This is a genomic window from Aliivibrio logei, assembly GCF_001691055.1.
GTDB classification, from domain to species: domain Bacteria; phylum Pseudomonadota; class Gammaproteobacteria; order Enterobacterales; family Vibrionaceae; genus Aliivibrio; species Aliivibrio salmonicida.
Genome location: NZ_MAJU01000004.1, coordinates 173015 through 403700 on the forward strand (window position 1 = coordinate 173015; position 230686 = coordinate 403700).

At 39.7% G+C, this 230686-nt stretch carries 182 protein-coding genes, 1 pseudogene and 1 riboswitch (2 of these 184 cut by a window edge); of the genes and pseudogenes, 78 read left to right on the forward strand and 105 right to left on the reverse strand.

Annotated elements, in window-relative coordinates:
* The 6 genes from A6E04_RS01140 to brnQ form a co-directional block, all read right to left on the reverse strand.
* Nucleotides 1–983, reverse strand: partial view of a PTS fructose transporter subunit IIBC gene (locus A6E04_RS01140; RefSeq protein ID WP_017021799.1) — the 5' portion only. 415 nt of this gene lie to the left of the window's left edge; 983 of the gene's 1398 nt are visible here — the first part of the coding sequence; the start codon lies at nucleotides 981–983; its stop codon lies beyond the left edge, outside the window.
* A 23-nt stretch (nucleotides 984–1006) separates the two neighbouring features.
* Entirely contained in the window at nucleotides 1007–1438 is a 432-nt protein-coding gene (locus tag A6E04_RS01145; protein ID WP_017021800.1) for a PTS sugar transporter subunit IIA, read from the reverse strand.
* Between the two features lie 510 nt (nucleotides 1439–1948).
* A complete protein-coding gene (locus A6E04_RS01150; RefSeq protein WP_065609480.1) occupies nucleotides 1949–3637 on the reverse strand; it encodes a GGDEF domain-containing protein in 1689 nt (562 codons plus the stop codon).
* A gap of 132 nt (nucleotides 3638–3769) precedes the next feature.
* Nucleotides 3770–7291 (reverse strand): glycosyl hydrolase family 18 protein, encoded by a 3522-nt coding sequence (locus tag A6E04_RS01155; RefSeq protein WP_065609481.1) that lies wholly within the window; start codon nucleotides 7289–7291, stop codon nucleotides 3770–3772.
* A 564-nt stretch (nucleotides 7292–7855) separates the two neighbouring features.
* Entirely contained in the window at nucleotides 7856–8758 is a 903-nt protein-coding gene (locus tag A6E04_RS01160) for a histone deacetylase family protein (RefSeq protein WP_065609483.1), read from the reverse strand.
* Between the two features lie 75 nt (nucleotides 8759–8833).
* Nucleotides 8834–10150, reverse strand: a complete 1317-nt coding sequence (brnQ, locus tag A6E04_RS01165; protein WP_083198866.1) for a branched-chain amino acid transport system II carrier protein — start codon at nucleotides 10148–10150, stop codon at nucleotides 8834–8836.
* An 884-nt stretch (nucleotides 10151–11034) separates the two neighbouring features.
* Here brnQ and A6E04_RS01170 point away from each other — a divergent pair.
* Together A6E04_RS01170 and A6E04_RS01175 are read left to right on the forward strand one after the other, a co-directional pair.
* A complete protein-coding gene (locus A6E04_RS01170) occupies nucleotides 11035–13149 on the forward strand; it encodes an LruC domain-containing protein (protein WP_065609485.1) in 2115 nt (704 codons plus the stop codon).
* 12 nt (nucleotides 13150–13161) lie between these two features.
* The gene (locus tag A6E04_RS01175; protein ID WP_065609487.1) at nucleotides 13162–13629 is read left to right on the forward strand and encodes a hypothetical protein; all 468 of its coding nucleotides are present in this window, start codon (nucleotides 13162–13164) and stop codon (nucleotides 13627–13629) included.
* A 100-nt stretch (nucleotides 13630–13729) separates the two neighbouring features.
* Here A6E04_RS01175 and A6E04_RS01180 read toward each other — a convergent pair whose 3' ends face one another.
* Together A6E04_RS01180 and A6E04_RS01185 are read right to left on the reverse strand one after the other, a co-directional pair.
* Nucleotides 13730–15232, reverse strand: a complete 1503-nt coding sequence (locus A6E04_RS01180; protein ID WP_065609489.1) for an alanine/glycine:cation symporter family protein — start codon at nucleotides 15230–15232, stop codon at nucleotides 13730–13732.
* A 297-nt stretch (nucleotides 15233–15529) separates the two neighbouring features.
* Nucleotides 15530–15862, reverse strand: a complete 333-nt coding sequence (locus A6E04_RS01185; protein ID WP_012552240.1) for a tRNA-binding protein — start codon at nucleotides 15860–15862, stop codon at nucleotides 15530–15532.
* A 130-nt stretch (nucleotides 15863–15992) separates the two neighbouring features.
* On the opposite strand from A6E04_RS01185, the gene A6E04_RS01190 reads away from it, so the two are divergent.
* Nucleotides 15993–16991, forward strand: coding sequence for a substrate-binding domain-containing protein (locus A6E04_RS01190; RefSeq protein ID WP_023604506.1), 999 nt, complete (start codon nucleotides 15993–15995; stop codon nucleotides 16989–16991).
* A 62-nt stretch (nucleotides 16992–17053) separates the two neighbouring features.
* Here A6E04_RS01190 and A6E04_RS01195 read toward each other — a convergent pair whose 3' ends face one another.
* The 5 genes from A6E04_RS01195 to galE all read right to left on the reverse strand — a co-directional run bounded on the left by A6E04_RS01195 (nucleotide 17054) and on the right by galE (nucleotide 24177).
* On the reverse strand, nucleotides 17054–19636 hold the full coding sequence (locus A6E04_RS01195) for a sensor histidine kinase (RefSeq protein ID WP_023604505.1): 2583 nt from the start codon (nucleotides 19634–19636) through the stop codon (nucleotides 17054–17056).
* A 168-nt stretch (nucleotides 19637–19804) separates the two neighbouring features.
* Nucleotides 19805–20866 (reverse strand): galactose-1-epimerase, encoded by a 1062-nt coding sequence (gene galM / locus A6E04_RS01200; RefSeq protein ID WP_065609491.1) that lies wholly within the window; start codon nucleotides 20864–20866, stop codon nucleotides 19805–19807.
* 10 nt (nucleotides 20867–20876) lie between these two features.
* The gene (galK, locus tag A6E04_RS01205) at nucleotides 20877–22037 is read right to left on the reverse strand and encodes a galactokinase (protein ID WP_065609493.1); all 1161 of its coding nucleotides are present in this window, start codon (nucleotides 22035–22037) and stop codon (nucleotides 20877–20879) included.
* Between the two features lie 74 nt (nucleotides 22038–22111).
* Nucleotides 22112–23161 (reverse strand): UDP-glucose--hexose-1-phosphate uridylyltransferase, encoded by a 1050-nt coding sequence (locus A6E04_RS01210; protein WP_065609495.1) that lies wholly within the window; start codon nucleotides 23159–23161, stop codon nucleotides 22112–22114.
* Nucleotides 23162–23166: 5 nt separating this feature from the next.
* Nucleotides 23167–24177: a UDP-glucose 4-epimerase GalE gene (gene galE, locus A6E04_RS01215; protein ID WP_065609497.1), complete on the reverse strand. Its 1011-nt coding sequence runs from the start codon at nucleotides 24175–24177 to the stop codon at nucleotides 23167–23169.
* Nucleotides 24178–24430: 253 nt separating this feature from the next.
* Between galE and A6E04_RS01220 the strand changes: the two genes are divergently transcribed.
* The 10 genes from A6E04_RS01220 to A6E04_RS01265 all read left to right on the forward strand — a co-directional run bounded on the left by A6E04_RS01220 (nucleotide 24431) and on the right by A6E04_RS01265 (nucleotide 41757).
* The gene (locus tag A6E04_RS01220; protein WP_065609499.1) at nucleotides 24431–26062 is read left to right on the forward strand and encodes a sodium/sugar symporter; all 1632 of its coding nucleotides are present in this window, start codon (nucleotides 24431–24433) and stop codon (nucleotides 26060–26062) included.
* Nucleotides 26063–26202: 140 nt separating this feature from the next.
* Nucleotides 26203–28062, forward strand: coding sequence for a putative nucleotidyltransferase substrate binding domain-containing protein (locus A6E04_RS01225; RefSeq protein WP_065609501.1), 1860 nt, complete (start codon nucleotides 26203–26205; stop codon nucleotides 28060–28062).
* 2 nt (nucleotides 28063–28064) lie between these two features.
* Nucleotides 28065–28844 (forward strand): 3'-5' exonuclease, encoded by a 780-nt coding sequence (locus A6E04_RS01230; RefSeq protein WP_023603048.1) that lies wholly within the window; start codon nucleotides 28065–28067, stop codon nucleotides 28842–28844.
* A gap of 121 nt (nucleotides 28845–28965) precedes the next feature.
* The gene (locus A6E04_RS01235; RefSeq protein ID WP_065609503.1) at nucleotides 28966–30306 is read left to right on the forward strand and encodes an MATE family efflux transporter; all 1341 of its coding nucleotides are present in this window, start codon (nucleotides 28966–28968) and stop codon (nucleotides 30304–30306) included.
* Between the two features lie 184 nt (nucleotides 30307–30490).
* A complete protein-coding gene (gene ebgR, locus A6E04_RS01240) occupies nucleotides 30491–31486 on the forward strand; it encodes a transcriptional regulator EbgR (protein WP_065609504.1) in 996 nt (331 codons plus the stop codon).
* Nucleotides 31487–31825: 339 nt separating this feature from the next.
* Nucleotides 31826–34927 carry a beta-galactosidase subunit alpha gene (gene ebgA, locus A6E04_RS01245; protein ID WP_083198868.1) on the forward strand — a complete coding sequence of 1034 codons (3102 nt, stop codon included), beginning with the start codon at nucleotides 31826–31828 and terminating at the stop codon, nucleotides 34925–34927.
* Complete coding sequence (locus A6E04_RS01250) at nucleotides 34927–35379, forward strand: beta-galactosidase subunit beta (protein WP_065609508.1); 453 nt, start codon at nucleotides 34927–34929, stop codon at nucleotides 35377–35379. The genes ebgA and A6E04_RS01250 overlap by 1 nt, the downstream gene beginning before the upstream one ends.
* Nucleotides 35380–35555: 176 nt before the next feature.
* Nucleotides 35556–36983, forward strand: coding sequence for an amino acid permease (locus A6E04_RS01255; protein ID WP_065609510.1), 1428 nt, complete (start codon nucleotides 35556–35558; stop codon nucleotides 36981–36983).
* A 153-nt stretch (nucleotides 36984–37136) separates the two neighbouring features.
* Nucleotides 37137–40046: an HD domain-containing phosphohydrolase gene (locus A6E04_RS01260; protein WP_244886233.1), complete on the forward strand. Its 2910-nt coding sequence runs from the start codon at nucleotides 37137–37139 to the stop codon at nucleotides 40044–40046.
* A gap of 286 nt (nucleotides 40047–40332) precedes the next feature.
* Nucleotides 40333–41757, forward strand: a complete 1425-nt coding sequence (locus tag A6E04_RS01265; RefSeq protein WP_023603042.1) for an amino acid permease — start codon at nucleotides 40333–40335, stop codon at nucleotides 41755–41757.
* A 129-nt stretch (nucleotides 41758–41886) separates the two neighbouring features.
* On the opposite strand, the gene A6E04_RS01270 is transcribed toward A6E04_RS01265, so the two are convergent.
* Nucleotides 41887–43119 (reverse strand): CynX/NimT family MFS transporter, encoded by a 1233-nt coding sequence (locus A6E04_RS01270; protein WP_023603041.1) that lies wholly within the window; start codon nucleotides 43117–43119, stop codon nucleotides 41887–41889.
* Between the two features lie 94 nt (nucleotides 43120–43213).
* On the opposite strand from A6E04_RS01270, the gene A6E04_RS01275 reads away from it, so the two are divergent.
* From A6E04_RS01275 to ygjK, 3 genes are all read left to right on the forward strand, one after another.
* A complete protein-coding gene (locus A6E04_RS01275; protein ID WP_175365404.1) occupies nucleotides 43214–43984 on the forward strand; it encodes an AraC family transcriptional regulator in 771 nt (256 codons plus the stop codon).
* A 234-nt stretch (nucleotides 43985–44218) separates the two neighbouring features.
* Nucleotides 44219–45214: a protein YgjJ gene (gene ygjJ / locus A6E04_RS01280; RefSeq protein ID WP_065609512.1), complete on the forward strand. Its 996-nt coding sequence runs from the start codon at nucleotides 44219–44221 to the stop codon at nucleotides 45212–45214.
* Nucleotides 45215–45346: 132 nt separating this feature from the next.
* Nucleotides 45347–47716, forward strand: a complete 2370-nt coding sequence (gene ygjK / locus A6E04_RS01285; protein WP_023603039.1) for an alpha-glucosidase — start codon at nucleotides 45347–45349, stop codon at nucleotides 47714–47716.
* Between the two features lie 106 nt (nucleotides 47717–47822).
* On the opposite strand, the gene A6E04_RS01290 is transcribed toward ygjK, so the two are convergent.
* Nucleotides 47823–48218, reverse strand: a complete 396-nt coding sequence (locus A6E04_RS01290) for a DoxX family protein (RefSeq protein WP_023603038.1) — start codon at nucleotides 48216–48218, stop codon at nucleotides 47823–47825.
* A gap of 37 nt (nucleotides 48219–48255) precedes the next feature.
* Complete coding sequence (gene ohr / locus A6E04_RS01295) at nucleotides 48256–48678, reverse strand: organic hydroperoxide reductase Ohr (protein ID WP_017021830.1); 423 nt, start codon at nucleotides 48676–48678, stop codon at nucleotides 48256–48258.
* 148 nt (nucleotides 48679–48826) lie between these two features.
* Between ohr and ohrR the strand changes: the two genes are divergently transcribed.
* From ohrR to A6E04_RS01330, 7 genes are all read left to right on the forward strand, one after another.
* Entirely contained in the window at nucleotides 48827–49294 is a 468-nt protein-coding gene (gene ohrR, locus A6E04_RS01300) for a transcriptional regulator OhrR (protein ID WP_023603037.1), read from the forward strand.
* 261 nt (nucleotides 49295–49555) lie between these two features.
* Complete coding sequence (locus tag A6E04_RS01305) at nucleotides 49556–51559, forward strand: prolyl oligopeptidase family serine peptidase (protein WP_065609514.1); 2004 nt, start codon at nucleotides 49556–49558, stop codon at nucleotides 51557–51559.
* 15 nt (nucleotides 51560–51574) lie between these two features.
* Nucleotides 51575–53710: a TonB-dependent hemoglobin/transferrin/lactoferrin family receptor gene (locus tag A6E04_RS01310; RefSeq protein WP_065609516.1), complete on the forward strand. Its 2136-nt coding sequence runs from the start codon at nucleotides 51575–51577 to the stop codon at nucleotides 53708–53710.
* Between the two features lie 9 nt (nucleotides 53711–53719).
* Nucleotides 53720–56035: a proprotein convertase P-domain-containing protein gene (locus A6E04_RS01315; RefSeq protein ID WP_065609518.1), complete on the forward strand. Its 2316-nt coding sequence runs from the start codon at nucleotides 53720–53722 to the stop codon at nucleotides 56033–56035.
* Nucleotides 56032–57531 carry an Lcl domain-containing protein gene (locus A6E04_RS01320; protein ID WP_017021835.1) on the forward strand — a complete coding sequence of 500 codons (1500 nt, stop codon included), beginning with the start codon at nucleotides 56032–56034 and terminating at the stop codon, nucleotides 57529–57531. Before A6E04_RS01315 ends, A6E04_RS01320 begins: the two co-directional genes overlap by 4 nt.
* A 2-nt stretch (nucleotides 57532–57533) precedes the next feature.
* On the forward strand, nucleotides 57534–58091 hold the full coding sequence (locus A6E04_RS01325; protein ID WP_023603032.1) for an Lcl C-terminal domain-containing protein: 558 nt from the start codon (nucleotides 57534–57536) through the stop codon (nucleotides 58089–58091).
* A 156-nt stretch (nucleotides 58092–58247) separates the two neighbouring features.
* Nucleotides 58248–58916: a YiaD family glycine zipper/OmpA-like lipoprotein gene (locus A6E04_RS01330; RefSeq protein ID WP_017021837.1), complete on the forward strand. Its 669-nt coding sequence runs from the start codon at nucleotides 58248–58250 to the stop codon at nucleotides 58914–58916.
* 144 nt (nucleotides 58917–59060) lie between these two features.
* Here the strand turns inward: A6E04_RS01330 and A6E04_RS21065 are convergent, their stop codons facing one another.
* Entirely contained in the window at nucleotides 59061–59231 is a 171-nt protein-coding gene (locus A6E04_RS21065) for a hypothetical protein (protein WP_012552050.1), read from the reverse strand.
* 56 nt (nucleotides 59232–59287) lie between these two features.
* Here A6E04_RS21065 and A6E04_RS01335 point away from each other — a divergent pair, with 56 nt between their 5' ends.
* From A6E04_RS01335 to A6E04_RS01355, 5 genes are all read left to right on the forward strand, one after another.
* A complete protein-coding gene (locus A6E04_RS01335) occupies nucleotides 59288–59986 on the forward strand; it encodes a metal-dependent hydrolase (RefSeq protein ID WP_065609521.1) in 699 nt (232 codons plus the stop codon).
* A 225-nt stretch (nucleotides 59987–60211) separates the two neighbouring features.
* Entirely contained in the window at nucleotides 60212–60538 is a 327-nt protein-coding gene (locus tag A6E04_RS01340) for a hypothetical protein (protein ID WP_244886234.1), read from the forward strand.
* 53 nt (nucleotides 60539–60591) lie between these two features.
* Nucleotides 60592–62700, forward strand: a complete 2109-nt coding sequence (locus A6E04_RS01345; RefSeq protein ID WP_065609525.1) for a protein-disulfide reductase DsbD family protein — start codon at nucleotides 60592–60594, stop codon at nucleotides 62698–62700.
* Nucleotides 62700–63236 carry a protein disulfide oxidoreductase gene (locus tag A6E04_RS01350; protein ID WP_017021841.1) on the forward strand — a complete coding sequence of 179 codons (537 nt, stop codon included), beginning with the start codon at nucleotides 62700–62702 and terminating at the stop codon, nucleotides 63234–63236. The genes A6E04_RS01345 and A6E04_RS01350 overlap by 1 nt, the downstream gene beginning before the upstream one ends.
* Nucleotides 63237–63246: 10 nt before the next feature.
* Nucleotides 63247–63975: a DsbA family protein gene (locus A6E04_RS01355; RefSeq protein ID WP_017021842.1), complete on the forward strand. Its 729-nt coding sequence runs from the start codon at nucleotides 63247–63249 to the stop codon at nucleotides 63973–63975.
* A gap of 42 nt (nucleotides 63976–64017) precedes the next feature.
* On the opposite strand, the gene A6E04_RS01360 is transcribed toward A6E04_RS01355, so the two are convergent.
* Nucleotides 64018–66810: a bifunctional diguanylate cyclase/phosphodiesterase gene (locus tag A6E04_RS01360; RefSeq protein ID WP_065609527.1), complete on the reverse strand. Its 2793-nt coding sequence runs from the start codon at nucleotides 66808–66810 to the stop codon at nucleotides 64018–64020.
* Nucleotides 66811–67176: 366 nt separating this feature from the next.
* Between A6E04_RS01360 and A6E04_RS01365 the strand changes: the two genes are divergently transcribed.
* Complete coding sequence (locus A6E04_RS01365) at nucleotides 67177–67983, forward strand: GGDEF domain-containing protein (RefSeq protein ID WP_017021844.1); 807 nt, start codon at nucleotides 67177–67179, stop codon at nucleotides 67981–67983.
* An 18-nt stretch (nucleotides 67984–68001) separates the two neighbouring features.
* Here the strand turns inward: A6E04_RS01365 and thiE are convergent, their stop codons facing one another.
* The 12 genes from thiE to pspA form a co-directional block, all read right to left on the reverse strand.
* Nucleotides 68002–68622 (reverse strand): thiamine phosphate synthase, encoded by a 621-nt coding sequence (gene thiE, locus A6E04_RS01370; protein ID WP_065609529.1) that lies wholly within the window; start codon nucleotides 68620–68622, stop codon nucleotides 68002–68004.
* Between the two features lie 10 nt (nucleotides 68623–68632).
* A complete protein-coding gene (gene thiM, locus A6E04_RS01375; RefSeq protein WP_017021846.1) occupies nucleotides 68633–69436 on the reverse strand; it encodes a hydroxyethylthiazole kinase in 804 nt (267 codons plus the stop codon).
* 54 nt (nucleotides 69437–69490) lie between these two features.
* Nucleotides 69491–70153, reverse strand: coding sequence for a thiaminase II (gene tenA, locus A6E04_RS01380; RefSeq protein WP_017021847.1), 663 nt, complete (start codon nucleotides 70151–70153; stop codon nucleotides 69491–69493).
* Nucleotides 70154–70187: 34 nt separating this feature from the next.
* Nucleotides 70188–71135 (reverse strand): ABC transporter substrate-binding protein, encoded by a 948-nt coding sequence (locus tag A6E04_RS01385; RefSeq protein WP_065609531.1) that lies wholly within the window; start codon nucleotides 71133–71135, stop codon nucleotides 70188–70190.
* A 28-nt stretch (nucleotides 71136–71163) separates the two neighbouring features.
* Nucleotides 71164–71982: an ABC transporter permease gene (locus A6E04_RS01390; protein ID WP_017021849.1), complete on the reverse strand. Its 819-nt coding sequence runs from the start codon at nucleotides 71980–71982 to the stop codon at nucleotides 71164–71166.
* On the reverse strand, nucleotides 71975–72748 hold the full coding sequence (locus tag A6E04_RS01395) for an ABC transporter ATP-binding protein (protein WP_065609533.1): 774 nt from the start codon (nucleotides 72746–72748) through the stop codon (nucleotides 71975–71977). Before A6E04_RS01395 ends, A6E04_RS01390 begins: the two co-directional genes overlap by 8 nt.
* Nucleotides 72748–73602 (reverse strand): bifunctional hydroxymethylpyrimidine kinase/phosphomethylpyrimidine kinase, encoded by an 855-nt coding sequence (thiD, locus tag A6E04_RS01400; RefSeq protein WP_065609535.1) that lies wholly within the window; start codon nucleotides 73600–73602, stop codon nucleotides 72748–72750. Before thiD ends, A6E04_RS01395 begins: the two co-directional genes overlap by 1 nt.
* Nucleotides 73603–73702: 100 nt before the next feature.
* A riboswitch (TPP riboswitch) is annotated at nucleotides 73703–73800 on the reverse strand.
* Nucleotides 73801–73876: 76 nt separating this feature from the next.
* Complete coding sequence (locus tag A6E04_RS01405) at nucleotides 73877–74902, reverse strand: YcjF family protein (RefSeq protein ID WP_065609537.1); 1026 nt, start codon at nucleotides 74900–74902, stop codon at nucleotides 73877–73879.
* On the reverse strand, nucleotides 74899–76296 hold the full coding sequence (locus tag A6E04_RS01410; protein WP_065609539.1) for a YcjX family GTP-binding protein: 1398 nt from the start codon (nucleotides 76294–76296) through the stop codon (nucleotides 74899–74901). The genes A6E04_RS01405 and A6E04_RS01410 overlap by 4 nt, the downstream gene beginning before the upstream one ends.
* A 135-nt stretch (nucleotides 76297–76431) precedes the next feature.
* Nucleotides 76432–76818 (reverse strand): envelope stress response membrane protein PspC, encoded by a 387-nt coding sequence (gene pspC, locus A6E04_RS01415; protein ID WP_017021854.1) that lies wholly within the window; start codon nucleotides 76816–76818, stop codon nucleotides 76432–76434.
* On the reverse strand, nucleotides 76818–77042 hold the full coding sequence (pspB, locus tag A6E04_RS01420) for an envelope stress response membrane protein PspB (RefSeq protein ID WP_012551815.1): 225 nt from the start codon (nucleotides 77040–77042) through the stop codon (nucleotides 76818–76820). The genes pspC and pspB overlap by 1 nt, the downstream gene beginning before the upstream one ends.
* Nucleotides 77043–77088: 46 nt before the next feature.
* On the reverse strand, nucleotides 77089–77754 hold the full coding sequence (gene pspA, locus A6E04_RS01425; RefSeq protein WP_065609541.1) for a phage shock protein PspA: 666 nt from the start codon (nucleotides 77752–77754) through the stop codon (nucleotides 77089–77091).
* Between the two features lie 207 nt (nucleotides 77755–77961).
* On the opposite strand from pspA, the gene pspF reads away from it, so the two are divergent.
* From pspF to A6E04_RS01455, 6 genes are all read left to right on the forward strand, one after another.
* Nucleotides 77962–78984: a phage shock protein operon transcriptional activator gene (gene pspF, locus A6E04_RS01430; protein ID WP_065609543.1), complete on the forward strand. Its 1023-nt coding sequence runs from the start codon at nucleotides 77962–77964 to the stop codon at nucleotides 78982–78984.
* A gap of 79 nt (nucleotides 78985–79063) precedes the next feature.
* Nucleotides 79064–80689: an ABC transporter substrate-binding protein SapA gene (gene sapA / locus A6E04_RS01435; protein WP_065609958.1), complete on the forward strand. Its 1626-nt coding sequence runs from the start codon at nucleotides 79064–79066 to the stop codon at nucleotides 80687–80689.
* The gene (locus A6E04_RS01440) at nucleotides 80689–81651 is read left to right on the forward strand and encodes an ABC transporter permease (protein WP_065609545.1); all 963 of its coding nucleotides are present in this window, start codon (nucleotides 80689–80691) and stop codon (nucleotides 81649–81651) included. Before sapA ends, A6E04_RS01440 begins: the two co-directional genes overlap by 1 nt.
* A complete protein-coding gene (gene sapC / locus A6E04_RS01445; RefSeq protein ID WP_023603012.1) occupies nucleotides 81638–82525 on the forward strand; it encodes a putrescine export ABC transporter permease SapC in 888 nt (295 codons plus the stop codon). The genes A6E04_RS01440 and sapC overlap by 14 nt, the downstream gene beginning before the upstream one ends.
* On the forward strand, nucleotides 82525–83538 hold the full coding sequence (locus tag A6E04_RS01450) for a peptide ABC transporter ATP-binding protein (protein WP_017021860.1): 1014 nt from the start codon (nucleotides 82525–82527) through the stop codon (nucleotides 83536–83538). Before sapC ends, A6E04_RS01450 begins: the two co-directional genes overlap by 1 nt.
* Nucleotides 83522–84346, forward strand: coding sequence for a peptide ABC transporter ATP-binding protein (locus tag A6E04_RS01455; RefSeq protein ID WP_023603011.1), 825 nt, complete (start codon nucleotides 83522–83524; stop codon nucleotides 84344–84346). The genes A6E04_RS01450 and A6E04_RS01455 overlap by 17 nt, the downstream gene beginning before the upstream one ends.
* Before the next feature lie 76 nt (nucleotides 84347–84422).
* Here A6E04_RS01455 and A6E04_RS01460 read toward each other — a convergent pair whose 3' ends face one another.
* The 6 genes from A6E04_RS01460 to A6E04_RS01485 form a co-directional block, all read right to left on the reverse strand.
* Complete coding sequence (locus A6E04_RS01460; RefSeq protein WP_017021862.1) at nucleotides 84423–86162, reverse strand: glycoside hydrolase family 36 protein; 1740 nt, start codon at nucleotides 86160–86162, stop codon at nucleotides 84423–84425.
* 274 nt (nucleotides 86163–86436) lie between these two features.
* Nucleotides 86437–88422, reverse strand: a complete 1986-nt coding sequence (locus tag A6E04_RS01465; RefSeq protein ID WP_023603009.1) for a methyl-accepting chemotaxis protein — start codon at nucleotides 88420–88422, stop codon at nucleotides 86437–86439.
* 239 nt (nucleotides 88423–88661) lie between these two features.
* Nucleotides 88662–91124, reverse strand: a complete 2463-nt coding sequence (gene torA, locus A6E04_RS01470) for a trimethylamine-N-oxide reductase TorA (protein WP_017021864.1) — start codon at nucleotides 91122–91124, stop codon at nucleotides 88662–88664.
* 23 nt (nucleotides 91125–91147) lie between these two features.
* A complete protein-coding gene (torC, locus tag A6E04_RS01475) occupies nucleotides 91148–92326 on the reverse strand; it encodes a pentaheme c-type cytochrome TorC (RefSeq protein WP_012552062.1) in 1179 nt (392 codons plus the stop codon).
* A 63-nt stretch (nucleotides 92327–92389) separates the two neighbouring features.
* The gene (torE, locus tag A6E04_RS01480) at nucleotides 92390–92566 is read right to left on the reverse strand and encodes a trimethylamine N-oxide reductase system protein TorE (protein ID WP_012552063.1); all 177 of its coding nucleotides are present in this window, start codon (nucleotides 92564–92566) and stop codon (nucleotides 92390–92392) included.
* Nucleotides 92567–92896: 330 nt separating this feature from the next.
* Nucleotides 92897–93205, reverse strand: a complete 309-nt coding sequence (locus tag A6E04_RS01485) for a cysteine-rich CWC family protein (protein WP_017021865.1) — start codon at nucleotides 93203–93205, stop codon at nucleotides 92897–92899.
* Nucleotides 93206–93322: 117 nt separating this feature from the next.
* Here A6E04_RS01485 and A6E04_RS01490 point away from each other — a divergent pair, with 117 nt between their 5' ends.
* Nucleotides 93323–93841 carry a DUF2058 domain-containing protein gene (locus A6E04_RS01490; protein ID WP_012552065.1) on the forward strand — a complete coding sequence of 173 codons (519 nt, stop codon included), beginning with the start codon at nucleotides 93323–93325 and terminating at the stop codon, nucleotides 93839–93841.
* A gap of 4 nt (nucleotides 93842–93845) precedes the next feature.
* Nucleotides 93846–94034 carry a DUF2986 domain-containing protein gene (locus A6E04_RS01495; RefSeq protein WP_017021866.1) on the forward strand — a complete coding sequence of 63 codons (189 nt, stop codon included), beginning with the start codon at nucleotides 93846–93848 and terminating at the stop codon, nucleotides 94032–94034.
* Nucleotides 94035–94099: 65 nt separating this feature from the next.
* On the opposite strand, the gene yjjG is transcribed toward A6E04_RS01495, so the two are convergent.
* From yjjG to A6E04_RS01520, 5 genes are read right to left on the reverse strand one after another with little or no spacing between them, the layout of a single operon-like run.
* Nucleotides 94100–94780, reverse strand: coding sequence for a pyrimidine 5'-nucleotidase (gene yjjG, locus A6E04_RS01500; protein ID WP_065609547.1), 681 nt, complete (start codon nucleotides 94778–94780; stop codon nucleotides 94100–94102).
* A 37-nt stretch (nucleotides 94781–94817) separates the two neighbouring features.
* Complete coding sequence (modC, locus tag A6E04_RS01505; protein ID WP_065609549.1) at nucleotides 94818–95909, reverse strand: molybdenum ABC transporter ATP-binding protein ModC; 1092 nt, start codon at nucleotides 95907–95909, stop codon at nucleotides 94818–94820.
* 1 nt (nucleotide 95910) lies between these two features.
* Complete coding sequence (gene modB / locus A6E04_RS01510) at nucleotides 95911–96600, reverse strand: molybdate ABC transporter permease subunit (RefSeq protein ID WP_012552069.1); 690 nt, start codon at nucleotides 96598–96600, stop codon at nucleotides 95911–95913.
* The gene (modA, locus tag A6E04_RS01515; RefSeq protein WP_017021869.1) at nucleotides 96600–97334 is read right to left on the reverse strand and encodes a molybdate ABC transporter substrate-binding protein; all 735 of its coding nucleotides are present in this window, start codon (nucleotides 97332–97334) and stop codon (nucleotides 96600–96602) included. The genes modB and modA overlap by 1 nt, the downstream gene beginning before the upstream one ends.
* A 12-nt stretch (nucleotides 97335–97346) precedes the next feature.
* Nucleotides 97347–98834, reverse strand: coding sequence for a cobyric acid synthase (locus tag A6E04_RS01520; RefSeq protein ID WP_065609551.1), 1488 nt, complete (start codon nucleotides 98832–98834; stop codon nucleotides 97347–97349).
* A 235-nt stretch (nucleotides 98835–99069) separates the two neighbouring features.
* Here A6E04_RS01520 and A6E04_RS01525 point away from each other — a divergent pair, with 235 nt between their 5' ends.
* The 4 genes from A6E04_RS01525 (at nucleotide 99070) to A6E04_RS01540 (ending at nucleotide 103300) form a co-directional block, all read left to right on the forward strand.
* Nucleotides 99070–99447 (forward strand): YgiW/YdeI family stress tolerance OB fold protein, encoded by a 378-nt coding sequence (locus A6E04_RS01525; RefSeq protein ID WP_017021871.1) that lies wholly within the window; start codon nucleotides 99070–99072, stop codon nucleotides 99445–99447.
* 82 nt (nucleotides 99448–99529) lie between these two features.
* On the forward strand, nucleotides 99530–100069 hold the full coding sequence (locus A6E04_RS01530; RefSeq protein WP_012552073.1) for a hypothetical protein: 540 nt from the start codon (nucleotides 99530–99532) through the stop codon (nucleotides 100067–100069).
* A gap of 276 nt (nucleotides 100070–100345) precedes the next feature.
* On the forward strand, nucleotides 100346–101764 hold the full coding sequence (locus A6E04_RS01535; protein ID WP_017021872.1) for an MltF family protein: 1419 nt from the start codon (nucleotides 100346–100348) through the stop codon (nucleotides 101762–101764).
* Between the two features lie 117 nt (nucleotides 101765–101881).
* Nucleotides 101882–103300: an MltF family protein gene (locus A6E04_RS01540; protein ID WP_012552075.1), complete on the forward strand. Its 1419-nt coding sequence runs from the start codon at nucleotides 101882–101884 to the stop codon at nucleotides 103298–103300.
* Between the two features lie 111 nt (nucleotides 103301–103411).
* Here the strand turns inward: A6E04_RS01540 and A6E04_RS01545 are convergent, their stop codons facing one another.
* The 4 genes from A6E04_RS01545 to nrdD all read right to left on the reverse strand — a co-directional run bounded on the left by A6E04_RS01545 (nucleotide 103412) and on the right by nrdD (nucleotide 108019).
* Nucleotides 103412–104080, reverse strand: coding sequence for an ATP-dependent zinc protease family protein (locus tag A6E04_RS01545; RefSeq protein ID WP_017021873.1), 669 nt, complete (start codon nucleotides 104078–104080; stop codon nucleotides 103412–103414).
* A 70-nt stretch (nucleotides 104081–104150) separates the two neighbouring features.
* Nucleotides 104151–105338 (reverse strand): amino acid aminotransferase, encoded by a 1188-nt coding sequence (locus tag A6E04_RS01550; RefSeq protein ID WP_023603000.1) that lies wholly within the window; start codon nucleotides 105336–105338, stop codon nucleotides 104151–104153.
* Nucleotides 105339–105428: 90 nt separating this feature from the next.
* Nucleotides 105429–105899: an anaerobic ribonucleoside-triphosphate reductase-activating protein gene (gene nrdG / locus A6E04_RS01555; protein WP_023602999.1), complete on the reverse strand. Its 471-nt coding sequence runs from the start codon at nucleotides 105897–105899 to the stop codon at nucleotides 105429–105431.
* Nucleotides 105899–108019, reverse strand: a complete 2121-nt coding sequence (nrdD, locus tag A6E04_RS01560; protein WP_065609553.1) for an anaerobic ribonucleoside-triphosphate reductase — start codon at nucleotides 108017–108019, stop codon at nucleotides 105899–105901. Before nrdD ends, nrdG begins: the two co-directional genes overlap by 1 nt.
* Before the next feature lie 240 nt (nucleotides 108020–108259).
* On the opposite strand from nrdD, the gene A6E04_RS01565 reads away from it, so the two are divergent.
* Entirely contained in the window at nucleotides 108260–109147 is an 888-nt protein-coding gene (locus A6E04_RS01565) for an endonuclease/exonuclease/phosphatase family protein (protein ID WP_241802779.1), read from the forward strand.
* A gap of 81 nt (nucleotides 109148–109228) precedes the next feature.
* On the opposite strand, the gene A6E04_RS01570 is transcribed toward A6E04_RS01565, so the two are convergent.
* Both A6E04_RS01570 and A6E04_RS01575 read right to left on the reverse strand, forming a co-directional pair.
* Nucleotides 109229–109414 (reverse strand): hypothetical protein, encoded by a 186-nt coding sequence (locus tag A6E04_RS01570; RefSeq protein WP_012552081.1) that lies wholly within the window; start codon nucleotides 109412–109414, stop codon nucleotides 109229–109231.
* Between the two features lie 89 nt (nucleotides 109415–109503).
* Nucleotides 109504–110070 (reverse strand): DNA-3-methyladenine glycosylase I, encoded by a 567-nt coding sequence (locus tag A6E04_RS01575; RefSeq protein ID WP_065609555.1) that lies wholly within the window; start codon nucleotides 110068–110070, stop codon nucleotides 109504–109506.
* 120 nt (nucleotides 110071–110190) lie between these two features.
* On the opposite strand from A6E04_RS01575, the gene A6E04_RS01580 reads away from it, so the two are divergent.
* The 4 genes from A6E04_RS01580 (at nucleotide 110191) to A6E04_RS01595 (ending at nucleotide 112692) form a co-directional block, all read left to right on the forward strand.
* Nucleotides 110191–110631 (forward strand): hypothetical protein, encoded by a 441-nt coding sequence (locus tag A6E04_RS01580; protein WP_065609557.1) that lies wholly within the window; start codon nucleotides 110191–110193, stop codon nucleotides 110629–110631.
* Nucleotides 110628–111194, forward strand: coding sequence for an SCO family protein (locus A6E04_RS01585; protein ID WP_065609559.1), 567 nt, complete (start codon nucleotides 110628–110630; stop codon nucleotides 111192–111194). Before A6E04_RS01580 ends, A6E04_RS01585 begins: the two co-directional genes overlap by 4 nt.
* Before the next feature lie 53 nt (nucleotides 111195–111247).
* Nucleotides 111248–111694, forward strand: a complete 447-nt coding sequence (locus A6E04_RS01590) for a copper chaperone PCu(A)C (RefSeq protein WP_017021883.1) — start codon at nucleotides 111248–111250, stop codon at nucleotides 111692–111694.
* Between the two features lie 101 nt (nucleotides 111695–111795).
* Complete coding sequence (locus A6E04_RS01595; RefSeq protein WP_065609561.1) at nucleotides 111796–112692, forward strand: DMT family transporter; 897 nt, start codon at nucleotides 111796–111798, stop codon at nucleotides 112690–112692.
* 278 nt (nucleotides 112693–112970) lie between these two features.
* Here A6E04_RS01595 and A6E04_RS01600 read toward each other — a convergent pair whose 3' ends face one another.
* The 3 genes from A6E04_RS01600 to A6E04_RS01620 all read right to left on the reverse strand — a co-directional run bounded on the left by A6E04_RS01600 (nucleotide 112971) and on the right by A6E04_RS01620 (nucleotide 123409).
* A complete protein-coding gene (locus A6E04_RS01600; RefSeq protein ID WP_244886235.1) occupies nucleotides 112971–113330 on the reverse strand; it encodes a hypothetical protein in 360 nt (119 codons plus the stop codon).
* A gap of 1252 nt (nucleotides 113331–114582) precedes the next feature.
* Nucleotides 114583–119190 carry an RHS repeat-associated core domain-containing protein gene (locus tag A6E04_RS01615; RefSeq protein ID WP_065609567.1) on the reverse strand — a complete coding sequence of 1536 codons (4608 nt, stop codon included), beginning with the start codon at nucleotides 119188–119190 and terminating at the stop codon, nucleotides 114583–114585.
* 61 nt (nucleotides 119191–119251) lie between these two features.
* Nucleotides 119252–123409: a LamG-like jellyroll fold domain-containing protein gene (locus A6E04_RS01620; RefSeq protein WP_065609569.1), complete on the reverse strand. Its 4158-nt coding sequence runs from the start codon at nucleotides 123407–123409 to the stop codon at nucleotides 119252–119254.
* Nucleotides 123410–123561: 152 nt separating this feature from the next.
* On the opposite strand from A6E04_RS01620, the pseudogene A6E04_RS20885 reads away from it, so the two are divergent.
* Nucleotides 123562–123892, forward strand: a pseudogene (locus A6E04_RS20885) (IS4 family transposase); the annotation flags it as partial.
* A gap of 107 nt (nucleotides 123893–123999) precedes the next feature.
* Here A6E04_RS20885 and A6E04_RS01625 read toward each other — a convergent pair.
* Nucleotides 124000–124257: an HP1242/YdcH family protein gene (locus tag A6E04_RS01625; RefSeq protein WP_017021888.1), complete on the reverse strand. Its 258-nt coding sequence runs from the start codon at nucleotides 124255–124257 to the stop codon at nucleotides 124000–124002.
* Nucleotides 124258–124705: 448 nt separating this feature from the next.
* On the opposite strand from A6E04_RS01625, the gene A6E04_RS01630 reads away from it, so the two are divergent.
* On the forward strand, nucleotides 124706–125335 hold the full coding sequence (locus A6E04_RS01630) for a LysE family translocator (protein ID WP_017021889.1): 630 nt from the start codon (nucleotides 124706–124708) through the stop codon (nucleotides 125333–125335).
* 95 nt (nucleotides 125336–125430) lie between these two features.
* Here A6E04_RS01630 and A6E04_RS01635 read toward each other — a convergent pair whose 3' ends face one another.
* From A6E04_RS01635 to A6E04_RS01680, 10 genes are all read right to left on the reverse strand, one after another.
* Nucleotides 125431–126234 carry a siderophore-interacting protein gene (locus A6E04_RS01635; RefSeq protein ID WP_017021890.1) on the reverse strand — a complete coding sequence of 268 codons (804 nt, stop codon included), beginning with the start codon at nucleotides 126232–126234 and terminating at the stop codon, nucleotides 125431–125433.
* 35 nt (nucleotides 126235–126269) lie between these two features.
* A complete protein-coding gene (gene vctC / locus A6E04_RS01640) occupies nucleotides 126270–127031 on the reverse strand; it encodes an iron chelate ABC transporter ATP-binding protein VctC (RefSeq protein ID WP_017021891.1) in 762 nt (253 codons plus the stop codon).
* 8 nt (nucleotides 127032–127039) lie between these two features.
* Nucleotides 127040–127990, reverse strand: coding sequence for an iron chelate uptake ABC transporter family permease subunit (locus A6E04_RS01645; protein WP_017021892.1), 951 nt, complete (start codon nucleotides 127988–127990; stop codon nucleotides 127040–127042).
* Nucleotides 127983–128918: an iron chelate uptake ABC transporter permease subunit VctD gene (gene vctD, locus A6E04_RS01650; RefSeq protein ID WP_017021893.1), complete on the reverse strand. Its 936-nt coding sequence runs from the start codon at nucleotides 128916–128918 to the stop codon at nucleotides 127983–127985. The genes A6E04_RS01645 and vctD overlap by 8 nt, the downstream gene beginning before the upstream one ends.
* 90 nt (nucleotides 128919–129008) lie before the next feature.
* Nucleotides 129009–129914, reverse strand: a complete 906-nt coding sequence (locus A6E04_RS01655) for a siderophore ABC transporter substrate-binding protein (RefSeq protein WP_017021894.1) — start codon at nucleotides 129912–129914, stop codon at nucleotides 129009–129011.
* A 122-nt stretch (nucleotides 129915–130036) separates the two neighbouring features.
* Nucleotides 130037–130939, reverse strand: a complete 903-nt coding sequence (locus A6E04_RS01660; protein ID WP_065609571.1) for an EamA family transporter — start codon at nucleotides 130937–130939, stop codon at nucleotides 130037–130039.
* A 64-nt stretch (nucleotides 130940–131003) separates the two neighbouring features.
* On the reverse strand, nucleotides 131004–131708 hold the full coding sequence (phnR, locus tag A6E04_RS01665) for a phosphonate utilization transcriptional regulator PhnR (protein WP_017021896.1): 705 nt from the start codon (nucleotides 131706–131708) through the stop codon (nucleotides 131004–131006).
* A 15-nt stretch (nucleotides 131709–131723) separates the two neighbouring features.
* Nucleotides 131724–133379: a putative 2-aminoethylphosphonate ABC transporter permease subunit gene (locus A6E04_RS01670; protein WP_422106317.1), complete on the reverse strand. Its 1656-nt coding sequence runs from the start codon at nucleotides 133377–133379 to the stop codon at nucleotides 131724–131726.
* 78 nt (nucleotides 133380–133457) lie between these two features.
* Nucleotides 133458–134570 (reverse strand): putative 2-aminoethylphosphonate ABC transporter ATP-binding protein, encoded by a 1113-nt coding sequence (locus tag A6E04_RS01675; protein WP_017021898.1) that lies wholly within the window; start codon nucleotides 134568–134570, stop codon nucleotides 133458–133460.
* 168 nt (nucleotides 134571–134738) lie between these two features.
* A complete protein-coding gene (locus tag A6E04_RS01680; protein WP_026025451.1) occupies nucleotides 134739–135743 on the reverse strand; it encodes a putative 2-aminoethylphosphonate ABC transporter substrate-binding protein in 1005 nt (334 codons plus the stop codon).
* Nucleotides 135744–135976: 233 nt separating this feature from the next.
* On the opposite strand from A6E04_RS01680, the gene phnW reads away from it, so the two are divergent.
* From phnW to phnX, 3 genes are read left to right on the forward strand one after another with little or no spacing between them, the layout of a single operon-like run.
* Nucleotides 135977–137086, forward strand: a complete 1110-nt coding sequence (gene phnW, locus A6E04_RS01685) for a 2-aminoethylphosphonate--pyruvate transaminase (RefSeq protein WP_026025452.1) — start codon at nucleotides 135977–135979, stop codon at nucleotides 137084–137086.
* On the forward strand, nucleotides 137083–138462 hold the full coding sequence (locus A6E04_RS01690) for an aspartate aminotransferase family protein (RefSeq protein ID WP_017021901.1): 1380 nt from the start codon (nucleotides 137083–137085) through the stop codon (nucleotides 138460–138462). Before phnW ends, A6E04_RS01690 begins: the two co-directional genes overlap by 4 nt.
* Nucleotides 138455–139315: a phosphonoacetaldehyde hydrolase gene (gene phnX, locus A6E04_RS01695; RefSeq protein WP_017021902.1), complete on the forward strand. Its 861-nt coding sequence runs from the start codon at nucleotides 138455–138457 to the stop codon at nucleotides 139313–139315. The genes A6E04_RS01690 and phnX overlap by 8 nt, the downstream gene beginning before the upstream one ends.
* Nucleotides 139316–139888: 573 nt before the next feature.
* On the opposite strand, the gene A6E04_RS01705 is transcribed toward phnX, so the two are convergent.
* The 5 genes from A6E04_RS01705 to A6E04_RS01725 all read right to left on the reverse strand — a co-directional run bounded on the left by A6E04_RS01705 (nucleotide 139889) and on the right by A6E04_RS01725 (nucleotide 146912).
* Nucleotides 139889–140248 carry a glutathione S-transferase N-terminal domain-containing protein gene (locus tag A6E04_RS01705; RefSeq protein WP_017021904.1) on the reverse strand — a complete coding sequence of 120 codons (360 nt, stop codon included), beginning with the start codon at nucleotides 140246–140248 and terminating at the stop codon, nucleotides 139889–139891.
* 208 nt (nucleotides 140249–140456) lie between these two features.
* Nucleotides 140457–141953, reverse strand: a complete 1497-nt coding sequence (putP, locus tag A6E04_RS01710) for a sodium/proline symporter PutP (RefSeq protein ID WP_017021905.1) — start codon at nucleotides 141951–141953, stop codon at nucleotides 140457–140459.
* Nucleotides 141954–142072: 119 nt separating this feature from the next.
* Nucleotides 142073–142780 carry an aldehyde dehydrogenase family protein gene (locus A6E04_RS01715; protein WP_017021906.1) on the reverse strand — a complete coding sequence of 236 codons (708 nt, stop codon included), beginning with the start codon at nucleotides 142778–142780 and terminating at the stop codon, nucleotides 142073–142075.
* 14 nt (nucleotides 142781–142794) lie between these two features.
* A complete protein-coding gene (gene putA / locus A6E04_RS01720; protein ID WP_017021907.1) occupies nucleotides 142795–145953 on the reverse strand; it encodes a bifunctional proline dehydrogenase/L-glutamate gamma-semialdehyde dehydrogenase PutA in 3159 nt (1052 codons plus the stop codon).
* Between the two features lie 179 nt (nucleotides 145954–146132).
* Complete coding sequence (locus A6E04_RS01725; RefSeq protein WP_017021908.1) at nucleotides 146133–146912, reverse strand: helix-turn-helix transcriptional regulator; 780 nt, start codon at nucleotides 146910–146912, stop codon at nucleotides 146133–146135.
* Nucleotides 146913–147454: 542 nt separating this feature from the next.
* Here A6E04_RS01725 and A6E04_RS01730 point away from each other — a divergent pair.
* The 6 genes from A6E04_RS01730 to A6E04_RS01755 all read left to right on the forward strand — a co-directional run bounded on the left by A6E04_RS01730 (nucleotide 147455) and on the right by A6E04_RS01755 (nucleotide 153298).
* Nucleotides 147455–149302 (forward strand): SUMF1/EgtB/PvdO family nonheme iron enzyme, encoded by a 1848-nt coding sequence (locus tag A6E04_RS01730; RefSeq protein WP_026025455.1) that lies wholly within the window; start codon nucleotides 147455–147457, stop codon nucleotides 149300–149302.
* 289 nt (nucleotides 149303–149591) lie between these two features.
* Entirely contained in the window at nucleotides 149592–150065 is a 474-nt protein-coding gene (locus A6E04_RS01735) for a hypothetical protein (RefSeq protein WP_023602980.1), read from the forward strand.
* Between the two features lie 286 nt (nucleotides 150066–150351).
* Nucleotides 150352–150621, forward strand: a complete 270-nt coding sequence (locus A6E04_RS01740; RefSeq protein WP_065609573.1) for a PTS sugar transporter subunit IIB — start codon at nucleotides 150352–150354, stop codon at nucleotides 150619–150621.
* 11 nt (nucleotides 150622–150632) lie between these two features.
* Complete coding sequence (locus A6E04_RS01745; RefSeq protein WP_017021911.1) at nucleotides 150633–151889, forward strand: PTS ascorbate transporter subunit IIC; 1257 nt, start codon at nucleotides 150633–150635, stop codon at nucleotides 151887–151889.
* Entirely contained in the window at nucleotides 151886–152335 is a 450-nt protein-coding gene (locus A6E04_RS01750; RefSeq protein ID WP_065609575.1) for a PTS sugar transporter subunit IIA, read from the forward strand. The genes A6E04_RS01745 and A6E04_RS01750 overlap by 4 nt, the downstream gene beginning before the upstream one ends.
* Before the next feature lie 171 nt (nucleotides 152336–152506).
* Nucleotides 152507–153298 (forward strand): ABC transporter permease, encoded by a 792-nt coding sequence (locus A6E04_RS01755; RefSeq protein ID WP_017021913.1) that lies wholly within the window; start codon nucleotides 152507–152509, stop codon nucleotides 153296–153298.
* A 29-nt stretch (nucleotides 153299–153327) separates the two neighbouring features.
* Here the strand turns inward: A6E04_RS01755 and A6E04_RS01760 are convergent, their stop codons facing one another.
* Entirely contained in the window at nucleotides 153328–154308 is a 981-nt protein-coding gene (locus A6E04_RS01760) for a DUF2955 domain-containing protein (protein ID WP_065609577.1), read from the reverse strand.
* 15 nt (nucleotides 154309–154323) lie between these two features.
* Nucleotides 154324–155370, reverse strand: a complete 1047-nt coding sequence (locus A6E04_RS01765; RefSeq protein WP_065609579.1) for an HlyD family secretion protein — start codon at nucleotides 155368–155370, stop codon at nucleotides 154324–154326.
* 233 nt (nucleotides 155371–155603) lie between these two features.
* Between A6E04_RS01765 and A6E04_RS01770 the strand changes: the two genes are divergently transcribed.
* Nucleotides 155604–156656 (forward strand): aldo/keto reductase, encoded by a 1053-nt coding sequence (locus tag A6E04_RS01770; RefSeq protein ID WP_065609581.1) that lies wholly within the window; start codon nucleotides 155604–155606, stop codon nucleotides 156654–156656.
* Between the two features lie 79 nt (nucleotides 156657–156735).
* On the opposite strand, the gene A6E04_RS01775 is transcribed toward A6E04_RS01770, so the two are convergent.
* A complete protein-coding gene (locus A6E04_RS01775) occupies nucleotides 156736–159834 on the reverse strand; it encodes a DUF748 domain-containing protein (RefSeq protein WP_065609583.1) in 3099 nt (1032 codons plus the stop codon).
* A gap of 325 nt (nucleotides 159835–160159) precedes the next feature.
* Between A6E04_RS01775 and A6E04_RS01780 the strand changes: the two genes are divergently transcribed.
* On the forward strand, nucleotides 160160–161065 hold the full coding sequence (locus tag A6E04_RS01780) for a M15 family metallopeptidase (RefSeq protein WP_017021918.1): 906 nt from the start codon (nucleotides 160160–160162) through the stop codon (nucleotides 161063–161065).
* A 28-nt stretch (nucleotides 161066–161093) separates the two neighbouring features.
* On the opposite strand, the gene A6E04_RS01785 is transcribed toward A6E04_RS01780, so the two are convergent.
* Complete coding sequence (locus A6E04_RS01785) at nucleotides 161094–162101, reverse strand: helix-turn-helix transcriptional regulator (RefSeq protein ID WP_017021919.1); 1008 nt, start codon at nucleotides 162099–162101, stop codon at nucleotides 161094–161096.
* Nucleotides 162102–162260: 159 nt separating this feature from the next.
* On the opposite strand from A6E04_RS01785, the gene A6E04_RS21455 reads away from it, so the two are divergent.
* The 5 genes from A6E04_RS21455 to A6E04_RS01805 all read left to right on the forward strand — a co-directional run bounded on the left by A6E04_RS21455 (nucleotide 162261) and on the right by A6E04_RS01805 (nucleotide 165465).
* The gene (locus A6E04_RS21455) at nucleotides 162261–162713 is read left to right on the forward strand and encodes an NAD-dependent epimerase/dehydratase family protein (RefSeq protein ID WP_244886236.1); all 453 of its coding nucleotides are present in this window, start codon (nucleotides 162261–162263) and stop codon (nucleotides 162711–162713) included.
* Complete coding sequence (locus tag A6E04_RS21460; RefSeq protein ID WP_244886237.1) at nucleotides 162710–163249, forward strand: NAD-dependent epimerase/dehydratase family protein; 540 nt, start codon at nucleotides 162710–162712, stop codon at nucleotides 163247–163249. The genes A6E04_RS21455 and A6E04_RS21460 overlap by 4 nt, the downstream gene beginning before the upstream one ends.
* An 85-nt stretch (nucleotides 163250–163334) precedes the next feature.
* Nucleotides 163335–164000 (forward strand): AbrB/MazE/SpoVT family DNA-binding domain-containing protein, encoded by a 666-nt coding sequence (locus A6E04_RS01795; protein ID WP_017021921.1) that lies wholly within the window; start codon nucleotides 163335–163337, stop codon nucleotides 163998–164000.
* A gap of 103 nt (nucleotides 164001–164103) precedes the next feature.
* The gene (locus A6E04_RS01800) at nucleotides 164104–164604 is read left to right on the forward strand and encodes a cupin domain-containing protein (RefSeq protein ID WP_065609585.1); all 501 of its coding nucleotides are present in this window, start codon (nucleotides 164104–164106) and stop codon (nucleotides 164602–164604) included.
* 24 nt (nucleotides 164605–164628) lie between these two features.
* Entirely contained in the window at nucleotides 164629–165465 is an 837-nt protein-coding gene (locus tag A6E04_RS01805) for an SDR family NAD(P)-dependent oxidoreductase (protein ID WP_017021922.1), read from the forward strand.
* A gap of 86 nt (nucleotides 165466–165551) precedes the next feature.
* Here the strand turns inward: A6E04_RS01805 and A6E04_RS01810 are convergent, their stop codons facing one another.
* From A6E04_RS01810 to speA, 4 genes are all read right to left on the reverse strand, one after another.
* The gene (locus tag A6E04_RS01810) at nucleotides 165552–166904 is read right to left on the reverse strand and encodes a hypothetical protein (protein ID WP_065609587.1); all 1353 of its coding nucleotides are present in this window, start codon (nucleotides 166902–166904) and stop codon (nucleotides 165552–165554) included.
* Nucleotides 166897–167412 carry a hypothetical protein gene (locus tag A6E04_RS01815; RefSeq protein WP_065609589.1) on the reverse strand — a complete coding sequence of 172 codons (516 nt, stop codon included), beginning with the start codon at nucleotides 167410–167412 and terminating at the stop codon, nucleotides 166897–166899. Before A6E04_RS01815 ends, A6E04_RS01810 begins: the two co-directional genes overlap by 8 nt.
* 318 nt (nucleotides 167413–167730) lie before the next feature.
* On the reverse strand, nucleotides 167731–168657 hold the full coding sequence (gene speB / locus A6E04_RS01820; RefSeq protein ID WP_065609591.1) for an agmatinase: 927 nt from the start codon (nucleotides 168655–168657) through the stop codon (nucleotides 167731–167733).
* Entirely contained in the window at nucleotides 168657–170549 is a 1893-nt protein-coding gene (speA, locus tag A6E04_RS01825; protein WP_370527125.1) for an arginine decarboxylase, read from the reverse strand. Before speA ends, speB begins: the two co-directional genes overlap by 1 nt.
* Before the next feature lie 297 nt (nucleotides 170550–170846).
* On the opposite strand from speA, the gene A6E04_RS01830 reads away from it, so the two are divergent.
* Both A6E04_RS01830 and A6E04_RS01835 read left to right on the forward strand, forming a co-directional pair.
* Nucleotides 170847–172106 (forward strand): hydroxymethylglutaryl-CoA reductase, encoded by a 1260-nt coding sequence (locus tag A6E04_RS01830; protein WP_065609593.1) that lies wholly within the window; start codon nucleotides 170847–170849, stop codon nucleotides 172104–172106.
* A gap of 252 nt (nucleotides 172107–172358) precedes the next feature.
* Nucleotides 172359–173663: a hypothetical protein gene (locus A6E04_RS01835; RefSeq protein WP_065609595.1), complete on the forward strand. Its 1305-nt coding sequence runs from the start codon at nucleotides 172359–172361 to the stop codon at nucleotides 173661–173663.
* Between the two features lie 78 nt (nucleotides 173664–173741).
* On the opposite strand, the gene A6E04_RS01840 is transcribed toward A6E04_RS01835, so the two are convergent.
* The 6 genes from A6E04_RS01840 to A6E04_RS01865 all read right to left on the reverse strand — a co-directional run bounded on the left by A6E04_RS01840 (nucleotide 173742) and on the right by A6E04_RS01865 (nucleotide 182452).
* Nucleotides 173742–174269, reverse strand: coding sequence for a lipocalin family protein (locus A6E04_RS01840; protein ID WP_023602968.1), 528 nt, complete (start codon nucleotides 174267–174269; stop codon nucleotides 173742–173744).
* A 215-nt stretch (nucleotides 174270–174484) separates the two neighbouring features.
* Nucleotides 174485–175663: a patatin-like phospholipase family protein gene (locus A6E04_RS01845; protein WP_065609597.1), complete on the reverse strand. Its 1179-nt coding sequence runs from the start codon at nucleotides 175661–175663 to the stop codon at nucleotides 174485–174487.
* A 145-nt stretch (nucleotides 175664–175808) separates the two neighbouring features.
* A complete protein-coding gene (locus A6E04_RS01850) occupies nucleotides 175809–177290 on the reverse strand; it encodes an efflux transporter outer membrane subunit (RefSeq protein WP_083198873.1) in 1482 nt (493 codons plus the stop codon).
* Entirely contained in the window at nucleotides 177277–180372 is a 3096-nt protein-coding gene (locus A6E04_RS01855) for an efflux RND transporter permease subunit (RefSeq protein ID WP_065609599.1), read from the reverse strand. Before A6E04_RS01855 ends, A6E04_RS01850 begins: the two co-directional genes overlap by 14 nt.
* Nucleotides 180373–180381: 9 nt before the next feature.
* The gene (locus A6E04_RS01860) at nucleotides 180382–181476 is read right to left on the reverse strand and encodes an efflux RND transporter periplasmic adaptor subunit (RefSeq protein WP_065609601.1); all 1095 of its coding nucleotides are present in this window, start codon (nucleotides 181474–181476) and stop codon (nucleotides 180382–180384) included.
* A gap of 85 nt (nucleotides 181477–181561) precedes the next feature.
* Entirely contained in the window at nucleotides 181562–182452 is an 891-nt protein-coding gene (locus tag A6E04_RS01865; protein ID WP_065609603.1) for a LysR family transcriptional regulator, read from the reverse strand.
* Between the two features lie 330 nt (nucleotides 182453–182782).
* Here A6E04_RS01865 and A6E04_RS01870 point away from each other — a divergent pair, with 330 nt between their 5' ends.
* Nucleotides 182783–183973: a leucine-rich repeat-containing protein kinase family protein gene (locus A6E04_RS01870; protein ID WP_065609605.1), complete on the forward strand. Its 1191-nt coding sequence runs from the start codon at nucleotides 182783–182785 to the stop codon at nucleotides 183971–183973.
* A gap of 54 nt (nucleotides 183974–184027) precedes the next feature.
* Here A6E04_RS01870 and A6E04_RS01875 read toward each other — a convergent pair whose 3' ends face one another.
* The 3 genes from A6E04_RS01875 to astB form a co-directional block, all read right to left on the reverse strand.
* The gene (locus A6E04_RS01875) at nucleotides 184028–184522 is read right to left on the reverse strand and encodes a hypothetical protein (protein WP_017021936.1); all 495 of its coding nucleotides are present in this window, start codon (nucleotides 184520–184522) and stop codon (nucleotides 184028–184030) included.
* A gap of 11 nt (nucleotides 184523–184533) precedes the next feature.
* Nucleotides 184534–186678 carry an LruC domain-containing protein gene (locus tag A6E04_RS01880; protein WP_065609607.1) on the reverse strand — a complete coding sequence of 715 codons (2145 nt, stop codon included), beginning with the start codon at nucleotides 186676–186678 and terminating at the stop codon, nucleotides 184534–184536.
* Between the two features lie 604 nt (nucleotides 186679–187282).
* On the reverse strand, nucleotides 187283–188617 hold the full coding sequence (astB, locus tag A6E04_RS01885) for an N-succinylarginine dihydrolase (protein ID WP_065609609.1): 1335 nt from the start codon (nucleotides 188615–188617) through the stop codon (nucleotides 187283–187285).
* A 346-nt stretch (nucleotides 188618–188963) separates the two neighbouring features.
* Here astB and A6E04_RS01890 point away from each other — a divergent pair, with 346 nt between their 5' ends.
* The gene (locus A6E04_RS01890) at nucleotides 188964–190148 is read left to right on the forward strand and encodes a putative manganese transporter (RefSeq protein ID WP_065609611.1); all 1185 of its coding nucleotides are present in this window, start codon (nucleotides 188964–188966) and stop codon (nucleotides 190146–190148) included.
* A gap of 100 nt (nucleotides 190149–190248) precedes the next feature.
* On the opposite strand, the gene yghU is transcribed toward A6E04_RS01890, so the two are convergent.
* Nucleotides 190249–191109 (reverse strand): glutathione-dependent disulfide-bond oxidoreductase, encoded by an 861-nt coding sequence (gene yghU / locus A6E04_RS01895; RefSeq protein WP_065609613.1) that lies wholly within the window; start codon nucleotides 191107–191109, stop codon nucleotides 190249–190251.
* Between the two features lie 41 nt (nucleotides 191110–191150).
* The gene (locus A6E04_RS01900) at nucleotides 191151–191771 is read right to left on the reverse strand and encodes a DsbA family protein (protein WP_017021941.1); all 621 of its coding nucleotides are present in this window, start codon (nucleotides 191769–191771) and stop codon (nucleotides 191151–191153) included.
* Between the two features lie 142 nt (nucleotides 191772–191913).
* On the opposite strand from A6E04_RS01900, the gene A6E04_RS01905 reads away from it, so the two are divergent.
* The gene (locus tag A6E04_RS01905; protein ID WP_017021942.1) at nucleotides 191914–192765 is read left to right on the forward strand and encodes an EamA family transporter; all 852 of its coding nucleotides are present in this window, start codon (nucleotides 191914–191916) and stop codon (nucleotides 192763–192765) included.
* On the opposite strand, the gene A6E04_RS01910 is transcribed toward A6E04_RS01905, so the two are convergent.
* On the reverse strand, nucleotides 192752–193621 hold the full coding sequence (locus A6E04_RS01910; RefSeq protein WP_065609614.1) for an AraC family transcriptional regulator: 870 nt from the start codon (nucleotides 193619–193621) through the stop codon (nucleotides 192752–192754). The two genes, A6E04_RS01905 and A6E04_RS01910, sit on opposite strands and share 14 nt — an antisense overlap.
* Nucleotides 193622–193734: 113 nt before the next feature.
* Here A6E04_RS01910 and A6E04_RS01915 point away from each other — a divergent pair, with 113 nt between their 5' ends.
* Together A6E04_RS01915 and A6E04_RS01920 are read left to right on the forward strand one after the other, a co-directional pair.
* Entirely contained in the window at nucleotides 193735–194889 is a 1155-nt protein-coding gene (locus tag A6E04_RS01915) for an aminotransferase-like domain-containing protein (RefSeq protein WP_023602955.1), read from the forward strand.
* 42 nt (nucleotides 194890–194931) lie between these two features.
* Nucleotides 194932–196056 (forward strand): M14 family metallopeptidase, encoded by a 1125-nt coding sequence (locus tag A6E04_RS01920; RefSeq protein WP_012551504.1) that lies wholly within the window; start codon nucleotides 194932–194934, stop codon nucleotides 196054–196056.
* 90 nt (nucleotides 196057–196146) lie between these two features.
* On the opposite strand, the gene A6E04_RS01925 is transcribed toward A6E04_RS01920, so the two are convergent.
* Nucleotides 196147–197115: a hypothetical protein gene (locus tag A6E04_RS01925; protein WP_065609616.1), complete on the reverse strand. Its 969-nt coding sequence runs from the start codon at nucleotides 197113–197115 to the stop codon at nucleotides 196147–196149.
* A 149-nt stretch (nucleotides 197116–197264) separates the two neighbouring features.
* On the opposite strand from A6E04_RS01925, the gene A6E04_RS01930 reads away from it, so the two are divergent.
* Entirely contained in the window at nucleotides 197265–197729 is a 465-nt protein-coding gene (locus tag A6E04_RS01930) for an Lrp/AsnC family transcriptional regulator (RefSeq protein WP_017021947.1), read from the forward strand.
* Between the two features lie 83 nt (nucleotides 197730–197812).
* Here A6E04_RS01930 and A6E04_RS01935 read toward each other — a convergent pair whose 3' ends face one another.
* The 6 genes from A6E04_RS01935 to A6E04_RS01960 form a co-directional block, all read right to left on the reverse strand.
* Complete coding sequence (locus A6E04_RS01935) at nucleotides 197813–198994, reverse strand: M24 family metallopeptidase (protein ID WP_065609618.1); 1182 nt, start codon at nucleotides 198992–198994, stop codon at nucleotides 197813–197815.
* Nucleotides 198995–199038: 44 nt separating this feature from the next.
* The gene (locus A6E04_RS01940; protein ID WP_065609620.1) at nucleotides 199039–200382 is read right to left on the reverse strand and encodes a TRAP transporter large permease; all 1344 of its coding nucleotides are present in this window, start codon (nucleotides 200380–200382) and stop codon (nucleotides 199039–199041) included.
* Nucleotides 200382–200921: a TRAP transporter small permease gene (locus A6E04_RS01945; RefSeq protein WP_065609622.1), complete on the reverse strand. Its 540-nt coding sequence runs from the start codon at nucleotides 200919–200921 to the stop codon at nucleotides 200382–200384. The genes A6E04_RS01940 and A6E04_RS01945 overlap by 1 nt, the downstream gene beginning before the upstream one ends.
* Nucleotides 200922–201056: 135 nt before the next feature.
* A complete protein-coding gene (locus tag A6E04_RS01950) occupies nucleotides 201057–202100 on the reverse strand; it encodes a TRAP transporter substrate-binding protein (protein ID WP_065609624.1) in 1044 nt (347 codons plus the stop codon).
* 81 nt (nucleotides 202101–202181) lie between these two features.
* On the reverse strand, nucleotides 202182–203381 hold the full coding sequence (locus A6E04_RS01955) for a M20 aminoacylase family protein (RefSeq protein ID WP_065609626.1): 1200 nt from the start codon (nucleotides 203379–203381) through the stop codon (nucleotides 202182–202184).
* A gap of 62 nt (nucleotides 203382–203443) precedes the next feature.
* A complete protein-coding gene (locus A6E04_RS01960; protein WP_023602948.1) occupies nucleotides 203444–204205 on the reverse strand; it encodes a maleate cis-trans isomerase family protein in 762 nt (253 codons plus the stop codon).
* A 367-nt stretch (nucleotides 204206–204572) separates the two neighbouring features.
* On the opposite strand from A6E04_RS01960, the gene A6E04_RS01965 reads away from it, so the two are divergent.
* Nucleotides 204573–205064: an Lrp/AsnC family transcriptional regulator gene (locus A6E04_RS01965; RefSeq protein WP_017021954.1), complete on the forward strand. Its 492-nt coding sequence runs from the start codon at nucleotides 204573–204575 to the stop codon at nucleotides 205062–205064.
* Nucleotides 205065–205126: 62 nt separating this feature from the next.
* Here the strand turns inward: A6E04_RS01965 and A6E04_RS01970 are convergent, their stop codons facing one another.
* The 3 genes from A6E04_RS01970 to A6E04_RS01980 all read right to left on the reverse strand — a co-directional run bounded on the left by A6E04_RS01970 (nucleotide 205127) and on the right by A6E04_RS01980 (nucleotide 207603).
* Complete coding sequence (locus A6E04_RS01970; protein WP_023602947.1) at nucleotides 205127–206317, reverse strand: diaminopropionate ammonia-lyase; 1191 nt, start codon at nucleotides 206315–206317, stop codon at nucleotides 205127–205129.
* A 182-nt stretch (nucleotides 206318–206499) separates the two neighbouring features.
* Entirely contained in the window at nucleotides 206500–207162 is a 663-nt protein-coding gene (locus tag A6E04_RS01975) for a hypothetical protein (protein ID WP_023602946.1), read from the reverse strand.
* A gap of 84 nt (nucleotides 207163–207246) precedes the next feature.
* Nucleotides 207247–207603 carry a hypothetical protein gene (locus A6E04_RS01980; RefSeq protein WP_017021957.1) on the reverse strand — a complete coding sequence of 119 codons (357 nt, stop codon included), beginning with the start codon at nucleotides 207601–207603 and terminating at the stop codon, nucleotides 207247–207249.
* 213 nt (nucleotides 207604–207816) lie between these two features.
* On the opposite strand from A6E04_RS01980, the gene A6E04_RS01985 reads away from it, so the two are divergent.
* Both A6E04_RS01985 and arsB read left to right on the forward strand, forming a co-directional pair.
* Nucleotides 207817–208158 carry an ArsR/SmtB family transcription factor gene (locus tag A6E04_RS01985; RefSeq protein ID WP_017021958.1) on the forward strand — a complete coding sequence of 114 codons (342 nt, stop codon included), beginning with the start codon at nucleotides 207817–207819 and terminating at the stop codon, nucleotides 208156–208158.
* A gap of 155 nt (nucleotides 208159–208313) precedes the next feature.
* On the forward strand, nucleotides 208314–209357 hold the full coding sequence (gene arsB, locus A6E04_RS01990) for an ACR3 family arsenite efflux transporter (protein WP_065609628.1): 1044 nt from the start codon (nucleotides 208314–208316) through the stop codon (nucleotides 209355–209357).
* A gap of 81 nt (nucleotides 209358–209438) precedes the next feature.
* Here the strand turns inward: arsB and ccoP are convergent, their stop codons facing one another.
* The 5 genes from ccoP to A6E04_RS02015 form a co-directional block, all read right to left on the reverse strand.
* Nucleotides 209439–211583, reverse strand: a complete 2145-nt coding sequence (ccoP, locus tag A6E04_RS01995; RefSeq protein ID WP_065609630.1) for a cytochrome-c oxidase, cbb3-type subunit III — start codon at nucleotides 211581–211583, stop codon at nucleotides 209439–209441.
* Between the two features lie 2 nt (nucleotides 211584–211585).
* On the reverse strand, nucleotides 211586–212200 hold the full coding sequence (gene ccoO / locus A6E04_RS02000; RefSeq protein ID WP_065609963.1) for a cytochrome-c oxidase, cbb3-type subunit II: 615 nt from the start codon (nucleotides 212198–212200) through the stop codon (nucleotides 211586–211588).
* The gene (gene ccoN, locus A6E04_RS02005) at nucleotides 212200–213615 is read right to left on the reverse strand and encodes a cytochrome-c oxidase, cbb3-type subunit I (protein WP_017021962.1); all 1416 of its coding nucleotides are present in this window, start codon (nucleotides 213613–213615) and stop codon (nucleotides 212200–212202) included. The genes ccoO and ccoN overlap by 1 nt, the downstream gene beginning before the upstream one ends.
* 5 nt (nucleotides 213616–213620) lie before the next feature.
* On the reverse strand, nucleotides 213621–213959 hold the full coding sequence (locus A6E04_RS02010; RefSeq protein WP_017021963.1) for a c-type cytochrome: 339 nt from the start codon (nucleotides 213957–213959) through the stop codon (nucleotides 213621–213623).
* 189 nt (nucleotides 213960–214148) lie between these two features.
* On the reverse strand, nucleotides 214149–216623 hold the full coding sequence (locus A6E04_RS02015) for a bifunctional diguanylate cyclase/phosphodiesterase (protein ID WP_175365405.1): 2475 nt from the start codon (nucleotides 216621–216623) through the stop codon (nucleotides 214149–214151).
* Between the two features lie 256 nt (nucleotides 216624–216879).
* Here A6E04_RS02015 and norR point away from each other — a divergent pair, with 256 nt between their 5' ends.
* The 3 genes from norR (at nucleotide 216880) to A6E04_RS02030 (ending at nucleotide 221444) form a co-directional block, all read left to right on the forward strand.
* Nucleotides 216880–218409, forward strand: a complete 1530-nt coding sequence (norR, locus tag A6E04_RS02020; RefSeq protein WP_065609634.1) for a nitric oxide reductase transcriptional regulator NorR — start codon at nucleotides 216880–216882, stop codon at nucleotides 218407–218409.
* A gap of 247 nt (nucleotides 218410–218656) precedes the next feature.
* Complete coding sequence (gene hcp / locus A6E04_RS02025) at nucleotides 218657–220318, forward strand: hydroxylamine reductase (protein ID WP_017021965.1); 1662 nt, start codon at nucleotides 218657–218659, stop codon at nucleotides 220316–220318.
* 94 nt (nucleotides 220319–220412) lie between these two features.
* Nucleotides 220413–221444, forward strand: coding sequence for a hybrid-cluster NAD(P)-dependent oxidoreductase (locus A6E04_RS02030; protein WP_065609636.1), 1032 nt, complete (start codon nucleotides 220413–220415; stop codon nucleotides 221442–221444).
* Nucleotides 221445–221554: 110 nt separating this feature from the next.
* On the opposite strand, the gene A6E04_RS02035 is transcribed toward A6E04_RS02030, so the two are convergent.
* The 4 genes in view from A6E04_RS02035 to bcsA are tightly spaced (each overlapping or abutting the next) and all read right to left on the reverse strand, a layout consistent with a single transcriptional unit that may run on beyond the window.
* Nucleotides 221555–225313 (reverse strand): cellulose synthase subunit BcsC-related outer membrane protein, encoded by a 3759-nt coding sequence (locus A6E04_RS02035; protein ID WP_065609638.1) that lies wholly within the window; start codon nucleotides 225311–225313, stop codon nucleotides 221555–221557.
* Nucleotides 225304–226482 (reverse strand): cellulose synthase complex periplasmic endoglucanase BcsZ, encoded by a 1179-nt coding sequence (gene bcsZ, locus A6E04_RS02040; protein ID WP_065609640.1) that lies wholly within the window; start codon nucleotides 226480–226482, stop codon nucleotides 225304–225306. The genes A6E04_RS02035 and bcsZ overlap by 10 nt, the downstream gene beginning before the upstream one ends.
* Nucleotides 226479–228776: a cellulose biosynthesis cyclic di-GMP-binding regulatory protein BcsB gene (bcsB, locus tag A6E04_RS02045; RefSeq protein WP_422614041.1), complete on the reverse strand. Its 2298-nt coding sequence runs from the start codon at nucleotides 228774–228776 to the stop codon at nucleotides 226479–226481. The genes bcsZ and bcsB overlap by 4 nt, the downstream gene beginning before the upstream one ends.
* Nucleotides 228773–230686 carry the 3' portion of a UDP-forming cellulose synthase catalytic subunit gene (gene bcsA / locus A6E04_RS02050; protein ID WP_065609644.1) on the reverse strand. It continues 705 nt past the right edge of the window, so 1914 of the gene's 2619 nt are visible here — the last part of the coding sequence; the start codon falls outside the window, past its right edge — the gene reads right to left on this strand; its stop codon occupies nucleotides 228773–228775. Before bcsA ends, bcsB begins: the two co-directional genes overlap by 4 nt.

Sequence of the window (230686 nt, forward strand, 5' to 3'; positions counted from 1 at the left end):
CCTAAAACAATACCAACCACGTACATTGGGATGTTGCTAGATACCGGAGCGGTAATTAACCCACCCCAAGGAGCATGAAGTAAAACATCAGTCATAAAGCCGAACACACAACCAACCATACCACCAGCAACAATAGACGGAAGAACACGCATTGGGTCATTTGCTGCGAATGGGATTGCACCTTCAGAGATACCAATTGAACCCATGATTGCAGCTGCTTTACCTGCTTCTTGCTCTTCTTTAGAGAATTTCTTCTTAAACATGAAAGTAGCAAGTGCCATGCCTAGCGGCGGAGTACAAATCGCGATACCAACACCACCCATCAACCATGGTTGTGTGTTTACTTGAGTTTGAGCGAATAAGGTTGCCACTTTATTGATTGGACCACCCATATCAAATGCCGTCATACCACCAAGAATCGCACCAAGAACCGCTTTAGAAGAACCCGCCATTGATGCTAAGAATTCGTTCATCACAATCATGAATGAAGAGATAGCAGCGCCTAGGCCCCACATTACGATACCCGCAGACACCAATGTACCAACTAGAGGGTAGATAAAATAAACCCCTAATGCACTTAGATGCGCAGGAATAGGAAGTCTCTTAAGTTGAAGAACCACACCACCAGCGATGAAACCAGCAACGATACAACCAAGGAAACCACCACCCAAATCAGCCATGATGCCTGATGCAATAAAAGCAGGAGCTAGTGCAGGTTTATCAGCAATTGAGTAGCCAATAAAGCCACCAAGGATGATTGGAAAAAGAACTAAACCTTTAATAGCAATAGTAGAAATATCAGCCAGAACACCCGTATCAGGAACCGCCCCTTTACCTGTTGCCATTACCGCTAGTGCTAATAAAACCCCACCAGCAACCACGAACGGAAGCATGTGAGACGTACCAAAAAGTAAGTGCCCTTTAAGGGTAGACAATGTTTTTTTCCAATCACTTGGACTTTGCGTTGCAGTCATCGTTGACATAAGAAGTATTCCTAAAAGTGTGATTAATTAGTCAGTAGGTCTAAAATTTCTTGTTCCGTTGTCGCCTTGTGCATGTCGGCAATTAGGTCATCGCCAAATTTTTCAAACAAAGCTTGTAGAGCATAAATGTGGTGATCACCGCTTTCTGGTGATGCAATCATGAAAAATACCGTAGGTTGGTCGTCTTCAGCATCGTATTCAATCGCTGTTTTTGATACGCCGATGGCAATCGCAGGAGTAATAACCGCAGAATGTTTCGCATGAGGGTACGCTATACCCATATCAGAAGTCACACATTGAGATTCGCGAGCCTGAATACCTTCTAAAAAGTTTTCTTTATTATTAATTCTGTTGTTTTTAAACAGCATTTCAGCTAATTCAGAAAATACACCTTCTTTTGTAGTTGCATCTAAATTAAGTTTAATTAAGTCTGTATTCACTAATGTAGTAATCATTTTTTTTCCTTTTTAATAAAAGAAGTTAAATTTAAAATTTAGCTTAGAAAGCTAACCACTCAAACTCACAACATCACTATGTGAGCTTTTCATTTCACATAAAATGTTTAGAAGACATGCATCTCGTCATAAAAATAGTAACGACATTCAAGTGGTTACGAGTTGATGCATAGATAATATGAATTTATTTGATTATTGGTAAGTCGATATTTAAAGCATTTACTGGACTTTTGTACCGTCAAATCTAAAGTGTGAGATTAGTAACAATTATTGAACTAGAAAGGTAGGAATTAACTTTTACGTGTATTTAAAGACGATTCAATAGTGATTGAAATCACTATTAATAAATGAACCAAAGCATTAATTAGATATTGGTCACAAAATAATTAACGTTATACGGTATTAAATAATATATTTATTAGTAAAGTGAAATATAAGAAACTCTATATTCTATTCATAAAAAAGCCGCTAATGATTACCAACGGCTTTTTTACGTGATTGACCTATTGCTTAATAAGCATCATTCACTATGGTATTTTTAGTCGTTCGTTTTGCTTTATAGAGTAAACTGTCTGCCGCTTTGTAGGTCACTTTGCCTGTGGCTGAGAAACTTAGCCCACCACTAATGGTGACGGTAAGAGAATTATCCCATCGAAGAGCTTCAACTCCAGCACGAATATCTTCTGATATTTCAACAGCCGTTAGCTTGCTCACACCTCTAAATATCACGACAAATTCTTCTCCACCAATACGGTAGCAGTTGTGTTTTTTACCAAGAACAAGAACAATCACACTCGCAATTTTTTCTAATACATCATCTCCCATATCGTGCCCGTAGCAGTCATTAATGGATTTGAAATTATCGATATCTAAAATTAAAAAACCATGTTCTTTTTCTGCAATTACATCAAAATCACTCATGAACTTTCTTCGATTAAAACAACGAGTGAGTGGGTCTGTATCATTTTCGATATTTAAAAATTTAATCTTCACGATCATTACAAGCAATAAAGAAGAGGTCACCAACAACGCAATAAATCCAATCTTAAGAAATAGCATGGATTGCTCATTGTCATCATTTAAATTATTGTTTTCACTTTGTTTTAATTTATTAGAGATAAGTAAATGATAACTGGCACTTTGAAAATCGTCGGTCAGTGTATTGTAATTCACATTCAGATCATAAAATGCTTTGATATTATCGGTTGCAAGATAGTAATCAAACATCGTTTTATACACCATTTTTGTGTATCGAATTTGATTCGTTGTATTTGCTATTGATAATAAATACTTTTCATTCTTTTTAATAAAATCAAAGTCATGCATTCTAAACGCCAACTTAAACTCGACAACAGCAATAAGAATACTTTTATCTAATAATAAACGGGATTTATCTTGGCTTAACGTTAACTTTGCCAATTCTATGTTCTTTTTAGATTTATCTAATTCATTCAGATACAGGTAGGCCTCGGCTTTAAGCGCCGTACTATAAATATAATAATCTCGCCAGTCTTCTTCATTATAAGCCCAGCTATTTAATTCAATGTTACTTAATGAATTTAACGCTTTTTGAGGCTCTCTTATTGCGAGTTGATTCTCAGCTAAACTCACTATTGCTTGAGTTTTCAACCTATACCATTCGGGGGTATGGCCTTCTGCTTTGCGATCCATATTTTCAATCATTTCGCTCGCAAAGTCATACCCTTGAAAATACGAAATAATCAACGCGAGATCTAGATCTCCTCTTGCGCTCTTTAGTTTATCTCCATTTTCTTGTGCTATTCGAATGTACCTTAGCGTCGGTTCAATCATTCCATACAGATCATTATCTCTATATCGAAGCGTTGATATCTTATCTAACGCCAGTAATTTTTGATCGTCATTAAGCCCACCGCTATAAAATGCGAGGTTTAAAATGGTCGTCCCAATTTTAGCGCCATTCTTATAAGCAAGGAGAGGACGAATACTTTCGGCAATATCATCAAGGTGCCGGCCATATTCTTCATGTTTCAAACGCCTAAACTTACGAATAACATCGCACTCGAGTGCTTCACACTTTATTTCATAAGAATTTAAGCGTTGATTGTAAGTCGCAATAAGTACGGCATTATTATGATTATATGCAGTTTCGTTCACCGTAAAAAACATGGCGCTAGTGAGGATAACGATCCCCGCAATAAATAATATTATTTTTTTCATTTTGCACATTAAAAAAAGAAAGGAGTATACGCCCTTATTATTTATCCACAATAAAATTAATGCGAATAATAAAAAGCCAACCCACTGTGTGAATTGGCTTTTTTTAAATTACGTATTATAAAAACACATTAACTATTCGGTGATCTTACATACTGATTTCCATGAACTGTCTGCCGACGAAGGCTCAGAACTTGTCCACCAATTTGCTGCCCAAACCATATTATTATGAATGATTTGTTGTCCGCCAGAGGCATGGTCGCCATTAGGGAATGTTGGGTAGCTAACGATTCCTGAAATGTCTAGCCCTTGTTCAGCACAACCTTGAGCACTTGGTTCTCCAGGGCCAGTTCCAACTTCACCGCCTTCAAATTCAGCTAATGTTGGGAAGTCTTTTTTCAGACCAACCACTTCACTGCCAACGTTAAAGCGAATACCATTGGCTACGCCTGATACTGGTGTGTAGTAAACCATTGAAATAGTGTACTCGCCACCGGCAGGAATAGACTCTGAAGCGCGTAACGTTACAGCAACGGTATGGAACAGTTTTCTTTCACCATCAACCGTAAAGTTAGACCCCGTGTGACCACTTTTAATCACTTTAAGGCCAGCACCTGTCCAGTCTTTAACGATATCACCCGTAGAGGTTGGCATTAAGAATTCAATGGTTGACCCACCAGGGATAGCCACTGATGAATGGTTCTTAAATACCAACGTTGGGTTAATCGGATAATTACTGTCACCTTCAGGCCAATCTGTTGTTGATACGGTTACATCAATGACAGAATCAGGCGCTGGTAAGTTATTGTGATTAATATCCATTGGTGTTGCTTGTGTAAATACATCATGAGCAAAATCGGTCATGTCTGTTCCCATTTTGTATTCACGTTTTACGGCATCATAGCTATAGTCACCCGCCATTTCCCACACCATCATGCCACCTAGGCCATTATCAACAATGTAGTCTAATTTTGGTTTTAGAGACTCTTTGTCTTCTATCGATAAGAATACTTTTTTGTTCTCATTCCATAACCATGCCGTTTGCAGTTCATTACTCCAAACACGCTCGTATTCACCTTCAATTAGGTCTTTAGGATTATTAGGATCAAGACCCCATGCTTCGCCGTAGCTTGGCATACCATCAATACCTAATTTAGTGGCATTAGCAAGGTTCATTGCATGCCACATTGGAACAACACCCGCTTTGATTTCGTTGCCATTTGCATCGCTATCGTGCCAAATGTTATCTGTCCCTTCTGCCCCCCAACCACAGACGGTTGTGCCTGCCGGACACGTCGATTGATTTGGTTCTACGGCTTTACCCCATAGCCCTTTATCACCGCCCGTTACGCCCTGCCAACCGCGCGTGTAATATGGAATACCCATATTGATTTGGCTTGGTTTAAATGCACCACGGAAAAAGTGATGCGTCCACGCTTGGTTTAAATAACCAATACCTTGATAAGACGCTTCATTGTAAACGCCCCACTTTGCCAGTTCCGCATCTTTACCGTCATCAAACAATGCCGCTTGTGGTCCAACAAATTCATTCCACGTACCGTGTAGGTCGTAAGACATGATGTTTACGTAATCAAGCACATCTTGCATCCCAAAATCTTCCATACCACGTAATAAATACGCAGAAGAAGGAGAAGCAATAGTCAGCATGTAACGGCGACCGTCTTCTTTGCCCGCTTTATCAAGATCAGTTCGAAGTTGAGTCATCATCTCCATGTAGTTTGGCCATAATTGACCACGACATTTGTTTGATAATTCGAAATCGTTAGGGTTACCTGAATCTTTCATTGACGATGGGTATTCATAATCAATATCTACGCCATCAAAGCCGTATTGACGAATGAACTCAACCGCCGATTGATTGAACGCTTTAATACCGTCAAGGTTCACTTCACAAGTTGCAAGATTCGTCGTCATCGGATAAAGATTGGTTGTTTCAGCCCAGCCTCCCACAGAGATAAGTGTTTTAACATCTGGGTATTGTTTCTTAAATTTACTTAATAGGTTGAAGTGACCTTTGTAAGAAAATTCAGGGTCCATTTCTGCACCGGCGACACCTTCCCACGTCATTTTCGTTGCAGAGTCATCAACCGTTAGTTCAAATGAATCTTTAGCTACTCCCGCAAACGCATAGTTAATGTGCGTTAATTTTTCCCACGGTAAGTCGTGAGCTAAGTACGAAGGAAGACCATTTTTACCTGTACGCCATGATGTGTAATAACCAATAATACGACGAGGGTGATCATCTCCCATACATTCCGAACCATCAGCACGATACACTTGTTTAATATCACAACTTAAATTACCGTTACCGGCTTCTTGTGCCTGTACCGTTACGCTTGCTGCTGTGGTTTTATGGCCTTCAGCATCTGTCGCAATTGCAGTGATAATAAACGCACCTTCAGTCATAGGTGTCCAAGACGCAACAAATGGCATCTCAGAAGCAGATCCAACAGATACGCCACTAACGAAAAACTCAACATTCGTTAAATCATCATTAACATCCGTCGCTTCAGCACCTAATGTCATTACTTTACCAATGAACACCGTTTGGCCATCACGAGGACTTGTTAACGCAATCACTGGTGGTTGAGGCACTATCATTGCTTCCTCTACCAACACCTTCACGGAATCTGTTGCAGTTAATCCTGTTTTATCGATAGCCTTTGCCGCTAACGTTAATTCACCGATTTGATCAGCCACATACATAAAGTTAAACGGTGCTTTAGATACTTGACCTAATTTACGCTCTCCCAACCAAAATTCAACGCGGTCTAAATCGCCATCTTCATCTTGTGCATTTGCTGTAATCGTAATGACATCGTGCTCAAAATACGACGTCCCAGCCACTGGAGAAGTCACTTTAACTGTCGGAGCTACGGTTGGTTCTTGAATGTCTTCTGCTTTAACTTGAATAGAAACAACGTGCTCGGCTTTTAATCCATTCTTATCAACAACAATGGCTTTTACCGTGTGCACGCCTTCGCCTTTTGCTGTCCATAGTGATTGATATGGTGCTGCCGTATCTTTTGCTACTTCAGTTCCATCAATATAAAAAGTCACCGACTCCGTTTCGGTATTAATGGCACTGACGGTCGCAGATAACGTGACGGATTGACCTTCAATAAACACAGCATCTGCGGTTGGTGAAGTAATAGCAAGATCCAGTTCAGGCAGTAATTCTCCACCACCGTCTTTGGTTGTCATGATTAAGGTGTCACGGACCAAATCGATACCAATTTGACCACTAACACCCAGTGTTAATAAAATCTCGCTGCCAGCAGGAAGCGTTGTGTTTACCCAGCTTCCTTCATCAAAACTTAAAGACAACTCATTGCGGAATGTGTCACCTTGAGCAACACTGGTGAAACTCATTTTAGGATAGCTCACCCCCGTCGCTGCCCAAGAAGGCGTTGAAGCAACAATCATTGAATCAAATTGAATGGTTGCCCCTTTTAATTCGACACTGGTGGCACTCGTATTCTTAATTGTCAGTTGGTAGTTATTCCACCACTCCCCTTCAGCACCAACAGGGGCTGCATCGACATGTAATTGCGCTAAGGCAGGCATAGAAAAAGTCATGCCTAATGACATAGCAAGCAATGTTGGAGCAAATAATGAGGTTTTAATTTTGTTCATCCACTTATATCTCTATGAATATTAACGTATTCATTTATAGTTATTTGGAGCGAGATAATAGTCCCAGATGTTATTACTGGCTACTAAGAGAAATGTAAGAATTTGTAGCAGAAAAACAATATAAAAAAATCCATTAAATTTACAATAAACACACATAATAAAAATAAAACCAATTTAAAATCTTATTTGTCAATACGTTAAATTTAAAAACAAACAGTAAGCAAAGATATTAACATTTGGCATTTCAATTGAAACGAAAGAATAAATAAAACAATAAATTAAATATAAATCAAAAACTTAACAAGAAAATAAAAGAAAAACCCAGAGGGAAAATATAAAAATAAAAACAAGACAAGATTAATGAATAACTATTTAATCTCACTATTTACCTTAGTGTTCTTTATTTGACGCGCCAATAAATCGAGCTTTGACAAATCAATGTCAAATACATAACAACTCGTTATCAATGCAGACATTAAACCTATTAATGACTTATTAATATAGATAGGTAATTCTGATTAATAGTTTTCTATTCTGTGATATTCAATCCAAATTTTATTTATTTCAAACACAATCTAAAAATGCCTGAATTAACTGTCGGTGCGGTTCCACTAAATCTTGATGGTTACTTCGATAACCCCCACCAACAACGCAAGCAATGGGAATATTCTTCCGCTTTGCCGTAGTGCTCATCCAACAGTCTCGCTGATATAAGCCTTCAGTCGACACATTTAAATAACCCAGTTCGTCATCACAATGAATATCAACGCCCGCGTCATAAATGATCAAATCAGGTTGATGATGATTAATCGCCATTTCAACCACTTGTTGAAACGCTTCTAAGAATTCGGCATCTTGAGTACCAATCGATAAAGGAACGTCATAATTCGACATCGGCTTTTTAGCAGGAAAGTTTTTATCACAGTGAAAAGAGACGGTAATAATATCCTCTTTATCTGCACATAATGTGGCAGTCCCATCGCCATGATGCACATCGCTGTCGACAATCAAGACGGTTTCAATGCACTCTTGCTTTAATGCATGATGCGCGGCCACAACCAAATCATTAAATAAACAAAAGCCGCTCCCAAAATCGTAATGCGCATGGTGATACCCACCACTCAAATGAATCGCAGCCCCATACTCTACGGCTTTATCTACCGTTAAACAGGTGCCCGCAGTAGACGTTAACGTTCTCTCAATTAAAAAGTCACTCCAAGGAAAACCAATTCGTCGCATTTTTGCAGCTGGCAATGTGCCATTCATTACCGCATCAACATAATTCGCTTCATGCACTTGTTTGATATCACGGATAGGTAATGCGGTAGGTTCAAAATAACAAAGGCGATCATCAGAATGAAGGGATTGGATTGCTTGGTATAAACGTTGATATTTTTGAATAGGATAACGATGCCCTTCTGGAAGGTCTAATTGCGAATAAATTGGATGATAAATTAACGGCAACATGACCACAGAACCCCTATTTGAAATAAAAAAAGAGCAGCTATTATGGCTGCTCTTTAAGAATATACAAGGATAAGGCTAGTTGCTTACCATCACTTTCTTTGGCTTCATTGTTCTTGCCATTTTATTCACAAAAATCGTGATAAGCACAGGGATCAACCAAGAAGTGTGCGAAGAGAATAACGGTAACCATTGGTCACAGAAAGTGCTAATGCCTTCTGGAAGTTTCTCTAAAATATGCAAAGCATCAACCGTACCAAACAACGCCGCAATACATACCACTGTTGTGTGGCTCACTGAGATCTTACGTTTCTCTGATTCTGTTTTCTCTGGCATCAATATCATCGCAATGATCAATGCTATTGCTATCGGACACAGAATAAGGATTGCAGGTAAGCTCACTTCAATAATCGTTTCTAATCCAACGTTTGAAATGATTGCCGTTAATACCATAATTACCGTAGCACTTACTTTAAACGTAACACCATAAGTATTCTTGTAATATTCGGAGTTCGCATTCGTTAAGCCAATCGTTGTTGTTAGACACGCCATCAAGGTAATCGCTGCCAATAGGATTTGACCTAATACGCCAAACTCACCCGCCGCATAGCTTGTTAGTATCTCACCACCGTTAGTTGCACTTGGTGCAATTTGAGAAGATGTTGAGCCTAAATAACCCATCGCTAAATAACACAATGACATTAGTACCGCATAAATAGCCGCAATGCGTAATGTGTAGTAAGAAATCGCTTTTTTACTCTCAACCCCTTTACTACGGATGGTTTGAATAATCACCCAACCAAACGCTACCGCTGCGATTGCATCTAATGTCATGTAACCTTGAATCAAGCCATTAACCGCCGGTGCTTGCTCATAAATATCAATCGCTTGAGTTGGAGAACCCAAAGGATTAAGCAGTGCAGCGGCCACCAATAATGCCAACATGGCAATCAATGCAGGTGTCATTACCTTGCCAATGTAATCAACCAACTTACCCGGTTTTAATGCCAGCCATAACGTCAGTGCACAGAACAACGCCGAGAACGCCATCAATCCATTACCAGAATAGAACGGTTTAATGCCCATCTCATAAGCAACAGTTACCGCACGAGGCAATACAAATGCAGGGCCTAACGTCGTTAACACCAAAAACCAGAATGAACGATCCATCCATTTAGGTAATGATGACGTCAGTTTATCCGCAGAAGATAAACGGCCTAATACGACCAAAGTGATGGCAGGTAAACCAACGGCAGTTAATAGAAAGCCAGCAATAGCCATAAGCCAATTGTCGCCTGCTTGTTGTGCCATCAAGGGTGGATAAATTAAGTTACCTGCACCTAGAAATAGTGCAAATGTCATAAAGCCGATAGCGGCAAGATCTCTTCTGTTCAAACGACATACCTTTTAAAATGAAGCGTGGTGTCAATTTGGCTAGAAGATTATAAAGAAAGGTTCTTATCCGCCAGCCTAACTGACGAATAAAAAATCGTCAGTATCAGTTAATGACAACGACGACAGAGACGAGCGCATAAGCATTGTGCTTAGAAGCAGTTATGGAGCCTGCTTGATGTTTTTTGATGCCTGTAGACATAACTTACACACTCTATGAAAAATAATTATCCTTAAAATAAAGGAAACACCACAGATTGTAAAGACTAATTATAAAATGCTCAATTAATACTCTACTGTTACAAGCTATAAGCGATTATTGTAATTAGTTATCTGTTTACACCTCAATAATCATGAGATTAAAACAAAACTGGCGCATCACCTTTGTTATTAATGCGAATGGAAACTCGATATCGGCACATAAATCGACATAATTATATTATCTACCAATAGAAACCTAACATGCGATTGAGCTGATTCAGCGACATGTTTCATGATAAATAAGGTGCGATTTTATCTAGCAAATTGATTCTTATTTTGAAAAAAATCCGATTATGCCTTTCTAGATATCACACATAAACCATACCTTCATTTTTATTTACATGGCTTCAGACCTTAATGCACATAAGATCAGCCTTATCTTCCCCTTCGATAAAACATTAATAGAACAATGGCTGGTATATGTATTGCATTACTCTCATTACTTGAATAAAACGGTGCTTTAAATAAATTAACTGACCCTATTCATTAATAATGATTTCCACAGAGTTATGACGGTTTCGTTGATTAAAAAACCTCGTTGTTTTTATTTACACGTAATTTCAAGTTTATGAATCTATTAATTATGCTGAGGCTATCCCTCATTAAAGTAAAAGTAGAGGCTTATTATGAAATATAAACAACTTTTAGCTCTCGTTGCTCTCACAATGACAACTGTCCCGGTTTACGCAACCTCTGTAGACTTGGATTTCTCTAATCATATTGAGGCCACTAATTTAAGTAACAGCTTTGGACCGTCTTATGATGGTCCTGTTATGCACTTTCTCAATGTGGGTACTCATGATGGAAAGATCATTGATGCTAAGATTAGCAGCCGAATAATTGGGGACGCGACGTTTCGATACCACACTCCAAATTACAAAGATAACGGTGCTGGACAGCCCTCTGGTGATATAGGTTTTCTTTATCAAACCAACTCTCCTGGGCCTGCTGGTCTTATTTATACCTTTGAATTTTATGATGGAACTGACGGTTTATCAGGCACCTTCTCTATTCCCTACACGGTCCCTGAGTTCGATATGATCGGTTACGATATTGATGGTGAGCCGGTACAATCAGAGCAAGTTCGTGTGTTCAAAAATGAAGGCTTTTACAGCTATCAAACCGGCTCAGCAGGAGCAAGCCTAACCGCAGAAGAAAGCTCTGACGGCCTATCCATGTTATTCACCGGCCCAGGAACCAATTACAGTGAAACGGACACATCAGGCGCCGTTAAATTTACATACAAAAACACCTCTATTGTGACACTCCAATTTGAAACCGTTACCGCAGCGAACAGTCCTTTACCAAACCCCATTTTCTCTGCGTTTGACGGTAACTGGGATTTAAGTGGTTTCACAACCCCAATAGAAAGCTCTGACGAATCTGATTTCGGTGATGCACCTGATAGCTACGGTACATTGCAAGCAAGCAATGGTGCCGAACATGCCATCTCACCTACGCTTTATCTAGGTTCTACTATTGATGCAGATACCGATGGACAACCAAGCATTGCCTCAAATGGTGACGATCTCGATATTAGTGGTAACGATGACGACGGTATTACGGTATTAACAAGCTTAGAGAGAGGTCTTGATTCTTTGCTTAATATTAACGTTACCGGCAGTGGTTATCTGCAAGGTTGGGCCGACTGGGATATGAATGGCAGCTTTGAGGACAGTGAACAAATAATAACAAACAGTCCGGTGGTTAATGGACAACAAGTGATCCCAATACGTGTCGGTGACAACGCGGTTATTGGCTCAGTCCAAACTCGATTCCGTTTATCGAGCAATCCCAATATACCAAACTCTGGATACGTGGGTGATGGTGAGGTCGAAGACTATGTCTTTAATGTTACCGATCCCGGCACAACGATTCAACATTCTGGATACTACACTGCCGCTTTCGAAGATAACTGGCCAGAAGTTGGGGATTTCGATCTCAACGATGTCGTCACTTATTATCGTACAACCATCATAAGTAAAGATGGGGACGTATTACGATTTGATCTCACCGGTAGCATTACTGCCTATGGTGCATCTTATGGTAATGGATTAGGTTGGAAATTGGATGGTTTCACTGAATCAGATATAAACCTTTCACTATCTAGAGTAGAAAAAAACGGCGTTACTCGACCAAATATTTCGCCATTCACTGGTGAAGACAAGGCAACCCCTTCTCCTTCAGGAGACCTTATCGTTGTGGCTTCTTTGAACCTACGCGATGATATTATCATTAATGAGGAATGTAAGTTCCATCGTACCAATCCATCATGCAGTGCATCGTTAGAGTCAGAACAAATGACGTTCAGTATCTCTCTTCCTTTTAATAGTGGCTCTGAACCAAGCGTAGTCTCATTAACCCCACTTGGTGCTGCAGACCCATTCATTTTTGGAGCAGGTCAAGGCTTGTACCATGGTGATAGTTTTTCTAGTCCTCCGGGTAAAGAGCTAGAGATCCATACCGCAGATTTCCCGCCAACGACCAGAGGTACTTTGGTTGAAGGGTTCTACGGTATCGCTCAAGACGATTCAGATGCAGCAAGTACTAAGTACTACCGTACGACTGAAAATATACCATGGGGGATCGTAATTGCATCACCTTGGAATCATCCTTCAGAATACATTGATATTAGTCATGCGTATCCAGACTTCGCCGAATGGGTAACTTCAGGAGGTGTCTCTAAACCAACTTGGTACCTTAACCCAGAATCTAACAAAACTTGGTCAACTGCTGACTAACAAGGAGGATTTATGAAAAATATCAATTTATTACTAAGCATTGTCACTCTTACGTTTCTTTCAGCTTGTGATAGCGGAGGTGACGGCGGCAGTAGCGGTAGTTCAACACCGGGGTCTACTCCCTCAAACGTGAGTGCAATACCTGAAACACAAGTTGGGGTAAGTACTAGTGAATTGTCGGCTCCTGAAGGTTTTTCTTTCTCAACGGAACGAGAAGTCAGTTTTAACCTCTCTGTTGCTAGCTCTCAAAGTGATAGAGGATTCATGTCTATTTATACGGAATTTAACGAAGGCATTGTAGACCACACCTCTCAGATTATTCTGACTCCGATGAATGATACAATAGAGTTCACGACGAATGTGATGCTACCAAACCACGTAGATAAAATCTGGGTAGAAGTTTGGTACCCTTCAGCACTAGGAAATGAGATTAAAACATCAGTAGACATTGTTGATAATACAGTCAACGCCATTCTATAAATGAATATTTAGAACGTTAATGTTTCTTTCTATTCCTTAAATAAAAAACGCCAAGTAGATCATTTCTACTTGGCGTTTTAATATTTATTTAATTACTTAATTATTTCTTTTTTGCTTGGTCTCTTTTCCACTTCCCTTCCCAATACGTTGCGCCTTTAATCCCTAATTTAACAGGGTTAAACGTGTAGGTCTTAACCCCTCGTCGTTGCTGATCTTCATAATCTTTCAACGCTTTTAGTGCAGGTTTAGACATAAAGAAGATAATCAAAATACCAATGATATTCAGCCATGCCATTAAACCTACGCCAATATCCCCCATTGCCCACGCCATATTGGCAGTTTTAATCGTGCCATAGAAGACCGCAGACATAATCACCAATTTCAGGATAAACATCATGCCATCAACCTTAACGGTACGACGAATGTAAGCGATGTTGGTTTCTGCAATGTAGTAATAAGCAAGAATCGTTGTAAAAGCAAAGAAGAACAACGCAAATGCAATGAAGATTTTACCAATACCCGGTAACGTACTTTCAATCGCGAGTTGGGTAAACATAGGGCCATTTGCCCCAATCGTCTCAGAAATATTCTGTACTAAGAAAACACCTTCGCCACTGCCCTGAACATTATAAGTTCCCGTAATTAGAATCATAAATGCTGTTGCAGAACACACTAACAATGTATCAATGTAGATTGAAAACGATTGCACTAGCCCTTGCTGAGCAGGATGTTCAACACTTGCAGCGGCTGCCGCATGAGGACCGGTACCCTGACCGGCTTCATTAGAATAAACACCACGCTTAACACCCCAACCAATTGCGGCACCAAAGCCTGCCATTGGGGTAAATGCATCACCAATAATCATACTGAAAATGGCTGGCACTTCGCTGATATTAAGAAGGATGATAACAAACGCTAAAATAATATAAGCCAATGCCATGAATGGCACGACAATTTGAGTGAAATGCGCGATACGCTTAACGCCACCAAAAATGATGAAACCAAGAATCACTGAGATAACCGCACCAGTGAAAATTTTCGCAAAACTGAACACGCCAATACCCGTGTCAATCATACCACCCGTACCAAATGCAGTTTCAACCGCATTACCGATACTGTTTGATTGCACACCCGGAAGTAACACACCACACGCAAAAATCGTCGCGATAGCAAATATCCATGCATACCACTTTTGACCCATTGCTTTTTCAATATAGTACGCTGGACCACCACGGAATTGACCTTCATCTTCTTCTTTATAGATTTGAGCAAGAGTGGATTCTGCATACGCGGTTGCTGCTCCTAAAAAGGCCACTACCCACATCCAGAATATAGCACCTGGGCCACCAAAACCGATCGCCGCAGCAACCCCTGCGATATTCCCCGTACCAACACGGCCAGATAATGAAACGGCTAATGCTTGGAATGAACTGATCCCTTTACTTGATTCTTTGTTCGATACCAACAAACGACACATCTCTTTAAAATGTCGAACTTGAACGAATCGAGTTTGAATAGAATAAAACAAACCAGACCCCAAACACAGGTAAATCAAGACCGGGCTCCAGATGATGCTATTAAGAAAATCAACGATACCTTGCATATAAAATCCTTTTCAGTTTATGAATATGGTTTAATATTTAACCAAACCATACCCTAATGCGTAACAATAAGTTAACAAGAAAAGAGTCTTAGACACAAAAATGTGAATTAAAGCACTAAATAACGAAAAAGATAAACTAAACGAATAGATAAAACTAAGAAGATATGAATTGGTGATTATTTACACTACCAAAACAGGGTTTGGATGATATTTAGTCAATATTAGGCAGGTTAATTACTAAAAATAGAGCTTACGAAGAGAAAAGCCTAGAACTGTGTTATTTCTAGGCCTATTCAATTAAACGATTTTTACGCCCGCAGGCATCAAACGTTCTGGCGTTAATAACACGCTTTCTGATTCATCTTCTGTTTCTGCACACAACAACATGCATTCTGAAGTTTCTCCACGCATTTTCGCCTTTGCCAAGTTACACAATACAACCACTTGCTTACCCATTAATTCTTCTTCTGTATAATAAGGAACGAGGCTAGTGACGGTTTGTAAACTCTGTTCTCCGACATCAATTTGAACAATATAAAGTTTGTCCGCGTTATCATGACGCTTTACGTCTGTAATTTTACCGACACGAATATCCAGTTTTGCGAAATCACCGTATGCAATTGTTTCCATTTTACTTTATCCTTAGCTTAACTGAGTGGTAACGTTTACATTAATCAGTAATAATCAATTGAGCAAGAAAACAACATTAAATATTTACTAAAATTTTAACTTGATCAAACTACAGGTATAAATAACGATTATGGCAACCATTAAAGATGTCGCAAAGGAAGCCGGTGTGTCAGTTGCCACCGTCTCTCGAGTCGTAAATAAATCACCAAAAGCAAGCAAAGCCGCCATTGCATCAGTCAGTTTAGCAATGAAAAAACTCGGCTATCGCCCAAACGCGAATGCCCGCGCCTTAGTCAGTAAAAGTACCAATACCATTGGTGTTATGGTCGGTGACGTATCTGATCCATTTTTTGGTTCCATGATCAAAGCGATAGATAATGTAGCTCAAGATCATCAAAAACATTTATTAATTGGTAATGGCTACCACGATGCCACCACAGAAAAAGAAGCCCTTGAACTGCTTATTAATAACCGCTGTGAGTCTCTTGTTATTCATGCCAAAGGATTAAGCAACCAAGAGCTGATCCAGTTTGCAGAAGAAGTCCCAGGTTTGGTGATCATTAATCGCCATATCCCTGAAATTACAAACCGATGTATTGCCCTTGATAATCAACATGGCTCATTCGTAGCCACAGAATATTTATTGTCTCAAGGTCATGAACATATCGCATACATCAATTCAGAACACGACATTGACGATTCACATCACCGAAAAGCAGGGTATTTACAAGCATTAAACGCACGTAACATCACGCTCAATCATGACTACATTACAGAAGCTCAGCCAAGTGATGAAGGGGGAGAACAAGCTATGGCGGAGTTGTTAACACGTAATCTGCCAATAACTGCGGTGGTTTGTTATAACGATTACATGGCAGCAGGAGCATTATCTACCTTAGAGAAACAGCATATTTCTGTACCCAATGACATCTCTTTAATGGGCTTTGATAACGGCTTAATCGCGAAATACCTTCATCCAAAACTGACTACAATTCACTACCCTATTCAGGCGATGGCAGAAACAGCAGTAAAACTCTCACTTGCCTTAGCAAAAGGAAACTCAGGGGAAACCCAAGGTCAAACTTTTGAAGCAACGTTAGTTGAGCGTCTGTCTGTAAAAAAACGCTAACAAAAAGGCCAAGCATGATGATGCTTGGCCTTTTTGTTTATATGAGGAATATATTAACTCTGCTAAGTATATGCCTCTAATTTCTCTAAAATAAGCTCTTTCTTAAACGGTTTTGCGACATAATCATCCATTCCTGACTGATAACATTTATCGATATCTTCCACAAATACACTCGCGGTTAAGGCAATAATCGGCAATCGTTTTTGGCTCTGTTGCTGCTCCCACTCTCGAATCGCTTCTGTCGCCGCAAATCCATCCATGATAGGCATCATGCAATCCATCAGTATCAAAGAATAGGATGTCGTTTGTGCCTTAATCATATCTACCGCTTCTTTACCATCATTGGCAAGATCAACACGGAAGCCTTCTTTTTTCAGTAACAACGACGCCACTTTTTGGTTAATTAAGTTATCTTCTACAACAAGTATGATTTTTTGCTCTACAACGTTGTTTTGCTCTGCCGCTAAATCAATTGAAGACGCATCTTCTATCTGCCCTTCTTCACTTTCTTGCTGTTTAAGTTTCGCCGTTTTTAATGCTTGGGTCATGACTTTACTAAATCGCTTACCAAGCAAAGGATACATGACTAACCCATCAATCGAATGATTGAAGTCGACCTTTTCATCTTCTTGTTTTCTACAAATAACTAAGACCGGACGACGATGCATCTCGTTCATTTTCTTCACATCATCAAGCGTTGGCGTAAGCGCGTGTTGGCAATACATAACCACATCGTAGCGAGCCGCTTGTGTTTCGATATCATCATTACTTGCGGCTATCGTCGTTAGTAATCCTAATTTCGTGCATTCTCTATTTAACTGAGACGCATAATTTTTATTATTACCCACAATTAAGCACGTAGTTCCACTGCATTCATTCAATTTTTCAGTGGTCGATTCAACCACCTCGACATCAAGCATAAAATAGAATTTACTGCCGAATCCTTTTTCTGAATCCAACTTAATTTCACCGCCTAATAGCTCAACCAATTGACGACAAATAGCTAACCCTAGTCCTGTACCGCCAAATTGACGAGTGATAGAACTGTCTTCTTGAGTGAAAGGTTCAAACACTTGTTTTAGTTTATCTTTACTAATACCAATGCCCGTATCTTTTACAGAGAACAATAAGGCCCCACGTGAGTTTCCACGTTCTTCATAATTAATAGAGAGAATTACCGCCCCATTTTTCGTGAATTTAACCGCGTTAGACATGAGATTCATCAGAACCTGACGTAATCGATGTTCATCTAACATCACCAATTCAGGAAGATTTTGTGCCAACTCAATTTGCAGGGAAAGCCCTTTATCTGACGCTTTACCTAATACCACGGTTAACGTGTCGTAAGCCACTTCTGCTACATTAGACTCTTGTGGAACAAGCACAAGATTGCCGGATTCTATTTTAGATAAATCAAGAATATCGTTAATTAATAACAGTAAAGTTTGCGAAGATGTATCAATGGTATGCAAATACTCTGTTTGAACTGGATTCAAATCCGTATCCGCTAAAATATCAGACATACCGATAATGCCATTTAACGGCGTTCGTATTTCATGAGACATATTCGCTAAGAAAGAACTTTTCGCTTTGGTTGAAGATTCCGCTTTGACTTTCTCTATTTCAAGGAATTCTGTTTTCTTATTAAAAGATGAAATCAAATGACCAATTTCATCTTTAGAAGTGTAATCAATATTAATATGTTCTTTCGAACCCGTTTCATTAATTTGATTTGAGATTAAAATAATAGGATTAATCAGACCACGGTTAATTACATAATAACCAATAATCACACACAGCAATAAGATCGGCACAATACTCAGTTCAACTCGAATAATTTGAGCAAACACTTCATCGGCAACTGTGTGATAAGAATTTACAACCTGTATTTTCCAATTAAGCTCATTCATCATGTGCTTAACAATGTACATATTCTCTTGTATGTTGAATTTATACTCTGCGATAGTCGTATCGTCATTATGAATGATAATACCTAGCTCATGCTTTTCAGCTTGAGATTCAATAACACCAATTAAGCCTTTTAATGAAATATCAATCGTCGCAACACCCGCAAATTTACCGTCATCGAAATAGGGCTGAGAAGCGGTGATCATCTTTTGCTTAGTAAATGGGTCGATATAAACTTCTGACCAAGAGAACTCAAGATTACGGCTATTTTCATGAGCGACTGACGTGTACCAAGATTCGTTTTGATAAGGAGAGGCACTAGGAGTGTTGTAATCATTAATTAACGTAACCTTTCCATCATCGCTTCGTGAGAAGAATACACTAGCTAAACGCTGAGAAGGAATGAGTGTGTTGGGTTCAGGCCATATACCACCGCTAATGATAATGTCATCACTTTCTTTAAACACTGAGGAGACCATGTTTTGAATGATATTGGGGGAATACCCACTAACCGCCACACCAACCAAGGCATGCATCGTCGAAATAGAGTGATTTAAGGGGTCTTCTATTTCTCTAGCCAGTAACTGCGTTCTTAAATCAAGGTTATTTTCTAGATTCTGGCGGATCGGCGGTTCGACAACGTAGTAAGTAATACTACCGATAATCGCAATTAAAAAACAAACATAACAACCCAATGCAAGAATGCTTTTCTTCTTTAGTGACATATCTTTACTCATAAAAAATCCAGCACCTAGTTTATCTGTATAGTTATTAACTATAATCAGCATAGGCATTTTGTCATAAAAAAGCATGTCTAATTATGATCTAAGCCTCATTAATTTTTTGATCGAAAAATCCCTAGCAAAGTAATGGCTAGGGAAGATGACGAATAAGTGATGATTTTATTACGCAATAAACTGGTAACGAGTCTCGTGCTGATACGTTTCACTAGGAAATAAAAGGGCACTTGGTTGCGGCCATTCAGGGTGATTAAGCACATCGGGTAAAAACTGCGTTTCCAATGCTACCCCTGAGTAATCTTGGTATTCCCCACCTACTCGATTCGGGGTTCCTGCTAGCCAATTTCCTGTATACAATTGCATTGCAGGCTTTGTCGTCAATACATGCAGAGTAACTAAGCTATCTGGAGACGTTAAGCTTGCGGCACACTCCCCTTTTGCACAGGTTTTATCAAGCACAAATGAGTGATCGTAACCTTTGGCTTTTTCTTGATCTTTATCGAGCATGAAATCTTGGGAGATCACTTTTGGATCAGTAAAATCAAAATTGGTATTTTTGACCTTTTTCCACTGCCCTTTAGGTATACCAACGTCGGTCGTTGGAACAAACTCTTCTGAATTAACGCTTAAGATATGATCAAGAGCGAGATATTCACTGTCCGCACCAAGCAAATTAAAATACGCATGATTGGTTAAATTAATCGGTGTTGATTTAGTGGTGCCGCCGTTATAACGGATCACGACTTCATTATCGTCAGTGAGCTGGTATTTTACGTTAACGGTTAATTCGCCTGGAAAACCTTGATCGCCATCGGGGGATACTAGGCTAAATTCAACGCTATTTGTCGTTTCGTCAACCACTGACCAGCGGCGTTTATCAAACCCTTCAGGCCCACCATGCAAGGTGTTTCCTGCTTGGTTTGTTTCTATCTGATATTTAGTATTATCAATTTTGAATTGGCCATTCGCAATCCGATTAGCGTAACGACCAACGGTAACGCCCATGTAGCTTTGTTGTTTCTCAAAGTCCGCCATTGTCGACTGGCCTAGCAATACTTCACGTAGCTTATCCTTTACTGGTACTTTACAGCTTAGCCATGTTGCGCCAATATCCATGAACACGGCACGCATTCCGTTTTTATTTTCAAGTTCGAATAACTGAGCAAGACGACCATCACTGGCCGCCTCCTTTGTCATGGTTTCGAACAAGGTTGATTGTTCTGTCATGTTTTGTCCTTTAGTGTTTTTCAACCAGACCTGCACCATTTTTTGCTTGGCACACATAAATAGATTCTTTTAAGCCAGTTGCCGATTCGTACAATTCTTCAACTGCCGCTTTTACGTCATTAACCAATGTTGGTGGCACTAAAGCAACAATACAGCCACCAAAACCACCACCTGTCATGCGAACGCCGCCATTCTCACCAATCACGTTTTTCACGATATCGACTAAAGCGTCAACTTCTTTTACGGTGATTTCAAAATCATCACGCATAGAGGCATGGGATTCTGCCATCAATACAGCCATGCGTTTCATATCACCAGACGCTAACACTTTTGCTGCCTCTTCGGTGCGATCATTTTCAGTAATGACATGACGCGCACGTTTTGCGACCATTTCATCCAATTCATGCGCTTTGGCATTAAACATGTCAATCGACACATCACGCAGGGCTTTCACTCCAAAAATACGCGCCGCTTCTTCGCATTGCTCACGGCGGGTGTTGTATTCAGAATCCACCAAACCACGCTTTTTATTTGAGTTGATGATAACTACCGACATGTCTTCTGGCATTGCTACCGCTGTTGTTTCTAATGAGCGACAATCTAATAACATCGCGTGATTTTCGTTACCTTCTGCTGAAACCATCTGATCCATAATGCCGCAATTACAACCAACAAATTCGTTCTCGGCTTGCTGACCATTTAGGGCAATTTCTGCCTGGCTAATGTTTAAGTTATATAGCTCTTTAAACGTTTGACCGATAACCACTTCTAACGCGGCAGACGAGCTAAGACCAGCACCTTGAGGAACATTGCCTGATACAGAGATATCTGCGCCTTTAAATTCAAAACCACGCCCAATTAAACATTTCACTACGCCACGAATGTAGTTTGCCCACATTTTGTTTTCTTGAAAGGTAATCTCTTGAGTGATATCAAACTCGTCGGTTTCATTGCCATAATCTACCGATACGACACGAACGATATTGTCATCACGCTTTGCTGCTGCCACTACCGTTTGATAATTAATCGCACAAGGCAGTACGAAACCGTCGTTATAATCGGTGTGCTCACCAATTAAGTTCACACGACCCGGCGCTTGAACAATGTGCGTTGGAGCATAAGAAAGTACGGAGTTGAATGCGTCTTTTACGTTTTGAATTAGGTTTGTCATAATCTTGTTCTCAAATTTTATAGGGAATTCTATTTTTAGGTTTCAGGTCGGTCGCAAGCGCCCTGCTCTAGTCCCTAATCCTTATAATGCACATCACTCACATCACGCAGTTTTTGTGCGGCTTGCTCTGCGGTTAAATCACGTTGACTTTCCGCTAACATTTCATAGCCCACCATAAATTTACGAACCGAAGCTGAGCGAAGCAGTGGCGGATAAAACAGTGCATGCAGTTGCCAATGATCAACATCTGTGCCCTCTTCAAAGAAAGGCGCGTAATGCCAGCCCATTGAGTATGGGAATGAGCACTGGAACAAATTGTCGTAACGGCTGGTTAGTTTTTTGATTGCTAACGCCAAATCATCACGTTGCTCGTCTGTTAACTCGCTCATACGACGAATGTGTGTTTTTGGTAATAGCATGGTTTCAAATGGCCATGCAGCCCAATATGGAACCACGGCTATCCAGTGTTCCGTTTCTACAACCGTACGCTCGCCATCGTTTAATTCTGATTCAACGTAATCAACCAATAGGTTTGAGCCGTGTTCTTGATAATACTCTTTTAGGTGTTTTTCTTTACGTTCAATTTCATTAGGTAAGAAGCTGTTTGCCCAAATTTGACCGTGCGGGTGCGGCTGAGAGCAACCCATCGTCTCACCTTTGTTCTCAAACGCTTGTACCCAAACGTATTCTTTACCTAACTCTTCAATTTGATCATTCCACGTTTCAATCACATTACGAATTTGACCTACTGGCAGCTCTGGCAAGGTTTTGCTGTGATCTGGAGAGAAGCAAATAACACGACTTAACCCACGAACGCCTTCAGTTCTAAATAAGGGATTTGTTGATTTTGGCGCTTCTGGTGAGTCTGTCATCAGTGCAGCAAAATCATTACTGAATACGTAAGTGCCTTTGTAATCTGGATTGGTATCACCAGAGATACGGTCGTTAGTTGGGCATAAGAAACAGCCTTTGTCGTATTGTGGCAATTGCTCTGTCGATGGTTTTTCATCTTGGCCACCCCACGGACGTTTAGCTCGGTGCGGTGAGACTAGAATCCACTGTCCCGTTAATGGGTTATAACGGCGATGCGGGTGATCAACTGGGTTAAATTCTTGAGTAGACATAACTATTAATATCCTTTTGGATTATTTGACTGCCAGCGCCATGTATCAGCACTCATTTCCATGACGTTTCGAGTCGCTTTCCAGCCTAATTCTTTCTCTGCTTTTTCTGTGCTTGCCCAACACTCTGCAATGTCACCCGCACGACGAGGACACAACGTATAAGGAACTGGCTTACCCGATGCTTGTGCAAACGCCTCAACCATTTCTAAAACACTTGACCCTTTACCCGTACCTAAGTTGTAAATATGAAGCCCTGATTTTTCACCTACCGCTTTTAATGCTGCGATATGCCCATCTGCTAGATCCATCACATGAATATAATCACGAACCCCTGTGCCATCTGATGTTGGATAATCATTACCAAATACAGACAATGATTCTCGGCGACCTACCGCCACTTGTGCAATAAATGGCATTAAGTTATTTGGAATGCCTTGCGGATCTTCTCCCATCGTGCCTGATGGATGTGCGCCTACTGGATTAAAATAGCGAAGTAAGGTAATGCTCCAATCGTTCTCTGCATCAAATAAATCTGAGAAGCATTCTTCAACCATGTATTTACTGCGTCCGTAAGGATTGGTTGTTGCCCCTGTCGGAGAATTCTCTGTAATAGGCACAATCGCAGGATCGCCATAGACGGTTGCTGATGAGCTAAATACGATGCTTTTTACATTCGCTTTTCGCATTGAACGAGCTAGCACCAATGAACCATTAACGTTGTTGTCGTAATACTCTAGAGGTTTTGCAACAGACTCACCGACGGCTTTTAAACCGGCAAAGTGAATCACCGATGAAATAGTGTGTTCAGCAAAAATACTATCTAGAAAGGCTTCATCACGAATATCTCCCTGATAAAAGACAGGACGAACTTGAGTTAACGCTTCGATGCGATCAAGCACTGCGACTTTGCTGTTTCCCAAGTTATCCAAAATGATAGGTTCAATACCTGCTTCGATCATTTGGATACAGGTATGGCTGCCGATGTAGCCCATTCCGCCAGTTACTAATACTTTCATGGTTAAACCTTCCTATTGAATTTTAGTAAAGTTTATCAGCGAATTTAAAACAATATCGTGATCACTTTCAAAAAATGTAAACGTTTACACTAAATCATAAATAATAGCGAAAATACAAAAAAATAGTCATTTACTTCCTAGATTTAAAATAAAAATCATATGTAACAATTTGTGACATTTATCACCGCCACTCAAATTGTAAACGTTTACAATTCAGGCCCAAACGAAAATAACAAGTGGTAGGTTTAATGCTATGTCTCATGTAGAAAATGGATTAGGTGCTGTAGATATCATTGTTTTTGCTCTCTATGTAGCAATCATCATTGGTGTAGGACTCTGGGTTTCCAGAGATAAAAAAGGCACTAAAAAAAGTACTGAGGATTATTTCCTCGCAGGAAAGTCTCTGCCTTGGTGGGCAGTAGGCTCGTCACTAATTGCAGCCAATATTTCAGCAGAACAGTTTATTGGTATGTCAGGGTCAGGTTTCTCGATTGGTTTAGCGATTGCTTCGTATGAATGGATGGCAGCAATTACTTTAATTATTGTTGGTAAATACTTTTTGCCTATATTTATTGATAAAGGTATCTATACAATTCCAGAGTTTGTTGAAAAACGCTTTAACAAAAACTTAAAAACCATTTTGGCTATATTCTGGATTGGCTTGTATATCTTTGTAAACTTAACCTCTGTTTTATACTTGGGCGGACTTGCCTTACAAACAATCCTTGGTATTCCACTAATGTATTCCATTATCGGGTTAGCGGTTTTTGCATTAGCTTATTCAATTTACGGTGGCTTATCTGCCGTAGTTTGGACGGATGTCATCCAAGTATTCTTCCTTATTCTAGGCGGACTGCTAACTACCTATATGGCAGTTGACTTTATTGGTGGCGATGATGGTTGGCTCAGTGGATTGTCTAAAATGGCAGCGGCAGCACCTGAACACTTTGAGATGATTCTAGACCAAAGTAATCCTCAATATATAAATTTACCGGGTATCGCAGTTCTCATTGGTGGTTTATGGGTAGCAAACTTGTATTACTGGGGCTTCAACCAATACATAATTCAACGAACCTTAGCTGCGAAATCAATTGCTGAAGCACAAAAAGGCATTATATTTGCCGCTTTCTTAAAGCTAATTGTACCTTTCCTTGTTGTTGTTCCAGGCATTGCCGCCTATGTCATCACTACTTCACCAGAGCTTATGTCCCAACTTGGAAATATAGCAACGGTTAACGTTCCCTCTCTTGCTCATGCAGATAAAGCCTACCCTTGGCTAACTCAATTCCTACCTGCTGGCTTTAAAGGTATCGTATTTGCAGCGCTAGCTGCTGCCATTGTTTCATCGTTGGCTTCAATGCTGAACTCAACCGCCACGATTTTCACTATGGATATTTACAAAGAATTTATTGGGCCAAAAGCCGGTGATCATAAATTGGTAAATGTTGGGCGTATTTCTGCCGTTGTTGCATTGGTCATTGCTTGTTTAATAGCACCACTGCTAAGCAATCTTGGTCAAGCATTCCAATATATTCAAGAATACACAGGTTTAGTTAGCCCAGGTATCTTAGCGGTGTTCTTACTTGGCCTATTTTGGAAAAAAACCAACAGTAAAGGTGCGGTTATTGGTGTGATTGTATCTATCCCATTTGCGCTATTCTTGAAGTTTATGCCGTTGAATATGCCTTTCATGGACCAAATGCTTTATACGCTACTGTTTACAATGGCAGTGATCGCATTTACCAGTTTGAGCTCTTCTGAAAATGATGATGACCCTAAAGCTATCGCATTAGATTCTTCAATGTTTACCACTGAGCGCAGCTTTAATATTGCAGCCTATGTAGTTGTGATTATTCTTGCAGTGCTGTATTCAGTATTCTGGTAATCTTCTCTAGCCTCATCGTGTGATGAGGCTATTCATAGTAATCATCTGAACCTTGTAATTACTATGAATAGCCTTCAATACTTGGTTAAAATAAAGTGTAATTAACAATCATAATGAATAAATAAGAAGGTGTAACCACTATGAATAATGAACTCCTCCCTAACATTGTTTCCTTCTTACAGACAATTTACCCTTTTAACTTATTGCCTTCCACTGCGCTCAATGACATCGCTCAAACTGTCGATATCTTATTACTTGGTCCTGAAGAAACCATCACAAATGACGATAATTCTACCTATCTTTATATTATTCGAACGGGCGTTATGCAGCAGAATAACCTTGATGGAACACTACGTGCCAAATTAGGGGAAGAAGACATTTTTGGTTTTAACCTACAACAAAATGACTCAGAATTTGGCTACTCTATTTTAGCTATAGAAAATACGCTTCTTTATCGCTTTGATTACGCATCGTTAATAGTATCTGTTGACGCTTATCCTCAAATTGCTTCATCACTTGCTTTAAGTTTAAATACTCGCTTACGCGCTCAAGATGCAAAACAAAATAGTGAACAACACACCCATCAGCATTATCTTCGTCCTAACAGCGATCTTGCCGATCCTAAAATAGCCATCGTTTCTCCCACAGATACGATTCAAGAAGTCGCTCATCAAATGCGTAATGTTATTGGGGTTTCTTGTGCGTTTATCGTGGATGAAAACAGAATTTTAATAGGAATGATTACTGATAAAGACATGACTAAGCGCGTTGTTGCTCAAGCCAAAAACGTGCATGAACCCATCAGTTCTATCATGACTAAAGATATCCATACTGTGTATGAAGATGATCTAGTAATGAGTGCCGTTCATTTAATGATGAAGCACAATATTCAAAACATTCCTGTACTCAATAATCAAAAACAAGTCACAGGATTTATCACTCCGCAGCATTTAATTCAAAACGATAGCGTTCAATCTATTTTCTTACTTGATAAAATTCGTCACGCTGACTCGATTGCAGCTTTAATCGATTTATCTAAGCAGCGCAGTGCCGTATTTCAAAGCATGATGGGGAGTAACGCATCACCAACCATCATCGGACAAGTTCTGAGTATGATTTACGATGCCTTCACTTATCGATTAATAGAACTCGCCATCGTTCAATTTGGTCAGCCACCTTGTAAGTTTACTTGGATAGTTGCAGGTTCTCATGCTCGAAATGAAGTTCATTTAGCTTCTGATCAAGACAATGCCATCATCCTTGCTGACGATGCTACGGGATCCGATAGGATTTACTTCAACCATTTTGCAATGTACGTATGTAAAGCGCTTTCTGAGTTAGATTACAGCTTATGTACAGGCCGCTTCATGGCCGCTACACCTAAATGGTGCCAAAAAGCGCACATTTGGCAAGAATATTATCGTAAATGGAGTACGAACCCTGAATACGATTTATTACTTAACCTAAATGTATTTTTAGAAGTTCGCCCTATTTATGGTGATGACGACCTATTTGAGAACGTCGATGCTTGCCGTCATGAATTGGTAAGTAAAAATATGTCGCTCACTATCGCAATGCTTCGTAATACCTTGAGAACGCGTCCACCACTGGGGATATTTAAAAACTTGGTATTAGAAAAGGACGGCAATAATAATAAAGTATTAAATATCAAAAAAGCCGCTATTTCTTGCATGGTCGATTTCATTCGTATTCATTCATTAATGGAAGGAGGAACAGCACTAAACACGAGTGAGCGAATGGCGTTCTTGCATGAGAATAAAGTGTTAAATGATGTCACTTACCAAGATCTCAGTGAAACCTATCATTACGTTAATCGCCTGAGATTTCAGCACCAATTACAAGCGATACAAAATGAAAAACCCATTGATAACCAATTGCAGCCAGATTTATTTGGTAGTTTTGAACGTCAGCATATAAAAGATGCGTTCCGTATTGTGTCAACCTTTCAAGAATTAATGAAAATGAAGTTTGGTGTGTAAAAATGTTAGACAACTCATTAGAGCGTAAAAACATAATTAACCATATGATGGATCTTTTTTCTAACCGCCACCCATTAACGCGTTTAGAAGAACAGAGACAAGCAATTGTTACCCAAGATCCAACATTGCCTAACTACTTACACGTTTTACTTAAATCTCCTTATCCAAGCCCAAAAGAAGACAGTAATAACATGACCTTTACTGTCGTAGATTTTGAAACCTCAGGGCTTAACCCAGAAAGCGACCATATTGTCAGTATCGGCTGGGTTCATATTATTAAAAATACAATTAAGCTTAGCAGTGCTCAACATTACATTATCAATGAACCAACAGTAGAAAGCTCGCTGTCTGAACATCCAGAGGTAGATCATACCGCTCGTTCGTTGCATCACATACTACCTGAACAGCAAAAGACAGGTATATCAATTGAAAAGGCAATGGAACGGTTCTTTACCAGCCTTCCAAACAGTATTTTAATTGTTCATGGTGCCACAATAGAACAGCGTTTTTTAGAGCAATTTTTTCTGTCACACCAACTTCCAACCCTACCCATAATTTGGTTAGACACGTTGAGAATTGAGCAAAATACAATTCAGCATAATCGCTATCAAAGAGATTTCCGTTTATTCTCTCTTAGACGTCAATATAAACTGCCTAACTACCCTGCTCACCATGCCTTAGTCGATGCAATTGCGACGGCTGAACTTTTTTTAGCACAAAGAAAACGACTATTTAATCAAGCTATTGCTCCTATTGGGCTTTTATATCAAAAATCACAATAACCAAATTAAGTAAAATCAGTAATCTCAACCGTTACTTATAAACCTGAATCACTTTTCATGGCACGCTGAACCCTCTGCATGTCATTATTTTTAATCGCTTTCTTATTTAGATCATATTTCCATGCCAAGAACCGAAGCTACAATGAATAAAAGAATGAATATTATTGCCTTAACTTGGCCAATATTCATTGAAACGCTACTCCGCACTGCCATTAATACCAGTGATGTTTTCATGCTATCTAGTTATTCTGATCACGCAGTTTCTGCGGTTGGGGTTATTTCTCAAATATCCTTTTTCCTAATCGTAGTCTCTAGCATGGTCAGCAGCGGCACTGGCATATTAATCTCTCAATACAATGGCGCAGGTCGTTATGACGACGTAGTCCATGTAGGCATTGCCAGTGTGTTTCTGGCTATTATTGTCGGGCTATTTCTCAGCTTGTTTGCCGTAGTCGGTGCTGAGTATTTGATCCCTCTGTATAATTTAGAAGCCCAAGTAGAACAGTACGCAACCGAATACTTACTGATTAGCGGGGCATTCACCTTCTCTATCACCATTGGTATTGTATTCTCGACAATTCTACGTAGCCACGGATACGCAAAATCCCCAATGGTCATTAACCTCATTGCTGGCGCGATTAATATCATCGGCAATTACTGTGCTTTATACCAACCTTTTGGACTGCCTGTTTATGGCGTTGCAGGTGTTGCTATCTCAACCGTATTTAGTCAATGCATCGGCACCTTATTATTTTTAGTTGTGCTGCGAAAAAAAGAAATTACCTTACCATTAGCCCAGTATCGTGACGTACCAAAAGCAATATACAAAAAAATATTAACCATTGGTGCAATGAACTCAGGCGAAGTGCTTTCTTATAATATGGCGCAAATGGCGATTGTATTCTTTATCGTTCAAATGGGTACCGCGTCATTAACTGCCTTCACTTACGCACAGAATATTGCGCGTATTTCTTTTGCCTTTGCTCTTTCTATCGGCCAAGCCAGTCAAATTCAGACTGGCTATTTTGTCGGCAAAGGATGGATAGATGACATCACCTTGAAAGTACAAAAATACTTTGTCGTCAGCTTTATTGCCTCTTTACTGATAACGATCATGATTTATCTTTTCCGGTTCGAGATCATTGATGTATTCACCCAAGATCCTGAGGTTATTCTTTTGGTTGCAAGCTTAATTACAGGCTCAATACTGCTTGAGGCAGGCCGTGTATTTAATCTCATCTTTATTTCTGCCTTAAAAGCGACAGGAGACATTAAATTCCCTGTTCAGATGGGGATACTGAGTATATGGGGCATCGGTGTTGTAATGAGTTATTTCTTAGGTATACATTGGGGTTATGGCGTATTAGGTGCCTGGCTTGCCGTTGCGATGGATGAGTGGTTTAGAGGATTGATTATGGCTTATCGCTGGCGAGCAAAAAAATGGATTAAATACACGCTATAGCAACAATACATTAATCAGTTAACTAGAAAAGAGACGAACTCAACGGATCTTCGATAACATACGATGACTTTGTCTCTCATATAATAAAAGTTTTACTAAATTCATGATAATTTTAGTATCGTAGTAAGTGCTAATTCAGTACTATGAGAAGTAATAGATTAAAAACGTTATGGCTGGAGGATGAATGGCAACGTTAAAGGAAATAGCCAACGAAGCTGGAGTTTCATTGGCGACAGTATCTCGTGTATTAAATGAAGATCCAACGCTAAGCGTAAAAGAAGAAACCAGACGACGCATTTTTGAAATTGCAGAAAAGCTAGAGTACAAGACCAGCAGCACCAGAAAACTAGCAGCCGCATTGCCAAAACAAGTACAAGAGAATCTTCACTTTTTAGCGCTTTATAATTATAAGCAAGAAACAGAAGTGAATGACCCCTACTACCTCGCTATACGTCATGGTATTGAAACCCAATGTGATAAATTTGATATCGTATTAACCAATAGCTATGAAAGTAATCTTGATATTAAAAACCATAACGTTGATGGTATTTTACTCGTTGGCCGCCAAAATAAAAAGCAGCTGAAAGAGATTCAAAAGATCTGCAATAACATTGTTTATATTGATTACACTGATCACGACCAAGAGTTTGATTCTGTTGATATTGATCTAACAAGGATCAGTAAAGAAGTGATCAACTACTTTATCAATCAAGGCTACGATCGCATTGGCTTTATTGGTGGGCAAGATGATATTGATTGCTCTGATATTCGAGAAGAAGTCTTTACTGAATACGGCCAATTAAAAGGCGTAGTATCTGAATCTGATTTATATCGTGGTGCATTTTCAAGCTCATCAGGCTATAAGCTTGCAAAAATCATGTTAGAAACCGATCACCCAAGTGCGTTATTTATTGCCTCAGATTCAATCGCTATTGGTGTGTTGCGTGCAATTCATGAGAAAGGCTTACGTATTCCTGAAGACATCGCGTTAATCAGTGTGAATGATATTCCGACAGCGAAGTTTACCTTCCCTTCTCTCTCTACCGTTCGCATTCATTCAGAATTAATGGGAAGCCAAGGCGTTAACTTATTGATAGAACGTCGCCGTGATGAACGAGTCATCCCAATCAGAGCGTATATTCCTAGTAAGTTACGTTTACGTGATACCACTAAAAAATAAATTACAAATACACTGATTCACTTTTATAAAAGCAGCGTTGATACGTTGCTTTTTTTACATCTAAATTTTAACGAATTACCCTACTCTTTTCTATTCCTGCACAATACCGCATCACTTCACACTTATTTTATCTATTTATTAATCAATTAAAGTTAATGAATTGTTTCTACAACTCAGATTAACGTTACCAAGCTCACAAAGCTCAGTTCATTATGTGACCAAGTTAAAAGTAAAACAATTTACCGATTTGTTTTACTAAAACTTTAGTTAATATCTTTTACCAGAGATTGATTTATTACCTATTTATAAGAACTATCGGCATCGACCGGGAGGCTACACGTGAACAATTGGGAAAACTTCTTCCGTTTAAATGAGAACCGCATGGCACCACGCGCTTACTTCTTCTCATACGACTCAGTTCAAACTGCAAAGACATTCCAACGTGAATTAAGCAGCCACTACCAACTATTAAGTGGCCAATGGACTTTCAACTTCTTCACTAACCCACTGCTTGTACCTGACGAGTTCTACTCTGATCACATGAGCGATTGGGGCAATATTACTGTTCCTAACATGTGGCAAATGGAAGGTCATGGTGATCTTCAATACACAGATGAAGGTTTTCCTTTCCCTATCGATGTTCCTTTTGTACCAAGTGATAATCCAACAGGCGCTTACCAACGTACATTCACACTAGGTGAAACGTGGAACGACAAACAAACCATTATCAAATTTGATGGCGTAGAAACCTACTTTGAAGTGTACGTAAACGGTAACTACGTTGGTTTTAGTAAAGGCAGTCGTTTAACTGCTGAATTTGATATCTCTGAATTTGCACAACAAGGTGAAAACCTGCTTTCTGTTCGTGTAATGCAATGGGCTGATTCAACCTATATTGAAGACCAAGATATGTGGTGGACAGGCGGTATCTTCCGTGACGTTTACCTAGTAGGTAAAGAACAAGTTCATGTTCAAGACATTACTATCCGTACTGACTTTGATGAAAATTATCAAAGTGCGACATTATCGTTCAAGGCAGAAATAGAAAACCTAACAAACAGCTCAATCTCTAACTATTCACTTGAATACGCATTATTTGATGGTGCAACAAACATAGCTCAAGGCTCTATCGATTCATTATCTTTTGATTCGACTCTTGATGTGAACGTTACTATCGATATGGAAAACCCAACACATTGGACGGCAGAAAATCCTTACCTATACCAACTGATCCTGACTCTAAAAGATGAAAATGGTAAGACACTAGAAATCATCCCAAACCGCGTTGGTTTCCGCGACATTAAAGTGCGCGATGGTCTGTTCTACATCAACAATAAATACGTAATGCTGCATGGTGTGAACCGTCATGATAACGACCACTTAAAAGGTCGCGCTGTGGGTATGGATCGTGTTGAGAAAGACATCGTTTTGATGAAACAACACAACATCAACTCTGTACGTACTGCTCACTACCCTAACGATCCTCGTTTCTATGAACTGTGTGATGTATACGGCTTATTTGTTATGGGTGAAACCGATGTAGAAACACACGGCTTTGCTAACGTTGGAGATTTAAGCCGCATCACCAATGATCCTGCATGGGAACACGTATTTGTTGAACGTATTGAGCGCCATATTCACGCTCAAAAGAACCACGCATCAATCATCATGTGGTCACTGGGTAATGAATCGGGTTACGGCTGTAATATCAAATCAATGTACGATGCTGCAAAAGCGATTGATGACACACGCCTAGTTCATTACGAAGAAGACCGTGATGCTGAAGTGGTTGATATCATCAGTACTATGTACTCTCGTGCTCAACTAATGAATGCTTTTGGTGAACATCCTCATAATAAACCACGCATCATTTGTGAATACGCACACGCAATGGGTAATGGCCCTGGTGGGTTAACTGAATACCAAAACGTGTTCTACAAGCATGACTCTATTCAAGGACATTATGTTTGGGAATGGTGTGATCACGGCATTCTTGCTAAAGACGAAAATGGCACTGAGTTCTTAAAATACGGTGGCGATTACGGCGATTATCCAAACAACTACAACTTCTGTATGGATGGCTTAGTTTACTCGGATCAAACTCCAGGTCCTGGCTTGAAAGAGTACAAGCAAGTTATCGCACCGATTAAGATCCAAGCGAAAGACGCAGCAAACGGCATTTTCACGGTAGATAATAAGTTGTGGTTCTCAAACCTTGATGACTACACCATTACCGCTGAGATCCGTGCTGAAGGCGAAACACTGCAAAGCACCACGCTTAAAGTAGAAGGTTTGGTTGAAAACTCAAGCCGTGATATTGAAATCGCACTGCCAGAGCTAGACGGCCGTGAAGCCTTCATTAACTTCACTGTGCGTAAAGATTCCCGCACTCTATACAGCGAAGCGAATCACGACATTGCGATTTACCAAGTTCAGTTAAAAGAAAACACAGAGCAACTGCCAGTGTTCTCAAACAGCAATGCGATAGCTCTTGATATCACAGCATCTCGTTTAGATTATGTTGTAAAAGGGCTTAACTTTGCGCTTACTTTCTCAAAAGTGAACGGTAAATTAACCTCATGGTTAGTGAATGGCGAAGAGCTAATCGCAAGCTCACCTAAACTGAATTTCTTCAAACCAATGGTAGATAACCATAAGCAAGAGCATGAAGGTCTGTGGGAGCCTGCGCATCTTCAAATCATGCAAGAGCACTTCCGCTCTATCGACCTTAATGCCTCAAATGGTAAGGCAACCTTTACAGTAACGAGCATCATTGCTCCGCCAGTATTTGATTTTGGTATGCGTTGCACTTACGTGTATGAAATCAATAAAGAAGGCCAACTGAACATTCAATTATCTGGTGAGCGTTACGGTGATTACCCTCATGTTATCCCTGTACTTGGCTTAGATTTAGGCATCAACAACGAGTTTGACCAAGTGCAATACTACGGTCGAGGCCCTGAAGAGAACTATCAAGATAGCCAACAAGCAAACGTAATTGACGTATACAAAACAACCGTTGCTAATATGTTTGAGAACTACCCGTTCCCACAAAATAACGGTAATCGTCAGCACGTTCGTTGGGCATCGCTAGCGAATCGTCACGGCTCTGGTCTGTTTGTGAAACCTGAGCAAGAGATTAGCTTCAGTGCTTGGTTCTATACCAACCAAAACATCCATGAAGCGCAGCACACGATTGAGCTTGAGAAGAGTGGCTATATTACGCTAAACCTTGATCACAAACTGATGGGCTTAGGGTCTAACTCTTGGGGCTCTGAAGTATTAGATTCATACCGTGTGTACATGGATAAATTCCAATATGCACTGACTCTAGTGCCATTCCAACAAGGTGGTTGCTCACCAAAAGCATTAGCGAATCACACATTTACCTCAAACACGACATTCACTTCAAAAACAACAGTTGAAGGCGGAGAAAAGTAATGATCATTTTAGACAACTTAGAACAATTTAAAGTGGTATATCGTGACGGCCGTAAATGGAACCGTTGTGTTGAAGCGATTGAAAACATTGGCAATCTAAAAGACGGCATCATGTATTCAATTGGCGATTCTCTGGTTTACATGATTGAAGATGGCGTAGCTAAAAACACAGACAACTTTGTAGGTAATCGTCGTTATTTCGACATCCACTATTACCTCGAAGGCCGTGAAACCGTTGAAGTGGCTGATAAGTCTGACCTAGAAAGTGTGCAAGCCTATTCAGATGAAACTGACCGAGAACACCTAAACGGTAATGGTCAAATACATCAACTTTGTGAAGGCCAAGTAGCTGTATTTGATAACAACAAAGCGTACAAATTCCATGGCGATAATCGTGTTCGTAAAGTGGTTCTAAAAGTCACTATCGAAGATGGTTATTTCTTGAATAAGTAATACCAAACTACATAAGAAACTGTTTCCATGAAACAAAGCGACATAGAAATAAAACAATAATAAAAATCGGCATCTGGAAATATATTCAGAGCCAAATAATAGGGAGAGATTGGTTCGAAAATCGCAACCAAATCTCTCCCATCATACCTACAATATGTGATTCATCGGAGTACCTTATGTCTACATCAACACGAGGCACGATAGGCAAATTCGCCTTACTGTCTATGACTTTTGCTGCAGTTTATAGCTTCAATAATATCATCAACAATAATATTGAAATCGGGCTATCCTCTGCACCTATGTTCTTCCTTGCTACTCTGTTCTATTTTGTTCCATTCTGTTTAATCGTTGCTGAGTTTGTATCCTTAAATAAAAACTCTGAAGCCGGTGTTTACGCATGGGTAAAAAGTTCATTGGGTGGTCGCTGGGCTTTCATTACCGCGTACACTTATTGGTTCGTTAATCTATTCTTTTTTACTTCTCTTTTACCACGAATCATCGCTTATGCGTCTTACGCTTTCTTAGGGTTTGAATACATATTTACACCATTAACAACCGCAGTATTAAGTACATTATTGTTTGCTGTCGCAACGCATGTATCGAACAATGGTGCGAAACTGTTAGGGCCAATTACCTCAATTACCTCATCACTAATGTTGCTACTCACTTTGTCTTACATACTTCTATCAGGTGGCGCACTTCTTGGTGGTATTGAACCAGCAGACCCAATTACAATTGAAGCAATGACGCCTTCATTTAACTGGGCGTTCTTAGGGGTCATTACTTGGATATTCATGGCGGCCGGCGGTGCTGAATCGGTTGCGGTTTATGTAAATGACATTAAAGGCGGACACAAATCTTTTGTTAAAGTTATCATCGTTGCAGGTATCTTTATCGGTGTGCTTTATTCTGTTGGTTCAATTGTTGCCAACGTATTTGTCTCTCGTGAAGAGTTGAAATTTACAGGCGGCTCAGTACAAGTATTTGAAGGCATGGCAAGACACTTTGGTCTGTCTGAAATTATCATGAACCGTTTTGTTGGTATCGTCTCGTTTACTGCAATGCTAGGTTCGTTACTAATGTGGACAGCTACACCGGTTAAAATCTTTTTCTCTGAAATCCCAAAAGGCATTTTTGGCGAAAAGACAGTAGCCCTAAACAAAGAAGGCGTGCCAGTACGTGCCGCATGGATTCAGTTCTTAATCGTTATTCCACTGATGTTTATCCCAACATTAGCGTCTGACACAGTACAAGATTTAATGAGCACCATCATTAACATGACAGCCGCAGCTTCTATGCTACCACCTCTGTTTATCATGATTGCGTACTTAAATTTACGTATAAAATTGGACCACCTAGAGCGTGATTTTAAAATGGGCTCTCGCTTCACGGGTATCACGGTAGTTTCAATTCTGATTGGTATCTTCACGGTTGGGTTCTTTGCATCAACCTTCCCGACGGGTGGCGATATCATGACCATCATCTTCTATAACGTCGGCGGTATTGTTATCTTCCTTGGCTACGCTTGGTGGAAATACAACAAGTATGAGCAGTCATTAAGCAAAGAGCAGCGTCTTGAAGAATCAAAACCTGCCGTTCAGTAATTCACCAACCTTTAATTAAGGAAAACGAGCGACTAAAATCCGAGAGTATCTATATTCTCGGATTTTTTATTGCCATTTTATCCGTACCTAACCATCGATCTTTTACCATTTGTGCACTATTTTTATTCTAGATAAAAAAATAAATGGTGCGTTATGATATCTCTAATAAAAAAAATAAAAGATAAGCTAGTATTTCCACTGCACATTCATATATCGACGTTGTTTACGGTAATGATCATCGTCATCTGTTCGGTGCAAATATACATAATGAACAAAGGCATCAATCAACTTTTACTTGAAGCCACCTCAACCATTTTTGACCGAATATCGACAGAAACAAGATCCTCAATAAGAAGTGAATATAGACCCGCCTTTAACGCAGTAGCTAAGCTCTCCAAAAGAGATATCGTCTATACCGAAACATTAGAGCAGCGCAACGCTTACTTTACCGAATTAGCGATGCTCTTAGATTTACACAAACACGTCTCGACGTATCGTATTTCCTTTCCAAATGGCGATTGGTTTGGGGTTGGTATATTAGGTAATTCCTTATTTAGAAAAAAACTAAACACTCCAGAGAATACTTACTATTTCTTCATCAATCATAACTCTGTTATCGAAAATAAAACCACCGTTTTTTTCTACGATGATCAAGCACGTTTTATCCGTTCAGATGAACTTAATGAACATCAATATGACCCAAGAAATGAGAATTGGTTTAAGAATTCGATCAAAGAAAAAATCGTTTTATCCAAACCTCGTTACTTTCCAGGATTACAACAATTTGGTTTAACCATTCATAAGAAAGCAGAGAATAACGTTGTTGTAAGTGCTGATATTTTAATGGAAAAACTCAGTCATGTATTAAAAAGCACGGCTATCCACCCCTCCTCTCTTAGAGTGCTTTATGATGAAAAAAACATCGTTTACGCAAGTAATTCTTCTAGCCTCGCTTTAATTAAAAAAGAAGAAAGTAAAATTATTAATTTGAGTGATTTATTTAACTCTGAGGTATTAAATTCAATTAATCACATCAATTTAGACCACGAAATTCAACAATATCAAAATAATGGCGAACATTGGTATGGGAAAATATTTTCAGTTCCGATTAATGCTGAACGATCATTAAACTTATTGATTGCGGTAAAAAAATCAGAGTTGTTATCTAGTGCCTATATTATTCGCCAACAAACCATTTTGTGGTCTTTCGTTATCCTAATGCTGTCGATTCCCTGTGTCTATTTCATATCTCAAAGGGTATCAAAACCGATCCAACAAGCCACAGAGCAAGCACGACTAATATCCACATTTGATTTTTCATCTATCGATCATACATCGACTAAAATACTTGAAATAGCGAATCTGACCCGATCGATTACCAGTATGAAATCAGCAATAGAAAATTACTTCAATCTAACGAACTCAATATCAAAAGAACATGATTTTGAGGAATCAATAAAACTTATTGGACGCAGTACCGCAGAGGCCACTAAAGCCACCGCGGCTTATCTCTATCTTATCAATGATAAAGAAACACACATAGATCCTCAGTTTGCATGGCGAGCAAATACACAAAGTGAAGACATTAGTGAATTAGAAAGCTTTGCTTTAGATGATAAAAAAATAGCAAAAACCATTGAACATATAATGATTAAAAAGAAACCCTTTGAAAACCTGAATATTAATCAGCTCGACAAACAAGAACAGAATAAATTGGGCTTAAACAGCGAACAAATATGGTCTATCACCTTTCCTTTATTTTCTAGAGAAAAGCAAACAATAGGGGCGATGGTGTTAGTGTTTGATGTAAAAAACAGTGAGTATGTGCGTAATACGCAATTCAGCTACTTCGAGTCATTAATGAATTATACCTCCATCGCTCTCGAAGGACGAAAAATGCTACAGAATCAAAAGGATTTACTCAACTCTTTTATTCAAATAATGGCAAGTGCGATTGATACAAAGTCTCCTTATACTGGAAACCATTGCCAGAAAGTGCCTCTATTAACCCAATGGCTTGCGCAAGTGGCGAGTGATTCTTCTACTCCACCCTTTAACGATTTCACACTGAATTCAACAAAAAAAGAGGAATTAAGAATAGCTTCATGGCTGCATGATTGCGGAAAAATAACCACGCCGGAATACGTCGTTGATAAAGCAACAAAATTAGAGACTATTTACAATCGAATTCATGAAATACGAACCCGCTTTGAAGTATTAAAACGTGACGCTGAAATAAAACAATGGAAACAAGTGTTCAACAACACACTGCCTGATGAGTATAGAGAAGAATTGGAACAAGAATGGCAACGATTAGATGAAGAATTTGCTCTTATTGCGAGGGTAAATGTGGGTGATGAGTTCTTATCAGAACAAAACATCGAAAAAATACACCACATTGGTCAACAAACATGGACGCAAACCTTAGATGATAGCCTTGGTCTTGCATGGGAAGAAAAAGCACGTTTACATAACTCAAATAGCCACTTTATTCCCTTAACCGTTACTCTCTTACAAGACAATCAATCTCACCTCATTCCGAGAACAACCAACATAGATCAAGATCCACGTTTCACATTACAGCTACCCGAATACAAAAATAATATTGGTGAAATCTATAATCTATCAATTCAGCGTGGAACGCTAAATAATGAAGAGCGATTCACAATAAATGACCATATTATTCAAACCATTAAAATGCTAGAAGCACTCCCATTCCCAAAAACGATGAAGGATGTTCCAAAAATAGCAGGTGGCCATCATGAAAAAGTCGATGGCACTGGTTACCCTATGGGACTAAAAGCAGAAGAAATGCCACTCACCGCACGAGCAATGGCTATTGCTGATATTTTTGAAGCCCTAACCAGTCACGATCGACCATATAAGAAAGAAAAAACATTAACGGAATCTCTAAAAATAATGAGTTTTATGGTTAAAGATAAGCATATAGATAAAGACTTATTTAATTTATTTTTAACCTCAGGTCTTTATCTCAAATATGCAGAAACACACTTAAATCCAGAACAATGTGATGACGTTGATATCAATAACTACCTGAGCTAGTTCTACAGGGCTGTTTTTTTGCTTATTGAACATCGCAATTCAACATAACCTTATGCATTTTGCTATGTATCACTCCTCTACACCAATAAATATTGGTGCACAATTCCCGCTTTTCTTTTAATACGGATCATTATTCTCAGTGTTGCGTAGATCACCATCACAGTTTGCTGCTTTCTTATTCTCCGTTTAATGACACATCTCACAGTAAGTTTTAGTAAAACTAATTACTATAATTTTACTAAAACTTACTAGAATATTTAATGCAAACATATAGGATGCTATTACTATGTCTGAATCTTTACGAGGCACGATAGGTAAATTTGCCTTACTGTCGATGACGCTCGCGGCGGTATTTAACGTCCGTAACATTGTGAATAATAATATCGAATTGGGACTGAGTTCTGCACCCATCTTTTTACTTGCGACCCTTGTTTACTTTATTCCCTTCGTATTCATCATCTCTGAGTTTGTTTCTGCAAACAAAGACTCTGAATCAGGAATGTACGATTGGCTAAAAAAACCATTAGGCAGTAAAGCCGCGTATTTAGGTTCTTTCCTTTATTGGTTCGTAAATCTATTTTGGTTTATTTCTCTATTGCCTAACGTTATCGCTTACGCGTCTTATGCAATGCTGGGTTATGAATACAGTTTCTCACCAATGGTGACTTCTATCATATCGATTGTGTTGTTTGCGGGGGCTACCCATATTTCAACCAAAGGCGCATCTTGGTTAGGTAAAATTTCAGAACTCGTCGCATACGGTGTGTTCGCATTGTTTGGCATTTACGTTATTGGTGCACTAATGGCACTTGGTGGGGATCACGTTCCTGCTGAGCCAATCACACTAGAAGCAATGACACCAACCATTAACTGGGCAACACTGGGTATTATGTGTTGGATCTTCCAAGCAGCAGGTGGTGCAGAAACCGCCGCAGCCTACTTGAAAGATGTGAAAGGCGGTCAGAAGACCTTCATTAAAGTAATCATCGCAGCAGGTGTTCTTATAGGCGCTATGTACGCGGTAGGCTCTTTGTTAGTGAACGTATTTGTTCCTCGTGAATCGTTGACTTACGCAGGTGGTATGGTTGAAATATTTACGGGTATGGCTCAGTACTTCAATGTCTCTGAATCATTAGTTGGTCGCTTTGTTGGTATCGTTCTGTTCATCGCTATGTTTGGCTCGATGATGATGTGGACTGCGGCTCCAGTTAAAATTCACTTTTCTGAAATTCCAAAGGGCGTTTACGGTGAAAAAACAACAGAGCTAAATGAACACGGCGTACCTGTTCGCGCCGCTTGGTGGCAGTTCGCTTTCGTTGTTGTGATGTTAATCGTAAATGGTTTTGGTTCTGAATCAGTACAAGAGATGATGAACACCGCGATTAATCTAACCGCTGGTACCGCAATGCTACCGCCTATCTTCATCATGGTGGCTTACTTTGTCTTCCGTCTTAAATACGATGACACACCACGTGATTTCCGCATGGGTTCTCGTAAGTTTGGTATGAGTGTGGTGTCTGTTCTTATTGCTATCTTTGTTGTAAGTATGACCGCATCTGCGTTCCCAACCGGTGTTGATTTAGTTAAAGCGTTCTTTATTAATGTCTTTATGACTGCGGTATTCTCAGCACTTGCATGGTGGTGGATCTCTCGCTTTGAAAAGAAACAAGCGAAAAGTGAACAATCAGCAACAAAAGAAATCAAAAAATAAACATAGGCAAGAAACAAATTAGCGTTTAGTTTCCCTTAATTATGACAAAAGGCACTGATTCCCTCAGTGCCTTTTTTGTCTCTGTTCTTATTCAACTACTGTCTAAAATCAATCAGCATGAAATAAATATTACACTCGTTTGGCATGACCTTTTTTATCTATCGTATATGGTAGCCCAGCAAACATTGCCGTTACACCCCACGCAACACAAACACCAAGACACATCATCAATGGTACATTCCAGCTTCCTGTCATCTCATGCAACAAACCAAAACAAATAGGCCCCGCTGCCGCAAGCAGATAACCCATACATTGAGCCATGCCTGATAACGCAGCCGCTTGATGTGCATCGTGAGTTCGAATACCAACAAACGACAAACCTAAAATAAAACCACCACCACAACTAAAACCAAACATGATGATCCAAACAACCGCCAGCGCTGGCATCATTAATAAACCACAGATACCAACAAACGCTAACGCAGACATCAACACGCTTAATACTCGTTTGTCTTTCATTTTCGACATTAACGGAATAAGAATTAACGCAGGTACCGCCGTTGACAGTTGTAGAATCCCATGTAAATACCCCGCTTGATGCTCTGAATACCCATTATCAACCAAGATAGTTGGTAGCCAAGCAATGAAGATATACATGATGAATGAGTTCAACCCTAAGAAAACCGTCACTTGCCACGCCGCAGCCGTTTTCCAGATATAGCTGTGACTGTCAATTTGTGCCGTATCTTTCGTTGGCGCCGTACGATTACCTAATTGTGATGACCACACTGCAATAGCAATAATGGGAAAGATAATAACCGAGCCCAATGACACCGCCCAATTTGGTATCGCAGTAATACCCAAAGAGTCTGCTAAATTTAGCATTGGTATAGCGGAACTTGAACTAATGGTTGATCCAACCCCCATCATTAATACATAGATAGCCGTAAACGTCGTCACTTGCTTTGGAAAGTCTCGCTTTAGTAAACTTGGCAGCAATACATTACCAATCGCAATACCTACCCCGATAATACTGGTTCCTAAAAACAGCATTGGAGCTGTGCCTGTCGAACGAAGAAGAACCCCGACGGTAATCGCAATCAAAGCCATCATTAACGACGATTCCAATCCTATTTTTCGAGCTAATCCTGACGAGATAGGAGAAAAGAAAGCAAAGGCCAGCAGAGGAACCGTTGTGAGCATTCCGGCTTGTGTTGCGGTTAATCCCAAATCTTTTGAAATAAAATCTAAGATGGGACCAATTCCCGTAATTGGACCTCGAAGATTACTCGCTATAAGTAAAATCCCAACAATCAAAAGCCCAGGGTGCGCCAGTTTTTTAATTTTATTTTTATGTGACATATCAATCTCCTTAAATCTAGGCTCCATCATATACTTTACTTTCTCATCCGAATTTATGTATATTGACAATAAATAACGATAAACGGTCAAAGTCATGCCTAACAATTCAATGTTTTATAATTTTGATTCTGATGCCTACCCACAAAAAGTCACAGCTCTTCGTATTAATCAAGAAGAAGAAACGGTCTTTCATCAGCATCAAAAAGGTCAATTGGTGATGCCGTTAAGCGGATTTGTCACTTGTACCATTGCCGACGCCATTTGGATGGTGCCTGCAAATTGTGCTGTTTGGATCCCAAGCCAAGTTTTTCACAGCAATCGGATTTCATCAGGTTCTGATGTGTGTATGCTTTTTATTGATCCCGATATAAAAGGTATCCCAGAGAAGAGCTGTACCTTGTCTATCTCCCCTTTATTGCGAGAGTCGATCATTGCCTTATCGTCAGTCGATCAACATTATGAAGCCGAAGGGCGAACTGCAAGATTAGTTGACGTCCTGATTGATGAACTAACCGCTATGCCAGCAGAGCACTTCGATTTCCCTATCCCCTCAGAGCCTCGCTTACATAAAATAGCCAAAGAAATGTACAGTGATCCAAGCAACCGTCTCACTGTTGGTGAATGGGCAAAACGCTTTGCCATGAGTGAAAGAACGCTATCAAGATTAGTAAAACAAGAGTTAGGAATGACCTTTGGCCATTGGCGCAGTCAATTACATATTGTATTGGCGTTGCAAAAACTCTCTTCTGGAGACGCGGTTCAACGCATTGCTGAAGATCTAGGCTATGAATCGGTCAGCGCTTTCATCTCTTTCTTCAAAAAAACATTAGGCCGCTCACCAAAACAATACATGAAGATTAAGTAAACACTCCCTAATTAGGTCTACGTAAATTAGATCTTTTTAGAAGTAAAACTTTAAGTAAATATAGATAAAAACAATCTCACTTCTCTCACATTTATGCCGTTTTATTCTTCTTTTTCTTATCTCTCCTCGCTATTCTTTCTTTATTGATAATTAACTCCGTATTCATTTATTACCGAGTAACCCAATCAATTTCTAATAAGAAAAATTTACCCACAACAGTGAGAACCTCTAAACATGAAACCTACTTTTGCAAAGCTGTCTTTACTTTCTACTCTACTTTTAACAGCGAATGTCCATGCCATTGAAACTGATTTTTACGGTGAAATAGGCATTGGTGGTCGTACTTTCTTTGATGGTGACGATAAAGGTCGCTACAGTGATGGCACCTATATTGAAGGCGGACTCGCTATTGAAGAAGGCAATTGGTTTGGCTTAATTTACGGTGAGGGCTGGACAGTACAAGCGGATGATAACGGCAATGCGTGGGCAACAGGTCATGGCTGGGGGGGCTTTGAAGGAGGAATAAATCGATTCTATGCCGGATATAGAACTGACGCAGGTACCGAGTTTATTGCCGGCCGCATTGACTCTTCTTTAGATGATATTCAATGGTGGGGAGATTCGACACCAGAAAATGGTTATACCCTACCAAATACACGAGATGTGAACGTAGGAATTAAAATACGTAATGAAGAAGGAGCCCTTCGCTACAGTGTTTCTGCGGCACCAGAGTCTGATTTCTCTGAAGATGATGCTCTTGTCCACTTCGGTCGATACGATGAATACGCCAATAAATACAGCTACTCTGCGTTTGTAAATGGTTATGTTCAATACGATATTGCAGAAGATCTCACCTTGCTTGGCGGTGCTGAATTTACTGATGGCGACGGTGAAATGTATTTACTTGGCGCAGAATATAAAACCCTCGCAGCACGTGTCTGGCATCATACCGATCAAGGTAATGACATCAGCGAAGGAACAGAAACAGGCATAATGACCAGTGCCTATTATGAAGTGGCAAAAGGCGTTTATCTTTCTGCGGCTTATAACTACGCCAATACCAAACTAGACACCGCTGAAGATGAAACCACGTCTTATATTAATGGCGGTGTTTGGTATGAATACGCCGGTGGCAAATTTGCGACGGCTATTGATACTAAGTTTTTCATGAACAATGACACGACAGATTCAGCCAACGAAATCTTCATCATGCAATATTACTATTGGTAAGAGAATCACATTATTCGTAAATTTAGCTCCATTATATGAGACTAACTTCACGGACACCTTTTCTTTTTATTACTACTATTTAACCAGTTAATTTTAGTAAAACTTTTACTTTAAAGGGTAAGAAATTTAATGATGAAATTAAAACTTTCAGTACTTGCTGTCGCTACCGTTCTGTCCGTTATTGGCTGTAAAGCAACAGATGGCGCAACTGAACCTACTGCGACTCAATTTAAAGATGTGATTGACCGTACCGGCTCTCCAGAATACATGCGTGATTATGATTTTGATGATCATCAACGCTTTAACCCATTTTTTGACATGGGATCATGGCACGGTCATCTTCTCCCTGACAATGATGATGGCATGGGTGGATTCCCTGGCACCGCATTATTAACAGAAGAATACATTAACTTCATGGCCAATAATTTTGACCGTTTGAGTGTGTATAAAGACGGGCGAAAAGTACAGTTCACCATGGAAGCCTACAGCTTACCGGGCGCGTTGATTCAAACCCTAACCTCTGATGACGTAAAAGTAGAACTCACATTACGCTTTGCAACCAATCGTACGTCATTAGTTGAAACTAAAATAACAACCAATTCTCCAGTCGAATTAGTATGGGATGGTGAGCTGATTGAAGGCAATCACGCGAAAGAAGAAGAATCTCAATCAAACAAAACCATTGCAGAGGCCTACCCTGATTACAACCGCACTATCGTACCAACTAACGATGGACTAACGGTTACTTTTGGTGAAGTGCGTGCAACGTGGTCGTTATTAACGTCTGGAGCCTCTGAATATCAAGTTCATAAATCAATTCCAACAGCGACTACTGTTGATGGCTTAACCTTTACTTCTACCGCTAATATTGAGCAATCTACTACTATTTACACCACTTATTCTCATGTATTAACGGCTGAAGAAAACAAAAAAGAACAAGCGAAAATCAACGATATTCTAGCTAATCCGAATCAATACATGTCGGCAACCGAAAATCGTTGGCAAGAATACCTTGAAAGAGGGTTAAGTAATCCAAACGCAACCCCAGCGCAAGAGCGTGTTGCAGTAAAAGCAATGGAAACCTTAAACGGTAACTGGCGCGGTGCGGCTGGTGCAATGGAGTTTGATTCTGTCACTCCATCGGTCACGGCTCGTTGGTTCTCTGGCAACCAAACATGGCCCTGGGATACATGGAAGCAAGCGTATGCAATGGCACACTTCAACCCTGAAGTAGCAAAAGACAATATTCGCGCGATGTTTGCTTATCAAATTCAAGCCGACGATAAAGTTCGTCCTTGGGATGCGGGTTTTATTCCTGATTTATTAGCCTACAACACAAGCCCTGAACGTGGCGGTGATGGTGGCAATTGGAACGAACGAAATACTAAGCCAAGCCTTGCCGCATGGGCGGTTATGGAAGTTTACAAAACCACTAATGATAAAGCATGGTTAGAAGAAATGTACCCTAAACTGGTCGCGTATCATGATTGGTGGTTACATAACCGTGATAACAATGGCAATGGCGTACCAGAATACGGAGCTTCACGCGACAAAGCCCACAATACTGACGCGGGCGAGATGCTGTTTACGGTTGAACGTAACGGCAAAACAGAAGAATTGTCTGGCCTAGATAAATACCAAGAGATCATTCAATCTGGTGATTATGACCACATTGAGATCCCCGCACAAACTGCCGCTTCGTGGGAATCAGGTCGTGATGACGCCGCCGCTTTTGGTTTCATAGATAAAGATCAACTGGATGCTTATGTCGCCAATGGCGGAAAACGATCTGATTGGGAAGTGAAATTCGCTCAAAACAGAGATAAAGACGGCACATTACTGGGCTATTCATTGCTGCAAGAATCCGTGGATCAAGCAAGTTACATGTACAGTGATAATCAATACCTAGCGGAAATGGCTGACATAATAGGCCGCAGTGATGAAGCCATTATTTTCCGTGAAAAAGCCGACCACTTAGCAAGCTACATCAATACGTGTATGTTTGATGAAGGTACGGGGTTCTTCTACGACATTCGTATTGAAGATAAACCTCTGGCTAATGGCTGTGCAGGTAAACCAATTGTTGAGCGCGGTAAAGGCCCAGAAGGTTGGTCACCACTCTTCAATAAAGCCGCAACGCAAGCCAATGCTGATGCCGTTGTAAAAGTAATGAAAGACCCTGCAGAGTTCAATACATATGTTCCATTAGGCACTGCGGCATTAACAAGCCCTGCTTTTGGTCCTGATATTTACTGGCGTGGACGCGTGTGGGTTGATCAATTTTACTTTGGTCTAAAAGGCATGGAAAGCTATGGCTATCGTGACGATGCGGTTGAAATGGCAGGCGCTTTCTTTGATCATGCAGATGGCTTGGTTGGCGATGGTCCTATCCGCGAAAACTACAACCCACTAACGGGTGAACAGCAAGGCGCACCAAACTTCTCTTGGAGCTCTGCTCACCTTTACATGCTGTATAACGATTTCTTCACCGCAGAAAAATAATAAACGCTTTACTTAGCACATCTTAAATAACAGACAACAAAAAGGGATATGATTAACGTCATATCCCTTTTTTACTATTTTAATTTGAGATTGTTTTATATCGTTATTACGATTTGGCTTTTTCTTTACAACACTCAGGCATTGAGTGACCAGAAAGTACCAATAAACCAGCAAAAATACCTAAGTTCTTAATGAAATTCTGCATCTCGTGTGCGCCTTCCAATCCTGAATAATTCCAGAAATCATGCAACGACACATTAATAACCAACACTAATCCTGCCAATAATAAGGCGACTATCCACGTAAAACGATTCGCTATTAGTAAAACTGCGGCACCAATTTGGAAAACACCAGCAAGTCCCAGTAAAACAGGCACAAATGGCATATCATGCTTTTCCATCAATTGAATATGCATATCCCACGACACAAATTTCATGATGCCGGGGATTAAAAAGTACAATGCCAGAAGTACACGACCAGCGGTTAACAATAAAGTGTTCACGTTATTTTTCCTTAATCACATCAACTTATTGAATCAATTATAGTGCAATACCATTTACTGACAGTTTCACATCAATATTGCCTTTAACTGCATTTGAGTATGGGCACACTTGGTGTGCTATTTTCACTAATTCTTGCGCTTCCGTATTTTCTAGATCCAACGTAATAACCAATGCAACCGTGAGTGAAAAACCGTTCGTATCATTTGGACCAATGCCTACTTCAGCGGTTACAGGCGCTTGCGTTAATTTGATTTTCATCTCGCGAGCTACGTGAATAATCGCATTTGAGAAACACGCAGAATAACCTGCCGCAAACAATTGCTCAGGGTTTGTTGCTTCCCCTGTTCCGCCCATTTCTTTAGGGTAGCTTAAAGCAAGATCAAGCATGTTGTCGTCTGTCGTTACTTGGCCGTTACGTCCTGCTGATGCTGTTGCTTTCGTTGTATATAGCGTCGTCATAATGATGTCCTTTAAATTAAATACGATAATTAGCCACTTCAATCGCTAGCAATTAGATTGCGCACAATTCAATTTCGATAAGTATAAGTCGATCCGAAGACAAAATACAAGTATATTGTGCACAATCTATTTTTAATAAGGGTGTGAAATGACGAATTCAACTGAGAAACACAGTAAAAATGAAGTGGAAGCACCTCAATTGTTACTTAAAAACCAAGTATGCTTCTCTCTTTATAGCGCATCGAATGCCATGATCAGAGCGTATCGCCCATTATTAAATGAACTTGATCTTACTTACTCTCAATACCTAACAATGATGGTTATTTGGGAAAAAAGTGGCATTAATGTAAAAGATCTCGGTCATGACCTTCATCTTGATTCCGGTACGCTGACACCTTTACTGAAACGTTTAGAAGTAAAAGGCTTCATCACAAGAGAGCGAAGTAACGAAGATGAACGCATTCGACTGGTTTTTCTAACCCACCAAGGCCGTGAATTAAAAGAACGCGCCTTGTCGGTTCCTAATGGTATTTTCTGTAAAAGCCAGTTAGAAATTGAAGAATTACAGCAATTAAAAGCCACTTGTGAAAAGCTACTGTCTAACTTACAAAACTAACATCAAACACACAGTATGACGATTCATCGAACTACTGTGTGCTCTCTTCATTCCATTCACTTTCCCTCTCCGCACCACCCATAGGATAAAAAACAGTATAAATCCACTCACTGAATGTAAAAAAACGTCAGGTTAACCCTTTAAATTGTGACGCTCGTCCCAATAACAAAAAGAATAAATGAAAATGATAATTGATCTCATTCTCATTTGTATGTAGCATTTACTGTGTTTATTAAATTAACTCATGGATTTGCTGTGCTTATGAACTATTTTACTCTCTTTTATTGGTTATTGATTCTCTCTGCCCCCACTTTTGCTCAAGACGATTTGCAATGGTTAAGAGACGATTCTCGCAGCAACACTCAAGTTATCGACTATTTGAGTAATGAAAATACACAAACAGAAAAATTCAAAGCCACTCTTGAGCCTAAAATCAACGAACTACTGCAAGAATGGCAAGACAATCACCCCATTAAATCTCAGCAACCATGGCATATTATTGGAAATGCAGAATATGCGATCACTCAACATGATGGACAACGCCAACTCCTTTCTCGCTCGTTAAAAACAAAAAAACTGACCGTATTATTTAATATTTCAGAACGCTCGAACTCATTTGATTATTATCATTTAGGTCGCTGGGCACTGAGTAATGATCATAAAACATTGGCCATTAGCGAAGATCTGACCGGATCAGAGCAATATCAAATCAGTGTCATCGATTTAAAAACACAAACCATTACCACTCTTATTCATAACGTAGATTCAAGCATTATGTGGTCTCATGATGATCGCTCTTTGTATCTCATTAAACAAGAAGATCTTTCTTCTAGGCCCTTTGAATTAGTTGAATTCACTCTCGCTAATTCAACAATCAAATCTATCGCTAAAGAACAAACAAAAGACTGGTTATTGTCTTTTTACCAAGCCAGCGATCTCGACTACGCTTTGGTTCAATCAAACAATGACAACAGCAGCGAACAACGAGTACTAAACTTAATCACCGGCCATCTATCCTCTCCGATAAAGCCTCGTATTGAAGGTATTGAGTACTATGCAGATATCGCCAATAACGCCGTTGTAATTAACAGCAATATTAAAGACCATCACTTTGCCTTGTATTCCGTCCCCCTAACTAAAATGACGGAAATTACCCATTGGAAATCTCTATTTCGCCCATTGCCAGATCATCCACTGACTAACTTTTACTTATTTTTATCTGGACCAGTCGTCTCAGTCGGAAATGGGGAAAACGCTCAACTGATCTATTTAAATAATACCGGAAAAGTGCGCGACATTGAGCCTTTGACAACATCAGGGCAAACGGCATGGGTAAGTCGTGTGGGTGACTTTAAAAGTAATACTTTCTATATCCGCAGTATGTCGATGATTCAACCGCCAAAATGGGAAAAGGTAAATAGCTCAACATTAGAACGAACGCTTTATTCACAAGATAATTACCCAACAATAACTCCCTCTCGTTACGTGACTGAGCAAATAATCATGACTGATAATGGTGTCGATTTACCAATCACGCTTGCGTACAGAAAAGACAAAATACACAGCGATAGCCCAGTCTTTCTTTATGGTTATGGCGCTTACGGTGTCACGATGAAACCTTACTTTATGCCACAAATCATCAGCTTATTGGATCGCGGGGTTATTTACGCTATTGCTCATGTCAGAGGCGGTGGTTACAACGGCGATGCTTGGTATAACGCAGGTCGAGGGCTTAACCGACAACATGCCACCACTGATTTTATTACCGCAGCAAAAACAATGCGCCATTACCACAATGGACCTCATCCTATTTACGCATTGGGATCAAGCGCCGGAGGTACGTTAGTGGCTTCTGCTATCAACCAACAGCCTGATGTATTTCAAGGGGCCACATTGAATGTTCCTTTTGTTGATGTCGTGAACAGCATGTCAGATCCCACGTTGCCTCTCACAATGCAGCAATACAGCGAATGGGGAAACCCGACGATCCCTGACGAGCTACGTATTATGAAACAAACAGATCCTTACTCTAATATCACAAAACAGGCTTACCCCCCTCTTCTTGTTCAAGTCGGCTTTCATGATCGCCGAGTTCCTTATTGGGAAGGGGCAAAATACCTAACCAAAATACGAAATAAGAGCACAGGATCTGGTCCTTATTTACTTGAAACCCATTTCAATCAAGGTCATGCCACCGATAGACGAGACGCATTAGCGCAACAAGCGTTTGAATATATTTTTCTTTTATCTCTAACAAATAACTAAAAAACGGAGCTATAAATGAAGCTTTCCCCTGTGACTGCGGCGGTACTGAGTGTACTGACTGCCAACTTTGTGCACGCCAATTCTGAGGTGACACAATTTGAAGAGGTGGTCGTTACCGCCAATAAAATTGAACAACCGCTATCAAAAGTAGCGGGATCTATCGCCGTAATTAAAGGGGATGAGCTAGAAAAAAAAGGCGCAACAGAATTATATGAATCGTTAAATAGTGAACCCGGTGTCAGTGTGACGGGTGGCGCAGGCCGACCACAAAACATCACCATTCGAGGCATGACAGGTAACCGAATTGTCATTATTAAAGATGGTGTGAAATCGTCTGATGGTTATGGCGCTTCCGACATTAATGACAAAGTAGGTCGTAATTCGTTTGATCTATCTAACGTAAAGTCTATCGAAGTGATAAAAGGAGCAAGCTCGTCTGTTTATGGTTCTGGTGCCATTGGTGGTGTCGTCATTGTTGAAACTAAACAGCCTGGAGATTACTTAAAAAATAACGATTTCTACTCTGATATATCAGGAACTTACTCTGGTATTAGTAACAAATATAAAGGCAGCAGTAATCTGGCTTTTCGATCAGGTGATACAGAAAGTTTATTTACTGTCTCTTACTGGCAAGGGGAAGAAACTCGCAACTACCAAGAAGATTTATACAACCGTAATGTTGACGGGATTAATGGCGCTTACACTCTAAACCACTACATCGGTGAAAGCTTGATGTTAAAAGCCAAACTAGAGTATTACAGCGAAGAAATGATCCGTGAAGAGGGCTCGGCCTCTATTCAAAAAGACGGTATTTGGCGGATTGCCACGTATGATCAAAAAGAACACATTGAAGACATCAGTGCGTACGTTGGTGCCGAATATACCCCTTATGATTCATGGTTTGAAAAATTAGACTCAAAGCTGTATTGGCGCAGTACCGAAACCTCTTCGGATATTAACCGCTTAATGTCGCGTGAACGTAATAATATTCAAGAAAAACGCCGAGAATTAAGAGTTCAAAGCTTTACGGATCAATTGATCGGTTTTGATAACGATTTTACCTCATCTTCTACGCTGTTTAATCAAGATCATAGCCTTGCTTATGGCGTTAGCATGACGACCAATCGATACGAACGACCAAACAGCAAATCAACCATTGACTGGAATGGCATTAACGTTGGGGGAACACAACCTTTCTCTCCAGCGAGAGCTTACACTTTTGGCGTTTATTTACGCGATATTGTCGAAGTAAATGATTGGATTTTCACTGGAGGACTTCGTTTTGATGCACACCGTTTAACTCCAGATGAATCGAATACCATAGCAGGGTTTGACGTCAAGAAAATGAGCAGCAGTGAGCTGTCCCCTAGCCTTTCTGCTACGTATCAGTTTACCGATAACCTTAATACTTATTTATCTTATAACCACGGGTATCGCGCGCCTTCTTATGACAAAGCCTACGGATATAACAACCATGATTTTGTTCCTCTTACCCCATTCTTAATCATTCCAAATATGGATTTAGAGGCTGAAACCAGTGATTCAATAGAACATGGTATTAAATACGATTCAGGCCGAACTCAAGTTTATGCTGCTGTTTTTTATCAAAAATTCGAAAAGTTCATCGACGTTGTACTCACTGGGTTCGATCCATCAACTGGAAACTATTTAAAGCAATATCAAAATGTGGATGGTGTTGAAACCTACGGCGTTGAATTCACCTTAGCTCATCAAATTACTCAACGTTGGGGAGTGAACACCAAAGCGGGTTACGTTGATGGGAAAAATGGCGATGGAGAATACATCCGCACCATTACTCCACTAGAGGGCAACGTGGGAGTGACTTACGATCTCGAAAAATTGTCAGCTTACAGCACCATCAACTGGGCAACTGCGATGGATCACGTTCCAGAGTGCGTCACAGCAATAGGCATGCAAACCAAATGTGCGACAACATCAAACTGGGCAACCGTCGATCTCGGTATCAATTATGCCTTTAGTTCCGATTTTAACCTCAGTGCAAACATCATCAATCTATTAGATAAAGAATACATCCGCTACCAAGATGTGGCTGGTGTGATGGATTCTGCAAAAGGGTATTCAACCGAACCTGGCCGTTACTTCACTGTAAATGCTAAGTACGTATTTTAAGGAATGAAAATGAAAAAGTATCTTTCTTGTCTTATTGGATTGTGGTGTTCATCTCATGCTATCGCGGGAGAATGGGATTACCCAGCAAATACAATGACCGCTTCGCAAGCACAAGAAGCCAAACAATATTTACAACAAGCTTATCCGAATGATGGCGATTATCGCCTGCGCTATGAAACTCATTCAACATTAGGAACACATTACAATTTTGATGTGTGGATTGATGGCCAATATCAACCACAAAAAACCATGGTGGTATCAACCAATAAAAATGACCGCATTGTTCGTGTGTTTAAAAGTTTAAAAAATACCACGTTAAACAACGGTAAGCCCGCAGCAGCCTCAGAGATTGAAGATCCGCGATCATTAAAATCACTAACACCACCAGAGTTGAGTACTGGAACGATGGTGAGTGCCGCATTTTCTGTGTTTGATCCTGATCTAAGAACCATGGACAGAGAACCAAAGCCAGCATCACAAATGACGGACATAGCCCAATACCCTAACCCTTCCCACTACGTCATAAAAGACAGCGATGTGCTGCTCTCTAATGGTAAATATTATTTGAGTAATCCTCGAGTAAGACAAGTAGATGCCCTCGCATTAGTGATACCTCAATCTCCTGAAAATCCAAAAGAAATAGAAAGTAACATTGGATTATTGGCTCAAGAAGGCGTGGCTACCTTCTCTTCCCTTGCCGAATTGAAAGCCACGCACATTAATGAACCCAACTTTGCACAAATCATGGCATTTTCTCATCTTGACGCCTCGGTTAGATACATTACCTCATTAGGATTTACGATCTTTGATCGCCCTATTGATTTTGATGCTAGCGCTTTATCTGCGAATAATTCAAGCTACTATTATGGAGCAAAAGCTCTGTTGCTTGGTACTGGAGGCGGATCTCCCGATTCATTCGATGCTGATGTCGTTTTACACGAATTAGGCCACGGTATTCATTACCACATTGTTCCTGATTGGGCTTATGGCCACACTGGAGCGATTGGTGAAGGTTTTGGGGATTACTGGGCAGGCAGCTACAGTTACCGCCAACAATTTACGAATGCCAATAGCTCGGGACAAGAGTTTGAAATTGACACCGTATTTAATTGGGATGGTTACTTTGGTGCCAAAAGAAACACTCGTAGCTTATGGAATCAAAAAGCCCGTTACTTTAAACAAGCGGACTACCGTGCTCATGAGAGTGTTGCGGGAGAGCTCGGTGATGAATTATGGTCAACGCCTCTCTTTCAATCGTTAAAACAAGGGGTTACGCGCTACGGAATTACTGCATTCTCAGAGTTTGATACGATTGTACTTGAATCAATGTATGGGCTAGGACGTGGCTTAAAAATGCATGATCTAGCAGAAAGCATGGTATTTGTGGCCAATACTCTTTACCCAAATAAAGAGTACGCTCAGATCCTTACTGATAACTTCACTCATCATGGATTGCTTCTTGCGCCCTTTAAACAAGAAATAACCAGTCACTATATTTCTCCAAATAAACACATTGAATTCACGTTATTATCAACTCAACGCCAAGCGATGATCACGGGCGATATTTCCATAAATAATGACAAAGTGAAAGACATCAACAGCGATTTATTTGATTCTTTCAATATCGATATTGAACTGCCTACCGCGCTTCAATGTGGTCAATCGTTTAATACAGAAACAAACCTAAGTTATCAATTTTCTCCCTCTTTATTAACCAAAGAATGGACGAAACGAATGACATTGATTAAGGGCACACCGACGTTTTCGACAAGCTTCCCCTTAATAAACACACGGATCCCAGACGCAACAACTGATAGCTCTGGCCGCCCCATTGTAGGGTTACAAACCGTGAACTTTACCGCAGCTGACCATAATGGGATTGTTGATGAGAACTTTGGTGTCTATCTACATATAGAGCACAGTCATCTCATTGATTTAACGGTAACACTCATTTCTCCTCGTGGCACACGCGTTACTTTATTAAACCATAAAGATTCTGCCTCGCCGTTATTCCAAGATTATTTCACCATAAAACATGACTCGATAATCACCCCCTTTAAAGGAGAACCAAGCTGGGGTACCTGGCGTTTAGAAATCGCCGACTTTGCACCTAATGACTCAGGAAAGCTTATCTCATGGGGTGTTGGAAGCATTCAATCTTATCAATGTACGACACCCAAAACGACATCAACCACGGCGGCTAAATCCTCTTCTGGCGGGAGCTTTTCATTACTCACTTTATTTTTACTGATCCTATTTATGGGCGGTCGTCAACTGCCGTCTTTTCCTATTTCTTTTACTAACAATAAGAAGACAACACTATGAAATATCAACTTACTCTTTTAGCCACCACTTTGGCACTCGCCGGCTGCGGAGGCTCTGATTCTCCAGACACTTCCGTTCCAAGTTATACGGTATCTGGCACTATTGCGACTCAACATATCGCAGCAAACAGCAAAGTTTGTGTCGATACAAATCAGAATTTAATGTGTGATGCGAATGAGCCAAGTACCGTCGCTAACTCAAAAGGTGAATTCTCAATTACTGGTACCAATAAAAACATTGTGACATTGCCCTTATTGGCAGAGACACAAAGTGCACTCCAAACCGTTAATTCGTATTCGGCACAATCATCACAAACTACGTTAACAAAAGCCTATATCGTCGCCCCTGGTCTTCAAAAATCAACTGGCAATCAAATTAATGGCATTACTTCATTGATTGCAGGCCACATGAACAATGGCATGACAACCACAGAAGCAATCACTCTGATTACGGCACAACTGTCAGCAAAAGGGATTTCAATCTCAGGCAACCTGCTCGATAATTTACAAGATCCAGATTTAGCGATTCTAGAACAAAATATTATCACCTTGCTGAAACACACTAAAAACCAAAACCGTACTCAGATATTGTCGTTGTTAAGCGCCAATATCATTAATAATCCAGTAGATATGGTCACTAGCGTATTAACTGAGGCCCAATCTTCAACCTTTATTGCAGAGTTAAATGCGGTTTCATTAAGTGGTAGCCCATTAAATGACACCGGAACCGTTCTCTATTTTACGGACGAAAATAGTGATCATAACGTAGCAACACCATCTGCAAGCTTCCCTGGACAAGATGCCGACTTTGGACTTGACAAAAATGAGCGTAGTGCCACTCAAGGTAATGGGTTTAAGTTTGTAAAATTAGACCAAGACGGCAATAAAATAGACAACACAGCCTCTCAGTGGTCTTGTGTTCTTGATGAGCGCAGCGGTTTAATTTGGGAAGTAAAATCGGCGGATGAAACTTCGATACAATATAAGAATCGTCAATTAGCGCTAGAGCAAAATAACGTTGCTCCCTTCTTTAAAGATGAAGATCTTGCTACCTGTAAAACAAAGGGAGATACCGTTTGTACCACCCAAGACTATGCTGAATACATTAACTCTATCCAGCTATGTGGAAAAAGCAATTGGCGCTTACCAAGACTTCATGAAGTGTATAATTTAATTGATTTTGGGGAAGATAAGACGAATGAAAAGGGAGAAGTTTATGGGCTAAGTGCCAACTTTTTCCCTAATCAAACAATAGGAAGCACTGACATCGAAGTGGGTGGAATATGGCATCAAACAATGACGTACAGTACCTATTCCCCTTATAACACGGAGGGTGGCATAAATTTCAATTCACTGACTCTTTTAGGTGGAAGTAAAGGCAGTGTCAGTAATGTTGTAATATTTACCGAAAAGACACCGTTAAAATTTAATGCCGAATACGAAAATGATCCTTCTTATTTATTTCCTGCCCGCTTAGTTTCAGTACAAGGTAATTAATCATGAACAAATTTATGTTTACTGCACTTATTTCTCTTTTTTCTATCACTGCATTTGCACAAGAATGCAGTGCTGATCTCTCTCGATCAGCAGCCAACAGCCGTTATATCAATTTTGACAATGGTACCGTAGCCGATAATTTAACGGGCTTAACTTGGATGCGTTGTCCACTTGGAAAACAATGGAATAACATCAGCCAAGAATGCGAAGGGTCGACTGAAACGTATTTTTGGCAAAGTGCGTTAACCATGATTGCATCCATTAATGATGCAAATGGTAACCACCAACTTCATGAATTTGGTGGAATAAAAAAGTGGAGAATGCCAAATATCAAAGAACTTATGTCATTGAAAGAGAGAGCTTGTTATAGCCCTGCGGTTAATACAAAAGCCTTTGGTAAAGCGTTTGACTATGAGGTTGGTGATCTTGCTGGATATATTTGGAGCAATACCCCATCAAATAACGGCAATGAAGTTTACTCATTTGATACACCAAATGGAGAAGTTTTATCTTATAACCCGGCTCAACATAAACTCAGCGTTCTTTTAGTCGCTGAATAAAATGCAAATAGGTCACCTTATACTCGACTGAATATAAGGTGACCTATTTCACACAATTATAGGCATTTCTATCAATAACTACTGACGGAAGGCATTGCTTTTTGATCTTCTGGGAGTACACTGCGCGGCACAGATGTACATAACTAGAGACAAAACATGAAAAAAATCACAATTGCGCTTGCATTACTTATTGGTTTAACTGGCTGTCAGGCGACTCAACGTCAAAATGCAACCACCGGTGAAACAGAAACAAATTCGGCAACAAAAGGCGCGCTTGCTGGTATCCTAGCTGGTGTTGCAATTGGACTTGCTACTGGTGATGACGCAAAAGAACGTCGTAAGAATGCATTAATTGGTGCAGCAGCAGGTGGTGCGGTTGGTGGTGGTGTTGGCTACTATTTTGATAGCCAAGAGCAAGCCCTGCGTGACGAATTAAAAAGTTCAGGCGTACAAGTAGAACGCGTTGGTGATAACGAATTAAAACTTATCATGGACAATGGCGTTGGCTTCCAATCTAGCTCTTACCAATTAGACGCAAGCATTTACAACACATTAAATGGCGTTGCTCGTATTCTTGTTGAGTACCCAGATACAGCCCTTCAAATTGATGGCCATACTGATAGCTCTGGCAATGATACTAAAAACCAAACCCTATCTGAGCAACGCGCTGAATCAGTACGTACTTACCTGATTAAACAAAAAGTAGCCGCTGGTCGTGTTAATGCTCGTGGTTACGGTGAACGTTACCCTGTTTGTGATAACTCAACATCACAAGGTCGTGCATGCAATCGCCGTGTAGAAATCACTATCCTACCGCTTAAATAATTTTTCGTGACAATATTAACTGTTTATATATACAGTTAATTATTGGCTTCAACGGTGTATTGTTATAGAATCAAAAAATCCCCCTCGATGTAAGCCATCTTGGGGGATTTTTATTTTCTCAGTAACTCAATGAAATCAATCGCGTTATTGAGTCGCATCTTCTATTTTTTCAAGCACAAGATCTTTACCATCAACTAAGGTGTCTTGTACTTTCTCAAAGGTATCTGAATCCATCACACTTTGAACTTCATCGCCGTAATTCATTCCAATGTAAATACCTAACACGATGAACAGTAATGCAAATATTTTAAACATAATCACTTATCTCAATAATTCAGTCTTCATATTACAAAAGAATTCTCATAAAACCTATGGCAAATTTCAGTACTCATTTAAATGTCGCCGCATTGGCGTCAGGTGTTGCCTCTGCAGCACTGCTTTCAGCAAATCATATCGAGCTTAATACGGCATTATGGCTCTGGTTCTTAGGCACACTTGGAGGGTTACTTCCTGATATCGATTCCGATAACTCCACCTCGTTAGACATCATATTTAACCTATTTACGGTCTGTATTGTATTACTCAGTATTCGTTATTTTACTAGTGATGCTATTAATGAAAGACAATTTTTACTTCTTATTGGCCTACCTGTAGTCATTCATCTTTTTATAAAATATGGCGTTCGTAATGTATTTGAATGGCAAACCATTCATCGAGGTATATGCCACTCTATTCTCTTCTTATTATTTTGTGGTTTATTAACAACCAATATCACAACCTTCATCATTAACGAACAATTTAAAAATGCGGATTTATTTTCATGGCTGTCAGGGGTGTTTGTTTTTTGTGGGGGGATAATCCATTTGTTGTTGGATGAGTTATACAGTGTCGATTTAGCTAATGTACGAATTAAACGATCGTTTGGTTCGGCATTTAAACTCACCGACTTTTCAAATCTCTCGTTAACGACTGTTTTCCTTGTTGCCGTTGCTATCTTGGCATTTTTCGCCCCTCCGATAGAATCAACGATTATCACGTTAAGTAACTGGCAAGCATTTAAAATTTGGTAAAAATGAAAAAGATTGAACCATTCAGAAGTTCACGCTGTCTGTTCTTCTGAATGTAACTATTCATTTTTGTTCTTATTTTTATTCATTAACAAAAACAACATTGATATTTCTATTTATCTCCATAGAATAGCACTGTTGTTATTAACCTAAGATTGAGCTGATTTTTTGAAATTCTCATTACTCCAATACAAGCGTCAACATCTCGCTTCATGGTCACTAATATTAGTGAGTATTGTGCTAATGGTCTGCTTTTCTCAAAATTTAGGTCTCTCTTCATTTTGCTCACTAACGCCTCATCCAGACGCTACTGAGCAATTACAGCAGCAATCAACCACTCAAATTGCTGATGATGGTGTTTCTCAATGCCATAATAGTGAACATTTATTTAATGCTCATACTGTTCATTTAGATTTTGCGATCCCAATGTTTATCGTCGCTCTGCTCATTATTGCGTCTATGCTTAAACACGCAGGGACTGCCTATGTATTTACAGAGCCCACAACGTCTTATGGCGTGCGGCGACATTTGGCTTTTTGTACCTTTCAAGAATAAACATACCGTAAGTACTTATATCTTTTTTATATAATTATTTTCGGAGTAACACTGTGTTTAAAATTCAATCAGTTAAAATAGTGAGCGTATTACGTTTAGCTATTCTTTTAACGTCAACACTCTTGTTGTCGGCATTTTCGGTATCTGCACAACCCATTACAACAGGCTGGTTAACTCACCCTGATCATCCACCGGCACAAGTTCGCTTTATGCTGACAGGTGAAGTCGATGAAGAGAACAATCAAGCCCGAGGTTTACTCGAGGTAAAACTTGATGGTGAATGGAAAACCTATTGGCGCTCACCTGGTGAGGCAGGCGTTTCACCGGTACTCGATTGGAGTAAATCAACCAACCTTTCTAATTTAGATTGGCATTGGCCTACCCCTGCTTATTATGAGCAATCAGGCTTAATGACGCTTGGCTACAAGCACGATGTTGTTTTTCCTATGGAGCTAACCGTTGATGATATTACCAAACCCGTTAGTTTCTTAGGTAAGTTGACCCTGCCAACTTGTACCAATATTTGTGTCCTAACTGAGTATGATCTGGAATTACCTCCTATCAATCTCACAGACATTGAAACGGATGCAGACGCTCAACATTTGTACCAACAAGGGTTTTCAAACGTACCAACAGCAAGTGATTCCATTACCATAGTGGCCGCCTCTTTTGATAAGGTATCGCAACAATTACACGTTAAATTACGCCAAGATGCGGGTTGGGATAAACCACAGATCCTCATTGATGGCAGCGAAATTACCGATGACTATTTTTCCCAACCATCAATAGACATTAATGGTAACGACGTAACCGCGACTTATAAGGTGACGAACTGGTTAGGCGAAACAGACTTAGTCGGCAAACCTATTTCGATTACCGTGTCTGATGCCCTTTTCTCCCATGAACTGAAGGCTGTTATCAATGACAAGCCTTTTGCACAAACGACATCAACAAGCTTATTAACAATGATAGGCTTTGCGTTGCTTGGTGGTTTAATTCTTAATATTATGCCGTGTGTATTGCCCGTATTAGGCATGAAACTGAACAGCATGGTGGCGTCTTCTCAAGCGAGTAAACGCTCAATTCGCTTGCAGTTTTTTGCCTCTGCCGCCGGAATATTAACCTCATTTTGGTTATTAGCAGCAGGGTTACTTATCTTAAAGTTCACAGGCAGTGCTATTGGTTGGGGAATTCAGTTCCAAAACCCTATTTTCATTGGTTTTATGGTCACAATAACCGCCTTATTCACGGCTAATTTATTTGGTGTATTTGAAATTCAATTACCAAGTCGATTCTCTACCTCTCTTGTAAATAAGGGCAACGATTCCGCACTTGGGCATTTTGTGCAAGGGATGTTTGCAACCTTACTCGCAACCCCATGCAGTGCGCCATTTCTGGGTACCGCGGTTGCCTTTGCATTAGGATCAAGTACCCTTGAAATGTTGATGATATTCACTTTCTTAGGTTTAGGTATGGCGCTACCTTGGTTGGTTTTTGCTTTATTCCCTCGCCTTGTTTCGTTTATGCCAAAACCGGGCATGTGGATGAATAAAGTCAAACTCATTTTTGGCCTCATGATGTTAATCACCACATTGTGGCTACTGAGTTTACTTACGCCATTTATTGGTGGGTTATCAACAACCATTATTAGGTTATTACTCAGCACTTACTTACTGTATCAAATAGGCAAAACACAAGGTAAAAACACCGTTATTGCTATTCTAGCCGTGATTGTATTTGCAACCAGTGCAGCACTGTTAATTGGAAGTATGACAACCAAACATTGGTCAACGCCAACAGAAGATAACCTTGCTTGGCAACCATTAAATGAGCACGCCATTGATCAATACGTTAAACAAGGAAAAACGGTTTTTGTCGATGTAACGGCTGATTGGTGTATTACTTGTAAGGCCAATAAGATTGGTGTGATTTTGCAAGATCCTGTGTATTCAGCATTACAGCAAGATAACGTCATTACCATGAAAGGTGACTGGACACATCCAAGCGATAAAATTACCAATTACTTAAAAAGTCATCAACGATTTGGGGTACCACTCAATGTAATTTATGGCCCCAATGCGCCTCAGGGATTACCACTATCAGTGCTATTAACCAGTGATGACGTTATCAACGCTCTGGAATATGCAGGAAGAACAAACTAATGGCAAAGAAAGACATAACGCCAAAAAAGACACAAACGATGAAAGCAAAGATCACCCGTTGGGTAAAAGAGATCGTCAAATTCACGCTCATCATTACCTTATTTTCTGTTGCCGTTGATTTTTGGCGTAGCCAAGACATGCCATCAGAAACTATTCCTTCCCTGTCAATCAACACAATCGGCGGCGAATGGGTAGACATTAAAAAGATGAGTCAAGATGACCCCGTCTTACTTTATTTTTGGGGCACATGGTGTCCAGTGTGCAATGTTGTTAGTCCAAGCGTGAGTTGGTTATCAAGTGATCATCACGTTGTTTCTGTCGCTATAACCTCCGGTGATAATGCTCGGTTAACGACATTCATGAGTTACAAAGACTATGAGTTTCCCGTTATTAATGATTCAACGGGCAGTATTAGTAAAGAATGGGGAGTTACGGCTACCCCATCGATCGTCATCGTAAAAAACGGTGAAATATCTTCAATTACAACTGGCGTTACAACCCCAATGGGCTTGTGGCTACGTTTATTATTCGCTTAGGAGTCACTCCATGAAATCATTACTATTATCCGTATCAATCGCTGCAAGTCTTGTTTTATCACCGGTTGCACTGGCAGAGAAAATTAATCCTGCTCAAGAAAAGCAACTGACTGAAATATCTGATTTATTACGTAAAAATCCCGAGATAATTGATGGATTATATTCAAATCTAACGCAGTACATTGATGGCCAAAAATCATTGAGCAGCGTCTTAGAACAAAACCATGATTATCTGTATAACAACCCCGAACAACCTTACTTTGGGGCTGAAAATCCAAAACTGACGATCATCAACTTCACCGATTATAACTGCCCATATTGTAAGCGTTTAGAATCAGGTTTAGTTAACATCATTAAGAAATACCCTGAGATACGCGTCGTTAATGTGCTATTGCCGTTTCAACAACGCATGATCCCTGGCCTAAAAACAAACACGGCGTGGTATGCATTAAATGTATGGGAAAATGACAAAACAAAATTTGCAGAAGTGCACCGCTTAATGATGGCAAAACCATCACGACATGACAGCACATCAATCATGAAAATTGCCGATCTTACTGATACTCAGAAAGACTTAACGCCTAACCAAAAGAAAAAAACGCTTGTTGAAAAGAATGAAAAAATATTCTCTCAACTTGGCTTGCGAGGAACACCAAGCTTAATCATTGGATCTGAAATTATTCCTGGTTTTATTCCACAAGACCAATTAGAAGCAACGATAAAAGCACAGTTAAAGTAATATAAATCAAAATAGCCATGACTAAAAAGACATGGCTATTTATTAGTAATGCTCTCTGCTACATGAAGAAGACTCAGCGAGATCGGTATCCTGATTATTATTAATAAAGGCCTCAAAATCCGACGCACAAATCGGTTTACTAAACAAATACCCTTGTCCATATTCGCATCCTTTTTCCATTAAAAATGAAAGATGCTCATCGGTTTCAATTCCTTCAGCTACAACCGCTAACTCCATTCCATGAGCAATGGAAATAATCGCATTAATCAACACCTCATCGCGTTTCTTTCCAATTCGATTAACAAAAGAGCGATCTATTTTTAAACGATCCAACGGTAAATTAGACAGGTAGCTCAAGCTTGAATATCCCGTTCCAAAGTCATCCAAAGCAATCAACACACCAAGTTTTTGAATTGCTTTAATTCGTTTAAGCACCTCTCCTGAACTGTCTAATAAAGCACTTTCCGTAACTTCAATCACTAACGATTCAGGTTGAATGCTGTAATCCACAATCGCACTTTTCACTTTCTCGACAATATCCACATCATTAAGCTGAATCGCTGACATGTTTACCGATATTCTATCAACACCTACATGATTCTCTTGCCAATACTTCAACTGTTTTATTGCTTCAATTAATACCCAATGGCCAAGCTGATGAATCAAACCAGTTTCTTCTGCTAGAGGGATAAAATCATTAGGAAAAACCAATCCTTTTGTCGGGCTATTCCACCGAATAAGAGCTTCAGCAGAATCAAACATACTGGTTCTATGATTTAAGATAGGTTGGTAATACAGCTCAAATTCTTCTCTCTCTAATGCACCTCGTAATTCACTCTCTAAACCAAATCGAATTCGCTCCTTATTCTCCATCTCTTCAGTGTAATAATACACATCACTTAAAGAATGTCTTTTGGCATAATGAACGGCGACCCCTGCCTGACGGAGCAGTTCTTCTGAATTTTCATTACATGAATCACAGGTCGCTACACCTAAATTAACGTGGGTGATTAAACTTGATTCAGCTATTTTTATTGGCTCACCAAAAACGCCTTTAAGTACGTTAATTCTAGCGGTAAGTTCGATGCGATCGTGGGATGAAATTAAATACACGAATTCATTACCACCTAATCGAGCAAAAAACTCTCCTTTACGAACTTGTTTTTTTACTCGAAGTGATAATTCAACAAGTAAGTTATCGGCATAACGGTGACCATAGTGGTCATTGATGAACTTAAAGCCTTTAATATCAATATGTAAAACGGTGAATTTACGATGAATAGAAAAATGAGAGTTCATGCTTTTGACAAGAGCGTAACGATTAGGCAACCCTGTTAGTTCATCAAATCGCGCTTGATGTTCAATCTCTTGTTGATACGCCACTTGCTTGGTGATGTTATCAACTAATCCTAAAATACCAATGAGATCATTGCCTTCATAAATTGCTGAAAATTTCCAAATAAGGATAATCGCATGCCCATCGCTACCAGTGAATGGAATTTCACACTCGGCATGCTCCGTTTTTCCTTCTCGCATTTTATTCAATTCATGTGTCATTTTAGAAAAATACGCGCCCACAATATCCGCACGTAAAGCAATGTCTTGATCTAACAATTCATCAGAATGTAATCCAAACCAATTTTGGCAGGCCTTAGACCAACGACGAATCATAAGGTCTGGCCCCCACTCAATCACGCCATAGGTTAGATTATCTAATAGATTATTGATACGAGTATAGGCTCGACTTAAGCGGAGTTCTTTGTCTATCAACTCATTTTCAATCGTTCCTTGCTCTTGAACTACAAAATCAAAATGCTCGGATAAACACAATAACTCATTAGTACCAGAGAATTTTGCACCACGCTTTCTTTCTACATACTGTTGAGTCGATAACAATAAGGTTTGAATCGGTTTAATCACACTTTGATTAAACCCCAATAATAGAATTAATAAAAACAAAACACTGCTAATAATAAATAGCGTTACATTTCTAACTAAGGTATTCATGACCCCTTGATAAGCGTCATCAAGAGGTAAAGCAATAACAACTTGACTGTGATTATTTAAATCATCAGGAAATAGAGGAACGCTAACCGCAAGAAGTGGAATGCCTTTCTTGTCTTTCGTTTCAAAAATAAACGGTTCATTAATGTTTACTCGTTGTTGAATAGAAGACGGGATCTTTCCTTCATAGCGTGTAATCGTATTGTTATTTGAAGTAATAACATTACTATTATTATCAACTAATACCGCCACTGTATTCTCAGGTAAACGGAATCCCGCTAATCGCTTACTCCACCAATCTAATGAAATAACCGCAACAACCGCACCAACCACATCCCCTTCAGTACCGTAAACAGGATAAGCAAAATTAACAGAGGCTTTTTGAACCACACGATCAATCAGAAAACCACTCACTGTGAATTCTTTTTCATTTATCGCTTTTTGAAAATATTCCCGATCGGTAATATTAATTTCTTTATTTAACGCGATGGCAGTGCAATTTAAGTTTCCTATCTTGTTTGGCACACCGATGTTTGCATAGCTAATCGTTAACTTAAGCGCTTGCTGGACTGTTTGTATACACAACAAAGAAGTCGGATCTTTAATACTGTCCATTTGGCTTAATTGAGAAAGAAAGACTTTCGCTTCATTTACAAGTTCAAGCTGTTCATAAGCCAAACTTGTCGCTATTTGTAATGCTTCTTTTTCTACGTCTTCTTTTGCGGTTCGGTATTCATAAAAAATATTAGACGAGACGATGATACCCGCGGGGACTAATGAAAAAAGAATAATCATCCAAAGTTTAGTTTTTAATGAGTGATAAAACTGCATGTAAATCGATATCCTTGATCATTAATTTTCATTGGATTTATACCATATTCAATATTTTCTATAATATTTATCATTAATTTTTATAAGGTTAATAATAAAAACATACTATTTACTCGCCTTCATCCTTAATCAATACACTTACGTTATACACGATACACAGTATGGTTAAAATCTACTCTATTTCAAATAATATAACAACATGAAGCACGTAACTTTTAACGAGTTATATTTACAAAAATAACCTACTATCACAAAATTACATTAATTCATTCATTTCATTAAACGTAACATGCAAATTTATCGTTTATTTTTCGTTAAAAATTAAGTAGGCTTAAGCTTCACAGTATACAATTCGATTAGACTAATATGACTGAACCTAAAATCCCTTTAATCATCTCAGGTATTGCTACTGCTCTTTTAATAGGGGTTATTGCCATCAGTCATTATGTGGGTTTTGATTCTATATCTGACCTTTTTTTTGAAGGCGCTATGCTGATCTTATTGAGCTATATATTTCTTACCGTTAAATCCCATTTAACCCTATATCCAAAGCTTCTTATTGGTGCTTACTTACTTTTATTTAACAAGTCTTATGATTTACTAACAGAAGTTCCTTTGTTGGATCACTACGCTGATAATAATGAAATAGCGGATACCTTGCTTGACGACGGTACGTTATTACTCGCTTTTTTACTGATTGCTGTCGGATTAACAAACATTGTAAAAAGCCTCATTAAAGAAAGCATGAAAGACGATTTGACCGGGCTCTATAATCGTAAAAAATTCCCTGAAATCAAACTCTCCTCATTTGATCTTATCTACTTTGATTTAAATGGATTAAAACAAGTAAATGATATTAAAGGGCACGCTGTCGGTGATTTAATGATCATTCGCTTCGCTCAAATATTAAAGGCAAGTTGCTTAAAGCAAGAAATGGCCTTTCGCATCGGTGGTGATGAATTTATCGTCACGGTCGATTCAGAACGAGCAAAAGACTATATTAACGACGTATATACCTCATTAAATAATGAACCAATTTCATTCTCATACGGCATTGAAAAAGCAACAAAAGAAAACTTCAGAGAAGCGTTAATTCGCTCTGATAAAGCCATGTACACCATGAAAAAAGCACTAAAAAAGAGCACCTCAAGTGCTCAAATTTTATATCGCTAATCTCATAAAAAAGCTCGACTAGCGGCCCATCAACTCAAGCAACCCTTCACTTGCCTGCTTTGGCGATGTTGCATGGCAAATTGCCGACACTAAAGCAATCCCATCCACTTGAGTATCTGCTATTTTCTTAATGTTCGTTTCATTAATTCCGCCAATAGCCACAAGAGGAAGTTGACTTTCTTTAACGGCTTTAATTAAACCGTCAATGCCCCACTCTTTAATAATATTAGTCTTAGTTGGCGTAGAAAATATCGCACTGATACCAAGGTAATCAACTGGCAGATCTTGCGCTTCACGCAACTGCGTTTCATTTTCAACAGACAACCCTAAAATCATATCAGGGCCTATCAATTGACGAGCAAGGTTTGCAGGCATATCCGATTGACCTAAATGAACCCCATCCGCTTGCACCGCTAATGCCACATCAACACGATCATTTATAATTAATGGTACACCACTGTCTTTTAATACTTTTTTTATCGCCAATGAGCGTTCAATAAAAGCACGTACATCACCATGTTTTTCACGGATCTGCACCATGGTTACGCCGCCTTTTATTGCCTCTGCAACAACGTGGCACAACGTATCAATATCTTGTTGGTCGTCGGTCACTAAATACAAGGTATAAGGGCTATTCATATTACGAAACCTATGCATTAATCGTTAATTTCAAACGACGTGTGAGTGTTTCTTCATCTAACTGATAAAGCACATCCAGTAAATTCATTTGCAAGCTACCTGGGCCGACTGATTGCTCTGCGGCGATTTCACCTGCAACGCCTAAAATAGCCGTAGCTGCAACCCCTGAATGCTCACCTATTGCGGCAAAAGCACCTGTTAATGCGGTATGTGTACAACCCATCCCCGTAACAAAAGGCATCATCGCGTGACCATTATTCAATTTATACTGCGCCTCTTTCGTGACAACGTAATCAGTTTCACCCGAAATAACGACGCTGCATTGATACTGCTGCGCGACGTAACAAGCCGCACCTAATGCAGAATCACTGCTGTCTAATGCATCTACGCCTTTGCTCTGCGCGTTCTCACCCGCTAAAGCGATGATCTCAGAGGCATTACCTCGAATAATCAGTGTATTCGCGGCTTCTGCAATTTGACGCGCGGTTTGGGTACGAAGTTGACTTGCACCACATCCCACCGGATCAAGCACCACCACTTTATTATTAAGGTTTGCTTGCTCTACCGCGAAATGCATTCTTGGTGTCCATACGCTGTCTAATGTACCGATGTTGATCACCAAGGCACCAGAGAAACTCATCATCTCTGCCATTTCTTGTTGGCTGTGCGCCATGATTGGTGAAGCACCTAGCGCCAATAAAGCATTCGCTGTGTTGTTCATCACAACATAGTTGGTAATATTCACAACTAATGGCTTTTTCTCACGTAATATCGCTAATGCGTCAATAATCTTTTGCGTGTTCATGACCGTCATTTTTCTTCCTTAATTCGTTCGCTTATTCATTAATTGAGTACTAATCATCAACAATTAGGCTTCATCTAATCCTTGCTGCCAAAACGCCACTTCCATACGAGTCGCCGTTTTAAAAATATGACACAAACGCTGCCCACGCTGGCTATCAAGATCGATATCGACAAGCAATTCATCTAGCTGTGTAATGCTTTTTTGTACGCCTGATTGAAACTCTTCACCACCATACATCTTGATCCAATTCGCATACGGATTGCCTTCAAGCTTAGTTGATTCTCTTGCTAGTAGCTGCGCGCCAATCACCCCATAACCAATCGAACACGGTGCTAATGCTGCGTATAAATCAATGACATCACCAGACATACCGGTATCTAATACAAATCGAGTGTAGGCTACCGTACCAAAGGCTTCTGGCTCTGCTTCCATCTCTAACTCTGACACGCCCCACTCACCACAATAAGTCACATGATGTGCAATTTCCGAGCTAAGCAACGCTTGCACACTCGGTAGCGCCATTCGCATTTCCGCTAACGTTCTCGCTTTATAAATCGCTAAGGCATACGCTCTGGTGTACTGCTTTAAAAACAGAAAATCTTGTTTTAAATAATGTAGAAATGACGAATGCGCTAATTCTCCAAGCGCTAATTGTTGAACGAAGCTGTGCTCAGTGTATTCGGTCCACTCGTTTTGACACGCTTGAATTAAGTCTTGATGATTCATACTGATTCTCTAAAAAATAAATAGGAAAAATGGATTACAACACCGGCACAAAATCTTGAGCTTTAGGTTGTGTTTTTATGATCTTATGCTCGAACATAAACTCAGAGAAACGATTGTAGCGCTCTAAATCAACCGCTGATGGACGCAGAGCAAAACGCGTTAACGTGTCATTCCATGCGCTTTTATTTAATTCATTGTTTAGAGTGTCTGGCGCGTAAGAAACAAAGGTTTTCCACGATTCATCAGGGTGATTCACAATAAACTGCGTCGCTTTTTCGATAGCGTGATTAAATTTCTTTAGCGCATCGGCATCGTATGTTTTGGCATTAGCCACAAAAACAAGCTCATCATACGAGGGCACACCATGCTCTTCTGGGAAAAACGATTTCGCTTTATAGCCTTCTAATGCCAATTGATTGGTTTCAAAATTACGTAATCCTCCCCAAATAGCATCCACTTTTCCTGAAGCTAAAGACGACGATAATGCCCAGCCTACATTGATGATTTTAACCTCAGAGAAATCAACACCTTCTGTATTTAGCATCGTTCCTATCGTAGCGTCTTCATTACCCGCAATCGCAATACCAATCTTCTTGCCTTTCAAATCAGCTAAAGAATTTATCTTGCCGTTATCAAGTACCATTAAGGTATTTAATGGCGTGGCGATAAGGGTTGCCGAACGAATTAACGGTAAACCTGCCGCTACATCAATAGTTAAACTGGTTTGGTAAGAAATGGCTAAATCAATGTTATTTGCCGCCACTAATTTCGCCGGCATGCTTGGATCGGCGGGTTCTTGAATCGTCACATTTAGGCCTTCCTCTTTGAAATAGCCTTTTTGTTGTGCGATAACCACTGGCCCATGGTTCGGATTTACAAACCAATCCAACATTAATGTCATCGCTTTATCTTCCGCGCTTGCCATCATGGAGTAGCTTAAAATAAGAAGAGCCATCGCCCCTTTAATTACCATTTTATTCATTATCGTTGAGTCCTTTTTTATTATGAATTTATTTATCGTGTTGCCACGGTATGAGTTTTTGAATCAATACATCCGCAAGAAAATACAAGCTGACGGATAACGCGGCGAGAATGAATAACGCAGCAAACATTTCATCTATCATCATTCGAGCATTCGCTTGCAGCATTAAATAACCTAGCCCTTCGCTTGACCCTACCCATTCACCAACGACTGCACCAATAGGCGCGACAACAACAGCAACACGGATACCCGACGCTAAGGCAGGTAAAGCCGCAGGTAAGCGAACGTATTTTAATAATTGCCATTTTGATGCCCCCATCGTGTGGGCTAAATCAAGATAACCACTTGGGGTATTTCGCAGCCCGTCATAACAACAGGTAGTCACAGGGAAAAAGATAATTAATGCCGCCATCACGACCTTTGATGCGATGCCATAACCCAACCACAACATCAGAATAGGCGCGATAGCAAAAACAGGGATCGCTTGGCTCGCAATTAAAATTGGCAATAACCAACGTCGAAGTGGATCAAACAACAGCATTTGAAGGGCAAATAACAACCCCATAGAAAGACCCAAGCCAAGACCAAGCAAGATCTCTTGAGCCGTTATCCATGAATGAGAAAGTAGCACATCGTATCGTTGTATTAATTTAGTAAAGACAGCCAATGGACTAGGTAAAATGAAGCTTGGTAAAGCAAAAACTATTACGATGAATTGCCATAATCCCAGAATAACCACCGCACTGATTAAGATTCTTATCATGGATTTCACGCTTTGTAGCATTGGTTTTGGCGTTACCTTTCCTATCGTTGCTGATGTCGAATTTATAAGGAATGATTTAGACATAATCGACCTCTAAGGTATCAATTATTTGTTGTTGAAGTGCAGCTAACTCCGCATCAAGCTTTCGAGGTATCTGCGTACTAGGAACAGGTAAAGAGACCGCTGAAGCAGGTTGTCCTTGCATGATATAAACCACATCACTCAGTCTTAACGCTTCTTGTGGATCATGCGTGATCAATAAAACAGTTTTATCTGCTAGCACTTGAGCAGCAAGATCTTGCAGGCGATAACGAGTGACGGCATCTAGTGCAGAAAAGGGTTCATCCATTAATACCATTGGTTTGTCTTGCATTAATGTTCGAGCTAACGCCACACGCTGACGCATCCCGCCCGATAATTGTGACGGCATCGCAAACGCATGCTCTGTTAATCCAACTAACTCTAAAAGTTCATGCGCTCTGTGTTTATCCGAATTCGGTTTCGTTGAATTAAAGCGAGAGTTCGTTACAAACTTGTCGGCAAAGCAGACGTTATCTATTACGTTTAGCCACGGCATCAATAAATCTTGTTGCGCCATGTACGCAATATTGCCTTCTAATGCGTCTACGCCATCAATCGAAACATCCCCTGACCACACCACTTTATCGGTCAATAATCCGGCGAGATAACGCAATATCGACGTTTTTCCACAGCCACTCTTTCCTAATATGGCGGTCCATTTTCCTTTAGGAATCGTCATGTTTAGATTGAAAATAATAGGGTATTCGCTGTCTTTATATTGTAACGCCCCATTAGAAATGACGGCACCAATGCGATTATTCATCCCCATTACTCTGGAGTATGTAAAGCAAAAAAGTGATTCACAGGCCCATGTCCCTGACCAATATTCAGTTCATCGGCATGGATAATGGCTTGAGTAATGTATTGCTTACCTAATGCTACCGCAGCCAGTAGTTCATGACCTTGCGCTAAATACGAAGCAATCGCTGACGATAGTGTACAGCCCGTGCCGTGTGTATTGCGAGTTTCAATTCGAGGTGTCGATAAACGTTCTATGGAATCAGATAAAATCAGTAAATCGGTACTGTTTTCATCCTTTTCTAAATGCCCGCCTTTCAGTAAGACTGATTTAGCACCTAATTGACGAAGTTCATCAATCATTGCAGTCATTTCAACTTCACTTTCGGGAACTTTAGCATTAATGAGTGCCGCCGCTTCAGGTAGGTTTGGCGTGATAACATCGGCAAGGGGAAGCAGTTCAGATTTAAGGCTTTCAATAGCAGAGGATTGCAGAAGAAGATCACCACTGGTTGCAACCATCACAGGATCAACCACTAAATAACGCGGTGTGTATTGCTTTATTTTTTTCGCAACAGAACGGATGATATCAGAATCACTTAACATTCCAACTTTAACGGCAATGACATTTAAATCAGAGAAAACAGCATCAAGTTGCTGCTCAACAAATTCACTGCTGATTGGATAAATGCCCGTAACGCCTTGCGTATTTTGAGCGGTTAATGCGGTAATAACAGAACACGCATAACTGCCGGTTGCAGAAATCGCTTTGATGTCGGCTTGGATCCCTGCACCACCACCACTGTCAGAGCCAGCAATGGTTAATACAATCGGTGTTGTTGCAGATAATGTCGATAAAAGTGCAGTGTTATTTAATGAAGACATACTTATTTTCCCTAACTAACGGTCAGGAAAAACAGTCACATGAGATAAAGATACCGAGTAGGTGCTATCTCATTAAAAGAAACCAATCAGAGAAATCGTTTCAAGAAGACCATTAGTTCCCTACGTCAGTACTAACTGAATCAGGTTCAACGGGTTCGCTATTGCGATCTCAGCCTATTGGCTCCCCGACTAATGCCGTCATACTATCACTAATCGATTTGTAAATAGTATGCTTTTTTATGAGAATGCTAACTAGAGTTAACTAATTCTCAACCTATGAATTAAGTTTGGATACTAATTGAGCAACAATGGTTTTACGCATATCAGAAAGCTTAGGCGCTTCTCCGGCTTGCCATGGCAATGGACGCATTAGATTCATGGTTCTTAATCCAAAACGGGCCGTTAATAAACCAATCCCCAAACCCTGTGCTGCTCTGGTTGACAATTTACCTGCAAGGCCCGTAGATAGCATATCAACACCAACGTCCGTCACCATTTCAGTTGCTCCGGCAAACGCCATGTTTTGCAGAACCATTTTAAACAAACGTAAACGGCCCCAATAGCCAAGTTCGACCCCATAAACTTGAGAAACTTGTTCGATTAATCGAATATTACGCCACGCTACTAATAACATATCCACCACAGCTAATGGACTTAATGCCACCATTAACGCTGATTCACCAGCATGCTTGCTGATTAAGGCTTTTGCTCGTTTATCTTGCTCGATCACAACCATGCTGTCGTACATTTCAAACACTTCAGCGTTGTTATGATGTGATTCAATGCTGTTCTGCCAACGAGAAAACTCGGCAGTATGAGTGGTTAGCCCTTTTTTAGCTAACGTTTCACAGAACGGTTTTGCCTGACCAATGCCATTGCCTTCCATCAATTCGGTGGCTTGATGTTGGATCTCGGCACGGTTTTTAAGTTTACGTAGCGTCCATAGTTCACGACCAATGGCCGTCACCCCCATTAACGCCGCTAAACTGATTAATCCCGCCCAACCCAATGATAAGAAATCGGCGGTTTGAATCGCGGTAATAACATGATCAACACTTTGCCATACTGTTAATCCAAGGAATCCACCAATCAGTGTTTTAATACTCCAATGGGTTTTCTTTTTCACTAATGGCGTTTCAATATCAAGATCATCCAATTCACTTTCGTCTTCAATGGCTTGAGGAATAAAAGTTTGTGTTTCTTCGAACAGTTTTTGAGTATTCAGCGATTCTGTTGTTTGCTCATTTTCTGTAAATTGAGGCTCAGATTGAAATACGCGCTGTTTTTTTAATTCACTCATACTAATTTGTCTCCTAATAAAAACTGCATCGCTTTATCCATACGGATGTGTTGTAGCGGTTTGTCAGTCTCACTTTCTAACGGCTGAAAACTCATGAAATTAAAAGGTTTTGTTTCCCAATACGCTTTACTTGGAATACGTTTAGGCACCTCACCCGGAAACATCATCATCGGTGTTTGATCGGCGGTGACCCCTGATATTGCAGAAAACAATTCACCGTCGTCCTCAATCATTCCCGCGGTGGTAGCTTGAATTGAGGCAATACTCATGCACTCCATTTTAATGCCTTCGTAAGCGGTTTCTTGCCATGTTTGGTGGATCATTTGTTGCAGCAGCGACACCATATTTGGGTGCTGTTCAGGCGTAACATGATCGGCTTTGGTGGCAGCAAACAACACTTTATCTATCTTTGGTGAAAACAAACGTTTAAGGATTGAGCTTTTGCCATACTGGAAACTACGCATCAACTGATCGACCGCTTGGCGCATGTCATTAAATGATTGTTCACCTGCATTCAGCGGCTGTAAGCAGTCAACCAATACAATTTGACGATCAAAATGTCTAAAATGCTCGTTATAAAACTTTTTCACTAGATGTTGTTGATAGTGCTGATAACGCTTTTTAAGCACAGCGATGTTTGAATCTTTCTTCGCTTTTGCCAACTCTTCTTCTGTGTATTTATGCAAAAACATAAAAGGAAAGAATTGCAAAACAGGCGCGCCTGCTAACTCACCCGGTAAAACGAATCGCCCCGGTTGCACCCAATGTAATCCTTTTGAATCCTTACAGGTATGAAGATATTGAGTAAACGCATCCGCAATATGCGCGAGCTGCTTTTCATCAACAGGCGCAAGAGGATCAAGCTGCTGAGCTTCTTTTAACCATTCTTCAGAAAGCACTTTTCTATGCCCAGTTAAATTCGCCTGCTGTTGCTTAGACCACTCAATATAATCCATATCTAATAACGGTAAATCCAATAACCATTCACCCGGATAATCGACAATATCCACATACAATGTTGCATTGTCTTTAAGGTGTTTTAGTATGCCTGATTTAGGTTTAAATTTGATGGCTAAACGAAGTTCACTCACATCACGAGTAGGCTCTGGCCATGTTGGTGGTTCTGATAATAATGACGCCATACCATCATCATAAGTGAAGCTTGGAATGGATAAGTTTGATTGCGGTATGCGTTTCGCCCCAATCATGCGACCTTCACGAGTCACTGACAATAAAGGCAACTTATCGCTTGAACCCGCATGCAAACATTGATTAACCAAAGAGGTAATAAATGCCGTCTTACCTGCGCGCGATAGCCCTGTAACCGCCAATTTGACGTGGCGATCCATGCTTCGGTTAACTAATTTATTCATTTCTTTGGTTAATCTGCTCATTCATATTTCTCTCTTTTCTATAAACAACAAATGGAGTGTACAGAACTGATTCTGAACACCCCATGAACAAGATAGTAATCCTATGTGTCATATCAATCTACATAAGTTATTGACTGCTCTTGTTAATTAATCCAATTATAGGTTTCGAAATTCACGGCGAACCTTGTATTCAGAAGACGTAACATAGCCTTCCATTCGACGAATTTTCTCTTCCATTCTCGCCATGTCTTTATCCACACGCTTAATTACTTCTGATGGCGATTGACCTGCTTGCCATGGCTTACTTTTTACCGTGTGCTCACGCTTTTCTTCTGTTCGGTAGTACATTTCAACCGGTGCTTTATCTAAAAAAAGCATGGCTGCAAAATAGGCTAACATCACCAGAAAACCAGCACTAAACAAGGCGGCTGAGACGACTAATATACGTACTATCCAAGGTTCAATACCAAAGTACTGAGCAATGCCAGCACAGACGCCACCAATTTTTCCGTTTCGAGTATCTCTATACAGTTCTTTTGACATTAGCGCTCCCTCCAACTCGGGGATTCTGCATCTAAAATTTTCTCTAATGTTTCAACACGACGCTGCATTTTATCCGCACGCTCTGTCATTGTTTTAAGTAACTGCGTGTCTTCATGCGACAGACCTTGCGCTGTTTTACCTTTGCTTCGGTAATGTAAAAACAGCCATAACGGTGCAACGAAAATAAAAAATATAACCAATGGGAAAGCAAAAAAGCCGCTCATTGTTTTCTCCTTAAGTAATTCAACTTCGATCAATACTTGTTTCTATTTATGCGTCTTTTTTCATTTGTTCTTTTAGACGCTCTAACTCTTTTTCAATGTCATCTTGCGCTTGAAGCTCTGCAAATTCTTGCTCTAGTGAGTTCGCTTTACCCATTGAGTACGTATCTGCTTTTGCATCTAGCTCATCAATGCGACGCTCATATTGCTCAAACTTTGCCATTGCTCGCTCTGTTTTACCAGAATGAGTGTGCCCTTTAATCTCATTGCGATGTTGCGCTGTTTGTTGACGGATCACTAACGCTTGTTGACGAGCACGTGTTTCTGTCAGTTTAGTCTCTAATTCGGTTAATTCTGTGGTTAACTTCTCAATGCACTCTTCAACAAGAATAAATTCTGTTTTTAAGCTAGAAAGTACATCTTGAACTTTCTGTTTTTCTATCAACGCCGAACGAGCCAAATCTTCACGTTGTTTAATTAACGCTAAGCTCGCCTTTTCTTGCCAATCGGCGACTTGTGCTTCAATTGATCCAATTTTACGTGTCAGTTCTTTTTTATCCGCGATAGATTTTGCTGATGCGGTACGAACTTCAACTAACGTGTCTTCCATTTCTTGAATGATCAAACGGATCATCTTTTCTGGATTTTCAGCCTTATCCAATAATGAAGTAACGTTAGCATTAACGATGTCTGCAAAGCGTGAAAAAATACCCATAATTGATTCCTTTTTAATAAATGATAACGCGACTTCGTTATCTAAATTCAGTGTTGTTAAACTTACTATGACTATTACACAATACATGCCAACTTTTCACCTATTAAAAATCAATGAGTTACAAAACATTGACCTCTTATGAAAATTAAGTAATGATTAAATAAACCATTTAATGGTCAATTTAGCCAAGATATAATGAGGTCAATGATGAGAAAAGACAGTTTAATTGGTGAATCTGACGCGTTTTTATCGTCATTGGATCATGCCTCCCAACTTGCAGGCATTGATAGACCTATTTTAATTCTTGGTGAACGAGGAACGGGTAAAGAGTTAATAGCACAACGTCTTCACTTTTTATCCAAACGATGGGACGAACCCTTGATTAGTTTGAACTGCGCAGCACTCAGTTCAGGCACATTAGATTCTGAATTATTTGGTCATGATGCGGGGTCTTTTACTGGCGCAAAACAGCGTCATCAAGGTCGATTTGAACGAGCCGATGGCGGTTCTCTATTTTTAGATGAACTCACCACTGCCCCATTAACGGTACAAGAGAAATTGTTGCGTGTTATTGAATACGGTGAATATGAACGTGTTGGTGGGTCTCAAACCCTCAAGGCAGACGTACGCTTGATTTGTGCAACCAACCAAAATCCGCAAGAGATGGTGACAGAAAAGAAATTCAGAGCCGATTTATTAGATAGACTCTCTTTTGATGTCATTCATTTACCCCCTCTACGATACCGCGAGCAAGATGTTCTCCTTCTTGCTGAGCATTTTGCCATCAAGATGTGCCAAGAAATGAGTTTACGGTATTTCGCGGGCTTTTCTTACCATGCCAAACAACAAATTCTTGCTCACGATTGGCCTGGTAACGTAAGAGAATTAAGAAATTGTATCGAGCGTGCTGTGTTTAAGCACAATCATGAAGAAGCACAAATTGAATCAATACAAATAAACCCGTTTCTAACCCCGTGGGAAACAACACCAGCACAAGAGCCATCTTCGTCTATACTCATTGAAGATAAATCATTAAAAAAGAGTTATCACTTCCCTTTGAATTTAAAACAATTTCAGTTGCAACAAGAAAAAGAATTGCTTGAGCAATCACTTTCAGAAAGCCAATTTCATCAACGTAAAGCGGCTGAATTACTAGGTATCACCTACCATCAATTTCGTGGACTCCTGAAAAAACATCAATTATTAGCCACTAAAACCGATATTTCTTGATAAATAAGTGCAGAACCAGTCACTTGAGTATAAAATGACAGGTTCATTAATTAAAAATTATAAGAAAGCTGCGGCCATTATGAAAACCATTGCGCGCATACTCATTGCTACAACTGGATTGTTAGGCCTAACAGGCTGCTACGATACTGAATTAAAACAAACAATCCACCAGCAAGGGTTTATTTATTGTGAATCAGGCAATGTGGACTTCTTTAATCCACAAACGTCTGATGGCAACAGCCTTCTAGAAGCCATCAGTGCTCAAATATACGACCGCTTGCTCATTATCGATCCGGTGACTCAGAAACCGTCTCCTAATCTAGCCACCTCTTGGAAAGTAGATGAAACCGGCACTGTATATACGTTTAATTTAGCGTCTGATGTGCAATTTCAAACCACAGATTGGTTTACGCCAACCAGAACCATGAATGCTGATGATGTTGTTTTCAGTTTTAATCGGGTTCTTGACCCAGAAAATCCATATCATAATGTCAATTCTGGACAATACCCTTGGTTCGACAGCATTAATTTTTCTCATATGGTGAAATCAGTTAAAGCCATTAATCAACACGAAGTTCAATTCGAATTGACCTCTCCTGACAACACCTTTTTATCTGCACTTTCTACGTCATACGCGGTCATTCATTCCCAAGAATACGCTCACCAATTAGCCGCGGCAGATGAAAAAGAATTAATGGACATAAAACCAATTGGAACAGGTCCGTTTAAACTCGAACAATTTCAAAAAAGCGAGCTTGTTCGTTTAAAAAGACATGACGGCTACTGGCAAGGTCCAGCAAAAATGTCTCAAGTAGTATTTGATATTTCAAGTCGAGGCACAGGATCTTTAGCCAAATTACTTCGTAAAGAATGTGATGTCGTCGCAAACCCTATATCAAGCCAATTACCTATCATTATTGACAATGAATCACTTACCTTGTTTTCACAGACGGCAACCAATGTGGCTTACATTGCCGTTAATATGAAAAATCCACTGTTACAAGATCAACGTGTTCGCCAAGCCTTAAATTTAGCCATTGATCGCTCAAGCTTAATCAATTCAGTGTATTACAACTCAGGTATTGAGGCTCAAAGTATTCTTCCACCAACGTCTTGGGCGTATGGCAGTGACTCATCATTAATTCGTTATGATCTCAATTATGCAAAAGCTTTACTGCGTGAAGCCGGAGTAAAAGAAGGGTTAGAATTAACGATGTGGGTGCCTTTAGATAATCATCCCTACAATCCAAGTCCGAAAAAAGCGGCTGAAATTATTCAAAACGATTTTGCAAAATTAGGGATAAAATTAATTCTTATCACTAGTGACATTATGGCAAAAAGCGAATTGACTGAAACTAACATGGATTTAATTTTAACTGGTTGGAATGCCAACAGTGCCGATCCCGACACCATGTTAAGACCTCTACTTTCTTGTGATGCAAAACGAGCAGGCTTTAGCTCTGCCAATTGGTGTAATGAAGAGTTCGATTTCTTATTGGATCTCGCAAAAGAAACCAATCAACCTCGATACAGAATGAACATTTACCGTCAGCTTCAAAACTTGTTGAATGAAGAGTTACCCATCATTCCACTTGCTCATGGCGTCAAGTATCAAGCCAATCAATCATCATTAGAAGGTTTTGTATTAAGTCCTTACAACACCTATTCTTTTCATAATGTAAGCCGAATTGAGGAGGTGAACTAATGTGGATTTATACGATTCGACGTTTTAATCTGTTCATCATTACGTTGCTGATCTTAACCTTAATTGGTTTCAATATTTTACGCCTTGAACCTAACTCAGTTTGGGGGGACACTTCATTTTTTTCTGGCTGGATAACGTATCTAGGTCAATTGATTGATGGCAACCTTGGGGTTAATCAATATGGCGTTAATATGTCAGATGAAATATTACGCGTCTTCCCTGCAACGATTGAGCTCTGTTTTTTTGCCTTTTTCATTGCCTTAATTATCGGAACGCCTATTGGTACCATTGCTGGAATGCGTCAAGGTAAACCTTTAGACGCGATTATTTCTTCTGTGGCTTTAATTGGCTATTCAATGCCTTTATTTTGGATTGCACTCTTAGTTCTGATGTTCTTTAGTTTACAACTTGGTATTACCCCTGTTTCTGGGCGATACAGCTTATTGTATGAATTCGATACGAAAACCGGCTTTGCTTTTATTGATGTATTGTATTCTCAATCACCTTATCGTACTGAAATGCTAGAAAACATCATTGAGCATCTTATTTTGCCAACCTTAGTCTTATCGATTGCTCCTATGACAGAAGTTATCCGTTTAATGCGCTCATCCGTTGCAACCGTGATAACTCAAAACTACATTAAGGTGGCTCATACCAAAGGACTGTCTAAATTCGAAATCATGGCGAAACACATCATTCGAAATGCACTCCCCCCAATTATTCCCAAGTTAGGTATTCAATTATCTGGCTTATTTACTGCCGCAATCATTACAGAATCTATTTTTAATTGGCCCGGTGTGGGTCGCTGGCTATTAGACGCCATTATTAATCAAGATTTCGTTGCTATTCAAGCGGGTGTAATTACCGTCGCTTCCTTTATTTTATTAGCGAATATTTTATCGGATCTACTGGGTGCCGCTGTTAACCCACTAGTAAGGAAAGAGTTCTATGCGCTCAAATAGTGTTTATCAAGAAGAGCACATCCCAACCCAAATGGAACGATTTTGGTTAAGCTATCGTGCTAACTCATTAGCGATGTTCGGGTTTTGGTGTTTATTATTAATTCTTCTGGTTACCTTATTTTCTCCTTGGTTAAGTCCATATGACCCACAATGGCAGTCAGAAAACTTATTAATGCCACCCTCATGGAGCGCTGAAGGCGATGTTGCCTTTTTCTTAGGCACCGATGACTTAGGCAGAGACATTCTTTCTCGTTTGCTAATGGGCTCTCAGCTGACCTTTGGTTATGCATTAGTTGTTGCTTTATTTTCTGGCTTCGTTGGTTGTGCTATCGGTATTTTTGCCGGCATGACAAAAGGGTTATTGTCGAGTACGTTAAACCACTTACTTGATACGATCTTATCTATCCCCTCTCTATTGCTGGCCATTATTTTTGTGGCCTTCTTAGGTTTTGGGGAATTCAATATATTAATCGCGATTTGGCTTGCTTTGATCCCTCGTTTTATTCGAGCCGTATACACCGCAGTACACAATGAAATCGAAAAAGACTATATATTGGCGGCTCGTTTAGATGGCGCCAATGATTTTTATTTATTGTGGAACTCTGTGTTGCCAAACATATTAACAGTCATCATTGCGGAAGCAACGTTAGCCATTTCTGTCGCTATTTTAGATATCACAGCATTAGGATTTTTAGGCTTAGGCGCTCAAGCTCCTAGCCCTGAGTGGGGCTCAATGTTAGGTGATTCTATCGAACTTATTTACACCGCCCCATGGACAGTAACCCTACCTGGTATTGTGATTACCTTCACCGTTATCATCGTCAATTTAGTTGGTGATGGAATACAACGCGCGTTAAATGCGGGGATTGAATAATGCCATTATTAGATATTCGTCATTTGACTATCGAGTTAGAGACCCCGCAAGGGATGGTGAAAGCCGTCGACCGTATGAGTTTAACCATTAATGAAGGTGAAATTCGCGGACTTGTGGGCGAATCAGGATCCGGTAAATCTCTGGTCGCTAAAGCGATTCTTGGGATCACAAAAGATAATTGGAAGATCACCGCCGACAGAATGCGCCTAGGCAATATAGATCTCTTGGCACTGTCTCCAAAACAAAGACGACGCGTCATTGGCCGAGAGATGGCAATGATCTTTCAAGAGCCATCAACGTGTCTCGATCCTTCAGAACAAGTAGGACAACAACTTGAAGAGGCGATCCCGTCAAAGTACTTTTCTGGTAAATGGTGGCAACGTTGGAATTGGCGCAAAAGAGGGGCCATCGCCTTATTGCATAAAGTCGGTATTAAAGAGCATAAGCGCGTAATGCGATGTTACCCTTATGAGCTTACTGCTGGGGAATGCCAAAAAGTAATGATCGCAATGGCAATTGCGAACAAACCGCGAATTTTGATTGCTGATGAACCGACCGATGAACTGGATGCGGTGACACAGTCACAAATATTTCGTCTATTAAGTCGAATGAATCAGGTCAATAATACGACGATTCTATTGATCAGCCATGATTTGATCACTCTGACTCAATGGGTAGATAGAATTACCGTTATGTACTGTGGTCAATCGGTTGAATCTGCGGGTCGTAAAGAAATTCTTGAGGCTCCAAAACATCCTTATACCAATGCATTACTGCGTGCGATGCCTGACTTTAGTAAAGATGGAATCCCTCATAAAGCAAAGTTAGAATCATTACCGGGGACAATCCCTCCCTTACAGCATTTACCTATTGGTTGTCGTCTTGGGCCTCGTTGTCCTTACGCTCAACGCAAATGCGTACAAGTTCCTGAAGGTCAAAAAGTGAAAGATCATAAATTCAGTTGCCATTTTCCATTAAATTTCGAGGAGAAGAAAAATGACTGCACTTCTTGAAGTCACTGATCTTAAAAAAGATTACGTATTCCGATCTGGTTTGTTTCGAAAACAAATAAAAGAAGCAGTTAAACCAGTCAGCTTTTCTTTAGAAGCAGGACAAACCATTGGTTTTATTGGTGCAAATGGGTCAGGTAAATCAACACTAGCAAGAATGTTGGCAGGTGTTGTAGAACCAACGTCTGGCGTGATTAAAGTCAATGGCGAAGTCTTAGATTATAAAGATTATCAGACTCGCTGTAAGTTGATTCGAATGATCTTCCAAGACCCTAATTCATCATTGAATCCACGAATTCAGATAGGTCGAATTTTAGAAGGTCCTTTAAAACGTAATACCAGCATGTCACCAGAAGCTCGTCAAAGCCGAGTTAAAGACACCTTACTACGTGTTGGCTTATTACCTGAACATGCCTACTTCTACCCACAAATGCTTGCAACGGGTCAAAAACAGCGAGTATCTTTAGCTAGAGCCTTAATACTTCAGCCTTCCATAATTGTTGCTGATGAAGCGTTGAATGGTTTGGATATGGCAATGCGATCTCAAATCATTAACCTCTTCTTGGAACTACAACAAGAAATGGCGATTTCATTCATCTATGTTTCTCAGCACATTGGTGTTGTAAAACACATTACAGACAAAGTAATGGTTATGCATGAAGGAGAAGTGGTTGAAAAAGGGGTGACTCAAGAGATATTCACAAACCCACAGCATTCAATTACTCAGCGTCTATTAGAAAGCCACTTTAATGCACCAACGCACGATAGAAAACAACGTATCAGTGCGGCGACTCCTAAGATCGAGTGCTAGAGATTATTTAATTTTCACACAATAAAGGCCGGTAATAATCCGGCCTTTATATTTACTATTCTGTTTACATCCCAACTCACATACTTGTGACTAAAATCGCTCGGCTACTTAATCCACCCTCTAAGGCAAGTAATAGCATCTGATTTGGCTCTTCATTTAATTGCTCTCCAGTCCAAAAATCACGCCAAATAGACGGTTGATCAGCAACTAAAGTCACTTCCATCGCTTCTTCTTCATAATTAAATAAACAATGTAACTCATGTTGATTATTTAATCGTAACGTCCCATGACAATTTGATAGCGATTTAAACTGAGCCGATTCTTGAGTTAATCTCTGGCGTGACAGTAAGTTCTTCCATGTCTTTTTAGCAAAGTTATTTAACTCTGGTAATGGGTCACCAGATAAGCTTAAACCACCAGAAGCAAGAATCACATTTCGATGAAAGTCATAATATTTACGCTCTGCACCTTGATTCGGCAATGACGTTAACGTGATGCAATCAGGATCAATTTGCCATAATTTACGGTGTTGCCAACTGCGATAAAATGTCTCTTTTGCGATTTGCTCAAATCGCTCAGCATGACGCTCTACATCATCAGAAACTCGCATGGCATCGACTAACCCTAACGATGGCCACATTGGCGCGTTACACCCTAAAATTAAGGCATCACCCGCTCCATTTATAATAGCCTGCATACCTAGTCGGTAAGCCTCAACACCAGTAATACCCGATTGTACTCGTTCGCCACGCAGACTGCCCCAGTAGTTCGCATCCAGCTTAAACAACTCAACGCCCCACTCTTCTTTCATTGTGCGAACAACTTCGGTTAGGTGGCATTGAACCGCTAATTTTGAAGTATCAAGAATGTACCATGGTGTGCAACGCCAACCACCGTAAGTAATGTCTTCTGCTTTTAATAAGTCACCATTCGCATGACGAACAAACCAATCAGGATTATTTTTAAAAACATCAGATTCAGCTTGAGCAATGAAAGGAGCCATCCAAATAGCTGGCTTTTTTCCCTTCTCTTTGATGGATTGTAATAACGATTGGATACCATTAGGAAACTTATCTGATGGCGTTAACCAATCTCCCATAAATGCTTGATAACCATCATCTAATAGCACCCACTCTAATTCTGTTTGCTCATTACACATTATTTCAACATTATCGAGAATATTCTCTTCTGTTACTTCTGCATAATAGGCGTACCAAGAACACCACCCTACTGGAGCGTCTTTTTTTACCCCCGCACGAATAGGGTGTTGCTGTTGAACTTTATCGGCATACAATTCATAGACTTCAGCCAAACTGTCCGCTTTTAATACTGTCACTGCTTCCATTTGATTACTTGCCCAATCTTGTGGGCGAGTATCTTCACCATCAAGGAAGGCCATAACACTCATCTCACCTTGATAATTATGGATTTCAAAATAACCAGCAAAACGAAAACAAGACGTATAACCAAACAAGGTAAATCCATCCGATTGTTCAATAACCAGATAATTATAAAAACGCTTCTTTGCTTTTTCAGGATATAAACGATAACTCGCACTGTTATCAGGGCAACGTCCAATGTCTTGAGGGTCACTGACAGTGCCGCCAGTTTGAGCAAGCATTTGAAAACCATCACCAAGAATTTTGGCATCATGCTCAAGCTGAGTTGCAAATTGAAGAACCAAGAAATGGTCATTTATTGGGAGATTATGAATGCCGGCAAAGCGCATTGTAATTTGGTCATCGTGTAATTCATACACGATATCATTTTGAACAGGAATGGCTTCTTGAGTACTTGAGAAGATCATAGAATTCATACATAAACCCTTTAAATTTCTGACCGTTTCATTAAATTTAGTATTAAAACAGTTCATTTATATCTGCGTTACATCTTAATGTAATGCGAATTATTATACTACTGTATCACGCTTGAAATACGGGCAGTTTAGAGCCTGTTTTGAAGGAAGGATTGAATATACACTCAACAATTTTGCATTGGTCATTACAAGGTAAAATCTTTTCATATTCTATTTATAATAAAGGCCAGAATAATTAAATACTGGCCTTTATCGTTATATTATTTTATGAGAATTATAATTTAAAGAACGTTAACTGCTCTCTTTGGTTTTCAGATAATTCAGATAAATGTTGGCTAGCTTGAGTTGACTCTTTAATGCCTTCGACATTTTGATTAATACTTTCAGTAATCACATTGACGTTTTCACTGATGGATTCAATCGCTCTATTTTGCTCATTGGCGGCGGTTGCCATCTCAGAGTTTGTTTGCGATATCATCTCGATAGAATCAGAAATATTTAATAACTGATTATTCGTATCAATACTCATCTGGGCAGTTTGATGAATCATCTCTATTGACTGATTTACGGAATCAACCACGTTTAATGACTTTTGTTGTAAGTCATTAATAATGTTTTGGATGTTTTGTGTTGATTGTTGAGTTTTAGCGGCAAGCACTCGAACCTCATCAGCAACAACCGCAAAGCCTCTTCCGCTTTCACCCGCACGAGCAGCCTCAATAGCGGCATTCAATGCCAGTAAATTCGTTTGCTCTGAGATTGAATCAATAACCGTAATTACTTCACTAATACGATCAGTTTGATCTTTAAGAATCATCACTTCGCTTGATGTGCCGTCCATTTGATTCGCAAGGTCTTGGCTTAACTTTACCCCTTCTGACGCTGATTTAGCCCCATCACGGCTCATGATAAGTACTTCTCTTGCTTTCATGTCCGCTTGATTCGCAGATTCATCCACTTGGTTTGCCGACGCCGCAAGTTCAGTAATAGCCGTAGCGATTAAGTCGACTTGTGATTTTTGATCTGAGGCATTCGCTTCACTTTGTACCATGATAGCGGCAAGTTCTGTCGATGACGAAGAGACTTCTTCCCCAACATTACGTAAGCTACTGATCATTTCTTGAAGACGAATAACCGTGCTATCCGTATTCTTACATAATTCACCAATCTCATTATTATTTGATTGATGATTTAATGAATCTAATCGACCATTAGAAATGTCTGACATTTGCTCTTGAAGAATCAAGATTGGTTTTGTAACGATATGAGCAATAATCATCCCAATAATTAACGATACAACCACTGTAATTAGCATTGCAACAAATAATAAATTCTGGCTTTCAGAAATTAACTTCATATTCGTTGACGATATTTTTTGGTTCATTAAAGACAAACGTTCTCTTTCGTCACTTAATTCTCGATACATTACGCCACCAAGATCAACCAAACTCTTTTTGCTTTGTTCAATGTTGTTGGTCGCATTCCACAGCACCAAATTCATATCTGATTGAGATTTAAATACAGAAGACATGATATTTTTTGCTTCTGTGTTTTTTAAAGGCTCAATCAATTTAAATAGTGTTGAAAATTGCTCATTTACAATATCAATTCTTGGCGCTTTACTGACTGAAGTAAATAAGTCTTCATTAAAGAGTGACGTCATATGTATTTCAATACTGCCCGCACTATTGTAAAGCTCAGGAAGTACTTTGGTCCAATACGCTTGCTCTTCTTCACTTAATGTCGCCGCCAACATCAATTCATTCGCTTGTTGAATTGGCGTTGTTAAGTAAATAGAGTTCCCCCACTCTTTCACTTTGGTGTCATTATAAAAAACAATACTGTTGGCTAACTTTTTATAACCTTCAAGTTGAGACAGTATTTCACCGACTTCTCTCTGAAGTTGTTCAGGTGTCTTAACGGTTGCACCGAGATCTTGCAATATTCTTTGTTGCTCTACCATGCTTGTGAAGTTTGAGCGCAATTCAGAAGCGATACTCTCAAAATTAATGGTTTTTAATAATTCAAGATCAGTAAAAGTTGCAGCGACACCCAATCTTAAGAAAAGTAAACGTGATTCTGCGACTGAGATATTGCTTAGTTGAGTACTTCTATATTCGGAAACTTGTACGTTATGGTTTGTTGATTCTAATTTAGCGTTAACTAAAAAAATGGCTATCATCATGACAATGATAGTCACTAATACTGGAACTAAAATTTGATATTTTGTTTTTAGATTAATTAGTAACTTTTGCAGCATTATGGTTCTATCCTACACATTCCACCAGTGTGGAATTTTCGGCGAGAGCATAATACATATATTGCCTTTCTCATAGAGAAATTAACGGTGTTTTATAAAAAATAAAATTCAATTACGCTATATTATCAACTCGGCTGACAATCATAATTTTAAACTATAAATCAATGCTTTGCATGAACAGCATATATAAAAAAAGCACCTATATTTAGGTGCTTTTTAATTAATTAACTTTTATTGTCTTATTCAACAATAATTGGACCACCAAACGAGGTTACTGGTGGAACTTTACCTGTAAACTTCTCGTAATCTACCAAACATGTGTTCGCAGATGTCGCCTGAGCAAGCTCAGATGATGCGATATCTTGCGTTAATGTGTTTGGATCGCCGTAAGTACAGATAGCGCCAACTTTTTCATTTAGAGGGCCGTACCATGCGCCTTCTTCAATACGAATAACGCCGCTAGGGTAGCTATCAGTAAGAACAGCACCAGCAAGAAGCTGACCACGGTCATTAAATACACGAACTAAATCACCATCTTTGATGCCTTTTGCTTTAGCATCTTGTGGGTTTAGGTATACAGGCTCACGACCTTGTACTGTGTAAGTGGCGCGGAATTCTTCAGAATCACACATTTGTGAGTGCAAACGCTTATCAGGGTGACAAGACTGCATCCAGAATGGGTGTTTCTTAGAGCCAGGGCCACCGTGTGAGCGTTCAGATTTCTCGAACCACATTGGGTGACCTTGACATTCTTCGTAGCCAAAACGAGCAATCTTACGGCTTGTGATTTCAATGAAACCAGAAGGTGTGCCTAATGCATTCACTTCAGGATCTTTACGGAAATCAGCGTGGCGAACCCATGGTTTACCTTCACCAAAGTCAAGAACACCTTTTTCCCAGAATACATCAAACTCAGGCATATCAAATTTGCCTTCATTCGCAGTACGGCACTCAGCGTAAAGTGAACGAACCCACTCCATCTCATCCATATCACGAGTGTATTCTTTATGGCGACCAAAACGACGTGTTAGCTCAGTCATGATCTCAAAATCAGATCGTGATTGGAATAATGGATCAACCAATTTATGCATTGCAACAAGACCACGAGCAGAGTATGAACCGTATTGGTCAATATCGTTACGTTCCCATTGCGTACATGCAGGAAGCACGATGTCAGAGAAACGACACGTTGCTGTCCATGTGAAATCAATCGTTACAACCGTTTGAAGTTTTTGGAATGCTTTCTTCATACGGTTACGATCTTGGTGGTGATGCCAAGGGTTGTTACCAGAAATAACCATCATTTTAAAATCAGGTAATACCACTTTATTACCGTTATAACGGATTTCTTTACCTGGTTCTAATAGACAGTCAATCCAACGAGCTACTGGGATCGTATTGCTGTAACCATTAAAGTCATTGTTATCCCACTTAGGCTTGTTACCTTGATCCACGTTACGTGGGAAACCACCAGGGCCAGCAAAACCAGTCGAAGGAACACCAACACTTGAATAGTGGTGACTGTAAGACACACCGCCGCCTGCAAGACCGATTTGACCTGTCATTGCAGATAGAACCGTACCCATCCAGTATGGTTGCTCACCGTGTTGTTGACGTTGGATACACCATCCAAATAGGATTTGTGTACGACCTGTCGCCATCATTTTCGCAAATTCACGAATACGCTCTGGAGACAAACCACAGATTTCAGATGCCCATTCAGGTGTTTTAACGACTTTATCTTTCGTTTCACCAAGCACGTATTGCATGAACTCATCAAAACCTAAGCAGTAAGTATCGATGAATTGCTTATCATATAAATTCTCAGTGTATAGCGTATAAGCAACAGCAAGCATGAACGCCACATCTGATTGTGGGTTAATGTACATGTGCTCATTGTCTAAGAAACGCTGAGTTTTGTTTTTAACTGGGTCAACAGAGATCACATTGATCTTACCATCAGCTACTTTTTCTTTTAGCTGATCAAGGTAAGCAAATGCTTCGTGCGTTTCACAGTTCCAACCTACTTGTAGGTTTTTAACTGGATCGGTCGCCCAAAGAATAATGTTGTCACTGTGCTCTAGGATTTCAGACCAAGAAGTACCCTGTGCGTATACTTCTGTTGAACCTAGAACATACGGCATGATTGTTTGGCCAGCACCCGTCGAGTAGTCACCTACTTTCTTGATGAAGTTACCATGCATACCAACAGCACGTTGCATTTGAGCAGTACAGTTATGGAAAGAACCTGTTTGGTTCCAACCAGTTTGACCTGCATGCAACGCCCATGGACCGTAATCTTTTTGAACACGCTCAAGCTCACGGTAGAATAAATCTAGCGCTTCATCCCAAGTCACACGGATGAAACGGTTATTACCACGAGTTTCAGCCGAGTATTTGTGTTTCTTCAGCCAATCAACACGAACCATTGGGTAACGTACACGGCTTGGGCTGTAGATAATACCTTTGATGCCATTCAACATATCTGTTGGATGTTTATCCATCTCTAGTGCTTTAATTTCTTGTACTTTACCCGCATAGATGTGTGCACGGAATGCACCCCAATGCGAGCCAGATGTACGCCATGTGCCAGTCGTTTCAGCCGCGCTTACTTTTGAAGACATTAGTAGGCTAGGACCTACTAAAGATACTGCACTTGTTGTTGCAACACCTTTTAGAAAACTTCTTCTGCTAATAGACATAATGCTATCTACTCCGTTAATTCTTAGTGTTTTTCGTCAGAAAAATCTGAAGAGTGTTTTTGAAGGTATTTCAATACAAGTGACTTACTGTCTGTATCGAAGTTAACGAATGCCATCATACCGTCAAACATACCAGGCCATGTGTTTGAATCAAAGTGACCTTCAGCTGGTTGAGTGTGACATACAGAACAGTTTGTTTTGTATGACTCTTCCGCTTTTTGCCAAACCGTAGTGTAATCAGATAAGAAATCTTCTTTCTTCATCCATACATCAACAGTAACACGCTGCCAAGGTAGACCCGTTAGGTCATCAACTTTAGTTTCAAATTTCTCAACGATTTTGTCGTTTTGAGCAGCGCCTTTAAGCAAAGCACCAACCGCGATGTTCATACCAAAATCTTCTTGGATAACACGACCGAAGCCTTTAACTTTACGCCAACCATCAATCGCAACTTTCATTGCATCGCCTTTCTCTTCAAGTACAGTTACTTGAGAGGCAGGGTTTAATAGACCCGCTTCAATCGTTAGTTTTTCATCTTCATACATTGGAAGGTGACGAACAGAAACGTAAGTTTGACCATCTTCATATTTAGTATTACTTGCTAGCTGGCTAAGTTCACTTACCATGCCACCAGAACTGTCCATATTTGCAGGAAGATTATGTGCAATACCTTTATGACAATCGACACAACTTTGGTCACGCTCTTTCGCGCCTTGCATTTGGATACGTGCCGTTGGTTTCATTTTAGAGAAATCCATACCGTCATAATCATGACAGTTACGACATTCAAGAGATTTGTTTGCGCTAAAACGGTCCCATTCATGCTGGGCTAAAACGATACGACGCTCTTCAAATTTCTCAGGGGTATCAATTGTACCAACTAAATGAGCGAATACTTCTTTACTTGCTTTCATCTTACGAGCAATTTTAGAAGTCCAATCGTGTGGAACGTGACAATCAGGACAGGTAGCACGAACACCAGAACGGTTCTTATCGTGAATAGTTCCTTTGTATTCAGGTAAGATGTTATCAGCGTGACAGCTCACACAAAATTCTTCTGTGTTGGTTGCTTCTAACGCAACGTTAAAACCACCCCAGAAAATAACACCCGCAACAAAACCACCAAGGGTAAGAACACCCAAGCCGATATGTACACTTGGTCGAGCGAAAACCGACCAAGCTTTTTTAAGTAATGACATCATAATTGCTTCTCTTTTTATATAATTCTAATTTGTTGTAGCGGCTGCATTCTTAAAAATTGAGAATTAACCGCCGTGACCTGGCATACCAAAAAACAGCGCCTGTGCTATCCACACAGAGAAACCGTACGCACCAACCACACCCACACTTAGAATTGGGAAAAGAACAACTGTGATGAAGAGAAAAGCTTTCCATTCAGAAGAACGTTCAGCTCCATCGTTTTGCTTTACTGCATTGCTCATAATTTTTATTCCTAGTTATTTTTCTACTTTATAAATATAGAAAATGTTAACAAGTTGTCGAACTTATTTGCTGTAGATTTTAATCCCTCACAAATAGTGCTTCAATTAATTTTTTACGATAACTCCTTTTAAACACAACTTTTTTGCGCTCATCCAGAGATGTATTAAATTGAAAAGTTATATGAATTAATGTTAATAGTTGTGACAAATTAATTTTATGTAATAATTGTTAAACTTGTTAAATACCACTAAGGAGTAGGTCAAATAATCAACGTCGATAATTGACCCATATCAATAAACTTCAACTATTTATAGAGTAGCACGTAAATATCACGCTATAGGCTTCTTTGCTAAACAATGTTGGCATAAACAAGCAGAATTCTCAGAAACGGTGCCTACATCTCGTGTTTCTAGATCAAAACACCAACACGTTTCCTTTCCCATTTTGATATCACATTGAGCCGGTTTTTGGCATTCAGGGCACTCATGAGAAGACGATTTACCCGACAATCGATCCATCACTTTATCTCGTTTTTCATCTGTCATTGATTTCCATTCAATAATTTCAGTGATGGTGCGTTTGCAGCCAATACAGATACCGCCTTCATTTTTACAGGCTGCTATACAAGGTGTTTTCATTACTTTATCTCTCTTTACATCAACTAGGAGGGTGCTTATTTAACACGGTATCTTTTAATCCCATACGACTCATGGGATAATAATAAGAATTATACAAATTAATCATTAGGAACAATTATGGCGCTAAGCTTACAAGAGCAAATGCTAAAAGCTGGGTTAGTGAACCAAAACAAAGTAGCAAAAGCAAAGAAAGCTTCAAAAAAATCTCGTGTTCAAAATCGTGAAGCAAAAGCGGCGGTTGAATTAAACAAAGCTGCTCAAGCTGAAAAAGACAAAGAATTGAGCGCACAACACAAAGCAGAGAAAGACCAGAAAGAATTACTTGCTCAAATCAAACAACTTATCTCAGCAAATAAACTGGATCGCACACACGGTGATATCGGTTATAACTTTACTGATGGCGTACTCGTCAAAAAAATGTACGTTGATAAAACAATGCAAACTCAGCTTGTTGCTGGTCGCTTAGCAATTGTTCATTTTAATGAAGATTACGAAGTCGTTCCCGCTGGCGTTGCCGATAAGATTACTCTGCGCGATAAATCTGTTGTTGTACTTAACAACGTAATAGCGGAAGATGCGCAAGATGAAGACGACCCATACGCTGAGTTCGTTATTCCTGATGATTTAATGTGGTAATACAATGAGCCGTAAAAATAAGATTAAAGAAACGCTATTAAAAAAACACCGTAGAACTCAAACAAAAAATAGCCGTGCGCACAATAAGCCAAAATACATCTGTAAAGCAGATCGTGAAAAAATGGCTCTTGAAGCAGAACAAGCAGCGGTAGAAACAGAAAACACAGAACAAGTAACACCGTCAGAAGAGTAATTTCCTCCTGATACAAAAAAGCCTCATCGTTTATGATAAACGATGAGGCTTTTTTAATAACTAAATTAAGCGCTTTCTAAAATAGTTTGTAATGCTACCAGTGAACCCACAGTATAGGTTGGCTCTACGCCTTCAGGACACGTTTTACCGGCTTCATTTAACCAACATGTGTCAATACCTGCATTCATGCCCCCAAGCACGTCTGAATCAGGGTTATCTCCAACCATAAGTATCGCGGATAAATCCACCTCCCCCATCATCGAAAAAGTATGTTCAAAAATGCGTTTATCTGGTTTTGCGATTCCGACTTGCTCTGAAATAATGATCAACTCAAAATAATGGCTAAATTCCGTTTTCTCTAAGCGGATCTTCTGTAATTCCGTAAATCCATTCGTAATAATACCCATTTTCACATTGCTCTCTAACAATGAATCAAGCAACTCTCTAGCGCCATCTAATGGCGTACAGATCTCGGCCATTGCCATCATAAACGCGCTATTCATTGCTTTTGGCGTAACACCTACTTTTTTAGCCCACTCTTCAAATCGTGTTTCTTGAAGTTGCAAAGCCGTAATTTCGTTGTCTTGATATTGTACCCACAGCGGTTTATTTACCAATTGATATTCAATAAATTGTTCTTTCCCAAACTCAACGCCATAACCTAAAAACATGCGTTGTAAACCTGCAAAGGCATCAAAATGAAACAAGGTTTCATCGGCATCAAATAATATCCATTGGTATTTCACATTCATATCCTTAATGTAGCTTATACTTTAAAAGCAGTTACTTAGAGCATAAGTCTGACTGAGTCACACTCACACCTTTAATTTGTGCAAACCATTTCTGTCCAATTTCTAACGCTAAATCATCACAGGCCCAAGCGGTAATATTCGCCCATAAAACATGCCCAACCAAATCAAGTTTGACGGCAACACTGTCATTTTCTCGGTCTTTTTCAATCGCGACAACGGTAACCGGTAGAATATTACGAATAGAACTGCTACAGGGTTCGGTTTTGATTAAAGAAACGTCATTTGCTCGAATCCGTAATCGAATATGCTGATCTAGCACAACAGAAGCGTCTGTTTTTTTAACCCAAATCCCTTGTCGATCTGACAGCTGCACAAAACTCATCGAATACGTTTCATGGTGATGAGCAACAATACCTTCTAACAATGTTGATTGCTCGGACATACTAACCCAAGGGCGCATCTCTTGTGAGCTCCACACTGAGGTAATGTCTCCTGATAAACTGACCTTTCCATCATTTAACAGCACCATGTGATCCGCTAAACGAAGTATTTCATCAAGACTGTGTGTGACATAAATAATAGGGATCTTGATCTCTTTCGCCAAGCGTTCTAAATATGGCATCACTTCACGTTTTCTAGGGAGATCCAATGACGCTAACGGTTCATCCATGACTAATAAATCTGGCTCAGATAAAATGGCTCGACCAATGGCAACGCGTTGCTTTTCTCCCCCCGACAAGGAATGGGGGTGACGATCTAACAAAGGCTCAATATCAAGCAAGCTCACCACATCATCAAAACGAGCCGTTCTCTTGCCATTACATCCATAGAGTAAATTCCCCTCAACTTTGTAATGTGGGAATAAACGTGCATCTTGAAACACATACCCAATATGTCGACGTTCTGGCGGTACCGAAATCTTCTTATCTGAATCAAATAGTAAAGAACTATTAAGAGAAATTCGCCCTAAATCTGGGGACGTTAATCCACTGATTAAATTCGCAAGTGATGATTTTCCGGCACCCGAACGACCAAATATCGCACTTATTCCAGAAGATGGCAGCGACAATTGAACGTTTAAATCCAAATCACCCAATTGCTTTTGAATATCAATGACTAACATATTAACCCATCAACCTTTTTTTACTGGCTCGTGCTAACCATTCAGACAGCAATAATGAAATTAACGCAACAACAATAGAGATCACGCACAATCGTGCCGCTTCCATTTCTGCCCCGGGAATCTCTATGTAGCTGAACATTGCTAATGGAAGCGTTCTTGTCTCCCCTTCGATATTTGAAACAAAACTGATGGTCGCACCAAATTCACCTAAACTGCGCGCAAAGGCTAGCACGGCACCAGTTAAAATCCCCGGCAACATTAAGGGTAAAGTGATGGTGGTAAATACTTTGCAGCGTGATGCCCCCAAAGTACGGGCTGCCTGTTCTAATTTTTGATCAACCGACTCTAACGCTAATCGAATCGCTCGTACCATCAATGGCAACGCAACAATAGCAGAGGCCAATGCAGCCCCTTTCCAATTAAAGCTAAAACTTAATCCAAACAGTTCATATAACCATTTGCCTATAATGCCTTGTCGCCCCATTGAGATCAGTAACAAATACCCAATCACCACTGGTGGCAACACTAACGGTAAATGGATTAATCCATCTAATATGGCTTTGCCTTTAAACTCACATCGAGCTAACAACCAAGCCAATAATATTCCAATAGGCAAAGAAAAGCTGACCGCAATGCCCGCGATCTTTAAACTCAGTAATAAAGCCTCTACTTCATAATCCGTTAATATCATTAAATTGTTGTAAATCCATAAGCTGTAAAGGTCATTTTGGCTTTCTCAGAAAGTAAGTATTGATAAAAATTCATTACTTGATCTGATTTTTTATCTTTTACTATCGCCATCGGGTACACGATAGGATCATGAGAATCAGCAGGGAACTCTTCGACAATCGTTACGCCTTTTGATAATAATGCATCTGTCTTATACACAATGCCTAACGGCGCTTCATCACGCTCCACAAATAAAAGAGCCGAACGCACATTATTACCTGATGCTATGCGTTTATTTACCTCAGCCCAACGATGTTGATTCTCTAAACTTTGCTTACCATAAATACCGGCGGGTACATGCCTTGGATCTGCCATTGAAAGCCGCAGATCTTTTTGATCAATAAACCACTGCCAAGCGTTTTCTTTTGGTGTGCTTTTCGATGCAATTAACACTAGGCTATTTTTTAACAGATCAACCTTTGTTTCCGCTTCAATTTGATCCTGTTCGATCAAATAGTCCATCCACTTCGTATTGGCTGATAAGTAAATATCCGCGGGTGCGCCGTTCGCTATTTGTCGCGCTAACGAAGACGACCCTGCGTAACTCACTCTGACTTTTTCACCGGTTTCCTTCTGATAAGAAGACACGATATCATCCATTACATTGGTTAACGATGATGCTGCATATACTGTCACATTGGCAGATACTGACAACGAACTCATCAATAATGCAAAAAATACAAAAATTCGAGACATAATAATTCCTTCTTAATACGCTGCTTTCTTTTCAAACAAACTTGGCCAAAGTTGTGATAAATCCAAACTTTCTTCAATAGAAGCTGCAATACGCTCAATCGCCTCTTCTTGAATTTCTTTCATATCAATGGCTTTACTTTCTTTCAAGCCAGCCCAAGACATAATGGCTTCAAAAGCTTCTGGTTCATCAAAGATACCGTGTAAATAAGTCCCAAATATAGACCCTTCATGATTTAAAGCTCCGTCATACCTTACAATGCTTTCACTATTAATGATCACAGGAAGATGAGCTCCGGCAATATGTATACTGACGCCTGCATGGATCTCATACCCTTTCACTTTTGCTGATGATTGATTTGGAAGATGCAACTCCCCTTCAACTAAGGTTAGCTGCTTTTGTTTTTTAAGCTCGGTGGATATTGCCAAATGCCCTAATCCAGCAATTAATGAAGGTTCGCCTTCGATTCCTAGCGGATCAGAAAGCTGCTCTCCTAGCATTTGATAACCACCACAAATTCCCATTACTTTGCCACCAAAGCGAAGGTGTCTTTCAATATCTTTATCCCACCCTTGAGATCTAAGGTAATTCAAATCGGCCTGAACCGACTTACTACCAGGAAGAATAATAAAGTCAGCACCAGACAGCGATTGTCCTTTACCTACAAATTGAAGATCGATATCTGGATGCAAACGCAATGAATCAAAATCGGTGTGATTGCTGATACGAGTAACCACTGGCACCTTAACCACAAATTGGCCTTTCTCTTGTTGCTCACTCTTAATGGCGTCTTCCGCCTCTAAGTTTAATCCGTGTAAATAAGGGATAACACCGAGTACAGGTTTGCCTGTTTTTTCTTCTAGCCATTCAAGACCGGGAACAAGCAAGGAAATATCACCACGAAAACGATTAATGACAAACCCTTTGACTCGTGCTTGTTCAGATTCAGACAATAACGCCAATGTGCCATAAAGATGGGCGAACACACCACCACGATCAATGTCAGCAACGATGATCACAGGAACATCAGCGGCTTCTGCAAACCCCATATTTGCAATGTCATTTTCACGCAGGTTTATTTCCGCGGGACTTCCCGCCCCTTCAACCACAACACATTGATAATGGTCATTCAGGTAAGCGAAAGACTCTAGAACATAAGGCATGGCAAGTTTTTTGTAATCTTGAAACCCCCACGCATCCATCGTTTCAATGGCTTTTCCTTGAACAATGACTTGAGCGCCAATGTCGGTGTTCGGCTTCAATAAGATAGGATTCATATGAACATGTGGTTTTACTCTAGCTGCATCCGCTTGCAGTGCTTGAGCTCGGCCAATTTCACCACCATCTTCCGTTACAGCACTGTTAAGTGCCATATTCTGAGGTTTAAAAGGGGCAACTTGAATCCCTTTATTAGAAAGTACTCGGCATAACCCTGCCACTAAGACTGTTTTACCAGCATCAGAAGTCGTTCCTTGAACCATTAACGGAGCAAAAGTGTTCATAATTCCATCTAATTTCGTATATATCAGGTTGATGATATTAGCATTTTTAACAACACAGAGGCTAGGTTCTACTGAAGTTTCACCTGATATGAATAAAGATAAAATAGATGAATAGAATATGAATGCCTTCCTCACTATAGATTCAGGCAACCTTTGCTTTAATAGCCCTATCGAAACAACAACGCATAAGACTCTGCATTTCAGAGTCATCACATTATCGTATTAAGGGTTTATTATGAAAAAGACAATCATTGCAATTACAGCCGCTCTAATCTTATCTCCAACCATCGCTCTGGCTGACAATGGCGACCATAACAATAAACACGCTCAATTAAACTACACTGGCCCAGTAACAACAACGACGGTCGCTGAGTTATTAAAAGACACGAGCATGTTCGCAGAGCAAGACGCAACCATTGATGGACGTATCGTTCGCCATATTCGTAAAGACAAATACGTATTCTCAGATGGTACGACTGAAATTCAAATCGAAATTGATGACGACATTTCATTACCAACGGCGATTAATGAAACGACTAAAGTCCGCATTTTTGGTGAATATGAAGGTGGAAGTACCCCTGAGATTGAAGTAGATCGCCTACAAACACTATAAATCAAATAACAAATCGATAACTTGGCCTGCATTTTGCAGGCTTTTCTATAAGTGAATTTTATGGAAACTAGGCTACCAAGTTATGACACCGATAAAAACAATCAATAAAATATGGCTTTTAACTGCAGCACTTTCTTCTTCAACTGCGCTAGCAAATAATTTTCCTTACAGCTTTTTTGAAGCTCGTATAGGAACAAGTCCAGGTACTTTCGGTGCTCAAATAAATCAGCAATTTACTGAAAACGCTCATCTTGTCGGAAAAATAGACACCGAATTTGAAGGCGATTGGGACATCAGTGGTGGTATTGGTTTCAACGGTCCAATAAACCAATTCGCAGACATCTATGGTCAACTATTACTTCATAATGTAAAAGACAAATCGAGTGATAAATTTGGTGATGAAATGCTAACCGAAGTAAATATTGGTTTTCGTATGTGGTTAGTACAGCAAATTGAAGTCGGCGCTCAATACGGTCAACTTTTTAATAGTGACATAACAAAAGATGTAGGTAGCGTGCACTTCCGTTTTCATTCAACGGATCAACTTTCTGTCGGTACTGAAGCTAAATTTGGTGGGATCTATGGCAGTCAAATAATGATGACGGCACGATTTACGTTCTAAATAACACGATATTAACTTACGATTTTATTCCCTAAAGAGCCAGTTGTATTTATGCCACTGGCTTTTTACTTATTCACAACACCAATAAGTAAAAACAAAGCAATAACTAAACTCGTCATGAAAACTTCATTAAAATCAAAAGTTAAACACTCTTACTAAATAACCGATTAACTAATAGTCTCAAATGTAATACCGCCTAAAAACAACAAACTTACCTCTTGTTATTAACAGTAATGAAACATAGCGTGTACCTATATTGTTATTTGGAATTCCGCTATGAATCAATTTCGTCCCCTTATTTTTGCTTTGTTATTATTACCAAGCGTAGTTCAATCTATTGAGCTAGCGCCGATTAGTCATTCATCTTATCTTGGTGATTACAACGAACTAGAAAAAAAAGGGGTCATTCGGATATTAGTCTCTGTTGAAGTTGGTTTTTACCAAGTCAGTGATGGTAAGCCGATTGGCATTATTTCGGAATTTCTTTCGCACTTTGAACAAGCATTAAAAAAACAAAATCGTCACATGCGCATACGCATTATCCCAGTCGCTCAAGATGATCTGATCCGCTCTCTTGAATCAGGTATTGGAGACATTGCTGTTGGGCACTTAGCGGTGACCAAAAATCGCCTAAAGCATATTGATTTCAGTACTCCCACCATTAAAGACAGTGCCGAATGGCTTATCACTTCAAAAGAAGAAGCGCCTATTGAAACCATTTATGATCTTTCAGGAAGAGAGATCTGGGTAAAAGGCAGTTCCAGTTATTTTGAAACCCTACAAAACCTAAATAACCAATTAGCCAGAGAGCATTATTCTCCAATGGATGTTCATTTTTTAGAAGAGTCTCTTGGAGAGAATGAAATACTCGAAATGGTAGAAAATAAATTGCTTCCTGCCACCGTCATTGAAAATTATCGAGCACTGTTATGGAAAAAGATCATTCCTAACATTCAATACCATGATGAATTTCCCCTAAAAGAAGACATCAATATTGCATGGGCAATGCGAAAAGACAGCCCACAGCTGTCAAAAGTAGTGAATCAATACATTACAAAAATCAAAAAAGGCTCATTCTTAGGGAATCTTATTTATAAAAAATACCTTAATGATGACCGATGGTTAGCAAAAATCTTACGATCTGACAATATCGATAGACTAAACCAGTTTTCAGGATTATTTAAACAATATTCAGACATGTACAATCTCGACTGGTTATTAACTTCGGCGCTTGCCTACCAAGAATCAAGATTAAACAACAATGTCATCTCTCATAAAGGTGCGGTTGGTATTATGCAAGTGTTGCCAACAACGGCACAAGATCGCAATGTTCGCATTAATGATATCAATCTATTAGAAAATAACATTCACGCCGGGATAAAATACCTTAGCTTTGTGCATAAACGTTATTTTGATAAGCCTGAAATTTCCCCTGATAATCAGCTCTATTTTTCTCTTGCGGCTTATAATGCAGGACCTGCAAACATAAGGCGCATTAGAAACATGGCTAGAATAAATGGATATAATCCAAACGTTTGGTTCAATAACGTTGAATTGATGGCAATGAAATACATCAGTAAAGAGCCCGTGCACTATGTGTCAAACATCAGCCGTTATTACGTCATTTATAAGCAAATAACACAATTAGAAGAACATAAAAAACAGCGTAATGTGTCGACCTCTTCTTTCTTTTAATCTCCTTATCAGCGTTAATATCCAGAGAATGTGAGTGTTATACCCGTATAAAAATCTTGAATTATCTTCATTTTCACTTTAACTTGTTAGTATGTTGTTAAAAAATGGCGCCGTAACATGGATAGTTTACGTAGATTTATATGGGTATTATTATTTATACCCCAACTGGCTTTTTCTATTGAGTTATCCCCCATGACTCAAACTCCTTACGTTGGGGATTTAAAAGTATTAGAAAAAAAAGGCACCATTAGGGTACTTGTCTCTGCCGATCTTGGATTTTATTACATAGAAAAGGGACAACCTAAAGGCATTATTGCTGAATTCCTCCATCACTTTGAACTCCATTTACGAAAAAATAATATCAACGTGAATGTCCAAGTGATCCCTATTCCTAGAGACGATTTATTCAATGCGTTAGAAAGTGGGTTTGGCGATCTTGCCGTTGCCAATTTAACGATCACACCTCAACGTTTAAAATCGGTTGATTTCAGTGATCCTGTTATTAGCAACAGTAAAGAATGGTTAGTCGGTTCAAAAAGTGCGCCTGCCATTACCTCTTTTGAAGATCTCTCAGGCAAAGAAGTATGGGTTAGACCAAGCTCTAGCTACTTTGAAAGTTTACAAAGAATCAATAAGCAACTTTCAGCACAAGATATTCCACCTATCAGTGTTCAATTCCTAGAAGAAAACCTACAAGATTACGAACTGATGGAGATGCTTAACCAAGATATATTACCTATCACGGTGATTGACAGCCATAAATCACAATTATGGACTAAGGTAATGAAAAACATCACTATCTATGAAGATCTTCCAATCAGAACAAATGCAAATATTGGCTGGGCAATGCGCCAAAATAGCCCCCAATTAAAATCTGCTGTAAACAAATACGTAAGAACCATTCGTCAAGGCTCCTTCTTAGGTAATGTCATTTACAAGAAATACCTGGATAATACCAAGTGGCTAAAAAAAGCCCTTAACCCTGAAACCGTAACGCAATTTAAAAGTTTGGCGGTCTTGTTTGAACAATACGCCGACAAGTATGAATTTGATTGGTTAATGATCTCAGCTCAAGCGTATCAAGAATCCAAGTTCAATAACCGCCTCGTTTCTCATATGGGTGCCGTTGGTATTATGCAAGTACTGCCACAAACCGCAAAAGAACCGTATATCAATATCAAAAAATTTAGACAACTAGAGCATAATATTCACGCTGGTGTGAAATACATGAGTTTTGTACATAAACGCTATTTTTTGAAACCGGAGATCACTGAAGAAAATCAAATGTACTTTTCATTAGCGGCTTACAATGCAGGACCGGCGAATGTAAGAAAAATGCGAAGAATGGCGGTTAAACACGGGTATAACCCTAATGTTTGGTTTAATAATGTAGAAATCATGGCTCAGAAATACGTTAGCAAAGAACCTGTTCATTATGTTGCCAATATCAGCCGTTATTACGTTATCTACAAACAAATATATAAGCTACAAGCCCATAGAGAGCAGCAGAATGCATCTAATTATAAGTTGTTCTAATCCACGATTATAATTACTAATTTAACCTCTATATTTAAAACATAAAAAAACGCCCAAAGACTAGATTTGGGCGTTTTTATTCATTACTTCGATGTAAGATAGATAAGCGATTTACTTAGCTAATTTTACTTTTGGCTGAATGAACTTTTTACTTACGTCAACAACAGCCACATCACGGAAGAAAGTTCGACCTAATAATACAGGGAACGTCATGTGCGTACGGTCATTAAGAGTAAACTCTGTCTTGGTTTCTAAATCGCCAATTTGTACCCATGCTTCAATCACTGGACGATCCGTTCGTTTCTCTGTACTTGATTGACGAATAGTTACGATACGAGCCACTGGTGATTCAAACTCTTTTGTCTCACCAGCACCATGAGCAAGTTTAAATTTAACCCAATCTTTTCCATCACGCTCAAACATTTCAATATCAACCGCTGAAATTGAAGACGTTGTAGCGCCTGTGTCAATTCGAGCTTTCGCGTTATGGTTAATCGCTTTGATGTACATCCACTCTTCTTCACCTAAAATCAGTTTGCCATCTGCTGTTTTCAGATTTGTCGCAACTGGTGGTTTAGGATCAACTTGTGGTTTTTGCTCAGGCTTTACCGCGGGCTTTGTTTCTGGTTTTACTGCCGGCTTAGTCTCTGGTGTTACTGGTTGCTCAACAACCGGCTTATCAGTCGTACCTGTTTCTGGTGTTGTCGTTGCTGTTGTCGACATACAACCAGCAAGTAGAATAGGTAAAAGTAACGTTGACCATTTTTTTGTTATCTTCATGCGTTTTCCTTTACTGTATTATCTGTAATGATTCATTCTATTAGTATAGTAACTATCTCAAAAATTTCTGTTACTTATTTGCAACAGAGGCAACGGATTTTGCAATATAATCAATATGCTGCTCTTGCATTCCTGCAATATTAATACGACCGTCCCCTACCGCATAAATTCCATGGTCAGATTTTAACTGTGCCATTTGATCGCCATTGAAGCCAATCACAGAAAACATGCCTTTATGTTGTTCAATAAAATCAAACTGAGTCGATTGCGTTTCATCACGCAGCGCTGCACAAAGATTCGAACGTAAACCAAGTAAACGTTTTTGCATCTCATCTAACTCGGTACGCCATGATAATGTTAATGCCGCATCGTTTAAGATTCGTCCCACAATGGCCGCACCGTGATCGGGTGGCATCGTGTACGTTGCTCGTGCCATTTGCAGTAATTTGGCTTTTGCATTCATCGCAATTTCAATACTGGCAGCAATCACCATTGCTGCACCAGTGCGTTCACGGTACAAGCCAAAGTTTTTAGAACATGACGTCGCAATAAACATTTGAGGCACACGATCCGCCATAAAGCGTAACCCTGCCGCATCAGATTCTAAGCCATCACCAAAACCTTGGTAGGCAATATCAACAAAAGGAATAAAGCCGTTTTTCAACGCCAATTCAGTAATTGCTATCCAATCAGACAAACGTATATCCGCCCCTGTTGGGTTATGACAACAACCGTGCAGCAAGATGATGTCTTTAGGTCCAGCATTGGCTAAATCAGCCATCATAGCTTCGCTATCAACTTGTTTCGTTGTAGGGTTAAAATAAGAATAATGCTTAACCTTTAAGCCTGCGGCTTCCATTACCGGTTGATGGTTAATGTAACTTGGGTTACTTATCCAAACCGTAGCACCTGGTTCTGTTGATTTAATCAGATCGGCAATCATGCGCAATGCGCCACTGGCACCTGGCGTTTGAATAGCAGAAACACGCTCATAAGCAGACGTATCACGTAATAACAGATCAACCATGCTTTGGTTAAAAACTTCACAACCAGCAAGGCCAACGTACGCTTTTGTGGTTTGCTCAGCAGCGATAGCTTTCGCTGAATCACTCACCGCTTTCATGATTGGAGTGTGGCCTTGATCGTTACGATAAACACCAATGCCGAGATCGACTTTGTTGTCGCGATCATCAGCACGGTATTCAATAGAGAGAGAAAGAATGGGATCTTTAGCAGGAGTCGCTATATTTTGCAGCATATTTTCATATCCTTATGATCTGTAATACATTTAAATTACCATTCAGATAGGAAAATATCACGGTTTATTGCTTAATTTTTTACTCTAATTTTACAACTCATTAAAATAATGAATGATTTGATTACTGCTTCCACGCCAATCTAATGATGGATCCGCTTTCTCTTGTTCAAATCGGCCATCGATTAACGTATCAACCAAATTCACAATCTCTTGCTGCGTTGGGTTAAGCTCGCTTAACGTATAACCTGTCCACATCCAAATGTCTTTATTCTCACATTCAGAGTTAACTCGTTTCACTAACTTAAGCACAGCCTCACAATTGGCAGGATGAAGAGGATCGCCACCTGACAGCGACAACCCTCGACGATGAATACGCGTATCATTCAAATCGGCAATGATCTTATCTTCCAATTGCTGACAAAATACATGACCTGAGTTTGGATTTAATGTGGACTTGTTATAGCACCCTTTGCAGTTGTGCTCACAACCAGAAACAAACAGGGTACAACGCGTACCCGGTCCGTTAATCACATCAATTGAATGATATACGTGATAATTCATTATAAGTGTTTCACTCGACGTTGAACTTCTTCTTGCTTACCGAAGTTAAATGGACGTGCATCAGGGCTGCCTAAATAACCACATACTCGACGTGTTACTGACACTTTGGTTGAGTCATGATTGCCACATTTAGGACACGTAAAACCTTTACTTGTACATTCGAACTCACCCGTAAAACCACATTCGTAGCATTCATCAATGGGTGTGTTTGTTCCGTAATAAGGCACACGGCTGTAGCTGTAATCCCATACGTTTTCTAACGCTTCAATATTGCGTTGCATGTTAGGGAATTCACCGTAACAAATAAAACCACCGCTTGAGATCTCAGGGTAAGGCATTTCAAAATCAATCTTATCGTATGGATTTACTACTTTTTGAACATCAAGGTGGAAACTGTTGGTGTAGTACCCTTTGTCTGTCACTTTATCGATAACACCAAACTGTGTGTTATCTAATTTACAGAAACGAGAACATAAGTTTTCACTTGGTGTGCCATAAAGACTAAAGCCAAAACCGGTTTCTTTTGTCCATACTTCGACTGCATCTTTTAGGTATTGAATAATTTCTAATGCTTTTACTTGAAGCTCTGCGTTGTCATATAAATGTTCATCATTACCGAACAACGCTTCAATCGTTTCATGCACACCAATGTAACCCAGTGATACAGATGCACGTCCATTTTTAAAGATATTAATAATGTCATCATCTGGTTTCAGACGAACACCACACGCGCCTTCCATATAAAGGATAGGAGCAACACGAGCCTTCACACCTTCAAGACGAGAAATACGTGTTTCTAATGCACGACGACAAAGAAGTAGACGCTCATCAAGCAATTTGTAGAATGCCGTCACATCACCTTTCGCTTCAATCGCAACGCGAGGAAGGTTTAAGCTGATAACACCAATGTTATTACGGCCATCATGAATTTGTTCACCGTTTTCTTCATAAACGTCTAAGAAGCTGCGACACCCCATTGGCGTTTTGAATGACCCTGTCACTTCAACTACTTTGTCGTAGTTAAGAATGTCTGGGTACATACGTTTTGTAGCACATTCCAACGCAAGTTCTTTAATGTCGTAATGAGGATCCGATTTTTTATGGTTCAAACCATCACGAATAGCGAAGACTAATTTTGGGAATACCGCTGTTTTACGGTTTTTACCTAAACCAGCAATACGGTTCGCTAAAATAGAACGTTGAATTAATTTTGATTCCCAGCTTGTGCCTAAACCAAAACCAAACGTAACAAAAGGCGTTTGTCCGTTCGCGGTATGTAATGTGTTTACTTCGTACTCAAGAGATTGGAATGCGTCATAACATTCTTTTTCTGTTTGTGCTTGAGCAAACGCTTCAGTATCCGCAATGTTCCATTTCTCAGCCAATTTCTTCGCTTTTTCGTAACTAACCGTTACATAAGGCGCAAGAATTTCATCAATACGGTTAATCGTAGTTCCACCGTAGATATGACTTGCAACTTGAGCAATGATTTGCGCGGTTACTGCTGTCGCTGTGGCAATCGATTTTGGTGTATCGATTTCCGCATTACCCATTTTAAAGCCACCTGTTAACATACCTTTTAAGTCAATCAGCATACAGTTGAACATTGGGAAGAACGGGGCGTAATCTAGATCGTGGTAATGGATCTCGCCACGTTCATGCGCTTGAACAATATCACGCGGTAAAATATGACGTGTTGCATAGTGCTTAGCCACAATACCCGCCAGTAAATCACGCTGTGTTGGGATAACTTTGCCGTCTTTATTGGCGTTTTCATTCAATAATTCAGCATTACTTTGTTCAATCAAGCCGCTAATTTCTTTATTTAGCACACTGATTTTTTCACGAGCAATGTCACGGTCATGGCGATACTCAATATAGGCACGCGCTAACACTTTGTGTGGTCCTTGCATTAATTCGTTTTCAACCAGATCTTGGATCTGACGAATACCCACTTCTTTTTGTCCCTGTAGAGCCACTTCAACGGCATGAGCCACTAGCTGAGCATAACTCTCAATTTCAGGCGTAACCTGCTCTGAAGCGCCTTTTACAGCGTCAATAATACGAGAATTCTCATAGGCTGCACGACTTCCATCTCGTTTGATTACAGTTATGTTCACAGTGGCTCCAAATACTAAATAGTGGGTGCATTAGACTCGCTAACACAAGATGTGGTGTATTAAGCTCGATCTACGAATAAAATACCTTGATCTAGATCAAGAGAAATCTGAGGGTGATTCTACTTTCACCACTGCTTTAATCTTGTTCTCAAATTCGTTGCAATGTATGAAAATGAAACATTTTTTTGTGTGCTATGCAGTAAGTTTTTGATTAAACTGCTTGCGATTTCTGGAGGACTTATGAATCAACGAATTACTCGCTTACTCAGTTTTTACATGCTTATTTTTAGCTCATTTTCAAGCTATGCTGTCACACTATCGACATGGAATATGGAATGGTTAACACTCAATCCATCTGAAAAATTTAAACCATCAGAAAGAAATGAATACGATTTTCAATCCTTAAATAATTATTTTATTAAATCAAGTAGCCAAATATTGGCCTTCCAAGAAGTCGATTCCGCTGAGGCGATTCAAAAAGTCGTGGGGAACGAGTATAAAATCTACTTATCCGATCGTTCATCTAACCCAAAAAAGCAGTTTAATGACATAAACCAATACACGGGTTTTGCCGTGCACAACTCAATTAGCGTGACTGACCCTGATGATTTTTCTCTGTTACCCAACAAGAAAACCAGCAAATTACGTTATGCGGCTTATATCATTGCAACCGTAAACGAAAAGCCTTTGCATTTACTTTCTGTTCATTTGAAATCAGGGTGTTTTGGTCAGAAAAAGAACAACTACGCCTGTTCTACTCTTGAACAACAAACAGAAGAAGTGATTGATTGGATAAATGAGCGAAACGAAAAGAAACAAGATTACTTAATTCTTGGGGACTTTAACCACACCTTAGCGCACCCAAGAAGTTGGGTGTGGAAAGAAATTCAAAAAGGCACACCACAAGACCCATACCTACTAACAGAAGACACCAAAGGTAGTTGCACCGTTAAACAATGGAAACGTAATTGGCCTAAATACACCACATTTACCCGCTTGATTGATCACGGCATTAGTAATCTTTCTCTTAAACAAGTCGAAGTAGAGCAATTACTGTATGACCAAAATGACGTTAAAAAATTCCAACTCACCGATCACTGCCCTATTATATTTAAAATAAAAGATTAGCAGACACAAAAAAGGAGCGTAAATTACGCTCCTTTTTAATATCAAATACACAGTTTATTCATGGTAATCATGAGAAAGAGATTAAATTTTAATGTCGATACTCTTCTTAATGCGTTTATCTTTTGTTATTCGACGCTCAAAAAGAACAGATTTTGTTGGGTAATTTCTTCTTTCTTCCTTTTCTCGTCGCTCTTCTTGATACGTGCCATTAATATCCACGGTTTCGATAATATTTGCATCCGTGTCTTCTATCATCTTATTCGTCATAATCTCTCCTTGATTACCTACGTAGTACACTTACTTTACGCTTATTCTAAATACGGTATCCGCTAACCATTAGTTAACTTAACAGTAACTTAAAACCAACCTTTGTGGCAAGGGCAACTGACAAGATGATCATCGATTACGCCCGTCGCCTGTAAAAAAGCGTAACAGATGGTCGAACCAATAAATTTAAAACCACGTTTCTTTAGATCTTTACTTAATTTATCAGATAACTCAGTGGTGGCTGGCACATCAGCCATTGTTTCCCACTTATTTATCATTGGTTTGCCATCAACGTAAGACCACAAATAGTCAGAAAAACTGCCAAACTCTTGCTGTATCTTAATAAAGGCCTGAGCATTGGTGATCACCGAATTAATTTTTAAGCGATGACGAACAATACGAGCGTCTAGCATTAACGCTTCGACTTTATCTTGATCATATTTAACGATTTTTTCAACATCAAAACCATCAAACAGCAAACGGTAGCCTTCCCGTTTTTTTAAAATAGTAGACCAACTTAATCCCGCTTGCGCACCTTCTAAAATTAAAGATTCAAACAATTGTTGATCAGAGTGAACAGGGACACCCCATTCATTATCATGATATTCTCTATCTAAATCAGAAACTTCAGCCCACTGGCAACGTTTTTTATCCATAGCCTACTTATCCTTTTTTACTAAATTTTAACGATGATCACACTCCAACAACCAGTACACTGCCCTGTATTGTTGCTATGCTACTATTATCATACTTTTATTTGATAAATTTATTTGTATATGAACATAGCCTCTTCAGCAATGAAAGTCATTGCCGTGTTACTTTTATTTGGTGTTGGATTTTTTTTCACCGAGATAAAAGACGCTCTTATTTCTTATTCGGCACAAACCGTTCAAATTGAAGAGACGTGTAAGCTCTCAAGCCTGCCTTGTACAAAAAATGGCATCGACATCGAGTTAGAAAAAGACGTACTTACGCCTTTAGAACCGAGCTCTATTACTGTGAATTGGCCGAACTTAAATACAGACAACCTCATCGTTTCTTTGAAGGGGCATGAAATGGAAATGGGCAATCCTATTTTTAAATTATCAAAAAATGAAAACCACCAATTTAATGGCACTATTTTACTTCCAATTTGCACCCAAAACAGCATGACATGGGTAGGTACCATCAGTGATGGAACCACCTCAGTCTCTGTTTCATTAAAGGCCGTCCAATGAAAAAACTCTTATTAATAATCGCAATTATATTCATTGGTTTCGGAGTAAAACAAGCCTATTTAGCGTATTCAACTGACGATAACGCACTGTATGCTATAGAAAATAAACCCGTTGATCTTTTTGATCTCGACGATCCCCGTGTTCGTATCGTCTATTTTGGTTTTACTCGCTGCCCTGATGTCTGCCCAACTTCATTAGCGATGCTCTCTGGCGCATTAAATCAAATCGATCCAGAAACATTACAAACATTAAGACCTGTCTTTGTGACTCTTGATCCAGAAAGAGACAGTCCTGAACACTCCGCAGAATACGCACATTATTTTCATTCTTCAATTGAAGGCGTTTCAGGATCAGTCGATGCTATCAATGAATTAGCAAGACGCTACAGTGTCACCTTTCATAAGACCGAGTTAAAAGACTCAGCATTAAAATATACGATTGATCACTCCTCGTATTTCTACTTTCTAAAACCAGATGGTTCATTAATACGTAAAGTGCCTCACACTATATCGCCAGATCCCATAGTGGAAGCGATTCAATCTCTTTCATTGCCAGCAAACTAAGCAACACACTTAATGACAAAATAATAAAAATCATACTTTAAAGGAATAACATCATGAAAAAATCACTTTTTGCTCTTAGTGCACTACTTCTTAGCACTGGCGCTTTTGCTCAAAGCCAATTAATTATCGAAAACCCATACGCACGAGCAACACCACCAAACGCAACAAACAGCGCCATTTTCATGACCATTAAAAATACAGGTGATGCGACGAGAACCTTAGTATCAGCAACCACCTCTGCAGCAAAGAAAGTAGAATTGCACACCGTGATTAAAACCGACGGCATGATGAAAATGCGAGAAGTAGATACGATTGAGATCCCTAAAGATCAAGAAGTCATGCTAAAACCAGGTGGCCTGCATATAATGCTATTTGATTTGGCTCAACCTCTAAAAGAAAGTGACTTTATTGATGTGACACTCAATTTTGCTGATGGCGATAAAGAAGTATTTAAAGCACCAGTAAAGAAAGTAATGGCAGGAATGAAGCACAAAATGTAATCGTGTCTTATTAGTAAATCAAGGTGTCCGATTAGAGATATATATAAACAATTCGACCTGTCACACTGCATCTCATTACCTCCTGATGAGATGCAGCTCACATGTATTACTTATTACCGCTACTTACCGTCATCATTTGGGGCGGAAATTCCATCATTAATAAAATGGCAGCATCAGCTATTGAGCCAAGTGCCATGAGTTTTTATCGTTGGGCTTTTGCAATGCTTCTGTTAACGCCATTTTGCTTGCCTTCGATTATTAAATCTCGCCATGTGATACGCCCTTACCTCTCTAAGCTGGCTTTTTTAGCTTTACTTGGCATGGTCATCAACCAATCATTAGGCTACTACGCAGGATTAACCACCACAGCATCGAATATGTCATTAATCATTTCTTTAGTGCCACTCATCAGTGTTTTTCTTAGTGTGCCGTTGCTGGGAAAACGCATATCCGCATTAAGTATTGTTGGTGCAGTAATTTCGTTAGCCGGCTTAACGTTTATGCTTGGTCATGGCGATGTGACTTTCTTTTTGCATCAACCGATCACTCAAGGCGATGGTTTAATGGTAATAGCAGCATTCACTTATGCAGCCTATTGCGTATTACTGAAACGTTGGAAAATGCCTATCACTAACTGGCAGATGATTTATATGCAAGGCATGTTTGCTGTCGCCATGCTAATGCCGTTATGGCTAACCAGTGACAATTTATTACCACCGAAAGAATCTATCCCACTGATTATGTACGCCTCTATTGCGGCTTCTATTGCTGCCCCTTGGATGTGGGTTAAAGCCATTGATGTCATTGGTGCCGAATCTAGCGCGATGTTCATGAATTTAATGCCAGTTGTAGCCGTTTCTCTTGCAGCTGTTTTATTAGGTGAGAAAATTGAAAGTTATCACTTAATGGGTGGATTAATGGTGATTTCTGGGGTTATTTTGGCTCAGATAAAAACTAAGAAAGCCAAAAAAGAAGCAGAAGTGCTCCTTAAAGTCTAGCAAGGTCACCGCAGTAAATTCGATAAAACAAGCCGACTATGATAAGTCGGCTTTTTTGTTAAATCCGTTATACTCTAAAATATATTTTTCGTCACCATAAAAATAAGGCTCTACTTGAAAAAGAGTATCCTTAGACGATTGTTCACAACGTCCTAAGACTAACCCTGATATTTCTTTTTCATTATGTATGCCTTTAAATAAACAGTAAATAAACATAATATTTTAATTATTTTTATACTTATCTTGCTTACCCGCATTTTATTTAACATATTTATAATTTACTTTATCATAGAAAAGTTTATTTTTTCTATAATTGTATTAGTTCGATACTTCATAGTTAGTTCTATATATGGTTTACAATTAATTATATTATAATCATTTCTAAGTTTTACTAAAACATTCCAACCAATAGTATATTCAGGGCAATTACCACTAGCATTAAATTCCTTATCATTTAGATCAACTATAATTATACTCATAGGTTCGTTTAAAAGAGCGTTTTTATATACAGGAACCTTTTTATAAATATCTATTCTTTTTATTTTACCAACGGCTAATTCTTCGTCAACCTCATAATTAACAAATAGCATAAATAATACTAAAATTAAAAATAGACAAAAATACATTGTTAATCGCATTGTTCTACCTATAATAAAATTTCAGCTGTAGCGTCTACAGCTGAAATTTCGTTTTACCTACTTCAACTAGGAAAATATAACAATCCATTACTATATAAATAGTATTTATACTTCGAATCAGGTTTATTACTAATGTAGTATATCTTCTTATTATATCTAAAGCATAATATGTCATTATCTTTTAAAAACATATAATATTTACAAAGAAACCATATACTAAATGATAGTTTACGTAAGAAAAATTATTTTAATGCTACATAAAGTTCAAAAAGTGCATCCGTAATGTTAGCTAAATTAATAATAATAACTAAAGACATTGCTAATTATGATATCATGGCTTCATTTTTAGTAATTATATTTCCATATTTCACCGCCAGTATCAAAAGTAAATAACATTAAGGAATAACCAGACCTTAGTATAAGACAAATATTATTCACAAATTAATACGTATCTATCACTACCATAAATATAAGCTTTTGTTTGAAAAAGTGTATTTTTAGATGATTGTTCATAACTCCCTATGACTAAACCTGATATCTCTTTTTCATTACGTATTCCCTTAAAAAAACATTCCCTCCATTAGCAGTACATATAGATACTCGGCATGTTATATCAATCAATTTGTATGAAAATATGACCATTTCTTAAAAAGAAAAAAATGAACACACCAAAAAATAATCCAAATTGAATTAGTAAAAAAAACACTTACTATTCCATATACAGCTTTACCAGAATCAACATATAAAATAAATGTATATATTAATGGCATCATTACTATCATGAACCCTCCCCATTTTTTCTTATTAAGAAGCCCAAGAAAAGCAAGTATACTAATAAACGATACATATATACTTGCCACATGACTCAAAATATAATTTCTATCAGAGAGGATAAATTCGAATCCATAAAGGAAATGAAATATTGAATTTATTATGCAATAGATCAATATTAATGCTATTGGTTGTGACATCTACACCTCAAAATAAAAAATCGAGTATAAAAAAGTTTATTATCGTTAGCATTAATAATATTAATATCAATTTTTTGATATAAAATCTAACTATCAATCCTTTTTTAGTCAAAAAATCCTTTTTACTGAATAACATTGACAGATCTTTTGGCCCATTGTTTTTCTCTTTCTTTCTGTATATCCCCAATATTAATGGTGATAACATAATCAAAACACCTAGAAGTACAATAACACTTGTTATATAAAATTTTAATAAAGCTAATAAATCCATATTTCAGTCCTTAATACACTTTACCAATAAATATACCACTACTTCCTGATATATCAAAACCATTATTAACACTATTAACATCAGTCATTAAATCTATATCAAACAAATTATTTTCATAATTAGGATTAACATATAAACCATCTGATTCAGTCTTCCCTCCAATACCAATGCCATTAACCATGGCAGACCATTGAGCTCTAGCTCCAAAATAATATCCACATTTATCAGGTCCATTATCATTAGGATTGAAAGCCCCTCCTAACCCATAACCAAACCCTGTATTAAATTCAGCCCAATTATTACCTGTATTTTCATTATAGCCTACTGTTATTCCAAACCCCCATCCACGATAAAAGTTAACACTAATAGACCACCTCCCATCTGGATCAACATATCCTAGAGGGTCACCATTTACATATGCGTATAAATTAATACCACCTTCTTCTTGAAGAGGATCTCGATTTAACCAGCGACCTAAATGCGGAGCATAAAACCGATAACCAAAATAAACTAACCCACTTTCAAAATCACTTCGTTTGGTCGAATAACCGAATGGTTGTAATGTAAAAGCATCTCCCGATACCTGTCCATATGGTGTGTATTGATAGTTAGCAACAATATTACCGCTACCATCAATCACTTTTTGTACGTTACCAGTATAGCTATAAATGTATTGATAAAACTTATCCGCAGTTTTTGTTATTAATAAATTACCAATACCGCCTTTGGCATATAAATTCCATGCATATTCTTGTTCGACTTTTCCTTTTGCATCTTGTTCTTGTAACTCAACTAATCCAAGGCGAACATAACGTTTTGTTTTAGCTAAAACTGCATTTTGATAAAGCTTATACTCTGAAAGCATATTGTTGTATGCGTAACCAAATGTTTCTTTATACTTAATACCTTGACGTATAAAACTCAGCTCAACTAACCTATTCTCTGCATCATATATCGCGGTAAAGGAAGTTCCATCACCTAAAATACCCTTTGTCGGGTTACCATCTTTATCATAGTCGAAAATATTCTTGTCCCCATTCCATTCTATAATTTGATTTAAATCATTATAGCGGGCAGTAAATTTAGGAACATCCATTCTCCATGCGCTTGTACCAATTTGCTCGGAAAGCTGTCCCGATTCATCAAATTTATAGTTATACTCGGCAATAGAAGTATCTTGTTTTGTATACCTTAATTGAGCTAAATCAGACTGTTTATCCCATTGCCAACTTTGTTGAACCCCACTCGGATAATCAAGCATTATTAACGGAGATAAAGAAGTATTGCTATAGCTGTAATTAAAATCTTTTGAAAAAGCGTTAATCGTTAACAATCTTCCTAAATCATCGTATTCATAACTAGAGTTTATCGTATTGTTGACAGCTACAGATGATATTTTCTTTACTTTATTATAAGTAATAGATATTAAGTCATTATCTAGAGGCCCATCTTTAGTCTTCAATTGTCCATTAGGATAATATTCGAATTTTGTATTACCAAATTGATCAGTAATTAAGGTTACTCGTCCTTGTTCATCATATTGATAGTTAACACTTGGGGTATCATCACTGTAATCAACTCTTGTGATTTGTTGTTTATCATTATAAATGAATTCTTTTATTATCTCTCTTGAATTAACTTTTTTAGTCAGCAAACCATCTTTATCATATTCAATATTTACGTTTGTTCCATCTGAATAAGTTTTTTTATTTAATTTACCTATCGAGGTATAATCGAATTTAGTTCGATTACTATTCTCGTCTAAAATAGAGGTTATTAAACCCGATGATGAACGAGTAAGTTCAACCCTGCCTAATATTGGATTTATTATTTTTGTTAATTGTTTAGAATCATTATACCTGTATTCATACACTCTATCTTTTTGGCGTATTTTCTTTGTCAACATACGAGGACAAGTACCATAGACTTTTTTAATGACTCTTCCTGATGGATAAGTCACTTTTAGTAAAGTATCAATATTATTATATTCATAAAGATATGTATAATTATTTATATCTTTATATTTTTCAATCCGCCCCATAGAGTCATAAGTATATTTTTTAATCGTCTTTCCAGAACGAACAATTTCTTTAATAAAATCTAATTCATTTCTAATAAAGTTAGTCACAATGCCTTCTTCATTGATTTTTCTTATTTCATTACCATTCTCATTATAAATAATTTTTGATATATCTCCATTATAATCAGAAATACTAACTACTTTATGATAATCATCATATTCTATTTTTATGACACCATTAACTGTTGATATAGAAATCAAATCGATATTATTATCAGCATAATCATAGATTATGGTATTACCTAACTTATCAATTCTTTCTATTAATAATCCATTCTCATTCCATTTAAATTCTTGATTTTTACCAAATTGGTCTTTAATTGATTTTATCTTATTATTCTTATAATACTCAATTTTATTGCTGCTCCCATCAGGGTGTTTAACCTCAGAGATCTTACCTATGCGTCCATTTGGTACGACAAATTTATAGACTGTTTTTTTAATTTTAGAGCTATAATTATTGTTCTCAGAGTAAAAATCACGATAATTATCAGCATTTACATACCAAGACGATTTATTAAATCCGTTAAAATAATATTCTTCTTTCTTTTTATTGGGTAATGTTACTGTTATACGATAATTTTCCCACATATCAGAGCCTGGAGAATTATATGCAACGGCACCATTTCGAATACCGTCAGCAGGCTCTATATAAAACTTTGTTGTCCCCTTCGCATCACCTAACGAAGTTACAAAACGATTATCATCATATGTCAATGATGCAGTATACCCCTCCATATCAACTAATGATATTAAGTTCCGATTCTCATCATATAAAAAAGTTGCTTTTCGTCCGAATGGGTCATCTACAGATGAAATTAAGCCTACTGCATCATAATTAAGGTGTGTCATTCTATTATGTGAATCTTCAATAGATACCATTTTTGCTTCATTGTTATAATGGAAAATCAATTTATTCCCATAAGCATCCATTTTTTCTAATAAAAAATATTGAAGAGCTTTTGTATTCTTTGGTACCCCATATATCTTCTTAGAACCGTCTGCATATATTAGGCTATATGTATCCTGATTTTCTTGAACCAACTTTGTTCTATAATAACTATCTGATTGGTATTTTCCTTGAGCATCTTTTATAAATACATCTTCACGCCCATCAGAACCAAATATAGTCACCGCCTCTCCAGGATCAACAACAAGATAAGTACCATAGTTGAACATCCATTTATTACCAAATGGTTCATTTTGAGCCAAAACACTCAGTGAGTTATAACTTAATTTAATTTCCACATTTGGACCGATTTCATTGTTATACCAGAGTGGGATATCTGTCATAAATAGGTTCATATTAACCATATTTACCGTCCAAATAGGCGCACCTTTTGAACAATCACTTTCTGGACTATCATCCGAATTATCAGGGATACTTTCCGGCAAACCTGTATCACCTTGAGGCCTTTGAATACCACAGCACCCTCCATAAGTTGATGTCATTTCCTCTTCAGACATTAATTCGCCAATAGCATTACTTCCTGTTTTAGAGAGTAATATTACATTTCCTCCCCACTCTTTTTTTATCTGTTCAGCATTGAATTGAAACCGCCTGTTCATTTGAGGATCAAAAATATTAAATTGTCCATTTTCTATATTTTCTAATACCCAATAATGTCCTTTTCCTCCCGTTGAACTTCTGCTTATTTGCAAAATAGCAGGTTCTTGTAACGTCATTAATTCATTAACTGTAGCTTTTATGGCATGAGCTTTATATTTGTATTCATTTGCTAATAGAATCAATTCAGAAATACTAAAACCATTTTCGTTATCTGGTATATATCCCAAAACACTCTCTGCATCTTCATAAAATCCATCTTTTTCTAGTAAATATGATAGGGCTCTAGTTCCACAATCAAGTAAGCTTCCTGCACTATCTTTACGAACAGATAGTTTCCTTAACCAATTTGATGCATATACTTTTAACCTCCAATCAGGCGAGTCTGAATATACTTGGCTAAAAAGATTCTTAGCTTGTTCTGAATTATTTTCCATTAACCTCAATACTGCTAGTCGACTTTTTGCTTTAGCAGTCATTAAACGGGCCCCGATATAATCAGAGTCTTTATTTTGTTCAATAATTTCATTAAAAAGTATGTTTGCTGTTGTATATTGCCCAGTAAACCTAGCGTTACATGCCATATGCAATGTCGCTTCAGAGGTCCAAGCACTATGTGGAAATTTTTGTCTAAAATTATCAAATTTATTTACAGCATCAGAGTAAGAGTGTTTATTCCAGTTTTGTATTGCTTGTCCAAATAGTTTTCGTTCCTTTTCATCATCAGAGAAATGACTAAATACATCAAATGAACTTGGTCTAACTTTATCCATAACTGGTTTTGTGGGTACAAGAACACCACCTAGTTGACCTGCGGCACTCAATTGTTCATGAGTTGGTGTTTCATTTAAATCCATTTCAATAAGCGTTGGACTAACCTGTTTTATATTTAATAATTTCTTTTCAGAACGACAGCCAGTTAGAAGTACTGCAACTATAACTAACCAAAAAACAATTCCATACTTTCTCATTTAAAACTCTCTTATTATAATAATTTCACCGCTTAGGTTATTTTCTTATTTCTCAATTACTTTATCTTTTCTTCAAATAGGCACCATTCACTAATTTCAAATCATATTGGCCTGATACTTTGTTGTATACCCAATCACCACGCCAGCGATTAAAGTCATACGCGGCTTGCAAATCAAGTTCAGTTCCATTTGGCATTTCTGCCATGTATTGACGAACTTCTTTTTGAGTTAACCCTCTATTCCACACTTGCACATCGGTTATTTGCCCTGAGAATAAATCGGTTGCTAGGTATTGTTTATTCAGCGCCCCTATCCATAATGCCAATCCTGAGCGTTTATACTTATTGTCATAATTTCGAGAAAACATCAATTCTCCATTAATATAAACTTGGGAGCCCTCGGTATTATGCGTCATCCCAAGATGACTCCATTCCCCTACTTTTATTGGCTTAGGCTCTGAGCTGCTTTTGGAATAGCCTCCTCCGTAATGCATATATTCTCGGCCATACCTGCTAACGCCTAAATAACTGCGCCCATAAGTTGAACTATCACTGCTGCCTGATAATTGAAGGGTAATCGCATCAGTTTTAACCCAGTACATCATGCTGAACTCTGAGCCTTCAGGGGCGATGCCACTGATGGCATAGCCATCATTATCACTAACATCCAATAGCCCCGAGCCTGACTCTTCCTTGATACCTTCAAGGTCTGCTTGAACTGCAGCATAATTCACATAACTTGACCAATAATTTTCATCTAAATTAATATTTATCTCATTGGGATCGGGGACTAGAGGATCGCTACCAATTTGATATTCAGCGTCATCTTCAATGCCATCGTTATCTGTATCTGAATGACATGGATCTGTACCAGATTGATACTCTTCACCATCAAATAAACCGTCGCTGTCGCTGTCCGAGTTATTCGGATCAGTACATAAAGCTTGTTCAACTTCGTCGAATAAACCATCACCATCACTATCTAAGCTTCCAACCTTCTCAGTTAGATGAGCGCCATGAACTAGCTTAAGATCATATCGACCTGATACGTTGTTATATACCCAATCACCGCGCCAACGATTGAAATCATAGGCTGCTTGCAAATTGAGTTCAGTTCCATTTGGCATTTCAACCATATATTGACGGATTTCTTTTTGGTTTAATCCTCGATCCCAAATCTGAACATCCGTTAACTGGCCACGTAATAAACTTTCTACAACCCCTTTTGAATTTAAAGCCCCAAACCACAATGCAAATTTTGAAGGTACATAACCACTATCGCCGCTGTACAAATACATCAACTCTGCATTGATATACACACGAATACCTTTATCATCCACACTTAACGCTAAATGCACCCATTGATTCTCTTTAATTGGGGATGGTTTGCTGCCTGTATTAGAACCCCGTTTACCAAAACGTACATATTCTCTCCCCCTGCTATTTATTCCTAAATAACTTTGTTGAGATGATGTAACCCCACGGCTACCTGATATCTGAGTCTTAATCTCTGTCGCTTTAACCCAATACATCATAGTAAAATCATGGCTTTTTGGCACAATTCCACTAATGGCATACCCTGTATTATCAGTTACGTCCAACAACGCTGAACCCACTTCCTCTGGGGTTCCTTGCTCTATTGCTTGCTCTGTTTCATGATGCACATAGGTTTCCCAATAACTTTCATCCAATACCTCATTAGTATCACCAGAATCTTGATTAAGCGGGTCACTGCCTATCTGCTGCTCAAAACCATCCTCAATCCCATCACCATCAGTATCTGACAAGCAAGGATCTGTACCTAAATTAAGCTCATCACCATCAGATAAACCATCCTTATCAGTGTCGGGATCATTTACGTTTGTACATAAACCAGATTCAATATCATCAGAAATCCCATCGCCATCACTGTCCACTTTTTTAATTTGCTCTGTAAGGTGAGCACCATTCACTAATTTTAAATCGTATTTCCCTGATGCTTTGTTGTATACCCAATCACCACGCCTGCGATTAAAGTCGTACGCAGCTTGTAAGTTTTCTTCAGTACCTTTGGGCATTTCTGCCATATACTGACGAACTTCTTTTTGAGTTAACCCTCTATTCCACACTTGCACATCAGTTATTTGCCCTGAGAATAAATCGGTTGCTAGGTATTGTTTATTCAGCGCCCCTATCCATAATGCCAATCCTGAGCGTTTATACTTATTGTCATAATTTCGAGAAAACATCAATTCTCCATTAATATAAACTTGGGAGCCCTCGGCATTATGCGTCATCCCAAGATGACTCCATTCGCCTACTTTTATTGGCTTAGGCTCTGAGCTGCTTTTGGAATAGCCTCCTCCGTAATGCATATATTCTCGGCCATACCTACTAACGCCTAAATAACTGCGCCCATAAGTTGAACTATCACTGCTGCCTGATAATTGAAGGGTAATCGCATCAGTTTTAACCCAGTACATCATGCTGAACTCTGAGCCTTCAGGGGCGATGCCACTGATGGCATAGCCATCATTATCACTAACATCTAATAATGCCGAGCCTGACTCCTCCTTAATATCTTCAAGGTTCGCTTGAACTGCTACATAATCCACATAGCTTGACCAATAACTTTCATCTAAATTAATATTTATCTCATTAGGATCGGGGACAAGAGGATCGCTACCAATTTGATATTCAGCGCCATCCTCAATACCATCGTTATCAGTATCTGGACGACATGGATTTGTACCAGATTGATACTCTTCACCATCAAATAAGCCGTCGCTGTCGCTGTCCGAGTTATTCGGATCAGTACATAAAGCTTGTTCAACTTCGTCGAATAAACCATCACTATCACTATCTAAGCTTCCAACCTTCTCAGTTAGATGAGCCCCGTGAACTAGCTTAAGATCATATCGACCCGATACGTTGTTATATACCCAATCACCACGCCAGCGATTGAAATCATAGGCTGCTTGCAAATCGAGTTCAGTTCCATTTGGCATTTCAATCATATATTTACGCACTTCTTTCTGACTCAAACCCCGACGCCAGATCTGAATATCAGTCAACTGTCCAGATAATTGATGCAAAGCAAAACCTTCTGAATTTAAAGCTCCAAACCACAATGCAAACTCTGATTGTTTATAGCTATTTTTACCGCTATACGAATACACCAATTCACTATTTATATATACCCGAACACCTTTGTTATCACTACTCAAAGCTAAATGAGACCATTCATCTATATTTATTAAATTAGGCTTAGTTGCTGAACTCGAACTATGACTTCCATAACGAGCATATTCTCTACCATATTTATTGATACCTAAATAGCTACGTCTATATAATGAACTGTCACTACTTCCTGAAAGCTGACTTTTAAGCAAATCGCTCTTAACCCAGTACATCATAGTAAAATCATCACTTTCAGGCACAATACCGCTAATAGCATATCCATCATTATCACTAACATCTAATAATGCAGAACCTGATTCTTCTTTTATTCCTTGAAGATTAGCCTGCTTTTCTACATCAATAACGTAGCTTTCCCAGTAACTTTCATTAAAATTATCTACTATTGTTCCAGAATCTTGATGAAGCGGATCACTCCCTATTTGATATTCGATACCATCAGGAATGCCATCACTATCTGTATCACTATTACAAGGATTAGTACCTAGTTGTATTTCATTATTATCTGATAGGTTATCTCCGTCTGTATCCGACTTATTTGAACTTGTACACATCGAAGCTTCAATATGGTCAGGAATTTCATCCATATCTTCATCCAAAGGAAATATTTTGAATATTTGACTCGATTTACTACTTCCTTGTATATTTCTAGCAACAACACGCCAATAAAGAGGCTTTACTTCATCCTCAAATGAAGCCGTTAAATAAGATAATTCATTATTTGATTTATACAGAGTTGGATTTTCATCCTCACTTATATAAAGGTCATAAATAAAACTATTATTTAATTCTTCATTTTCCCACTTAAATGTAATACTTAAATAATTTTTATAAGAACCATTAATTGGATACAATTCTACAAAAGATATATCATCAACATTTCCTGATATATCTTTTCCTATTGTTAATAAATTATTATTTGCATCATATACATAATAGTCATCTTTAGAGTATGAAAGTCTTCCAAGATCATCATAATCAAAGCTTATTGAAAAGACCCTAAAAGAAATAAAGACAAAAAAAACAACCAATATACGATACATTAAAAACCTTTAAAAATAAGAATACTTTTAGTATTTTACCAAAAGAATAATATTCAAAACGGTCATCGTAGCGAAGAAATTAAAGCTAATATTAATGAGTTCATTTCAACTGCAGTAAATGACTATTTATAATCTTAATTTTTAATTAATAACAAAGTGAGGTGACCTTGAGGATTGGCTTTTCTTCAGGAGTTAAGTAAGAACTATGGGGGTGTATTATTGACCTATAACTTAGTGAGTATAGAAATGGTACATATCACAAAGGATGCTAAAGTCAGTCCAACTCGAGTTAGTTTCATTGCTGCGATTAACTTATTTGATACCTAATTACGTTGGTTTGCTCTTAGTCAAGATGAAGCTTTACCGACGAAGCTCAAGCAAATGCGTGAGAGTATTAGCCATTTTATTTTGCCAGATAAAAGAAAGGACCGAACGCTTCCACGCTCAGTTCTCTATGTACCAACCAAATACCCACTCAGGTAATAAGTGTTAATGCTTATCCGAACGGTATTAGACTATGATAAGTCGGCTTTTTTTGTAATGATTTAATCGATGGTTTTGTCATTGCTTAATATAAATGACTGAGTAACTTAATGACTCGCTTCTTCATGATGCTTAGTTAGTTGTTGGTACAACACATCTTTTAGCTCCATACGTTGAAGCTTTAGTGCATGCATATTGTCATCATCAATCGGACTACCCGATATTTCCAACTGACGGATTTTATAATCCAACTCATGATACTGCTGAAGATCCGCTTTGAATGTCGCATCGGCATGGTTGAGCTGAACAATGTCTAATTTAAGCTCTGGAAAATCTAAAATAAAAGCATGGTTTTCATTTAGCATCGGCATTCCCTTTTCAAACAGATAAGTCATCAGTATAAAGAAATTCACTAAAAGAAATGTGGCATAAAGCGCAAAGTGGCGAAGAGAATTGATAAAGTCGGTAATTCGAATTCATGGAATTATTAATCATATCAAAGTCTGTAGTTTAACGATCGTTTAAACATCATCATGAATAACATGTCGAATAACGTTGCTTAACCGGAGTCAATCCATCCCTTTATTAACAGTTTAATCTTACTAATAGCAACTTGAAATTGAATAACCTGCCTTACTACTATATAGTTTTTTAACTTTTTTTGGTGCGAGCAACAATGTTGAATCAAAGAGTAAAATAGAGTTACTTACTTGGTATGATAGTACTTACTTCTCGCTACGCCCACGGGATATAAACGTGTTTAAATTCCTTAAAGCATGACTGTGTTTCATTATATTTATTGGAGTTTAAAAAATGGCGGTTGATACTTTGATGACCTTCGCTGGCATCGTTTTTTTATTGGCTATTATTCCGGGTCCTAATGCCCTTCTCATTCTCTATACTTCACTAGCCCAAGGAAAGAAACTCGCTTTCGTCAATATACTAGGTGTCGGTTTTGGCTTTCTTATTCATGCTTTTGTCTCAGCTCAGGGATTAAGTCTTTTACTCTCGCAATCAGCCATGGCTTTTAATCTCTTAAAATGGCTAGGGGTTGGGTACTTACTTTGGTTAGGAATAAGTAACATAAAAAAAGGATTAACACTGTCTCAACTTACATTAGATCTTAATCAAGCAACGGGCATCCCGTCTTTAAAAAGTAGCTTTATTAAAGGACTACTAACCAATTTACTCAACCCAAAGATTGTGTTGTTTTATTTGTCTATTTTCCCTCAATTTGTGTCACCACAGCATATTTTAGAACAAAGCATGATATTAGGTTTAACTCAGGCGTTGGTTGTTGCTAGCTGGTTTCTTGTCGTTATCTTATTCGCCACAAAACTTAAGGTATTACTGACTGCACCTAAAACTGCCAAATGGTTAAACTATATTAGCGGTGGGCTTTTTATGAGTTTCAGTGCGACGCTAGCCAGTACTCGATTATAATACCGATAAAAAAGCAGCCCACTCATCAATACTTTCTATAATCGGTATTGAGAAACGAAGCTGCTTAATCAATTTCAATATGTAGGAATAACGGATTAATTACCCGCTAATTGGTCTTCATGTTTTGCCACTTTATGACCATCTTCGGTACAGCCTTCTTTCCAATAACTACTAATGTAAATATCGTCTTTATCTACTTCTTTTTCATTACGGAAATACGCACGAAGTTGTCTCATACTGTTGAATTCACATGCACTCCATACAGCCACTCGACCTTGTTTCCAATCTTGAGCACGAACCGCTTCAATCAATCCGCCGTTCTCTGAATTCACTTCTGATTGAATAATCCAAACAATATTCATTCCTTCCGGTTTAGCTAAGGCTTGCTTGTCGGATTCATGGTTAATTTCAATCACTGCGTATCCCACCGCACTTGATGGCAGGGTTTCTAATTTTGCAGACAACGCAGGTAATGCCGTCATGTCAGCCACTAAGAAAAACCAATCGGCCTCTTTCGATAAACCTTTGATAGAACCCGGACCAACAATGGATATTTGACTACCCGCTTTAGCTTGTTGCGACCAATTCGATGCAAAACCGCCACTATCAGTACTCACACAATCAACTGAATGATGATGACGTACAAAGTCAACATCCAATTCATTCTGCTCTTGGCGCAAATGACGAATGGTATAGGTACGCATTTTTGGACGAGTGCCTTCTTCAATACCAGAAAGATCCGTTCCACCATTCTCATTAAACAACAGCTTAATGTAACCGCCTTCACTCTCGGTTTCAAAATCAGATAAATCATCGGCTTTAAACGTAATACGCTGCATATTTGATGTCAGCAGTACGCGACTAATAACCGTTAATAGTCGTGGTGATGGCTTACTCATAAACGCGTTCCTTATCTTATTTTGTACATCGTCTATTACTGACCATAGTACATACAAATACGTTGTCCATTAACTTCATGGATATCAAATTCAGTTTCATAAATCTCTGAAAGAACTTCTTTTCTGATCACTTCAGCTACCGTACCATTAGCAACCACTTTGCCTTTTTTAAGCGCGACAATATTATCTGAATAGCATGAGGCAAAGTTGATGTCATGAATCACAATCACGACGGCTTTTCCTAACTCATGCGCTAAGGTTTTGATATTTTTCATGATCTGCAACGAGTGTTTAATATCAAGATTATTCAATGGCTCATCTAAGAACACGTAATCCGTATCTTGAGCAACAACCATTGCAATAAAGGCTAATTGACGTTGGCCCCCACTCAATTCATCTAAATATTTATCTTGGATGTCCGTTAAATCAAGGTAATTAATCGCGTTATCAATCACCTCATTATCATGCTTCGTTAGCTTGCCTTGGCTGTAAGGAAACCGTCCAAATGCCACCAATTCACGTACAGTAAAGCGCATATTTAGATTATTTGATTGACGAAGTACCGACAGTTTTTTTGCTAGCGCTTTTGTGTCCCAATCGACCACTTCTTTGTTTTCAATTAATACGCTACCACTGTCTTTCGCTAACAAACGGCTCGCCATTGATAACACGGTACTTTTACCTGCGCCGTTAGGTCCAATGATTGACGTCACTTCACCTTTAATGAACGAGGCAGAGGCTTGATCAACCACTTTTTGCTGACCAAATGATTTAGATAGTTGAGATAATGAAATCATACGTTTCTCTATTGAATTTTTTGCCTAACAAGCAGTGATAAGAAATACAAACCACCGATAAAATTGATCACTACGCTTAAGGTCGTTTCAAACTTAAAGACATTCTCAATTACCCATTGGCCCGATAACAACATCGACATCGCCATTAAACTGCTGCCCAATAACAAAGTTCGGTGGCGGTAGGTATGAAAGAATTCTTTAGCTAAGTTTGCCACTAATAAACCAAAGAACATCACAGGGCCAACTAACGCAGTAGATACCGAAATTAAAATCGCCACTAAAATCAGCACCTGTTTAGTTACCTTACCAACATCAACCCCTAGACTCGTAGCGTTGTCATTATCCAACCAAAAGATATCTAACACGTTAGACATTCTAAAAAGCAATGCACTGATAAGTAGTAGAGGAATAACACAAAAATAAACGAGATCTTTATTGATGTTATTAAAACTCGCAAACATGCTGCCTTGAATGGTAGAGAACTCATTTGGATCAACTAACATCATAAAAAAGGAAGAAATGTTTGAGAACAACTGACCAAAAATAACGCCTAATAACAACAAGGTAATGACGTTGCTGTTGTTCTTTTTAAAATAAAAACCAAACAGCAATAACGAGAACCCGATCATAATAAAAACAGATAAGGCGAAGTTCAAAAATGGATTCAATAAGAACACACTAAATGAACCAAAAATCACAACAACCAAGACCTGTGTTAACAGATACAAGGCATCAAACCCCATGATACTTGGCGTTAAAATACGGTTATGAGTAATGGTTTGAAACACCAATGACGATTGAGCTATCGCAATACTCGCCAATACCATCGCCAATACTTTAGGCACTCGACGAGATAAGAAGTACTCGTAATTTGATGCATCTAACCCAATACCAATAAATAAAAATGCAAACAGAACCGTAATGAATGCTAACCCTGTTAATTTAATTGAATCAGACATTTTGTTTTCCTTTAACGATGAAAGCAATAAACACGACACCGCCAAGAATGCTAATGATCATAGAGATAGGAATCTCATAAGGGAAGATAACGATGCGCCCAACCACATCACACACAAGAATAAGAATTGCCCCTACAATCGCCGTTAATGGAATATTTTTACGTAAGTTATCACCATAAAATTGAGTGACTAAATTCGGCACAATCAGGCCAAGAAACGGCAATTGACCCACAATCATGACGACCGTTGCTGACATCACCGATACCAACATAATACCGATAAACAAAATTTGTTTGTAATTCAGGCCAATATTAGTCGCAAAGTCTTTGCCCATGCCCACAGCAGACAAACGCGTGGCATACCAGTAGCTGATAATTGAAATAGGAACGGCGATATAAAGCAGCTCATAATTGCCTTGAAGAATGTTCGCGAAATTAGCCACTGACCATGCTGACAGGTTTTGAACTGCATCGTATTTGTAAGCGACGAACGTCGCGACTGACGACACGACATTACCAAAAATGATGCCGACTAATGGTACAAAGATGGCATTTTTAAATTGAACACGATGGATAAATTGGATGAAGATTAACGTTCCGATAATAGACATACCAAAGATCAGCAATAAATTATCGCCATGACCAAAAATCACTAAACTGAGTACGTAACCCAGCATCGCACATTCGATCGTACCAGATGTCGATGGTGCAGCGAATCGGTTTTGGCTGATCTGTTGCATGATTAAGCCCGCAATAGATAATCCAGCACCAGATAATAAAATTGCGAATAATCGAGGTAATCGACTGATCAGTAACAATTCTAAGGCGTCAGTATCACCACTAAAAATAGCCGACAGTGATAAGTCAGCCACACCAATGAATACAGACGCAATACTCAGTAAAACAAGAACAAGCAATAACTTTTTCAAAGCTAACCTCAGCCTGCACAAAGCGTGCTATCTCAGAGAAATAACACGCTTTAAGGAAAATTAAGTGTAAGAATATTAGGAATTATTATCCTAAAAGTGAATAGATTGCTTTACGTCTTCAATCATCTGATCTGTTGCTGTAACCCCTGCAATCGCGATATACCATGCATTGATATCTAAGTAAGTTAAGCTATCGTTTCTATATGCATCTGTCGCTTTTACTAGTGGGTTAGCAAATTCTTCACGTGTGCGGCTTTTTTCTTTATTGATTAGCTTGTCTTTATCAACAATCAGTAAATTTGTTGGATTCACATCACGAATGAATTCATAAGACACTAAGTCACCATGGTTAGATTCTTTAATGCCTTTCGCCGCTTCTTTAAAACCAAAATCTTTATAAATAGCAGAGAAACGCGATTGAGCACCAAAAGTGGTGATGTTGCCACCTGCGCTCATTACCGTGAGTGCCGCCACATGATTACTTTGGTTATGTGTCTTTATCTTCGTGATTTCAGAATCGACACTGGCAATTTTCGCTTCAACTGTCGGTTGTATTTCAAATACATCCCCTAGCATGCGCCATTGTTGTTGTGTGCTTTCCCAATACCCTTTTGAATCGGCAGCAAATACAATGGTTGGGGCGATTTCAGACAATTCTTTGTACGCTTTAATGGCACGAGAGCCCATGATAATCACATCAGGTTTTTGCATGTAAATTGTTTCAAAATCAGGCTCACTAAGGCTGCCCGATGAAGCAAATTCGTTGGTTGTGTATTTAAGAAGATAAGACGGCATGGTTGTCGCTTGAGTTACCGCTACCGGTTTAATGCCAAAATAATCAAGTGCATCAAGAGTGCCTGTTCCAATAACAACAACACGTTGAGGTTTCGTCTCAAGCGTAGTTTTACCTAATTGATGAGAAACTGTAATCATTTCTGCATAAGAAGACGCAGAAACCAGTAAACCCAATAACATTGTAGCGATACTTCTTTTCATATTATTTACACTCAAGTGATAACCATTCGTATTCCTATTGACTATAATGAAAATAACTCTCATTCGCTACAAGAAAAAAGTAAAGATTGTAAAGGCGCACAATAAGTAAGGTTTATAAATATTCAGTCCAGTGAAATAAGTAAACCTAACAGTACCGCGACAACTCCCGCCCCTCTAATGGGATACCACTTCTCATGCAAAAAAATAATCCCCATCACTAAACCAAAAACAATACTCACTTGCCTTAATGCCACCACATAACTTACGTTATCGACCATCGTCATCGCAAACAAAACCAGACCATAGGTACTTGCCATCATCACACCCGCGATGGTTCCCTTCTTTTTAAATCTCCATGCATGCGAAAACTCATGCCGTCGACCAGAGACAAAAAACCATACTGACAACCACAAAACAATCGCCCAAAACTGAATTCCCAGATAAAAAATAGCGATGTATACCGCAGAGTGAATTTCCCCGACATTATCATTCAACTCATGTAATGCGGTTTTATCAATAATGGAATACCCCGTTGTGCCAATAGCCGCAACAAATGCCCACAGCAAACTGCGCTTAAAATATGCCTTCATCCTGAGTTGTGTTAAATGCGTAATAGGTGTTAATAAGCACCCCACCGTAATAAGCCCGAATCCCATCCATTGTTCAAATGACACGCTTTGCCCTAGTACCGCCGTTCCAACACCAACCATCAGAACGGGTAACGCTCTCGCCATCGGATACACCACCCCAATATCAGATGTTTGGTAAGCGAGGCTTAGTCCATACAAATAAATGACTTGAAAAAAGCCACTCACACTTAGCAACAACCAAAAATAAGAACTCAATGACACAAACTCAATCTGACTAAAAAACCAATAAAGATAAGGTGTTAGTAAAATGGCAGGGGCAACGGAACAGGTAAAGAAAAAAGCAAAACCGGATCCTTGATTGGATTTTCCTATCAAGTTCCAACCAGCGTGTAAGAACGCCGAAAAAATAACAAGAATGCTAGCAATAACCGTCATAATTCACTCTAACTGATATAAAAAAGGCCTCCTCGATAGGAAGCCTTATCTAAAATAAATAAAATTAAGTCATTAACTCTGCCGTTGACTCAATACGTAATGCGTCGTGTCGCCAGTACTCAATATCACAATCAATCAACTCATAATATTGATTATAATTAACGCGTTCAATCGCCATCGCTGGCGATCCAGAGGTCGCCCTTAATGGCTGAACTGATTGCCCCAACAAAGAAGAGGTACTGACTCGATATCTGGTTTTTTGATAAGTCATCCCATAATGTTCTCTATAGATGTCCGTCAATGATTGAGACAAATCAAAGCTCAACAAATTAGGGAAAAACTCCGGTCGAATATAGTGCGTCACATACACCACAGGGCGATCTTCTAAATAACGCACACGGTTCACTTGATACACTTCAGAAAACGGCGCTAACTTGAGTAAATCAACCGCTTTCTTTGGTGCTAACATCCGCTTCACTGACAGAATTTCAGTTTTTGGTATCCTTCCTTGAGACAGCGCCATATTGGTAAAATTTACTGTTTTCGTCGGGTCATAACACAACGGTTCTGGTGAAATGAACCAACCTCGTCGATCTTCCCTAAACACTTTACCTTCCGCTTCAAGTAACGACAGAGCTTCTCGTAATGTCACTCTAGTGGTATTGAATGTTTCCGCTAACTTGCGCTCTGATGGCAATTTTTGACGAGCAGAAAACAGTCCAGAATCAATTTGACTCACGATCGCGTCTTTAATTTTCACGTATTGCATTATCATTCCTTGATCTTAACGTTTACGCCACGCTTGGGTTTTCGACTCAATAAACCAACCCATAATTAAGTGAACCACTTTCGCTGTTGCTGCGGCTAGCATAATCATGACTGACATCGCTGCCGCTGATCCTGTTTGGCCAGCATCGTCCATATTTAATACCGACACAGACGCAGGAATAGTATCGGTCGAGTAAATAAAAACCACTGCCGATGTCGTCGTTAACGCATTAATAAACAAGTATGTAGCAATATCTAATATCGCAGGAGAACATACGGGCAATGTCACTTTATAAAAGAGTTTATATTGCGGTAATTTGATAGAAGCCGCGGTTGCCTCAACTTCACTCGGCAATTGTTTTAATGCCGTTAATGCAGTCATGTGCCCTACCGTGTAGTAGTGAACAATTGTATTGATAACCATAAATGCCATCGTACCGTAGAGGAAATTAAGGGGGTTATTTACATCATTAAAATAAAATATATAACCCAAGCCTAACACCATACCAGGCACCGCCATAGGAACTACACTCACCATTTGCATGCACTGTCTTAATGGAGAAAAGGCGCGGCCCTTTTCAATGCTGTACGCACCAATAAAGATAAACAAGGTACCAATCAAGGCTGTCCAAGCCCCTAACGTTAACGAATTCCAATAAGGCGTCCAACCATAGGCGCTCATTTCAGCGAAATTATAATTACTTAATGTCAGTGCTTTATTCCACGGCCAAAATGTCACTAATGACCCATAAACCGCCATCCCTAATACCGCTAAAACTGCCAACGAAATAAGTAAGCAATACACAAAGCACACGTTATCACGCAGGGCTTTCGGCTCTGGCTTGTAAGGAACAGAACGTGTATCAAACAAACTTTTCTGTTTCTTTTGAACCCAACGGTCAACACTAAAAGCAAACAACGCTGGCAAAAGAAGCAACATACTGGTGACCGCTCCCATCGCAAAATTCTGTTGACCAACAACCTGTTTAAAAATATCCGTCGCCAATACATTGTAGCTACCGCCAATGACTTTAGGGACCCCAAAATCACATAACACTAAAGTAAAGACGACAATTAATGTACTAATCAATCCGTATTTTGCCGCCGGTAACGTAACCACAAAGAAAGTTTTAATTGAGGATGTCTTTAATGCTTTTGCCGCCTCGTATAAACGGGCATCAGAGGTTCGTAATGACGTAGTTAATATCATAAGTGCATGAGGGAAAGTCCAAAAGACTAGCCCCATAGAGATGCCTATTAATCCATAAATTGAGTTACCACCTAGGAGTTCTTTTGCGATTCCTTGATTACCAAACAAAAAGATCAGGCTAATAGCCGGTAATAATGAAGGCGCTAAAATCGGAGCACTGCCAATAACTTGGAACACACTTTTAAATGGCATGCATGATCGCGTTAAAGCAAATGCATACCCAAACGCCAAGAACCCAACAATAACCGTCACAATGAGACCTAAAGTAAAGGTATTCCCCACAGAATGCCACATACTCGCTGATGAAAAATACGTGGCGAAATTATCAAACCCAACGAATTCTCCGTTATTATTCAACACACTTTTCTTAAGCATTGCCCATAATGGCAGTAGAATAAATAGGCTCATCACAATAAAGAACACACTAAGTACAGCAAATAAAATCACGCTGTCTTTACTCATTCGTTGTAAGTAATGTGAATACGTAAACAGTGAGGGTTTGTTTGCTTTAGGTTGCACAATCATAGTCATAATAAATCTTTATGCTGCTTTTGATGAAATGGCTAACTCAGCAGGAATCGCATAAGCTTGGAGGCTATCTTCAGAGAACGACACATATCTGATTTCCCCTAGTTCAAAGTTACTGTCATAAGCGTCTTTTGCTGCAACATCAATGTAAATAGATTCACAGTCCACATGACGATGTAATTGACATTCAACTCGAACATACGAACCTTGAAATTCTAAGCTTTCAATTCTCACAGGAATGGTATTCATACTTTCAGAAAAGAACGTTAAATTCTCTGGTCTCACCGCTAATTCAAATCGTTCACCGTTTCTAGGTTTTAAATTTGAAAGTGATGGCAAAGGCAATACCGTATCTCCAATTCGCATCATCGATTCATTCAATACCATCGCCGGAATAAAGTTAGTGCACCCTACAAAATCAGCCACAAAGCGTGTCGCTGGTTGCTGATAAATTTCTTCTGGCGTACCGACTTGTTCTATCACCCCATGATTCATAACAACAATACGATCAGCCATTGAAAGCGCTTCTTCTTGATCGTGCGTTACCATCACCGTCGTAATACCTAACTTCTTCTGTAGCTGACAAATTTCATCACGTAAGTGAGTCCTTACTTTTGCATCGAGAGCTGAGAGTGGTTCATCAAGCAGCAATAATCCGGGTGACAACGCTAACGCTCTAGCAAGAGCTACACGCTGCTGCTGTCCACCCGATAATTGATTAGGAAATTTCGAACCCGACGTTGGAAGGCCAATCATATCAAGCCAATATTGCACTTTCTCGGCACTGTCCGATTTTGAATAGCCTTGATTTTTTAGGCCTATGGCTATGTTTTCTTCAATCGTTAGGTTAGGAAATAAAGCGTAAGATTGAAATACAATTCCAAAATCTCGCTTTTCTGGTGGTAGAAAGGTGGTTTCTTTTCCGTGTTGAAAAATAGAGCCCGACGTTGGTAAGTCCAACCCAGCAATGGATCGCAACAAGGTGGTTTTACCGCAGCCTGAAGGACCTAAGAAACAAACAAACTCTCCTTTTTCAATAGATAAAGAAATCTGTTCTAGGGCCGTAAATTGGCCGAATTTTTTCATTACGTTATTGATTGTTAAGTACGCTTTATTTTCCATCATTTCAAACTCTCCATTTGGTATACTCCAAATGATAGAATTTGATTATTTCAATACAATGACAATTTTATATAAGAAAGATTGCAGTTTTGTGTCCTTCAGAAGACAGCCCATTAAAAACACAAAAAGGAAGGCCGAAGCCTCCCTTTTCTATCATGAATTGCCGTCGTATTATTTTGATTCAGACTTTGAGTCAAATTTATCAGACCATGTTTTTAAGACGCTTTGTCTTTCGTCTCCCATGCGAGAGAAATCCATTTTGGCCATTGATTCCTGAACGTTAGGGTAATTCTTCACGTCACTTGTCACGTCTTTATGAGCCACCACAGGATAAGATTGAATATACAATTCATTTGCTGTTTTTGAAATTGACCAATCGACGACACGTTTCGCCGCCTCTGACGGTTTGACTAAACCAACCGCATCCGCTTCCCACCCAATACCTTCAGGTATGATCACATCTAATGGCGCACCCTGTGTTTTTAATTTCGCGCCTCTTGTTGCCATAGAAATACCAATGGCCACTTCTCCCATTCCCGCCTGAACACAAGGCTTAGACCCTGAGTGCGTATAATGAGCAATGTTATTATCCAATCTTTTCATGTAGTTCCATGCTTTATCATTCCCCATATTTTGGAGCCAAGCAGAAACTTGCATGTAACCCGTACCCGATGATGCAGGGTTAGGCATCGCGATATGCCCCTTATAAATAGGCTTTGTTAACTCTTCCCATGATGTCGGTTTCGGTAAGTTATATTGTTTTGCTACGATTTCATTAAAACAAATGGCATTGAAAAAAGCGTAATTTCCATACCACGCTTTATTGGCTTGAGGATCAACTAATGCGTCCTTTAATTCATCTTCATTTGCTGGCATGTAAGGCTTTACTACACCTTCATTTTTTAATAATGCCAATGATGACCCAGCCAACCCCCAAACCACTTCGGCTTGTGGGTTATTTTTTTCTGCCAATAATTTCGCCGTCATTATCCCCGTTGAATCACGAACCCATTTAATTTCAATGTCTGGATTATCGGTCTCAAATGCCGATTTATATTTGGCAAGTAAATCTGTTTCAAAAGCGGTATAAACCGTAACTTCTTGTGCTGCAAATGCATTAGTTGCAAGTAATGATATAAGTGCAGTCAGTGATCCTTTCATAAAACGGTTTTTCATTATCGTCTCCATCCTTAAATTGGTATGTACCACTAAATTACCTACCACCATAAAAACGAATTATGACGAAAATATGAACGAACGATGGCAATTTAATGATAAATACCGGAATAAAGCCGATAAAACGCCGAGATATGAACCTTTTGTGAATCTTGCCATTTGCCTATTATCAGGCTGAAATTATGTTGATAGAGTAAAAATACAAACTGATATATACCAAAATGGAATTTAACATGAAAAATGAATATCTACTTTTAACTCCGGGTCCACTGTCTACCACACCGACAGTTCGCAACGCCATGCTAAAAGACTGGTGTACTTGGGACGACGAATACAATATTGATGTCGTTGAGGTTATTCGTGACAAACTGGTTGCTCTAGCTACCGAGAAATCAGGGTATACCAGTGTATTAATGCAAGGCAGTGGTACTGCTTCTGTTGAAGCAACGATTGGCAGCGTGATTGATAAGAATGGCAAACTACTGGTGGTTGATAATGGGGCTTATGGGGCACGTATTGCACAAATAGCTCAGTATTTATCTATTCCATGCCATGTTATTTCACCGGGTGAGACCGCACAGCCAACACTCAGTGAGGTTCAAAATGCACTCATCACCGATCCAAGCATTACCCATGTTGCTATTGTTCATTGTGAAACCACGACGGGCATGCTTAACCCTATAGAACCCATTGCCGTCTTAGCGAAACAACACAATAAAATTGTTATTCTAGATGCGATGTCTAGCTTTGGTGGTATCCCAATGGATATTGCCGATCTTGGTATTGATTACATGATCAGTTCGGCTAATAAATGCATTCAAGGTGTTCCCGGTTTTGGTTTTGTTATCGCAAAACAATCAGAACTTGAGCAATGTAAAGGCCGTGCCCGCTCTCTCACTTTGGATCTTTATGATCAGTGGGATTGCATGGAGAAAAACCAAGGAAAATGGCGTTTTACTTCCCCTACTCATACCGTAAGAGCTTTCTACCAAGCCTTACTTGAATTAGAAATCGAAGGTGGCATTACCGCCAGACACACACGTTATCAAACCAACCAAACTACCTTGGTGTCAGGCATGCGAGGCTTAGGCTTTGAACCGTTATTAAATGACGAGTTGCACTCACCAATCATTACTTCCTTTTACTCCCCAGCGCACGACGATTACCAATTCAAAGAGTTTTATGCTCGTTTAAAAGTACAAGGCTTTGTTATCTACCCCGGTAAAGTCTCTAATGCGGATTGCTTCCGTATTGGTAATATTGGCGACGTTTACCCTAAAGACATCCAACGATTAATCTCAGCCGTTGAAAATGCCATGTATTGGGAAACGGTTTCAGCATGAGCGAATTACTGATCACCCCCCATTTTCGTAGTGAAGGGGATGTAAATACGACTCTAGCTCGCAATCTGTGGAATGAATCACTGCAAGATGAATCAACCCAATCCTTGTTAACTCGCGATTCGAACGTGTTTTTACATCAAGCCATGTCGACCCCCTGTTTAGATTCTCTACAAGGGGCGGAAGGGGTTTATTTACAAGACACGAGAGGGAAAAAATACCTCGATTTTCACGGTAACAACGTTCATCAGCTTGGCTATGGTCATCCTCATGTCATAAAAAAAGTGACCGAGCAAATCGCACAATTGCCTTTTTCACCAAGACGCTTTACTAACTCAATAGCGATTGAGTGTGCCGAAAAACTCACCGAGATCTGTGGCGGTCAACTTAATAGAGTTTTATTTGCGCCTGGTGGCACCTCTGTTATTGGTATGGCCTTAAAACTGGCTCGTCACATTACGGGCAACTTTAAAGTTGTTTCATTATGGGATTCGTTTCACGGAGCTTCTTTAGACGCAATTTCTGTGGGCGGTGAAGCCTGTTTTCGTGAAGGAATGGGGCCATTATTAGCAGGCGTAGAACGTATTCCTCCGGCGGTCACTTATCGTGGTGCCTTTCCATCTTCAGATGGCAGCGATGTTCATTACGCTGATTATTTAGAATATGTCATCGAAAAAGAAGGCGGCATCGGCGTGTTTATTGCTGAAGCCGTTCGAAATACCGATGTGCAAGTGCCGAGTAAAGCGTATTGGAAGCGTATTCGAGAAATTTGCGATAAACACAATGTACTATTAATTATCGACGATATTCCAAATGGTATGGGTCGGAGTGGTGAATGGTTTACGCACCAAGCCTACGATATTGAACCTGACATTTTATGTATCGGTAAAGGATTAGGCGGAGGATTAATCCCTATTGCCGCCATGATCACAAAAGACAAATACAATACCGCGGCGAACGTCTCTTTGGGTCATTACACTCATGAGAAAAGCCCTGTGGGTTGCGCTGCGGCACTCGCGGTAATGGAAACAATTGAACAAAACAACTTGCTTGAAAAAGTTCGCCACGACGGTCAATTCATCCATCATTATCTCTACACAATGAAAGCAAAATATCCAGTTATCGGCGATGTTCGCGGTATTGGGTTGCTTTGGGGGGTTGAGTTAGTAACCAGCCCTATAACAAAAACACGCGCCTTTGATGAAGCCGAAGCCGTGTTGTATCAATGTTTAAATGATGGCCTGAGCTTTAAAGTATCGCAAGGCAACGTCATTCAACTCAGTCCACCACTCATTATTTCTCGTGAAGAGCTAACACAAGCTCTGATTATTTTTGAACAAGCAATTGCCAAAGTATGTAAGGATTTCAACTATGTCTAATTTAGCGTTTAACCCATTTCCAGCACACACCCCTCTTTTACAAGACAGCCCTGTTCAAGCGGTTATCTTTGATTGGGCTGGCACCATTGTCGATTTTGGTTCTTTTGCACCCACCAGTATTTTTGTTGAGGCCTTTAAAAGTGGTTTTAATTTCGACATTAATCTTGCTGAAGCACGAGAACCAATGGGGTTAGGAAAATGGCAACACATTGAAGCGGTTGGTAAACTTCCATCAGTGAATCAAAGATGGCACCAACAATTTGGGCACGCAATGACAAGCGAAGAAATCGATCATATTTACGCAACGTTTATGCCACTACAAAAAGCCAAAGTGGCGGATCATGCCGAGCCGATTTTAAACGCCATTGACGTCGTCAATGATCTGAAAGACAAAGGGATAAAAATTGGGTCATGTTCTGGCTATCCGCGTGAGGTCATGGATATTTTAATCCCTGCAGCGGCAAAATATGGCTATCACCCTGATTATGTTGTCGCTACGGATGACTTACCTCAAGGTGGCCGTCCTGCTGCGTTCATGGCTCTAAAAAATGCCATTGAATTAGGCGTGACTAACGTAAGTACCTGCATTAAAGTCGATGATGCTGCACCCGGCATTGATGAAGGCCATAATGCCGGTATGTGGACGGTTGGATTACTATTATCAGGCAATGAAGCAGGATTAACGTATGAAGAATATCAAGCCGCAGATGCAGAGACACTGAGTGTTGCCAGAGAAAAAGCACGCTTAAAGCTGCAAAAATCCACCCCTCATTACTTGATTGATACTATTGCAGATTTACCAGAAGTGATTGCCGATATTGAAACGCGATTACTCGCAGGTGAAAGGCCTTAGTCATACGACACGCATTAAAAAAGGCCATTATTGGGGAATAATAATGGCCTTAAAAATACATAGCTTGTTGATTTTAGTGTAAGCATCTCTTCGTTACTTCACATGAAAGAGTCTCATGATCAAACAAGAAGCGAAATGCGTGAGAATTAAAATATTTCCCATCACTCCATAATACTTCACCAAAGATCTTGCAGAGATCCATGTCTGATGCTGAACCTTTCTTATCGATTAATCCAATAACAGATAAAACTTGGCTCTCTATATCCTTGGGACAATTTTTAATTGACCATTTATGAGTTGTACTCATTTTATCCATAATAACTAGCCTAATGTGTTTTTATTTTATTGTGATCAAGTCACAAGAGACAGTTTAACTGAACGGTAACTTAAATCAAGACTTTTTGTGACTTGAGTCTCATAAAGCAACCGTCAATGCTAATAATAGAAGTATAAACAATCAATTTAATATATACGGAACATTGATAATTTACATAATAGATACATAAAAAAAGCGTACTTAAATAAGTACGCCATCTTAATTACCACTTTAGTATTAATTCAACATGATGAATATTAAGGGTATTTTTTTTCTAAGAAAGCCATGATATCTGAAGATTCATACATCCATGTTGTTTCGCCATTCTCATCAATACGCAGGCATGGCACTTTTACTCGTCCACCACCCGCTAATAATGCGGCTTTATGCTCTTCATTATTTTTTGCGTCACGCAATTCAATTTTCAGTGATTGGCGCTTAATTGTACGACGAACTTTCACACAAAACGGACAAGCTTCAAATTGATACAACGAATAGTTCGCCGTTTCTGTGTCAATTTCTGCTTGTTTAGCTGGATCACGTTTGACCCCTGAAGGCGTAAACACACAATCTAATCCCAAAATAACTTTGCCAAGCACCAAGCGGATTAACTTCATTTTTACACTCCTAGTAAATAATAATTATTATCTGTTGCATTTAACTAACGCGATTGTAACAGAGCCTTATATCAATGCCATTAATTAGATGATGTAACCCATAATAATAAGCAAAAAAATCAATCGGCTTCTTCATATTCAACACACAAAAAAGCCCCAAAAGAGAGCACTCTATTTGGGGCTTTATTTACTTATTGATTAACTAAGGTTAGTCAAACTCAACAAGGTTACGTTCAAATTGCTCATGTTGTTTACGAACTTTTTCTTCAGGTTCACCCGTTAGCTTGCTAACAACAATAATTGCTGTCGTTGCAAAGATAATCCCAGGAACGATTTCGTAGATATCAAACAAGCCACCCGTTAACTGTTTCCAGACAACAATCGTTAGACCACCAATAACGATACCAGCAAGCGCACCATTACGATTCATGCCTTTCCAGTACAAGCTTAGAATGATCGCAGGACCAAACGCAGCACCAAAACCAGCCCATGCATAAGACACCAAACCAAGCACTGAGCTATCTGGATTCATGGCGAGTGCTAACGCAATAATAGACAATGCAATGACGGCAAAACGGCCAACATTAACAATGTCTTTGCTCGTTGCGTCTTTATTCACAAGTTGCTTATATAAATCTTCCGCAAGCGCAGATGAAGAAACCAGTAACTGAGAATCGGCAGTACTCATGATAGCAGCAAGAATAGCGGCAAGTAGAATACCCGCAATCGCAGGATGGAAAATCGCATTCACTAATAACATGAAGACTTTTTCACCATCAATCACTTGACCTGCCATTTCACCATTCACGTAAAGCAAACCAACAAGACCAACTAATACTGCACCTGCCATTGAAAGCGCAGTCCAAATAACCGCAATACGACGGGCGGTCGTTAAATCTTTATTTGAACGAGAAGCAAGGAAACGAGCAAGGATATGAGGTTGGCCAAAGTAACCTAAGCCCCACGCCGCTAATGAGATGATAGCCACCGCACTTAGTGGGTTACCGTCCATACCTGTCCATAACGTCATTAACTCAGGGTTAATCGCCACAAGATCAGTATTAAGTTGGCTGAATCCACCCTGCATTGCTGCAATTGGTACGATCATCAATGCCGCTGACATTAATAAACCTTGAACCAAATCCGTCCAAGCAACCGCAAGGAAACCACCAAATAAAGTATATGAAACAACACACAGTGTGCCTATAACAACGGCAACTTTATAATCAAGACCGAATACAGTTTCAAATAATTTACCGCCAGCAACCAAGCCTGAACTGGTGTAGAAAAGGAAGAACAGAAGGATAAACAAAGCAGAAATTGTCTGAATCAATTTTGAATTATCATTAAATCGGCGAGATAAATACTCTGGCAGAGTTAAGGCATCATCCGTAGTAATACTGTACGTTCTTAGACGTTTAGCACAGATCAACCAATTTAACCAAGTACCCAGTAGTAGACCACCCGCAAGCCATAATGACTCAAGACCGGCAGCGTAAGCATAACCTGGTAAACCAAGCAGCAACCAACCACTCATGTCTGAAGCACCTGCAGATAATGCAGCAGGCCAAGGCCCTAATGTACGTCCTCCTAAAAAGTAATCTGATGAATTGTTGGTACGTTTATAAGCATAAATACCAATAGCGAGCATCACAACAAGGTAAGTTAAAAACGTGCCTGTAATGGCAAAGTTATTTTCTATCATTCTATTTCCTTTATATTATTGGCAGTAATGAGGGCCAATAGCCCTCTTACGTTACTTCTTTGCTGTAATATTTTTATAGTGCAAAAAAAGCAATGACTCACGATCACATCATGTGTTCGTTAATGATTACCACCTCCAAGTTCCAACAATGTAGCGTTACCGCCCACTGCCGTTACATTTATTGTTCGAGTGCGCTCTGTAATAAAGCGTAGAACAAAATGAGGATCGGTAGTATTTGTCAGGCGTTCTTGATCCGTTTCTGCGATCAATTGCGCTAATAATCCATCTCTCTTTGCTAATTGTTGGTTAAGCTCGATTTCTCTCTGCTCACTTCCTACAAAGCAAACGCCCGCTAATCGGACATCATTTATGTCTTTTTCTGAAAAATTCACCTGTTGGACAATCGTGGTCGGTACATTTACATTATGTAAACCATCCACAATTAACGAGGCAATATCAGACTCCCCACTCGGAAGGCCGACAATAATAGCGTTTCCTGCAATTAATGCTGCAGTTATTTGACCCATCAATGCAACAACTGATGGTTTTTCATCCGAAGTGATGTAAAAAACACCTCTAGGTGCAGTGTAGAGTTCGTTACTTTCTCCTGTTGGCCCTGGCATTAATTGAGTTTCTGAAATTAACTGTTGCGCTCTTTGGCATTGAAAACGCACCATTTTTGCAGCAAGGACACCAAATTTAGGGTGTTCAGCTAATGCGTGTGACCATTCAATTAACTTCTCTGAACGTGTCGATACTGACAATTGCGCCCATGATTTCTCTGGTTGAGAAAGAGCAGAATCAATAAGTTGTGTAATAGATGTCATGAGTCTCTCCTTTCTCACTTAGTTGATACAGAATTTGAAGCGATTGCTTGGGTATAACGGAATAAATAACGAGGTCCCCCCGCTTTCGGTCCCGTCCCTGACAGTCCTTGACCACCAAAGGCTTGAACTCCCACCACCGCACCAACTTGATCACGGTTGATGTAGCAGTTACCTACTTTGATGTTTTTCTCAATACGGGTATAAGTGACTTCATTACGACTGTGTATTCCCATAGTTAATCCAAACCCAGTGGCATTAATGTCATCGACCATGGTGTCTAATTCGCTGGCTTTGAAACGAACAATATGAAGAATTGGACCAAACTGCTCATTTTCTAGCTGACTAATCGAATCAATTTCAAACGCACTTGGTGGAACAAAATCCCCTTTCTCAGCCCACTCAGGTAATGTCGCTTGAGCAAGTAATTTGCCTTCTTTTGTCATTCTCTCAATGTGTGCAAGCAGCTTTTCTTTTGCCTTGGTATCAATCACCGGACCGACATCCGTGCTGTGCAATTCAGGTAAACCAACACTCAATTCGGCCATTGTGCCTTTAATCAAATTCAGAATACGTTCTGCTATGTCTTCTTGAACAAACAATACTCGAAGTGCTGAACAACGTTGACCAGCAGAAGCAAAAGCGGAACGAACAACATCTCGAACTACCTGTTCTGGCAATGCTGTACTGTCTACTATCATTGCATTTTGACCACCCGTTTCAGCAATAAATGGCACCGGAGCAACACCTTTTCCTTCAAACGTACGATTTGATAATGTGCGATTAATCAATTGTGCGGTTTCTGTTGAGCCAGTAAACGCAACACCTGCCACTCGATGATCTGACGTTAATGGCGCGCCGACTGTTTTACCGTCACCCGGTAATAAGTGAATCGCTTGTGGCGCAATACCCGTTGCTAATAAAAGCTCAATGGCACGAACGGCAATCAGTGACGTTTGCTCTGCCGGTTTTGCAACCACGGTATTACCCGCCACCAATGCGGCGGTCACTTGACCTAAGAAAATAGCGAGTGGGAAATTCCATGGGCTTATACACACAAACACACCACGGCCTTGGCGAGCTATCTGGTGAGAAATATCATCAAAGCCAACAATCGTTTCTGGATTGCTGAAATTTAACTTAGCTTGAACGGCATAGTAACGACAAAAATCAACCGCCTCACGTACTTCATCAATGCTGTCGTGAATCGTTTTTCCTGCTTCTTTATGGCACAGCGCCACAAGCTCAGGCATATTTTCTTCAAGTTTATCTGCTAAGCGATCCAAATAGTCCGCACGTTCCGTCACTGACGTCGCTTGCCATGTTGGGAAATAGTCATGAGCCATTTCTAGTGCGTTTGAAACCGACTCTTGAGAACTCCATACTAATGAACCCACTTCATTACTGCGATCATAAGGAGAGGTGATAACATGCAAATCAGACACACTTTCCTTGATCATGCTTTCGTAATAACGCGAATTATTAACAATCGGTCCCCCTTTCCAATAGTTGTCCATTTTCTCTTTTACTGACGCTTCAAACGGTTCTGCTTCACTCTCAACATCAAAGTTAATGCTGTATGAATTTTTACGATCTGAAAAAATATGCGGCGGTAATGGGATCAGCTGATTTTCAAACGATGGGCAAGCTAATAGAGTATCAACTGGATGCTCTGTTAAACTTTCAATAGGGCAACTTGCATCAACCAAACGGTGAACAAACGAGCTGTTTGCGCCATTTTCTAATAAACGACGAACCAAATACGGCAATAAATCTTTGTGGCTACCAACAGGAGCATAAATACGAACACTGCGTTGAAACATTGCCATTGCATGTTCATATAACGCATCGCCCATGCCATGCAAACGTTGATATTCAAACTCATCGTGCGTCGCCATTGAAGCAATCGCTGCAACCGTGTGTGCATTGTGGCTTGCGAATTGTGGGAAGATATTGCCTTTAACGTGATCACTTAATAAGTAACGAGCACAAGCAAGATAAGACACATCGGTTGACTCTTTACGGGTGAATACAGGGTAACGAGCAAAACCAAATTGTTGTGATATTTTAAGTTCGGTATCCCAGTATGCGCCTTTCACCAAGCGAAGTGGGATCGTATCACCTTGCTCTTTTGCTAGCGCAGTTAGCCACACTAAAACGGGCAATGCACGCTTAGAATACGCTTGAACAACGATACCAAATTTTCCCCAACCTTTAACGATGTCATGACGATACAGTTTTTCAAATAAAGCCAAAGAAAGCTCTAAACGATCGGCCTCTTCTGCATCAATCGTAATACCAACATCCAACTCACGTGCACGTTCAAGAAGTTGCAATACAGAATCACACATCTCCCCCATGACACGTTCTTTATTCGCCATTTCATAACGAGGGTGAAGCGCTGAAAGCTTAATTGATACGGTAGGATCTGCGGAATTAGCAATGCTTGCCCCTCGCCCTACACTCTCAATTGCCATGATGTAATCTTTAAAGTATTTATGCGCATCAGACTGAGTTAATGCCGCCTCACCTAACATATCAAAAGAATAGGTATATCCCTTTTCGCGCATCGATTTGCCTTTCTTCTGCGCTTCTTCAATAGTTCTACCAAGTACAAATTGGTGACCCATGATTTTCATTGCTTGGTTCATGGCCTGACGAATAACAGGCTCAGAGAATTTATTGACCAAACGGCTGATCGCATTAGAAGGAGAACCGTCCGATTTCACGTCCATGCTGACGACTTTCCCCGTCAGTAATAGTCCCCAAGTCGACGCATTTACAAACGTAGAATCTGAATTTTTAAGATGAGATTTCCAATCTGCCGTGCTTAATTTGTCACGAATAAGAGCATCAGCAGTCGCCGCATCTGGAATTCGCATTAACGCTTCTGCCAAGCACATCAATAAAATACCTTCTTTGGTATCTAAGCTGTATTCAAGTAGCAATGCATCTATCATTTGCACCGCTTGCTTATCATCACGCACTCGTTGAATAAGATCGCCAGCTTGCTCTGACATTAGGACTGCTTCATCAGCAGTAGGTTGTGCTAATGGAATGAGCTCTTGAATCCACTGTGCTTCATCAACCATATAAAGAGGGGATATTGCAGACCATAGCACCGATAAAGGCTGGTCAATAATGGATGACAACAATACATCTTTCGCTTGAAACATACCTGTTTCCTCTTATTTGTCTAACCGATTAGTTAAGATTATTTATAGTTAATCGATTTGTTATTAAGGCTAATTGCGAAAGAGTCTATTTTCTATTTAGATAAAATACTTGTCAAAAACTACGATTAAATTGCTAAATCGTCCATACGGTTACAAAATGAGAACAAACGCAGTAATTTTTAGTTACGAATAAAGTGAGAATGACGATATTTGGTGGGAGAACTTCCTTTGTGTTTCACAAATGCATGACTAAATGCACTTTGATTAGCAAACCCCGTTTGTTGAGCAATATCTCCAATACTGAGGTTACTTTCCGTTAACAAGACTTTGGCATAATCAATACGTTTCGTAATAATGTACTGATGTGGCGTTTTTCTAAATTCTTGCTTAAAAATGGCATAAAATTGACTCTCGCCGAGGAAAACCGTACTAGCCAACTGAGAAATTGTGATCTTAGTTCCGATATGTTGCGTTATAAAATTGTCGATCACATCAGAATTCAGGCGCTTTTGCCTTTTGTCAGAATTTTCATCAATTAAATGACGGTGTAATAGCGCGATGATCGTATCACTGCAAGCGCGACTTAACAGATGATCATTAAGATTCGCTTGAATCTCACACACTAATAGCTGAATTAAGTTTTGAATTTGAGTATCTAATCGATAATAACCAGAATGTGCAAATAATGAGTTCACCCGCGAGGCAAGTTCTAGATCTTCAAAATATTGAGGAAAATTAAGTACTAAGATTTCAGATTGATACAAACTTGAAAATGCATGCTGATGATGCGAAGGGATCACTCCTACTTTTCCGGCGGAAATAACGCTGCTCTCCCCGTTTATTTCAAACTCTGACTGCCCTTTTAACCCTATCACCAATTGATGATGTTCGTGGGCATGGAGGTCTCTTTCTTCCGGCAACATGATGATTTGAGCAGGAGAAATCCAATTCAACGTCATTTTACTTCCACCTAGTGTCTGCTGTATTTTCTTTTCTCAGTGTAACTAAGATCATAAAAACAATCTATTACCGATAAAAATACGAAAGCATGATCATGATTCAACAAAATACAGTCAATGTAATTTCAATTTACACTCACCTCATTTATTTTCAAAACCACAAATTAACCTCTTTATTTACAAGTAATTAGAATTACATCTAGTAATTGAGATTTCATATTCTCATATCTTAACTTGATCATGCTTTCTACTCACCGAAACGATGATCATGACAAACATTGCTGAATTTCTCTTTTTATCTCTACAAAATTGGTACGAATATTGCTTCATAAATTACTGTCAAAACTATGAATAGTGGATACTTATCTGCCTAGATTACTTAATGATCACGAGTGAAATAGGTAGATCAGTATCAACCGTCGATTAGCCTCCTTAGAGCATTATTTATGCTTAAGCACCAATCAAGGTGTCGATACGGGTTAATTATTATGTACACAAATTACTCAAGATTATTTATGTCAAACAACCAAAGCAGAAGAATTATGAATCGTAAAGGATTACCCGCTCTAGCATTACTGTTATCGCCGGCCCTATTTACACCAATAGCGCTTGCAAACACAGAATCTCAACCAACAACAGCATCGGCTGACTCTGTTGCTTCGATTGACAACAAACTTACAAACAAACGTAGTGAAGTAAAACAACTGGAAGCAACGGTTATTGAAGACCAAAGTCGCTTACGTGATTTACGTAACCAAGATTCAGCTTTAGATAATAAAGCTGAGCAGTTGGATTCAAAACGTAAACTGGCTCAACGTAATCTTGATGAACAATACAATCGCATGATTAACGATCCAGACTTGGATATCACGCCGTTTCAAAAGCAATACCAAGATTCGTGGAAAGAAGTAAAAGAAAACCAAGTTGCTAAGCTAGCAAGCCAACAAGACATTCAAGAGCAAACTCGTGTACTTAAAGCAAACAGTACAAAGAAACAACGTGCGCTTGATGAACTTGAAATCTTAGGTGAATCTCGCCAAGAAGCTCGTGTACTTCGTCTTCAAGAAGAACTATCAACTCAAGATACACTTGATGTTGTTCATACCATCACATGTAAAACAACCATGACTTTAGCGGCTTGTGCAAGCCAAGGTAAAACCTTAAGCATGCAAAAAGCCGTCAATAGCTTTCAACAACAATTGATCAGTGGCTTCACTGAATCTGATGTTGTTAAACAGCATGTTGATAGTGTATCGATGAATATCCATGTATTAGACAGTGCCATCATTGATAGCGGTTTTAACGGTAATAACCGTTACACAACAAAGCTTCAAGCGTCTTTACGTGCTCGTCCAAACACAACAGCTGCTTGTCAAATGCTAGGTCTTGAAAACCGTTACTGTATTGAACAAGGCACTTCTCAAGCATCAAAAGACAAAATCAAAAAAGAAAAAAAATGGGTCGGCATTACGATTCGTTCAAACCGTCATGAAGACAACGTAACAGTAAATGGCGTTAATTACGGCAGCACCCCTGTTGATGTAATGCTTCCTGCTGGTCAACATCAAGTGACCGTTGAGAAATCAGGGTTTGAACCATACAGTCGTCAAATGTCATTAGTAAAAGACATGACATTATGGGCGGATTTGAAAGATCAAAAAAACCGACCTAAGCCAGGTAAGAAATTTGCAGACCGTCTAACCAACAATCAATTAGCACCACAAATGGTGGTTATTGGTTCTGGTGAATACCACGTAGGCAAAGAAGCGAATCACACGGTTTCTATGTCAAAAGCTTATTCTATTGGCGCAACTCCTGTAACTGTAAAACAATTTAACGCCTTTGTTGCAAGCAGTGGTTACCTTACTGAAGCTGAAAAAGGCGCAGGGTGTAATGCGATTAATGGTGGCGAAACAAAACGTCACCAAAACCAAAACTGGCGCAAGCCGGGCTTTGAGCAATCAGATAACGCACCTGCCGTCTGTATTTCTAAAACAGACGCAGAAACTTACGCGAATTGGCTAACAAAACAAACAGGCTTTACGTACGCGCTTCCTACTGATGCACAGTGGGAAATTGCAGCTCGTGCTGGCAGTAAGTCTGCTTACTGGTGGGGAACTGACATCGGATCAGGTAACGCAAATACTGGTTGGGGTGGCTCTTCTTGGGCAAACAAATCAACGTCTCCAGTAGCAAGCTTTGCCGCTAACCCATACGGTATTTACGATACCGCTGGTAATGTGTGGGAATGGACAAGTTCTGACTCTGGTATTGTTCGCGGTGGCGCATGGAGCTTTGCACCAAATAAAGCAAAAGTGTATGAATCACTAGAGCTAAATCCATCAACAAGCGCTAACTACACGGGTTTCCGCGTGGTTCGTTCTTTGTAAAAAATACGCTCACATTTAAAACAAAAGCCGCTGATACCAGCGGCTTTTTTCATTCTAATAAACAGAGGTAGACCCCATTTCTCCACTATAATAAAGATTGTTATCCTTGTAGATTATCAATAAAAAGTGGATTTATTTACTTATAATCAGTTAGCATTATCTTAATAAGTAACTTTTTTCAAAATAAAAAAGGTTATTGCTCTCCATCATGCAGTAAAAAAACACAATAAAATCGCCTTATTTAACGATGTGTTTATGGATTTTTTAGAGAGGATTCTTAGTGAAAAAAATGGACGCTCCGCTTGATATGGGTAATGGAGCAAAATTTAAAACAAACAAACACGGCTATGTCACGGTGGTTGATTATTACAACTGCCATACTGTTATTATTGCCTTTGATAACACAGGCAATGTGAGATCCATCAGTGCGGCAAAGCTACGAAGTGGCCTTGTCACTGATCGCTCCGTTCCTCCAGAATCAATGATGGTCGGAGAACAATTCGAATCAGCCAAACACGGATTACTGACAATTACACACGTAGAGTCGGATAATATCGTCGTTTTAACGACCGCCGATGGTGAAGAGCTTCGCATGCTGTTACCTGCGGTGCAAAAAATGAAAGATAAATTAGAGCAACTTAACGCAGCAAGAAATACAAAAAAATCACCAGCATCATTAAGTGATCTCACAAAAAGAAATAAAAAGACAAAAGAGATCAATAATATGTTTAACAAAATACTCAAAGACTACGCAAAATATTAGTTCTGCAGCCTGCTTATATTAATGGTGTTGATAGGATTCATCACCATTAATTAAATTCACTTACGTTATCCTTTCTTGCCCTCCTATTTTTAATAAAAGTTATTTCATCAAAATTATTAACGTTATTCATATCAATAAGCTCAAGAATAATAGACCTGCGTCACAATCTCATTTTTGGTTTGTGATTGAGATCTTATTTATAACGCTTTTATTCCATTATGATTCTCACACAAACTTCAAGCGATGCAATTTTGCATTTTGATTTATCCAACTGAGAATTAATATTATGAAAAAGATTTTAGTGGTATGTGGCAACGGTTTAGGTACTTCATTAATGATGGAAATGGCAGTAAAAGAAGTCGCAAAAAAAATCGGGTTTGAAGCCGAGATTGATCATGAAGACTTATCATCAACAGCGTCAAGCAACGCAGACATCTGGGTTGCAGCAACTGACATCGCCGTTCAATTAGAAGACGCTGGAAAACAAAATATTATTCGCTTGAAAAATATTTTTGATAAAGCATCAATCGAAGAACAATTAAAAGCATTCATGTAAGGTCTATTATTATGACAAACTTTTTTGAATTCATGCTCGGCTTGTTAAAAGAGCCAGCAATCATGGTAGGTCTTATTGCGTTTATTGGCCTAGTTGCACAAAAATCAGATCTTTCTACTATTTTAAAAGGCACCATTAAAACCGTAATGGGATTCTTAATCCTTGGCTTTGGTGCTGGCGCTCTTATTGGTGCATTGAATAACTTCTCGACGGTATTCACTGAAGCGTTTGGCGTAAGTGGTGTTATTCCAAATAACGAAGCGATTGTGGCATTAGCACAAGAAGCCTTTGGTTATGAAATGGCATTAATAATGTTCTTCGCTTTTATCGTTAATATTGTATTGGCTCGTATCACTCCTTTGAAATATATATTTCTGACGGGCCATCACACAATGTTCATGTCGATGCTTGTTGCAGTAATTTTATCAACAGCAGGGATTCAAGGAACGTTGTTAGTCGCGATTGGCTCATTAATTGTGGGCTCATTGATGGTTATCATGCCGGCGTTAGGCCAAAAGTACACAGAGAAAGTAATGGGCACTGACCAACTTGCTATTGGTCACTTTTCTACTTTGTCTTACATTGTGTCAGCTTACATTGGCAGCAAATTTGGTGACACATCAAAATCGACAGAAGACATTAACGTACCAAAAAGTCTAATGTTTTTACGCGATACACCGGTAGCCGTCGCAACAACTATGTTTGTGTTCTTCTTATTCGCATCAATTATTGCGGGTGGTGAATTTGTTGAAACCGTTTCTGATGGTCAAAACTGGGTTGTATTTACCTTTATGCAATCACTTACCTTTGCTGGTGGTGTGTACATTGTTCTGCAAGGTGTGAAAATGCTAATCGCTGAAATCGTCCCTGCTTTTAAAGGTATTTCAGATACATTAGTTCCTGGTGCTAAACCTGCACTGGATTGCCCAATGGTATTCCCTGTCGCTCCAAATGCCGTATTGATTGGTTTCTTATCTTCATTCTCTGCAGGTCTATTAATGATGGGTGTGCAAGGCATGATGGGTTGGACAATTATTGTTGCCGGCGTTGTCCCTCACTTCTTCGTGGGTGGTGCATCGGGTGTTTATGGTAATGCGACGGGGGGGTTACGTGGCGCTATATTAGGTGCATTTACTCAAGGTATCTGTATCTCTATCTTACCAATGTTGTTATTGCCAGTGCTTGGTGGTTTAGGATTAGAAGCAACAACGTTCTCTGATTTTGACTTTGGTGTTGTTGGGCTACTTCTTGGATGGGCTGTATCATGAGTTTATTTGATTTAATTGGTAACGACGGCATCGTTATTACCTCAGCTGAAAACCTAACGGTTGATGCGGCACTTGATTTAACCTGCTCTGCTTTATTAGCAAAAGGGAAAATCAAACAAAGTTATTTAGAGGCAATTAAACAAAAACACAAAGAGATTGGCGCGTATTATGTTTTGGCTCCTAAAATTGCCATGCCACATGCTCGTCCTGAAGACGGCGTAAATGAAGCGGCACTGCAAGTCACTGTGTTTAAGAATGGCGTGAATTTAGAATCTGAAGATAACGGGGATGTGTTCATTTCTATCACGTTAGCGGCAATGGATTCAGACAGTCATATTCATACAATTATGGCGTTATCTGAACTCTTCCAAAATGACGACGATATTGAAAAAATCATTAACTCTGATTCAATCAAAGAGATTGCTGAGATCATGAAGCAATACTAATGCTCTAGCTACGTTAAACGCCGTTGATCGATTTATCGCTCAGCGGCTTTTTTATTCCCCCTTCTATTTCATTTCTTTTGTACTAAAGGCCACAAAACCAATTATTATGTTTAGAAACTTACGCATTCTTGAGATAATAATTAAACCCTCAATTTTACGAGTACAACACCAATGCAATCAGCCTTAGACATTAGTTGGTCACTCATGGGTTTATTCAGCCTGACTCTCCTTATTCCATTCTCTATCAATCGTTTCTATCAGTTAAATCTCGCTAAAGATATCACCGTCAGTGTGCTTCGAATGGTGGCTCAACTTGTATTCATTGGTTTATATTTAGAATTTGTGTTTCAACTGGATAATCCCCTGTTAAATGTGGTTTGGATCATCGCGATGATCAGCATTGGCTCTAGCTCTATTGTGTCTAAAGCCAAGCTTCCAAAACGTCACATTTTTTTCCCTGTACTTATAGGGCTTCTTATCGGTTTATCACCTTTGCTGCTGCTATTGAGCGGGGTAATTATTCAGCCTACCCCATTTTACAGTGCTCAATATCTGATCCCTCTTGCAGGCATGCTATTGGGCAACAGTTTGAGTGGCAATATCGTGGCACTGCAAAACCTCTTCACTTCGTTTAAAGAACGAGAAAGTGAATATCACGCCGCGATTGCGCTAGGGGCATCCCCTCAATATGCGTCAATTCCGTTTGTTCGTGCTGCGATGCAAAAAGCGTTTGCACCAATAATGGCGTCAATGGCAACCACTGGGTTGGTTACATTACCCGGAATGATGACGGGGCAGATTTTAGGTGGCGTTAATCCAATGGTCGCCATTAAATATCAATTACTGATTTTAATGGCCATTTTTGTCATGCTGACTATTTCTGTCACCATCACTCTCCAACTCACCATTAAAAATAGCATTACAAAAGAAGGGAAAGTGTTGGTATCACTACCGACTGATTAATCGTTTTCTCTTATCATTGGGTTCTACGCTCATTTGCGTTGAACCCTCTCTGTTAGTTGGTATAACGCAAACAAAATAAACAACGTAACGGTAAGCTCCCAACCACGCAAAAATGTTCTTTCTAATCCATCGTTTATGCTCGTGATATAGAGTTGGATAGGCAGCATCGTCGCGAGTAATGCGTCGCCATGAATGTCACGTTTGATGCCCACTTCATTGACCATTGCTTTGGCAATCACATAGATAACCATCGCTAAAACAAGACCATAAAAACCAATAACGGATTGATGTTCAACTAAGACTATCGTGAATATTGCCGCTAAAGCACAGCCTCCTACTTGCGTTATAAACCGCAGTTTTACCGTCGCTAAAAATTTCTCACGCGTAAATTGAGAAGCCGCGGCAATAACCGGCACTAAACAAAACGTTGCCGAGATAAGATCAACGATCATTAAAAAACCAACCCCACTGCCAATGAGCGCCGTTGATACAAATCGATGTTGGTAAGTGACCTCATGCGGTTCAAAAACAGGTGGTTTGCCACTGCTAACGATAGGAAATAAAGACACAATTGTCTTTGCGACAATTATCGTGATCGCCATAGAAATAAAGATTTCATGAATTCGTGTCGGCATTGAGGCATCAGTGTGCATTGAAAAGATAACTACCAATATCCAGTTGAAAGTAGGCATTAACATCGCCCCTAACTTGGGTGGCGTGTTTGCTCTTTTTCTCATGTAATCAAAGAACAATAAACTGATCGTCCAAATGATAAATGGGTGACTCGAAAAAACCTCGCAAACCACCAATGCTAACGAGGCTGCACACAGAACCGGAGCAAACATCTTTACCAGTCCTTTAAATGAATAATCCTTCCCTTTTGTCATGACGATAACAGGGTATAACGCCAAATAAACAGGCGAATTTAACCCCATCAACTTACCGGCCAGCATACAAATCGTAACAGTTAACGTGATTCGCAGTGTTTCATTAAGTTTGCTGTCATTCATTACACAACCCGCCTATTAGTAAACGTATCGGAACAATGAAACAAAATGCATCCACGCTATCCCTACCGCATCAATGATAGGATTTCCATTAGCAACCATTACTGTTGCTCTTGACCCACTGATCAGATCGTTATTCATGTTATCGACTGCAATTCGAGTTCTTATTTTTTGTTGGTTTCGGATCCAACGATCGTCATTTTCTACACTTGCTAACTGATTTGTTGGGTTGTATATATCAAAAATCGCACTGTCTTTACTTATGATTTTTCCGTCGAAAACATGACCGGGTAATGCATCAAAAACGACATAAGTTGCGTTACCCTTTTTTAAATGACTGACACCTTTTTCATTAAAATCCGCACTTACCCACTCCGCCTTATCATTCACAACAAATAATGATGGTGTACCCATATTAATGTAGCTGCCTTTTTGCAACTGCAAGTTTGTCACTACGCCATCAATAGTTGATCTAATCTCAGTATTACTTAGATCTAAACGTGCAGAAGACACATTATCACGAGCAATTTTCATCGCAGCATTATCGCCATGATTAAGCTCAATGTTAATCTGCTCAATATTACTCTTTGCTATCTCAATATTATTAATCGCTAAATCAAGCGCGACTTTGGCATCATCAATGGCTTTCTTATTGGTTAACCCTTTTTTATCTAGCGTAAGATAACGATGGTAATCTTTTTTCGCATCAATCAATTCTAACTGTCTTTGCACAAGAGTCAGCTTAGATGACACTAATAATTGCTCTTTTGAATGATTCGATTCAAGGGCTTGTTGTAATTGAGATTCTGCTTTTTCAACGGCGAGTTGATATTTTGTTTTATCAATCGAAAATAAGAGTGAGCCTGCGCGAATATGATCTCCATTTGTAATGTATACCGCCGCAATTTTTCCTGATACTTCCGGTGCTATATTCGCAATCGGTTTATGAACGGTGGCTTGTGTCGTAAAAGGGGATACATTATCCGATAAGATTAAGAATGCAGAAAAGCCTACCGTTATCGCTAGCACTGAATTAATCGCGTATTTGTACACATTGCCTTTCATTGTTTTTTGTCTCTTTTGTCATCTTATTTTATGCGCTGATATTATCAATTATGGTGCTAGGAACAATAACAAGAACTGCAATTAACACTTCCATTTATGGAATTATTATTAAGGAAAGCGCATTAAATAACCATAATTATGAGATTTATTTTCTGTCACGCCCAAAAACAAAAACACAAAAAACGATCTAAGTACGATAAGATAATAATAAAATAGATTAAGGAACCCGCTCAATGGAATATACAACACTCGGTAGCAGCAATGTGTCTGTTTCTCGCATCTGCCTTGGTAGCATGACTTGGGGACAACAAAATTCTCAAGAAGACGCGAATCAACAGATCGAATACGCGCTTAGCCAAGGAATCAACTTCATCGATACCGCTGAAATGTATGCGGTTCCGCCTTCTCCAGATACGTACGGAAAAACAGAAACCATCATTGGTCATTGGTTTGCTGCCAATCCAGAGCGCCGTAAAGAGGTTGTGCTGGCAACAAAAATTGCAGGCCCCGGTTTACCTTGGGTTCGCAATGCAGGGCCTATCACAGGTGAAGCTATTATTGCCGCTGTCGATGCGTCACTTGCGCGTTTACAAACCGATTATATCGATCTATACCAACTGCATTGGCCTAACCGTACCTCTCCCCATTTTGGTAAGCAGTTTCCGAATCAATTCAAATTCAGTGATTTTGATGCGAAGAAAGAAGAAGCGGGCATGCTTGAGATCCTCCAAGCTTTAGATGTATGCGTAAAAGCAGGTAAGATCCGTCACATCGGATTGTCTGACGACACGCCTTGGGGCATTAACACTTACCTTAAACTGAGTGCTAAATACGATTTGCCACGCATGGTGTCTATCCAAAACGAATTCAGCTTATTGCACGCAAAAGATTGGCCGTATTTGGTTGAGAATTGTCTTCACGAAAACGTCGCTTATCTGCCTTGGTCCCCATTAGCGGGTGGCATGTTAAGTGGCAAATATCTGGATGGTAAAATGCCAGAAGGAAGCCGTTGGACGTATTCACAACGTAACGGAATATTCCGTGATACTCCAGCAGCAAACGAAGCGGTCAAAGCTTATATTGAGGTTGCAAAAAAACACGGTTACACACCTTGTCAGCTTGCATTAGCATGGTGTGACCAAATTGATGGAGTGACTTCTACCATTATTGGTGCCACATCGCTAGAGCAATTAAAAGAAGACATTGACGCTTTTTCTAAACCATTAAATGAGGATGTATTAACCGACGTTAATGCCATCTTTAGAAAGTATCCAATGCCATTCTAGTTACGAACAACAAAAATGGCGCATCATTTTCATGATGCGCCATTTTGACGAGAACGTATTTAAACAATTAAGTAAGCAGTTACTTCGCTTCTAACGTTAATAATACACTGCTTGTGTCTTGTTCAATATCAAATCGACTGTCCAATAAGAACACACGAGACGCATCAATGTTAACGACGTCAACTAAGTATGCTTTCACCGCTTGTGCGCGTTGTTGAGCCAGTTGACCTAATTCGCCTTTCGCTACTTCTTGCTTATTAAGCGCCAAATTATACAACGCTATATGCCAGCGTTTCGCTAACTCTTCATCTGTTAACTCAACGCCTTTATTTTCCTGATCTTGTTCAATTTTATCTTCCACATCATCGGCATCTTTTCCTGATTCTTTTTCATACAGGGTCTTTAATGCATCGGATAAAACGCCGGATGTTGGCATTGTACTTGCGCTTAAATTCGCTGGTAATTTATCTTCTGTGATTTGAGCTGTCTCTGCCAGTTTTTCATTAAATTGTGCAAGAGCGAGCGCTTTACTGTCTTCAGGGGCATTCACTGCACCATCAACCGTCAATTTTAATTTAGGGCGCGTTTCTAATGCCGTACCGAGTGTTTGCAGCTTTTCTTGCTCTTCAGGCGTTAATGTATTCACACCAAAATCGAACGCAATCACATTCAATTCTTCATCCGATCCGGCTAAACCCGCAATAAACGTAAATGGCGCCGTTACTGCTTTTGTTATGATATTTGAAATCGTGCTCCAGATAACCGCACCTAAGCTAAACTCTGGATCATTCACATCACCAGATACCTCAACACCCAAATCAATCACACCATCATTATCTTGCAATAAAGCGATCGCTAGCTCTAATGGCAATGATGTTGCCGTATCACTGTCACTGGCTTGACCTAATTGAAGTTGATCAATAATGACATGATTAGAACCTTTTAATTGATTGTTTTCTAAGTGGTAATTAAGCGCTAACGTTAACTGACCTTTATCAATGTAATGCCCCGCATACGTGCCAGAATATGGATTAACCGTGGTTAACTCCACACTTTTAAAGACCACATCCAAATTCAAATACGGTTCTTTTAGTAATGGGTTAATTTCCCCTTTCACTTTTACAGGGGCGTATTTTTCAATGTTCCCGCTGATATCAACCGTTGCTTTGGTTCCTGGAACACTCGATACATGACCAATGTTGCCTTTAAGCTGTTCGATACCAGAGGAAAAATTAGGCGTTAATGAATTATCCGCAAAGAACGCCGAACCATTATTAAACGCAATCTTTCTTACGCTAAGTGCAAATGGTTTGTCTTTCTTTCCTTTTGACGATGATTTTGTTTTCGCTTTTTTAGATGTCGACGGTGTACGTATTAAATCACCGATGTTCGTACTTCGATCTTCATTAATCACAACACGGGCATAAGGTTGGCTTAAACTTAACGTATCGATAGCCAATTTTGATTTTTGTAAGTCAAACGTAAACGTATTAACCGCCAATGAACGCCACTTCAAAAAAGGTTTGCGACGGTGATTATCTCGGATAGACAATCGTTTTATTTGAATGCCTCCTTTTACGATCGCTTTGCCTGTCGCATCTGCATTCAGTTTAGCTTGAGTGTTTAGCTCACCGTTGGTTAACGTGGCATTGACTGCCGTTGCCAAATAAGGCTGAAATTGAGCTAAGTTTAATGCACTAACATCAATATCTGCCAACACAGATTGCAGTTTAGGATCTGCGGTTCCAGAGACATTAATCTCCCCCTTTCCATTCACAGAAGTAGATAAATCAAACCCTATCGGCTTAGATAAATCACTCACAATTTGGCTTGTGGCCAGGTTGATAGGTGACAACTGCCATTTCGTTGGCTTTCCTGTCACCACACTTTCTTCTGCGTTTAATTGGTAATTTTTAATCTCAATACCATTGAGCGTCACCAACCAAGGCGTTGGTTTCTCTTTCGACTCCGCCGTTACACCGTCGTTGTCACTATTGACTACAGCACTCTCTTTAGGCGATTTAACCTCTGTTTTTTCTGGCGATTTAGTTGATTCTTGAGAGAATGATTTTGGTGTAAATAAGTGAACTAAATCGACGCCTTTCTTATTTACGTTTACGGCAACATTAAGATCGTTTGAAGTAATAGAGGCAATATCAATCGTCTGTTGGTTTACATCCGTTTTAATGTCATTGACTGAAAAGACTGGCAATGACAGAATCGATTTATCATCAGCATCAAAATTAAGATCATTAAGTGAGAACATCCCGCGGTCTGTCGTGATGGCCATTACATCGTCATTCTCGGTTTCACCGATGGTTTGAACTACATGATAATTTGACGCCAAACTCACCTTACCCGACGTCAATTTTGCCACCATGTCTTTAGCGATAAATCCCCATAAGCGTGGCAATTGAATCTGTTTAATATCAAGATTCCCCACCACTTCTAATGGTGTTAATTGAACTTGGCCTTGCACATCAACGGTTCCTGAATCAGCGTCCATCATATGAAGTTGATAATGGTTTGTAGGCACAGCATCCGTTAGCAAGCCTTGCGTTGAAAAAGCCCCTACTTCCAGATTAATGCTTGGGTATTCTAACTTCGCACCAGAAACACCATCCAAAAATTGGACATTAGCCTGAGTAATACGAGTGTGTTTTATTAGAACAGGAAACAACAGCGCATGACGATCAATAACCTCATCGGTTGGCTCTTCAACGATAGGATCTGATGCCGTTTTTTTCGCTATAGTGGTTAGAATATCGCTGAAGTTAAACACAAGCTCATCAGGGTTATTGAGTCGTTCAATATCCACAAATGGTTTATTAATGGTGATGTGCTCAACAAAGATGGCCGCATTGAAAACAGATTGCCAAAAATTAAGACGAACGCTGGCGTGTTCTAGACTAATAAAAGGCGTTGTATCTTCAAGAATCGCAAAGCCTTGAACAGCCAGTTGTAGAGTAAAAGGGTTAAACGTAATGTCAGTGAGCGTAACTGGACGCTCTATTAATGCGGAAAGTTGTTCTGGGATTTGTTGCTTTGCAATATAAGGAACAAGCAAACCTAACATCGCGGCATAGAATAAATACGCAGTAAGAAAATAAGTGCTCCAACGGACAGCACCATGCAAAGAGCGAAATTTATCAACCGCTAATTTAAATTTGTTCGACATTATGACTAACTACTCCCACGTCTATTATCGAAAATAATCTGAATACGGATTATTTCTTACATAAGCGATCACTAACTAAATTCTGTAATTCTTGCTTTTGCCAAAAGTGACAAGAAACAAATTTTAAAAATTTTATCGTTAGTATTTTACGTTGTCCACCACTCTCACTGCATTCACTCTTAAAATCCAACTATATTTACTTTGGAACAAGAATCACAACGATTTATGTGCAAATTATGAGCACTTTCTTCTCACTAGAATCAAAAAGTAAACCGTGTCATAGTCATTCCATAATCAAAAACTAAAAACGTTGCTAGGATCATTCATGAATAAAACACACCTGATTAGCTCACTAATACTAGGGCTTTGCTCTGCCTCTGCTTTTGCAAGCGTCTCTCCACTCTCTTCATCACAGTGCCAAGCCATGATAAGTAACAATGTCATGGCACCAAAAGCCCCAGTGCAATGTGACCGTTTACGCAATGTGACCTTCACTCATTATAATTTTGAAGGAAAAACAGCAACAGGAAAAGTGGTGGTGCTTGATGCCGTGGCCCCTTATGTTGATCGCATTTTTAACGAGTTATATAAGAAAGGCTTTCCTATTGCTCAAGCACAACCCATTGAGCAATTTGGCGGTGATGATAATAAATCAATGGATGCAAACAACACATCAGCTTTTAACTATCGCCCTATTGCTGGCAAGTCTTCTCTTTCATTGCATGCTTATGGCGTTGCCGTTGACATCAACCCATTACAAAACCCATTTGTGGAATTTACCTCTTGGGGCACCGCAACATTCAAACCACTAAAAGGCCATGAATATGCGAATCGAATGCTGAATCGTTTGGGCAAAAAAGAACAACGTGGATTAGCAGAATCGGCCATTGCCACTTTCACCAATAATGGCTTTGTGTACTGGGGCGGATATTGGGATACTCCGATTGATTTTCAGCATTTTCAGACCAGTCGTGACATGGCTTATCTCATGACCGACATGCCAGAAAAAGACGCATCCACATTCTTCAAAAACTACGTAGGTTGGGTAAGTTCATGCCAACAAAATTATGGCTCAGAACAGATGGATACTTTCTTAGATTACAGCGCGTATTTAAAAACTGAATTGAACACAACCAGTTCTTTAAATCGTCTCTATAAAGCGAACCCTAATGCCGTAATGCAAGCAATAAATAAGACAGCAAAAGCCTCTCAGGCTCGCTGCTTTGGTTAATGGTAAAGCCATAAAGAGAGATCAAAGATTACTTTTTATTTACTGCGTTAGATTTATATTCCTTTGGTGATACCCCAAACCATTGTTTGAAGTTACGCGAGAAAATAGACACTTCCGCGTAACCCAAACTCAACGCTAATTCAGTGATGGAGCAGCTTGGATCACACAGCTGCTCAATAGCGATTTCTTTCCGTATTGATTGCAATATTCCTCCGTAAGTTAATGATTCAGATTTGAGCTGATTTTGTAAACTTCTCGGATGAATATTTAATGCATTAGCGACTAATTCAAGCGAACATTCTGACGAAGACAGCAAGCTTTTGATCACCATACTCACTTGATATCTAAGATCTGATGGGTAGTGTTTTTTTAATTCTTGGATATTTTTTTGAAGACATTCACGTATTTGATATTGTTCAAAATGAGGCGATTTATCTAGCCATTCAGAAGAAAAAGTGACCGCGTCATGCACCGCAGAAAACTGAATGCCCTCCTTAAAATGCCCTAACATGTTCTCATGTTGAATCTCGGGTTTAATCTGCTTTAAAGATAAATAGAAATTTGATTCATGATTCCCCGTTAAATAACGTAAATTATTATAAATTAACCCTACACTTAATTGGGTAAGTTGATTATTCCCTCTTATTCCATCAAAAGAAAAATCAATAATAACCGTGGCTTTAAGACCGGATCTTATTGTATTTATATTAATTCCATCCGCATGAAGATAGAGGTACTTTGTAATATGAACAATGGCATCAAAAATAGTTAATTGCTGAGTCGCCGTTAACCCAAGATCACCAATCGTTAAATTACTTTGCGCTTCAGATAACAACAAACCAAATAAAGGTTCATCACAATGTGACGCGGTGATTTCTAATAATTCTGACACTTTTGAATAAGAGAGATACATATTTGGATCTCGTAATAACGCAGTACTTAATCCCACTTCTGACATGATATGAATAGGGTTTCTACCGAGGCGCTGTACTAATTTTTCATAGCCATCTAAAGCACCACTTCGAACTAAAAACATACACCTTCCCTCGTTAGTTTCGTATTTCATCAAAAATGCTTCGTAAAAAGTCAAACTTACTTTGTTACATATCAATAACATTATTGAACGAAAAGTAAAGACCAACACCAAATAAGTGATAGCTAAATAAGAACGTATATAAACACTAAGGAAAAATACATGAATCATTTTTCGTCAGCATTTATAACCGGAGCAGGAGGCTTTATCGGTCGACATTTAGTTGAGCGATTGCTTAAAAATAACGTCACTATCACGGCCCTAATGATGGAAGGTGAAGCCATACCAAGCCTATGGAATAACAAGGTCAATATTGTTACCGGTGACGTAAGACACTTATTACGCATGAAAAACAACCTACAACCTTGTGATGTTATTTTCCATTTAGCCGCTGTTGTCGGTGATTGGGGAGCACAGCAAGATCACATTGACGTAACGGTAAATGGTACAGAACAAGCCATTGAATTAGCCTTATTATGGCAATCTCACTTTATCGTCACAACGAGCGTTTGTGCCTATGCTAGCCAATTAGCGAAAGGCAAACTCGATGAACAAAGTCTGCTTGGCACCCCAAGTTCTCCTTATGAATTCTGTAAGCAGAACAAGAACGAGTGACTAAAAACGGGGTTAAAAAAGGATTAAAAGCCTCCATCATTCGTCCTGCCAATGTCTTTGGAGTGGGAAGCGGCCCTTGGGTAAATACGTTATTGGATATGATGCGTAACAACAAACCTTGCATGATAGGCTCTGGAGAATGGGATGCTGGGTTAGTTCATGTTAACAATCTCATTTCTATTCTTATTGCCGTCGCGAATTCAACACATACCAACGGTGATATTTATCTTGCGGCAGATGGCTTTGGAGTTACATGGAAAGAATACATGACTCGTCTTGCACTCGTTGCTGATGTGCCACCACCCAAAAATATTCCACTGCCCTTAGCTCGAATTCTTGCCCCTACCTTAGAATTTATCGGTCATATTACTCAACAGAAAACGCGCCCTTTAATAACTCGTCAATCTTTTCGTTTAATGGGAGGAGCCAATGAGTTTTCAATAAAAAAAGCACAAAAAGAACTCGATTACTCTCCATTCATTACTTTTGATCAGGCAATGAATGAATTAAAAGCCCATTTTTCAAAACAGAAATAGATAGATAACACACATACAATTTATTTATCACTCATTTAATATTCGGTCATTTTAGTCAATAATTAAATGTCATTTAGGAAATAACATGAATTCTATTATAAAGAAAATAGGGAAATCAAAAGGAATCGTATTCCCACCTCAAATCTTAGATCAAATAGGTCTTGATTTGGATGACAAAATAGACATTGAAATTATTGATAACTATTTAGTGATAAAACCAATATACCCTCTTCGAGAATCAGAGCAAGATCGTAATAATTTAAACGAAATGTTTACAATGCAACGAGATTCTATTTTTAGAGAAGAACGTTTATATCAATTAGAGCAATACATACTCGCAAATAATAAAGAAGAATTTATCTATAAGAATAAATACAGTGATTCCTATTTATACGCTTGGCAAGAAAGAGTGTACCCGTTTCTCCATGACATTGATGATGCCACTATTGAATTTCATCATCAATTTTATACTCCCTGTTTCTATGTATCCAAAGAACAAGTGGACTTTTTAATTCAATATTTTGATGAAGTCGATTTGAACGATCAACGAATCCCCTCACTGCACCACTTAGAGCATCAGTTTATTAAAATAGACAAACTTGGATGGACCAAAATGAAATTGGTTAAAGCTTGCCGATACCTTTATCTCAATGGCATGTTTGACGATCATTTTTGGGGACAACTTTTAATTGATTGCCCTCCATCAGAAGCAAGAAGCATCACAAAACAATTCAACCGCAATGAACGTTAATCATAAAGTAACCACCTCCCTGAAAATACGATACAAAGTATGAATTCGTTATTACGCATTCATCTGCGTATTTTTACAAATAAACGATTAGAAGGAATTTATCATGTCTACAGAAAATATTTCACCCGTTGTCACCGATAATCTTGAATGGCTGCCTCTTCTTTTACCGGGCAGTGATGGTATTTATGTCAAAGTTCTGCGAGTGGAAGAAAACATTGGACGCGTCGTTGCCAAAGTTAAGTTTTCCCAAAACAGCTCTGCCCCTCGTCACTATCATTTTTGCCAAGCCGTGGCTTATACCATTTCTGGATCTTGGGAATACGATGAAGGCAAATTTAATGTCGGTGATGTCGCCGTTGAACCTGTAGGCAATTTACATCAAGCCACATCGACAGAGGGCACTGAGATGCTATTGGTGTTTGATACGGATAGCATTCATGGTCACCTACTCGACAATTGTTATCCTGATGGCTCGGTCATACGCATTGGAGTCTCTCTATTTAAGCAATTAGAAGGAAAAAGCATGGCTGATATTGCCACCTTTGATCCTACGCCTTATATCGAATTTTTTTCCTCATATTCAGCCGCAGAAGACTCGCATTAAATCCTCAATTTAAGGTAGGTAAACGTGAATAATAAACCTTGGATATGCATTACCGGAAGTGCCAGTGGTCTTGGTCGATACCTCACTGGAAAATTATTGAATCAAGGGCATCAAATAATAGCGACCGACATTAATAAAGAAGCATTACAAACAGCCAGTAAAGAAGATAACTGGATAAGCCATAATCTTATTTTAGAAACATTAGACATAACGGTACTTGCAGAGTGGGAGCAACTGTTAGAAAGGCATGCGCCTAACGAAAACAGACAAGGAAACAAAGTTTTCTCACACCTCTTAAATATTGCTGGCTTTATCCAACCGGGGGACGCATTTGAAAACACCGTAACGCAGTTTAAAAGGCACCTCGATATCAACGTCATGGGCATGATTAATGGTTGCAGCGTTTTTCTGCCTCATTTCACAAAGCATCAACAAGGCCATATTATTAATATCGCTTCGTTTGCAGGGATATTACCGGTCCCCGGCGTCGTCGCTTATAGCACCTCAAAAGCCGCCGCTCGTAGCTTCAGTAATGGACTGGCTATGGATTTATATTTTACTAACTCCCCCATTAATGTGTCTTGCGTGTGCCCTGATTTAATCGCAACACCAATGATGGATAAGCAAGTGGGTTACGGTAAGCACTCTCGATTTGTATTCTCTGGAGACAAACCATTAACGGTTGAAGAGGTCGGTGATACTATTTTAACGACCGTCTGGCAGAAAAAACCAATTGAAGTCGCGTTACCACGTAAGAGAGAAATACAAGTTCGCTTACTTTCTCTTTTTCCAAACTTAATGCTACCTGTTTATAAATATTTAGCGAAAAAAGGAGAAAAGAAATTGGCTCGTTTGCAATAAAAAACATCAATAATGGCCACATAATGTGGCCATTATTGATTGATTATTTACATTGTATATTTTTCAAACGTCTCTTACTTTTTACTCTATTCATTCGCCGGATAAGGGTCATCAACTAACCGAATTTTATATTCATCATTGTCTTTATTTTTTGTTACGTAAACAAAAAACGTTTTAACCAAACCAGAGTCGCCTGGAATCCATCGATTATCTTCTAATATAAAATCCTTGCTTCCTAATACTCCTTTATCCCAAGACGATATTTGTACCGTTGCGGTTTCTCCTTCTGTATGTTTGTAATTAGAAAAATAAACGACATAAAGACCTGTTTGAATTATATTTGGATCACATGAAACGAGATAACGCTCAGGCCCATACCCTGTTGTATTATTTGTATCAAGATAACCAGATTCACCAATAGGGTATTCAAAATTAACAAGATCCCAAGGACCTAGAGGAAGCGGTTCTAGGATCGATAAATCCACATCCCCTAATCCACTCCATATTAACGTTGCTGTAAATAATCCAGTAGAAGCCTCCACTGACGGTGGCTCTAATGAATTCAATCCATCATCAATGTAATCCTTAACAGTCGTTGAAATCTGTAAATTTGGATTCATGTATATCTCTAACAATCCATGCCCTAAAAAGTCTTTTTCACCATTAAGCCCTGCGGGACGAAATAAATACGAGGGAATTAGCTCTGTAATATCGGGAACAGTACCAACAATGCGAAGACCATTGATCACTAAATCTAGATCGGCCAGCACATACTCCCCTCTCAAAGTAGGAGATGCAGGTGCGATATGAACAACCTTTACCGCTTCCTCTCGCGTATTTTGAGTTAAAGCATAGTCATACGCCACATTGACAAACAAATTACCTTGAGAGTGTGCGACAAAAAGCAGTTTTTTACCCTCGGTAATCCATGTGTCAATTCGCGTTTGTTGTTCTGAATAATTTTCTAATGTAGGAGGGTTTTCCATAAATTTTGTTAGAATTTCAACAGCTGCCGCTTGAGCAAAATCAGTCAGTTCATCTCTAAGCTCAATCGCTGATGGAACGGTCGCAATAATGATGTTCCACCAATCACCACCACCATGAAGTGACTCAAAAAATAATTCATATCGCTCAGCTAAAAGCCCTTCTTGCTCTCGTAATCTTTGCTCAAATGTTTCTACAAAATCTTCAAATCCATTGGAGTAATTATATACAAGTTCATATTTAATAGGCTCGCCATCTTCGCTCTCTTCACCATGAATTTGCTTAAAATATCCAAGAGCTTGTTGAGCTTGGTCACTTGTCGTTAACACACCATTAAAAAAAACAAATACAACACCTTGAGCTTCACACTTTTTTATACTTATTCCTGCTTGAACAAAATTAAATGGATAAGTTAAAAGTACAAAAATAAGAAGTAAACGATTCATATTATTCATCACAAGCACCGTCGGGCAAACTAATTACCATTCCGTCAGAGGCTTTATCAACAGCTAAAGAAGTTAATAATCTTTTTTTTGTATTTTTAGTCATCGCTTCAATTTCATCAAACATAATACTAGGGTTATTCCTAGTCGCTCCTCCAAAATCAGTGAAATGAATAAATGTGCAATTAATGGCTTCTCCTATTGCAACATGAGCTCTTCGTATCGCATCTTTATCCGCAATATCAACAACCATACCCATTTGTATTGCCTTAGCTGTTTGCATTGCTGCCGTACGTTGCTTCGGTTCTTGGTAAGTAATTTCAATGTACTTTTCTATGTCATCCCTAATGCCATTATTATTAATATCTGGCCCTGCAATGTCATCGCTTCGATCTAACGTTGGTAGTTCACCCGTCACTTCTAATCCTGCAATTCTATCTTTAGGAGAGAGTTCATCATCACTGTCATTGCAACCAACAAGAGCAAGAGATAGAAGAATAAGTACTGTGATTTTGTTCATTTTATTTATCCGTTAATAAGGCTGAATAAATAATGGTCTCATAGCTATGTATCTATAAACCAAGGCATATCAAAACTTAATTTCAAAAAATAATCACATAATTGCAGTAAATCATTTGAAATTTACGAAGAGAAAAAAGCAGAAAGAAGATGACGGATTCTATTACGAAAATTTTTTATAACAACATAAAAAATCCGATATTAATCACTTAATATCGGATTTGAAATTGTTAGCAACAATCATTCAAGCATTTCAATTAATATATTACACCGTCATTTCAATGCTTATATGTGTGTCTTTATTATTCAATGATAATACTTATTTCCCAATACGGTTCGCAGTCCACACGTACAGTAATTCAAGTGCAATGGTTGCACCCGCTAATGCCGTAATATCACTTTGATCGTACGCAGGAGAGACTTCAACAACGTCCATTCCGACCATGTTAATGCCTTTTAAACCACGGATAATTTTTAAAATCTTATCCGAGTTTAAGCCACCACACACAGGCGTACCCGTCCCTGGAGCAAACGCAGGATCAAGACAATCGATATCAAACGTTAGGTACACTGGCTTATCACCCACAATGCCTTTCACTTGTTCGATAATTGCCTCTGTACTCATGTCATTTGCTTGCATTGCGTTGATAACATTAAAGCCGTGGCCTTCTTGTTTATACTCAGTACGGATACCAATTTGTACTGAATGCTCAGGCGAGATTAACCCTTCATTTGGCGCATGATAAAACATAGTACCGTGATCATAACGGCTGCCGTGACTGTAAGTATCAGTATGCGCATCAAAATGGATCAATGCCATCTCACCGTACTTTTTAGCATAAGAACGAAGTAATGGAAGCGTGATGAAGTGGTCGCCCCCTAAACCTAGTAATGTTTTACCACTATTGAGGATCGCATCTGCGGCCGCTTCTAAGCGCACAGTAAAATCTTCTGCATCGCCAGTATCAAATACTAAATCACCGGCATCAATCACTTTAGTATAATCAAAGACGTTAAAGTCCCACGGGAATTTTTTGCCTTCCCACGCCAAATTAACTGAAGCACGACGAATGGCATCGGGCCCTAAACGCGCACCCGGACGACCCGATGTTGCCATGTCTAATGGCGCACCTAATACAACAATATCCGCATCATTATCAATTGGGTTTTGTACTAATGGACGACGCATAAACGTCATCGCGTTTGAGTACAATGAATAATCTGTTTTGGTAAATAAATCGTTCATTAAAAATCTTCCAAATAGGTGTAACCCATCAAGCCTTGCTCTAATTCTTCAAGCACGCTTTGTTGTTCTTCTTTTGCTACTTTAGCAGTGACCATGTCTTTGTAGTTTTGACGGATCAAATCCACATCGATATGCACATAACGCATCATGTCTTCGACGGTGTCACCTTCATTGATGTAATCAATATTGGCTTCACCGTTTTCATCAACATTCACAACCACACTGTGCGTATCACCAAAGAGGTTATGCATATCTCCCAAGATCTCTTGGTATGCGCCCACTAAGAAGAAGCCCATTAAGTATGGTTCATCAGGGTTCCATGCCGGTACTGGCAAGGTTGTTTCAATGCCTTGACCATCAACGTATTGATCAATAATACCATCAGAATCACAGGTAATATCGAGTACGACGGCACGATGTTCATCTGCATTATCAAGGCCACTCAATGGCAATACAGGGAAAACTTGGTCAATACCCCATGCATCAGGCAACGATTGGAATAGAGAAAAGTTAACAAAGAACTTATCAGCTAAACGCTCACTCAATTCATCTAAAATTGGGCGATGGTAGCGGTTCTTTGTGCTCATTTTTACGCTTAACTCGTAGTTAATACGTAATGAAACTTGCTCTGCCCATGCACGGTGTTGAAGGTTAATCATCCCCGTTGCAAATTGATTATGCGCTTCAGAGACATCGCATTGTGTGTCGTTATAGATCTCAATTAAAGCGCGATCATCACTGCCATTTTCAAGCTGTTCTAAATTACGCCACATGTTGTGCAACAATAACGGTGCATCACAATGAGGGGCTTCAATCGCTTCTGGTGTGTAGCTTTCTGTGCCGATCACATTGGTAATTAACACCGCGTGATGAGCGGTCAACGAACGACCTGATTCAGAAATGATCACTGGCATTGGTTGTGAATATAACTGACAAATATCACCAATGGTGGTCACGATATTACGCGCGTATTCTGTCAACCCGTAGTTCATTGAGTTCGATGATTGACTACGAGTACCATCGTAATCGACCGCCAAACCGCCGCCAACATCAAGGTATTTTAGCTCTGCTCCAATATCACGTAATTCACAGTAGAATCGTGCCGCTTCACTTACGCCATTACGCACATCGCGAATGTTCGCCATTTGTGAGCCTAAGTGGAAATGCACCAGCTCTAGAATATCTAACTGGCCTTCTGCTTTTAAACGATCAATCACCGTTAATACTTGAGACGCAGATAAACCAAATTTAGACTTTTCTCCACCACTTGCTTGCCATTTACCCGCACCTTGCGATGCAAGACGGATACGCAAACCTAATCTTGGTGTTACTCCTAATGCTTTTGCTTCAGATAACACCAAATCTAATTCTGATAATTTTTCTAATACGATGAAAACACTGTGACCCAGTTTTTCACCGATAAGCGCCAGACGTACGTACTCACGGTCTTTATAACCGTTACATACAATCACTGAACTTGCTTTTTGCGCTAGGGCCAATACGGCTAATAACTCAGGCTTACTGCCCGCTTCTAAGCCTAATTGTTTCTGTTCTAATTGCGCTTGGCTTGCCAAGATCTCATCAACGACTTCCTTTTGTTGATTAACCTTGATTGGATAAACTAATAAATAATGGTTTTCATACTGATATTCATCAATCGCTTGGTTAAATGCATTACAAATACTATGCACACGCTGATGTACGATTTGAGGAAAACGAACCAAAGCAGGCAATCCAATATTTCTTTGCTCTAATTGATTCACAATATGACTTAATGGGACTTGATGATCAGTATCACTACGAGGCGAAACATATACTTCGCCATTATCATCAATACCATAAAAACCTTGGCTCCAATGCTTTACATTATACTCAGCACGGATGCGTTCCAAATTAACCGAATGTTCCAAATCTAGAGACCTCACACAATAGGGCCATCAACAGAAAATACCTCGTTGGAAGCGAGATAAAACCTGACAGTGATCGTAAGCCTACAACCATGTCCATGCGCATTAACTTATATAATTTACAACGAGTCCAATTAGGAATATTTATGGTGATAATCAAAAATATTGATTGTGACAATCTCCTTTTTTATCACCAAACTGTAACGGTTTATATCTAGCTCTTGTTTCTGACGCATTACTCAGTAAAATCACCCGCTCTATTTGCTGTGATATACCTTAATTATGCCTAAATTGAATCTGCACCGCCGTGATTATGTCTCTATCTTAGGGGGGGATATCTCCGCAGATAAATTAGAGCAAATGCTCAATCCTCACTTTGATAAACCAACAAATAAACTGACACCAAGCCCTTACTTAACCGATAAAAACATTACTCGTCGTTGGGATAAATTGGCTAATCCTGCGTTGCAAGCTGAGTTGCTTGATGTGCATACTCAAGCACAATCACATGTTTATGAAAAAAACATCGAACACTTCATTGGCACAGTAAAAATTCCTGTTGGACTTGCAGGACCTTTGCGTGTGAATGGCCTATTTGCCAAAGGCGATTATTTGGTTCCATTAGCGACCACAGAAGCCGCCTTAGTAGCCTCTTATAACCGCGGGGCACAACTCATTACTGCGTGTGGCGGAGCCAGTGCCATGTTATTAAATGAAGGCGTCACTCGTACCCCTGCCTTTGCTTTTTATAACTTAGCCGAAGCCGGACAATTTGTGGCATGGGCCGTTACTCAATACGATACCTTCAAACAATTGGCTGAAGCCACTACCTCGCACGGTAAACTCAGCGACATTAATATCAGCATTGAAGGCAATCATGTCTATTTGGTATTTGAGTTTTTAACCGGAGATGCATCAGGCCAAAACATGGTGACCATCGCGACTAATGCGATTTTTAACTACATCATAGATAACTCACCCATCGCTTCTGAAAATGCCTATTTAGATGGCAACTTATCAGGAGATAAAAAAGCAAGTAGCCAGTCTCTCCGCAGTGTTCGCGGTAAAAAAGTAACGGCGGAAGTGCATATTCCCGCCGAGCTGGTTAAGAAATACCTGCACACTACACCAGAAAAAATGATGCAATTTACTCAAATGAGTACGGTTGGAGCAACGCTCAGTGGCACGATTGGCATTAATGCTCATTACGCGAATGCACTTGCGGCGCTCTATATTGCGTGTGGCCAAGATGCCGCGTGCGTGGCTGAATCGGCTGTGGGGATGACTCGTATAGAAGTGGATAGAGATGGTGGTTTATACGCGAGTGTGACGCTACCAAATCTAATGCTTGGCACGGTTGGCGGTGGAACGGGATTACCGAGCCAAAAAGCGTGTTTAGAACTAATGGGCTTATATGGCTCAGGCAAATCACAAGCACTTGCTGAAGTATGTGCCACGCTATGCTTAGCAGGAGAGCTGTCTATTGTCGGTGCTTTCTGTGCCGGTCATTTCTCACGAGCGCATCATAAATTGGCTCGCTAGCAATAATTTTCTATCCATTCAGGAAAAGGCACTCACCATCATGAGTGCTTTTTTTATGTCTCAACAAAGATTAATAGATCATAAAATCGAGTTATCTCCTTCAAACAGGCCTGCCATTTTAGATTAACCGTCCATTATAATTCGGCATTTCATAAATGCGGAATTAGCAGCACTTTGAACATGGTGTATATAGAGCGGCTCTACATTATTAAATATCATAATAAAGATGATTAATAACATAAGGAGCAACGCATGAAACGAATGATTACGGCGACATCCGCCTTAGTGACTCTTGCACTGTATACCGGAGCAGTAAATGCAGGACAGTATATGAACGGACACCGCGTAGAGCTAAAGGGGGATAAGAACATCGATTATCCCCAACTCTGTATTCGAATTAATAGAAAAGCTCAACGAATTCCATTGCTTGAAACCTACCAACAATTTCAGACCGACTATCCTGATGATACTACCGCTGAATTACTAAAACGAATGGTGGCTTGGGCAGATTCAGGAGCGGTTGGTCATACCTGGATTGATCTTTTTTATAAAGATGACAATGGAAAAATCAAAGCCGATGGATACGGTTTTGGCAGTGATGGTAACCAAGAAACCCGAGAATTCAGCTTTCAAAAATGTGTGCATATTGAAGATAAAGATCATGAGCAGATTAAACAGGAAATGAATGATAAACAAGAAGCGCTATATGTAGAGAGCAAAGAAATAGCCAAGTTGTTTTTTAATATTGGAAAAGATTGGAATGGAGGCCGATACACACTCTATGGAAATTGTGCGTGGTTTGCAGGAGAGCTGTTTAATTCACTCGTACCTAAGAAAGAAAAAATTAACTTTGCGCAAGCTTTTGATTGGTCAACGATTGTCCCAACACTTTTACCGCTAAGTAAATTGAAAGATCTTCCTGATCCCGGCTACATTGCTGAGAGTTTATCCCAAACAATAAATAGTGCAGGTTGGTACGATAACGACAATGCAGGTTTCGGAAAAATCACTGGTGATACCTTCATTATTGCCGATGCCGACGGTCTCGTTACTGGGCCAAGAAGTATCATTGACTATTACCCAGGGTTAAAAGATTACGCCACTTTTATCTCGGCTGGCTATTACTCTGAATCACAAAACAGAATGCATTTCTTCACCTACAATCTGAAGCAGGATGTTGAAATAACAACTAAGCCTTACTCATCTGACGCCTCTTTTAAAAACATAAATCAAAAATTCGTCGCGGCATTTCATCACCCAAGTGATGATACGATCGGGATGGCGATAACAGAAGAGGGAAATATTCTAAATATCGACTCTTTAGAAGAAATGGAGAATTCTGCATTGCAAGAATACGCAGGTGAAATAACCGCAGCATCAAACTACTTTGAAGGCGATAAAATCCTAATTTTACTCCGACCCGATGGTAATCAATACGATGATCATCAATCAAATGGCGTTCGATTTGTTAAATACGATTTTGAGCACGATAAAGTGTTAACCGAACCGAAACTCGCAGAAAACTTATCTGGTTTTGATTTTTTCAAACTTCAGTAATGGTTGAAAGAAGCGTGTAAATTGATAAAAAGGCACTTTTATGAGTGCCTTTTCATTTATTAACTGTCTCGTCTTCCTCTATTTTTGGTCAACGATGATCAATTTATCAGTATCAAACCCTAATGATTTTGCCGTATCTTTAAAACGCTCAATCACTTTAGGATCAAGATCTTTATTTCTTGATAGTAGCCATAAATAATCTAAATCAGGCCCCGACACAAATGCATATTCATAGTTTTCTTTGTCTAACTCAAAAATAACGTATGAACCATAAAAAGGACCAAAGAAAGACACTTTTAAATAGCCTTCATCTGGTTGATTAACAAATTTAGCTTTGCCAAGCGCTTCGCTCCATTCGTTATCTTCTGCCGAAAATCCCTTATTAATAACCTTAACCGAGCCGTCATCGTTCACGCTGTAAGTCGCACTAACTTGACTTAACCCACGCTCAAACGAATGATCCAATCTCGCAATTTCGTACCATTCTCCAAGGTAGCGATTAAGATCAAACCCTGAAATAGGCTGAACGTCTTTTGGCATCCCTAAACAACCACTTAGCATCATCAACGTTGCGCCTATAACACCAAATTTTGTTATCTTCTTTATCATTGTTAACTCCATTAACTTTATCTCTTTATTATTACGAACAGTCCGTGTAAAAAGATCACTTACCACGATTATTTTTATCACACCTATTTAACGCCATCCATAAACATTGCCTGTAAATATGATGTTGCCGCGGTTAAACGAACGCTTTCACTACCAATAGCATCAATAGAACCTAATTCAACATCACATGTTTAATGCATTAAGTCAGAACCTTAAAGATCAACCGAGAAGGTATTAAATTGGGGTGGTTTATCATCCCAAACGTTACCAATTAAAGTCTGTTCATACCCATATTTATACAAGTGCTGCATGTAAGTAGAATCAAACGGCTGATCAGGGTCTTGCTCTACCTCCAATGCCATATCACTTTCCATGTGACTAAAATAGAAATCAATGTTTGAGCGCTGCGCCAAGTTATAAATTCGCATGACATCTCCTCGACCTTGATACTTAATTAACGTAGATAATGAGCGTGAAGCAACGTAATTTAAATTCAATTCTGGATCATCGACCTTAGGCTCAAACTCCCCATTTCTTATTACATAAATATGATGATTCTTATTTTGGTTATTCACTACTGATAAAGAATCAGAGATTAAAAAAACTTGTCTTGTTACTCCTCCATCAACATGAAGCTCTTGGTAAGTGTCGTCTTTTCCTTCCACATTAATCCGCACCGCTGGAAACGCTCCAGGAATGGACGCTGACGCTAAAATAATGTCTTCAAATAAACGCTGGCTCTCGTCAGATTTTAACGCTGCAATCTCTCCCATGTTCCAGATCGACAATCGCTGGCTGCCTAAATCGGTTGTACCTATCAACAACAAGCGACCTTGAGCATTATATTCAGCCACTTTATCGAGCAATTCTGTTGTGACGGTTTCTCTTATTGTGTTTTCAAGTGGCGAACTGTCTAACAATGCCGTTCCGCTTAGCATATTGAATATACGTTTGGTAATAAAAATATCGTCAGTTTCTGTTGTGGTATAAAATTCGGTGAGTTCATCATCATAGTCTTCTCCTAAATACGCAAACACCGCGATTAATGCCCCTGTACTTACCCCCGTCACAATATCAAAGTCGGGTCTTCCACCCATCTCGCTCCATGCGGTTAAAATGCCTGCACCATAAGCCCCATTTGCGCCACCACCAGATAACGCTAAATAATGATGATCGTCTTTTTCTTGTTGGAAATGAGATAAGTACACTTCATCAAAAAACAGATCACTGCTGTCACCCCAGTAGCGTAAATTGTCTTTTCCTAAAGGATAAACCTGATCGCTTTGTTCACTTGGAACGGCGGTGAAAGGAGCGCTAGCTGAACAACCAATTAAGGATGTGGTACATAAAATAATAAAAGGCCATTGCCTAAGTATCGAAATAATGGACATAAATTCATTCTCTTTATGTTGAAAACACGTAATGAAGTACATAAGAAACGGTACTTTAATAGCAGTAATAACGTGGTAATTTGAGGCCACTCTCACCGTGAACTATCAATGAACGTTCACGGTGTAAGTCATTTACTATGTGACACTAAATCTCCCACTCTCCACCCAGAGCTTTGTGTAACCCCACCACTGATTGCGCCGTTTGTAACTTAGCGGCCACTACTCTGTCTTTCATCATATTATGTTGTCGTTGTGCATCTAATACCGACAGATAATCAATCAAGCCTGCATTGTATAAAGCATTGGCTTTGCTTAACGCGGTCTCTGTTTGTTGCTGTGCTTCGGTAATGCTTGCTTGGTATTTCTGGCTGTTACCATAAGCAAACAGCAACGTTTCTACTTCTGCAAAGGCGCCATTTACCGCGTGTTGATAAGTAAGAACGGACGTTTCAAGACGCGCTTCTTGAATATCGACCATTGCCTCTCCTCGACCACCATCAAATACCGTCCAACTTACGCCTGCACTTGCCATCCAACCAAATGAACCACTGTTAAATAAATCATCAAAATCTCCTGCAACTAATCCTGGCGTACCCGTTAAAAACAGTTTTGGATAACGGCTGGCAATAGCGGCACCTAACTCTTCATTCGTTGCAGCAATTTCTCGCTCTGCCATGCGAACATCAGGACGACGCTGCAATAAATCTGACGGTAATCCGAGAGGAATAATCCCCGTTAATTCAGGCGTAACCTGTTCAGGGTTCTCCTCACCTAAATCGAGTGAACTGGTGCGTTGACCTAACAAAATAGCCAGTCGCTGCTTGTGAATATTCGCTGCAATGTCTAATTGAGGAATAATCGCCTCTGTCGCCGCCAGCATGGCGCTTGCCTGAGAAATATCAAGCTCTGAGCCATAACCGTTATCAACCACTTTTCTCACCAGTTTCAACGTGCTTTTTTGATCTTCAATCGTTCCCATTGCAATCGCTTTACGCTCTATTGCGCCGCGATATTGCAAATAATTACTTATCACATCAGCCGTTACCAAGGTATTTAACCCACTACGGTAAATCTCGACTTGTTCTTTTCTTATTTCAGCGGCATCTGCTTGGCTATCAATACGACCAAATAAATCCATTTCCCAAGCAATAGTAGCCCCAACACCAAAGCCATCTTGCTGTTGGTCCATTAATGTCACGCTAGAACCAACAAGAGGTTGAGCCGCAGCAGGTACTCCAATAGGCGAAACCGCAGCGCCTAATAAAGGATCATTTTCACTGATTTGATAATTGACATACCCAGCACCAAGGCTAACGGTTGGCACTTTAAATGACGACACCATTTCATGATAAGACTGGGCCATTTTAATGCGCTCAGAAGCAATTCGTAACGGAATGTTCTGCTGTTGTGCGTCTGCAACCAACTGGTTCAATATTGGGTCATTAAACCCTTTCCACCACGCTTGATCACTTGATAATGTTTGTGAACCATTTACGCCTTCAATCTGCGTATAGGCTTCGCTCATCGTCATTTCTGGCGGAGTATAATCTGGCGTCATGCTACAACCTGTCAGCATACCAGCCAAGAATAACGCTTTTGTTATTGTCGATACTTTATGCATTTTCATGACTAATACCCTTCATGTTAAGTTCATTTTTGATTGACGCCATTTCCACATTTACATCGTTATTTGAGCGATCATTTTTATAGAACAATTTATACATTGCAGGCATTGCTAGCAGTGATAAGAACGTTGCCGCAGCAAGGCCACCAATAATGGTTGCTGCCATTTGGTCGAATAATCTATCTGATAATAATGGGATCATGCCTAATGCCGTGGTTAATGCACCTAATGAAATCGCCATGGTTCTGTTTAGCGTTGCGTCTTTAATCGCAACATCTAATAACTTGCCCTGCTTACGTTCTAGTTCAATTTGGTCCATCAATACAATGCCGTTTTTCACTATCATGCCAGACAGCGCTACTGCACCAATTAATGCCATGTAACCGAAAGGCTTATCAAATAACAACAGACTTAAACTTGCCCCCGTCGCCGCCAAAGGCACCGTGGTTAAAATAATCACAGGCTGCTTAAAGCCGTTAAACATGGCCACCAAAATAATCACCATAAAGATCAGTGCTTTTGGCAGTTGTGAGAAGGTATCCATGATTGAGCGATGTTCATCATAATATTCTCCACCCCACTCGAATGTGTAGCCATAAGGCAATTGAATCGCTTCAATCTCTTCGAGCACTTGTGAGCGTACTTGCGCTGCGGTTTTTTCTGTAATCGCCGCTTGCGCCGTGATTGATGGCACACGATCACGTCGCCAAATCATGCTTTCTTCATTTTTCAATTCAAAGCCATCAACAACTTGCCCTAACGGTACAGAATGAATACCTAACAATGATTTTACTGGGATTGTTTCTAATGATGCCATGCTTGATTCAGGGCTTTTTAATAGTAATGGAATTAACTCATCACCTTGCTGCATTGCCCCTAAAATCATGCCATCTGACGAGCGTTTTAATGTCATTGCAATATCAGCACGATTAATCCCCGCACGACGCGCCTGTTCTTGGTTAATGATGGGTACTAATACTTTACTGGTTTGACGCCAATCATCACGCACGTACTTGGTGTATGGGTTCTCGTTAAAAATCGCTTGAGCTTCTTGAGACAATCCACGTAATACATCTGGATCTGGCCCTGTAAATCGCGCTTCAATGCTGAACTTATCTTTCGTTGCCAGTTTCAATGAACGGAATCTTGGTTCAGCTTGAGGGAATTCACTCTCTAACCACGCATCACCACGTTTAATTAACGGTTTAATTGCGTCATAATCAGCCGTATTAATCACTATTTGACCATAACTTGGGTCAAACGGTTCTGGCTCTACCGTCACTGAGAATCGAGGAGCACTTGCGCCCACATAGGTTGAGATTAAATCCACTTCAGGTTGTTCTAATAACCACGCTTCTATACGCTTCATGTCTTTTGAGGTTTCTTCAATTTTAACGCCATTTGGCAACCAATAATCAAGGAATACAACAGGACGATCCGAACTTGGCATAAAGTTAACCGAGATTTGAGGGATAACTACGGCCGTCATTAACAGCAACGGAACCACCGCAGACAATGCTTTTTTAGGATTATCGACTGTCCAACCTATCACCTTTTTAAAACGACTTGGCTTCACGATCTCTTCACTGCCCACTTCTGGTTTTAGCCATAACCAACACATCAGTGGCGTAATGGTCATTGCAACAAGCCATGAAAGCAGCAACGATGAACACATGATTTTAAACACAGACCCGGCAAACTCAGCCGCATCGGTTTGTGAGAATAACACAGGGCTAGCGCCCATAATGGCAATGAACGTTGCCCCTAATAATGGCAATGCTGTTTCCTGAATACAATCGGTCGCGGCTTTGGTTTTTTCAATGCCACTTTTTACTTTTGAGGTGTACATATCGGTAATAACAATGGCGTTATCAACCAACATACCCAGAGCTAAAATAAAGGTGCCTAATGATACTCGCTGTAAATCAATACTCGCTAAGTACATATAAATAAGCGTTAGTAAGATCGTGACGAGCAAACTGGTTCCAACAATGGTCGCGCTTTTGAATCCCATAAAGATCCACAATACGACGACAACAATCAGCACACTTTCTAATAGGTTTAAAACGAAATTATCAATCGATTTTTGTACTTCATCGGGCTGAAAAGCAACAACCCCAATTTCAACGCCAACAGGCAATGTTGATTGATACTCAGCAATCACTTCATCAATGCTTGACCCTAAACTCACTACGTTAATGCCACTCACTGGGCTCACCGCTAACGTCACTGCGTCTATGCCATTATAGCGACTTAGAGATAACGCAGGTGTTTGATAACCCATTGATACATCTGCAACATCTTGCAATCGGATAAGTCCTGTACCTAGCTCACTTATCCCCCCTTTTAGGGTGAAATTTTGAATATCTTGCAGCGATTGAAATGAGCTACTTTGATCAATACGAATACGTTCATGACCTGCTGCCATACTGCCTGCATCGAACACCATGTTTTGGCTATTTAATTGGTTTAATACTTGAATGGTAGATAAGCCGTAAGCCGCTAAGCGCTCATCGGTAATATCAATATTCACTACTTGGTTTTGAACGCCATGTAGCTCAATTTTTTTAATCCCATCGACGGTTTTTAAGCGACGTTGTAATTCTTTCGCGTATAAACGTAAATCGGCAGGTGACGTATCTTCTCCATAAACAGAGAAAAGCATGCCGTACACTTCAGAAAATTCATCTTGCACAATACTGATCTGTGCTGTGGCCGGTAAACCAAGCTTCACATCCGAAACTTTACGGCGTAATAAATCCCATTCTTGAGGTAATTGCGTTGATGAAATCGATTCCTTCAAATCAATAAACACCATCGACATACCCGGTTTAGACAGCGATCGTAATTTCCAAAGCGATCCCATTTCTTGTAATTTGGTTTCAACTTTGTCTGTCACTTGCTGTTCAACTTCTTCAGCAGAAGCGCCAGGATATAGCGTGACAACCACGGCACTTTTTACCGTAAAGCTTGGGTCTTCTAATTTACCCAATTTAAAATACGATAACCCACCCGCTATCACACACAACACGGTAAAGAAAATAACGAAGGTTCGTTGTCTTATGGCAAATTCAGCTAAATTCATCATAACCTCCTATTGAGTAACAAAGCGCAGTTGACCAACAGGGTCACCGTCTTTTAGATAATCAGCACCCGTAACCACCACTTTATCGCCAACCATTAGTCCCGTATTAATACACGCTTGGTTTGCATCTAATGAAGCCAGTTCTACGTGTCTGCTTTCAATTTCACTGTCATTCGCCAATAAGACTCTTTGTTCACCTTTTTGGCCAATAAGCGCAGAATAAGGCAAGCAATATGCATTATTTGAATAAGCAAAAGGAACCGACACTTTTACGGCTTTACCCGGAAGTAAATAAGCTGGCTTTTCTGACACATCAAAGCCATCTAATTGAAAAGTGACTCGGTAGGTTTGCTTAATAGGATGAGGTTGCGTTCCGACCTCTTTTAATGAGGCACTGTAAATCTGTTTTTCTTGATACCAACTGATATTGGCACTTTGATTTTCTTGGAATAAATGCGCGAGGTTTTCAGGTACATCAATCACCGCTTCTAACTGGTTTGGTTGGTGTAAGGTAAATACGCTGATCCCCGGAATCGCTTGTTCAAACTGTTCAAATTTTTGATTCGAGATCACGCCATCAAATGGGGCTTTTAACTCGGTATAGCCTAACGCATCGTTTGCTCTGATTAGGTTTTGTTTCACCACTTTTACCATTGCAGCACTGCGTTTGTAGCCGCTTAATGCGCGATCAAGGTTCACTTTTGCTATTGCATCATCTTGCGTCGCTTGTTTTACTCGAAGGTATTCTGATTTTGCTAATTGATGTGCGGCTTTGGCTTCACTTAATCGCGCCTCTATTTCTAATACTGATATTGTGTAATCGTGTGGGTCTAACCGCGCAATCACATCCCCTTTAGAAATACGTTGGCCTTCTTGTACTAAGATTTGATGAATTGTGCCAGGAACACGGAATGACAACTCCGCAGTCTCACTGGCTTGTAACGTACCAGAAAATTGTTTAATGCTATGAGTTTGTTGTGTGCTTAATTCTACAACTTCAATTGGACGAGGTGTTTTTTCTACCACCAAAGACTGAGTTTGGTTACAGCCAACCAACGCTACGCTAGATAACGCTAATACACTTATTAATTGTTGTTTTTTCATCACTGACTCCTAAGATTTTAGAGTCAGTGTATAGATATAAAGGAGTGAGATAAGCCAGTAAACGCGACAAACACTGTCTCAAGATTCAGGACAATGATACAAGCTTCGGCATTTCGATTAATAAATGGTCAATCAATAATCGAGTGACTCGGGATATCCCTTTTTTTTCAGGTGACAGTAACCAAACATCCTCATTTGCAGAACAATAATCTGGCAAAATATGAATGAGCTGCCCATTTCGTATTTCATCCCCAATAAGCATTGGCGGTAAAAAGCCAATTCCACGCCCATGAATAATGGAGTTTTTCACAAAACCAATGCTGTTACTGGTTAATTTAGTCCCGACCTGTAGATGTTCATCATTCAAATGCCATTGGTTTTCTATTTCACCATTTGGCCAGCGATAACAAACACAATCGCAGTTTTCAATATCTTGTATTTTATTTATATTCGGATTCAGCGCGAGATACTCAGGGCTTGCGACTAAAATTCGTTTCAATCCAAATATTTTTCTCGCAATAATATTACTGTTGTGTAATTCCCCTCCATGTACCGCCAAATCTAATCCTTGTGGGTACATGTCTAGAAAACCATTATTAATAATACGAATATCCAACTCAATGTCTGGGTACTTATCTTGAAATGAAAAGATAATGTCTTGCAGCGGGCCATTACTTTCTGGAAGTAAACCAAATTTGATTTTACCCTTCGGAGAATCAGATATTTGTTGAGCCGCATCATTGGCTTGTTCTAGCGCCTCTAACGCTTTCAATAATTTTTGATGATAAGCCTCACCATGTTGCGTCAGAGATAATTGTCGAGTAGTACGAAAAAATAACGAAACACCTAAATGCTGTTCTAACTCACTTATTCTACGGCTTACGTTCCCTCTTGGTAGATCCAAGGCATTAGCCGCCGCAGTAAAACTGCCAAGCTTAACAACCACGGTAAATAAGGTTAAATCTTCAACTTTCATCTCTAGTCCTCAATGAGCAAGCACCGACTGTGTCATAAATATTGTGACAATTCTAGTCGCTTTTATAAGAGGAATAATGAAATAGCAACGACTGAGAGCTATATAACAAATTTGTTATGCTTTGTATAAGCAATGGCAATTAACCAGAAACCTAAAGATCCATAAGATATAGAGGCAGGTAAAGAGATAAACGCCACAAGAATTTTGATGGTTATAGAGATCGCCGCTGATTAGTTATATTAGATTTACCATCTTAAAAACCGTACAATTAACGCTATATTTTTAGTGCTACTTTACGTAGTTCGCATGAAAAAAGATAGGTAGACAAGTTTGCATACATTAGCGCAGTTACAATCCGGTGAGTTACAAGGCATTACTCGACTTCAATTAAGCGAGAACTTAACAACGTTCCCCCTTGAGATTTTGTCTCTTTCTGATTCATTAGAAATCTTAGATTTATCGAATAATCAATTAACGACGCTACCAAAAGAAATCACCCAATTACCTAAATTGAAAATATTCTTTGCATCAAACAACCCGTTTACTGAATTTCCTAAGGTACTTGCACACTGTGAAAACCTAGAAATGGTTGGCTTTAAATCATGCCAAATTAGTGACGTCCCTGAAAACGCGTTTCCAACAAAATTGCGTTGGTTAATCTTAACCGACAACCAAATTGAAGCATTGCCAAACTCTCTGGGTAATTGCCACTTAATGCAAAAGCTCGCCCTAGCTGGCAATAAGCTAACAACATTACCAAGTAACTTATCTCAGTTATACAACCTTGAATTACTTCGTATTTCGGCCAACCAATTAACCGAATGCCCAGAGCAATTGTTGGATTTACCAAAACTGGCGTGGTTTGCATTTGCGGGTAATCCATTCTGTAAATCGGATTTAAAAGTAAAATCAGTACCTAGCGTAAACTCGGCAAGCTACACATTAGAAAAAGTACTCGGGCAAGGTGCTTCTGGCGTGATTTCTAAAGCACATTGGAATAACGAACAAACGGATTTCCCACAAGACATTGCTGTTAAAGTCTTTAAAGGCGAAGTAACGAGTGATGGCTACCCAGAAGATGAATTACAAGCGTGCTTAAAAGTGGGCAATCACCCAAGCGTAGTGCAATCTTTAGCTCAAGTGAATGAAGATAACTATTTAGCATTAATCATGTCATTGATCCCTGCTCATTATAAGAATCTAGGTTTACCACCAAGTTTAGAAAGCTGTACTCGTGATACTTTCCCTGAAGGGTTTAGCTTGTCGTTAGAACACATCAATAAGATGATTGCAGAAATGCGTAACGTGTTTGAACACCTGCATGATAACCAAGTCTGCCATGGGGATTTATACGCACATAACACGTTGTTTGATGAAGAGGCGAATATTATCTTTGGTGATTTTGGCGCAGCAAGTATGTATCACATGCTGACTGATTCACAACAACAGAAAATCAGAACCATTGAAGAACGCGCTCTGAATTACTTTGTAGACGATTTAATGAGTGTTTGCGTTAAGTAATCATAAAAACAGCCCTTACAGTTAAGGGCTGTTTTTATCTGGTTACTCAACCGTTTAATTAATTAACCAATAACTCTCTTTTTGATTATTGTGAGACAACGTATAAATTAGAGGCTCCCGGTCTTTTTCCATAATCCAAATAATGGTAATTAATTCTTCACAATGATTCGCGACACGAAGTTCAAACTCACCCACTCCTTCGTTTAAATTTCCTTTAAGTAAACACATATCAAAGTCTACTTTAGATAAATCCCCTTTCGCTATACTGTTATCACAGATAGAGATAAATGCTCGTTTGGTCGATGTCTCCGAAATATCCACGTCAATATCAAGATTATAGACAGAATGAAGGCTGTTCTCTGCACCAATTTCTAAATCAAAAACCGACATAGGAGAAGTAGAAGGTGTAGGTGTTTCAGACGGTGAAGACCCAGATGGATTTGTTCCTCCCTGTCCTCCAGAACCGCCACTCTCACTATTACATGCAGCAAGAAGGCTAAGGATAAATATTAAAAATAAGCGATTCACTTTGTTTGTTATACCATTCATAACATTTCTCCTTAATCTATATAGATATTACTAGCCGTGGGATTCACATACCAATCTGGAGCGGTTTGTCCTGTTGCATCTTGAGCAAAATCAGCAAATTGTGGATAAGCCTCTAGAATGCTGACAGATTCTATTGGGTGTTTCCAATCTAATGGAATTTCAATCGCCCATGGAAGGCCGTTACTGGTGTGGAAGTACGTACCATTCCCTGCGTTTGTCGCATCGTCACTTTTCCCAATGTATCCATTATCAAATTTTGACGTTGGCATTTGATTTTTAAGGTGTACTTCTACGTTACGTCCAGGATGCCCACCACTCACTTGCAGCCCATATTCACCATAATAATAACCAGGTGTAGCAAAAATAAATGGGTCGTAAGGGAAGTCCGGCATCTGTGCTTGGGGAATAGGTATCGCCAATGGAATAATTAAAGACCAATTTGGGCGATGATCAGTACCACACCCTGATTCAGTACGGAACATAGTACAACCATCATCTTCTCCTGATTCGGTAAATGACCAGAGATCTTCATGAACAATAAGTACCGCATCTAAAGTGCCACTTTCGAGTACGTCTACATTTTGCAACTCACCATCGATGAATAATTTAACCGAACGAGACTTTATTTTACTTGGGCTGATACCGGGCAAACGAATCGCAAAACCTGAGTGGTAAATGCCACCAAGAGCGGCGATTTTACCTTCAATTTTAAGCTGTATCACTTTATTATTGTGACTAAACTCCGTGTACTTAACATTCATAAGTACGTCATTCATATCGTAGTCACCCACCTTTGGATATTGATCTTCATAAGCGAACGTTGTATACCCAGAGCCTGCTGGATAAAGCTCAACAGAAACCCCTTGATCGGTAACGGTTACGGGATAATCCTCAACTTCACCCGCACTCACCCCTCCATTTGGGCCAATATCATAAGAATGACTTAAACGAAATCGAGCCCAAGTATCCCCACTAAGCGCCCAACTCGGAACCTCAAAGTAAAGCTGATTCTGCCCATCATCAACCCATTCACTGTTCAAGATGATTTCATCGTCATTAAATTCACCGTCTTGATCCCAGTCAATCCAAGCACTAAGTACTCCTTCTCCATCGGCCCCATCAACCTCTGCGTAAATGAAACTTGTTTCTTCAATTTCAAGCGGAACAGGAAAAGAGATACCATCGTCATCATTACTTAAATCGGACGAGTCATCAGAAAGTGGGTACGCATACGCTTCGCTTTCTCCATCAACTATCGCCCCTAATTTTAAACCTGAAATCGCATGACGAGCACCAAAAGAATCATACAATGTGCCATAGGTATCCGGTGCATCACCAAAATCACTGTTTTCATTTTGTCCTACAGGCGCAAACGCACAACGTGCTCCATCATTTGAATTACTTGATGGACCATAAGCAAAAAAAGCCGAGCTAGAATTTGAATCATTTATACTGACGATGTAAATATAACCATTCCCGTTGTTACTAAGATAAAGGTTTCCATCCACATCAAAATACTGTGCTCCAAATGACAAACTATGACCAACACTGCTACTACTGATAACTTGATTTAGCTTGGTACTACCGCCCGTACTTGGATCGATTTTATACAGATAGCCGTAATTATCGACACTGTAAATGATGCCGTCATCTGGGTGGAAAGCCATATCTAGAATACGAAGATTACCAACCGTAGCTGAACTAGCTACTTTAGTCATCTCTAACGTATCGAGGTCAATTCGAAAAAAACCTTTATTGACTCGATAGCCATACCATCCATTTTCAATGGTAGAGACATCACCTACATAGAATGAAGTTGGACCAACCTGCAGATTAGAAACAGACAAAGGGGTTGAAATGAAGTCAGAACCTATTTGAGTAAGCGTTTGCGCACCATAATCCCATCCGTAGATATAATCATCATGAACGTTGTAGCCTATCCCATTAATTTTCCCCTCACCTACTTTCCAAGACAACGTATTATAACTACCTACATCAAGGCTTATGCCATAGGCTACAGGGGTACCAGAAGGATTCTGCACCATAAACGCTTGGCTCGGGCAGGAAGTAAATGGAATGGCGGCTTCTAAGTGAGTACTAAACCCTGACGCGATACTTAATGCAGCAATATAGGGTATTGAATAACTTGGCTTCATAATGTTCCCTCATTTATACTTTGTCTATAATGAGGTGATGCATAGTCTGTACCATTATATCAACCAACTGATTCTAAAAGAATTTATATTACAATTCTCAATATGATAAGCATTAATATTCTTTTTGAGAATCAAACTGATAACATTTTAGTTATATTGTCTATAATTTAATCTATACCTGACGTAAATCTTCACGAGCTGAACTTAAAACTAAACTCAATAAGTACGAGTGCTTCCATATTACGTAACAATTGAGGGTCAACATTAATTAGAGAAACGACCATATAACTGGGATTTACAATGTAAACAGCGTAATTTAAGCTCGCGTCTATATTACCGAAGAGTTAAGCCATGAATACCAACACGCTATCATCAGCAATACCAAATTACATTCTGCGTTTATTGTCAGTAAAAAAACCACTGACGCACAAAAATCATGGCAACTTGCTCTCTATCAACACGATGAAAAAGATAACATTGAAGTGAGTTTCCATCGTCATTAACAACGTTAACACACGTGCATTTTCTATCAATACGAAATAAAAATGGCTTCGATTTGATAGAAAATCGAAGCCATTACCGTATTTTAAAAACTTACGTAATGTTATTTTTGGAACGGATACACTGAACCAAGTTGCATGATCTGCGTTAACTCATCTAATGCTGCACGAGATTCTAATAGCAATTGAGGATCCGCAAGATCGTTGTCTTCAATGCGATCACGATAGTGTTTATCTGCCCACGCATTCAACGTTGAAAATAACATATCATTCATTAATGTCTGTTGGTTTACAGCCTTCTGCTCTGCTTCATTCAATACGACACGTAAACGAAGGCAAGCTGGCCCCCCCCCATTTTGCATACTCTGTTTTAAATCAAAGGTATGTAACTCATCAATGCCACGTTTTTGCTCCACAAGCTCGTTTAAATAAGCCCACACTCTTGGGTTCTCACGACAATGTTGTGGAAGAATGATCAAGGTTTTACCATCCGACTTTGTTACTAATTGGCTATTGAACAAATACGTTTCTACGGCATCTTGAAGAGAGACTTCATCAGTTAGCACCTCAATAACATTAAAGCCAGAACCATAAGAAGCACTTAAATCAGACTTCACTTGTTCTTGATTCAAAAACGCTTGTTGATGACAAAATAACGTATTCTTATTACCGACAGCAATAACATCATTATGGAAAACCCCTTGGTCGATAACATCAGGGTTTTGTTGTGCAAACACAGTAAATTTATCACGCAAACCGTGTGTTCTTGCTATCGCTTCACTGGCTTCCAGTGTTTGTCGCGCAGGGTATTTTTTAGGTGCAGGGTAACGGTCATTAAATGCACTCTTACCAAAAACAAAAAACTCGACACCTTGCTCACCGTACTCATTACAAAAACGCGTATGGTTCGCTGCGCCTTCATCACCAAAGTAATCACTGTGTGGCAAGGCTTCGTGATGTGAGAAGTGTTTTTCATCTGCGAACGTGGCTTTTAGAATATTGCCTGTCACTTCATCTTCAATTGAGCGATGAAATTTATTAATGAGGTTTGCAGGTGTAAAGTGAATTTTTCCATCCGCCGTATCAGAGCTTGGGGATACTGTCGCGGCGTTTGCTGTCCACATACTTGATGCCGAGCTACAAGCCGCGAGTAACTGAGGAGAATATTGATGTGATTGTTGCAATACATTAGCGTCTGACCCAGAAAAACCCAAACGACGTAGCGTAGCAATATCAGGGCGTTCTTGAGGTGCTAATACCCCTTGAACAAACCCCATATCATGCAAAGCTTTCATCTTTTCTAAGCCTTGCTTCACCGCTTGTTTTGGATTGGAGGCACCAGATTTATTATTTTTAGAGGCAATATTTCCAACCGATAAACCACTGTAGTTATGCGTTGGCCCAACAAGACCATCAAAATTCGCTTCAACTGCTTTCATATATTCCCTCATCATTGTTCTGCGTTTTTTCTTGGCTTACCTATAATAAAAGTAATCGTCTAATTCACTCTATTGAGTTTTGTTGATCAAGATACTAGCAAATCTAATTCATTCAGTAGCATTTAATCTCATCAAACAAGCGCACAATCACAACTTTTATTTAACATTTACTCGCTTTTAATTAACTATTCTCTGCAATTAAATAACTATGCAGCTTTTTCTTCTACTTAAAGAACAGTAATAAAATTAATATATTCATAGGTATTTCCTATCAAAATGATAGTTGATAATAATTCTCATTTGCATATACTAATAATCATTCGCATTTACTGATGGCTTTATAATTATGATGACTACTAATTCATTTTCACAATCGTTCTCGTTTTCGCAGTTCTCACTGCAACATAAGCGTCTATTATTGCCTATTACATTACTCGCGTTAGTCGCGGCGGAAACAACACGCACCATTACTGTCACTACTCTTTCTGATGCATTTTGGGCAGTTTCTACTTATGTGGCGTTCACGTTGGTCATTTATCATTACCTATCTAACATTATGGGTAAAACCAACCGCATTACGGCTTTATATAATAAATCTCGCACCAACCAAGTTGTTTTCTCTTCTTTACTTGGTGCATTACCGGGCTGTGGCGGCGCCATCGTTGTTACCACTCAATACATTAGTGGCAAAGTAGGCTTTGGGTCAGTGGTTGCTGTTCTAACGGCTACCATGGGTGATGCGGCTTTCTTATTGATTGCAGCACAACCTAAAATCGGGTTTGGTGTGATGGCGTTAGGTGTGGTTGTGGGTGCCGTATCTGGCATTATTGTAAACGCCTTGCATAAAGACGACTTCTTACGTCCAGAAGCGAAAGAAATTGTAGAACCTAAACGTGATATTCCTTGCTTACAAGTTAAAGCTATTAATCTACAAGGTGCATTTTGGAAGTGGGTATTAGTTCCTGCGACTGTCGTTGCGGTGTTAGGCTCTTTCCAAGTCGATATTAACCAATTACTTCATGTTCCTGAGCACACGATTGAGTGGATTGGAGCTGCGTTAGCCATTGGTAGTATGTTGTTATGGTCATTAACCAAAGAGATCAGTGACTATCAATCAACGGTTTCTGAAGACAATAAATGTGTGACTTCTCATCCGATTCAAAAAGCGGCACAAGACACTAACTTTGTCTCTGCTTGGGTGATTGTCGCTTTCTTAGTTTTTGAACTGACTACCTATTTCTCAGGTGTCGATTTACACACCGTATTCTTAGGTTACGGTATGTGGATGCCTTTAATTGGTTTAGCGATTGGTTTATTACCGGGCTGTGGTCCTCAGATATTAGTCACTAGTCTGTATCTATCTGGCGCAATGCCGATGTCTGCACAGCTTTCAAATGCAATTTCAAATGATGGCGATGCACTTTTCCCAGCGATTGCATTAGCACCAAAAGCGGCAATGGTCGCGACCTTCTACTCAGCAGTCCCTGCCTTTGTGGTTGGTTATGGTTACTACTTCTTATTTGAAATGTAACCCGTAGACCTTAATATCATAAAGCGAACTATAGCGAATAAAAGAAAGGCGGCAGTATAATACTGTCGCCTTTTTTCAAATAGATAATTTATAAATACAATTACTTAGGTTGCTTTTTTAATACCATATCAATATCTTCAGCAGAATGACGCTCTGGTACTTGCTCCCATTCTTCACCCCAAGAACGATTAACAATTTTCCCTCTCTGTACTGCCTTACGCTCTGAAATCGTTTTTGCCCATTCAACAACATGCACATAGCTTTCTACATCTAAAAACTCGGCCGCATCGTAAATATTGCCAAGCACGAGATTGCCGTACCATGGCCAAATCGCGATATCAGCAATGCTGTATTCGTCTCCCGCAATAAACTTATTCTTTGCCAATTGCTTATCAAGTACATCCAATTGACGTTTAGTTTCCATCGTAAAACGGTTAATTGGGTATTCGAACTTCTCTGGTGCATATGCGTAAAAATGCCCAAAGCCACCACCAAGATAAGGGGCAGATCCTTGCAACCAAAACAGCCAGTTCATGACTTCGGTACGTGCCGCAATGTCTTTTGGTAAAAAATGACCAAATTTATCGGCTAAATAAAGTAAAATAGCCCCTGATTCAAACACATGAAGTTCAGGATCGACCGAATGATCAACCAACGCTGGGATCTTTGAATTCGGATTAATATCGACAAAGCCTGATGAGAATTGATTACCTTCTCCGATATTAATCAAATACGCATCGTATTCAGCGTCAACAACACCTAAAGCCAAAAGCTCCTCAAGCATGATGGTTACTTTTTGTCCATTTGGAGTAGCTAAGGAATACAGCTGTAATGCATGTTCACCAATAGGCAGCGCCTTCTCATGTCTTGCACCAGAATCAGCACGATTAATGCTTGCCCATTGGCCGCCATTTTCAGCGTCTACCGTCCACACTTGTGGCGGTGTATATTCATTTGTCATTATAATTCCTTATCCATTTAGGAGATCAAGTGAGTTACTATTTAATATAGACAACTTTTTAATAATGCTACGGTTCCTTCTGACTTTTCATAATCAATAGGAAGATCCGTTAGCTCCTCTCCTTGTTTTAAAAACAAAGACGGAAAACCACGTCGACCAATCGAGCGAGAAAAAGCGATCTCATCTAATAACATTTGATGGACTTCAGGAGAAAATAACGCCGATTCAAATTGTGCAACGTTTAAACCAATGTTTCTAGCGCACTCAATAAGCACCTCATTATCACTTGGATTTTTGGCATTTAAGTAATAAGCGTGTTGAATTGACTCAAGCATTGCCTGCTCTGCACCTTGAGAGCGAGCGGCAAGAATGGCTCGACAAGAAGGGTATGTTGAACGACGAGGCGTATTCTGCGCCCAAAAATCATGATTAAACGTAGTACCTAAATAATTTTCTATTTTTTGCCAATATGACGCAATTTGCGTTTGCATCTCTTGTGGCATCGGTTCATCTGAATCAGGCGCTAATCCACCGAGCACATAAACGATATCAACATCCTTTGAGATCGTTTGCTTAATTTTTTCCCATATTGGTTTGTAACCCCAACACCACGAACACATTGGATCATACACGTAGTAAAGTATTGCTTTGTTTGTCGACATATCCTTATTCCCTTATTTTTTTATTCCTTTAACCATTTCATCATATGGGATGCATTACCTAATAGCAAAGTTCTGCATAACAGAATAGAATCGCATCTCTCACTGTTGAGCTTGTGTTCATTTATTAATACAAAGGTTGGCTATGTATACATTTTTTGGTTCGTTGGCTTTTGTTATTTGGGGTTTAGTCCCTATCTATTTTCATCAAATAGGCAACATTGATCCCGCGTTAATATTGGCAAATCGAATCTTTTGGTCTGCCGCTATTTTGATGATTATCTTATTCATAAAACCAACATTGCTTGATCGCAGCCAATGCACAAAAAAGAACATCGCGCTGGCTGCTGTCGCTGGTATATTCATGAATTTATCGTGGGTAGGTTTTGTATATGCCACTACCATTAATAACATTATGGCTGCCTCATTGGCGTTTTATATTACGCCAGTATTGGTCTTTTTTATGGGATTTATGTTCTTCAAAGAGACGATTAAATTACCTCAAAAAATGGCGTTAGTTTTAATGGTGCTCGCGATTGTGACTTATGTTCTTTTAGATAAACAATTACCGCTATTGAGTTTGGGAATTTCACTCTTTTTTGCTAGTTACATTGCCACCAAGAAATTGATCAAACTGAATACCTTTGGGGGCATTTTCTTTGAGCATATCGTCTTTGCTCCACTGGCGTTGTGGTACATCACTACTCATTCATCTGATATTGCTTTGATGGATTGGGGAAAATTAATGGGAACAGCACCCTTGCAACTCATTCCCATTTTATTGCTCAGTGTGTCGTTACTAAAAACCCCCTTAAGTAAGATCAGCCTATTACAGTATATTGAGCCGACGTTTCATCTTGCCTTAGCGGTATGGATTTACCATGAACCAATCTCAAACGGCCAAAAATACGCGCTTATTCTTGTGATACTCTCGATTATGGTTTCAAGTATTAAAACCCGAAAATCAACACCTAAAGAAGTCATCAATAAAAGCTAATAGGCAGATGAAAATCCAATTCAAATTGTTCGTTTTCATTAAGAAAATGATTTTGATGATAACGAACAAACGCTGGTGTCGATCTCAGTTTAAAGCCTGACGCTGGCAACCACTTCTCTAATACCGTACTGATCTGTGGCAATAATTGCCCATACACGCCATGCAAACGAAACACCGCATGCAAACCACCGGGGATCACCATTTGGTTTACAACACCTCGGTATTTCAGCGGTTTATCTATTGCAATACAAGCAACATAACGACACTTATTCAAATCGACCCACGCAGGGTTTGAATGATGCAAACCAAATTGGGTCGAGAAGTCTCGGTTCTCTGAATTCGCCCACGCTTTAAGTATTAACCACGCGTTTCTGATAGAGCGGTTATAACCGTCATGTCGAACATAGGCGGCTAATAACTCGGGGACTTCAATAATTTTAGGCGGCGGTAAATCTCTATCAGCAACCGCCAAGTACCCTGCTGCAATTTCTGGATCTTTTAAATACGGCTTATCTGATATTTGTAAATCATGCTTACGCCACTCTCCCGGAGACATATCAAACGTGGCTTTAAATGCACGACTGAATGAAGACAGTGAACTAAAACCACAGGTATTCGCAATATCGAGCACGGTAGAAGTGGTGTCAAACATTAACTGATTTGCTGCATATTCCATGCGTGTTCGACGAATATACTGATGAATAGACTCCCCAACCACTTGTTTAAAGATGCGATGAAAATGCTGCTCTGAATACGCAGCCACATCCGCAAGCTCTTTTACGGCAAGTTCTTGGCTGATATCTTGATGAATATAAAACAAGACATCATTAATTCTGGATATGTGTTGTTGGCTCATTAATTAAAAATAGCATAAATGGACATATTTATAAGCATAAACGGACAAACATAGTTAAGCAACGCCTTGTACTATCAAGAGAGAAAAATAAATTGAATATTATGGGAACACATATGGAAATCGCTTATTCACTGCAACAGATCCAATCTTCTTACATCCGAGAGATCTTAGCCGCAGCCACTGACAAGAATGTCATCTCATTAGCAGGTGGATTACCTGATCAAGAGACGTTCCCAATTGATTTGATGAAACCAACCTTAGAAAGTCTGTCTGATATGCCAGAAGTCTTTCAATACGGGGCAACCGCAGGTTATGGACCTCTGTTGGCGCTTCTAACAGAGACCTACCAATTACCAGAGACACACATGCCTATGATTTGTACGGGTTCTCAACAAGGCTTAGACCTTATCGCTCGTGCTTATGTAAACCCAAATGATACCGTTGTAATGGAAGCGCCTAGTTACCTTGGTGCAATGCAAGTGTTTGGTTTAGTTCAAGCCAATATCGCGACCGTTTCTCAAACGGATTTTGGCCCAAACCTTGAAGAACTAGAACAATGCTTTATTCAAGATTCACCAAAAATGTTTTACGCCGTGCCTGATTTCCATAATCCAACAGGGGTTTGTTGGTCATTAGAAACACGTAAAAAAGTGGCTGAGCTTTGTATTCAATACAAGGTTGCATTTATTGAAGATGCCCCTTACCGTGAACTTCGATTTACTGGTGAAGCACTTCCAATGGTGTCCACTTTCTGCCCACAAGATTCTATCGTGTTACGTTCATTCTCAAAGATTGCTTCTCCGGGTTTACGAATTGGTGCAGTTACAGGCAAGAAAAGCTACTTAGAACCATTGATTAAAGTGAAACAAGGCGCTGATTTACACTCAAGCGTGCCTATGCAAGCGTTGCTTGTTGGTTTACTTAAACATGAAAAATTTGAACAGCACATGGAAAGAATTCAAACGTTATACAAAGAACGTTATGACGTGCTGTTTGCTGAACTCAAAAAACAACTTCCTTCATCTTGCGAGCTTAAACCCGTAGATGGCGGCATGTTCATTTGGCTATCTCTGCCAGATTGCGACACGTTTGAGTTAGCAAAAACATTAATTGGCAATGGCGTTGCGGTTGTACCTAGCCCAGTATTTTATCCAAATCCAGAAAACAGCCCTGCGGCATTACGATTAAACTTCACCAATGCAAAACCAAAAGAATTGGTTGAAGCCGTAACTCGCTTAGCTAAAGTATTAAACAAGACATTGAATTAGTGCTAATCTGATAAATACCTCAATAAGTGAAGTAGTATAAATATGAAAATATTCAGCAATTTTGAAAGTGGAAATATCCATGTAGTAGCGGCGAATACGCCAGATGATATCCAACTGACTATTCCTGCCGATAATCAAACTGAGATCGCTCAGTGGTTTCATTTTCGCTTAGAAAGCCAGCCTCAACAACAGCATTCATTTAAGATTCTAGGTCTAGCAAAATCAGCTTACCCAGAAGGTTGGCAAGATTACGATGTGGTTGCTTCTTACGATCGTGAAGAGTGGTTCCGCATTCCAACAGAATTTGATGGTGATACGTTAAGCTTTAACGTGATGCCTGAGTACCGTTCAATGTACTTCGCGTACTTTGCACCTTACTCGTACGATCGTCACCAAGATTTATTGCACGGTGCACAAACGCACCACAGCTGCCAATTAGAAACTCTGGGCGTTACGTTGGATAACAACGACATCAGTATTCTAACGATTGGTGAGCCAGAAGAAGGCAAAAAGAACATTTGGATCACCGGCCGTCAACACCCTGGTGAAACAATGGCAGAATGGTTCATTGAAGGTCTATTATCTCGTTTATTAGATGAAACTGACACCGTTGGCCGTGCTCTACTTGATACCGCAGTATTCCACATCGTTCCTAACATGAACCCAGATGGCAGTATCCGTGGACACCTACGCACTAACGGCATTGGCGTGAACTTAAACCGTGAATGGCAAACGCCGTCAATGGAAAGATCACCTGAAGTATTCTTAGTTCGCGAACGTATGTTAGCGACGGGCGTTGATATGTTCTTAGACATTCACGGCGATGAAGCGATTCCATACAACTTCGTTGCCGGTGGTGAAGGCATTCCTTCTTACAATGAACGCATTGCGAAACTAGAAACCACATTCAAGCAAGCATTACTGGTTATCACGCCAGAATTCCAAGATGACATTGGCTACGATAAAGACGCACCGGGTACAGCAAACTTAACCGTTGGCTCTAACTGGGTAGGCGAACAATTCAAATGTCTTTCTTATACTGTTGAAATGCCATTTAAAGATCATATTAGCCACGCTGATGAGCTGTATGGCTGGTCTCCAGAGCGAAGCGTTGCCTTTGGTCAAGACGTATTAGCTGCCGTTTGGGCAACCGTTGGCGAGCTTTAATTAGCCACTAGCATCCCCAAACCGACAGGTTATAAAATGAAAAAAGCCGATCTTATGATCGGCTTTTTTGTGTCGTAATCATTTTCTACCTTAATGAGATAACGCGACGTTACGATAGAAATATTTTTCACACAATTGAGGGCTTAATCTTCTCACGCCCGCAGCAATGACTGATATAACTACAACAGAAAAGACTAATCTTCCCCAAAAAATCGTAGTAAAATCCGCCCCGATTAATAGGATCAATAACGTATCTTCTATTAAACTGTGCAGTAAATTGAGTAGCATAATGGCAGTAAACACGTCTCTTGCGGGTATATGTCCGGTTTTTGCTTCATTAATCAATAATCCCCCACCAAACGACAACCCTAATGTAATGCCAATAATGGTTAAGTTGGTCGCCTCTTTACTGATCCCTAGTATTTTTAAAAAAGGTCTCAATAGAACAGCCATCAGTTTCTCAATTCCAAGTAATTTCAGAATTTTCAACGTAAACAATAGCCCAGAAATAACCAAAAAAATAACCCCGAAGTTTTTAACTTGTCCAATTCCCCATGCAAGATAACCAGTATCGGTTACAGCATCAGGTTGCCACAAGGTCACTGCTGGTTGATTAAGATAGTCACCCGTTTGATAAGTCTGGTGGAGTAACCACGCAAGAACAAAACTACCACCAATCCTAATAAGTAAGGTCATAGATAAATTCACCCCTGCTTTTTTCGCTATCGCCGCTTCAATCGGCAACGAGTGGGCTAATAGCATCATGCTGCCTAATATAGAGACTTGAGCCACACTTAATGGCATATCTGTATTAATAAAAACGATTAGCCCACCATAAATATTGGTTAATAACGTCGTTGCCCATACCAAGCCCATTTCCTTTGGCAAACCGACCGTTTCCATTAAAGGGCTTAACAGGTTACTAAGGAGTATGATCCCTCCCATCTCTTCCACTATTTTAATAAGAATAATGATTGGTATCATAATCTTAAATAGTGTCCACGTTACGTTGATAATGTCTCGAATGAGCTCTTTGAAAAAATGAAGAAAAAGATTCATATCATGTCCATATGCTAATACAGTAAGACTCTATTCTATCAACTTAACCGTGACGTATATTTCAAAAACAACCACAAACAGTGCAGAAGATTTCTTATTTAAATTATAATAAGAAATATTACCCGCTCAAAATAGAGATATAAGAAATTATGGAATTAGACAGAATTGATCGTAATATCTTAGTTCGATTACAAAAAAATAATCGAATACCCAATATTGAATTAGCCGAGCTTGTCGGTCTATCGGCTCCTGCTTGTTTGAAGCGCATAAAAAGATTACGCGATCAGGACGTCATTATTGGAGATGTCTCCATCGTTAATCCTGAATTAGTGGGCAAGAAATTAACCTTCTTAGTTTCAGTTGAAATGGAGCGAGACCGTGGTGATATATATAAAAACTTCCGTCAATCAATGACGGCATCACCAGAAATAACCCAATGTTATCAAATATCTGGCAATTACGATTTCATGTTGATCCTCATAGTTGAAGATATACAAGCCTATGAGCATTTTGTTGAGCGGGTCCTTCATACTGATTTGAATATTCGGAAATTTCATACTTCCATCTCATTAAGAACAATCAAATTCTCTACAGAGATTCAAATCACAGAATAAATACGATACTTAGTTTCAGAGATAAAAAAACCAATCTTATGATCGGCTTTTTTATGTCTGTTCTATACGTACCACACTCAGGTTTATTGAATAATGGGCATTTGTTGCCACGCTCTGTCATGTAGCATTTCACACCCTGATTCAGTGATAACGATATTTTCTTCGTGCACCATCATACGATTAGGCGCAAAAGCCATTCCCGGCTCTAAGGTTAAAATCATGCCGGGTTTCAACTCAACATCTCCGTTAGGCACATTTGAGGGCCATTCCGTTAGCTGCATTCCTAATCCATGCCCCATCCGTCCAACATCATTCCCTAATGCTCCGGCCTCCTCAAGAACCGACCACATGGCTTGCCACACCTCCCCGGTAGTTCTTCCCGGCGCCGCTATTTGTAATCCCGCTTCCGTCGAAGCATAAACGGCATCATACGCATCAATTGTCTCTTGAGCTATTTGACCAAAACCGTAATTACGATCGAAGTCGCTGAAATAGCCATCAAAATTCGCCCCTGTATCAATAATAAGGACATCGCCTTCATTTAATACTCGATCCGTTGGTCCCATAATAATATTGTCGTAGCCCCCCAGGCCTGATGCCGAGATCAAATACGGACACGCATCGGCACCTAGACGCAACATTTCTAAGTGCATTGCTTTACAAGCTTCACGTTCTGTCATGCCTACCGTAAGATGAGTTCGTAAATAGTCAAACCCTGCCGCCGTCACTTGACAAGCAAACCGAATTTTCTCAATTTCGGCCATCGATTTAATACTCCGAAGATGACGTATAATCAACGAAACATCGACCATATCATGCTGACGAAGTCGCTGTTGAAGAGCGGTAAAGTTTGCAATCGGCATTCTCAAATGCGTTTCAGGCCCTAGCATCGCCCCTAATCGACGAGCGCCCGTGCTCACTTCAGCTAACGTGGAAGCTAGCAAGGTTATTCCATCATCTTCTGGCCTTGGAGATGGCCAACTGCGCACATCATCAATCCACGTAGTGTCAAACCCAGAAACACCAATCTCAGGGACGACCGCTATCGGCTTCCCAATCGCAGGAATAACCAAAAACCACGGCCTTGTTGGACTCTCCCAAAACTGCGATTTAAAACCACTAAAATAACGAAATTCAGGTTCCGTTGTAAAAAACACCGCATCAATATTCTGCTCACACATAGATTGTTGCAATAGAGCTGTGCGTTGTTCAAATTCTATAAATTCAAACCCTCTCGCCGGAGAAATCAAAGGCAATGTACTCATTATATTCATCCTTTATTGAGTCAATATTCGATCATCAGACCGCATTAATTAAACAGCACATCTCGTGGAAATAAGGCAATACTCGGAAAGAATATCAACAACGCAGACATAAACAGTAAAATTAAGAAGAAAGGCAATGTTCCACGAATCACTTCCATGTAAGGCCTTTCAAAAATCGCAATCGCTGTAAATATATCGCAACCAAAAGGTGGCGTCGCAGAGCCAATCGCCATTTGCAGAGTCACCATAACCCCAACTAAAATTGGATCTAACCCTGCCCCATTAACGATAGGCATAAAGATTGGCGTCAAAATCAACAACACGACCAATGAATCGACGAACATACAGCCGACAAAGAAACACAACGCAATCACAAACAGAATGTACTCTTGTGACGCGTTTTCAAGATCCAACGGCGCCAGCAACTCTTGAGGTATTTGTTCGAACGAGATATACCATGAAAATGCCTGTCCTATTCCGACCAATATAAAAACAACGGCCGTAATGAGTCCCGTACTTAACGCCGCATCACAAATGTCTTTTACTTTCAATTTACGATAGAAAATACATTCCACAATAATCGCATACAACACGGCAAATGAAGCGGCTTCTGTCGGTGTCACGATGCCAGAATAAATACCACCAATGATAAGAGTCGGAAAGCCTAGCGGTAAAATCGCTTTTTTAATTGCGATGATTTTTTCTTCTATTGTGGTCTTATCAACTAACGTCAGACTGTCGCTGTGCTTCACACTGTAAGCGTAACTGTACAATGAGAATAATCCCGCCAGAACCAAACCAGGCCCAATACCCGCAATAAACAACTCACCGACACTCGCGTTGGCTAAGGTTCCATACAAAATCAGCCCAATACTTGGTGGGATCAAAAAGGCAATGTCACTGGCATTAATGATTAGCGCCATGACAAAACTGTCTTTATAACCTGCTTGAAGTAATTTCGGACGCATAATTTGCCCAACAGACACGACGGTGGCTTGTGTTGAACCTGACACTGACCCAAATAGCGTACAACTAATACAGGTTGTAATCGGTAATCCACCACGTAAATGACCGACGAACGCTTGAATTAAACCTAATAAATTCAGAGCCGTATGCCCCCGAGTCATGATATCGGCAGCAAGAATAAACATAGGTACTGCAATCAACGCGTTGGGTGAAATACCCGTGACCATTTGCTGGATAATGACTTCAGGATCAACTTGTGAAAAGTGAATCAACCCGATTAACGCACCGACTGCCAAAGGAACAATCATAGGAAAACTCAAGAAAAGCAATACCACCATCACAACCACTAAGGTAAATGTGATGACGTAAATATCGGGTTCACCAGCAATGATGTCTGAGAAAAACTGCATAACTCCGCTCATTACAACTCACCTACTTTATCGTTTTTATTTTCAATCACATCAAAAGACAAATAAATCTCTTTATGAATCAGATTCATGAGAAAACTTATCCCATATTGCAAACCCGCTATCGCTAACCCTATTGGGATAATCGCATAAACCCAATACACGGGGATCTGCAATGCAGGGCTTAATCTGTTCAAGTTTTTCAATTCTTCAACATATAAAAAGGCTTGGTAGGCAAGATAAAACATCAACATAGAAGTGAATAGAGCAATGAGTGTGGTTAGGTATTTTTGTGCTCGTAAACCGAGTGAATCATACACCGCAGTCATGCGAATATTGCGGCCTTTTCTTACGGCATACGCGAAGCCGATAAAGGTAACCGCCACTATCAAAAACTGATTCAATTCTTCAGAAAAGAAGATACTTTTATTGAAGGCGTAACGGCCAATGGCATTCGCCGTAGAATTCATCATCATAACGAGAATGGCGGTCATAATTAAAAAGCGTTCTAACTTCTCAGTCACCGCACTGATTTTATGTAACAAGTCTTTCATAACACGCTGAGCTCCATACAACAATCAGCAATACCTTTACCTAACCATATTCAGTCAACAATAAACCGCTTATAAATAGATAAAGGTGATTAGGAAATACGCCATCAGTGCAGCACTATTTCCATACAAAGGATCTTATTGCGTCGCTGACGCCACTTTCACTTCTTTTAAGATGTTTTGTAGAATGTCTTCCGCCCCTTGACGTGCGGCCTCTTGCTCTGTTGATGGATAAGCATTGGCAACAACATCAAAGTAAGTCGCGTGCAGTTTTTCACTTAACGCTTTAAAACGATTACGCTCTTCTTCCGTCAAGACAATCACTTGCATATCCGGACGTTCCTTTAAGATTTTATCCATATTTTCTTTGTTAATACGGATTTGATAATCGTACGCCGCTTGATCTGCGGCTTTAATCGCTTTGGTTACCATGGCTTGTTTTTCTACGGATAATTCTTTGTACCATTGACTGTTGGTTGAAACCGTACTGACATAAGGCTGTTGGCCTGGAAACATCAAGTAATCTTGCACTTCATGCCATTTTGCGTTGTAAATAAAGTAAATTGGGTTAACCATACTGTCGATCGTTTTTAGCTGTAATGAGCCATAAACCTCACCCCATGATAACGGGGTTGGTGTTGCACCAAATGCTTTATACGTTTCAACCGGAATGGTTGATGTGAAAGTACGAATTTTTTGATTTGCAAAATCTTCTGGGGTTCGAATCGGTTTATTCCCACCCCATACCATTTCACCTTCAGACATCATTGAAAGCAGCTTTAAATTCACACTTTCAAATTTCGGAGCCAACTCATTATAAATCGTTGGGCTTTGTGTCAATACTTTATGAGTCACCGCTTCATTCGTGCCTAATACATATGGTAAGCTCACCGCTTGTACTTCAGGGACATAAGAACCTAAATGTCCAGCACCAACCGCCACAAATTGAATGGTTCCTTTGGCTGCCAATTCGACAATATCATTTTCCGTACCTAACTGACCGTAGTAGTAAATACGCACACGAATATCACCGTCTGATTCTTTCTTTATCGTCTCTGCAAATTTTTGCGCGTAGATATCTTGAACGTCCGTTTTATCTTCTTCTGAAGCGAACTTCCAAGTCTCAGCTTGTGCGCCAAAAATCATGCCTAAACCCAGTAATGCTATGCCTAATCGTTTCATTTTATTTTCCTTATAACTCGCTGTCCTAAAGACATTTTGAATCGAATGATTACGTTCAAAATGATTAGCTATCCACTGCTTTCATTCGCAGTTTATTGTTTGATTTAACCGGTCATTAACCAGTTGAATCCAATAACTCGCACCCAACGTTAAGATCCGATCATTGAAATCATATTTGGGGTTATGTAACGCGCACCCACCCACCGATTCTGTGCCATTTCCGAGTAACACATAACAACCGGGTTTCACACGTAACATACTGGAAAAATCTTCTGAAATAGTTAACGGGTCGCACGCGGCATTCACCTTATCGACGCCTAAAACTTTTTGTGCAGCTTGAACCGAATACGCCGTTTGCTCAGGATTATTCACCGTTGGGTAAAACGTATTGATGAATTCAAAGGTGTGTTTCGCGCCCGCAGCCTGACAAATCCCCGCAACGATACGAGCCATGCTGTCTTTAATACTCGTCAACGAATCTTCAGTAAAGCAACGACAATCGCCTTTAATCACAACTTGTGATGGGATCACATTCACGGTTCCATTGGTGACAAATTCTGTCGCGGACACGACCGCAGTCTCATGAATCGCACTTAAATTACGGGAAACTATCGTCTGGAGTCCCATTATCACTTGCGCTCCCACAACAATAGGATCGATACCTTGATGGGGTAATGCTGCATGCCCTCCAACACCATTGATGGTAATTTCAAAGCTGCTTTCACTGGCCATTAACGATCCCGGACGCACCATTAATTCCCCTTCTGCTAAGCCGGGATAATTATGAATTCCATACACTTCATCAATCGAAAAACGCTCGAACAGTCCGTCATCAATCATGGCTTGCGCCCCACGGCCATGCTCTTCATCAGGCTGAAAAATAAAATACACAGTGCCATCAAACATCGAGGTTTTCGCTAGATAACATGCGGCACCCAATAACATCGCCGAATGCCCATCATGACCACAGGCATGCATTTTTCCATCATGCTGTGAGCAATGTGAAAATGTGTTCTGTTCATGAATATGTAGCGCATCCATATCCGCTCGCAACCCAATGCTAGCGGTGCTATTACCATTACGTAAAATACCAACAAGTCCACTTTTCCCAATATCTCGCACCACTGCAATACCAAAGCTTTGCAGTTTATCAGCGATAAAGTCTGCCGTTAGATTGACATCAAACCCACACTCAGGAAAACGATGCAGATGCTGACGCCATTCCGTCATATCAGCAATCAATTGCGCTGAAAATTGGTCAATAAAAATAGATGACGACATAATGCATACTCCTTGGCGATTAAGCCCACATTCAGAGAATAGAAATGAAAAATAAGATAAGGCTATAACGCCAAGTATTGCGCCATTAGTACCCCAAACCCATTGACTGGACGTGGGTAATCAACAAGTCGTAATGAGTGCCACGCTAACGCTTGGTTACTGCTCACCACCGGTTTGTTTAACGTCGCTTCAAGTGCTTCAATCACACTTGCTGAACGTAATGCAGTACAAGAGATAAAAAGTAAATCAGCATCAGGGCTGCATACGTTTATTGCCGCTTGCTGAATATCTTGTGGGGAAATGTAAGTCATGGCCGTATCGTCTTCAAAAGCAAACCCTGCAATGTTTAAAACGTCATAACCTTGTTCGATAAAAAACATCGCCATCTCTTGATTTACGGTTTCAGTGTAAGGCGTCAGAATAGAAAGTCGTTTCGCGTTTAATCGCTCAAAAGCAGCCAAAGCAGCGGTTATTGGGTTTGTTACTGCTACATTCGGGCGAGTCTGATGAATAAGTGTCGTAATACGATCACTCCCAATCGCTACCGTTCCTGATGTGCAGCCATAGATGATGACATCCAAATCCGTACCAGGAAGAATCGTATCGGCGGCAACACTGATCCCAGGAGCCATGCTACGTAAGTTTTCAATCGTTAACGGATTCACATTACGAACACGACTAGTAAATGCCTGTACATCCGATGGATATAACTGACGCAAATCGCTTTCAATGTTGAAATCAGTCGCTAGGGCAATAACACCGATACGACCAGCCGGAGCTAATTGTTCTAATTCAAATTGCGGAACAATACTTTCAACCTTCATGCTACTTGTCCTTATCATTGTGAACGTCAGTGTTGCTATAAAGTATAAGAGGAACTCGCCTCTCTTATTAAACGCTACACCACACCATCATCTTGTTACGAAAATGTTTACTCATTGATCGATATCAGGTCAAATCAATGAATGTTTTTTCTTTACATTTTGTTTACAAGATCAATAATACAGCAATAATTTTGACGAATTTCCTTTATAACCGACCTATAAATGAAGATTTTCCGCATTTATGAATGCTATAGTTATTTTTTACCTAGTGAATAAAACACACACCTAGATAATGGGTATTTTCTTACACTCCATAGATGTTAATAACGTTAATAAAAAAGACATCGCTCGAAAGGGTATTATTTATATGGCTCAACCTCCGGCAATTTCTCTCGATAATTTAGACCGCAATATTTTATCCATAATGCAAATATCAAATCGTACAACCTCAGATCAAATTTCGGAACAAGTTGGATTATCACCCGCCGCAGTACAACGCCGTTTAAAACGAATGCGAGCACAACAGATTATTCAAGCTGATGTATCAGTAATAAACCCAAAAGCCATTGGGCACACCATGACCTTTATTGTGCAAGTCACGTTAGAAAGAGAACGCGTAGATTTAATGCATAACTTTAAAAAAGAAATGAGTGCCAATCGATCCGTACAGCAATGCTATTACGTTACAGGCAATTCAGATTTCATTTTGATTGTGACGGCGGTAGATATGGAGGGATACGATAAGTTTACCCGTGAGGCTTTCTTTGATAATGCAAATATAAAAAGTTTTCAAACAAATGTGGTGATGGACCCTGTAAAGGTAGGATTAACAATTCCAATTGATGACTATCAAGAATAAAAGGTGCAAAGCCAAACCTTACACCTTTTATCTATTTATTAAGACGAATAAAACAATCGCGATTACGCCGTAAGCTGTTTATACAATTCAGGATCTGTCGCCCCTTCAGTCCCAATGACTAACACGCGGCTTGATGAGTTCAATTGCATGGTTTGTGAAAAATCAGAATGTTGGCGAGCTAAAATAGCGGCAGCAAACCCTGGAACCGCCGACTCTCCGGCTTCAATAGACCCATCCGATTGATAGCCTTTAGCAAGTAAACGCATGGCTTGAGGGATCGCGTCTTCGCTTAGGGTCATAAAATCATCGGCCCCGTTCTCTAAAATAGTCCACGCTAAACTTGAGACTTCACCGCAAGCAAGACCAGCCATTAATGTCTCTAAATCCCCCCCAACAACCACAGGTTTGCCAGCTTGTGCACTCTGCTGAAGACAGTTCGCTTGCTCTGGTTCTACAATAATAAAACGCGGACGTTGTTTACCCCATAAGTCCCAAAAATAACCACACACAGCTGATGCTAATCCACCGACACCACCTTGTATGAAAACATGAGAAGGGATCTCTCCATCCAATTGCTCTACGACTTCAGCAAGCATGACGGTGTAACCTAAGGCGACATCTTTTGGAATATCCATGTAACCTTCATACGAGGTATCAGACACAATCACTCGATCATGCATTTTCGCTTCAGAGTCAGCTAATCGCACAGATTCATCATAGTTTCCACTGATGCGAACCACTTCTGCACCAAAAGCTTCCATCGCTTGCTTACGACCTTCTGATACATCACGATGAATATAAATTACACAACCACAGCCAAACATCTGCGCTCCCCATGCCACTGAGCGTCCATGATTACCATCGGTTGCACAACTCACAACAATTTCAGCAACCTCTGATTTCCACTTACCTTCTAATAACTCTTTTGTCGTGGGCATTTTTCCATACTGTTTATGCAGCAGTATTTGTAGCTGACGAGCGACGGCGTAGGCACCGCCTAATGCTTTAAAGCTTTTTAAACCAAAGCGTTGTGATTCATCCTTGTACCACAACTTTTTAAGCTTTGCTGCACTGGCAATATCGTTCAACAAATACAATGGCGTAGCTGCGTAGTTTGGCCATTGTGTAATATCACGAATAGCGTTCTCTGAGTCGGCCACATTTAAAATAGCATGCTGTTCAGCTGAGTATTCAGCCTCTACATTTGCTTTGGGATTAGAGAAGTGACTTAACGCACCAGTCAATAACGACATATTGATCATCCTTAAAAATTCGTGTTTATCCTTGAATACCCGGCTATTTATCGGCCAGATATTCAAGACGTTTTCGATATTAAAAGTGTATCAACAGTAAGTGTAGCGGTTCTGTTTTGTTAAATAAAAAAATGAGGTTTTTATGCATAATCAGAATAATAAACGCGGAAGTTCATTACAGATTATTGTTTTACCTTAGATTGAATCTCAGTACCTGCTTCTCTTAGCAAATTAAAAGGTGACATAATAACGCCCTTCACTGCACCTTGAGTTGCTTGTTGAGATAGCTCTCCGGCTTTATCTATAATTTCATCGGCTTTTAGCATGATAGGCGGAACGTCTTTACGTAAGCTCTCTGATTCTTTTATAACCGCGGGGATCGTTGTAATTCGATACCCTTTACTTTCAACAAACGCGTTAGGGAAAACGTGCTCGCGATAATTTTTTAATTCAACCAATGTGCTCGGTACGGTTTTATTATTTACAGCATTCATTACCGTAATAACTTCTGGTAAGGATTCAGTTCGAATGGCTTTGACTTCATTAAGGATCAGAGGAATTTTATTATCGACCGATACGACCGTTTGGTTTACGTTATTGACGGTATTTTTAACCTCACTGACTAAGGTTAATACTTGAGGCGTTAATTTTTCAACGTGTTTTGCTAATAACAACCATTGGTCTATTTCCAGTTTATCCGCAGTTTTAGTGATTTCAGCCATGAATTTTGGGTAATCGTTAACAACAACGGTAATAGTATTGGTGAATGAATAAATCGTAAATCCCAAATAGAAAATCGCCACTGCTAACAGCGCCTGTATCGCCATTCCTAATTTAGCTAACATATTCATTCCTTAACGTTATTTTGAAGTAATAGACACTTCACGATACATTAAGACATTCAAAAAATACAACGTAATATCAAAACACTATACTAACGCGAGTAAAATCCCGCCCACGGTTAATGCGGCAGAAACGTATTGCCCCGCAGAATAAGAGGTATCATTTTCTTCTTCAAGGGCGCTTGGGGGATTAATACCTAAAGCGCCATGAGCAAAAGACTCGACTTGTTCGCTCATGTCTCGATCACTTTCTTGTTTATAATGATTTTCTTTCTCAATTTCTTGAAGTGCATACAACAACGCTTTGCCTTCATTCGATAGCGTCACTTGATCATGATTAATAACAAATGCCGTATTTGTAGACGAATTTTTCGCCATTGACGTTGGAACTACTGGTTGAGGGTACACCATTGAATTTTGATATGAAGAAACACCCGTTAACATTGCCATTCCTTTAATTGAACACTCATTCTCTATTCACTGTAGCGGAAGACATGTCGAAAACTTGTGCATAATTCGTCCATTTATATCCGAATTTTAGACTTCCTTCACTCTTTTCTTTGTAACAACCTTACTTTTTCAACCATGACGGCTTGATCTTCTTTTTTAATACGCCTATAGTTCATCGTGTTTTTACGATTAACTAACGAGTAGACAATGGCAACGCAATGCAACCCGACAGATAAATGTTCTTTTTCAACGTCAGAACATGGCCTGCAACAAGAAAAAGAATTTGCGTCATTAGCAAAAGCATTGTCTCACCCTGCTCGCGTTCGTATTTTAAAAATATTATCAACATTAGAAAAATCAGGAGGCTGTTTAAACAGCGATTTGGTCTCTGAATTAGGACTGGCTCAATCAACGGTTTCTGAACATTTACGTGTATTGAAACAAGCAGGCTTTATTACTGCAGAATCTATCCCACCCAAAATGTGTTATCGAATTAATCGAGATCGTATTGCTCTATTTGATCAACTCACTAACACCATTTTAATGTAGTTAATATTGATACTATCACTCACGTTACTTGTCCATCTTCTATAATAAGCATGAATGATAACGTGATTATTTTTGCAAAAATCAATCGTAATTCGACGATGTACGATTGTTATTTGACATACTATCGAATTAAAATAAAACCATAAGGAGGTTTTATGCAACCTAAGCTCAGTTTTCTCGACCGATACCTAACACTGTGGATTTTTATCGCAATGGCGATTGGTGTATTAATTGGGGTTCAATTTCCTCAAGTTGCAGAATGGAATGAATCCATGTCGGTAGGAACAACCAATATTCCTCTCGCTATTGGCCTGATTTTAATGATGTATCCGCCATTAGCTAAAGTGAACTACAACCTACTTGGTAGCGTTGTAAAAGACAAACAAGCCATCACATTATCGCTTGTTATGAACTGGATTGTGGGTCCAATATTAATGTTCATCTTAGCACTGACATTTTTAGGCGATCACCCTGGTTATATGGTTGGCATCATCCTTATTGGCCTAGCTCGCTGTATTGCTATGGTATTAGTTTGGAACGACATTGGCGGTGGTAATAAAGAGTATGGCGCGGCATTAGTGGCGATTAACTCTGCGTTTCAAATCGTTACTTACAGCTTAATGGCGTGGTTATTCATCAGTGTACTTCCACCAGTGTTTGGTTATGAGAGCATGGTCGTTGATATCTCTATGATGGACATCGCTGAAAGTGTGCTTATCTATTTGGGTATCCCTTTCCTTGCTGGTTTCTTAAGCCGTAAGATCTTAGTCTCACAAAAAGGCGAAGAATGGTACAACACGGTTTTCATTCCAAAAATTTCACCTATCACATTGATTGCTCTGCTAGGTACGATTGTTCTTATGTTTAGCTTAAAAGGTGAAATGATCCTTGAGCTACCAATGGACGTGGTTCGCATTGCTATTCCACTCACGATCTATTTTGTCTTAATGTTTTTCTCTAGCTTCTTTATCGGTAAGAAAATGGGCATTCCTTATGATAAGAACGCCTCTATCGCTTTTACCGCAACAGGTAATAACTTTGAGCTAGCGATTGCGGTTTCTATTGCGGTATTTGGGTTGAATTCAGATCAAGCGTTTGCCGGTGTAATTGGCCCTCTGATTGAGGTTCCTGTATTAATCGCGTTGGTTAATGTGGCGTTGAGAATGAAAGGAGAATCAGAAGAGAAAGCAGCCGCTTAGTTCTGCACAATCTGAATTCAAATAAAAACGGGTCGTTGATATTCTCTATCAACGACCCGTTTGTATATACCACTATCTTACTTATTCGACGTTAATATTGCGGTCTCGTTTATCGTACATATCAGGCGTCGTATGGAAATTACCTGCATAACCTGCTTTTTGAAGTTTCTCTCGCACCGCTTTTACATCAGCAGCTGTCACTGTTTCAGTTCGATCTCCAAGGTAATCTCGAATAAACGAAATCAATTCAGATAACTGTGCATCCGTTAATATATTTTGGAAGCTCACCATCGGCATAAAGTTTCTTTCTTCATTAAGATAACTTGGTTCAAGTCCTCGAATGACCACCGCAATGGTATTGTATGGATCTCGGTGCATGATGATACCGTTGTTTAACAGCGTCGGAGCGATTGGATCTCGTCCTTTACCATCCTCCCCATGACACGCACCACAAGTTGATACGAATAAAGGATACATATCAGATTGTTTGGCTTCGTCAGTGAATCCTGTCGGTTGTAGCTGTTTCGTATCAGGTGGAATCGTGTTGTTTTCATCTCCCACCAATAGGTACGTCGCCATTGCTTCTACATCTTCACGAGTCATAAAGCTGGTGCTATTTTTAACCACATCAGCCATCCCACCAAACGCTGAGCCTTTATCTGAATGCCCAGTATGCAAGAAATCAGTCAGGGTTTTTACATCCCAACGATCTTGATATAACTCACGAGCAGAGATATCAGGGGCGTTCCAACCATCAATGATATTTCCTTGAAAAATCTTATCTTCTTCAAGTGCTTGGGCAATATTTCTAGGCGTATGACACTCAGAACAATGCCCAAGTCCTGCCACTAAATATTTACCACGCGACCAAATATCCGTCCCTTCTACTGGTGCATTAGTGGTTAAATCAAGCGGTTCTCTGTCCATAAATACGACATTCCAACCTAATAATCCCAGGCGAATATTGGATGGAAACATCATGCTATTGTCATCGTTACGACGTGAGGCAGCGGGTATCGATTGTAAATAATCCCACAATATCGATACATCTTCTTCTGTCACATGTTGATACGAAGTGTAAGGCATTGCAGGGTAAAGATACCCATGCTTCCCTTTCCCATCATAGAGTGCAGCTTTAAAATCATCGTAACTGTAATCACCAATACCCTCTGTGAAATGGGGCGTAATATTGGTCGAATAAACCGTCCCGAATGGCGTAACAAAAGGCAATCCTCCCGCAAACGGTTCTCCTCCTTCTGCACTATGACAAGCCACACAATCCCCTGCGTACGCGAGATACTCGCCTTGCTTAATGTTCTTTTCAGAAATCGCTGCAATTTTTGCATTATAAGCAATGCGTTGCTGAGTAATAAACGCCGCTAACGCTAAGATCTCGTTGTCACTTAATTGGGCTTCAAACGCAGGCATGATGTTGTTCAGGCCATCATTGATTGTATGTTGGATCTCTTCAATGCTCCCGCCATGCAACCAAACATTATCCGATAAATTCGGGGCGCCTAATGCTTGGTTCCCTTTTGCATCGCCGCCATGACATACCACACAGTTTTTCATGAAGGCGGTTTCACCTTGCTTTATCTTCAAAGAGGGTGCATTGAGTGGGCGTTGTTGCAGAGAAGCAAGATAATAAGAGAGGTTTTGAATCTCTTCTTCGGGAAGAATATTTTTCCAACCAGCCATCGCACCATAACGGCCTTTTTTAATTGAATGTAAAATGTCACTATCTGAACCGCCATACAACCACACGTCATCAATCAAATTTGGAAAGTGTTTCTGACCTTGCCCATTAGCACGATGACAAGCAGCACAGTGAGTTTGAAACAACCCTTTACCTGACGAAACAATCATCGGTTCTGCAGCTAATACCGTTAAGTCGACTTGATTGATGCCTGCAATTTGCTCGTCCAAGGATTCATTGTGTTCTTGAATCGTATCGTCGCTTTGCTCCCACCCAAGTAATCCCTGCCAATTACCGAGTCCCGGATACAATACTAAAAAGACAATAGAGCACGAGAAAGCGATAAAATACCCAACAAACATAATACGGGGTGGCGGTGCGTCGTTTTCGTCAATGTCATCGAATGAATCAATGGTTTTATCTTTATCGGCAAGATGGTTCGTTCTCCAATATTTCACCACCACATAAACCATCAAGACCAAGAAAATAACAGTAAGAGTAATGACCCATATATTCCAAAATCCAGTCATAATTATTCCCCTTGATCTTGCATGGTATCAACACCCAAGCTCTGCAAATAACGGATCAACGCTTCACCTTTCGTTTTTCCAATCACTTGAAGTCGAGCTCCATCAATATCCGCATCGGTATAAGGTACACCGAGCATACGTAGCCCTCGCATCTTATCGGAAATCGCCTCTCCATCGAGCGTTTGTTCAAACAACCACGGGTAGCTTGGCATGATAGAGGTTGGAACCACATTACGAGGGTTCATCAAATGAATCACATGCCATTGATCGGAATACTTACGCCCCATGTTCGTCAAATCAGGACCGGTACGTTTTGACCCCCATAAATTTGGAAACTCATAAATATCATCGGCCTCTTTATTTGCACGACCATTACGCAGTATTTCGGCTTCTAATGGACGCACCATTTGAGTGTGACAAACATGGCACCCTTCGCTGATATAAATATCTCGACCCGCAAGTTCTAATGCGGTAAGCGGTTTAGCCAAGGATATTTTCTTTAAATCCCCAGATGAAAATAGATTAGGAACCACCCAAACTAGCAGCGAAAAGGACGCAACAATGACCGTTGAAATAATTAAAATGAAAACCGATTGAGTAAAATCTTTGCTCACTATCATGATTTCCCCTCCATCTCAGCCAGTGCTCCTGTACTCGACGTTACCGTTTTGTAAAGGTTGAACACCATCATCAATAAGCCAACAACAAAGAAGACACCACCAAGGAAACGAACAAACAACCACGGCGCTTTAAAGTCCATTGCTTCAACAAAACTGTAGGCGAGTGAGCCGTTATCAAGCTGTGTAAGCCACATGTACCCTTCACCAATCCCTGCAACCCAAAGGGCTATCGCATAAAGGGCAACCCCAATATGAGCGAACCAGAAATGCCACTTTAATAAACGGAGTGACCACAGATCTTCTTTTCCCCATAAACGCGGAATGAAGTAATAAAATACAGCAATGGCAGACATACCCACCCACCCTAAGGCAGCAGAATGTACATGACCAATGATCCATTCGGTATTATGAGCAACCATGTTAAACCAACGAATCGCCAATAATGGCCCCTCAAACGTCGCGAGACAGTAATAAAGAATGGCAGAGAAAAAGAACAACATAATGTAATCTTTTTTCAGTTTCTCTTTGTTAGAGAGTAAGGTCATCGCACTATTAAAAGCCCCTGCCCATGACGGTATCCATAAGATCAGCGACATTACGATACCAATATTTTGCACCCATACTGGTACGGATGAATAAATAAGATGATGCGTGCCAGCCCATGTATAAAAGCCCACTAATCCCCAAAAATGGATAATAGACAAACGGTAGGAATAAATAGGACGTTCAGATATTTTAGGAATGAAATAATAGTTCATGGCAATAACGCCAGCGGTTAACAAAAAGCCCACGGCATTATGTCCCCACCACCATTGAACAATGGCATCTTGTGCTCCGGCATAAATCGAATAAGATTTCCACATTGACACCGGTAACGCCAAATTATTAATAATGAAAATCATCGCGATAACGAGAATAAATGCCCCGAAAAACCAATTGGCGACAAAGATATGGCTGACTTTTCTTTTCGCAATCGTACCAAAGAATAAGACCGCATAAAGCACCCATACTAAGGCGATTAATATATCGATTGGCCACTCTAGTTCGGCGTATTCTTTAGTGGTTGTGTACCCTAACGGGAGCGTTATCAAGGCGAGGATTAAGATAAACTGCCAGCCCCAGAAGACCATCCAAGACAGGCTTTTATTAAATAATTCCACCTTGCTCGTTCGCTGAACAATATACAGCGAGGTGCCCATTAAAATATTAACGACGAAACCAAAAATAACACCCGACGTATGCAACGGACGCAATCGGCCAAACTGAAAATATTGTGAATCAAAATTGAGCGATGGCCAATAAAGCTGGGCAGCAAGCATCACACCAACACTCATACCAATGACGGCCCAAATAACGGCAGCAATAATAAAATAGCGCACAACTTTTGTATCGTAATCCCTGATATCTGTCATCGCCTTTACTCCATTTTATCTTGAGACTCAGAACCTAACATCGAGTAATAATAGGCAATGTCTTTCATGTCCTGATTGGATAAGGTATCTGCTTGCTGCTGCATTAGAATGGCTAACCCACTCGTTCTCTCGCGGGATTTATAATCTTTTAATGCAGAGACAAGATAAGAAGCGCGTTGGCCTCGTAAGTTTGGGTAGGGATCAATCAATGCAATGCCATCAGCACCATGACAAGCCATACACACTTTTGCTTTCTCTTTCCCTATTTCAAACTGATTTGATTCTTCAGCAAGAAGAAAACCGCTAAATAAAAAGGCACCACAAGATATAAGCCATTTAGTCATCGTTAATAAGCCTTATAAATTAATAATAATTACAATTTTAGGATACTTATTTTAAACGTGCCCAATTTAAGTCATATTAATTATAAGCATGAGACATCAATGTGACGTAATCACATTGATTCAATCAATTTAAACGAGAGTTAAGATAAAAAGAAAGGAAGTACATAAAACGTAATCATTAACTTGGTATCAACTCAGTTTTTCAGCGTAACGATCAACTAAATCACCAATAAGTAGCGGCTTATCAAAGTAATACCCTTGCAATAAATCACAATGATATTCTTTTAATTTTTGATGCTGCTCGATAGTCTCAACCCCTTCAGCCACAACCTTCATATGGCATGAAGATCCAATCGCGATAATCGCTTTTACTAAGGTGTCACTTTGCTTATTATTTAATAGTTTATCAACAAAAGAGCGATCTATTTTGATTTCACTAATCGGTAAATTATTGAGGTAATTTAGCGAAGAGTACCCAGTACAAAAATCATCCAGAGAAATACCAAACCCTTGCGCTCGCAATCTTTGTAAAACGGGCGATACGGTGGTGAGATCGTCAATAAATATATTCTCTGTAATTTCTAATGTCACCCTCTTAATATCAATCCCAGAATTATGCACAATCAACATAATTCGCTTTTCAAAATCCATACGAGCCAATTGCTTTGGTGAAATATTAATAGACACCCCAATCGCATTGTTGCCATTTGGCATTAACGCGACTGTGTCACGACACGCCAAATAAAAGACGTAATCCCCAATGTCATGAATAACGCCAATCCGCTCAGCAACCGGAATAAACTCAAGAGGTGACACGGAGCCTAACTCTGAATTATCCCACCGGCAAAGGGCTTCAACCGACTCAATACGCTGTGTTTCAGTATTAATTTGTGGCTGATAAACCACACTGATTTCACTTTTTTGCAATGCTCGATTCAGTTGTTTTTCAAGCAGACTGTTATATTGAACTTGCTCGTTAATGTCTGCGTTGTAAAACATCACCTCGCCTTTGTGTCGCTCTTTTGATTTATATAAAACAATGTCGGCTTTTGAGATAAGATCTTCAGAATTAGAACCATGATCGGGGAATATAGATACACCAATAGAACATTTTACTGTCACTGCCACACCGCTTAATAAAAAAGGCTGTAAAAATAACGCTTGAATGATTCGAACTTTAGACTCTGCAACGGCAATATTATCAAGCAAAGAAAAACAAAAGATAAACTCATCACCACCAAAGCGAGAAACACAATCCCCTTCTTCTAAAATATGCTCGAAACGTCGGCCAATTTGTTGTAATAATTGATCACCCGAGGTGTGCCCGTATTGATCATTAATGTATTTAAAATCGTCTAAATCAACAAACACCACCGCCGCTTTCTTATTCTCTAATTTTGATAACGCGATCAAGTTTTCAATATTTTCGGTCAATTGCATTCGATTAGGCAAATCCGTCAATTGATCGTATTTCGCCATGTAACGCATTTCATTTCGACTTAATTTCAACCGTTCAAAGTCATCAATAACCTGACCTTCTAACATCACAAAGTGTCGGTACACTCGACGACCAACGATCACAGTTAAGAGCGTTAAAATGAGACTAAAAGGCAATGTTAATCCAAGCAGTTTTAATAAATCATCATCCCCTTGCGCCACTAGAATTTTTTCTTTTTCTTTAATGAATGTTAAGACACGGTTGGTATGAAAACCGGTTCCAATGACCCAATCCCAGCCATCGATAACTCGGAAATAACTGATTTTAGGCCCGAGTAAATTCGCGCCTTCAACTAATTTATTGTTATAAAGCAGGAAACCTTTTTTATCAGTCGCATTAAATAACAGCTTACCAAGTTCATCATTTACTTTAAAAACATCGATAGAATGGTCTGTAATTACTTTTTGATTAATTAGCTTTGCATCACCTTCTAAATCAAATACAAAGACATAACCATCATCGTCCATATTGATACTAGAGAGCATTGCTAATACTTGCTGCTGAATACTTTCTTCAATATCTAGAACATATTCACCAGAGCCGATATACCAATTAAATGCGCCTAACTTACGATCAAAGCTAACCTTAGCAAACTCCTCTTCTCCCTTGTCTGGTTTGATATACCAATAATGACTAAACGCTTCACCTTTATTATTTAATTCTTCTTTTTTGTGTTGAATATAATAATTACCACGAGAATCCATACGATTAAGTATCGAGGTATTTTCTAAATCGGAAGTGATAGGATGCATCACACTCATCCCATCTAATGTCGAAATGTAAAAGTATCCACGTCCATCATCAAAGCGAATAGGTCGTAATGCATCAATGATAAGTTGTTTCACTTCTTCCATCGGTTTATCTTGGTTTTCAAGCAGCAATCCATTGGCGATGCTAATTGCGGTATCAACACGAAAGCGAAGTTTTTCTCTAGCAACTTGCTCTACCAACTTCTTTTCATGATTTATTTGTTGGTATAACTGCTCAATGTTCGATTTTATTTTTTGTTTTTGAGTACCAATCACATCTGCCCGTACCGACTCCACCAAAATATCTACTTTGATATTGTTATCTTTCACAATAAAAAAGTTCAGCACTACGGTAAATACAAGAATGATCGCAATAGGGAGATATTGCAGCACTCTTAATAATTTTCGGTCACTCAATAATCTCATGGCAGAAAAACTCAATATGGATAAAAAAACATCAAGATTCTGCCTTAAAAATTACAGAACATCAAACCGTAAATTAAAATGACGATGCTTTTACCTACAAAGAGTTAAATAAACTGGCTATCAAGGTCTCTTGTAAGATCATTTTATTTACTGATTACCCTTTCATTGATCTACATTAAGTCTTTAATGATGTGTTTTTAACATCACCTGATACTCTAGCTTCTCAGCTTTCTATTGGTGTATCACGATGAACCCTTCTATCGAAAAAGTCTTATTGCAAATCGCATTGGATCTTAGCTCTAACTTATCCAGTGATCTGCACTACCAACGCTTAATCTCTTCGATTCATCAAGTGTTTCCTTGTGATGCCAGTGCTTTGTTTGTATTAGACCATGATGGCTGCTTAAAACCTGTCGCCGTTCAAGGGCTGTCCACCGCCGTATTAGGTCGCTGTTTCCCACCCAAAGTGCATCCCCGGTTACAAGCCATTTTAGAGAGCAAACACCCTGTTCGCTTTGAATCTAATTCGGACTTACCAGACCCTTTTGATGGCTTATTGTTGGTGGATGAACACATCAGTATTGAGGTGCATGACTGCTTGGGGTGCAGCTTATATGTGGAAGACACCTTAGTTGGCGTATTAACTTTAGACGCTTTAGAGGTGGGGGCGTTTAAAAAGATAGATAATATCACCATCGAAACCTTTGCCGCCTTGGCCGCGGCCACCTTGCATAATAAGGCACTAATAGAAACGCTAAAAAACAGTAACCAGCAACAGAAATCCATCAATCAAGCGTTAATTCAACAAGCCCGAAATCAAAAAGGTGAATTGATTGGGATTAGCCCTCAAATTGACCGATTACGTAATAATATCAAGATGGTAGCCTCTTCTGATTACGCAGTACTCATCAGTGGTGAAACCGGATCAGGCAAAGAGTTGGTCGCTCATTCTGTTCACGAGCAATCTTTGCGTAATGAGCAAGCAATGATTTATGTAAACTGTGCAGCACTGCCAGAGTCTCTCGCGGAAAGTGAATTATTTGGTCATGTAAAAGGCGCATTTACTGGCGCAAATAACCATCGAGCCGGTAAGTTTGAATTGGCGGATAACGGCACCATATTTTTGGATGAAATTGGCGAGTTACCGCTACTAATTCAAGCCAAATTATTACGTGTGATTCAACAAGGTGAAGTGCAGCGTGTCGGCTCAGATAAAAACGTCATGGTAAACGTACGCATCATCGCAGCCACCAATCGAAACTTAGCGCACGAAGTAGAAACAGGACGCTTTAGAGCTGACTTGTTTCACCGCTTAAATGTATTCCCAATTAACGTTCCCCCACTGCGCGATCGTGAGGGTGATATTTCAGTATTGGCAGGGTATTTATTAGACAAAGTTCGCACTCAATTTAACGTTCCGAATCTTCATATTCATCCACGAACCTTAACGCATTTAGAAAACAGTCCATGGTTAGGAAATGTACGAGAACTTGAACATACGTTAATGCGTGCAGGGCTTCGAGCGATACAAGACAGCGACACGAGCATTACTCTTGCACACTTTCTAGGAGACGTTGAACACACCGACGATGTAAAAATAACAACAGCCTTTCTACCTAAAGAAAGTAAACCTATGCGAGAGCTAGTCGAAAGCTACCAAAAACAATTAATTGAGCACGCTTTATCCGAATCGAATGGAACATGGTCACAAGCTGCTGAATTTTTGCAAATGGACAGAGGAAATTTGTACCGCATGGGTAAGAAATTTGGTTTATAAAACAACCTTATTTAACCTGATGATGTATTTATCACAACAAGCACGATGTAATAAACACATCAACACGTAAAGAAAAGAAAATAAAAACATTGTAAATCAATAACTTAAACATGGCACGCCCTGTGCAATAGAGAACCCATCAATGTAGAGTCAAGTCTCGATTAGTTCAGCAATTTGCTCAAGGTAGCAAAACGCACTGACCTAACAGGATTTGAACAATATGTATTCAATGACTGGAGTTCCAACTATGTTCTGTATCCAATGTGAGCAAACAATTCAAACACCAACAACGAAAGGCTGTTCTTTTGCACAAGGTATGTGTGGTAAAACAGCAGAAGTATCTGACTTACAAGATATTCTAGTTTACACACTACAAGGTGTTTCTTTCTGGGCAGAACAAGGTCGTAAAGTAAATGTAGTGATTGATGAGATCGATCACTGGGCACCAAAAGCCTTCTTCGCAACACTAACAAACGTTAACTTTGATCCAGAGCGTGTTATCGAATTCGCACTGCAAGCACACGCTTACAAAAAACAACTTGAAGAACAAGTTCGTGCAGCGGCATTGTTATCAAACACTGAATTATCTGAGCTTTCTCCTGCAGCACTATTTGATTTACCAACCAACGTAGAAGAGTTAATCGCATTGGCTCCACAAGCAGCCGTTAACCGTGGTCACGATTCAGAACATGAAGATGTGATTGGTCTACGTCTACTTTGTCTTTACGGCTTAAAAGGCGCAGCCGCTTACATGGAGCACGCACGTGTTCTTGGTCAAACTGATGACGCTGTTTTTGCTGAATACCACCAAATTATGGCATGGTTGGGTACTGACCCGACTGAATTAAACGCATTACTAGACTGCTCTATGCAAATCGGTTTAATGAACTACCGCATCATGGAAATGCTAGATTTAGGCGAGACGGATACCTTTGGTCACCCAGAGCCATCACAAGTAAATGTTAAAACCATCGAAGGTAAATGTATTCTTGTTTCTGGTCACGATTTACATGACTTAGAAAAAATCCTTCAACAAACCGAAGGTAAAGGCATCAACGTTTACACGAACGGTGAAATGCTGCCTGCTCACTCTTACCCTGAGCTAAAAAAATACCCTCACCTAGTGGGTAACTACGGCAGTGCATGGCAGAACCAGCAAAAAGAATTTGCTAACTTCCCTGGCGCAATCGTAATGACGTCTAACTGCCTATTAAACCCAAATGTGGGTCTATACGCCGATCGCCTATTCACACGTAGCATTGTTGGCTGGCCTGGCGTTGCTCACCTAGAAGGTGACGATTTCACCGCCGTTGTTGATTGTGCATTAGCGCAAGAAGGCTTCAAACATAACGAGATCGAACAAATGATCACTGTTGGGTTTGGTCGTAACGCATTAATGGCAGCAGCACCTGCCGTTATTGAGCAAGTAAAAGAAGGCAACATCAGTCACTTCTTCCTTGTTGGCGGTTGTGATGGTGACAAAGCGGAACGTAGCTATTTCACAGACTTTACCGCTCAAGCACCTGAAGATTCAGTTATCTTGACGCTTGCTTGTGGTAAATACCGTTTCAACAAAAACCAATTCGGCGATATTAATGGTATTCCGCGCTTATTGGATGTTGGTCAATGTAATGATGCTTACTCAGCGATTCAACTCGCACTTGCACTAGCAAAAGAGTTTGATTGTGGCATTAACGAACTTCCATTAACGCTGGTACTTTCTTGGTTCGAACAAAAAGCGATTGTTATTCTATTAACTCTATTCGCTCTTGGCGTAAAAGGCATTTACACAGGCCCGACAGCCCCTGCGTTCTTAACTGATAACCTACTTGCTATCATGCAAGAGAAATTCGACATGCGTAGCATTAGCAACGTTGAAGACGATTTAAAAACGATTTTAGCTGCATAATCGCTGCTTTTCGCACTTAATGAATGTATGCCTCAGTTATCTGGGGCATTTTTCGCTAATACCAATCTTAGCAATAAACTGAATAGAGAAAACCATGACACAATTTATTTGGCCGACAACCGCCGCTCAACTTCGCTGTGATAAAAAATGGCTAGAGACCGATGATACTATCAGCCTTCAACTTTCTTCAGACAATAACAACACGTTTGATTTTAAGCCGGGGCAATTCATTAGCGTTGGCGTTGAATTAAACGGTAAAATGGAATACCGCGCTTATTCTATTAGCTCTGTTCCACAACAAGACTTTCTACAACTCACGATTAAACGAGTTGAAGGCGGCAAAGTGTCTAATTACCTGATTGATGAATTTAATGAAGGTGATAGCCTCTCTGTATTAGCACCGACAGGACCATTCAATTCTGTTGATTGTTCCGCTAAACCTAAAATTGCATTATTGAGTGCAGGTTGTGGTATTACTCCAGTCATGTCGATGGCACGAACTTGGTTAGCAAATAAAACCAACGTAGACATCACGTTTATTCATATGGCGAGATCACCAGAACACACGATTTATTTTGATGAATTGCAATATCTAAACCAACACCATGACAATTTTTCTCTACAACTTCTTTTGAAAGAGCCTCAATACACCGATTTCCCTCAAGGCCGATTAGATCAAAAATGGTTAACCACACTGTGCCCAGACCTAACAGAAAGAACCGTCTTTTTGTGTGGCCCAATGAATTTTATGCAAGACATGAAAACCTATGTTGAAGCGATTGGATTGGACATGGCGCATTTCTTTCAAGAAAGCTTTACGCCTATAGAACCAGAAACCAACGACAGTGCCGATGCATCAGGCGTGGTTCAGTTTGAAGTACCCGCTTTTGGCGTTTCAAAAGAAATCGATAAAGGCGCAACACTAGCAGACGTATTAGAAGACAGTGGCGTACCTATTATTATTGCGTGTCGTAGCGGCATCTGTGGTTCATGCAAGTGTAAAGTCACAAAAGGCGAAGTAAGCCGAACCAGTACAGAAACGCTAACCGAAGAAGAACTAGCACAAGGCTATACACTCGCTTGCTCAAGCCAAGTGCAATCGGATGTTGAAGTCAGTTTAGTGTAAGTTACTCGCTCTACAATAAATCTAAAAAAGCCGATGAATAACTACTTTTATAAGGTAAATCAATCATCGGCTTTTTATTTACTTGTTTCTTATACCAAGATTAGACTGCACTAATCAAAATCACCATATAACGTTAACGGATCAATTGGCATTGCTATTGGCTGCCAACGATCCGTAAAGGTGTATTTCGCGTAAAACAATAGATGGTTTGGTTCATAAAAATCGGAACGCTGAACATCAACTGAAGCCCCTAAATACCAACGTTTACTGATACGCTGCTCTGCGGCGGCTTGTAAGGAAAATCCAAAACCACCACCTTGAGTCGAATCAGCCGTTGATAATCCGTATGGCGCATCTTCTGTTGTCCAAGAATTAGAAACGGAACCACTGACGAGATACGAGAACCCATCATTCAAGCGCTCATAATAGTTCACCGGAATTGAGGCTGAGAAGTACTGTTGCGGACTATAGTAACCTCCGTTTCCATAAGCATATTCACTCAGGTTCTTATCATAATTCAGATACATTAAGTTCAAACCAAGACTTAATCGTCGATTCTCTTCATTAATGATTTTCCAATAAGTCCCTCCCAGTAAACCGACACGAGTGTTGTCTTCAACCCCATCTCCCGTCATTTTATGCAATTGTGCACTTGCCCAATAACCAACAGAACCCCCGAGATCGTAACTTCCACCAAGGTTAATACCGGTTTTCATCACACCACCCCATTCTTTACCCTGAGGATCGTTCACTCCATTAGGCACTGTCATTCCGGCATAAGAAAGGGTACTGCTGGTTTCTGCACGTCGAGATAACGTTGCTTTCCAACCCACATCACCAAGATCACCAGATAAATTGAGACCGCCAACGATATTTTTCTGATCAAATCCGATAGGTGTGGTTCCAATATCCGCACTCCACGAATCGGCAAGCCAACCAATGCCAAAAGCGGTCCCCGTTGCTTTATCATTCATTGTTGCCGTGGAGTCATAATAATCAATATCCCCAGAATCAAGATGCACAACATCAGCGCGAAGTTGCAAATGCCCATCGTATTCAGGCATTGGGATAATCGCTTCAATCGGCACTTGTACTGATTTATTTTGACCATCTCGCGCACTGTAATCGACGCCAAAAGACACGTAGCCTTGATCACGTCCATAGACACGATCAAGATCAGATTTTACGTTTCGAGTAAGCCAGTTATCATCTGCATTATAATATAGCTCACGCAAGCTCTCTTCTTTCGGAGCCTCGTTTGGTTTCGGTTCAATACCCAGTGCATCGTCGTCTGTAAATTCAGCGATGGTTGAATCATTTTGAGGATTAATCGCGTCTTCAATTAACGCATAATGCGCCATGTGTTTAGCAAGCGTCCAATCCTTCTCTTTCATCGCTATCGCCATGCCATCGCGATAATCAATGGCATCACTGTCTTGTTTTTCTTTCAGATCATTAACCAAGATAATCGATTCAGATTCGTAACCGTACTCCGTTAATATAACCGCTAACTCCATGCTTTGTCGGCTGCTAAGCTCTTGCTTTTCAGTGAATAAATACAACGCCAACTGTTGGGCTTGTTTGTCTTTACCCAGCGCTTGTTGTGTTCTTAACAAACCAAGTAACGCACCGTATTGATATTGTGTATTTAACTGACTTGCCGATGAGTAATACGCTTCTGCCTCTTCATACTCTTCATTTCTAAACGCATATTCAGCAAACAACACATCACGACGAATCTTTTGATCAATGGAGAGACCCGTATTCGCGTGCTTCTCTTCTAAATGCGATTTCCACTCTTTAAACTGTTCATTTTCTTCAAGCTCAAACAACAATCCGCCATAGCGTAATTGTGTCTCCATATTCCATTCTTCTGTTGGCGTAATGTGCTGTAATTCAGCTCTGGCGTGATCAATAAATCCAAGTTGAAATTGAACGTCAATGAGTGACAGCATCGCATCAGGGTTTGAAGCGTATTTGGTTTTTAAACGATCAATCTCTTTTTCTGCGGCAATAGGATCACGCTTCGCAAGAATATACAGCGCACCAAATGTTTGGTTTTGCTCTAATCTATTCAGGTTTGAAACCATGGCATCACTGCGGTTACTTTCCGATATTGCAGTTAACTGCGCGATCGCGTCTGATGTTTTGCCATATCGAGCCAAATATAACGCATACGCGAATGACATCTCTGCCGTCGCCTCTTTTGACCACGTTAGCATCTGCTTATCTGCGCGTTCTGTTTGCCCAGTTAAGCGTAAAGAATCCGCCACTTCACTTCGCTGCCAAGGTGATGCTGGAGGATCAGACACTAGCTGTTCTAAAATCACGTTCGCTTGATCAATATCACCGTTATTCATTGCGATGGTTAATGTTGACATTAGCAATGAGATTTCAATTTCATGAAAGCGTTCAGCAAGTACTCTCTGAGCACCAGAAGATAATTGATGCCCTTTCTCTAATGCTTTTTCTTCTCCATAGGACGATATTTGCAGGTTAAACCACCCTCTTAATGCCGTTTCATCTACTCTATTTTTACTCAGTGCGATGTTGTAATAACGTAATGCTTGCGTTTCATCTTTTTGAACCAAAGCCAATTCCGCCAAATAATTGTACGCATACGGATCATCAGGCTCATGCTTTATGGCTTGATGGTACTTTCGGTTTGCCCCATCAAAATCGCCTCTTTTCATCATCTTCTCACCGCGATCTAAATAAGACCAATAGCTTGAGGAGTTAATGTAGCCATTCCATTTATCGACATTTCGCAGATCTCTGTCGTATTTTTTTGCTTTTTTAAAATACGATAACGCGACTTCTTGTTGCCCTAATCGTAAATACACCAAGCCTAATCCACCAAGAATTTCAGGATCATTAGGACGTGCTTTTAATGCGATAAGTAATTGTTGTTGAGCCGTAAGAATATGACCAGATTCGAATTCTTTTAACCCGTTCAACTTAGCGAGGTATTTAGGATCTTTTCGTAGTTCTTGTTCTTTCTCAAAACGTTTATTTGCATCTAATAACGCTTTTCGATATGTCATGTTTGATGGGTAATAACTCGAAAGCACCGCGTATTGCTGTACAACGTTTTTAGTTATATACGTCTCATTTAAACGAGAAAGCCACAATGACGCCGCACTGCCACTCACTGATGGCTCTAAAGAAAGACGTTGTAATAATCGCATTGCCGTTGGGTTGGATGGATCGCCTTTTGAAATATGCTCTGCATAAGCCAATTGGAAATCAGGCACGCCAGGATGCTCAGCATTCAGTTTTTTGAGTCCAATCAATACTCGTCTTTCATGCCCTTTAACGCCAGATTCGATATTTAAATACGTAAGCTGTAGCTCTGGGGTTGGCATACCATTGGGGAACAATTTTTTGAACGCTTGTAAGGCTTCTTTATTACGACCAGAACGGGATAACAAAATAATTTTCTGGTAGGCCGCTTTATTTTCACCATAAACAGACAATGCGCCTTTAAGCTGCTTTGTTGTTTTAGAATTAGGCTGGGTAGTTTCTAGTTGTTTCAAAATCCCCATCGCTTGGTCAACTTGCCCTAACTTCGCTAGGTACTGAGCTTGAAAACTCAATCCTTCGGCATTGTTTGGATCAACGGCAAACAAACGCTTTAACGTGGTTTCAGTAATATCAGGACGATGAAGTAACTGTGCATACGTAAGTTGCTTTACTAGCCACTCGGTAGATTGCACATTTGATACATCACGCTGAAACACCATGGGTTTAATAATGTCCAATTCTGATTTTGGGCTAGCGGCAATCACTGTCGATGAAAAAAAAGCCCCCATTATCGCAATGGGGAGTAAACGAGTTACCTTATTAAAAGAAAAGCGCTCTATTGACATACGTGAGTCCAGCTAGGTGTAACACTGCCATCAGTATCAAATTGATAAAGCCCTTCATACCAACCTAATCCAAATAAGGTCAACACACTGTTGTAATAACTGTCACTCTCAATGCTTGGTAGAGATGCTTCAATATCTTCAGCGTATTCGTCAGCGGTTTTAATAGAATCCACCGCACTCAATAATGGAAGAATCGCGGCATTAATGCCTATACCGCCACGATTTTTCGCTCTCCCTGTGCGTGTATTTATCATTTCAGGCATCCCTTTGCCTTTTTCTAACTCAAGCACAACGGGCTGCATTTTATTTAAAATAGTCGCTTTATTTGCATCACTGTTTGGCAGCATCCCAGCCCATAGATAGGTACGAATGGCGTTATAGCTTCCTATCGCTTTTGTTTGCTTGTCGTTTTGAAATGTAGTCTTGTTCCATTCAACCCAATCAGGGCTAGAGCCTTTAGGCATCGTGTCTTTAATCACTCGCGCACTTGATTGATACAGTGCTTCCCACTGGTATTCAGGGAATAACGTATCCATACGAGTAAGCAGCTGCAATGGAACATAACTTGGGTTCAAACGGACATGATTGTCACCTAAAACAAACCCCTGCTTACCCGGAAGCAACACGGTACCAAGCCCTGATACTGTAATGGTTTCTTCGCGAAGAATACGGCTCGCAAGTAAGTGTCCTAACGACTGATAATAAAAGTTGTCCCATAATCGGCCCGCTTCCATTAAGCTATAAGCTATCCACAGATCAGAATCCGAGGCAGAGTTTGAATCCAATATCCCTTGATTCCCGTTAGGCAGCGTTCCCCATAACCACGCAGGAAGTTGACCCGTTAGATCCCCATCCGCTAAGTTCTTTTCTGTCCAATGCAATAACGCGTTAAACGTCGGTTCATCGTTCGCAATTAAAGCAAAAAATAACCCATAAGATTGGCCTTCTGATGTTGTGATTGAGCGAGGATCGCTATTATCAATCACTCTGCCATTCTTAATGTAATTCTGTTTAAAACTCTGCCACATTGGCCATTGGCACTGGTTATGTTTTGTCATCACGACTTGAGAAGCCACACGAGGTGATATATTCACCTTTTGAGCCATAACGGCTGAAGAACACAACAATGAACCAACCAATATACTGACTAACGTTAGTTGCGTTTTCATAGGTCATCCTCTTCTGGGTTTAAACGGCGCTGTGCAATATGACGAAGCACTCGGAATAAAATAATCGTCATCATTACCACGAGTAACGTAGCAAAAAAGGCAATAAGCAGTGGGTATTTAGAGAAGTGATACCAAATCAATTGCGATATCGGTAACTCCCCAACATAGTAATGCTTACCGACATTAAAGCTCGCCACTTCACCATCACGTAGCGTAATCACTGAGCCAAACATAGCAGACACTTTACCGCTGTCATTTAAGGCTTTATTAATTAACGCGAACGACTCTGGGGTTTCAGCCAATAAACTCACCATGGTGCGTTGTGAAGAATAAGGCGATTCAACACCGGTGATGGCGGCAAAATCCCCCGTTGTACTAATACTGATAGCGTCGGCAACGTTTTGGTTATCACTGCCCGGATCAACCCAATTTTTTCCGCGTTGCGCTTCGTTTTTACTTGGTAAATTAAGCACACGATCAGACGACATTAATTGGATATGCTCGATGTCTTTCTTATCAACAGAAGCCAACTCTGGCATCACACCAATGGTAAGAATGTCTTTATCTTCCAGTGTTTCTTTGTCCCACTCGTCCGTTAACGTAACATTCAATACTGGGTAACCCGAGTTCGCACCAAACACTCCCATCATGTTAACGAAGGTTTGGATCTCTTCATTTGATGGATCCGTCGGAATAACCACCACCGTCTCAGATAAATCGGCCATTCTTGTGAATGGGTAACCTGAGTTAGCAAACGCACGCATGTTTGGCATTTCAATGTAATGAGAAAAACCTGAGAAATCGATGGTCGAGTTCTCACCAATCACCGCGTAGTTTTTACTTGGTTGCATGGTTTGGCATTGGTCTTTCCCACCAACTGATGACGCAAAACCAAACTCAAATTTGACTTCATTATTACTGCCCACTTGGAAAGCAGGAATACGAACCACATCGCCGCCGCCCAGTAAGTCATCATCTAATAATGGCAAGCGCAGACGCGTATTGTTATTCGACTCACCAGTGGTGTTTAAATTGAACGCTTTGACGAATTGGTTGTTCACGCTCAAGCTCATGCGAGAGCCAGAGTTATCCATCAACGGTGGCGTATAACGATAATTCAAATCAAATGGAATACCGCGACTTTGCCAAGTAAACAAATCAGGTGGCAAACGGAAGTGCACAGAAATCGGCGGTGGATTCTGTCCCTCTACTTGCAACGACGCGCCTTCCTTCAACAAATCAGATAAAGCGACTGCTCTGTCTGTGTTTATCCAGTTTGGTGCATCATAAGGTTTGCGAGGAACAAGTTGCTCGGCGTTATTGATTTTGGCTGATGGTCCCGTAAATAAGTGTTGCCCTAACGACAATCCTTTTACTGCGGTCACAAGATCGTTACTATCACGACCAATCACAAGCAACAGTTTTACGTACGGATCCGTTGGATGAGAGATCATTTGAATGCGAGGTCCATCGGCGTCCGGGAAATCACGCAGAAAATCAGGTTTGCTGTCGTTCGTAATAAAGACAATGGCATCACGAGTAGGCAGTTGATTATCAACAACCGGAAAGTTTGAACCACGCCATTCTGACAATGCACCAAAATACGATGAGGCAATACCTGCTGCTTTGATTTCATTGATATCGAGATCATCACCAAAGACCATTGGTAATGTTAAATCACTCATGTCTCTTGAATCAAAAAACGGCGCGGGTAATAAACTTAAATCATTATTGATCTTCGTTTTTTGTGTCGACATCGTAATCGAACTTTGTGAGCTAATTTCAGCCCAAATACTGCTGTCATTAGGGTTGCTGCATGACATCGATGCATTACCCACTAACTCAAATTTAAGTTGGTTATAATCGGTAAATAAACGAGGGTCTAAGTTCAAATCAATCGCTGACGATTTTCCCTGCATCCCATTATTGATGGCAACAACACCAGCCAGCTCGTTGTTAAAATACACCTTAATATGAGAAACCAACGACAATAATGCCGGCGATGGGGTTAATTCAAAATGCAGTGATGCCTGTGAAACCACTTCATCTAAACGAGAACCAAAGCCAATATAAGCGGTACTTTCGCTTCCTTGTAATTGAATCGATTGCCCATAACCAAGATCGTTAAAACTGAATGTCTTCTTGGTAATGGTTGGCGATACCATTGCGGTCACCATTTCACCATTCATTGCTTGTGCCGAACGGTTCTCGTTTGCCATAGAAGGCGTCGCCGCACTCGTATTCAAACTGACCAAGCCTATCGCCATTGCTATGACGTTTATTTTAGTTTTCATCCACATAACTTTGCACTCTGAAGGTTGACTTTTTTTGGTTTAAACGTGAGCAAAAACTCACTTATTATTGTTATAAATTGAGCGATAACTCTCACCCATTTTGGGCTGTAAGCGATTGTATTTCTGTAGCCTTTTGCACCAATTTTAAATACGCTAAGCATACTCATTAAAGGCTTGTCGCTTTGGTAACTATTTTGCCATTTCGTCCACACATCGGCACGTGCAAACGTACATTGCACGTAATCAATATTCTGTTGTTTTGTAAATGGTTCGAGTTGCAAACCTAATGCCTTACCTCTGCTATAAGTCACTTTTGCAGGGAAAACAAAATGATGTTCTCCTCGTTGTAAAATAATGTCTAACTTGTGCCCATAGAACAGCTCAACGGACGTTGGCAACTCCACTCTTAAACCACCCAATGAGAAATCTTTAATATCACAACGTACTTTGTGTCCTGACGGTAAATGAATCGACATGGGTATGTTCACCACCACACGATGATCCTTTCTCACTTGTTTTGATTCTTCAGCCACCGCGACCGCACCGCCAAGAATAAGTAAGTTGTAAAATACCCACAGTAAATTCACGACCACACTGCCGAGTTCATCGTCTGGCCCCCATCCTAAACGGTACAAACCAAAACCAATGCCAAGAACATTGAGAATAACCAATAGCCAATAAGGCTTAGAGATCGTCCAATCGTAATGAGTATCTTCAATTAGCCCCCCTTTTGCGGTCACGTTAAATGTCCCTTTATGAGGAGCAAATAAAGCCACCGTAGTGGGTCTTGCGATGTACCAAGACAATACGGTTTCATACACTTCGCCCCAGAATGAATAACGATATTCTCCCTGCATACGGGAGTTCGTCATACTGGCGTGAACCATGTGGGGCAATACATACAAAATAATCGCAAGGGCAGGCGCATAGATGATGTAAGTATGTAAAAGCAAAAATACGAGAGGAGAAAGCAAGAAGATGATCCGAGGGATCCCCGATAAAAAGTGCAACATCGCATTGGCATAACATAAGCGTTGTTGCCATTTTAACCCTTTACCTAATAATGGATTATCCACACGAAATATTTGAGCCATGCCTCGTGCCCAACGAATACGTTGACCGATATGAGCCGATAACGTTTCGGTTGCAAGCCCCGCAGACAATGGCTTTCTTAAATACGCAGAACGATAACCTAAACGGTGCATTCTTAACGACGTATGTGCATCTTCTGTTACCGTTTCAACCGCGATACCACCCACTTCTTCTAATGGTTCACGACGTAATACGGCACACGACCCACAGAAAAATGACGCATCCCATAAATCATTACCGTCTTGAATTAAGCCATAAAACAAACTGCCTTCATTCGGTACATCCCCAAAATTAGATAAGTTTCTTTCAAATGGATCCGGAGAGAAAAAGTGGTGAGGCGTTTGAATCAACCCCAATTTTTCATCGTTTAAAAACCAACCCATCGTCATTTGGAAAAAAGCACGAGTCGGTATGTGGTCACAATCAAAAATGGCAACGTATTCACTTGAAGTCTGTTTTAATGCGTAATTAATATTACCGGCTTTCGCGTGTTCATTGGTTGGTCGACGGATATACCCCACCCCAATTTCTTCAGCAAATTCTTTAAATGACTCTCTTTTACCATCATCTAAAATAAAGATATTCAGTTTTTCTTTCGGCCAATCAATGCCTAATGCCGAATAAACCGTGGCTCTAACCACATCAAGGTCTTCGTTATATGTTGGGATCATCATATCAATCGTTGGCCACGTTGATTGGTCCGTAGGCAATGACACCGGCTGACGATTTAACGGCCAAATATTTTGAAAATACCCAAGAATAAGAACGATCCACGCGTAGGTTTCAGCCATTAACAGCACACAGCCTAAAAACAGAGC

What these genes read in the sequence shown, in the direction of transcription:
- A6E04_RS01365 (WP_017021844.1), top strand. Translation starts at nt 67,177, where the DNA reads ATGACTGAACCTAAAATCCCTTTAATCATCTCAGGTATTGCTACTGCT.
- nrdG (WP_023602999.1), bottom strand. Translation starts at nt 105,899, where the DNA reads ATGAATTATCACGTATATCATTCAATTGATGTGATTAACGGACCGGGT.
- A6E04_RS21455 (WP_244886236.1), top strand. Translation starts at nt 162,261, where the DNA reads ATGAATCATTTTTCGTCAGCATTTATAACCGGAGCAGGAGGCTTTATC.
- galE (WP_065609497.1), bottom strand. Translation starts at nt 24,177, where the DNA reads ATGAAAGTATTAGTAACTGGCGGAATGGGCTACATCGGCAGCCATACC.
- A6E04_RS01970 (WP_023602947.1), bottom strand. Translation starts at nt 206,317, where the DNA reads ATGTCGTTATTGACTGGTGCGTTAAGTCACTTCTCTAATCCCAAAGCA.
- A6E04_RS01220 (WP_065609499.1), top strand. Translation starts at nt 24,431, where the DNA reads ATGTCTCATGTAGAAAATGGATTAGGTGCTGTAGATATCATTGTTTTT.
- A6E04_RS01590 (WP_017021883.1), top strand. Translation starts at nt 111,248, where the DNA reads ATGAAAAAATCACTTTTTGCTCTTAGTGCACTACTTCTTAGCACTGGC.
- A6E04_RS01530 (WP_012552073.1), top strand. Translation starts at nt 99,530, where the DNA reads ATGACACCGATAAAAACAATCAATAAAATATGGCTTTTAACTGCAGCA.
- A6E04_RS01760 (WP_065609577.1), bottom strand. Translation starts at nt 154,308, where the DNA reads ATGAATGACAGCAAACTTAATGAAACACTGCGAATCACGTTAACTGTT.
- A6E04_RS01355 (WP_017021842.1), top strand. Translation starts at nt 63,247, where the DNA reads ATGAAATCATTACTATTATCCGTATCAATCGCTGCAAGTCTTGTTTTA.
- pspF (WP_065609543.1), top strand. Translation starts at nt 77,962, where the DNA reads ATGAGAAAAGACAGTTTAATTGGTGAATCTGACGCGTTTTTATCGTCA.
- thiE (WP_065609529.1), bottom strand. Translation starts at nt 68,622, where the DNA reads ATGAATAGCCCTTATACCTTGTATTTAGTGACCGACGACCAACAAGAT.
- A6E04_RS01440 (WP_065609545.1), top strand. Translation starts at nt 80,689, where the DNA reads ATGTGGATTTATACGATTCGACGTTTTAATCTGTTCATCATTACGTTG.
- A6E04_RS01225 (WP_065609501.1), top strand. Translation starts at nt 26,203, where the DNA reads ATGAATAATGAACTCCTCCCTAACATTGTTTCCTTCTTACAGACAATT.
- A6E04_RS01360 (WP_065609527.1), bottom strand. Translation starts at nt 66,810, where the DNA reads ATGCAGTTTTATCACTCATTAAAAACTAAACTTTGGATGATTATTCTT.
- A6E04_RS01690 (WP_017021901.1), top strand. Translation starts at nt 137,083, where the DNA reads ATGAGCGAATTACTGATCACCCCCCATTTTCGTAGTGAAGGGGATGTA.
- speB (WP_065609591.1), bottom strand. Translation starts at nt 168,657, where the DNA reads ATGAACGATTTATTTACCAAAACAGATTATTCATTGTACTCAAACGCG.
- A6E04_RS01980 (WP_017021957.1), bottom strand. Translation starts at nt 207,603, where the DNA reads ATGTTAACGGGTGTTTCTTCATATCAAAATTCAATGGTGTACCCTCAA.
- tenA (WP_017021847.1), bottom strand. Translation starts at nt 70,153, where the DNA reads ATGAATCATCAAGACTTAATTCAAGCGTGTCAAAACGAGTGGACCGAA.
- A6E04_RS01525 (WP_017021871.1), top strand. Translation starts at nt 99,070, where the DNA reads ATGAAAAAGACAATCATTGCAATTACAGCCGCTCTAATCTTATCTCCA.
- A6E04_RS01535 (WP_017021872.1), top strand. Translation starts at nt 100,346, where the DNA reads ATGAATCAATTTCGTCCCCTTATTTTTGCTTTGTTATTATTACCAAGC.
- A6E04_RS02035 (WP_065609638.1), bottom strand. Translation starts at nt 225,313, where the DNA reads ATGTCAATAGAGCGCTTTTCTTTTAATAAGGTAACTCGTTTACTCCCC.
- A6E04_RS01765 (WP_065609579.1), bottom strand. Translation starts at nt 155,370, where the DNA reads ATGAAAGGCAATGTGTACAAATACGCGATTAATTCAGTGCTAGCGATA.
- A6E04_RS01985 (WP_017021958.1), top strand. Translation starts at nt 207,817, where the DNA reads ATGGCAACGCAATGCAACCCGACAGATAAATGTTCTTTTTCAACGTCA.
- A6E04_RS01395 (WP_065609533.1), bottom strand. Translation starts at nt 72,748, where the DNA reads ATGGGGATGAATAATCGCATTGGTGCCGTCATTTCTAATGGGGCGTTA.
- A6E04_RS01940 (WP_065609620.1), bottom strand. Translation starts at nt 200,382, where the DNA reads ATGAGCGGAGTTATGCAGTTTTTCTCAGACATCATTGCTGGTGAACCC.
- putA (WP_017021907.1), bottom strand. Translation starts at nt 145,953, where the DNA reads ATGTTTCAAGCGAAAGATGTATTGTTGTCATCCATTATTGACCAGCCT.
- A6E04_RS01315 (WP_065609518.1), top strand. Translation starts at nt 53,720, where the DNA reads ATGAAAAAGTATCTTTCTTGTCTTATTGGATTGTGGTGTTCATCTCAT.
- A6E04_RS01745 (WP_017021911.1), top strand. Translation starts at nt 150,633, where the DNA reads ATGACAAACTTTTTTGAATTCATGCTCGGCTTGTTAAAAGAGCCAGCA.
- A6E04_RS01625 (WP_017021888.1), bottom strand. Translation starts at nt 124,257, where the DNA reads ATGCTAAATGAAAACCATGCTTTTATTTTAGATTTTCCAGAGCTTAAA.
- A6E04_RS01945 (WP_065609622.1), bottom strand. Translation starts at nt 200,921, where the DNA reads ATGAAAGACTTGTTACATAAAATCAGTGCGGTGACTGAGAAGTTAGAA.
- A6E04_RS01350 (WP_017021841.1), top strand. Translation starts at nt 62,700, where the DNA reads ATGGCAAAGAAAGACATAACGCCAAAAAAGACACAAACGATGAAAGCA.
- modC (WP_065609549.1), bottom strand. Translation starts at nt 95,909, where the DNA reads ATGTTAGTCATTGATATTCAAAAGCAATTGGGTGATTTGGATTTAAAC.
- A6E04_RS01955 (WP_065609626.1), bottom strand. Translation starts at nt 203,381, where the DNA reads ATGTCGTCATCTATTTTTATTGACCAATTTTCAGCGCAATTGATTGCT.
- A6E04_RS01600 (WP_244886235.1), bottom strand. Translation starts at nt 113,330, where the DNA reads ATGCGATTAACAATGTATTTTTGTCTATTTTTAATTTTAGTATTATTT.
- A6E04_RS01270 (WP_023603041.1), bottom strand. Translation starts at nt 43,119, where the DNA reads ATGTCACATAAAAATAAAATTAAAAAACTGGCGCACCCTGGGCTTTTG.
- A6E04_RS01230 (WP_023603048.1), top strand. Translation starts at nt 28,065, where the DNA reads ATGTTAGACAACTCATTAGAGCGTAAAAACATAATTAACCATATGATG.
- A6E04_RS01855 (WP_065609599.1), bottom strand. Translation starts at nt 180,372, where the DNA reads ATGAATTTAGCTGAATTTGCCATAAGACAACGAACCTTCGTTATTTTC.
- A6E04_RS01755 (WP_017021913.1), top strand. Translation starts at nt 152,507, where the DNA reads ATGCAATCAGCCTTAGACATTAGTTGGTCACTCATGGGTTTATTCAGC.
- A6E04_RS01935 (WP_065609618.1), bottom strand. Translation starts at nt 198,994, where the DNA reads ATGAGTACATTGCCTTTGATTTCTCCGGCGAGAGGGTTTGAATTTATA.
- A6E04_RS01740 (WP_065609573.1), top strand. Translation starts at nt 150,352, where the DNA reads ATGAAAAAGATTTTAGTGGTATGTGGCAACGGTTTAGGTACTTCATTA.
- A6E04_RS01670 (WP_422106317.1), bottom strand. Translation starts at nt 133,379, where the DNA reads ATGAGTAAAGACAGCGTGATTTTATTTGCTGTACTTAGTGTGTTCTTT.
- A6E04_RS01905 (WP_017021942.1), top strand. Translation starts at nt 191,914, where the DNA reads ATGTATACATTTTTTGGTTCGTTGGCTTTTGTTATTTGGGGTTTAGTC.
- A6E04_RS01800 (WP_065609585.1), top strand. Translation starts at nt 164,104, where the DNA reads ATGTCTACAGAAAATATTTCACCCGTTGTCACCGATAATCTTGAATGG.
- A6E04_RS01265 (WP_023603042.1), top strand. Translation starts at nt 40,333, where the DNA reads ATGTCTGAATCTTTACGAGGCACGATAGGTAAATTTGCCTTACTGTCG.
- phnR (WP_017021896.1), bottom strand. Translation starts at nt 131,708, where the DNA reads ATGCAATACGTGAAAATTAAAGACGCGATCGTGAGTCAAATTGATTCT.
- hcp (WP_017021965.1), top strand. Translation starts at nt 218,657, where the DNA reads ATGTTCTGTATCCAATGTGAGCAAACAATTCAAACACCAACAACGAAA.
- A6E04_RS01490 (WP_012552065.1), top strand. Translation starts at nt 93,323, where the DNA reads ATGGCGCTAAGCTTACAAGAGCAAATGCTAAAAGCTGGGTTAGTGAAC.
- A6E04_RS01305 (WP_065609514.1), top strand. Translation starts at nt 49,556, where the DNA reads ATGAACTATTTTACTCTCTTTTATTGGTTATTGATTCTCTCTGCCCCC.
- modA (WP_017021869.1), bottom strand. Translation starts at nt 97,334, where the DNA reads ATGTCTCGAATTTTTGTATTTTTTGCATTATTGATGAGTTCGTTGTCA.
- A6E04_RS01655 (WP_017021894.1), bottom strand. Translation starts at nt 129,914, where the DNA reads ATGAAAAGAAGTATCGCTACAATGTTATTGGGTTTACTGGTTTCTGCG.
- bcsZ (WP_065609640.1), bottom strand. Translation starts at nt 226,482, where the DNA reads ATGAAAACGCAACTAACGTTAGTCAGTATATTGGTTGGTTCATTGTTG.
- A6E04_RS01385 (WP_065609531.1), bottom strand. Translation starts at nt 71,135, where the DNA reads ATGAATAAAATGGTAATTAAAGGGGCGATGGCTCTTCTTATTTTAAGC.
- A6E04_RS01180 (WP_065609489.1), bottom strand. Translation starts at nt 15,232, where the DNA reads ATGCAAGGTATCGTTGATTTTCTTAATAGCATCATCTGGAGCCCGGTC.
- A6E04_RS01835 (WP_065609595.1), top strand. Translation starts at nt 172,359, where the DNA reads ATGAAACGAATGATTACGGCGACATCCGCCTTAGTGACTCTTGCACTG.
- A6E04_RS01255 (WP_065609510.1), top strand. Translation starts at nt 35,556, where the DNA reads ATGTCTACATCAACACGAGGCACGATAGGCAAATTCGCCTTACTGTCT.
- A6E04_RS01890 (WP_065609611.1), top strand. Translation starts at nt 188,964, where the DNA reads ATGATGACTACTAATTCATTTTCACAATCGTTCTCGTTTTCGCAGTTC.
- A6E04_RS01845 (WP_065609597.1), bottom strand. Translation starts at nt 175,663, where the DNA reads ATGTCCATTATTTCGATACTTAGGCAATGGCCTTTTATTATTTTATGT.
- A6E04_RS01615 (WP_065609567.1), bottom strand. Translation starts at nt 119,190, where the DNA reads ATGAGAAAGTATGGAATTGTTTTTTGGTTAGTTATAGTTGCAGTACTT.
- A6E04_RS01900 (WP_017021941.1), bottom strand. Translation starts at nt 191,771, where the DNA reads ATGTCGACAAACAAAGCAATACTTTACTACGTGTATGATCCAATGTGT.
- vctC (WP_017021891.1), bottom strand. Translation starts at nt 127,031, where the DNA reads ATGATTTCATTATCTCAACTATCTAAATCATTTGGTCAGCAAAAAGTG.
- A6E04_RS01815 (WP_065609589.1), bottom strand. Translation starts at nt 167,412, where the DNA reads ATGAACAAAATCACAGTACTTATTCTTCTATCTCTTGCTCTTGTTGGT.
- A6E04_RS01930 (WP_017021947.1), top strand. Translation starts at nt 197,265, where the DNA reads ATGGAATTAGACAGAATTGATCGTAATATCTTAGTTCGATTACAAAAA.
- A6E04_RS01150 (WP_065609480.1), bottom strand. Translation starts at nt 3,637, where the DNA reads ATGAAAAAAATAATATTATTTATTGCGGGGATCGTTATCCTCACTAGC.
- torE (WP_012552063.1), bottom strand. Translation starts at nt 92,566, where the DNA reads ATGAGCAATGCAGTAAAGCAAAACGATGGAGCTGAACGTTCTTCTGAA.
- A6E04_RS01795 (WP_017021921.1), top strand. Translation starts at nt 163,335, where the DNA reads ATGAATTCTATTATAAAGAAAATAGGGAAATCAAAAGGAATCGTATTC.
- galK (WP_065609493.1), bottom strand. Translation starts at nt 22,037, where the DNA reads ATGACAAACCTAATTCAAAACGTAAAAGACGCATTCAACTCCGTACTT.
- modB (WP_012552069.1), bottom strand. Translation starts at nt 96,600, where the DNA reads ATGATATTAACGGATTATGAAGTAGAGGCTTTATTACTGAGTTTAAAG.
- A6E04_RS01975 (WP_023602946.1), bottom strand. Translation starts at nt 207,162, where the DNA reads ATGTTAGCTAAATTAGGAATGGCGATACAGGCGCTGTTAGCAGTGGCG.
- A6E04_RS01735 (WP_023602980.1), top strand. Translation starts at nt 149,592, where the DNA reads ATGGACGCTCCGCTTGATATGGGTAATGGAGCAAAATTTAAAACAAAC.
- torA (WP_017021864.1), bottom strand. Translation starts at nt 91,124, where the DNA reads ATGTCTATTAGCAGAAGAAGTTTTCTAAAAGGTGTTGCAACAACAAGT.
- A6E04_RS01485 (WP_017021865.1), bottom strand. Translation starts at nt 93,205, where the DNA reads ATGAAAACACCTTGTATAGCAGCCTGTAAAAATGAAGGCGGTATCTGT.
- ygjJ (WP_065609512.1), top strand. Translation starts at nt 44,219, where the DNA reads ATGAAACCTACTTTTGCAAAGCTGTCTTTACTTTCTACTCTACTTTTA.
- A6E04_RS01160 (WP_065609483.1), bottom strand. Translation starts at nt 8,758, where the DNA reads ATGTTGCCGTTAATTTATCATCCAATTTATTCGCAATTAGACCTTCCA.
- A6E04_RS01460 (WP_017021862.1), bottom strand. Translation starts at nt 86,162, where the DNA reads ATGAATTCTATGATCTTCTCAAGTACTCAAGAAGCCATTCCTGTTCAA.
- A6E04_RS01925 (WP_065609616.1), bottom strand. Translation starts at nt 197,115, where the DNA reads ATGAATCTTTTTCTTCATTTTTTCAAAGAGCTCATTCGAGACATTATC.
- putP (WP_017021905.1), bottom strand. Translation starts at nt 141,953, where the DNA reads ATGATAGAAAATAACTTTGCCATTACAGGCACGTTTTTAACTTACCTT.
- A6E04_RS01645 (WP_017021892.1), bottom strand. Translation starts at nt 127,990, where the DNA reads ATGTCTGATTCAATTAAATTAACAGGGTTAGCATTCATTACGGTTCTG.
- pspC (WP_017021854.1), bottom strand. Translation starts at nt 76,818, where the DNA reads ATGTCAAAAGAACTGTATAGAGATACTCGAAACGGAAAAATTGGTGGC.
- ccoP (WP_065609630.1), bottom strand. Translation starts at nt 211,583, where the DNA reads ATGACTGGATTTTGGAATATATGGGTCATTACTCTTACTGTTATTTTC.
- A6E04_RS01585 (WP_065609559.1), top strand. Translation starts at nt 110,628, where the DNA reads ATGAAAAAACTCTTATTAATAATCGCAATTATATTCATTGGTTTCGGA.
- galM (WP_065609491.1), bottom strand. Translation starts at nt 20,866, where the DNA reads ATGACAGAACAATCAACCTTGTTCGAAACCATGACAAAGGAGGCGGCC.
- A6E04_RS01595 (WP_065609561.1), top strand. Translation starts at nt 111,796, where the DNA reads ATGTATTACTTATTACCGCTACTTACCGTCATCATTTGGGGCGGAAAT.
- A6E04_RS01860 (WP_065609601.1), bottom strand. Translation starts at nt 181,476, where the DNA reads ATGAAAAAACAACAATTAATAAGTGTATTAGCGTTATCTAGCGTAGCG.
- A6E04_RS01630 (WP_017021889.1), top strand. Translation starts at nt 124,706, where the DNA reads ATGGCGGTTGATACTTTGATGACCTTCGCTGGCATCGTTTTTTTATTG.
- A6E04_RS01960 (WP_023602948.1), bottom strand. Translation starts at nt 204,205, where the DNA reads ATGAAGGTTGAAAGTATTGTTCCGCAATTTGAATTAGAACAATTAGCT.
- A6E04_RS01580 (WP_065609557.1), top strand. Translation starts at nt 110,191, where the DNA reads ATGAACATAGCCTCTTCAGCAATGAAAGTCATTGCCGTGTTACTTTTA.
- sapC (WP_023603012.1), top strand. Translation starts at nt 81,638, where the DNA reads ATGCGCTCAAATAGTGTTTATCAAGAAGAGCACATCCCAACCCAAATG.
- A6E04_RS01830 (WP_065609593.1), top strand. Translation starts at nt 170,847, where the DNA reads ATGCCTAAATTGAATCTGCACCGCCGTGATTATGTCTCTATCTTAGGG.
- sapA (WP_065609958.1), top strand. Translation starts at nt 79,064, where the DNA reads ATGAAAACCATTGCGCGCATACTCATTGCTACAACTGGATTGTTAGGC.
- arsB (WP_065609628.1), top strand. Translation starts at nt 208,314, where the DNA reads ATGCAACCTAAGCTCAGTTTTCTCGACCGATACCTAACACTGTGGATT.
- A6E04_RS01190 (WP_023604506.1), top strand. Translation starts at nt 15,993, where the DNA reads ATGGCAACCATTAAAGATGTCGCAAAGGAAGCCGGTGTGTCAGTTGCC.
- A6E04_RS01330 (WP_017021837.1), top strand. Translation starts at nt 58,248, where the DNA reads ATGAAAAAAATCACAATTGCGCTTGCATTACTTATTGGTTTAACTGGC.
- A6E04_RS01620 (WP_065609569.1), bottom strand. Translation starts at nt 123,409, where the DNA reads ATGTATCGTATATTGGTTGTTTTTTTTGTCTTTATTTCTTTTAGGGTC.
- norR (WP_065609634.1), top strand. Translation starts at nt 216,880, where the DNA reads ATGAACCCTTCTATCGAAAAAGTCTTATTGCAAATCGCATTGGATCTT.
- A6E04_RS01450 (WP_017021860.1), top strand. Translation starts at nt 82,525, where the DNA reads ATGCCATTATTAGATATTCGTCATTTGACTATCGAGTTAGAGACCCCG.
- thiD (WP_065609535.1), bottom strand. Translation starts at nt 73,602, where the DNA reads ATGTCTTCATTAAATAACACTGCACTTTTATCGACATTATCTGCAACA.
- A6E04_RS01730 (WP_026025455.1), top strand. Translation starts at nt 147,455, where the DNA reads ATGAATCGTAAAGGATTACCCGCTCTAGCATTACTGTTATCGCCGGCC.
- bcsB (WP_422614041.1), bottom strand. Translation starts at nt 228,776, where the DNA reads ATGAAAACTAAAATAAACGTCATAGCAATGGCGATAGGCTTGGTCAGT.
- pspA (WP_065609541.1), bottom strand. Translation starts at nt 77,754, where the DNA reads ATGGGTATTTTTTCACGCTTTGCAGACATCGTTAATGCTAACGTTACT.
- ebgR (WP_065609504.1), top strand. Translation starts at nt 30,491, where the DNA reads ATGGCAACGTTAAAGGAAATAGCCAACGAAGCTGGAGTTTCATTGGCG.
- A6E04_RS01565 (WP_241802779.1), top strand. Translation starts at nt 108,260, where the DNA reads ATGAATCAACGAATTACTCGCTTACTCAGTTTTTACATGCTTATTTTT.
- A6E04_RS01410 (WP_065609539.1), bottom strand. Translation starts at nt 76,296, where the DNA reads ATGAGCAGATTAACCAAAGAAATGAATAAATTAGTTAACCGAAGCATG.
- A6E04_RS01810 (WP_065609587.1), bottom strand. Translation starts at nt 166,904, where the DNA reads ATGAATAATATGAATCGTTTACTTCTTATTTTTGTACTTTTAACTTAT.
- A6E04_RS01635 (WP_017021890.1), bottom strand. Translation starts at nt 126,234, where the DNA reads ATGAGTAAGCCATCACCACGACTATTAACGGTTATTAGTCGCGTACTG.
- A6E04_RS01775 (WP_065609583.1), bottom strand. Translation starts at nt 159,834, where the DNA reads ATGTCGAACAAATTTAAATTAGCGGTTGATAAATTTCGCTCTTTGCAT.
- astB (WP_065609609.1), bottom strand. Translation starts at nt 188,617, where the DNA reads ATGAAAGCAGTTGAAGCGAATTTTGATGGTCTTGTTGGGCCAACGCAT.
- A6E04_RS01965 (WP_017021954.1), top strand. Translation starts at nt 204,573, where the DNA reads ATGGCTCAACCTCCGGCAATTTCTCTCGATAATTTAGACCGCAATATT.
- A6E04_RS01785 (WP_017021919.1), bottom strand. Translation starts at nt 162,101, where the DNA reads ATGTTTTTAGTTCGAAGTGGTGCTTTAGATGGCTATGAAAAATTAGTA.
- A6E04_RS01680 (WP_026025451.1), bottom strand. Translation starts at nt 135,743, where the DNA reads ATGAAAAACCGTTTTATGAAAGGATCACTGACTGCACTTATATCATTA.
- phnX (WP_017021902.1), top strand. Translation starts at nt 138,455, where the DNA reads ATGTCTAATTTAGCGTTTAACCCATTTCCAGCACACACCCCTCTTTTA.
- A6E04_RS01950 (WP_065609624.1), bottom strand. Translation starts at nt 202,100, where the DNA reads ATGAAACGATTAGGCATAGCATTACTGGGTTTAGGCATGATTTTTGGC.
- A6E04_RS01780 (WP_017021918.1), top strand. Translation starts at nt 160,160, where the DNA reads ATGAATAAAACACACCTGATTAGCTCACTAATACTAGGGCTTTGCTCT.
- A6E04_RS01675 (WP_017021898.1), bottom strand. Translation starts at nt 134,570, where the DNA reads ATGATGGAAAATAAAGCGTACTTAACAATCAATAACGTAATGAAAAAA.
- A6E04_RS01660 (WP_065609571.1), bottom strand. Translation starts at nt 130,939, where the DNA reads ATGACGGTTATTGCTAGCATTCTTGTTATTTTTTCGGCGTTCTTACAC.
- A6E04_RS01325 (WP_023603032.1), top strand. Translation starts at nt 57,534, where the DNA reads ATGAACAAATTTATGTTTACTGCACTTATTTCTCTTTTTTCTATCACT.
- pspB (WP_012551815.1), bottom strand. Translation starts at nt 77,042, where the DNA reads ATGAGCGGCTTTTTTGCTTTCCCATTGGTTATATTTTTTATTTTCGTT.
- A6E04_RS01145 (WP_017021800.1), bottom strand. Translation starts at nt 1,438, where the DNA reads ATGATTACTACATTAGTGAATACAGACTTAATTAAACTTAATTTAGAT.
- yghU (WP_065609613.1), bottom strand. Translation starts at nt 191,109, where the DNA reads ATGACAAATGAATATACACCGCCACAAGTGTGGACGGTAGACGCTGAA.
- A6E04_RS01465 (WP_023603009.1), bottom strand. Translation starts at nt 88,422, where the DNA reads ATGCTGCAAAAGTTACTAATTAATCTAAAAACAAAATATCAAATTTTA.
- A6E04_RS01185 (WP_012552240.1), bottom strand. Translation starts at nt 15,862, where the DNA reads ATGGAAACAATTGCATACGGTGATTTCGCAAAACTGGATATTCGTGTC.
- A6E04_RS01155 (WP_065609481.1), bottom strand. Translation starts at nt 7,291, where the DNA reads ATGAACAAAATTAAAACCTCATTATTTGCTCCAACATTGCTTGCTATG.
- ohrR (WP_023603037.1), top strand. Translation starts at nt 48,827, where the DNA reads ATGACGAATTCAACTGAGAAACACAGTAAAAATGAAGTGGAAGCACCT.
- torC (WP_012552062.1), bottom strand. Translation starts at nt 92,326, where the DNA reads ATGATGTCATTACTTAAAAAAGCTTGGTCGGTTTTCGCTCGACCAAGT.
- A6E04_RS01705 (WP_017021904.1), bottom strand. Translation starts at nt 140,248, where the DNA reads ATGAAGTTAATCCGCTTGGTGCTTGGCAAAGTTATTTTGGGATTAGAT.
- A6E04_RS01880 (WP_065609607.1), bottom strand. Translation starts at nt 186,678, where the DNA reads ATGAAGCCAAGTTATTCAATACCCTATATTGCTGCATTAAGTATCGCG.
- A6E04_RS01570 (WP_012552081.1), bottom strand. Translation starts at nt 109,414, where the DNA reads ATGACGAATAAGATGATAGAAGACACGGATGCAAATATTATCGAAACC.
- A6E04_RS02030 (WP_065609636.1), top strand. Translation starts at nt 220,413, where the DNA reads ATGACACAATTTATTTGGCCGACAACCGCCGCTCAACTTCGCTGTGAT.
- A6E04_RS01260 (WP_244886233.1), top strand. Translation starts at nt 37,137, where the DNA reads ATGATATCTCTAATAAAAAAAATAAAAGATAAGCTAGTATTTCCACTG.
- A6E04_RS01235 (WP_065609503.1), top strand. Translation starts at nt 28,966, where the DNA reads ATGCCAAGAACCGAAGCTACAATGAATAAAAGAATGAATATTATTGCC.
- A6E04_RS21065 (WP_012552050.1), bottom strand. Translation starts at nt 59,231, where the DNA reads ATGTTTAAAATATTTGCATTACTGTTCATCGTGTTAGGTATTTACATT.
- A6E04_RS01405 (WP_065609537.1), bottom strand. Translation starts at nt 74,902, where the DNA reads ATGAGTGAATTAAAAAAACAGCGCGTATTTCAATCTGAGCCTCAATTT.
- A6E04_RS01335 (WP_065609521.1), top strand. Translation starts at nt 59,288, where the DNA reads ATGGCAAATTTCAGTACTCATTTAAATGTCGCCGCATTGGCGTCAGGT.
- A6E04_RS01250 (WP_065609508.1), top strand. Translation starts at nt 34,927, where the DNA reads ATGATCATTTTAGACAACTTAGAACAATTTAAAGTGGTATATCGTGAC.
- ohr (WP_017021830.1), bottom strand. Translation starts at nt 48,678, where the DNA reads ATGACGACGCTATATACAACGAAAGCAACAGCATCAGCAGGACGTAAC.
- A6E04_RS01320 (WP_017021835.1), top strand. Translation starts at nt 56,032, where the DNA reads ATGAAATATCAACTTACTCTTTTAGCCACCACTTTGGCACTCGCCGGC.
- A6E04_RS01540 (WP_012552075.1), top strand. Translation starts at nt 101,882, where the DNA reads ATGGATAGTTTACGTAGATTTATATGGGTATTATTATTTATACCCCAA.
- A6E04_RS01310 (WP_065609516.1), top strand. Translation starts at nt 51,575, where the DNA reads ATGAAGCTTTCCCCTGTGACTGCGGCGGTACTGAGTGTACTGACTGCC.
- phnW (WP_026025452.1), top strand. Translation starts at nt 135,977, where the DNA reads ATGAAAAATGAATATCTACTTTTAACTCCGGGTCCACTGTCTACCACA.
- A6E04_RS01170 (WP_065609485.1), top strand. Translation starts at nt 11,035, where the DNA reads ATGAAATATAAACAACTTTTAGCTCTCGTTGCTCTCACAATGACAACT.
- A6E04_RS01865 (WP_065609603.1), bottom strand. Translation starts at nt 182,452, where the DNA reads ATGAAAGTTGAAGATTTAACCTTATTTACCGTGGTTGTTAAGCTTGGC.
- A6E04_RS01455 (WP_023603011.1), top strand. Translation starts at nt 83,522, where the DNA reads ATGACTGCACTTCTTGAAGTCACTGATCTTAAAAAAGATTACGTATTC.
- A6E04_RS01915 (WP_023602955.1), top strand. Translation starts at nt 193,735, where the DNA reads ATGGAAATCGCTTATTCACTGCAACAGATCCAATCTTCTTACATCCGA.
- A6E04_RS01725 (WP_017021908.1), bottom strand. Translation starts at nt 146,912, where the DNA reads ATGACGTTGAATTGGATTTCTCCTGCTCAAATCATCATGTTGCCGGAA.
- thiM (WP_017021846.1), bottom strand. Translation starts at nt 69,436, where the DNA reads ATGACGGTCATGAACACGCAAAAGATTATTGACGCATTAGCGATATTA.
- A6E04_RS01520 (WP_065609551.1), bottom strand. Translation starts at nt 98,834, where the DNA reads ATGAACACTTTTGCTCCGTTAATGGTTCAAGGAACGACTTCTGATGCT.
- A6E04_RS01770 (WP_065609581.1), top strand. Translation starts at nt 155,604, where the DNA reads ATGGAATATACAACACTCGGTAGCAGCAATGTGTCTGTTTCTCGCATC.
- A6E04_RS01715 (WP_017021906.1), bottom strand. Translation starts at nt 142,780, where the DNA reads ATGACATCTATTACACAACTTATTGATTCTGCTCTTTCTCAACCAGAG.
- A6E04_RS01875 (WP_017021936.1), bottom strand. Translation starts at nt 184,522, where the DNA reads ATGAATGGTATAACAAACAAAGTGAATCGCTTATTTTTAATATTTATC.
- A6E04_RS01195 (WP_023604505.1), bottom strand. Translation starts at nt 19,636, where the DNA reads ATGAGTAAAGATATGTCACTAAAGAAGAAAAGCATTCTTGCATTGGGT.
- A6E04_RS01175 (WP_065609487.1), top strand. Translation starts at nt 13,162, where the DNA reads ATGAAAAATATCAATTTATTACTAAGCATTGTCACTCTTACGTTTCTT.
- A6E04_RS01495 (WP_017021866.1), top strand. Translation starts at nt 93,846, where the DNA reads ATGAGCCGTAAAAATAAGATTAAAGAAACGCTATTAAAAAAACACCGT.
- A6E04_RS01850 (WP_083198873.1), bottom strand. Translation starts at nt 177,290, where the DNA reads ATGAAAATGCATAAAGTATCGACAATAACAAAAGCGTTATTCTTGGCT.
- ccoN (WP_017021962.1), bottom strand. Translation starts at nt 213,615, where the DNA reads ATGACAGATATCAGGGATTACGATACAAAAGTTGTGCGCTATTTTATT.
- A6E04_RS01545 (WP_017021873.1), bottom strand. Translation starts at nt 104,080, where the DNA reads ATGAAGATAACAAAAAAATGGTCAACGTTACTTTTACCTATTCTACTT.
- A6E04_RS02010 (WP_017021963.1), bottom strand. Translation starts at nt 213,959, where the DNA reads ATGACTAAATGGCTTATATCTTGTGGTGCCTTTTTATTTAGCGGTTTT.
- A6E04_RS01275 (WP_175365404.1), top strand. Translation starts at nt 43,214, where the DNA reads ATGCCTAACAATTCAATGTTTTATAATTTTGATTCTGATGCCTACCCA.
- A6E04_RS01210 (WP_065609495.1), bottom strand. Translation starts at nt 23,161, where the DNA reads ATGTCTACTCAAGAATTTAACCCAGTTGATCACCCGCATCGCCGTTAT.
- A6E04_RS01910 (WP_065609614.1), bottom strand. Translation starts at nt 193,621, where the DNA reads ATGAGCCAACAACACATATCCAGAATTAATGATGTCTTGTTTTATATT.
- A6E04_RS01575 (WP_065609555.1), bottom strand. Translation starts at nt 110,070, where the DNA reads ATGGATAAAAAACGTTGCCAGTGGGCTGAAGTTTCTGATTTAGATAGA.
- A6E04_RS01920 (WP_012551504.1), top strand. Translation starts at nt 194,932, where the DNA reads ATGAAAATATTCAGCAATTTTGAAAGTGGAAATATCCATGTAGTAGCG.
- ygjK (WP_023603039.1), top strand. Translation starts at nt 45,347, where the DNA reads ATGAAATTAAAACTTTCAGTACTTGCTGTCGCTACCGTTCTGTCCGTT.
- A6E04_RS01750 (WP_065609575.1), top strand. Translation starts at nt 151,886, where the DNA reads ATGAGTTTATTTGATTTAATTGGTAACGACGGCATCGTTATTACCTCA.
- A6E04_RS01390 (WP_017021849.1), bottom strand. Translation starts at nt 71,982, where the DNA reads ATGTCTAAATCATTCCTTATAAATTCGACATCAGCAACGATAGGAAAG.
- A6E04_RS01550 (WP_023603000.1), bottom strand. Translation starts at nt 105,338, where the DNA reads ATGCTGCAAAATATAGCGACTCCTGCTAAAGATCCCATTCTTTCTCTC.